Raw genomic sequence first — 229,430 nt, forward strand, 5'->3', positions numbered from 1 at the left:
CCGGATGTGAGAGCCGTCCACGCACGCCCTCGACCAGTCGAGCCGGCCGGACGCGTTCAGCTCGGCAAGCAGGATCCGGTGCAGCTGGTCGAAGACTCCGGCCTGCTGCCACCTCTCCAGGCGCCGCCAGCAGGTCTGGCCCGAGCCGAACCCCAGCTCAGGCGGCAGGAGTTGCCAGGCGATGTCATTGCAGAGGACGTACAGGATGCCCTGCAGACACAATCGGTCGGCTACCGGCCGCGGCCCTGGCGACCTCGTCGGCCAAGGCGGCAGCAGCGGCTCGATCAGTGCCCACAAGTCGTCGTCCACGATCCACGGCCGAGTACTCACACCACCACGAACGGCCGAATCGTCACACCGGTCACGGCTGACCAGAACATCTCATCAAGATCGTGTTACGAGCTCTTGGTAGGCAGGCCGGTGGTGCACGGGAACCCTGATTGGGCCGCAGGTTCTCGCAGAAGGCGTGGCATTGACGGGACAGGTGCCTTCCGAGGTGGAGTGCTGGATTATTGATAGAGCGAAGACTCGGTTCCCGGAAGATGAGGACGAGTTCGGCTACTTGGGGATTGGCGTTCCGAGCCCGTGGAGTCTCGGTCTTGTCGCGAACGTTCAACGCTTCGGCGATCACCTGGTAACCCGTCCTGTGCTCTTCGCGGAGCATGTACTGGATGACCCGCAGCGCATTCTCCCCCAGCAAGCATGGACGGTCCGCTGAATCGCGCTGCGTAGCACCGCAGCCCCCACGCATGTGTCGTGGGGGCTGCGGTTTACCTATTTACGGGTGCATCTGATCATGTTAGACGGGATCCGCTAAAGAATCTCGCCATTGATTTCACCCTTAACCCATGAAATGCAGCGGGGTCGATCTCCGGTTCCCGTGCGGCAGAATTCCTCCACTGCCGCCCGGATCTGCGCCAACGGTAGGGTGCTTTCTGGCGCATGGCACAGGGGGCTCCCTGGATCAGACAGGACCATGGGGTCAAAACCCGGCGGCGATGGGTTGCTGGAAACCCAAATGTGCTCGTCTACTTCATCGTGGCTTTGGTCGGCCCGGTCGGGACTGACGTACCAGACGAGTCCACCGTATCCCGTTTCCAGGTTTACGGAAACGTGCAGGCTGTTGTCCGGCCACCAGTCGGTGGCATCAATCGTGTGCGGCCTCTCAGAGAACGAGAAAAGATCATTGTCGCCAGCACCAATACCTGGAATAGAGACGCGCTGCTCACTCACGACCGAATCGATCAGGCGCAGCATTTCCGGCAGAGTCTTGGCGTGACGGTAGGTATTTCCGGACTGAACGTTGAGAATCAAGCTGTACCTCTTCGAATGATCGGACTTTCTCGCCCGGCGACCCAAACTCGCATCACCGAACCCCGAGGGAGAATGGCTGGTACCCCGGTGAAGCAATTCAGCGAATCATCGCACATCTTTGTGTGGTTAATCACAACATCCGCGCTCGTGATTCCGTTGTCGCGCATGTAGGTGGCGTACTGAGATTCTACGTGAGTGTCCTGAGGGTAGCGGAACTTCGGGTGAATCGGTTTGACTCCTCGCCTCTCCCTTGCCGCCTGGTGCAAGTATGCGGTGGTTTGCTTGGAAAGCTTCGACGTGCCGCTGGTTATTTCGTGCACACCGTCAGCCCCACCTAGAGCGTTTCCGGAGGAATCGAATATGCGGCCGGTGGTGGGGCGTTTGTCGGCGAGCTCACTGTGTGCCTTTTCGACAAATTCGGGCTTCCCGCTTCCACTGCCAGTAGCACCCGCACCATCCCCGCTACCTCCGCTACCTCCGGAGTCGGACTTTCCGGACGCTGGGGCTTCTACCTCGTCTGCTTTTCTGGCTGCCGCTGCGTCTGCGTCTGCGCGGCGTTGCCACGAGGAGAGGTCGTCGTTGTATTTGGCGAGTGCTTTGGCTTCGTCGTCTGCGCGTGTGAGGGTTCGGGTGGCCCAGCCGATGTCGTCGGCCCACTTGCTGAACATTTTGACGGCGCGGGCCATGGCTTTGGCGAAGCGCTTGGCCTTGCCGAAGATGCCGAAGGCTTGCTCGAGGGCGAGCATGCCGCAGGTGCCCAGGTCGCCGCCGATGCAGGCGACGATGTCGTCGTAGCCTGTGACGCCCTTGAATACTTCCTTGGCGATGGATAGGGCGATGTCGGCCTTGCTTTGCGCCTTGAGTTGCTTGGCGCGTTCTACGTCTGCCGTCGAGACAGTCGATACGGGTTTGGCCGGGGCTGGCGCGCTGCCGCCGCGAAGCTGGTTCTTGTACTTGTGATAGCTCGAAAGGGCGAGGTCCACTGCACTCAGGACCGTGCCGAGCACACCACCCAGCACTGCACCGATGTTGCCGAGCCAGGAGCGTCCGGTGGGGTCGCTGAAGGTGATCGGGCTGTTGTTGGCGTACCCATATGGGTTCATGGCCTGTGACTCGGCCATGTTCATCTCGGGGTCGACTGAGATGAACCGGCCGATGGCCGGGTCGTACTCTCGGGCCCCGAGATGTGTCAGTCCGGTTGATTCGTCAAGGGTGCCGCCAACGAATCCCTTCTCGCCTGGCCATGAGGAGGGGCTTGCTCCGCGCGCCTCGCCGAACGGGGTGAATTTGCGTCGGGTGACGGTCTGGGTTGCTGCGTCGACCGCGGTGGTGGCGGTGCCGTTGTGGTCACCGAGTAGGTAGGAGTTGGTTGTCTTGCCGGCTTCGACGGTGCGGACCATGGCCGCGCCGTTGGGGCCGGAGTAATAGCGGGTGGCCTTGACTGCTTCTGTGGCCTTGGTGATCTGAAGTTCGGTGCCGGGCAGGTAGAGGGTGGTGCTGGTGGGGTCGCGGCGGATGAGCCGGTTGCCTTGAGCGTCGTAGAGGTACTCGGTGTCCTTCGCCGAGGTTCCCTCACCCGCGGTCACCTTCTTGAGGCGGCCTTCGAGATCCCAGTCAAGCTGTTGTGCGCCGTGGGAGAGGTCGCGGCGGGTGGTGTTGCCTGCGGCGTCGTAGGCGTAGCTCTCGGTTCGGGTGCCCTCGGGTCCCTTTGTGTCGACCTTGAGCAGCTGGTTCTTCGTTCCGGCTGCGGTCGAGTAGGTGTGGGAGCGGGTGACGTCCTTGGACGTGTTGCCGCTCGGGTCGTGTTTGGTCTCCGACGTGCGGTTGCCGACGGCGTCGAAGGTGTAGGAGTGCCAATAGGCTTCCGGGCCTCCGACCTTGGGAGCGGATCCCGGACCGTTGCTGCCCGGCTGGCTGGTGCAGTCGTCCGTTGCGGTCCATGCGCCGGTCATCCGGCGCAAATGGTCGTAGGCGAAACACTGTGTGTCAGCTGCTGCCGGCGTTCCGTCCTGCTTGTCGGTGATCTTCAGGACATTGCCGGTGTCGTCGTACTTCGTCGTGACGTCACTGATCTGGCGATATCCAGTCGTTCCCGACTGCTGAGTGATGTAGGAGCGGGTCGGCCGCCGCGTCTGCTCGTCGAACTCGAAGGTCGAGACGATCTGCTTGTTCGCCTCACCCACATGCGTGCGGGTGAGATCGCCCAGCGGGCTGAACTCGGAGCTGGTGAGGAAGGCGCGCCCGTTGATGGCGGCCATGTAGGCCTGGTCAAGCCCGTTGTACGTGATGCTGACCCGGTCGGCAGGCAGCCCGCTCGTGGCGGGGTGCAGCACCGAGGAGGGCATGCCGAGGGTCTTGGTGTAGGTGTTGCTGTAGTTGTATGTGCCGGCGAGTTTGCCTTCGTTGGCAGGGATGACGACCTTGCTGCCGAGAGGACGGTAGCCGGTGTCGTAGCCGGTGACGGCCTGGACGTAGGCGTTGCCCTGTTCGTCGTAGCGTGCCGATGAGACGGGGAGGCCCAAAGCGCCAGGCAGTGTGTCGTAAGTCTGCTCGGTGAGCTTGCGTCCCTGGAGGGATCCCTCATGCGTGGCGATGCCACGGCCGAGCGCATCGTAGGCGAAGGCGACGGTCTTGCCGCGGGCGTCGGTGACGGTCTGAGGCCGGTCGCCGATGTCGTACGTGGTGGTGGTGACTCCCTTGTCGGGGTCACTGACCTCGTACGGTCGGCCGCGCAGGTCGTACTTGTAGGACCAGACGTTGCCGGCCTGGTCGGTTACCTTGTCCAGCTGCCCCTTGGAGGTGTAGGCGTACTTGATGGCGTTGGCGACTGTGCCGGTGGGGCCGTCGCCGGCGTACTGGTGGAGTTCGGTCTTGCGGCCCTGGGCGTCCAGGAATGCCTTGGTGGGGGTGTCGCCCTTCGGCGGGTCGACGGCGACCCAGTCACCACCGTAGGTGGTGGTGGTGCGCCAGGTTTCCTGTCCGTTCTTGCGGGCGATGGTCGCCACGGGGCGGCCCATGCCGTCGTACGTGGTGGCGGTGGATGAAGGGATTTTGCTTTCGACCGGTAGCCAGATCTGGTTCGAGGGGTCCTGGTCGTTGTAGTAGCCGCCGTTCTGCATGCGGACCTGGCCGCGGCTGTCGTAGAACGTGTCGGTGATGACACGTCCCTTGTCCAGCGCGCGCTGCTGGGTCTGGCGCAGTCGCAGGGAGCCGTCGTAGAGGTCGTACCGGGTGCGGTAGGTACCGCTCTCCATCAGGTACTTGTTGGTGATGACGACGGGGGCGTCGGCTGATCCGGGGCGGATGTCGTAGGAGAATTCCGCGTTCGGGATCTGGGTGGCCGGGTTGCGCTCGGCGGACCAGGCCTTCACCAGTCGGCCGAGAGCGTCGTACTGAAAGGTGCTGCGCTTCTTGTTGGCGTCCTCCTTGGCCAGGGGTAGTCCGCGGCCGGGGTCGAGTTCGTTGGTGGAGGTGTGGTTGAGCGAGTTGGTCGTGACGACCTGGGTGACGATGCCACCGGAGGCGGGGGTGAATTCGGTCCGGGTGGTCTTGCCGTAGACGTCCGTGGTGGAGGTCTGGCGGCCGTAGGCATCGTGGGTGCTGGTGCCGGTGAGCGTGTACTTGGGCGTGGCCCCGTCGTAGGAGGCGAGGGACTCGCCCTTGACGACGTTGCCGATGCTGTCGTACTCGACGCGCGTGTCGGATATGACGTCTGCGGGCCTGGTTATGCCGGTTGCGTCACAGGCCTTGCTGAGTGTTTCGACCCGGCTCTGGAAGTCGAACATCCACTTGGTGGCGTCGTCTTTGTATTCGTAGAGCGTGCAGGTGTCGTCCGTGGTCTTGGACAGGTCGCCGCGGTCGGTCGTCTTGGTGATGCGGCCGCGGTCGTCGTAGGCGTGCTCCACGGCGGTCCGGCGCTGTCCGCGGTTGTCGGACAGGACCGAGCGTGAGGAGACCCTATCGGTCCCGATGATCCACGATTCCAGTGGTGCCGCGCCGTCGGCGCGCTTTCGTGTTGCTGTGGGGCCGCGGGCCACGGGGGTGTTGACGGAGGCAGACTCGAGAGCGCCGTCCACGCCGTGGTAGTAGAGCGTCTCCCGTGTCTGGCCGGCGAAGAGCTTGTTGTCGGCGATCTCGCCGCCCTCGGAGTCCTTGACCTTGACGGAACGCTTGCCGCCAGGCTGGGAAGGGGCCTTGTCGCCGTCCAAGCCACGGAAGAAGACTGCTTCGACCTGGGAGCGCTGATCGGGGGCTGAGCCTACAACGGTGCGGACGCGTTCGTAACCGCGCCACTGCGACCAGGTACGGGACTTCTCCGGCAACTGCTCACTGTCATCGTCGTACGCCCAGGCAGGGGCGCCGATGTACTCGTAGTTGGTTTCCTTGGTCGGCGAGATCGCGTTGGGCTGTTCCTCGCGGACTTGGTCGATGCGGTGCTTGTGGAACCAGTCGGTGACGTAGAGCTTCTTCTCGCCCTTGGGATCTGCCGGGTCGGGGATCTCCTTGATCACTGGGTAGCAGCGCAGCCCGTTGTTCTCGTGGGATGAGGGGAGCTTCTTCGGCTCCTTGGCGCTGCATTCGGTCGGCGCGTACTTGGCCGCGATGACCGCGCCGGTCTCGGTGCGGATCTTCTCGACGCGCCAGCGCAGGAACGGAGGGCTGCCGTCGTCGTTGTTGTCGACCCGGTTCTCCAGCTGGATGCCTTCGAAGACGACAGGGGGCATGGGTACGTCGTCGCTGTCGCCGTTCTTGCCGATGTGCTGGATCTGCGCCAGCCACATCGGGTACTCGAGCGCGACCCCGCCGTCGCCGGTGGGGCGGAAGTCCTGGGTGAGGGCCCAGGTGTCCACCGGGTCGTGCTTGCCGTTCTTCAGAACGCTGGTGGTGACGTCCTTGAGGAGCTTGCGGGTGAAGAAGGTGGGGGTGTAGCGGTCCTTGCAGACCTTGCCGCTGTCGCAGATCTGGTCGGCGGGAACGTCGGGCCAGTTCTTGGCGACGTCCCACGGGGCACCGTCGACGAGCTTGCCCGGGGCGCAGTCGAAGGTCTTGGTGGCAATACAGCGTTCGTCGACGGCGAAGTCGATGCGCGCCGGGGCGGGCGTGAACAGGTTGTCGGACCGCAGACCGTAGTCGATGTGCTTGAGCCAGCCGCCACGGTCGTATCCGCGAGCGGTGGACTTGCCGTCGTCCTGGACGTTGGAGCCATAGTGGTTGCGCTCCTTGCCATACCAGTACGTCATCGCGTTCCCGCGCGGGTCCACGACGTAGTCGAGGTTCCAGCGCCAGGCCTGGTCACAGACCGAGTCGCTGTAGGAGGCCTTGTAGCACTCCTCGCCGGGGTGGTTGCCGTAGGCGGGCACGGTGAAGGCGGAGTTGGTCTCCTCCTTGCCCGAGGTCCAGCCCGGTACCCGGTTGAGGCCGAAGTAGTACTGGATGCCCTGGACCGTGGTGACGCGCCAGTGCTGACCACCGGTGTCACCGTTGACAGCGCCGTCCAGCAGCTCTACGCGGGAGCCGTCGTCCTGGGCGGGCCGCCACGTCTTCCTGCTGGCGTCCGCGTCCGCAAGGACCAGCTGGGTCGAGGCCCCGTTGAGGGACATTGTCATGGTCGGAGGACCGTGACACAGGTCTCCGGTCGCCTGCTTGGGGTTGTTGAACCCGGAGCCGGCCTTCTTGTCGTTGATGCAGGGCACGAAGGTGCGCTCGATGAAGTTCGAGCCCCCGGCAATGTCCCAGCCGTCACCGGCCCAAGAGGACTGCCCCGATGAGGCGGAGGTGCGGCCGTCGACTGCGTCCGATGAGTAGCCGAGGCCAAGGGTGGGCGCCGGACCGCCGAGTGATGAAGGGATCTCCATCGGGTACGACCACGAGAAGCTACCGGAGTTGCCTCCCGCCTCCCAGGAGCCAGTCGGGCTCAGCGAGGTCGCGGTGAAGCTGCCGTTGCTGCCGCTCGCGCTGGACGTCGTTGCGAGTACCGTCGGTGCAGAGGCGGCCGAGCGAGACCGCATGCCTGAGGCTGAGGTCAGCGTGGCCGTGACCGTACCGCTGACCGAGTTGTTCGTCGATGCAATCGGGGTGCGCTTCTGGCACTCCGGCTTCTTCGGGGAGGTCAGGGCACATGCGGGGAGCTCGACCAACTGGAGACGCGAACCCCAGTCGCCGCCGCGAGCGTTGCGGAACTTTCGGTAGTCCAGCTCGACGGCAAGGGGAACGGAGGCGGAAGCCTCGTCAGCGGGCTTGACGGCCATGACGACGCCGTCGATGCCGAGGGACTTGGCCGTAGCTTCGTTCTTGACCTCGACCTTGGCCGAGACGGTGGCCGGCGCGGGGTCGGTCGCCTTCGGTACGGCCTGTACCTTGACCGGCAGCTTTCCGGCGGAAACCTGCGGCGCAGGCGGCGCAAGGAACGGCGAGACCTTGAATCCGGGTGACGCGGGCGGAGTGTTCCCGCCCTTGACGGGCAGGGAGACTTCCACCTCCCCCGGTTTGGGCAGTTCTACAAGCGGAGCGCCCTTCCACGTCCGTTTGGCTGCACCGGTCTTCTCCGAGGCATTGGAAGTGGTTGAGCCTGAGAGCTTCTTGCCGGGAACGTTGGTCAGCTTCTGCGTGCCAGGGAGTGATGCTGCCGAGGCATTTGACGTTATGGCCGGAAGGCCTGTCACAAGTAGTGCGGTGATGACGGCGGACGCGGTCCAGCCCGGCCGGATTGGCGAGATTGCTCCCGCCCAGCTTCTGTGCCGTTTCCCCTTACGGGAAAGCGGACGACGGCGTATCAAGCGTACCTCCTTGACAGGAACGAATGTGACATCGTGTATTACTACCAGAGAGTAACTTGACTTGATCGCCGCGGGTTTCGACCACGCCATGGCGGGCGAAGTGAACCTAAAGTCATAAACGTATCGATTCGGACATTGGGTGACCCCGGGGTGTAGGCGAGCCACTACAGGAGCCACTGGCGTCTGCTCAGGGACGGCGCTGGTGCGAGTGAAGGATGAGAGTGAAGCAGGTAGAAAAGCCGCGTCGCAGACGCGGCCAAGGTCGACTGAGAGCAATCTCAGTTGTGATATCCACCGCCCTGGCCGGCGGATCGCTGGCAGCGGCCCCCATAGCAATGGCCGCACCACCAGTACCTTCTGGCCCTAAATCAGATAGCCGGCCCACTAGCGTGCGGCAGGCGGAGGAGCTCGAGTCGGCGAAGAGGTCGGCGAAGAAGTCGGGGAAGCGCGTCGAAGTCGTCAGTGGGCGCACCGAGACCGATGAGCTCTATGCCAATCCCGACGGCACCATGACACTGGACCGGGCGTTGTTCCCGGTCCGGGTGCGGCAGGGAGCTGCCCTCGTCGCCGTCGATGCCACCCTCCAGGTGAAGGCGCAGGGCCGCATCGCCCCCAAGGCGGCCCGTACGGATGTGACCTTCTCCGGCGGCGGCTCCGGTCCGCTCGCCGTCATGCGCGAGAACGGCCGTGAGATCCAGTTGAGTTGGCCGGCCAAGCTGCCCGCGCCAAAGCTCTCCGGGGACACCGCCGTGTACCCGGAAGTACTGCCGGGCGTCGACCTCGCGGTCAAGGCCACTGCGGACTCTTTCAGTCACTCGCTGGTCGTCAAGTCTGCCGAGGCGGCTAAGAACCCCGCTCTCGCGAAGATCGACTTCGGCTTCAAGGGTATGGGCTTGACGGTCAAAGCCGAGCCTGACGGCCGGCTGCGCGCCCTCGACCCGACGGGTCGGTCCGTCTTTTCGACGCCCGAGCCCGCCATGTGGGACTCCTCCGCCACACAACCTGTCGGGGCCTCGGGACCCGGCCAGAAACCCCCCGAGGCGAAGGTGCCGGCTGAGGGCAAGACCGCCGGTATCAAGAACGGCGTCCCCGCTGCCCGGAGCCTTGCCTCATCGGCATCCGACGCGACGGCGCCGCCGGCCGCCCCCACCCCGCGCCCTCTGGACGACGTACTGTCCGGCACGACCGAGGGGTCCAAGCAGGCCGACCTCGGTGTCGAACTACACGGTGAGACACTCTCTCTGAAGACGGACGCCGCCCTACTGAAGGCACCGGACACCGTGTTCCCGGTAGTCATCGACCCCAAGTGGGCCCCTGACGCAGCACGGAACGCCTGGTCCCTCGCCTACAAGAACACCGGCATCAGCGGTAGCGCCGACATGGTGTTCTGGAACGGCGGGTCGACGATGAAGGAATTCGCCCGCGTAGGCGTCGCCAAGGACAACAAAGGCAACACCGCATCGAGCAACTCATACTTCCGGGTCGGCACCAGCAACCTCCAGGGCAAGCAGATCCTGGAATCCGTCATGCGGATCAAGCAGCAGTACGCCGGTTCCTGGTCCTGCAACTCCGGCGATGTCGAGCTGTTCGACATCGGCCCTGACCTGCCGAACAACATCACCTGGAACCGTCAGCCCGCCAACAGGGGCACCGTGGACCGCTCCGGCCAATCCTTCGGCGGACGCAACTGCCCCAACGCCAACGACGGCCTGATCGAGTTCGACGTTCTGCCCGCAGTCAGCAAGGCAGCAGCCAACAACTGGGGCACTTGGTCCTTCGGCCTGCGCTCGGTCTCGAACGCTGTCGATACCTCCTGGCGCAAGTTCGACCCGAACTCAGCGCGCGTCTCCACCCGCTACAACACCGCACCGGCAAAGCCTTCGGACCTCGCCACCAACCCCTCCGTGGCCTGCACCGGCGGCGTCTTCGGTCTGACCAGCGAAGTCGAGCTCCGCGCCCGCGTGCACGACGACGAGGACAACAACCTTCGCGCATACTTCGAATGGGGCAAGGCCGGCGCCGCAGCTTCCGGGTCGCAGCACGTGGACGTCAGCAGCGACGGAACCGCCGTCGTCCGGATCAACGCTTCGACACTGGACGGCTCGTACTGGTGGAAAGTTGCCACAACGGACTGGACAGCCAATAGTCCGACGTCAGACCAGTGTGCGTTCACCATCGATCGCTCCAGGCCCTCCGAACTGCCCTCCGTCAGCTCAGTAGAATTCCCGCCAACCGGCAGCGACAAGCCCAGCAAACCAGCCCGCACCAACGGCACCTTCATCTTCGACACGAACGGCGTTGACGACGTAACCGGCTACGTGTGGTGGTCCGACCAGGACAGCACTTTCCGCCAGGTCAAGGCCACCAGGAAGGGCGGCCCGTCCGAGCCTGTGACCTTCAAGCCCTACAGCGCCGGTCCCCAGTACCTCTACGTTCGCAGCGTCGACGCGGCCGGCAACCAGTCGGACCAGTACGCCTACCACTTCCAGCCCGAACGCACCCCCGGCCCGGACAAGCCCGGCGACCTCAACGGTGACGCCACCGTCGACCTGTGGGCCGTGGACCCGAGCACCGGAACCCTTCGCACCTACCCGTGGCAGCGGGACGGTGCGACCGGCGGCACCCTCGGCGCGGGCGTCCCTGCCGCACAGAGCAGCTTTGCCAGCTCCGTCATCACCCACCGCGGCAGTTGGAACACCGAAGACGGCTACGAGGACCTCATCGCACTGCGCCCCAGCGCGCAGAACCCGCAGGAGAAGGAACTCTGGCTTTACAAGAACGACGGATCCGGCCGCTTGCGCGGTGACTCAAGTTCCTTCCAGTTCAGCGTCTACGACGAGACCAACCGCCTGTGGACCAATGCCGACCAGGTACTGGCAATCGCCAGCACCAACGACGACAACAACGATCTGGTCATCAACGAGGCCGACGACCCTGACCTCCTCATTCGCAAGGACGGTCAGCTGTATCTCTTCTTCGGCTCCCGGGCGGACAGCCACCTGGACGGCATCACCCCCGTCCCCCTGGGTAACGCCGACTGGCAGAACATGACCCTGTCAGTTCCCGGCGACCTCAACGGTGACGGTCTCTCCGAAATCTGGGCCCGAGACAAGATCACGGGCAAGGTGCATCAGTACACCAGCCGCAAGAGCACCGACGAGTTCGGCGGCGTCAGCGCCGATCTCACTGTCTACGCCGATGCAGCAGTACGCACGAGTTCCCTCGGAACCGTCCCCGCCGGCACCTACCCGATGCCGCTCAGCAACGGTGACTTCGAAAGTGACGGCTTCGCAGATCTCTACGCGCTGAGCACCGACGGCCTGCTGTACGAGTTCCCGGGCCGGGCGATGCAGAACGGCTCTGCCTTCGGCGAGCCGCGCCTCCTGGCCAAGATTGGCACCCCCTGGAACGAGTGCGAGGCCATCGAGGGCACGCACACCGGGGGCAAGCGCAGCCTGTGCGGTCCCGTCCTGGCCAAGTTCAAGGCACTTGGCGGGCTCACCTTCGGGCACCCGACCTCCGACGTCGTCGTCACACCGGACGGCAAGGGTCGCTACATCCACCTGAAGAACTCCGGTGGCACAGAGGACCGCTCCATCTACTGGAGCCCGGAAACCGGGGCCTGGTCTATCCAGGGCGGTATTCGCAACAAGTGGTCCGAGATGCTCCGCGAGTCCGGCACCCTGGGATACCCCACCTCCGACGAGATGGTGACCCCCGGCGGAACCGGGTGGGTCAACACCTTCAGCAAGAACGGCGCCAAGAGCGCCCTCTACTGCTCCACGGCAACCGGCAGTCAGCCGGTCAGGGGTGCAATCTACGAGTCATTCCTCAGGCTCGGCGGAGTAAGCGTGTTCGGGTTCCCCATGGACGCGGAGGCCCCGACCAGCCCCAAGGCCGGCGCACACCAGCACTTCAAAGCAGTCGGTGCCTCGGCGGTCACGACGACCTTCTTCTGGAGCAGCTCCACGGGCGCCTGGCCCGTCAGCAACGCGAACCGCACCAAGTACTCCGCGGAGAACTCGGAGAACGGCTGGCTCGGCTTTCCAACCTCAGCCGAGTACGGAACGAACAACGCATCGATCCGGTCGGACTTCGAGGGCGGTTACATCAAGTGGAACCGTCGCAGCTACACCACTACGGCCCACAAGCCGAACGATCGCACGGCACACCTGCGCACCGACCTCGGCGGTGACGTCAACGGCGACAAGCGCAGCGATCTCGTTACGGTCTACGACTACGGCAACGAGACCACTGGCCTTTACGTCCTGGACGCCAAGCAGGACGGTGGGCTCGCCGAACCCCGAGAGCTCTGGACCAGCGGTGCCGGGAATTTCAACGCCGGCAATGCGAAGTGGGCCACCGGCGATTTCAACGGTGACAAGCGCACCGACGTCGCGGCTCTCTACGCCTACGGCGACGGACGCAACGCCCTCTTCACCTGGTTCAGCACGCCCGACGGCGGTCTGACCACACCCGGTACGCCCCTGCAGATCCCGTCTGGCAAGTGGGACTGGAACAAGGTGGCCGTGCTCGCGGGCGACTTCGACGGCGACAAGCGCGCCGACGTGGCCGTCGTCCATGACCACGGCGGTGGATCCACCGGCACGACCACCTTCACGAGCAAGCCGGACGGTACCTTCAACGCCGGGCTCGACAGCTGGCGCTCGGCCAGCGGCTGGCACAACGCCGCCGCGCAGTACCAAGTGGTCGATTCCAACGGCGACGGTCGTTCCGACATCGCCGCCGTGTACTTCAACGGCACGGTCGAGACGGCGATGTGGACCTTCAAGGCGAAGGCGGACGGCGGCTTCGAAGCGCCGTTCAAGTCCTGGTCCGCGACAGGCCAGGCATTCCAGTCCGCCCGCATCGAGTCCACCGGAGGGGACTACAACGGCGACGGCCGCGGTGACCTGGCCATCGTCTATGACTACAGCGGCGCCACCGGCACCCACACCTTCACCGCCAAGCCCGACGGAGGCTTCAACGTCCCCCTCGCGAGCTGGAAGTCCGGTGACGGTAACTGGTGGGCCATCAGCAGCGGCGCCCCGATCTCCGGGGACACCGACGGTGACGGCCGGGCGGACATCGTCATGATGTATAATTACGCGGCCGGCGACACCAGGGCCTTCACCCTGACCAGCCGACCCGACGGCGGCTTCGACGGCGTCCGCGCATCCTGGTACGCCGCACCTGGCATGTGGTAGCCGAAGGAAGTTGACCCATAAGGCCCCACCTCTCTCCATGTATGAGAGGTGGGGCTTTGCCGTCCGTTGCCCCGGGGCAACGGCCCTGTGAGGTTGTTCCGGTTTGGCGGACATCTGGTGACCTGGGTGTGTGCCCGGGAGGGATGTCCGTGATGGAGAGCATGGCGAACAGGAAGCCGCGGAGGCCGCGGCGGCAGTTCACGCCGGAGTTCAAGGCGGAGATCGTGGAGTTGCGCCGGAGTGGTGACAGGTCGGTGCCCGAGGTCGTCAAGGACTTCGATCTCACCGAGACAGCCATGCGGTTGTGGGTGGCTCAGGCGCAGGGACAGGAGAGCGAGCCCAGGGCCCAGGAGAGCGATCTGGAGCTGAATGAGCGCGCCGAGCTGGCCGCTCTTCAGTGGGAGAACCGCCGTCTACGAGATGACGTCGAGATCCCCAAGCGGGCCACGGCCTTCTTCGCGAGGGAGGCCCGGTGACGGTCCACCTGTTCATCGAGGCGGAGAAGCGTGCAGGTTACAACGTCAAACGCGTGTGTGAGCTGATGAAGGTCTCCCGGTCCGCCTTCTATGCGCCTGAACAGCGCGCCAGGGCCTCGGGCTGTCCGCGATCGGGAACTGACCGAGCAGATCACCCAGGTGCACGCCCGCTCACGCGGCACATATGGCGCCCCACGCGTCCACGCCGTTCTCAAAGGCCAGGGCCAGGCCTGCGGCCGGCGCAGGGTTGCACGCCTGATGAGGGCAGTCGGGCTTTAGGGCCTTCACCGCAGGCGGCACCGCTCGACCACCGTCCCCGATCCGCGGGCGGCTGACCGTCCTGACCTGCTGCAACGCGACTTCGCTCCGGGCCGGGAGACTGCCACGGCCCGCTGGTGCGGAGACATCACCTACATCCCCACCGGCCAGGGCTGGCTCTACCTCGCCACCGTCATCGACATCTCCACCCGCAAGGTCATCGGTTGGGCCACCGCCGACCACCTGGGCACCTCCCTGGCCGCCGACGCCCTCAAAGCCGCTTGCCGCCAACGGCGACCCCAAGACCCGGTGATCTTCCATTCCGACCGCGGAATGCATTAGAAGCAATTCCCAAACCGAGGGATACGGCGGCTGCTCGAACTTCCGCTCGCATCAGCCTCGCTCGGGTGATCGCTCCGCAGCCGGCGCATAGGAGAAGGGCCTCCCGCACAGTTCGGTGATGTCGAGTCAACGAACCATCAGGAGGCCCTGGTGTCCCACTCTGGCGTGCCTGCTCCGTCCGCGTCCAGCTCCGGCATGTCGTGCGATTGCCTCGCACACCGGCTCGGGAACGCCGCCGACCAGCCGGACCGGACCCGCCGCTACGGCTCCGACCTCACCGACGCGGAGTGGGCGATCGTGCGGCCGCTGCTGCCGGTCCCGGCCTGGCTGAACGGACAAGGGGGCCGCCCCGAGGGCTACTGCCACCGCCAACTGCTCGATGCGGTGCGCTACCTGGTCGCCGAGGGCGTGCGCTGGGCCAGTCTGCCGATCGACTTCCCCAAATGGCGGGCCGTCTACCGGTTCTTCCGCCGCTGGCGCGACAACGACTACATCAAGGAACTCTACGGCCGGCTGCGCAAGATGCTGCGCGAGCTGGCCGGGAAGAAGGAAGAGCCGACCGCCGCGATCATCGACTCCCAGTCTGTCAAGGCCGACGCGACCGTCGGCGCGGCCACCCGCGGCTACGACGCCGGGAAGAAGATCAACGGAAGGAAGCGGCACATCGCGGTGGACGCTCTGGGTCTGCTGCTGGTCGTGCTGGTCACCGCCGCCTCGGTCAAGGACAACGACGTCGGCCGAGACCTCCTCGAACGCCTGCGCGCCGACCACCACCGCATCACCCTGGTCTGGGCCGACGGCGGCTACACCGGCTGGCTGGTCGCCTTCGCCCACACCGTCCTGGCCCTCGCGCTGACCGTCGTCAAGCGCAGTGACGACGCCGCCGGGTTCGTGGTGCTGCCGCGCCGCTGGGTCGTGGAGCGCAGTTTCTCCCACCTGATCCGGGCCCGGCGCCTCGCCCGGGACTACGAGACCCGCATCGACAGCGCCGAGGCGATGGCCTGGTGGGCCGCGAGCATCCCGGCCACCCGCCGCCTGGCCCGCTCCGGCCGGCCGGCGCCCCGCCGCGTCAAGCGGTCCGCGGCCTGAACAGCCCCGGCCGCCCCTCGGTCAGCCAGCCCCGCTCGACCAACCGCTTCGCCCGAAACCGCGCGGCCTGCTCCTTCGCGTCACTCGCCGGCCAGCCCAGATGCTCGCGCATTGCCCGGGCCCGCACCCCCTGCCCGCCGCCGGCGGCGTCCTCCTCGACCAGGGCCACGATCCGCGCGCAGTCATGCGGAAGCACTTCGATCTCCAACCCCTCGCTCCACAGAGGGACCTCCACCCGCGACCCGGCGACCCCCATGGCCGGCACATCCACCGCCGCACCAGACGCGCCGGCTTCCTCGGCCGCCTCGGCCAGGGCCGCGACGATCTCCTCGCGAGCGATGACCGCGCGCCGTGCGGCCTCATCCGCCTCGACCACGGCAGCCTGAACCCGCTCCAGCTCGGCCCGCAACTCCTCCGCTTGGGCCAGCGCCACTCGCTCGCGCCTCTCCAACACCCCCAGCACCGACGGTATCCGCCACCTCCAGGCACACCCCGCACCGACACGACGGCACGAGCATGCCTACCGGGCGACGGACACACCACCTCACCTGGGAAAACGTGACGCTACCTTCGGTTTGGGAATCGCTTCTAAGAACATCGACCCGGTGGTCGTCGTCGCTCAGCTCGAAGCGATCCTCACGGACTGCGGCTATGAGGAAGCCAGCCAACGCCCCCGGTCAGGGCAGCTGCTGTCTTCTCCGGAGGACGACGTCTCGCTGGTGTTCAGCCTGTCGGACTCCCTGGGCGGGGCTCTCGCTGCGGCAGCGCCCGCCGACTTGGCGCGCGCTGCCGAGTCGTGGTCCATGACGGCCGAACTGCAGCAGTGCCAGGTTGACGCTCAGACGGCACTTGGCGTCCTGGAGGCCTTGGCGGGCCTGGCCCGGCGCGCTGGGGCTGCAGGCCTTCGCCTGTATTGCCAGTGGTCCCTGTGACCAGCGGTGTGCAGCGGTGTGGACTGGATCAGCCGCGGCGGGCACGCGGTTCTCCTTGGCGAGGAGTTCACGTCACTGGCGGGTGCGGTAGGAGCAGCTGGTGAGGGTCAGGACCTCGGCGTGGTGGACGAGCCGGTCGATCATCGCGGTGGGCACGATGTCGTTGGAGAAGGTATCTCCCCGTGATCAGCGATGCGATTCGGAGCTCGTGGTGGCTGGCCGCACGGGGACACCTGGGTAGGAGGAGATCCTCGGCGAGTGGCTACGGGGCACTGTCGTACCCGGCGCCTTGGATCCGGGCGTGGCAGACGAACAAGTAGACGAACCGACGGCCCGGCAGAGACTCGTCGAGCTCAAGCTGGCCAGCGAGGCAGCGCGCATCGAGGCGCTGCAGGAGCCGTACTCGGCGGAGCAGTGGCGCCACTGGCTGGAGGCGGCGGTCGTCTTCGGTGACGCGGTGACGGAGCACGTCAAGCAGTACGGACTGAATGAGTCCGGCAGTCCGGGCCGTTCAGCGGCTGGCCTCGATGCCTTCCAGCCGTGCCCGAGCCCGCAGCGGCGGAGCAGCGGGCGCCGGGCGGGTGTTCAGCGCTTCGGTCACCTGCTGGGCCGTTGTCGGGGTGAGGCCGGCGATGACGTGCCCGGACGCGAGGATCCGGGCGTGCGGGGCGTACATTGGCGGTTCCAGCTCGGCTGTTGCCCTCGCCTCGTGACCGCGGTTCCGCCGCGGATGGTCTCCAGGCCGGTCACGGTGGGTCAGGCGGCCGTTGTGCCAGGTATGGGACGGTAAGGCTCAGCTGGGATCCAGCTGCGTGGGGAGGTTTGAGTGGCCGTCGTGCAGATACACGGGACGCCCGGCCTTGCGGGCCTGGACGGCGGCGGCGAGCCGGTTCCGCATCCGGTTGCGAAGAAGTACGAGGGCTTTATCGATGGGGAGGAAAGCGGCTTCGGAGAGCTCGTCGTCTTGCGGGCGGACTCGGGCGGCTTCGTCGTCATCCAGGGTTCCGGCGTCGAAAACGAAGGAGAGCTGGTCGTCCCACGGGCCGTGGGGTGGCACCCAGTCGACGACGAGGAGTCCGCGGAGAGCTGCGTCCAGGCCGAGTTCCTCGCGCAGTTCGCGTGCGAGAGCGGCTTCGGGCGCCTCGTTGGCCTCGGCCATTCCGCCGGGCAGGTCCCAGCCAGGCTTGTAGGTGGGCTTGACCAGGAGCACGTGGCCAGCCCGATTGCGGATCAGTGCGTCGGCCGCGACGCGTTTGCGGGCCTGGGTGCGGTTGCCCTCGGCGAGGTAGGCGTACCAGGCATCGGGGTCATCGGGCGTGGGCCTCATGGGCGGCGTTTCTCCTGGGCGCGGTGATGATGTCGGCCATCAGGAGCTTCTGGCCCGGCGCGCGTCGTCGAATCGCACCAGGTACTGGCCGACCGGCCCGTACGCCGTGTGGGGTTCGAGGCGGCGGCGCAGGTCGTCGAGCTGTTGGATGACGCGTACGGAGCTGAGAGTGGGGCTGGTGGCGAGGAGGTCGTGGCCGACCTTCACAGCGGCGGTGAGGTCGCCGCGGCGGATATGGATGTCGGCCAGGGTGATCCGGGTCAGGGCCAGGGAGCGGGCACGGCCTGCCTCGCGCAGGGCGAGGGCATACTCGGCCTGGCCGAGAGCCTGATCGTAGCGGCCGAGGTCTTTGAGGATCAGCGCGGATTCGCTGGCCAGCGCGGCGGTGTCGAACGGGCTGAGCCAGGGGTGTACAGCGTCCGCAGGTTCCGCGATGGCCGCTTCGGCCTGGTCGAGGGCTTGCCGGGCGGGGGAGTGCTGGGCTGCTGCGGCCAGGGCGCGGGCGGTCATGGTGTGCAGGCGCGCGGTGAGGGCGGGGATGCGGGGACCCTGGGCGGCAAGGTGTAAACCGGTCCTGGCCCAGCGGGCTGCTCCCGGTCGGTCGTTGGTGTGCAGGGTGAGGTGGCTGGTGCTCGCGGCGATGTTGGCGGCGAGCGGTGCGTCGCCGGAGACCCTGGCGAGCGGGAGCGCGCGGGTGAGGTGTTTGACGGCGAGGTCGTCGTGGGCGGAGTCGTGGGCCATCCAGCCGGCCATCTCGGTGATGGCCGCGGCCGCCGCGAAGACGCCGGGACCGCTGGCGGTGTCGACGAGGCGGGGTGCGATCTGGTCTGTCAGGTGCCGGGTCACGGCCGCGTAGAGAAGGCCGCCGCCGCTTCGGCGGTCCGCGTCGCGGAACGCGTCGATCGCCTCAAGATCACTGGTGTCCGCGGGCAGATCGCTGATGGCCGGCGCTGAGGGCTCGGGCGCGGGTTCCCAGGGCCTGCGGGCAAGGCCGAGGAGGTGGCCGGGGATGCGGAGTCCGTCGGCGATTTGCTCGAATACCGAGAGCTTCTCCACGCGGCAGTTGCCGTTCATGTAGTCGTAGAGGCGGCCCTGGCTGATGTCCGCGGCGGCGGCGAGCTTGCGTGTGCTCACGCCGCGGGTGTTGAGGAGCGTGAACAGGGTGCCCATGTCCCGCTCGGCCAGGGCCTTGAGCATGCGCTCGTCGTCGAGTAGGCCGGCGGCGACAGTCGGCGGATCCAGTCCCTGACTGCCCATCATGGGCCCCTTTCACGCGGCTGGTTCGATGCTAGGGCCCGGCGCCGACAGCCGACTCCGGGTTGGAGTCACCTGCTGGAGTCTCCTGCACGGTGTGCGGAGGCGTTCACTGGCTGTCGGCCGCCGGATCCGGATGGCCTCCCCCTGATGCAGTCGGCCGCTGGACCCAAGGCGCCGAGGTCCGCTGCACCCCCTTTTCGTCCGCGGAGGGACACCCATGCCCGGACCGCCCTTTCCCTCTCCGTTAGGTCCCAGCCCGGAGTTGCTCGCCCGCGCCGAGGCCGGATGGGCTCGCTTCCTCACGCTCGACGACCCTGACCCGCTGACTGCGGACGAGGAGGCAGTGGGACAAGGCGACGGACCCGGGGCCACGTGCGGCGCTTCGAGGACGCGTCCCACTCCCGGCGCGCCTGTCGACGGCTAAGAAGGATCGTCCCGCACCGGTAAGGAGCGGCCCGCCGCACGACCCCTGTGGGGGACACGCTCACGGAACGTCCCGGGCCAGTACTGGTCGGTGTCCCCGGCGCTGGCCGTCCTTCAGGAGTTCTCCTTCGGCCGCGCGGTCGGGCGCGACCACCCCTTGTCACTGCACACCTGCTTCAGCCTGCCCGCTGCAAACGGGCGGGCCTTGGAGGCTTCCGTGAATCAGGACGTCCACAGCACCGCCGGCTACACGAACGCCGGCGGCATCTTCGCCTCGTGCGGTGCGCCGTACGTCACCTACCGTCGCCCCCACCCCCCAGCCGTCGTCGACTACATCGCGAGCCAGTTCGGCAGCGCGACGGTGCCCCGCATCCTTGATCTTGGATGCGGTCCGGGCACTCTGGCCCTCGACCTGGCCGAACGCGGCGCCTCCGTCACCGCAGTCGACGTGTCGGAGGAAATGCTGGCCGCCGGCCGCGACTGGGCGGACGTACGCGGCGTCCGGTCGGTCACCTGGTGTCAGGCCGATGCCACCGAAGCGGCGGACCTGGCGACGGACACGGGGCTGTTCGATGGGGCCACCGTCGCGGACGCGTTCCACTGGATGGACCGGCCGCGCGTCTTGGCGGCCCTCGACCGCGCCGTCCGGCCGGGCGGGTTCGTCGCCGTCGTGGGGTACCGGGCTCCCGGTACGCAGCGCGAGTGGTGGCATCCGCTGCTTGAGCAGCTGCGCCTGCGCTGGCTGGGATCGGTGAACCTCGCGGGCCCGGCCACCGCGTACGTGGAGCCGGCCGGTGGCCACGAGGAGGTCATCCGCCGGTCCGTCTTCCGTCAGCTGTCCGTCCTGCGCGCGGACTACCGGCGGACCTACACCCTCGATGAGTTGGTCGGCCTGCAGAGCACGTACGCCTACTCGTCGGCGGCGACGCTCGGTGACCGGCAGGGCGCGTTCGAGGAGGACATGCGCCGGACGCTGATGGCCGCGCGCCCCGACGGCGTCTTCGAAGCCGACCTCCAGGCCGCCGTGATCGTCGGCCGCCGCCCAGCCGCGGGCTGAGACCGCGCCCGCGTATGGCGGCCGCCCGGCGATGCCGGATCCGGTATCGCCGCAACCACAACCCCGCGCACGGCGCGGGATCACGGGAGGAACAGGATGAAGGTCATCGTCATCGGTATGGGCCGTCTGGGTGTGCCCTATCTGGCCGCCCTGGCCGAGCTGGGGCACGACGTTCTCGGCGTCGACATCAATCCCGAGACGCTGGAGGAGCTGCGGGCTGGACGCTGCCCGTTCGACGAGCCGGGCGTCACGGATTACATCGCCAAGCACACCGCGGCGGGCCGGCTGCGCTTCACTGACTCCTACGACGAGGCCGCGGCCCATGGCGAGGCCTTCTTCCTCGCGGTGTCGACGCCGCAGCGCGAGGGGGCCATGAGCATGGACCTCAGCGCGGTCGAGGACGCCATCATCTCCATCGCCCGCCGCCTGAGTCGGGACGCGGTGTTGATCGGGAAGTCGACGGTGCCGGTCGGGGCCGGTGCACGGTTGGCGGCCCTCGCGGCCGCCGAGGCCCCGGAGGGCGTACGGCTGAGGGTGGGGTGGAGCCCGGATTTCCTGCGCGAGGCGCTGTCCATGGAGACCACGCTGCACCCGGCAAGGCTCGTGCTGGGATCGTCGGACGCCGACCGGGCCGTGGTGGAGGGCGTCGTCCGACGGGTGTGGGGCGGCTGGCTGGAGGCGGGAGTGGAGCTCCTGAGCACTGACTTTGTGACCGCCGACCTTACCAAGGCGGCCTCCAACGCCTTCTTGTCCACGAAGATGTCGTTCGCCAACCTGGTGGACGACGTCTGCCAGGCGGCGGGCGCGGACTTCGGGATCGTCTCCAGAGCGATGGCGCTGGATCCGAGGATCGGGTCGTTTGGCTTGACGGCAGGCCTCGGCTGGGGCGGTTCGTGCCTGGGCAAGGACATCCGTGCCTTCGCTGAGCGCGCCGCGGATCTGGGCGAGAGTTCGGCTGCCGAGTTCCTGTCCACCGTGGACGCCACCAACACCAGGCGCCGAATGCTCGCTGTCGAGCACGCCGCCGTCGTACTGCCTGGTGGTCTGGACGGGGCGGTCGTGGCGGTCTGGGGGGCCTCGTTCAAACCGTTCGTCGGGGACATCAGCGACTCGCCTGCGCTCGACGTCGCCCTGCGGATGCGCCGTGCGGGAGCGGACGTCCGTGTTCACGACCCAAGCGTCAATGACCTGGTGCGGCGTCGTCACCCCGACCTCACGGTGGTCGACGCTCCTGCGGAGGCTCTCCTTGGCGCGGGTGTGTTGGTGGTGGCCACTGACTGGCCGCGCTACACCGCGCTGGACCCTACCTCCCTCGTCGACAGCACCACCCGGACTGTCATTGACGCCCGCCGCTGCCTGGACCCCAACCGCTGGCGGGCCGCCGGGTGGGACCACCAAAGGCTCGGGGCGTTCCGCCACCACACCGCCCCGGAGGCCTGATGTGACGCGACTGTTCGAGAATGCGGAGTCCCACCGCGGCGTCCCCGGGACTCGGGGATGGGTCGTCGCGCCCCTGGGGCGCCTGGGTGACCCGGCGCCGCAAGGGCGGTACATCCTGGTCGCCCAGGACCTGACCCCGACGGACACCGCCGCCCTCGACCTCGCCCTCGTGGCCGGGTTCTGCACCGCCGAGGGGGGACCCACTTCCCACACGGTGCAGGTGGCGCACGGCCTGGGCATCCCGGCCGTCGTCGCGGCGGGCTCCGGGATTCTGACCCTGCGGCCGGGAACCCTGTGCGCGCTCGACGGCGACGGAGGCCTCCTGCACGCCGGACTGGACGGCCCGGACCTCCAGGCGGCGACGGCCCGCGAACGCGAGCGGGGCGAGCGGGACCGGCTGCGACGCGAAGCCGCCCTGGCCGCAGGACCCGCCCCGGGCGGGGTCACCCTCTCCACCACGTTCGTGAAGCCATCCCAGGCCGAACAACTCGCGCGCAGTGCCGCCAGCGGGATCGGGCTGCTGGCCACCGAACTCCTCTTCCTGGGACGCGAGGCCGACATCACCGACGAGGCCGCCCACCACTGTGCCTACCGCGACCTGGCCCGGACGGTGGGGGACGCGGAGATCACCGTCCGGACCCTCGACATCGGCGGCGACAAACCGGTCCCCGCCCTGAACCTGCCCAAGGAGGACAACTCCTTCCTCGGAGTCCGCGGTATCCGCCTGGCCCTGCGCCGCCCGGACGACCTCCTGATCCCCCAACTGCGGGCCCTCTACCGCGTGGCCGCAGCCGGGGGACGGTTGCGGATCATGTTCCCGATGGTCACCACCGCCGAGGAGTTCACCCGGGCCGCGGAGATCGCCGAGGACGTCCGGGCCCGGATCCGGGCGCCGAGGGTGCCGCTCGGGGTGATGGTGGAGGTGCCGGCCTGCGCGCTGGCCGTCGACCGCTTCGTCGAGCACGTCGATTTCCTCAGCATCGGCACCAACGACCTGACCCAGTACCTCCTGGCGGCCTCACGCACCAACCCTGCCCTCGCCCGCGACATCGACCCCCTGCACGTCGCGGTGAGCCGCACCGTCGGCCACGTCACCGACACCGCCCACGCGGCCGGTGTGCCGGTCACCGCCTGCGGCGGCCTCGCGGCCAGCCCCGTGGGCGCCGCAGTACTGGCCTCACTCGGCATCAGCGGCCTGACCGTCACGCTCCCCGCACTCCCCGCCGTCCACGAGGCCCTCACCCGCCTCGACCACGACGCGCGCCAGGCGATCCGCCACGAGGCCCTCACCACCGGCGGCACCTCCCGCCTCACGGAGCACGTCACCGCCCTCCTGGGCCTCTGACCGACCAGGCCCGCACACCCGGGCCCGCGGCACGGCGCGTGCCCCGGGCCTGATCCCGACACCTTGACCGGAAGGGTCGACTTCGTCATGCCCTCGACCACGCCCCGCCCGATCAACGTCCTGCTGATCGGCGGCTGCGGCCACTGGGCCGCCACCGAGAACCACATCCCAGCCATCCTCACCCTGCAACGCCAGGGATTTCCCGCCCGGGTCGGCGCCATCTGCGACCTGCGCGACCCCTACGACGAGAACCTGCTGCGCCACATGCCCGACCTGCTGGACCTCCTCCGCTGGGACCGGCCCCAGTGGATCCAGCCCCGCCCCGGCGAGCCGGCCGAGGACCTGGAGCGCCGCCTGGACGCCGCGCACGCCCGTCGGCCCTTCGACGTGGCGATCGTGGCCTGCGACCCCGTCGCCCACCACCCCTACCTGCACTGGGCGACCAGCCGCGGCATCCACGTCCTGTGCGACAAGCCGATCATCGCCGTCGCGGACGCCGCCTGGGACGTACACGCCGCCGCCACCATCGACACCCAGTTCGACACCCTGCTCAAGGCCCACCTCGACAGCCCCGGCCACCTGTTCGCCCTGCCCATGCGACGCAGAGCCAACGACGCCTTCGTCGACTCCTCCCAGCTCATCGCCGAGGTCTACGAGAACCACGAGCAGCCCCTGACCATGGGCAACTTCACCGTGACCGGCGGCCACTTCCGCCTACCCGAGGAATACGCCCTCGGCAACGCCCACGGCTACACCAACGGCGTCGGAGCGCTCGCCTTCTCCAGCTACCACTACATCGACCTCATGGCCTGGTACCTGCGCCTGGCCCAAGGCCCCGTCACCGCCCTGCGCATCACCAACCACTACGTGCGGCGCGTGGGCGACTACCTCGGCACCGGCCAGAACCGGGCCCTCGAAGCCCTCCTGCGCCCCCGATCCGAGGCGCCGGCCCTGCCTGCCGACCTCGACCGGCGCACCGCACTCGCCGAGATGGACTTCGCCTTCACCCTCGAACTCCTCGACGACGCCCGGCGAGTCCACGGATACCTCACCTACACCTTCACCTCGAACAGCTACTCCCACCGCCAGATCGGCCTCCTCGACGCCGACCGCGCCGGACACCTGCCCTTCCGGGAGAAGGGCCGCATGTCCCAGTTCGTCATCGACATCCACCAAGGCCCGCTCCAGCACGTGCGCGTCAGCAAGAACGACGTCGTCGGCGACCGCTACCGCATCCGCCTCGAACACCGCCGCAACCCCCTGATCGACCCCTCCGGCGGACGCCACGCGGACACGCTGTACGAGAACGCGCACAGCGCCAGCAAGGTCACCCCCCAGGCAATGACCGCCGAGTTCCTGCGCGCCGCGGCTGGATGCACCCCGGACCAGTCCGTCGCCCGCCGCATGACCCACCTCGCAGGCCAGACCCTCACCCAGCGCATCTACGCGGCGATGTACCGGCTGATCGCAGCCCGCCACGAAGCCGACACCGCCGCCCACAGGACCGCGACGCCGCCAGTCCTCGTCGACATCCCCCGCTGACCCCACACGCCCACCACCCGAAGGACACCGGCATGAACGCCCTCCCGGCCGTGGACCACGGCATCCTCTTCTTCCCCCGCGGCGGCTCCTCCCTCGTCGTCAAGAACCTCACCGAGCAGACGATCGCCGCCGGCCGCCCCGCCCGCATCTTCTGCGGGTCCCTGGGGGAGCCGGGCACCACCTCCCACGCCGCCACGTTCTACGGCGACCTGCCCCTGGTCGTCTCCGACTACAGCCCGGCAGCCACCGCCCACGCGGCCGGGGCAGACGCCCTCGCCCAGACCGTGCCCCTCCACCCCAGCTACGAGGACCGCACCGCCGCCCCCGACCGGGTCTTCGCCGCCGTCGACCCGGCCACGGCCGACGCCATCGAGGCCTACTGGCGGCAACACCTCACCACCCACCACGCCGGCGAAGCCGGCCTGCTCCACCTGCACCACCTCACCCCCCTGCACGGCATCGCCCAGGGCCGGGACCGGCCGGTGGTCACCACCCTGCACGGCACCGAACTGAAATTCCTCGACAACGCCCTGCGCCGCCTCCACCTCGCCGAGCGCCTGGACCTGTCCATCGCCGACCTCGGCCGGCACTACCGCGACGCCCCCCAGGCCACCCTGCGGCGCATCACCCGGACCGCAGGCACCCCCGACCTCGACGAGGCCCAGGCCCTGCTCACCGACCACTGGCACATGTGGACCCATGCCCGCCACTGGGTCGACCGCATGCGCGCATACGCCCGCACCAGCAACCGGATCGTGGTCATCTCCGAACAGGATCGCGCCCTGGCCCAGTCACTGGTGGAGATCCCCGACAGCCGGATCGACCTCGTGCCCAACGGAGTCGACACCGACCGGTTCACCCCGCCCTCGGCCTTCGACGACACCGACCGCTACAAGATCCTTCACCGGTGGCTCGTCGACGACCCCCAGGGATGGCTCCCCGGCCAGGGCCCCGGCACCATCCGATACACCACCGCCGACGTCCGCCGCATCCTCCACGACGACCAAGGCCGCCGCCGCCCGCTCCTGCTGTGGATGGGACGCTTCCTCGCCTTCAAACACCTCAACCTCCTCCTGCAGGCCGTCGCCGTCCTGCGCGACCGCACCGCCGTACGCCCCGCGCTGCTCATCCTGGGAGGCCACCCCGGCGAATGGGAGGGAGACCACCCCCACACCCTCGCCTCCCAACTCGGCATTACCGACGACGTCCACTTCGCCGGATGGCGCCCCCACCACGACCTCATCGACGGCCTCCACTGCGCCGACCTCCTCACCGCCCCGTCCGTCGACGAGCCCTTCGGCCTGATCTACCTCGAAGCGATGGCCTCCGGCACCCCCGTGATCGCCTCCGCCAGCGGCGGCCCCCTCAGCTACGTCACCACCACCGGCCCCCACGCCACCGGCTGGCTCCCCGCCCCCGGCGACCTCGCCGCCACCATCGAGCAGGCACTCACCGACCCCGCCGAGCTGACCCGCCGCGGCCAGGCCGCCCGCCGCTTCGCCCACGACCACTACTCCTGGCGCTCCCTCACCCCCCGCTACCACGACATCTACGACCGCGTCCTCGCCGACCGGCCCTGAACCACCCAGCAGCCCGCGCCACGCCCTGACGTCCCACCCCCTGCGACGCGATTCCGGCAGTCCGAGCACAGCCGAGTAGGGTGTCGCCCGTGATCAGGGCGGCATCCGGGCAGACCAGAACAACCCGCCTGAACCGGCACGAAGAGAATGGACAGACCATGGCAGAGCGACGCATCGCGGTGTTCGGCGCCGGATACATCGGCCTGGTGACCGGCGCGTGCCTCGCCGAGCTCGGCCACCACGTCACGGTCCGGGACATCAACCCCGAACGCGTCCGCATCCTCCGCGCCGGCGACGTCCCCATCCACGAACCCGGACTCGGCGACATGATCGCCCGGAACAAGGAACGCCTCACCTTCACCGAGGACCTCGACCAGGCCCTCACCGGCGCCGAGATCGCCTACGTGTGCGTCGACACCCCGCCCTCCGCCTCCGGCGACGCCGACCTCACCCGCGTATGGGCCGTCGTCCGCTCCCTGACCGCAGCCCACGACCTGCGCGCCGTCGTCATGAAGTCCACCGTCCCCGTCGGCACCGGCGCCCGCGCCCGCCTCCTGCTGGACGAGATCGGACTGGCCCACGTCGGCTACGTCTCCAACCCCGAGTTCACCGCCGAAGGCCGGGCCATCACCGACTTCATGGCCCCCGACCGCATCGTCATCGGCCAGGACAACGACACCGCCGGCGCCCTCGTCGCCGCCCTGCACACCGGCATCAACGCCCCCGTGGCCACGATGGACGTCAAGTCGGCCGAGATGGTCAAACTCGCCTCCAACGCACTCCTCGCCACGAAGATCAGCTTCGCCAACGAGATCGCCACCCTCTGCGAGAACACCGGCGCCGACGTCACCGAAGTCCTCGGAGCCGTCGGCATGGACCACCGCCTCGGCGCCCACTTCCTGCGCCCGGGCATCGGCTGGGGCGGCTCCTGCTTCCCCAAGGACAGCGAAGCCCTGCGCCAGATGGCCTCCAACACCGGCTTCCACCCCCAGCTCCTCACCGCGGTCATCAACGTCAACAACATCCAGAAGCGCCGCGCGATCCAACACCTCAAGGACGAACTGGGCGACCTCGCCGGCAAGCACATCGCCCTCCTGGGCATGGCCTTCAAGCCCGGCACCGACGACATGCGCGAGGCACCCTCGACCGTGCTCGCCGGCCGCCTGCTCGCCGAAGGCGCACACGTACGCTCCTGGGACCCCCTTGCCCGCCCGGCCGCCGGGGAGCCGTGGGACTCCGTGACACGCGCTTCGACCCCGCAGCAGGCACTGGCCGGAGCGGACGCGGTGGTGATCGTGACCGAGTGGCCCGAACTCGCCGAAGTCAACTGGGCCGAGGCCCACAGCGCCATGCGCACCCCGGTCATGTTCGACGGCCGCAACCTCCTCGACCCCGCCCATATGCGCGAGATCGGGTTCCGGTACACCTCCGTCGGCCGTCCCTGACTGCCCCAGATCACGACCCCAGCCCCATCCCGGCCGGCGATCCGATGGTCGAGTCACAGGGCGCCGCGCTCCAGGTACGCCGATACGCGTTCCGCCGCGTAGGTGCCGTCCGGTAGCACCGCGTCGGTCAACTCGAACTGCTCCCGCTTGCCTGTGGGGTCATTCCAGGTGACCCGGGTGCCGGCGAGCCGGCTGCTGGGCAAGTGGACGGGTTGGCCGTCGGCGGCACGGGCTCCGAGCAGGGTGTAGGTGCGGACCGGCCGCACGGCCTCGCTGGCCGCGATGGCCGGGGTCGCGCCGGGGCTGGCCTGGTTCCGGCGCCGGCGGAGCCAGCCCCAGGCTGTGGCCCCCGCCAGCAGCGTGAGGCCGCCCAGGGTCTCCGTGGTCCAGCCGGTGAGCACGTCGGTGAGCATGGTGGTGTCCTTGTCTCTGTGTGATGACGGGGCGGAGCATGAAGCGCCGCGCATTGACGTCGCGTCCTGGGCGGGACAGTGCTGGTGCGGGGGGTTAGCCACGCAACCCCCTTCAGGTCTACGCCATTTGAGCGGACGATCTCCGCGGTGACCGGGCGGAGGTAGGGGGGCTCTAAAAGGACGCCACCGTTACGTCATGGGGTAGCCCTTTGGCTTCAATTCCGCGGGGAGTCACCGGATGAGGTGAAAGCTCGGTCATGGCCCTGAAGGGCGTCGGTACCTTCCCTGGCATGTCCACTGACACCCCGAGCGCGGCCGATCAGCTGCTGCTCGACCACGCGCACCGCCACGGCTTCACCGTGACCGCGAAGATGCTGGAGGTCTGGAGGAGCCGCCGCCTGCTGCCCGGCAATGTCCCCGGCGGAGGCCTGGGCCGCGGCAGGGGCAGCACCTCCACTCCGGCGCCCGAGAGCTTCGACCTCGTCCTCGGCCTCGCCCGTCACGCCGGCCGCGGCAAGCGCCCGAACGACGTGGCACTGCTCCTGTTCGACGAAGAGCTCCCCGTACCCGAGCAGACGGTACGGGCCGCCTTCACCGCCGCGGTGGACACCCTCACCGTCCCCGGCGACGACGACCCGGACACCGACCCGGAACAACGGCTCGACGACCTCGCCGACCACATCGCCGACGCCGGCCTGACCGTGACCCTGGTCCCCGCCCGGGCCCGGCGGATCGACGAAGGCATCGCCCGCCTTGCCCGAGCCGGCGGACACACCTGGCCCCCGGCTGAGCTCACTGCCTTCGACGAGAACCCCGGCACGCCGACCGGCACACCCAAGGACGCCGCGCTGGCCGCGGCCGCCGCGGCCATCAACGGGACGATGTCCCTGGAGGACATCAGCGACCTGCTGCGCGCGATGAACCCCACCGCGACGGCCAACCCGATCGCGTCCCTCGTCGAGACCACCCGCAAAGACGTCCCCGAGTTCGCCGACGCGGTCCTCACCGACGACCACCAGTTGGCCCTTGGCCCCGTGCGCGATGCCCGCGACCATCTGCGCGACCTGGCCGCCACCGCTCCGCTTCAGGACCTGGCGCGGACTTGGAAGACCGCCGCCGGCGTACGGCAGTGGGCCCTGGACCTGTGCGACCGGGTCGATGGGGAACTCGCCACCGGGCAGCTGGGCGAGGCGGCCCTGGAGTGGATGAACGGCCGCTACGCGATGGCCGGCCTGGCCGTGCTCAGCACCCTGAAGGAGCGCGACCGGCCCCCCGTCCAGCACGCCCTCGACGCCCTGGTGCTGCTCTACCAGCTCGGGGAGTTCCACCGACTCGACCGGCTCATTCCCGGCTGCCAGTGGCACCTCCTCGCCACCGAGGGGCTGCTGCCGCCACCCGTCCGCGAGCAGCTCCAAGAGCTCATCGGCCGGGACGCGCCCTCTGCCGGGTAGGGGGCGATGTCAGACCGGCCTCGTAGCGTCGAAGACGAGGCCCCGGACCGGACGGGGCCCCGGAGGACCGAAGGAGCGGGCCATGGGCGAGATCAGCATCGAGCGACAGCACCTTGACCACCTGCTGGCCGACAGCGCGAGCACGTACGGAGCCCCCTACCAGCGGGCCTTCGCCCAGCTCGCCGCAGCGCACCGAGGCCAGCCCGTCGCCGAGATCCTCCCGCTGCTGCGCCGGGCCGCGGACGAGGCGCTGCTCGGCTTCACGGAGGCGGACCTCCGGGAACAGGCGCAGGCGATGAGTACGGGCGAGCCGTACGTCCTGCGCGTCACGGTGGCCTGACCACGGCTGTGCCCGTCAGACCTCCCACCACGCGGAGGTCAGGCCTTGCGCCGGTCGCGGCCGGTGTGGGCGAGGGCGTCGGCGAGCTGGTCGTGATTCATGGACGAGCGGCCCGGGGTGCCGGCCGCGGCCGCCTTCTCGTACAGCTCGGCCTTCGTCAGCGCCGCCAGCTCCCCGCCCTTGGCCGCCGGCCCGGAGCGCGCCCGCTTCTTCGCGGCCGGCGCCTTCCTGCCGCCGGCCGCCCGGGCGCCGGGGGAGGCGGCCTTCTCGCCGGTGTCCTTAGGACTGCGGGCCCGCTCGACACTGGCGCGCAGGGCTTCCATGAGGTCGACGGCGCCAGTCGGCTCCGTCGCCGGTTCGGCCTTCTCGACCGTCTCCCCGGCCGCCTTCGCCTTCACCAGGGCCTCGACCTTCTCGCAGAAGGAGTCGTGGAAGGCCTCCGGCTCCCACTCCATGGCCAGGGCGTCGATCAGCTGCATGGCCATCTTCACCTCCGCCGCCGTCGCCTCGACCGTCCCCGGCAGGTCGGGCACCTCGGCGTGCGGATCGCGCAGCTCATCGGCCCAGTGCAGTGTGTGGAGCGTGAGCAGGCCCTCCGTCTCCTCCGCCTTCAAGGCGACCAGGTACTCCCGCCCGCGCATCACGAACGTGGCGATGCCGGCCTTGTTCGACTCGGCCAGGGCGCGCTCCAGGAGAGCGTAGGGCTTCCCGTACTGGGCTCCCCGGGGCCCGAGGAAGTACGTCTTGTCGAAGAAGACCGGGTCGACGGTGTCCAGGTCGACGAAACCGGCTACGTCGATCGAATGGGATCGGCCGGGAGCGATCTCGTCGAGCTCCTGCGGCTCGACGATCACGTACTCGGACCCGGTGTCGCAGCCCTTCACGATGTCCGCGAGGTCCACCTCGTCGCCGGTGCGCTCGTTCACGCGCCGGTTGCGGATCCGGTCCGCAGTGCCGCGCTGGAGCTGGTGGAAGCGGATCGTGTGGCTGTCCGTGGCCGTGTAGAGGCCCACGGGAAGGCTCACGAGCCCGAACCCCAAGACCCCCGTCCACACCGGTCTGGCCATCGCCCGCACCACCCTTCGACCTGGGCGTCTTCCCACCCTGCGCCCCATCACCCCCACCGGCAACGGCAGCCAGACCGCAGTGCCGCCGGCCGCCTTCCGATGGGGCAGGGAAGCCCTCGCCGGGGCGCTGTCAGGGCCCTTCCACCTCGCCGCCCTCCCGCGTCCAGGACCGCACGGTGTGCTCTCCCTGGGGCCCGTCCTCGACCAGCTCGATTCGAACTTCCGCCTGACTGCCATAGCGGCCGATGAGTCCCCTGAACTTCCGCTCGGCGGTCTCGGAGTTGTCCCAGGTGTCGGTGACGGCGGGGGAGGGATGGGGGCCGAGCGAAGTCTGACGTGGAACGGCACATGCGGATCATGAGCGGTCGGAACCTCTACTGCAAGCCGCGGGCCAGGGGCGGCCGCCACCCCTGATCCTCCTCACCACCCGCTGTGAGGTCACCACACCCTGTTGTCGAAATGATGTTCCGCGCCAGGTGGGATGCGGGTTACTGTCCCTATTCTCGGCAAGGTGGTCGCCGTCCCGGGCGCGCTGGCCCAAAGCACCTCGCGCCGCTGGCGAGCCTTCCGCGACACGGGGCACGCACCCAGCTCCTTCACGAGCCAGCAGGAAGCCCAGCCACAACCAGCGCGATGACAGGACCCGACTTGACCCTGATGCCAGGAGCACGCGTGCCGGGACGGACCTGGACGGTCCGCATCACTGGCCACCCCGATCACACCGTGTCCGTCACCTGCAGCACCGCCGCGTGCCGGATGCCGCCCCGCTCGAAGGACGCCGCGAGCATGCGCCGCTTCGCCGCCGAGCACATCAAAGCCCACGGACGCCTCGCCGGCGCCCGCCCCAACGCCGCCTGCAGCTGTGGCAACGCGCAGTGCGCCCTCCACGAAACCCCCGTCCACTGTGCCGGCACCAGCCTGTTGGTGCTTGTCCACAACCCGGCCGTCGGCCAGGTCTGGACCCTGGCAGACGTCTGCCAGGCCTGCGCCCGCCACATCCCGCACATCACCATCCTGGCCACGGGCAAGCCAGCTCGCCCCACCCCCGCGGCCCCTTCCGTGGAGCAGCCGGCGCAGCGCGTCGCGGTGCCGGGTGGATTCTCCTCACCTGAGGCTGCACCTGATCCCGTACCGGGACAGCGTCGCCCGCACCGACCCAACCGTCCTCGGCGGTCTCGGGGCTGAGTCAGGCGAGACGGCCCCTGCTCTCCCCGGCCGGCGGTCAGCCATTTCGCGGCCTCTCGCCCGGCTGGTCACTCCTCGGTGAATGCTCTGAGCCGGCCCCGCTGGGTTTCTCCTCCGCGATCCGGGTGTCGAGCACGACCTGATCGGCGTAGGGCGCGACAGCGGCGAGGACCCGGCGGTGGAGTTCGGCGCTGTGGACCGTCACCGATATTCCCCTCCGGGCGACAACCGCCCCACCGCCGCTGAAACCCCACTCCCGGTACCGCCGTGCGGCAGACGGTGGCGCGGTGGCCCACACCGTGGACAGGGGCCGTACCAGCAGGCCGCCGCCTGCCTGGTGGTCGAAGCAGCGGGCGGGACGACGCGGCACGCACTGGCCACGGTCGTCCGTGTCCACTGAACCGACGCACTGGCGGCGTTGTCAGTGCGGGGCGCGATGATGACCTTCATGACCGAAAATAGTGCCCTGCTCTCTCCTGCCGCCTACACGGAGGCCGTGAACGCTGCCGTGGCGGCGTCGGCCGCGTACTACGGCGACGGGACCACCCCGCTCGGTGACGACGAGTACGACGGGCTGCTGCGCGCCATCGCGGCCTACGAGGCGACCCACCCGGACGAGGTGCTCGCCGACTCGCCGACCGGGAAGGTGGCGGGCGGGGCGGTGCAGGGCGACGTGCCGCACTCGGTGCCGATGCTCTCCCTCGACAACGTCTTCGACGCCGACGAGCTCGCCGAGTGGGCCGCGGGGCTGGAACGGCGTCTCGGGCACCCCGTGGCCGGGTGGTGTGTGGAGCCGAAGCTCGACGGCCTCGCGGTGGTCGCCCGCTACCGGGGTGGCCGGCTCGTTCAGGTCCTCACCCGCGGCGACGGCCTGGCCGGCGAGGACATCACCCACGCCGCCGACGCCGTCCTCGGCCTGCCACCAGTCCTCACCGAGCCGATCGACGTCGAACTGCGCGGCGAGGTACTGCTGACAACTGCGCAGTTCGAGGAAGCCAACCGAATCCGGCTCGCCCACGAGGCCACGCCCTTCGCGCACCCGCGCAGCGGCGCGGCCGGCACCCTGCGGGCCAAGGACCGCCCCTACCGCATCGAGTTGACCTTCTTCGCCTACAGCGCGATCGGCCTGAACGACCTCGGCCACGCCGCTCTGCTGGAGAACCTGGCCGCACTCGGCGCGAACACGGCGGCCAGCACGGCCGCCGCCCCGATGCGATGCGAGACCGTGGAGCAGGTGCAGGAACGTATCGACGTGATCGCCGGCCTGCGCGCAGACCTGCCGTTCGGGATCGACGGTGTCGTCGTCAAGGCCGACACGGCCGAGGACCAGCGCCAGGCCGGCAACGGCTCGCGCGCCCCGAGGTGGGCCGTGGCCCGGAAACTCGCGGCCGAACACAAGGTGACACGCCTGCTGGCGGTGGAGTGGAACGTCGGCCGGACCGGAATCATCGCCCCGCGCGCCGTCCTGGAGCCCGTGATCATCGACGGGGTGACAGTCACCTACGCCACCCTCCACAACCCGTCCGACATCACCCGCCGCGGGCTCATGATCGGCGACCAGGTGTTCGTGTACCGGGCCGGCGACGTGATCCCCCGCGTCGAGGCACCCCTGGTCGACCAGCGCACCGGCGCCGAGACCCCGATCGTCTTCCCCGAGGTATGCCCCCGCTGCGGCGACGCGATCGACACCTCCGAGCAGCGGTGGCGTTGCGTACGCGGCCGGAGCTGCCAGGCCGTGGCCTCGGTCATCTACGCCGCCGGCCGGGACCAGCTCGACATCGAAGGTCTCGGCGGCACGCGCGCGATCCAGCTGGTGGAGGCCGGTCTCGTCAGGGACATCGCCGACCTGTTCACACTGACCCGAGAGCAGCTCCTCGGCCTGGAGCGGATGGGTCAGACCAGCGCCGCCAACCTCCTGGCCGCGATCGAGACCGCCCGCGGAGCCGCTTTGAGCCGCGTGTTCTGCGCCCTCGGGGTCCGCGGCACCGGGCGCACGATGTCCCGCCGGATCGCCGCGCACTTCGGCTCGATGGCCGCGATCCGGGCCGCCGACGCCGACACGCTGGCCGGGGTCGACGGCATCGGCACCGAGAAGGCCCGCGTCATCGCGGCCGAACTCGTCGAACTCGCCCCGCTCCTCGACAAGCTCCAGGCCCAGCAGGTCGGCATCCAGGTCGCCGAGCCGCAGAAGCCCGCAACCGACGCGAACGACGACGGCGCGGACCAGGCGGGCGGCCCGCTGGCCGGACAGGCCGTCGTGGTCACCGGCTCCATGACCGGCCCCCTCGCGGTGCTGTCCCGGAACGAGATGAACGAACTGATCGAGCGGGCCGGCGGAAAGGCGTCATCGTCGGTGTCCAAGCGCACCACCCTCGTGGTGGCGGGCGAGAAGGCCGGCTCCAAGCGCACCAAGGCCGAAGAACTGGGCATCCGCATCCTCGACCCCGAGGAGTTCGCCGTCCTCGTCGCCGACCTCCTCCCCACCACCTAGTGTTCTGCGCCAGAAATCTCAGGGTTAAGTCTGTAGCCTGTTGTCATGTCGCCGGGTCCTAGTGCCGTTGAAGTCCGCCTGTCCGATGAGGAACGCGCTGAGTTGTCCCGCTGGGTGAGTGGGGTGGTGGCGCCGCGGTTCGCGGAGCGGGCGCGCATCGTGCTGGCGTGTGCAGGCGGGGCGCCGAACGCGCAGGTGGCGGTCGAGGTCGGGGTGACCGTAGCGACGGTGAGGAAGTGGCGCGGGAAGTTCGCCGCCGATGGGTTGGCCGGACTTGAGGATGCCGCCCGAATCGGTCGGCCGAAGGCCGATCTGGTTCTGAGTGCGGACGAACGGGGCCAGTTGGTCCGATGGGCCCGGCGCGCGAAGACCGCCCAGTTTCTGGCTCTGCGGGCGAGGATCGTGCTGCGTTGCGCGGAGGGCGGGACGAACAGGCAGGCCGCGGTCGAGCTCGGTGTGGATGCCTCGACCGTCGACCGCTGGTGCAGTCGTTTCATCGCCCATCGTCTTGAAGGCCTGGTCGATGAGCCCCGTCCGGGCCGGCCGCCGTCGATTCTCCTTGACCAGGTCGAAGACGTGATCGTGGCGACGCTGGAGTCCACGCCGGGGAAGGATACTCACTGGTCGCGGGCCTCGATGGCAGCTCGGACGGGGCTATCGAAGTCGACCGTCGGCCGAATCTGGAAACGGTTCGAACTCAAGCCGCATCTGCAGGATTCCTTCAAGCTGTCCACCGACCCGCAGTTCGTGGCGAAGGTCGTCGACGTCGTCGGCTTGTATCACAACCCGCCTGAGCGGGCGGTGGTGTTATGCGTGGATGAGAAGAGCCAGATCCAGGCGCTGGACCGTTCACAGCCGGTGCTGCCGATGATGCCGGGCATGCCCGAGCGACGCACCCACGACTACCTGCGGCACGGCATCACGAGCCTCTTCGCCGCGTTCAACGTCGCCGACGGAACCGTCATCAGCGAACTCCACCGCCGCCATCGCGCGATCGAGTTCAAGAAGTTCCTGGTCACCATAGACAAAGCCGTGCCCCGCGAGCTCGACGTGCACCTGGTCTGCGACAACTACGCCACTCACAACACTTCTGAGATCAAGACGTGGCTGGCCAGACACCCCCGCTTCCACGTCCACTTCACCCCCACAGGCTCCTCCTGGATCAACCAGGTCGAGCGGTGGTTCGGTCTGCTGACCGACAAGCTCATCCGCCGCGGAGTCCACACCTCGGTGAAAGCACTGGAAGACGACATCCGGGCCTGGATCGAGAATTGGAACGAGAACCCGAAACCCTTTGCCTGGACGAAGACCGCCGACGAGATTCTCAAGTCCGTTGCCGACTACCTCACCAAGATCACCCCATCCAACCCGGGCAACCAGGCGCAGACTTAACCCTGAGATTTCTGGCGCAGAACACTAGGCGTCGCCGCCCCCAGCCCTCGGCCCGCCCTGTCGGGGCCCTTGGCCGCCCTCATCCCCGCGGCCCCGGCCGTGGAGCAGCCGGCGCAGCGCGCCGCGGTGCCCGGCGGGTTCTCCTCACCGGAGGCCGCTCCTGATCCCTCACCGGGGCACCGCCGCCCCTCCGCGCCCACCGTCAGCGTCGCTCGCGGGGCTGAGAACAAGGGGCCCATCCGGCGAGTCTTCGCAGGGCAGACGGACGCTCTGGCACGTGACTCATGAGGGCACGGGTATCAGGTTCGGGTGACGCCGTATCCCGTGTCGTTGAGGGCGGCCGTCCAGACGTCCCGGTTGAACCACTTGTTGATGTCCCGCCAGGCCGCGCGTGCCCGTGTCGGCCGAGCGTCGCATCATCACACTTCATCGAGGCGGCTGAATTCATGGGTTGCCAGGGGGAACAGTGACGAGAGAATGTTCGACTGCAGCTCTCCGGTGAGGGCGGACGCGAGGAATTGCGTGCACGATACGGGGTAATGTTCCCATCGGTCGCTCACCTCGTTCACCATGACGGTCCATTCGTTCGGCGCAAGGCCCGGAAGAACGAGCCAGTACAGGCATTCCCCGTTGTCCGTGGTCGCCCACGGGATGAGCACGGATTCCTCGGTCTCCAGTTCCGCCGGCTTCTTCTCGACCGTCCACAGGTCTTGCAGGTCTTCGAACTGGTATTTGGCCCACTTGAGGAGGTCGTAGTGCTTGTTGGGGCAGTCGGGCTCCAGGACGTAAAGGTAGTTGTCCCAGTAGCTTCCCCCGTAAACGCCGATGAGCTCCTTGTAGTCGTCGGGGAGCTCGACTGCGAGGGCGCGTTCGACCTCGCCCCAATCCTTGTCGCGGGGCTGGCTCGGCGCCGGGGCGATTTCGAGAAGACGTGCAAGGGCGTTGTTCACGGCGGGGGTCCTGTTTCTAAAGGTTGGCGAGTCCGGACGGACGGGATGATAGTAGGCGGGCAGGTGGCGGCGAGTCGCACCTACTCGACTACTCTCGTCATTCCTTCGGCTGATTGGGAATGAATGCGGTGTTGCCTGATTCAGTTATTCCGGTGCTCCAGTGCTGGGTGAACGTGAGCCGTTCGATCCATAAGCCTCGATGTATACCCCGGTGGGGATTTTATCGGTCCCGTTGTATCGGGGGGTGACGCTGTACTGGATTGTCTCCCCGGCTTCCACTGCGGCCCTTACTTGGTTCTCGATTTTCCGCATGACGGGGGAATTTGCGTAGGCGTGCATGGTGACGAAATTCGCCGGATCCCAGTTGGATCCGCCGAGCTGCGCGGCAAGGAGGTGGGCTCGGTTGTACCCCTGCTTCTCCGCCCCCGAGCGTCGACGTTCGGCCAGGTCAGCAGGCCGCTGCGCATCGGCCTACACCTCGTCCGCCAGCGCTCTCTCGCACCGGACGTCACCGCCAACCCGGCTCCCCGCCGTACCACCGCCGTGATCAGCCTGGCCAGCAGCCGTTGCAAAGGTGCACGCCAGCGCATGCCGGGGCTTGCGGTGGGGCCACCGTCGCCCTTGCCGTTCACACCTCCTTCCGGGTCCTGCTACCCCCAGTACGTCAGCAGCAGGTACCGGGCGATCTCCCGCAGCACGCCCCAGGACTCCACGGGGGCAAGATTTGCTGTGCCATCGCGCCATCCTGCCCCGCACGCCCGTTCGAGGCCCCTGGGGCTGCCAGGACTGTCAGCCGTTGACGGGCCGTGGCCGGACAACTGGAAGGTGACGGTACGGACGTGCGCGGCCCGGTCCGGGGGCACTGTGTACGCGTACGCCGAAGTGCGCTGGGACGGGGCGAGTTTCTACCCCGTGGACGACCCGACGATCTTCGACGGGGCCAAGCTACGGGTGCAGATCAAGCAATCCCGCGAAGGCACCGACCCCGTGGTGGACGAGCGCGACTTCCCTGGCCTTGAGGCGCGGCTGGAGGACAGCACGTCCAGCGGTGCGCGGTCCGGTATCTACCGGACGCCGACCATCAGCCACCGGGCTGGCGCGGCCGCGCTCGGCGATTCGGCGCTGTTCCTGGACTGGCATGGCGACGGACGCGGTTACCAACGCCACGACTACACCGCATCCCGACCGTTTGACCCGTGATCAGTCGCCGGGGGCGGGCGCGTCGTTCTGGCCATGCGCGAGGATCGGCAGCAGCGCCTCGGCCGCGTCGCACACGGTGCACGCCGTCGTGCCGGGCCGCGCGAGTGCGTCGAGTGCCTGCATGGTGCCCAGCGGGTGCGCGCGGTCGGTGGCGCCGGAGCAGCCTTCGGCGTGGACGGTGGCGGGCCGGCCGTGGGCGCGGCCGTCGAGCAGCCACGCCCACCGGGCCGGCGCGGTACGGGTACGCGGGTGAGCCGGGATGCCGTCCAGGTCGACCCCAGGGAGCGGGCGCAGCTGCTCGGAGGTGACCCAGGTGCCGTACTCGGCCGGCTCCACGCCGCCCCCGGAGGTCGTCTGCCACAGGGGAACACCGATGCGGTACATCCATAGGCCGGAGTCGAGTTGCTGGCGTTCGTAGAGCCGTACCCGCTCGATGGCCTGCCCGTCGGGAAGGACCAGCGTGATCGCGGCCGAAGGGGAGGGTTCGGTCACGGTCAGGGGCGGGTGAACTGCTCCTGCCGGGCCTCTCGACAAGCCGTACAAAGGGGGTTCTCTGGGGCTACGACTGTGGCACGAGGCAGCGGACGGAGCGTTTGTGCAGCTCGACGCGCGGATTGCTCACCGTAGTTGGTGCAACAGGTGTGGTGCTATCGCCGGTTCGGGTGAGTCGCTCCTTTGTCTGGTTGAGGTGTGCGACATCCCGTGGGTTGCTCTGAGCCGCGCTGAGTCCTCGACCTCGTGGCCAGGGGATTCGTCTTCTCTCCGGCAGCGGTTCGCGGGCTGACGTAACTTCGGGATTCCTGAAGCGTTCTCACCATGCCTGATCGGTTCACGATCGGGGTGAAGGTGAGGGGGCTCGGGTTGGCGCTGGCTGTCGTACGGGACCTGCGCGATGTCCGGCCGCTGGCCACGGCGGAGGAGCTGGAGCAGTTCGAGACCGACGTGCTGGCGGGGTTCGTGCTGGCGCGGGCCTCGGCCGGGCTGGCGGACGGCACGATCCGCGGGGACGTCGGGCACCTGGAGCAGATGCGGTCCTGGTTCGGCCGACCGCTGTGGGAGATGGAGCCGCCCGACGCCGACGCGTACTTCGGGAAGGTACTGCGGGCATCGCCGAGCGGCACCCGGCTGGGGCGCTCTCAGGCGCTGACCACGTACTTCCTGTTCCTGGAGCTGCGGCACAAGGTCGAGATCCACCGGATGACCGGTCGGGTGATCGAGTGCCCGATCGACGAGATGAACCGGCCGCGCGGGTCGAAGGACGCGGCACTGCGGATTCCGCCGTCCGGGCCGGAGGTCAGGACGCTGTTCACCGCGTGGGGCGGCGAGCTGGCGACCTGCCGGAAGTTCGCCCCGACCGCCCGGAACTACACCGCCTCCAAACTGATGTCCCAGGTCGGGCTGCGGGTCAGCGAGGCGTGCAAGCTCGATTTGGCGGACATCAAGTGGGACCTGGGCCGCTTCGGCAAGCTCCACGTCCGCCACGGCAAGGGCGCCCGGGGCTCGGGCCCGCGCGAGCGGATGGTCCCCCTGATCAACGGCGCTGACCGCACGCTCCGCTGGTTCATCGAGGACGTCTGGGGCCAGTTCGACGACGACCACACCCGCCCCGGCGCCCCGCTGTTCCCCTCCGAACGCAGATGCGCTGACGGCTCCTCGGGCCGGGTCGGCGACGATGCTCTGCGCGGTGGGCTCAAGGCCGCGGCCACGGCGCACCTGCCGGGCTGGGGCGACAAGCTCACCCCGCACGTCCTGCGGCACTTCTGCGCGTCCGAGCTCTACCTGGGTGGACTCGACCTCATCGCGATCCAGGAAGTCCTCGGACATTCCTGGATCGCCACGACCATGCGATACGTCCACGTCCAGCAGACCCGGGTCGAGGACGCCTGGGTGGCCGGGCAGCAGCGGGCCGCGAAGCGTCTGGAAGGACTTCTGCAATGAAGTGGAATCTGCGGCTGACCGCCGCGAACCAGGGGATCTGGAAAGCTTCCGAGCTCCAGCGGAGCCTCGCCGAGCACGGCCTGGTGATCTCGGCCGGGAAGATGTCCGGGCTGTGGTCTGGCCAGCCGGTCTCCCTGAAGCTGGAGGACCTGGACGTCATCTGCGTCGTCCTCGGCTGCGAGATCGGCGACCTCCTGATCCCCGAGCCGGAGAAGGTGCACCGCCCCGGTCAGGAGGAGACGGTCCGGGCGGCTGTCGGCTCGGGGACCGCCGCGCCGAAGGTGATCCCCAAGCGCCGGGACGGCCGGTCGCTGCCCCCGGAGTGATCCGGTGACACGCTTCCCGAAGGGTTACGTCAAGCCCACCAGTTCCTGCCCTGGCTGCCTGGCCTGGGGCGACTTCCGCGGACGGCTCTGCCACACCTGCTACATGTTCGGCCGCGGACACGACGCGGCGGAATGCACCGGCTGCCGTCGCGTCCAGCCGCTGAAGTGGGACTACTGCCGCTTGTGCTGGTGCCAGGCCCGCCTCAGCGCGAAGGCCGTCATCGGCCATCCCACCGACGAGACGGACGTGCGGGACCGGCTCGCCGTCGTCCGACATCACCAGCTGTTCTTCGTCGGCATGCACTACCGCAGGAGACCGACGCCCCCGGCCCGGCGGAAGGGAGGACGGCGTGGAGCCCCGCGCAAACCACCTCCCGCGCCGGCCTGGCGCCCGGATGCCGGCTGGCGGCAGCCGCCGCTGTTCGAGCAGATCCCTCGGGACTTCGGCCGACTCGATCCGGCAGACGCCGACCTGGCTAGCCCGTGGCTGGCCTGGGCGAAGTACCTCGCCCACCGATTCGCCGAGGCCCGCGGCTGGGGACGCAACATCCGCTTCGCCGTCAACCGGGGCCTGGCCGTCGTCCTCACCGGCCACGTCGAAGGCGACGTGATCCGGCATACGGAGATCTTCGCCCCGCTACGGGCCTTGGACCTGCCCGTCGGCCACGTCGTCACGGTCCTGGAGGAGATGGGGATCTTTGAGGACGACAGCGAACCGTCCTTCGAACGCTGGCTCGTCGGGCGCCTGGAAGGACTCGCACCCGGCATCCGCTCGGAAGCCGAGCGCTGGACCCGCGTCCTGCGCGACGGCGGCCCCCGCAGTCTCCCACGACGCGAAGGAACGGTCTGGCTCTCCCTCAACCAGGTCCGCCCTGCCCTGCTGGAGTGGTCGAACCGCTATCACCACCTGCGGGAAGTAACCCGCGACGACGTCCTCACCTACGTCAAGACACTGCACGGTCACCAGCGGCGTGACCAACACGTCGCCCTGCGCTCGCTGTTCACCTGGGCCAAACGGCACGGGCTGGTCTTCCGCGACCCCACCAGCCGCATCAAGGTCGGGCAGAACGAGTACAGCGTGCTCCAACCGCTCCTTCCGGAGCAGGTCGAGAGCTCTGTCGCGGCGGCCACCACCCCGGCGGCACGGCTCGTCCTCGCCCTCGCGGCGGTCCACGCCGCCCGGGTCGCCCAGATCGCCACCCTCACGCTCGACGACGTCGACCTCGGCAACCGCCGGCTGACCATCGCCGGACGCGTCCGGCCTCTTGACGACCTCACCCTGAAGCTCCTGACGGACTGGCTGGGCCACCGGCGCTGCCGGTGGCCCAGCACCGCGAACCTCCACCTGCTGATCAACAACCAGACCGCCAACACGACCAGCCGGGCCAGCAACCACTGGATCAGCGCGCCGATGCGCGGACACAGGACGCCACCCTGGAGCGGCTCCGCGTCGACCGACAGCTTGAAGAGGCCATGGTTCACGGCCCTGACCCACTCCACCTTGCCGAGGTCTTCGGCCTCGACGAGAAGACCGCGATGCGTTACGCCGACTCGGCCCGTCAGCTGCTTCTGGTCTCACCCGGCGAGACCCTCGGCGGAACTGTCAGAGGAGCCGAATAGGGTCCAGTGACGTCCGTATCCAGTAGGAGAGACCGTGGCTCTCGACACCGTTGAGGCGATCCGCCAGCTTCAAGACCGCAGTTCCGCCAAGCGCCGCTCAGCCGCGAAGCGACTTCGGAAACTGGGCGACTCATATGCAGGCCCTGCCCTGCTAGAAGCCCTGAAGAACGAGGTGAGGGATTCACGGACCTGGGAAACCCAGTACCAGATGACGATGGCGCTCGGTACATGCGGCTCCCCCTCCGACCTTCCCTACCTGCGAGATCTCGTCCTTCAGCGCGAAACTCTCCATGCGGTTCACACTGCCGGGGGCGACGCCATCGTCCGGCTGAGCTACATGGAGCACTCCCACACTGAGACGATTCGCTGGTGCCTGAATACCGGTAACGAGACTCTTGTGGGCGGAGCGTTGCAGGCCGTGGCCATGCTCCGGCTTGGCCTCAACCAGGAAACCGTGACCGACATCATCGACTTCATCGAAGCTAGGTCCCCACAGGATGGGATCTACTTCTGGCCCACTGTTGCCGCGGCCGGCTGGACGGGGCAGCGAGTCCACCACTTCCTCACCTCATGCGTCTCCAGCCCTCGATCCGATGTCGCCGAAGCCGCCACGAACTCCCTTGCCGGGAACTACGGCGCCTACCGACCCCTGTAGGCGGACCCGCACCCAGGTTCGTCGTGAACCCAGGCCTTCTCGCGCAGAATCAGCTGCCGGACCCCTGGGTTCCTACCGAGAACCCTTCAGGGGTCTGTACGGTCAACGGTGGATCTTCGAACAGGAAGTGACACCTGATGACAGACGTGACCGTGTCGGCGGAGGCCGTGGCGGAGGTGCAGCCGTCCGGGTTGGCACCGGATGTTCTGGACGACCAGCTGATCAGTCAGCTGGTGGACCGGGCCAAGGCTGACGGGATCAAGCTGACGGGCCAGGGTGGTCTGCTGCAGCAGTTGACGAAGCGGATCCTCGAGTCGGCCCTGGAAGGCGAGATCACCGACCACCTCGGGCACGAGAAGCATGAGAAGGCTGGCTCGGGCAACACCCGGAACGGGACCCGGTCCAAGACCGTGGTGACCGAGGTCGGCCCGGTCGTTCTCGAAGTCCCGAGGGACCGGGAGGGCTCGTTCGAGCCGCAGATCGTCAAGAAGCGACAGCGCCGGCTGACCGGCGTCGACGAGATGGTGCTCTCGCTGTCGGCCCGCGGCCTGACCCACGGGGAGATCTCCGCTCACCTAGACGAGTAAGTCCGAAGTCTTCGGGCGCATGAAGCGAGGGTCTCGTTGGTTCGTTTGTGACGACAAACCTGGAGACCCTCGCGACTGCACTGTACGTGAGGATCGATGACTCTCTGGCAGGAACGCGGCGGACAGGCCGTCCGCCGAGGCTGACGGACGCCGAACTGTTGACACTCGCGGTCATGCAGGCCCTGCTCGGCTTCGTCTCTGAGGCACGCTGGCTGCGGTTCGCCCGCACCCATCTAGCCGCCGAATTCCCCTACCTGCCCGAACAGTCCGGCTACAACAAGCGTTTACGGGCCGCAAACACCCTGCTCAGCCGCTTCATCCGCACCCTCGCCCGCGACACCGACCTGTGGCACGACGACGTATGGGTCGTGGACTCCACACCCGTCGAATGTGCACGCTCCCGGCCCACCGTCAAACGATCCGACCTCGCCGGCTTGGCCGCCTACTCCTACTGCCCCTCGCACTCACGGTTCTTCTGGGGCCTGCGCCTGCACCTGCTCTGCACACCCGGCGGCCTGCCAATCGCCTGGGCCCTGGCCAACCCTAAAACCGACGAACGCGAGGTCCTGGCCGACATGCTCACAGGCGACCAGGACCTGCTGGCCACCCATCCCGGGCAGACGATCGTCGGCGACAAGGGCTACGTCTCCAAGCACCTGGACGCCTTCATGGCCGACCACGGCCTGACCCTGCTGCGGCCCAGCTACCGCAACAAGAAGCCCCGGCCGGGTGAGCACCTCCTCAAGCCGATCCGGCAGCTCATCGAGTCGGTCAACGACACCCTCAAAGGCCAGCTCGACCTCGAACGACACGGGGCCAGAACCCCAGCTGGAGTCCTGGCCCGCGTCGGACAACGCATCCTCGCCCTCACCGCAGCCATCTGGCACAACCGATCCAACGAAACACCGGTCGCACGATCACTGATCGCCTACGACCACTGACCAGCACTTCGGACTTACTCGTCTAGCGGAGGTCTACGGCGCCGAGGTCTCCAAGACGACCATCTCCACGATCACGGACAAGGTGATCGACGGCATGAACGAGTGGCAGAACCGGCCGCTCGACTCGGTCTATCCGGTTTTGTTCATTGACTGTGTCCACGTGAAGCTGCGGGACGGGAAGGTCGCGAACAGGCCGGTCTACGTGGTCCTGGCGGTCACCGTCGAGGGCACTCGCGAGATCTTGGGCTTGTGGGCCGGCGACGGGGGCGAGGGTGCCAAGTACTGGCTCCAGGTCCTCACGGAGATCAAGAACCGCGGCACGGAAGACGTCTGCATGGTCGTCTGTGACGGGTTGAAGGGGCTGCCTGAAGCGATCGGGGCCGTCTGGCCGCAGGCGATCACGCAGACGTGTGTCGTTCACCTGCTGCGGGCTTCGTTCCGTTACGCGGCCCGGCAGGACTGGGACAAGATCTCGAAGGCGCTCAAGCCCGTCTACACGGCGCCGACCGAGGACGCCGCCATGGAACGGTTCCTGGAGTTTCAGGAGGAATGGGGCCAGAAGTATCCCGCGATCGTCCGGTTGTGGGAGAACGCATGGGCCGAGTTCGTGCCGTTTCTGCAGTTCGACACCGAGATACGGCGGATCGTCTGCACGACGAACGCCATCGAGTCCGTGAACGCACGGATCCGCAAGGCCGTCCGGGCCCGTGGGCACTTCCCGAACGAGCAGGCCGCCATCAAGTGCGTCTACATGGCCATCATGAGCCTCGACCCCACCGGCCAGGGAGGCAAACGCTGGACCCAGCGCTGGAAGGCCGCTCTGAACGCCTTCGACATCACCTTCGACGGCCGGCTCTCAGCCGCCCGCCGCTGAAACCCCAACAACTCCAAAACCACCGTTAACTTTACGGACCCACACCCAGGGCGTGCCCCGAGCGCGGTGGCAGCAGCCGCGGCCGAGAGGACGGCGAGCAGGGTGAACAGGGCGGGGTAGCCGCCGAGGGGTCTGGCCAGGACTGCGCCGGCGAAGGGGGCGAGGGCGGCTGCGGCGTGTGCGGGTGCTCCGAGGAGTCCGGAGAGTCGGCCGTAGTGGGTGGTGCCCCAGCGGTCGGTGACGGCGGTGGCCTGGAGGAGGGTGAGGTTGCCGCGGATCACTCCGGCGAGGACGGATACGGCGACGAGCAGGGTGTAGGGGCCGGCCACGGTGGCGAGGGCTGCGGTGGTGAGGGCGCCGAGAGCGATCAGGGTGACGGTGCGGGCGGTGACGCCGAGATGGCGGGCGAGGGCGGCGTACAGGGTGCGGCCGAGGGTCTGGCCGGCGCCGCCGAGGCCGAGGGCCCAGGCGGCTTGGGTGATGGTGTAGCCGCGTTCGAGGAGGAGGGGGACGAGGCCGATGACGACGGCGTACATCGCGAACGCGGACAGGGTGAACGTGACGGCCAGCATCCAGAACGCCCGGCTGCGCACGACCTGCTCGTGGCCGCCGGTGACGTGCGGCGGGCTCGGCGGGGCCTGCGGCCACGGGGCCTTCAGCGCGATCGCGTGGGCCGGGACGGTCAGGGCCGCGAGGATGCCGGTGAGTACGACGTAGGTGGCGCGCCAGGACATGTGGTCGGCGAGGATCGCGGTCAGGGGTGCGAAGACGGTGGAGGCGAGCCCGCCGGCGAGGGTGACGATCGTGAGCGCGCGGATGTGGTCGGGGCCCCACCAGCGGGTGAGGGCTGCGAAGGCGGGCTGGTAGAGGATCGCGGCCATCGCCGCTCCGGCGAGCAGCCATCCGGCGAAGAAGACGGCCAGGTTGGGGGCCGCGGCGATCACCAGCAGGCTCAGCGAACCCAGGACGGAGCCAGCCGTCATGACGGTGCGGGGGCCGCGGTGGTCCAGGACGCGGCCGACGTAGATCCCCGCTATGGCGGAGACGACGAGGGCGGCGGAGAACGCCGCGGTGGTCGCGCCCGCGCTCCAGCCGGTGTCGGCGGTGATGGCCGGGTTGAGGACGATGAAGGCGTAGTAGACGATGCCCCAGCTGGTGATCTGGGTGAGGCACAGGGCGGGCAGGACGGCGCGTGGCCGCGACCGGACCCCCGTCCCGGCCGCGGCCAGGCCGCTTTGAAGGTCGCTCACCTCAGCAGCCGCCCGAGGAAGCGGGAGCGGGAGCGGCGCCGATGGTGAGGGTGGCCGGAGCTGCGCAGCAGCCACCACCGTCGTTCTGCTCGGAGGCTTCCGGCTCGTCGAAGAGGCCCGCGCCGCCGCACACGCCGGTTTCGGGGAGGGTGAGTTCGACGCGCTCGGCGGCTTCCTGGTCGCCAGCGAGGTGGGCGGCGATGGAGCGGACCTGCTCGTAGCCGGTCATCGCGAGGAAGGTGGGGGCGCGGCCGTAGGACTTCATGCCGACGAGGTAGACGTCCTTCTCGGGGTGGGAGAGCTCGTTCACGCCGTGGGGGTAGACGGTGCCGCAGGAGTGCTGGTTGGGGTCGATCAGCGGGGCGAGCGCGGTCGGGGCCTGGAGGCGCTCGTCGAGGCCGAGGCGCAGCTCGTCCAGGAAGGACAGGTCAGGGCGGAAGCCGGTCAGGACGATGACCTCGTCCACCGGGTCGAGACGGCGGCCGTCCTCGCCGATGAGGATCACGAGGCCCTCCCCGTCACGCTCGAAGGCGTCCGTGCGGAAACCGGTGATCGCGTCGGCGTAGCCGTTGTCGACGGCCGCCTTGGCCGCCAGGCCGAGGGCGCCGCGGGCGGGGAGTTGGTCGGCCTCGCCGCCGCCGAAGGTCGAGCCGGAGATCCCTCGGCGGAGGATCCACGTGGCGTGAGTCCCCTGGCCGTGCTCGGACGTGGCGAGATCGGCGAGGTAGGCGAGGGCGGTGAAGGCGGAGGCGCCGGAGCCGATGACCGCGGTGCGCTTGCCCGCGTAGCGGGCGCGGATGGCGGGGTCCTTCAGGTCCGGGACGCGGTAGGTGATGCGGGTGGCGGCGGCCTTCTCGCCGAGGGCGGCGAGTCCGCTGCCGCTGGCGGGGCTGGGGGTGGACCAGGTGCCGGAGGCGTCGATGACGGCGCGGGCGAAGAGGCGGTGCTCGTGGCCGTCGGCGTTCTCGTAGTGGACGACGAAGGGCTGGGTGTCGCGGTCGGCGTCGACGATGCGGTCGCGGCCGGTGCGGGAGACGCCGGTGACGCGTGCTCCGTAGCGGATCTGTTCGCCGAGTACGTCGGCGAGCGGCTGGAGGTAGCGCTCTGCCCAGTCACCCCCGGAGGGGTAGGTGTCCTCGGCGGGCTTGGTCCATCCGGTCGGGGCCAGGAGCTTCTCGGCGGCCGGGTCGACGAGTTCGCCCCAGCGGGAGAACAGCCGTACGTGAGCCCACTCGCGCACGGCGGCCCCGGCGAGCGGGCCGGCTTCCAGGACGAGGGGCGCGATGTCGCGGTCGAGGAGGTGGGCGGCGGCCGCGAGTCCGGCGGGGCCGGCCCCGATGACGACGACGGGCAGCTCGGTGGTGGTCTCGCTCATGGCATGTCTCCGGGTCTTCGTGCAGGCGGGCGGGTGGGGACTTCGGATGGTCAGCAGCAGCCGGCGCCGGTGGCGACGGCCTCGCGCTTGGCCTGCGGGTCGCAGCAGGCTCCGGCCGCCTCCGCGCCCTCGCTGGTGCCGCAGCAGGGTGAGGACTGGGCGGGCGCCACTTCGGCGGCGGGTACGGGGGCGGTGCCGCAACAGGAGCCCGTCGTCGCGGCGCGGTTCGGGCTGGTGGGGCTGATCGGCTCGTTCATGACGACTCCCTTGTGTTTCGAAGTTTGTCTATGGCTTGCGTGATCAGCATGGCATCTGTATCGATGGACGTCAACATAGACGTTCATCTAATTCTTAGGGGTTGCCGTGGAGCAGGTGGAAGCCGTCGTCATCGGGGGGCGGGCAGTCGGGGTTGGCCACTGCGCATGCGCTGGTCAGGGCGGGACTGAAGCCGGTGGTGCTGGAGGCGTCGGGGCGGGCAGCCGGCTCATGGCCGCACTACTACGACAGCCTGACCCTGTTCTCGCCGGCCCGGTTCAGCGCTCTGCCCGGCCTGCTGTTCGGCGGGGATCCGGACCGCTACCCGCACCGGGACGAGGTCGTCGCCTACTTGACCGTCTACGCCGCCCGCCTACAGGCCGACATCCGCACCGGCCGGCGCGTGACCGCGATCCGGGCCGACGGTGCCGGGTTCAAAGTCGAGCTGGAGGGCGGCGGGCAGCTGTGGGCGCGGGCGGTGGTCGCCGCCTCGGGCAGCTTCGGCCGCCCGCACCGCCCTGACCTGCCGGGCCTGGAGACCTTCGCCGGCCAGGTCCTGCACGCGGCCGACTACCGCAGCCCGGCCCAGTTTGCCGGGCAGCGTGTGGTGGTGATCGGGGCGGGGAACTCCGCGGTGCAGATCGCCGCCGAGCTCGCCCTCGAAAGCCGCACGAGCCTGGCCATGCGGGCGCCGGTGAGGTTCACCCGACAGCACCTGCTGGGCAAGGACCTGCACTTCTGGCTCACCCGCACCGGCCTGGACACCGCCCCGCTCGGATGGCTGCTGAAGACTCCGCCCGCCCCGCCGGTCCTGGACGACGGCCGCTACCGCGCCGCTCTCACCGCCGGCGCCCCCGACCGCCGCCCGATGTTCACCCGCCTCGCCGACGACCGGGTCACGTGGGCCGACGGCATCACGGAGCGGCTGGACGCGCTGATCCTCGCCACCGGCTACCGCCCCCACCTGCCCTACCTCGCCGGACTCGAAGGCGCCCTCGACCCGGCCGGACACCCCCACCACCGCGGCGGCGCCTCCCCTGCCTATTCGAGCCTGGCGTTCGTCGGGCTGGAGTGGCAGCGCAGCCTGTCCTCGAACACGCTGCGCGGCGTCGGCCGTGATGCCGCCCGGGCGGCCCGCCGACTGGCCGCCCACCTGGCCCGCGCCTGACCCACTCCCCTCTTAGTTCGATGTGTGTCAACATAGACGTATGTCGAATGTGAAGGTTCTGCCGTTGCTGGAGCCCGACGTCGTCGCGGCCTGCTGCCCGCCGCTGAACGAGCGCCCGATGTCGGCCGAGGAGGCCGAGGTCGCGGCGAAGATGTTCAAGGCCCTCGGTGACCCCGTGCGCCTGCGCCTGTTCTCCGCTGTCGCCTCCCACGAGGGCGGGGAGGCATGTGTGTGCGACATCTCCGACGTCGGGGTCTCCCAGCCCACCGTCTCCCACCATTTGAAGAAGCTGAAGGAGGCGGGTCTGCTGTCCTCCGAGCGCCGGGGGACGTGGGTCTATTACCGGGTCGAGCCGTCCGTGCTCGCTGCCATGGGCGCGCTGCTGGCCGGCGCCGCGAAGACGGCGTGACCGTGGTGCGGATCGAGGCGCTGCTTGCCGCGCACGCCGAGCAGGTGCTGGGTATCTGCCAGGCGGGGATCGACGAGGGCAAAGCGACCTTCGAGACGCAGGCCCCCGTGTGGGCCGTGTTCGACAAGGCCAAGCTGCCTGGCCACCGTTTCGTCGCCCTCGACGACGGCGGCAGGGTGTTGGGCTGGGTCGCGGCGAGTGCCGTCTCGGACCGGTGCGCGTACGCGGGCGTGGTCGAGCACTCCGTCTACGTCCACCCCGATGGCCGTGGCCGCGGCGTCGCCCGCGCCCTGCTGGACGCTCTGATCGCCTCGACGGAGGCGGACGGCATTTGGACCATCCAGTCCGGGATCTTCCCCGAGAACACCGCCAGCCTGGCCCTCCACGCACGAGCCGGGTTCCGTGTCATCGGCACGCGTGAGCGCATCGGCCGGCACCACGGGGCGTGGCGGGACGTGGTGTTGCTGGAGCGCCGCAGTCCACAGATTGTCTGACACTGCCGGTCTGGCCGCGGGCGTCAGTCAGCGTCGTGCAGGGTGAGTTGGCGGCGGTGGAAGTCGAAGTGCTGGGTGGGGTAGCGGTAGATGTCCGCGAGGGTCATGAAGTCCTTGAAGAACGGATCCCAGCGGACGGGGTAGTGCATGCCCCGGGCGAGCCGGGCATCCGGCTCCGAGATCAGGTGGCGGTGCAGGGAGTCGATGATGCGATCGAATGCGGCACCCATCCGCTGCGGCCCGTAGAACTTCACCGCCCCGCGTGGGCCGACGTAGTTGACCCAGTCGAACGGCACGGTCGCCGCGTCCAGCACTCGGGCGAAAGCCCTGCTCGCGCGCCGTGGCAGCCGGCCGAAGACGCGGACCAGGAGCAGCAGACGCAAGATGAGCATGTAGCCGAACAGCATGTGCCACAGCAGCTGCTCGTTGGTCCACCTGGTGTCGTGGGTGGCACTGGAGAGTTCCTCCTCGGAGGCACTGTCGAGCAGGCGGTGGAAGGTCTGGCGGGCACGCTCATAGTCCTCGTGCACGGCCTGCCGGTCCATCGCGATCGCGTTCATCATGGCCTGCCATTTTGGGCCGCACTCGACGAGTCGGCCGGGGTGGCAATGATGCCCACTGCAGGCCGGGGCGTAACGGAGGCGGATGCGGCCGAATGGTCAGCCGTCCTGGAGGAGCGGGCCGAAGGTCTGCTGCCCGATCTGGGTGGCGCGGGACTGGCCGACGATCTCACCGCGCACCTCGGGGTGCGCCAGCTGCCATTGCTCGGCCGAGGACTGGCCGGTGAAGAAGTTGAGGGCGTCGCAGCACACCGTGGCGGCCGGGCCTGCACCTTTGCGACGCCCGACGAATACGACCGCCGCGGCAGGCTCCCAGATTGGCGCGCCGTTGCTGAAGGTGACTGTCACTGGGCGGCCGTCGACGGGATCGGTGGAGGAGACGGTCACGTCCTGGCCGAGCATCGCGGAAATACCGAGGGCGTCGATGTCCGCGACGCCCAGGGCGCGGGCCTGACGCTCGCCGAGATCCGGTCGGTCCTGGAGATCAGAGACAGCGGGCAGGCCCCGTGCGGGCAGGTCACACGCCTCATCGGTCAGCGGCTGGGGGATATCGAGCAGCGGATGGCCGAGCTCCGCCAGACCCGCACCGCGCTGCGCGAGCTCGCCCGGCGGGCCGCCGTCACCGACCCCGACACCTGCTCCGAAGGCGAGATCTGCACCATCCTCACGCGACCGTGACCGGCTCCGGAACGTCGATGCTGATACCCAGCAGGTCGGCGGGCCGTTTGACCGGGGAGCCCGTCTTCATGGTCGAAGGAGCTCGGCGATCTCGCGGGCGGCGTCGCGGGCGGGGCGGCCGACGCCGATGAGGGTGGCGGAGGCCGGGCCGGTCCAGTCGCCGTAGCCGAGCAGGTGCAGGCGCGGCTCGTCCGCGGCGCGGGTGCCGACGGTCGCGATGCGGCCGCGTGTGCCGCGCAGGCGCAGGGAGGCGAAAGGCGCGAGCGCGGGACGGAAGCCGGTGCACCAGATGACCGCGTCCGCCTCGGCCCGGGTGCCGTCTGCCCACTCGACCCCGGTCGCCGTGAGATGGGCGAACATGGGCCGGGCGCTGAGGAGTCCGGTGTCGCGGGCGGCGCGTACGGGCGGGACGGCGACGATGTCGCCGAGGGAGGCGACGCCGCCGGTGTCGGTGCGGCCTTCGTCGAGGGCGCGTCGGCGGGCGGTCGCCGCGTCGAAGAGTGCTCGGCCGTCGATGTCGTCGGCGAGGTAGCGGGGCGGGCGCTGGGTGACCCAGGTCAGGTCGATGCCGGCGTGGGTGAGGTCGGCGGCGATCTGGGCTCCGGAGTTGCCGCCCCCGACCACGATCACGCGCTGCCCGGCGAACTCGGACGGGCTGCGGTATTGGACGGTGTGCAGCTGGCGGCCCTGGTAGTCGCGCCGGCCGGGAACTGCCGGGAGGAAGGGGCGGGTCCAGGTGCCGGTGGCGCTGATGACGGCCCGCGCGGTCCAGGATCCGGAGTCCGTCTCGACCCGCAGGCGGGGCCCGTCGCGGTGCACGCTCTCGGCCCAGGTGCCTCGCTGGACGGGGAGTTCGTAGCGCTTCTCGTAGTCGGTGAGGTAGTCGACGACGTGGGCGGCGTCCGGGTAGAGCTCGCCCTCCTGGACGGGCATGAGCCGGCCGGGCAGGGAGGAGTACTGGGCGGGGGAGAAGAGGCGCAGGGAGTGCCAGGTGTGCTGCCAGGCTCCGCCGGGCGCCGCCTGGGCGTCGAGGATGACGTGCTCGATGCCCAGGCGGCGCAGGTGGTATCCGGCGGCGAGCCCTGCTTGGCCGCCGCCGATCACCACCACGTCCGTGCGCTGCGTCATGCCGCAGGCGTCCCGCTGTCCGTCTTGCCGCGCATGAAGATGACCGCCACCAGGGCCAGGCCCACCACGGCGCCGACGAGCTGCATGCCGATGAAGCCGGGCACGGAGGCCGGGGCGATGCCGGCGAAGGTGTCGGTGAAGGCGCGGCCGATGGTGACGGCCGGGTTGGCGAAGGAGGTGGAGGAGGTGAACCAGTAGGCGGCGCCGATGTACGAGGCGACGGCGACGGGCGCGAAGCGGAGCCTGTCGGTGCGGGCCAGGCCGAAGATCAGCAGGATCAGGCCGGCGGTCGCGACGACCTCGCCCAGCAGCAGGTTGCCGGCGGAGCGGTCGTGGGTGGACCACTTGACCAGGGGCTCGCCGAACATCGCGTCCGCCAGGATGGCGCCCGCGATAGCGCCGGCGATCTGCGAGGGCACGTAGACGGCGAGCTCGCGGGCGGTGACTCCGGCGCCGCCGCGGCGGGCGGTCCACCATTCGGCCAGGGTGACGGCCGGGTTGAAGTGGGCGCCGGAGACCGGGCCGAGGAGCGCGATGAGGACGCCGAGCCCGAAGACGGTGGCGGTGGAGTTGGCCAGGAGCTGGAGGGCCACGTCCTGGGTGAGTTTCGTGGCCTGGATGCCCGAGCCGACGACGACCGCGACGAGCGTTGCGGTGCCGACGAGCTCGGCGGCGGCGCGGGCGATCAGCGGGGTGCGGGGCGGGGTGGCGCCTGGGGCGGGCTGGGGCGCGTCGGCGGCTATGTCGCTCTCCGCTGCGGGGGCGGCGACGGGCTCGGTGGCGGTCAAGGCGGGTTCTCCTCGGGCAGGTGAGCAAAGCGCGGAAGGCTATGGGCAGGACCGCTTGAGGTTCGCTTCGGCGGTGGCTCGCGCGGTCTGGGCGAGGTCGGCGAACTGACCGGCGAGGGCTTGGATGACTTCCGGGCGCAGGCGGTAGTAGATGTACCTCCCGCACGGCTCGGTATCCACGACTCCCGCCTCCCGCAGCACCTTCATGTGGTTGGAGAGGTTCGTCTGCTTGGCGCCCGTTTCCTCCACGAGGTGGGTGGTGCAGAGGGTCTCGCGGGCGAGCAGGGTCACGATCTGGAGCCTGAGCGGGTCGGCTAGAACCCGGATCAGATCAGTGTCGACTGACGTCATCATGGACTGATACTGTCACATCAGTTGGGGCTGACACCAGCCCGAGCTGATCCTATTGGCTCCTTTGGACGGGATCGCCATGCCCTCGCCTTCCTCGCCCCTCCTGCCGGACGAACGCTTGGCCGCCGGGGCCGCCCGTCTCGCCACCCGATACGCCGGCCACTTCGCGCCGGAAACCGTGCTGGGCCTGCTCGCCGACTCCTACACGCGTCTCGCCGAGCACGCCCGGGTCCACACGCACCTGGTCGTGCTCGCGGAACGGCTCACCGCCGAACGCCTCGGCGCCCTCGCCCACACCCAGGGACTGGTGAGCGGGCCGATGCGGGTGCTGTTCGTGTGCAGCCAGAACGCCGGCCGCTCCCAGATGGCCGCCGCTCTCCTCGCCCACCGCGCGGGCGAGCGGGTCACCGTCTCCTCCGCGGGCACCCACCCCGCAGGCGAGGTGGCGCCGCACATCGCGCAGGCTCTCACCGAGGCAGGCGTGGACCTGGCCGACGCCTACCCCAAGCCGCTGACCGAAGAGGTCGTCCAGGCCGCCGACATCGTGATCACGATGGGCTGCGGCGACGCCTGCCCCGTGGTGCCGGGCCGCCGCTACCTCGACTGGCCCGTGGCCGACCCCGACGGGGCGCCGATCGCCGTCGTCCGCAACATCCGCGACGACATCGACGCCCGCATCACCGAGCTGCTCACCCAGCTCGCCCCCTGAAGCCCCACAGATCCCCAGCGCAGTCGCCTCACCCCAAGGAAGAACAGATGTCCTCCGCTCCTGCCGCCTCCGTCCTGTTCGTCTGCATCCACAACGCGGGCCGCTCCCAGATGGCGGCCGGGTTCCTCCGCCACCTCGCCGGCGACCGCGTCGAGGTCCGCTCCGCCGGCTCCGTGCCCGGTGAGCAGATCAACCCCTCCGCCGTGGCCGCCATGGCCGAGCTGGGCATCGACATCTCCGACCAGAAGCCGAAGGTCCTCACCCCCGAGGCCGCCCAGGCATCGGACTACATCATCACCATGGGCTGCGGCGACGCCTGCCCGTACTTCCCCGGCAAGACCTACCTGGACTGGCAGCTGGAGGACCCGGCCGGCCAGGGCGTCGAGGCCGTCCGCCCCATCCGCGACGAGATCAAGTCCCTCATTGAGGGCCTGATCGCCGAGATCGACGCCAAGTCGAAGGCTTGAGGCACCTGACGTGACCGAGACGATTCCGACCGACGACGTCCGCGACGTCATCGTCATAGGCTCCGGCCCCGCCGGATACACCGCCGCCCTCTACACCGCCCGCGCCCAGCTCAAGCCGCTGTTGTTCGGCAGCTCCATCTTCGTTGGCGGCTCCCTCACCACGACCACCGAGGTGGAGAACTTCCCCGGCTTCCCCGACGGGATCGACGGCCCGGACCTCATGGCCGACATGCGGGCCCAGGCCGAGAAGTTCGGCGCCGAGATGATCGACGACGACATCGTCTCCGTGAACCTCACCGGCGACATCAAGGAACTCACCGACTCCGAGGGCACCGTCCACCGCGCGAAGACGGTGATCATCGCGACCGGCTCCGGCTACCGCAAGCTCGGTCTGCCCAAGGAGGACGAGCTCTCCGGCCGCGGGGTCTCCTGGTGCGCCACCTGCGACGGGTTCTTCTTCCGCGACCGCGACATCGTCGTGGTCGGCGGCGGCGACACCGCCATGGAAGAAGCCACCTTCCTCACCCGCTTCGCCCGCTCCGTCACCGTCGTCCACCGACGCTCCACCCTGCGCGCCTCCAAGGTCATGCAGAACCGGGCGTTCACCGACGACAAGATCTCCTTCGCCTTCGACAGCGAAATCGCCGAGATCAAGGACACGAACGACATGCTCTCCGGTGTCGTCCTGCGCGACACCTTCACCGGCAAACTCCGCGACCTCGACGTCACCGGCCTGTTCATCGCGATCGGACATGACCCGCGCACCGAGCTGTTCACCGGACAGGTCGACCTCGACGACGAGGGCTACATCAAGGTCGCCTCGCCCTCGACCCGCACCAACATCCCCGGCGTCTTCGCCGCCGGTGACGTCGTCGACCACACCTACCGCCAGGCCATCACCGCAGCCGGCTCCGGCTGCGCCGCAGCCCTCGACTCCGAGCGCTACCTCGCCGCCCTCAGCGACCAGGTGCAGAACGCGGCCGAAGCCCTGGCCTGAACCGCCAGACCAGCCACGGAACCCGGGCACGGATCGCCGGCCGACAGGATGCGGCGGACCGTGCCCGGGTTCACCCGTGTCGGGATATCCGCGCTGGTTCAGGGCGCGGGTCAGATCCCGATTCGCGGCTCGCGCGGCGGTGGCCGCGCTGGCGGTGGCGGCGGTGGCGGCGCCTGCCGCCCCCACTGCCACGGCCGCCACGCCTACAAGTGCGCGTCCAGCACGAAGGACATCGACGACACCAGCTATGACGGGCCGTGGCCGGACAACTGGAAGGTGACGGTGAAGACGTGCGCGGCCCGGGCCGGGGGCACCGTGTACGCGTACGCCGAAGTGCGCTGGGACGGGGCGAGCTTCTACCCCGTGGACGATCCGACGATTTTCGACGGTGCGAAGGTCCGGGTGCAGATCAAACAGTCCCGCGAGGGCGCCGACCCCGTGGTGGTCGAGCGTGACTTCCCTGGCCTTGAGGCGCGGCTGGAGGACGGCACGGCCGGCGGGGCGCGCTCCGGCATCTACCGGACCGCGACCATCAGCCACCGGGCCGGTCCGTCCGCCCTCGGTGACTCGGTGCTGTTCCTGGACTGGCACGGCGATGGACGCGGCTACCAACGCCACGACTACACCGCATCACCGACCGTCTGACCTGATCAGTCGCCGGGGGCGGGCCCGTCGTTCTGGCCGTGGGTGAGGATCGGCAGCAGCGCCTCGGCGGCGTCGCACACGGCGCAGGCGATGGTGCCGGGCCGTGCGAGCACGTCGAGTGCCTGCGTGGTGCCCAGCGGGTGTGCGCGGTCGGTGGCGCTGGGGCAGCCTTCGGCGTGGACGGTGGCGGGCCGTCCGTGGGTGCGGCCGTTGAGCAGCCACGCCCACCGGGTCGGCGTCGAGGTGTGGGTACGGGGGTGGGCCGGGATACGGCCGAGGTCGACCCCGGGCAGCGGCCGCAGCTGCTCTGAGGTGACCCACGTGCTGTACTCGGCCGGCTCGACCCCGCCCCCGGTGGCTGTCTGCCAGAGGGGGACGCCGATGCGGTACATCCACAGTCCGGAGTCGAGCTGCTGTCGCTCGTAGAGCAGTACGTGCCCGATTTCCTGTCCGTCGGGCAGGAGCAGCGTGATCGGTGCAGGTGGTGGCGGGGGTTCGGTCACGGTCAGGGGCGGGCGAACAGCTCCTGCCGAGCCTGCCGGCACGACGTGCAGAGAGGGGACGCGCCGACCCCGTATCGACACGTGGGGGTGTGGCTTCTCTGCACTTTCAGGCTGTCTCAAATCGCGCGACCTGTATCAGTTAGGTCAAATGACCATATGGCTACTACGGGGGCCACCCGGGCCGGAGCACGCAGCAAGCAGCTACATCGGATCGCGGACCGGAAAGGGCGGCGATCGCCTCCCCGCGCCCGTGCTCCGTTGGGGTCAAGGCAACGCGGACAGCGCCGAGGGGCAGCCGAACGGGCGCCTGCCGTCTCCGGCAGGCCGACCATAAGCGCCGCGCCCCGCGAGCGTACGACCTGGTTGACGCGGTTGGAGCGGTCCGCCACCCTTCTGGCGGCCTTGAGTGCAATTGCCGTTGTCGGCTTCACTTGGAAATCGATCACACAGGTCAACAACGAGCAGGCCCTTACCCGCGAAGGTCAGATCACCGATCGGTACACCGATGCCGTCGAGGACCTCGGCAACAAGGGATCCGAAGATATGCGTCTCGGTGGTGTCTACGCTCTCCAACGCCTCATGCAGGACTCCCCGCGTGACCAGGCCACCGTGATCGACGTCCTCTCATCCTTCATCCGTGCCCACAGCAAGAAGCCGAAGTCAGGAGATCGTGAGACGAGCCTGAAGACGATCCTGACCAGCGACGTCACCGCGGCAGCTGCTGTCCTCGCATCCAGAGACAGCCGCAATGACGGCACCACGCGCGTCAACCTATTTGAAGCCGACCTGCATAGGGTCAACCTGACTGGTGGTGATCTGAGCAACGCCAACTTGAACCTGACGGACCTGCGCAAAGCCAATCTGCGTGAAGCGATCCTGTACGACGCGACACTGGGCGACGCGAACCTGTCCGGCGCGAGTTTGAGCCGAGCGGACCTGCGTGGCGTGATCCTGGCGAGAGCGGACCTGCGCCAGGCGACACTCGGCGGTGCGGACCTGCGTGACGCGTACCTCGGCTACGCGGACCTGCGAGACGCGGACCTGTACGACGCGGACCTGCGAGATGCAAACCTGTACGGCGCGAACCTAAACGGCGCGAACCTAGATGGCGCGAACCTGGACTGCGCGAGCTTCTCTGAGACAGACCTCAAAGGTGCGCTGAACATTCCAGAAAAGACAGCACCCGAGGAGTGTGACACCGAGAGGTGGCTCCACCCAGACACCCGCCCCAAGCACCACCGGCGTTGACGATCAAGTGTCAGAGATCGTCCGGAGGCCCATTGGTCAGCTGACGGCTCTGACGCGCCCAAAGGTGCAGTTAACGTGACACCGGGCGCAGGGGCCGGTCTGACTGCCCAGGTGGCGACCTGCGGGCGGGGCGTGGTGGTCTGCTCGTTCATGCTGCTGCCTCCCCTTCCGCTGGTGCGGAGGTGTGGGTGCGGGCGGCGCGCCGCAGCTCGACGCCGCCGGCCCGCCAGGCGGCGGGGGCCGCCCAGTGGGGATGGGTGCACAGGGTCCCGGAGAGGGTGATCAGCCGGCGCCGCAGCGCGGTCGTACCGGCCCCGGCGGGTGCCTGCGCGAGTTCGGCGTAGGTCTGCTGCCACGCCCGTTGGAGCGTGATCAGGTCCTCGGGGAAGCGGAACGGTGGTCTCACACCTCAAGTGAAACACGTGTTCGATTTTCTCGGCGAGTGCCCACGCCTGTCATCGGCCCTGTTCCGGCGAACTTGATCACGCGCGGGTAGTCGCCTCCGGCTGGTCTGGCGGACCCTGGAAGGGGGACGCGCACGTTGTGAGGGAGGCCCTCGTGATGCTCAGGCCGCCGGTGGAGCCGATGCTGGCGCAGGCTGCGGAAGGCGTGCCCGGCCCGGCCGCTGTGCGGGCGGGGGTGGCGTACGAGCAGAAGTTGGACGGTCACCGGGCGCTGCTGTTCACTGCGGCTGGGCCGGGTGGCACGGTGGTGGTGCAGACCCGGCGCGGGGCGCTGGTGCAGGACCGGTGGCCGGACCTGGTGGCGGCCGCCGAGGCGCAGTTGCCGTATGGCTTGGTCCTCGATGGCGAACTGGTCGTCTGGGACACCGAAGCGGAGCGCTTGTCGTTCGAGGCGTTGCAGCGCCGGGCCGCCACCCGCGCGCGCGGCGCCTTGTCCTGGCCGCCCGGTGGCCGGCCTACTTCGTCGCCTTCGACCTCTTGCAGCACGACGGCCAGGAGCTCCTCGCGGGCCCGTACGCCGAGCGGCGCACCCTCCTGGAGAACCTATTCTCCGAACATGCCCTGACCGCCCCCTGGACGCTCTGCCCGCAGACGACGGACCTGGCCAAGGCGCGCGAGTGGCTGGAGACCTGGACGGACGTGTCCGGGGTGGAGGGGATCCTGGTCAAGCCCCTGAACGGCCGCTACCTGCCCGGGTACCGGGGGTGGACCAAGATCAGAAGACGCGATACCACCGAAGCCGTCGTCGGCGCGATCACCGGCACCCTGACCCGCCCGCAACTCCTTGTCCTCGGCCGCCGCGACCATGATGGCCGGCTCCGCGCGGTCGGCCGGACCGTACCGCTGCGCGCGGACGCTGCCCGGCTGGTCGCCGAACATCTCACTGCGGCCGCGCCCGGACACCCGTGGACGGGCGTGAAGTTCGGCGCTTCACGGGCGGATAAGCGGCGCAGGCGTCGGCTGCCTCGACATTCGTACCGGTGACGGTCAGCTGGCGCCGAGGCGGCGCCACGGCCTGACGTACCAGCGGCGCGACCATGCCAGGTGCCTCTCCGCGACGGCCAGATTGTTGCGACTTCGTGCGGTGTCGGGGTGGTCCGGGCCCAGTGCACGGGTGCGGTCGTCGAGGACCTGCCGGAACTGCTCGACTGCTTCCGTGTGCCTGCCGAGGTGGTTCAGTGCCATGGCGAAATTGGTGCGGCTGGTCAGACTGAGGGGGTGGTCCGCGCCCAGAGCGCGTGTGTGGTCGGTGAGGTTCTGCTGGTGCAGATCAGCTGCTTCCGCGTGCCGTCCCAGTTCGTTGAGGGCGTTGGCGAGGTTGTTGCGGCTGCTCAGGGTGTCGGGGTGGTTCGGTCCCAGCACCCGTGTGCAGTCGGTGAGACTTCGACGGTGCCAGTCGATTGCTTCCGCATGCCGGCCCTGGAGGCCTAGTACGAGAGCGAGCTTGCTCTGGCTAAGCAGGGTGTCTGGATGGTCCGGTCCCAGCACCTGCATACGGTGGAGCGAAATCCGCACGTACAGATTCGCCGCTTCCTCGAGTCGACCGAGACTGACCAGCGCGGCTGCGAGGTTGTCGAGGCTCTCCAGGGTGTCGGGGTGATTCGGACCCAGCACCCGGGTCCGGTCGTTGAGGTTCACCTCAAACAGTTCGAACGCCTCGGTGTACTGGCCGAGGCAGCCCAGCTCACGCCCCAGACCGCTGCGAGTCTCCAGGGAGTCGGGATGATCCGGCCCGAGAACGCGTGCTCGGTCAGTGAGGTTCTGCCGATGCAGATCGATTGCTTCGGCATGACGGTTGATACCGCCCAGCGCGTTCGCGAGATTGTGGCGGCTGCGGAGGGTGTTCGGGTCGTCCGGTCCGAGAACGCGTGCGCGATCGATGGCGTTCTGCTCGAGCAGCTCGACGGCGTCTGCGTGCTGTCTCACACTTTGCAGTGTGACGGCGAGGCCGTCGATGCTGCTCAGCGTGTCGGGGTGGTCCGGTCCCAGGAGCCGGGTGCGTGTGGCTACTGCCTGACGATCCAGACGCAGGGCTTCGGTCGCCTCGCCGGCATCGTCCAGAAGACGTGCCAACGAGTACAGTGCGCCGGCGAGTTCGAGGTCGTCACGGCATCCCTCGAGCTCGGCGAGGGCCAGTGCGTGGGGTGCCAGAAGCCTGCCGATGGGCCATCCCGTACGTCCCATGTCGTTCAGGCCTCGCACTGTGGTCACCATGTGATCGGCGAGAGCCCGGTACCAGCGGCTCGGGTCAGGGGACTCGCTGGTCAGGGCAAGGGCGGAGATCTCACGGATCAGGGGATGAAGTGACACCTGGGCGATGTCCGAGCTGGCCGGACCGGTTGCGGGAGTGTCCACAAGACCGTAGGTGTGCAGGCCGTTGATCGCCGCCTCGACGTCGGTCGCGGTCGTCGCCTGGCCGGTGGCCGCCGTAACCAGGCTCGGCGTGATGAGCGACAACGGAATGGGCTCAGTGCCGAACAGCGAGAGCAGGCGCAAGATGTGGCGTGCCCGGGTGGTGCCCCTGGCGGTGAGCTGGTCCAGGGAGAGGTCCCAGGTATGGCGGACGAGGCTGCGGGCGACGTCGGGGTCGGCGGCGTCGGGGTGTTCGGCACCGAGTAGGGTAGACAGTTCGTGGTCCAGGGCTTGCCTGTAGGCGGTGAACGTACGGTGTCGGCTGGCGACGGCGGCCAGGTAGCGACCGGCGGTGTGGAGCGCGAGGGGGAGACCGCCGAGCCGGTCGGCCAAGAGCCGTGCGTCTTCCAGGGTGCCCGCCTCGGGTGCGCCGTCGAGCAGAGCGCGGGCGCCGGCATCCGGGTCGAGCGGGGCCAGGCGGTGCAGTACGGCGCGGCCGCCCCAGGTGTCAGGGTCGGTGTCGCGGCTGGTGATCAGCAGGAGGCCGCTGCCGCCGGGGCGGATCCACCCCCGGTAGGAGGCAACGAGCTCCCTGTCGGGACCCACGGCAGCGGGCTGATCGACGTTGTCCACGACCAGCAGCCATGAACGCTCCAGGGCGAGCTGCTGCCACACCACGTCCGGCAGGCTTGCCCGGCCCGACCGGACCGATTCCAGCTGTTCTTCCGAAAGCCCGCAGGCGAGTGCAACCCGGGTCATCTGCTCGGCAAGGTCCCGTTCGTCGCGCCAGGGTACCCAGAACACCGGCGTCCCCTCGGCAATGGCCTGGTCAGCCAGCAGGGCGGCCAAGGTGGTTTTGCCCATTCCCCCCGTGCCGCACAGCACCGCGAACCGGCCGTCGGGACGACGCAACATCGTTCTCAGCGTGGCGAGGTCGGCGTCCCGGCCGCGCACCGGCCCCCCGGTGTGCGCGGGTGCGAGAGACCCGTGCCTGTTGGGCAGTACCCGTTCCAGAGGAAGCTGCCGCGGATTCGCGCGTCCCGCGCTGGCGTCCAGGCTCTTGGCCCAGAACTGAAGTACGACCGCCGCAACGATCAGAACACCGAATGCGGGCCACACGAGCCGGGGATCTTGGGCCCATGTGGGAACCACTGCCGTCACGTAGTTCGTGATCACGCCCATCCCAGCCGCGACTAACGCCGCGCCCACCGCGACCGCCGACCCGGCCCGCGCACTCGTTCCCCGCAAAACATCGTTCCCTTCGCGCTGTCCCAACGACCAGCATGACGCCTGCAGGCTGGCTCGTAGGGCACGACGCCGAAAATCCTGCGGAGGCTGCGATCAGGTGCTGGGGCGTGCTGGTGCTGAAGTACGCCTGCCAGGCCGGCGCGGTGAGGGAATAGCTACCCCCGCCCGCCCCTCAGATCGAGGCTGAGCCCGTGACGGTACGGCGCAGCCTCGGGGTCGGCCCCCGCACCTGACGTCAGAGACCTGTGGTTGGTCCGGACTCCGGGTTCTGCAACGCCCGACCGTACCGGTCAGTGCCCGTGATCTGTCACCCGGCCGGAGTAGAGTTCGGAACGCTTACCAGAGCGACGTACAGCTGCTGGGAGGCCGGGGGGTGACGGACCGTCGACCCGGCCTTTCAACTACTGGATGACGGTCCGGTGGGAGGTGCCAATTCCGCGCGGGTCTCGGCAGTCGTCATGCTGCCCAGCCTAGGACTTGTTCTAGACCTCGCTCTAGAACCTAGCGTCGTCGGCATGACCACCACTGCTCAGCAACCGCTCGGCTCGCCCTTCTCCGCCACCAGCACCACCGAGGAGGTCTTGGCCGGCCTCGACCTCTCCGGCGCGACCGCCGTCGTGACCGGGGGCTACTCCGGACTCGGCCTGGAGACCACCCGGGGCCTGGCAGCCGCCGGGGCCCGGGTCGTCGTTCCGGCACGGCGACCCGGGGTAGCCCGCGCCGCTCTCGCGGACGTGAACGGCTGCGAAGTCGTCCCCATGGACCTGACGGACCTCGACAGCGTGCGTGCCGCCGCCGCGCACATCGGCGACTCCATCGACAGGCTCGACCTCCTCATGGCCGTCGCCGGAGTCATGGCCACCCCTGAGCGACGCGTCGGACCTGGCTGGGAAGGCCAGCTCGCCGGCAACCACTTCGGACACTTCACACTCGCCTGCGAGCTTTACCCGCTCCTGGCCGCCGCCGACGGTGCGCGCGTCGTCGTCAACAGCTCCGCAGGGCACGCACTGACCGGCATCCGCCGGTACGACCCGCACTTCCGCACGGGCTACGACAAGTGGCTGGCCTACGGCCAGTCCAAGACGGCCAACGCCCTGTTCGCCGTGCAGCTCGACGTCCTCGGACGCAACGACGGCGTCCGGGCGTTCGCCCTCCACCCGGGGAAGATCATCGCCGGTCTCCAGCGAGAGATGACCCTCCGGGAGCAGATCGAACGCGGCTGGGTGGACGAGCACGGCAACGTGATCGGCGCCGGCTTCAAGACACCCTCCCAAGGTGCCGCCACCGGGCTCTGGGCAGCCACGTCCCCCCTCCTCGACGGCCATGGCGGGCTCTACCTGGAGGACTGCGACGTCGCCCGCGTCTGCGCCCCCGACGAGCCCATGGACGCCGGCGGCGTCCGTGCGTACGCCATCGACCCGGACGCGGCAGCACGGCTCTGGGAAGTGTCCGCCGCGGCGACCGGCGCCACCCCGATCACTGGGTGCGATCTCTCGGTTTCGTGTCAGTGAGTTGAGTGTCAGCGGCGGGTGTGTCCGGTAGGGGCCTGCGGCGTTGGTCAGGGCCAGGTGCTGGCTGCCGCTTTGACTGTCACGAAGTGAGGGATCCGGGATCGGTCCACTGTCATCGGGTGAGAGACGTGCAGGTCACGTACTGACATGGAAGCGAGAGATCGCAAGGGGCTGAAGCCTCGTATCGCGGTGGGGGAAACTGACGGGGAAGCTGGGGGGGAAACTCGGGGGGAACCTGAGGGGGAGGTTGAGGGGGAAGGTCAGCCGCCGGCGGCTGACCGTTCTTGCAGGTCACCACCCGCCCGGCGGGTGGTGACTGCGCTGACTTACCCCTGTGCGTGGGAGAGGAAGAGAGATGGGGGCGAGTTCGGGGTGTGTTCACTGCCGTGGGTCGCTCTGGGTGCTCCGCAGGCGCTGGCTGTTGCTGGCCAGGCGCCGAGGGCTCGTGTCGTGGACTGAGGCAGGCTTCCATCGAACGGTGTCGGCGTACACATGAACGGACTCTGTCGCTGATCTTGTGATCGGCTGGTGGTCAGGTTCTGAGGAGGATCCGGGTTCGCAGGAGGTCGAGTTTGGCTCGGCCGTATCCGGCTCGCTTGATCAACTTGACGCGTGTGACCTGGCCTTCGACTTGTCCTGAGCTCCAGGTTGAGGAGAGGCCGGCGACGACGGCGTCCTGGTCATGGAGGAGGCCGCGGGCGAACTGCTGTAGCGATGCAAGGCCGCTGTTGTGGACCTGTTCGATCCAGTCGAAGAGGTCCTGGCCGCGTCGTTCCTGTATGAGGGCGGCGAAGTCTCGAACGTGCTCGACGGCCGTGTCGAGCTCAGGGCAGGCGGCCCGGACCAACTTGAGGCCGAGGACTTCATGTGGCCGAAGCCGGTCGGGGTGCGTCATCACCCAACGCAGTGCCCGCCGCGGTTTGGGTAGGGCGGGTGCTGGAGGGGCGGTCTCGATGCCCTGCTTCAGCTGACGGATGTATCGGTTGACCCCCGTGCGTTCGCCGCGAAATCCCTGGTCACGGACTTCGCGGAAGAGCTGGCTGGCGTTGCGGCAGCCCTGGGTGAAGCGTTCGTAGAGGTAGGGCTTGTAGTCGTCGAGCAGGGTGCGGCGCTGGGTGACCTTGACCAGCAGTTGGTCGACGTCCGGTGTTTGGGCGTATCGGCGGACGGCGTAGTAGTCCAGGTCGAGGTCCCGGCTGATGCCACGGAGGGATCGGCCTTGGGCGAGAAGTTCATGGACGCGGCGGTGTCGTTCGCGGATCCGTCCGACGATCCGGCGTGGGCGCCCGTTGACGTCGAGCGTTCCGTCCGGTGGTGCCACGGGAGCGTCCTCGTCAGGTTGCCTGGCGGCCTCGTGGCCGGCGCGGATGCAGGCGTAATGGCTGGTGAGGGTCCTCTCGACGGCTTTGGCGAGGTTGTTCCAGAGGTGCCACACGTCTGCGATCTGGACCGCTTGAGGCGCGGCTGCCCTGGCTGCCTCGGCGTAGGCGGAGGCCCTGTCGCGGCAGATGATCTCGATCTCCGGATGGCTTTCGAGCCACCGAGCGACCGTCCCGGCCTCCCGGCCAGGCAGGACGTCGATGGGCCGGCGGGCTTCGAGGTCGACCAGCAGCGTCGCGTAGTTGTGCCCCTTGAGCAGGGCAAACTCGTCCACCCCCAGGACCCGCACCGCGCCGGGTTCCTCGAGGTCAGAGGCTCGAAGAAGCCGTAGCAGGGTGTCCTTCGCCACCGGCATCCCCATCCGTCGGGCCAGGCGGGCTCCGGCCCGGCCGGCCAGAGCCTCTGCGACCCGCGCCAGCAGCTTGCGGAGGACCGGGGTATGTCGGGCGTGAGGGCTGGTCAGTCCCGGTATCTGTTCGGCGAAGGTCACCGTCGGGCAGCCGGAGCTGAGGCACTTGAACCTGCGGACCACCAACCGGATCACCACCGGTGTGGTCCCCACGGCGGCGTCCGCCAGACGCCGTTCGTATCGGCCGTGCACCCGCCACGACAGCGACTTGCACCTCGGGCATCTCACCGCGTCGGCCCGGGCCCGCGTACGAAACGTGACCACACCCGCGTCCCGTGAGATCGACTCCACCACCACACCCGACAGATGCGGAAACAACCGCACCAAACCCCCAGAACCGCACACCGGGAGGCTGCCCAGTTCAGCCGCACAGCATCACAAGATCAGCGACAGAGCCAATGAACGTGCCCAGTTCTTGACGTGGTGAGGGTTGCTGCTGGCCTGTTCGGGGTGGCGGAGGGCGGCTCACTGTGGTCATGGACATCCTGCCGGAGCGGGAAGCGGGCCTCCTGGTCAGCTCACGTCAGTGGCCGCTGCTGGCCGCCTGCATGCAGAAGATCGGCGAGAGCGAGGGCACACACGTTGTGGCCCGGCACCTGAACCGCTTGACGGCCGACACCTCCTGGAAGCAGGCCACGGGCACGGCTCTGGTGGGACGCGTCGTGGACGCGGCCCACCACTCTCTGACCACGCCGCCGTCCGCGTCGCCCGCGTCCGTTTCCCGGCTGTGGGTCTCCCCGATGGCGGCCCGCTCCCGCTCCACCACCCCCGCGGTCGCGGCCGGCCGGCTCCGGCCGAAGCCGCCGTCCCCGCCCACCGACAGCAGGCCGCGCCCACCAAGGGAGCGGGGCGCGGGCGCTGACAGGTCGTCCGGCCCGGGACGAGAGCGGCTGTTCCAGACTTCTGGAACAGCCGCCCGCTGGGGCTGGACGACCGGCGCGCGGTGGCTGCGATCCGTCTGTCCGGGTGCCCCGCATGATCTACAGTGACTTTCTGTCACGGCCTGTAACTATCGGTTGTGCGCGTTGCTCCGTGGTTGATGGCCTCAGGGATAGATTCGATCTAGGAGAAGGGGACGCTGTGAGCGCAACCCGGTTGTCTGCTCCGTCCGACCTTCGCGCGGACATCAGGTACCGCGATGACGGCAAGTACACGATGTACGGGATCAGTCTGCGATGGAAGATCGGGGAGAACGCCCCCGATCAGGGGGCCTGGCCCCCTCCGGCGGACTGGGAAGAGGGCAACGCGCCCTACCCGCACCAGTACGAGGTGTGGCTCAACAACGAGCTACGGCAGACGGTCTTCCTCCACTGGTCCGCATGGAACTGGATCCAGTCCAACTCCCACTGGGTGGACCTGGGCGACGAGGAGCCGGAAGGGCAGTTCCAGGTGAAGATCCGCGCCAAGGTGGGCGATCAGTTCACCCCGTTCACCAACCTGGTCACCATCGGCTCGGATCAGGTCTACTCCCGTAAGTGGGCGGCGCGCCAGCCTCGCCGGCGGGCCCCCAGGGCCGCCGCCATGGCGGACCCGCGGCACGGCACGGCCAACGACCCGCGCAGCAGGGCCGGCGCCGCAATCCGAGACGAGGACCCCTCACGGATCTGTGTCGAGGCGCGCCGCGTCAACACCAGTACCGACTGGCACGAAGTGGTGCCGGGGGCTGCCCGGATGCTCGCCGACTATCCGTGGAACGACGCCCAGAAGTACCTCGAGTACCGCAAGTTCTTCGGAGAGGGCACCCTTGCGTCCGCGGGGAACCCGGCGTTCCGCGGTCTGGATCTGGCACCGGACGACACGCTCGGGGACTGGCCCCTGACGGAGCTGGACACCTCAGCCCCCACCCAGACCTTCACCTATGACTACATGGCGTACCACCAGGGCGAGAGCTGGTCCCACCGGTGGTTCATCACCCGTGCCGACTGGGTGCCTTCCGAGCACTTGAGCTGGCACGACCTGGAGCCCATTCCGTTCCTGGTCGAGGTGCACGGCGCGCCCCGTGAAGACGAATCCACCAGCTGGGAGTTCGCGTCACTCCCGCGCCGAACCGGGCGCGCGGCGATCGTGAGTATCTGGGGCGGCCACGGAGGACCGGACACCCCGAACGGCGAGAACGGCGGCAAGACGGGCGAATTCTTCCTGTCCACCTGCGACGTGATCCTGCGATAGCCGAGCCCTACGTGCCGCCTGACCGGCCGCCTCCACCAGGGGGCCGTTCAGGCGGCCGGAGCACCGGATCAGTACCGGATTCACGCAACAGCGCCACCTCGCCGGGCCCAGTGGATGCCGAGTTCGGCGAGGGCGGCGAGCCGCGCTGGGTCGAGCTTGTCGGGCCTGCTCTTGGTGTTGCTCAGCCAGACTCCGAGCCTCACGGCGTGCTCCTGGCCGCCGACGTCCATGGTCTCGACGTGGCCCCTGGGGACCGCCACGGACCCCGTACGCGCCACGTACTGCTGGAGGGCCTGAAGGCCCTTCTGAAAGGCTTCCCCGCCCGCGCGCGGCCGGGACGCCGTCGTCGTCTTCGCCGCCGCTTTGCGGGCCTGTGAGGCCTTCTGGGGCTTCACGCCGAGCGTGGCGAGCCGGCTCCGCTGCTCCTCGCCCAGCCGGTCCCAGCCCCGCGCCGACACCGCCCCGGTCGGCAGCATCCAGCCCATCCACCCATCCGCCCACCCGGACTCCGGCCTCTGCTCGCGCCCCGTACGTGCTCGGAGGATCGGTAGAACATCGCGTCACGCGAGCCGCTCGTTGGCGAGTATTTCTCGAACTGGGCCCGGTCGAGCGGGGATAGCCTTGCTGCATGGTTGGAGGTGACGGGGGAGAGACCGAGACGGACTGCCAGGTTGTCTGGTCGGTCGAGTCTGGTTTAGACGGGCAGTGGCGTTCGGTTTCAGGGGCCTGTGATGAGCGGGACGAGGCTTTGGAACGACTTGAGTGGTGCCGGGTGCACGCCCCGCCCGCGGTGTCCTATCGCCTCGTTCGTAGAACCACCCGAGTGACGACCGCGGTCGAGGACGTCTGAACCGTTGTGTACTCGATCTGGAAGGGCCGTGATCGCGAGGGCTCCACAGTCGCCAGTTGCCCCGCCCCACGGGCGAGGTCGACGCCGCCCGGACGGCCGCCGGCTGACCTCCGCGGATCGTGGTCGCGGTTGGTGAACGGGCTGACGTGGCGGGGGCCGGAGGCGGCCGCGTCTCCCGGCACCGCACGATGAGCCGGTATCTGGTCTGGGCGTGGGGAAGGGCGCCTGTCGGTCGAAGTAGCCACATTGCAGGACGGGTTGACGGCCCGCGGCCTACGATCGCAGCATGACGAGCACCCGTGAGGCCCCTACCAGGCTGCGGTTTCTGTCGCTGGAGATCACCGGTCGCTGCCAGCTCTCCTGCCCGTCGCTGTGCTACGCCGGCTCGGGGCCGACGCGCAGCCACGCCAGCATGAGCGACGGCGACTGGTTCCGGACCATCGACCAGGCCGTCGCTCTTGGCGTCGAGGAGGTCCAGATGATCGGCGGCGAGCCGACGCTCCACCCCGGCTTCGCCTCGATCGCCCGGCACGCGGTCGATTCCGGCCTGCGGGTCCGGGTCTACAGCAACCTCTTCCGTATCCGCGACGAGCACTGGCGGCTGCTGGAGCACCCCAGGGTCCGGCTGGCGACGACGTACCACAGCAGCGTCGCGGCCGAGCACGACGAGGTCACCGGCCGCCCAGGCTCGCACCAGGCGACGCGCGCCAACATCGTCGAGGCGGTCAAGCGCGGCATCGCGTTGAAGGTCGCTGTCCTTCACGCCGGCGACCAGGAGCGGGCCGAGCGGGCCCGCGCGGAGCTGGAGGCCTTCGGCGTCCGCGACGTGCACGTCGGAACGGTGCGGGCCGTCGGCAACGCGGCGGGTACCGCGCTGCCGTCCACCGCCGAGCTGTGCGGGCGGTGCGGGGACCAACGGGCCACGGTCCTGCCGGGCGGGGATGTGGCGGTCTGCGAGATCGGGCGCTTCCTGACCGCGGGCAACGTCCTGAACGCCGGCCTGGATTCGGTTCTGTCCAGCCCGCGGTGGGCCGAGGCGAGCGCGAGCATCCCGCGGCGGACGGACCCGACGGCCTGCCACCCGGACTGCCAGCCCTCCAACTCCGATTCCTGCGACCCCGGCAAGAACGACCCCTGCGACCCGATGGGCTACGCACCCGCGACGCTCGGCGCGCCCGCGGCCGCCGTGCCCACGCTCCTCTGAAAGGGGCCCTGCTGATGGAGAGGACACCGGCGGGCTGGGACACCCATGCCGCACGGATGGCCAACGCGACCGTACGACCCGAGTCCCGCTGGCACGGGCCCCTGGCCACCGTGCCCCGGCACCTGTTCGTGCCCCGCTGGTGGACGCCGGCCGAGCAGGACGGCACATGGGTCTACAAGCTCCACGACGGGGCCGACGACCCCGCCGTGTGGATGAGCAGCGCCTACGACAAGAGCCTCAGCGTGATTACCCGCGTCGGCCCCCACCACGCCGACCACGCTGACCACGCAGCCGTGGTCCCGGAGGCGTGGCCGACCTCGTCGGCCACGCTGCCCGCGCTGGTCGTGAAGATGTACCAGCACGCCTTCCTCACCGACACCTCCCGCCTCATGGTGACCTGCGGCAGCGGCTACTCGACCGCGCTGGCGTGCCGACGCCTCGGCGAGGCGCGGGTCACGAGCGTGGACGTCGACCCGTACCTGATCCAGGCGGCGCGGGACCGCCTGACCACGGCCGGGCACCGGCCGCAGCTAGAGGTCTGCGACGTAACCGGCGAGCTGCCCGGCGTCTACGACCGCATCGTCTCCACCGTCTCGGTCCCGGCCGTCCCCGCCTCCTGGCTCACCGCGCTCGCCCCCAGCGGCCGCATGGTGACCGCCCTGTCCGGCACCGGACTGCTCATCGTCGCGGACAAGACCACCGACGGCGGCGCCACCGGCAAGGTCGCCCCCGAGCCCGCCGCCTTCATGAGCACCCGCCACGGCGACGACTACCCCCCCACGCCCGACAACGCCGACCTGTGGGCCACCGCACGGAAGGCCGACGGCGAGTCCGTCACCACCGGCCGCTACCCCGTGATCCGGGTCAGCCGCACCTGGGACGTGCGCTCCACCCTCGAACTCACGGTCCCCGGCATCGAGCACCGCATGGAGACGGCCGCGGACGGCACCCGTACCGCCTACATGCTGCACCCGGACGGCTCCTGGGCCCGCGCCACGGCCCCCGGGGCCCGCAAGGTCCCCACCGTTCACCAGGGCGGCCCGCGCCGGCTCTGGGACGAACTGGACCGCATCCGCACCTGGCTCGTCATCGACGGCGACCTGCCCGTAGCGGGCGCGGCGGTGCGCATCGACCCGGACGGCACCTGCCATCTCAGCCGCAGCGGCTGGTCGGCAACCATCAGCGCCCGGTAGATGCTCTGGCAGGGCACCGACCCCGTGGTGGTCGAGCGGGATCTCCCGGGCCTGGAGGCGCGGCTGGAGGACAGCACGTCTGGCGGGTCGCGGTCCGATACCTACCGGCCCGAGACTGTCAGCGGCCGGGCCGGCGCGGCGTCGGTGACTCGGTTCTGTTCCTGGACTGGCACGGCGACGGACGCGGCTACCAACGCCACGACTACACCGCTTCCCCGACCGTCTGACTTGATCAGTCTCCGGAGGCCGGTCCCTCGTTCTGGCCGTGGGTGAGGATCGGCAGCAGCGCCTCGGCGGCGTCGCACACGGTGCAGGCGATGGTGCCGGGCCGCGCGAGCGCGTCGAGTGCCTGCATGGTGCCCAGCGGGTGCGCGGTCGGTGGCGCCGGAGCAGCCTTCGGCGTGGACGGTGGAGGGCCGGCCGTGGGTGCGGCCGTCGAGCAGCCACGCCCATCGGGTCGGCGTCGAGGTGTGGGTGCGGGGGTGGGCGGGGATACGGCCGAGGTCGGTTCCGGGGAGCAGGCGCAGCTGTGCGGCGGTGACCCACGTGCTGTACTCGGCCGGCTCGACCCCGCCGCCGGCGGCCGTCTACCACAGGGGAACGCCTATGCGGTACATCCACAGTCCGGTGTCGAGCTGCTGGCGTTCGTAGAGCGGTACCCGCTCGATGGCTTGCCCGTCGGGGAGGACCAGAGTGATCGGGGCCGACGGAGAGGCATCGGACACGGTCAGGGGCGGGCCAGCAGCTCTTGCCGGGCCTGCCTACAGGGAACGCAGAGCGGTGACGCCGGAGCGCCGTACCGTGCGCAGGGAGATCCACTTCTCTGCACCAAGCCGTCAAGGTCCGCGAGGCGCCTGCAGCTGTGCTCGTCACCTGAACCCTCATGGCGGTCGCTGCCGGTGCTGGCGGTGCTTTGCGACGTCTTTGGGTGCGCCCAGCCGAGTGCACCTCGGCTGGGCGGTGAGGAACAGGATTGTCGCCGAAGTGAGCTGAGGGTGCCCGGTGGCGGTGTCCGATAGTCCGGAGCCGGTCGCGCCGGGGCGGTCGAGACAAGCGGTGCGCGAGCCGAAGAGGCAGGTCCTTCCGAGGCGGCGATGCGGTGGCGGTTCAGATGTAGGGGCTTGCCGATCTGTACGAGGTGTACAGGGTCTCCGGGCTGTCGGGGATGAAGCTGTACTGCATGGAGTCGTGCCGACGGTGGCGGCCGGGCTGGCTCACGTCGTACGCCGGGGCCTTCGGCTGGAGTCGTCCTTCGGTGGCAAGCATCTGTGCCCGCAGGAGCAGGTCCTTGGGGTTCAGGCCGAGTTCTTCCGCCACGGTCTGAAGATCAAGGCCGGACTGCCAGCTCCACTGCAATACGGAGTCCATCCCGGTCGTCCAGGTCACCCCGGCAGCAGGAGTACCGCTCTCCATCACAGGCCTATGGGCCGGCGCCACCGCTTCCGGGCGCGGTTGGGGCATATGCGCGCGCACTGCTTCCGTGTACGGCGCCCATCCGGAATCCGGGACGGGTGGGGGAGGCTGGGGAGACGTTTCAGCGGGAGGGCTGACGGGTGGGGGCGGCTGGGGAGACGTTTCAGCTGGGGACGGCTGGGGAGACGTTTCAGCCGGAGGGCTGACCGGCGAAGCAGGAGGGTTGAGCAGCTGGTCGGCGACGGTACGGGCGTCGTCCTTGCCAACCGTGCGGCGTGCGACTCGTACCTCGCGTTCGTTCAACCCCATCAGGTCGGCCACGGCGGCGTCGCTGCCGACCGTCACGGCCAACGCGGCCAGTGCCCTGGTCCGGCTCGCCAGCGCCTCGTCCATCACTGCCTGCGCCTCACGCACCCGATCGTCCCTGCTGCAGAACGCCTCGGCCAGCAGCGCGTTGCGTTCCCATTGTTCACGTGGCTCCACGCAGGCATCAACGTTTCTGCACCGTCCGCGACACACCCATCACAACCGCATCACCCGAAGGGCGTATCAACAGCCCTGCTGACCCGTGCCCTTGGTGATCACCCACAGGCGCCCGGCCGACCAGTCCACGTCCTCCAGGCGCACCCCGAGCAGTTCGCTGGCGCGGGCGCCGGAGCCGACGTAGCAGGCCGGCAGGGCACGGTCCCGATCGCATCTTATCTGCGCGAACAGCTCGTCCCACAGCCGATCCGGAATCGCCCGGGGCTGGCGCTCGCGCACCTTCGGCCGCAGCCGGGCCCGACGGTCCCGGCTTCTGGGCACCGGGTTGACCGCCGGCCCCCGGCCGTAGTGCTGGTGGAAGGCGTAGAAGCCGTGCACCACGGTAAACGCGTGCGCGATCGTCCTCGGCGCGTACCCATCCAGCAGCGTGGACTTGCCCGACTTTGGATGGCCACACCCGCGGGCATCGAGTCCGGCCGCGAGCGGCGCCGCTGCGGATTCGGCGCCGTACGCAGCCAGCCGGCTATAGCGGTCGTCTCCGCCTCGGTCGCCTGTTCCCAGCCGACATCCACCGCCCACAGCACCCTTCTCTGCACCACGGCACCAGGAAGTGCGGCTCGTCTCATGAGCTGGGTGTAGCAGCAGGGTGCTGAGCCTTGACAATGAATGCCGTGCCACACACGGCTTGGTCCTCGTGCATGGTGATCACCTGCCCGCGTTGTAGATGCCGCCCCTGGAGGACATCGAGGGGGTGAGTCGCAGAGTGGCTCGTCCACCGGGCTCCGGGGCCGGCGCAGATTCCACCCCTCGGAGCCAGCGCCTCCCCAGCGTGCCAGCCGGCACGAACGCGAGCCCCGTGGTGGGTGTCTTGTCCCGAACCGCAGGTCCCCCGGACTCCCCCATGCGAGAGTGTCCGGGCAGGGTCCACGCGGTAGCGCCCCTGCACGTAGGTGGGGAGATCAGCGCGGGCGTGTCAGCGACGGATGGGTCTTCATGGGGGCAGGATGAGCGTGCGCAGACTGCTGTCGTTCTCGGACGCATTGGTGCTGCTCGGCGGCGATCCGCCCGCCGTCGCCGCACTGGACCGGGCTTTGGGCGGAGCGCTGAACGCCGCGACGGGCGGTATCGGGGACGGGGTGCTACGAATCGCCGACGCCCGGGGCCGCATCGTCGGCCTGGGCCGCGACGCAGTACGGAATCTGGGGCGGCGCCTGGGCCGGTCAGAAGGGCGCTCCGAGCGCACGGAACTGTTGCAGGCCGCCCATACCGTGATCGTCGTCGTTGCATGGTTCCAAGCGCTTGGTGAGTCGGACCTGCCGTTCGGCGTCGATGACCTGGAACTGACCCGCAGCGAACAGCTCGCCCTCGCGGGCGCCCCGGATCCGCCGGGCGGTGCGGCGTTCGCGCAGTCGCTCGCTGCGGTCGACGCGCCCCACCCCGCACCCCACCGCCCGTTCGAGGACGTGACGGCGGAGATGCGGCTCTGGTACGGAGGGCTGTCGGAGAGGTTCCTCGGCTTCGTCGAAGGGCTGCGGGTCTGGGGCGACCTGACGGATTTCGACCGGACCTCGGCACGGCGGGTGCTGGCCACCGAGCTACCCCGCAGGGCGGTCCAGCAATATGAGGGCCTCTACGCGCAGCTGGCCCAGCAGGCACCCGAGTTCGGATTCTGGGTGGCACAGGTTGAGCACCAGGCCACCCGAGACCGGGTACGGCTCGCGCTGGTCGGCGTGGAGGAGCTGCTGTCCGAAGTAGCCCGGGCGATGCGCCCTCCGACAGACGTCGCGGCCGCCCTCGCCCTCGCCCATGAGGCCGCGCTCACCCGGCCCGTGCTGGACGCCTCGACCGCGCCCGACGGCATCAGTGTGCCCGCCCTCCAGGACATGTACCTGGATCCGGACTTCCGAGTGCGTGCAGTGGCCGGCACCGACGCCCCGTCGAGCGAGGCTTGGTGGGAGGAGATGCCCGTACGCCGCGACCTGACGGGCTACCTTGCAGGTGCCCTCACCTCCCCCGCCGGAGTCGGCTCCCCGCTGCTCGTGCTGGGCCAGCCCGGCGCCGGCAAGTCCGTCCTGACCCGGGTCCTCGCTGCCCGGCTGCCGTCTGCCGGATTCCTTCCCGTTCGGGTGCCGCTGCGCGACGTACGCGCCGAGGACGACCTGCAGGAGCAACTCGAGCAGGCGGTACGGGCGGCCACAGGGGAGCGGGTGTCCTGGCCGGAGCTGGTCCGCTCGGCCGGCGGTGTGGTCCCGGTGCTGCTCCTGGACGGTTTCGACGAGCTGCTGCAGACCACCGGCGTCCACCACAGCGACTTCCTCGTACGCGTCGCCCGTTTCCAGCAGCGCGAAGCGGAGCAGGGCCGCCCGGTGCGAGCGCTGGTCACCAGCCGTACGGCCGTCGCCGATCGCACCCGGTACCCGGAGGGAGTCGTCGCCCTCCGCCTGGAACCGTTCCGTCCCGCCCAGATCCGCCGTTGGCTGGAGCTGTGGAACGAGGCCAACGCGAGCAGCCTCGCGGCCCGGGGGCTGCAACCGCTGCCCTGGGATGCCATCGCCCGGCACGAGTCGCTGGCCGCGCAGCCGCTATTGCTGCTGATGATGGCGCTGTACGACGCCACGGACAACGGCCTACGACGCGACAGGCGCGAGGGACGCGATGGCCACGAAGGGGACGCCCCGCTCGACGAGGCCGAGCTGTACGAGGCACTGCTCACCTCGTTCGCCCGCCGGGAGGTGGACAAGACCGGTTTCGGGGCCACGCCGGAGGACGGACTGGCGGAGCGCGTCGAGCAGGAGCTCCAGCGCCTTTCCCTGATCGCGTTCGCCCAGCTCAACCGGCGTCGGCAGTGGGTGTCGGCGGCGGAGCTCGACGAGGACCTCACGGCGCTCCTAGGCCGCCGTTCTACCGGCACCTTCGGATTCCGTGCCCCCCTGGGTGCGGCCGAGGTGGCGCTGGGTCGGTTCTTCTTCGTCCAGCGCGCCCAGTCCGTCCGTGACGGCCGCGTACTGTCCACGTACGAATTCCTGCACGCCACGTTCGGCGAGTACCTGGTCGTACGGCTGGCGCTGCACGTCCTGACCGGCCTGCTCACGGACCGGCCGGCCCTGTCGCTCGGCACGAGCCGCGTCAACGACGACCTGGCCTACGCGCTGCTGTCGTACGCCCCGCTCTCCTCACGGCAGATCTTGCGGTTCGGGGAATCGATGGTGCGTCGGTTGCCGGACGGCGAACGCGAGCGGCTGGGTCAGCTGCTCGTACGTGTCTTCCAGCAGCACGCAACACGGACGGACCACCCCCACCCTGCGTACCGGCCCGCAGAGAGCCGCACGTCGGCACGACACGGCGTCTACGGTGCCAACCTCGTCCTGGTCGTGTTACTGCTGCTGTCGGAGGGCATCACCGCGGACAGGCTATTCCCGGACTCATCGGATCCGGGCGATGCCTGGCACCGGCATGCCCTGCTCTGGCGGTCGTCGTTCGACGAGCAGCAGTGGGCGGACTTCGCACTGTCGGTCTCGGTTCACCGTAGCCGTGCGGAGGGCGGCCGACGACTGGAGATCCGTCTGCGCACGGGGGAGCTGTCCCCGCCGCCCCCGTTAGACATGTACTGGCTGTACCGCCTCCCCCGGCGCGACATCGTGCAGTGGTCCCGGCCCTACTGGGAGGCGGTGTGGCACAAGATGGATGTGTCCGGAGGCACGAACGACTTGGTGGTACGGCATGCGATGGATCCGGTCATGGAGTGGCTGGGGCCGGCCGTGACCGTCTTCACCTCCCTCGGTGAGGGACAGCAGGCAACCTCACTAGCCCACGATGTGCTGCGGCTGCTGATCGGCGGCAGCGCCGGACTTGCGGGCGATGAGCTGGCAGCGCTGTACCTCAGGGTGGATCACGCCGTGGCGCTCCTGCCCGACGACTCACCCGCCCGGGAACCGGTGACCCGGCTGCTCGCCGACATGCTCGGCAGAGACGGCTCAGCCCTCCCGAGCGACACGGTCCTCGCCCTCGCCCGCGGCGTACTGGCCCATCCCCACCTCCGCGAGCGGCTCCGGCGGGCCGTCGAGGCCCATCATCCGGATCTGGGTCTCAGGCCAGACCTCTGATGGCACTGCTCTCTTACTGATCGTTCCAGAGGGTTACGACTGGACGACCTGTGGTTCTATAGCACGGTCGAAGGTGCCGGACCCTGACCCGATGACCGAGTTGGTGCAGTCAACCGACCACCGGGCGCAGGGGCCGGTCTTGCCGGCTGCCCAGGTGGCGACCTGCGGGCGGGGCTTGGTGGTGGTCTGCTCGGGAGTCATCGGGGTTTGCCGGCTGGCTGGCCACCGGCCGGCGGAACACGGATTCGGACTCGGGGTACTGGGTGTTCTGGACCGGTCTGGTGCGCCGTACCACGGCGCGGGGGGTGTCCGTGCGCCGGGTCCGGATCGTGTTGGAGTGCTCCTGCTACAGCCACGCCGGGGCGGTGGTGAACATCGCGGCCGGGGAGGAGACACCTGGTCGAGCGGACCCGCGCCTTCCGCGTGTACTGCTCCCACGTCGTTCCCGGCCTGCTCCACCCCCCCCGGATACGCGGCCGCCGTCATCGACAAGTACGGCACCTTCCACCGGGCGGCCGAGGACGTCGAGGTCGCCGCGGCGGCCCGGGCGACCCGGCGCTCGGTTGAGCTCTGGTGTGGGGCGGGCGGTCTTGTTCACGATCGCGGCTCGTGAACAAGACCGATCAGGCGTTCTGGGCCGGTCGATTGGGTCGATCACGGTGTGTCGTCCGCTTGGGCGGTGTGTGTGAGGATCGCGTCGGCCAGTCGGGGCAGTACGGCCAGGGGGAGGGCGTGGCCCATCGCCGGGACTTCGACGATCCGCGAGTTGCCGATCACTTGGCTCATGTGGCGGGCATGGGCCGGAGGGAACACCGGTTCGGCGCCGGCGGAGATGACGAGAGTGGGCACCTGGTTGCGGCCCAGCTCGGCGGTGCGGTCCATGCCCGAGTGGTCGGCACGGCCGTGGGTCATGGGGGAGTCGTACCGACCGGCGTGATCAATGATGCGGCGTTCCAGTGCCCGGAACTCCTCGGCGTCAAAGGTGGATTGGTTGCCGTTGAGCAGCCGCCAGTGCTCGACCCTGCGATCGAGTTCCGCTTCCAGCCCGTGATCCTCCACGGGGCGTGCCCAGAGATCGAGGACCTTTGGGTCGATGCCGGGAAGCTGATCAGCGGGGGTGCTGCTGCCGTCCGGGTTGGTCAGCGGGCGGCCGCTGAGGGCACAGGTTCCGATCAGGGTCGCGCTGATCACTCGCTCGGGGTGATTGGCCATCAGCAGCTGGGTCAGCATGCCGCCCATGGACATGCCCACCACGTGGGCGCGCTGGATCTCGTAGGCGTCGAGGACGGCGACCACGTCCGCGGCGAGATCGAGCACGCTGTAGGGGTGGTCGTCGAAGGAATAGGTTGAGCGTCCGGTGTCGCGGTGGTCGTAGCGGACGACGCGGTATTCCTTGGTGAGGGCCGCGACCAGTTCGTCGGGCCATCCAAGGCCGGAGGCCCCGGCACCCATGACCAGCAGCAGTGCGGGGTTGCGCGGATCGCCGAGCTCCTGCGCCCATAGCTGCACTTCGTCGTCGATACGGATGATCCGTTGTTGCACCGCGCCGCTCCTTCGACTTGTGGCGAGACGAACCGTCTCGCTATTGCTGCATCAGCATGGCCCGAGAGTCGGGGAATGTCAATACGAGACGACTCGTCTCGCGTTGGCGGGTCTTGGTGATGCCCCAAGGGGTCCGACTCGGGGCGCTCGATCACCTCGATCGCCATGCTGCTGGGCGTCTCCCCGCGCACCCCTCTACGACCTCCAGGAACTTCGGGTGGGGTGCCATGCCCCGCCAGCTCGAAGCCGACACCCGGAAGACGCCTGGCTAGAGGCGCCCGTCTCGGGGTGCTCGAACCCGAACCCTGCGTGGCAGACGAGTGTGTGGTGGTACGTCGCAGGCCTGTTCCGTGAAGTCGCCTGCCTCGCGCCTCCGCTGGAGCTTGTGGCGCACCGTTCGAGGCTGTCGATCGAGTACGGCTGGGAAGAGCTCTCCGAGGTCGACGTGGCGATGGTCCAGATCAGAGGCATCCACTTGCTCTCTACCGGCTGAACACCAGCCTCGGGCCGCTGGGAGCCGCAATCCAGGCCAGCATGTTCATCACCCTGGCGACCCATCCCGGCCTACGGGCCGAGGCAGACGGCCTTGACGCGGTCGACGCCGCCCTCGACGACACCGTCGATGCCCACGACCCGCAGGTCGAGGAACTCGCCGCGCAACACTGCGCCCACCACAAGGCCCTGCTCCAGGCCATTGAAGCGACCGGACTGGACGTGGCCGAGGAGAAGCTCTTCGAGATCTACGACTCCGAGGCGAACGGCGAGGACGACGCCCAGATGAGTGCCTTCGAAGCGGTAACCAAGATGCCCTACGGATTCTCTCCGGCCCGGACGCGGTGCATGGAACTCACGGCACGGCTCCTTGACGGGGACCTCTCCGCAGGCAGCTGATCGCCGGCGTGGCCGCCTGAGGATCCCGGATCCCTCTACCAGCACTGGGGCTGGCACGTCGGCGCGCCCGCCGCGGGCCTGGGCGTCCAGATCGGCGACGATCCCGTCCTGATCAACGAGAAGCCCGAGCGTACGGCCTGGCCGCCACTGGTGCCCGAGGTCCGCCCGTCCCTCACGGTGGTCCCCGGCGTCCTGGTGGTCACCGGCATCTTCGACTGACCGCACCGGCACCCGTACCCGCAGTCCGCCGCACCAGGCGGCCCCGCCTGCGCTCCGGCGGAGCCGACACCCACGAGGGGCCCCTGCGCAGGCATGTTCGGGTGGCCGGTGGCGGTGCTGAAACGATCGTCCTCGGCGGGGGCTGTCCTACCGTTGATGGGATGCGCAACTTCTTGCTCGGCCCGGCGGTTTGCGCCGCGGTGCTGCTTCTCGCGCCGGCCCCGGCGCATGCTGCGGTGGCGGCGCCGTGCATCGCGAGGTCGGGGAGTGACGCCACCGAGACGCGTGAGGACAGCTCGGTCGATGACGGTGAGATCCGGTGGACCGCGAGCACGAAGTACAAGGCCGAGTACTCCCACGCCAACAGGGCGTGGTCGTATCCGGGGGCGAGGATCAGGATTGCGCCGGATGCGGCGACGACCGTCAACGACCTGGACTACGAGGACTTCTCCGACCCGCGGAGCTCTGCGGCCGGGGTGTGGTCGCGACGTCCCGGGCTGGCGGCGACGGATCTGATCCGCTTCAACAAGGCGCGCATGGACACCTATGACCCGGCCACGCGCCGGATGGTCGCGGCGCACGAGCTCGGGCACGCGCTCGGGCTGTGCCACAAGTCGGGCAGCGGGAAGAGCGCGGTCTCCTCGGTGATGTGGCCGGACGTCGCCCAGTACCCCGATGCCCCGACGGACGTCGACAAGGCCAGCCTGAAGAAGCTGTGGGGATGATCATGAGCGTGAAGGTGTGGGTCGGCGGCTGCCTCGTCGCGGCCGTCGCCGCGGCGGGCGCCGCCTGGTTCACCATCGCCCCGGACGCCGGGAGCACCACGCACGAGGTGTGCGGCCCGGACCTGGGCCGTGACGACGTCGTCGCGGCCCGGTCCCAGGCCGTGGCCGTGGTGGAGGCGGTCGAGAACACCCGCTACCGGGAGGACGGTGGCAGCGCCTACCTTACGACCCGGGTGAAGACCCTGCAGGCTCTCAAGGGCGAGTTCGGCGACGTCCTGGACGTGACGCAGGGGGTGAAGAACGGCGGGAGCCCGGGCCGGTACGCCACCGAGGACCCGGACCGCTACGCGGTGCTGGAGCCCGGCCGCCGGTACGTGATCGCGGTCCAGTCCGGATCGACGGCCGGTGCCGCGGGCACCGAGGCGTGGGCCTGGTACGCCGAACCGGCCGCGCGGGGCCTGGCGGGGGAGCGGCAGCACTGGCAGGAGGCGATCGCCACTGCGCCCGAGACGGCCGCCAACAGTGCGTGTGAGGACGTCGATGCGCCGACGGGCTGACCGGCGCCCGCCGTGCCCCAGGGCCGTCAGCCGGCGGATGCGTGGCCGGCCGGGCCGGGGTGAGGGCGGACGCCCTGCGGGCGGGGAACACGGACGGGTGCGGAGGCATCGAACATCTGCGGAGCGTCGCCCCGACCGGCCGAGGAAGCACTCTGTCCGGGTGGGGCTCATCCGTCGCCCCGCGCGGCAACGCCCGGTCCCACGCGGACACAGGATGCAATGGCGACTGCTGTGGAGCCGCCCTCGGACGGGCTGCTCCCGGCCCCCGTGACGCTGTCGACCGCGGGCAGGCCCGGCTGCCGTCACACGGCGCCGGCAACGCCCCGGTCGGCAGCGTCCAGCGCCGCGCTCCGGTCCTGCGGGTCAGGTCAGGCGCAGGTCGATCCAGGGCACGGTGTTGTCTTCGCGCAGCAGGTAGCGTTCGACTTCGGTGAAGCCGTGCTGCTTGGCGAAGCGCAGTCCGTCCGGGTTGGAAGCCAGGACCACGGTCTCGATGACCTGGGCGTCCAGCGCGCGGGCCTGGCCCAGGGCACGCTGGTAGAGGCGGGTGCCGAGGCCGCGGCGGCGGTACTCAGGCAGGACGCGGGCGATGACTGTGGCGGTCGCGCCGTTGTCGCCGGTGGGCGGGCGCACGGTGCTGCAGCGGACCAGGGCGTCGCCGAGGTAGGCGACTTGGGGTGGTGGTCTGGGTTGTAGCTGCCGGTGGGTTTGCCGTTGCTGTAGGGCTGGGGGCGCGGTGGGTGCCTGGTTCCGGCCGGTGTGGGGGAGTGTCAGTCAGTCGATGCCGCGCCAGATGTGTGGCTCGGGCTCCGTGTCTTCCTCGTCTTCGCCGGGGATGAGGGGCGGGTGTCCGTATGGTTCCGGGCCGTTGACCCGCTCGTTTTTCGAGGTGCATGTCTCGTGCATGTGGGCTCCTCCCTCTAACGACGTGCGGATGATCGTCTATCTGTCTCCGAACGTTGGTTGGCGCGGTGTGTGATGACACGGTCGGTAGCTGGCGGAGGAGTTGGGGATGGATGCTTTCGGTTGGTGTGGTCGAGTGTTTCGGGGTTGCTGGTATGTGGTGTTGCGCTGTCTGGTGGCTGGCTGCGTAGGTCTCAAGCGAGAGCAGTTGTCAGTGGGTTCCAGCATCACTCGGCGTCCCGAGAGTGCATGAATGTCGGTGAGAAGTAAGAGCACCGGAAGTGGTGCAGGCTCTCGATGATCACGTGCGGAGGTAGCCCAGCCCGTGGCAGGATGACGGCATGTTGATCCGAAAGGCCGATGCCGCGTAGGCGTCCGAAGGCTGTCCGCGCTGAGCGATGGCGGCCACGTAGATATGTTCCGGTGCCACGGATCTCTGGTGTCTCCGCCCTTACTCGTGCTGCCGTTCGGCGCCTGGAAGACGAGCGGATGGAGCGGGATGCCGTCGCCGAGGCACTGTCCCGGTTTGAGTGGGCGTTCAAGCAGCCTGGTCGCTACTTGAACGCTTCTCAGGTGTGGGAGCCCGGCCTGGAGGTCGAAGATGCGCGTGACACCTTGGAAGAAGCGATGCGTCGCCTGCCTCGCGGGGCCCGGCATGACCTGGGCCGACTGGTGCAGCGAATAGATGCCGAGTTCGAGCGCCGCACCCTGCCGAACCCTGGCCGGATGAGCGAGTGGACGGCGGGTCGTTGGTGGTGGTGGCGAATCCGAGAGCGCTGACCGATAGAGACCCCCGACTTGGCATGCTCTCGGAAACTGCGATCACACAGCTGCGGCTTGTTGTTCGGCGCGGGCGCGGGTGGTGGCGAGGCGGTAGGAGTCAGTGCCGGTCTCGATGATGTTGCCGCCGAAGGTGAGGCGGTCGACGATGGCCGCGCAGAGCCGAGGGTCCGTGAAGGTCTTGGTCCAGCCAGAGAACGACTCGTTCGAGGCGATCGCCACGCTGTTCTTTTCCTCCCGTTCGGTCAGAACCTGGAAGAGGAGTTCGGCGCCGCGGCGGTCGAGTTCCATGTAGCCGAGCTCGTCGATGCACAAAAGATCGACGCGGCCGTAGCGGGCGATTGTCTTGGTCAGCTGCTTCTCGTCGGCAGCCTCGACGAGCTCGTTGACCAGCTTCGTCGCCAGCACGTACTTAACTCGGAAGCCGGCCATTGCGGCTTCGGTGCCGAGGGCGATCAGCAGGTGGGACTTGCCGGTTCCGGAGTCGCCGATCAGGCAGAGCGGCAGGCTCTTCTTGATCCATTCGCACTTGGCGAGGGTGTGGATCATGGCTGCGTCGATGTTGGGGTTGGCATCGAAGTCGAACTTTCGGAGGGACTTGTCGCGGGGGAAACCGGCGGCCTTGATGCGGCGTTCGGAGCGTCGACGGGCCCGGTCGTCGCACTCGGCGAGGAGGAGTTCGGCGAGGAAGCCGAGGTAGGACATCTGCTCGCGTTCGGCTGTCGCGGCGAGCTCGGGGAACTGGGACCGGATGGTGGGCAACCGGAGCATCCTGCATGCCTGGTCGACCGCGGAAGTGGCCGCTTGCTCGGTGAGTCCTCGCTGGCGGGGGAAGGTCAAGGTGTTGCGGAGCATGCCGTGTGGGCCGTCCGGCGGGCATCCGGAGTGGTTGTGCCCTGATGTGCCGTTCAGTGCGGTGGAGCGTGAACTGGCCCGCGCACTGCTCTTTTCGCGTCCGGAGTAGCGCCTAGTGAACGGGTCGGTACCTGTTCGGCTGTACTGCGTAGTGGTGTTTGCGTCGGGTCCGGGCCGCCCCGACGGCGGCTGGGGCCTGGTGGTGTGTCGTCCAGGTGTTGTTACTGGGGTGTTTGTTGGCCGGGCTCAAATAGTTCGTGGCGGATGCGGATTGTTTGGTTGCCGAAGGCGAGTTGGTTTAGCACGGTGTGGTAGAGGCGTGTGTGGGAGACCAGCTTGGCCATTCGGGGGCGGATCATCGAGGAGATCGTGCCGGTGGACAGCATCGTCTTGCCCTGCATTGCCTGGATTTTCATCATGCGGTGTATGTCGTGTCGGCGGGGGGTGGCGAACCGGTTCAGGAAGTCGGTGCTGGCGTTGCCGGCCCGTAGTGAGGCCAGTAGTACGGGGTGGGCGGCGACGGCGTCCTGAATGGCTACGTTGATGCCTTGGGCGCCGATCGGCCCGTGTGTGTGTGCGCTGTCCCCGATCAGTAGTAGACCGGGCTTGGCCCATTCGCGGGCCGTGCCGGAGAACACGTCGAGCAGTGAGAGGTCTTTGAAACTGGTGATCTCGGCCTGGATGCGGTCCGCTTGTTCGGGTAGGGCATTGCACAGTTGGGCCTTGATGTGGTCGAGTCCTAGAGCTGCTTGTTGTTGGTAGCTCTTGTGGGGGAGTGTCCAGCCGATTTGGATGTTCCCGGGGTAGGAGGCGTAGGCCAGGGCGGGGTTGCCGCCCGCCCGGAAGATGCGTACGTCGTGGGGCAGGTTGCTGTCGGTGGGGAGCTTGAACCAGAGCACGTCTTGGTCGAAGGCTTCCATCCGGTCGTATTCCACGCCAGCCAGCCGTCGCACCTTGGAGTAGCGGCCGTCCGCCCCGATGACGCAGTGTGCGTGCACCACCTGGTCTCCGGCGGGGCCGCGGCCTATCGCACCGCGTACCTGCCCTGCGCTGTCCGTGATCAGGGTGGAGCATTTGGTTGCTTCGAGGTACTTGAACTTCGTGTGGGTGCGGCACTGTTCGAGTAGTTCCTGGAGGATGTGCTGCTGGGGGATGCTGAGGAGGCAGTTGAAGGGGCCGGGTAGTTTGCGGTAGTCGCCGTTGATCAGGATCCGGTCGTTTTCCTCCAGTAGGAACCGGTCGTGCTCGTAGCAGCCCCGGGCCCGGGCGCCGTCTAGGACTCCTAGGTCGTGTAGGAGTGACTGGCCGCCGGGCTGGAGGATTTCGCCGCGGTACTCGCGTTCCAGGGATCGGGAGCGTTCCAGGACGGTGACCCGGGCTCCGGAGCGGAGGAGGAGCAGGGCGAGCGTCAGGCCGGCGGGGCCGGCGCCGACGATGCAGAAGTCGGTGGGTATTTCGCTCATTGCCGCACCTCACACATCGAGGCTGACGTCGTACTCGGTCAGCCAGGCGTTGAGCCACAGGGCCATCTCCAGGCCGCCCCGGTCGTAGGGCTGGCTGACGTCGCCCAGCGGACGGTCCACGATCTTGCGTACCTGGGCCCGGTCGAGCAGTGGCAGGACGGGGGAGTTGGCGTCGGCGGCGATGTCGGCGAGCTCTGCGCGCAGTGCCTGCTCGTAGAGGGGGTCCTGGGTTGCGGGGTAGGGGCTTTTGATCCGCTCGGTGACGGAGGCGGGCAGCAGGTCGGACGCGGCGGCCCGTAGCAGGCTTTTCTCGCGGCCGTCGAACGACTTCATGGCCCAGGGGGTGTTGAAGACGTACTCGACCAGGCGGTGGTCGCAGAACGGCACTCGAACCTCGAGGCCGACGGCCATGCTCATCCGGTCCTTGCGGTCCAGCAGCGTCTGGACGAACCGGGTCAGGTTGAGATAGCTGACCTTGCGCATCACACGCTCGTCGGCGCTTTCGCCGGGTAGTACCGGCACCTCGGCGAGGGCCTCGTGGTAGCGGTCTTGGCGGTAGCCGGGAAGGTCGAGCTTGTCGAGGAATCCCTTGTCCAGAAGGCCGAGTCCGCCGAAGTAGCGGGTCGAGCCCGAGGTCAGCCAGGGGAAGGTGTCGGCGCGTACCGCGTGGGGGTTGCGGAACCAGCGGTAGCCGCCGAAGAGTTCGTCGGCGGCCTCCCCGGAGAGCGCGACGGTGGAGTGCTCTTTGACGGCCCGGAACAGGAGATAGAGGGAGGGCCACATGTCGCCCCAGAACGCCGGGGGAGCATCGACGGCGCGCAGCACGGCGCCGCGCAGCACGGGATCAGTGAGGTCGCCGCTGTTGAGGACCACTTCGGTGTGGTTTGAGCCGACGTGGCGTACCACGTCCTGGACGAACGGTGCGTCGCGCATGCCGCGTACGGCGTCCGGCAGGAAACGGTCGGCGGCCTGCGCGAAGTCGACGGAGAACGAGCGCACGGTATCGAGGCCCTGCGCCGCCGAGAAGCGGGCGGCGAGCGCGGTGACCGTCGAGGAGTCGAGGCCGCCGGAGAGCAGCAGGCACAGCGGGACGTCGGAGACCATCTGCCGGGCGACGATGTCCTCGAGCAGGCCGCGGACCGTGCCGATCGTGGTGTCCAGGTCGTCGGTGTGCTCCTGGGCTTCCAACTTCCAGTAGGCGCGGGTGGCAAGCCCCTGCCGGTTGATGCGGACCAGGTGCCCCGGGCGGACCTCGTGCATCGCGCTGAACACGCCGACGCCGGGGGTCTTGACCATGTCGAGGAGCTCGCACAGGCCCTCGGCGCCGACGCGGCGCGGCGCGAGCGGATGAGCCAGGATGGCCTTGGGTTCCGAGCCGAAGAGCACACCGTGTTCAGTGGGCAGGTAGAAGAGCGGTTTGACGCCCATGCGGTCGCGCAGCAGCAGCAGTTCCTCGGTGCGGGGGTCCCAGACGGCGAGGGCGAACATGCCGTTGAGGTGTACGGCGAGGTCCGCGCCCCATTGGAGGTAGCCGCGCAGCACCACTTCGGTGTCGCTGGAAGTGCGGAAGGTATGCCCCAGGGCCGTCAACTCAGCGCGCAGTTCACGGTAGTTGTAGATTTCACCGCAGAAGGTGAGCGATGCGAGTGTGTGGTTGTCGCCGTCCTCGGCAGTCATGGGCTGTACGCCGCCTTCGAGGTCGATCACGGCCAGCCGGCGGTGGCCCAGCGCCACGTGCTCTCGGATCCACAGCCCTTCCGCGTCCGGGCCCCGGCACGACATGGTCCGTGTCATCGCCGTCGCGGTGGCCTCTTCCCGGGAGAGGTCCCGCTCGAAGTCGACCCATCCTGCAATGCCACACATCGCGATATCTCTCCTTCGGGTGAAGTGCCGGCCGCAGGCACCGGCGCCTGCTCGGTGCTGGTGCTGGTGCTGGTGCTGGTGCCGGTGCTGGTGCCGGTGCCTGCGACAGCGATTCGACTGAGGTGGACGCCTACACCCGCTGGGCGAGTTGGGCGTTGATCAGACCGAGGAGCTCGCCCGGCGTCCTGGCCTCTGTGACGACCTCGTCGGGCAGCTCGACGCAGTGGTCCCGCTCGATCCGGCTCACCGTGTTGAAGAGCGCGAGCGAGTCGTAGCCGAGGTCCTCGAAGGTGGTGTCGAGGATGTCGCCCTCCAGATCGACGGACTCCTCCTCACCGGCGCACTCCCTCAGCAACCGCACCAGTTCCTGGATTTCGAACGCGGCCATGTCAATCAGTTCCTTTCAAGGGGGGTAGGAAAGCGGCTCTTGTCAGGGAGCCCGTGGCAGGTGGCCCTCGAGTAGTCCCGAGGCCAGGCGGAGCCGGTCTCAGGTGGCCCGGCGTACGACCAGGGCGGAGTTGAAACCGCCCAGGCCGCGGGCGACAACCAGCGCGTTGGAGAGCTTTCCCTCGCGCGGGACGTCACGGACCAGGTCGAGCAGCTCCCCATGAGCGGGGGCATCGACGTGGACGGTGGGGGGGATGACCTTGTCGCGGATGGCGAGCAGGGCAGTGGCGACGTCGAGGGACCCACCGCCCGCAAGCAGCCGGCCCGTCATGGTCTTGGGAGCGGTAACCGCCACCCCGCGCGGGCCGAAGACCGCGGCCAGGGCCTCGGCCTCGATCCGGTCGAGCTCGGGGACGCCGCACGCGTCGGCGAACACCACGTCGATGTCGTCGGGCGCCATCGACGCATCCGACAGGGCCAGTTCGATCGCCCGACGCAGACCCGGTTCACGGCCGGACCCGGGGCGCGGGTCGAAGGTCGAGGCGTAGCCCGCCACCTCGCCGTAGCGGTGCGCCGCGCCGCGCTCCCTTGCCTGTGCGGCGTCCTCCAGGATCAGCAGGGCACCGCCCTCGCCGACGACCGAACCCTGCGCCCGCCGGTCGAAGGGGACGTAGGCGCTGCGCGGGTCGCGGGAGAGGCTCAGGCGCCCGGAGCGGATGATGCACAGCCAACTCCAGGGCGACAGCGAGCCGTCGACCCCGCCGGTGACCATGAGCGGGGTGCCGGAGCGGACATGGCGCCGGGCCTTGGCGATGGCGTCAAGACCGCCGGCCTGCTCGGACACGATGGCGCTGCCGGGGCCGCGCAGCCCGTGCCGGATGGAGATCTGGCCGCTGTTGACCGGGTAGAACCAGGCGAACGACTGATAGGCGCTCACGTACTTGCCGCCCTTGCCCCACAGCGCCTGGAGTTCCGTCTGCCCGAACTCGAAGCCCCCCGCCGAGGCCGCGGTGACCACCCCGCACGCGAAGGGGGGCATGTCCCTGGGCGCTGCGTCCGCATCCGTGAGGGCTTCCTCCGCCGCGATGAGCGCGAGTCGCGTCATCCGGTCGGTCTGCGGCAGCAGCCGACTGGGCAGGTGCGCGGAGGGCTCGTACTGCGGTATCTCACCGGCGAGTTCAGCTGAGTAGCCGGACGGGTCGAAGCGGGTGATCCGGCGGATGCCGCTCTCACCGCGCAGCACGGCCGACCAGTAGTCGCAGGTGTTGAGCCCCGTAGGGGCGACGACGCCGATCCCGGTGATCACGGACCGTACCGTCGTGCCGGTGGCGCTGCTCACGCCATCCTCCGCTCCGGCTTGTTCAACACCAGCGCGCTCTGGAAGCCGCCGAAGCCGCTGGCCACGCTGAGCACCGTGTCGACTGTGCGCTCACGGGCCACCAGCGGCACGTAGTCGAGGTCGCATTCCGGGTCCGGCTCGTGCAGGTTGGCCGTCGGCGGGATCACCGAGTGCTCGACGGCCAGCGCACAGGCCGCCGTCTCCAGGGCGCCGATCGCGCCCAGGGAGTGCCCGATCATCGACTTGATGGAGCTGACCGGCGTGCGGTAGGCGTGATGTCCCAGACTGCGCTTGAGCGCGCTGGTCTCGTGCCGGTCGTTCTGCTTGGTGGACGACCCGTGGGCGTTCACGTAGTCGATGTCGCCGGGGTTGAAGCGGGACATGTCCATGGCGGCGGTGATGGCGTCCGACATCTCCAGACCCTCGTCGCTCAGCCCGGTCATGGAGTACGCGTTGCACCGGGAGGCATGGCCGGAGAGCTCGGCGTACACATGGGCGTCACGTCGCCGCGCGTGCTCCAGCTCCTCCAGGACGAACACCGCGCAGCCCTCACCGAGCACGAAGCCGTTACGCGTGCGGTCGAACGGCCGGGAAGCGGTCTCCGGGCTGTCGTTGCGCGCGGAGGTCGCCTTGATGGCGTCGAAACAGGCCACGGTGATGGGCGAGATCGCCGCATCGGACGCGCCCGCAGTGATCACGTCGGCGTGGCCTTCGCGGATCAGGTCCGCCGCGTGCCCCAGAACGTCGATGCCGGAGGTGCAACCGGTGGACACCACGCCCACCGGGCCCTGCGCATCAGTGATCCAGGCGAGCTCCGCGGCCATGGAGGACGGCACGAAGTAGTCGTACAGATAGGGCGAGCCGTGGAACTCGTCCACCAGCCACGACTTGCCCTCATCGCTGACGAGGGCGTACTCGCTGTCGAGGCTCATGGTGCTGCCACAAGCCGTCCCCATCATCACGCCGGTCCGGTGCGGATTTGACTGGCCCAGGATTCCGCTGTCCTCCAACGCCTCTTTGCCGGCCACGACCGCGAATTGCGTGGTGCGGTCCCACTGTCGGATCTGCCGACGGCTGAGGCCTGCACTGAGCGGGTCGAAATCACACTCTGCCGCCACCCGGGAACGGAAGGGCGACGCGTCAAACAACGAGATGGTGCGGGTCGCCGTACGTCCTGACGTGAGCAGTTCCCAGTACTGCTTCCTGCCGATTCCACCAGGGGCCACCACGCCGATTCCCGTGATGACGACGCGGCGCCCCTCGGGTATTCCAGTCACCATAACTCCCTCCGCTGACTATTCCCAGGCCACGCCTTCCAGCGGTCAAATTGACGGGCTGGATCAGAGAATGCGATGGCGGGATCGAGGCTGACTCGAAGACCGATCCACACGCTCATCTCGGGGGTCGCATGCTGCAGCCGCCTTCCCCTCGCGGCGTTGCGCTGCTTCCTGCTGCCCGCCGGTTCTCCCTCGCTCAGAGGGCGGGTACGGACGCTCGATGCGCCGGGCTGCGCCGGGGCGCTGAGGGGACCAGACCGTGCGAAGAGGGGACCGGACCGTGCGCAGGGTGGGACCGTGAGCTTGCTGCGAGGATCTCCTGGTGAAGCCGCCACAGCTCGAGCGAAGGCTCCAGCCCGAGTTCGCGACGCAACAGGTCCCGCACCGTCTGATAGGCGTGCAGGGCCTCGCTGCGCCGTCCCGACTTGTTCAGCGCGATGATCAGCTGGGCGTGCAACCACTCGTTGAGCGGGTGGACGGTCACCAGGGAGCGGAGATCGGCGATCATCTCGCGGTAGTTGCCGAGCTCCATCTCGGCCCGTACCCGGAGTTCCAGCGCGGCGATGTGCCGCTCCTCAAGGTTGACCGTGTAGCCGCGCAGTATGTTTCCGCAATCCACTCCGGCGAGGGGGGCCCCGCGCCACAGGGCGAGTGCCTGGCTGGCGTATTGGGAAGCGCGTCCGAACTCTCCGACCGCCATGGACGACTGAGCACGAGCGATGAAGGAATCGAATCTTTTGATGTCGAGATTCTCCTCTTCCGCCCGCAGGATATAGCCGGGTGCGGCAGTCCGGATTTTCTCCTCCGTCTGATTCTTGTCGTTCGCACGGATCAGGGCCTTGCGCAGATGGTAGATGTAGGTTTGGGTGGTGGTGACAGCGGTCTGGGGAGACTTTTCTCCCCAGAGTTCCTCGATGAACGAATCCAGACTCACCACCTGGTTCGCCCGTAACAGCAGAAGAGCGAGGACCTGCTTGACCTTGGGGGCGCGTGGCGTGCATAGATGCCCGTTGTGCGAGACCTCGAGAGGGCCAAGAATTTTGAATTCCATTCCGGGTGTCCTTCTGCTGGGGGGTGTGCCCGGAACGCTAACCTTCTTCAAGGATCACCAGCAATGGGAGGTCCTGAAGGTTGTGCGGTGGGCGATCGCACGGTGTACCCCCCTGTGTACCTTTCGATGTAACGGGGCCCTGTGGAATAAGGCCGATTGACCGTTATGGTCCGCTTTCGGCCAAGCATTTGGAATGATCCGCTCCGCGGTGGACGCGCATTCCGGCCCCGCATCGCGGTCGGCTCGCACAGAAGACGCCCCCGGCCGTCTTCTGTGCTCTTCTGCTCTCCGTGCCTACGGGCGGTAGGCGCGGATGATGAGATCCGTCGTGTCCCGGGCGATGTCACGGAGCTCGGAATCGGTCAGCTGGTGCAGGCCGCGCAGTGAGCGCACCTGCCCTTCCGCGCTGAGCAAGATCGTGAACTGGCGTGCCGCGCGGGCCGGGTCGGGCATGCTGAGCTCCCCCCGTGCCGCGCAGGCAGTCAGGTACGCGGCGACCACCGCGATCGCCTGGGTGGCCCCGTCGTCCCGCCAGGACCGTTGCAGCTCGGGGTGGAGCGGGGCCTCCGCAATCGTCAGGCGGTGCAGGGCGGCCTGCTCGGGCGAGGTGATGGCCCGCAGTAGGCGTTCACCCGCGGCCTCCAGGTCCGTGCGCGCGTCACCGGTGTCCGCGATGAGCGTGGCCAGGCGTTCCGGACCGATACCGCCGGAGTTGCGGGCCTGTTCGACCACGGCGAGGAAGAGCTGTTCCTTGTTGCCGAAGTGGCCGTAGACCGTCTGCTTGGCCACCCCGGCCGCAGCGGCGATCGAATCCACGCTCGCACCCTTGTAGCCCTCGCGCACGAACACTTTGCTCGCCGCTTGGAGGATTGCTCGGCGCTTGGCCGGCGAGCGGCCCGTGTCGGTGGTGGCGCTCGTCTCTGACATGGCCTGATCGTACCACTTGCCTAGACCAGACGGTCCAGTCTACTTTGTGAGAAGACTAGACGGTCTAGTTGAAAACCTGGAGACGCAATGAACCGTGCCGGACTCCTCCCTCGCAGGAAAACCGCTGGCCGACAGCCCGACCAGGACCCCCTGGACCCGGCCCTGGTCCGCCTCGCGCTGGTCCTGATGCTGGGCAGCTTCGCCGCTGGCCTGGACACCACGATCGTGAACGTCGCGATCGACTCACTGCGCTCCGACTTCCACGCCGCAGTCGGCACCATTCAGTGGGTCAGTACGGCGTACCTCCTGGCACTGACCATGATCGTGCCGCTCACCGCCTGGGCGGTGGACCGTTTCGGTGCCCGCAGGATGTGGCTGACCTCGCTGACGGTCTTCCTTGCTGGCTCGATGCTGTGCGGGATGGCCTGGTCGACCGGCAGCCTGATCGGTTTCCGGGTCCTGCAGGGCTTGGGCGGTGGCATGCTCCTGCCGCTGGTCCGCACGATCCTCGCCCGCGCCGCCGGCAAGGAACGCATGGGCCGGGCGATGGTCTTCGTAGCGGTCCCCGGCAGCCTCACCCCCGTTCTGGGTCCCGTGCTCGGCGGCCTGGTCATCAACTCGCTCGACTGGCGCTGGGCCTTCTACATCAACGCCCCCCTGTGCCTCCTCGCGCTGGCCCTGTCCTGGCGCATGCTGCCCCGGGACCACGAGCACACCGCCACCGTCCGTCTGGACGGGCTGGGTCTGATCCTGCTGCCGCTCGGGCTGGGCAGCCTGGTGTTCGGCATCTCCGAGATCGGCAACAACGGCGGTGATCTCTCGGGAACCGCGCTGATCGGCCTGGCCGCCGCCGCGGTCCTGCTGGTCTGCTACACCTTCCACGCCCTCCAGACGAAGATCACCCCGATCCTCGACCTGAGGCTGTTCAAGGTACGTTCCTTCACCGCTTCCTCGATGATGTTGTTCCTCTTCGGCGGATCGTTCTACGGCGCACTGTTCCTGCTCCCGCTCTACTACCAGCAGGCCCGAGGCGCCTCCGTCCTGCACGCGGGCCTGCTGCTGGCGCCGCTCGGATGTGGCATGGCCTTGGCCATGTCAAAGGTGGGCAAGCTCATCGACAGGACCGGAGCCGAACGCACCATCACCCTCACCGGCATGGTGCTGGCTGCCGGCGGGATTGTGCCCTTCGCTCTGGTGGGACCGCACACCAGCGCCCTTCTGCTCGGCGCGGCGACGTTCGTCACCGGCCTGGGGCTCGGCACGGTCACCCTGTCCGCCTTCACCAGCACCTACCGCGGACTCTCCCCGGCGCAGATCGCCCCCGCCACCAGCGCCAGCCGGATCCTCCAGCAAGTCGGCGGCACTCTCGGAACCGTCTTCCTCGCCGTTCTCCTCCAGCAGGCCGTCGGCACGGCTGCGACCCCCGACTCCGCCTTCGCTCACACCTTCACGTGGGCCCTGGCACTGACCTCGCTCGCTGTCGTCCCGGCTCTCCTGCTGCCGAAAGGCAAGCCCCAGCCTGCTACCTGATGGCCGGTCGCAACGATCGCATCGCGTGAATCCAGGGCGGGCCGCAGCATCGCGAAGCACACCGTTGTCAGCGGGTCGCATCGCAGGCCTACGAGGTCCCCGGTGCCGCACACGGCGTGCATGGAAAGGAACCGCTATGTCTGATGCAACCCGGCAGGACATTGCCATCAGTGTCGAAGGACTGACCAAGCGCTTCGGTAGAACGCAGGCGCTGCGAGGCGTGAGCTTCACAGCGGATACCGGCAGCGTGGTGGGGGTACTCGGCCCCGGTGGAGCTGGAAAGACGACCACGCTGCGAGTTCTGGCCACCCTCCTGAAGCCGGACAGCGGCCGGGTCGCCGTCGGCGGCTACGACGTGTGCCGTGCTGCACCGGCGGTGCGCAGGGCCATCGGGTTCGCCGGGCAGCGGGAGGCCCTGGATGAGTTTCTGGGCGGCCGGGAGAACCTGACCATGATCGGCAGGCTTTCCGGGATGGGGCGTACGGCGGCGAGGAACCGGGCCGATGAGCTCCTCGGGGAATTCGGCCTGACGGCCGAGGCCGAACGGCCGGTGAAGTCGTACTCGAGTGCTGCACGGCGTCGGCTGGACCTGGCCGCCTGCCTGGTCGCCCGCCCCCGGATCCTGCTTCTCGACGAGCCGACCGCTGGTTTCGACCCCCGCAGCCAGCACGCCATGTGGGACGCAGTGAAGGAACTGGTGGCCGAGGGCACGACCCTCGTTCTGGCTACGCAACACCTGGAAGAGGCCGACCGACTCGCCGACCGCCTTGTGATCCTCGACCGGGGCCGCGTCGTCGCTGACGGCACTCCGGCCCGCCTGAAGGCCGCGGCCGGCCCCGGCCGACTGGAGGTGTGCGTCTCGTCGGGTGGCGACCTGCCCACCGCGGCGTTCGTGCTCGGTGACTTCACCACCGGGCCGGCCACCATCGACTCGGTGACCCGCCGCATTCTCGTCCACGTGGACGAACGGCCCCAACTGGCCACGGACGTCGTGCTGTCGATGCAGGCAGCCGGTATCAGCCTGGACGACTGTGCGCTACGCCGACCCTCCCTCGACGAGGCCTTCCTCGCCCTCACCGCTGAGCACAGGAATCCGACGGCGCGCGACGGTGCCGCGGCTGTCATCCACTGACCTCGTCACGCCAAGGGAGTTGCCGCACAGATGTCTGCTCTCGCCCCATCCGGCACCGGACTTGACCCGGACCCCCGCCCTCCGGCGGGCCAGGTACGTCAAATGATCAGCAACGCTCTCGTCCTCGCGCGCCGGTTCCTGGCCCGTACGCTCAGTCGGCCGCAGACGCTCATCGGCATCGCCCTCACCCCGGTCGCCCTCACCCTGCTGTTCGCGGCTGTCCTGGGCGACACGGTCAGCCTGCCAGGGGGCATCGACTATCACGACTACCTGGTGCCCGGCATGTTCGCCATGACCGTGGCCTCGGCGGCCACGGGCACAGCGGTTGCCGTCAACAGCGACATGACCAACGGCATCATCGACCGCTTCCGGTCACTACCCATGTCGGGGGCCGGTGTGCTTGTCGGGCAGAGCCTGGCCGCCCTGCTCACCACAGCGGTCGCCGCCGCTCTGCTGGCAGTCACCGGAACGGCCATCGGATGGCGCGTCCACGCCGGTGCCCCTCACGTCGCGGCCGCATTCGGCCTGATCCTACTGTTCGCGTACGCGCTCAACTGGGGGATGTCCTGTCTCGGCATGCTGTTCCGCAGCGCCGAGGGGCTGCAGCAGTTCGGACTCCTCCTGACGTTCGGATCGACCCTCCTGTCCAGCGCGTTCGTCCCCACTGCCAACATGCCGTCCGCATTGAAGACGGTGGCGCACTGGAATCCCCTCAACGTACTGACCGTGGCGGTCCGCAATCAGCTCGGCGCCCCTCACCCGGCCGACGCGGCCCCGGCATGGCCCATGCAACACCCCGAGGCCGCAACCATGATCTGTTCGCTGGCGATGCTCGCCGTCTTCGCTCCGCTCGCCGTACGCCTCTACCGCACCCGCAGGCATTAAACCGGAGACGATGAATTGACGACCACTCATTTGAGCCATTCACATGTCATCCGAGAGCGCGACCGCGCACCGGCTGCCCGCACACGTATATTCAGGTAGCCCAGCTCTCGAAGTCCAACAGCACTATCTCGATATTTAGAGAGAGTGCGCTGCGTGGTGTCCAACCATCTTTCTGTGCACCTACCGTTAGGTGGATGAGGTATTTTGCGAAAGGTTTACAAACCCATTGTCTTGGACTTGCTTGATCTGAACCCTGCCTGCTTAGGATGGGCGCGATCCGTCTGATTGACTGATGCACGTACTTCATATGCCAACGGGGGGCGTAGGGATGACCGCGCGGGACATCAAAGTCTTACTCGTCGATCATCAAGCATTGTTTCGCGAGTCACTCGGCGTGACGTTGAACGGTGAATTTGATATGCAGGTCGTCGGCTGCGTCGGTTTCGGTGCCGAGGCCGTGAGCATCGCGGAGAGCGTGGAGCCACACGTAATAATCCTGGACGCGGACCGTCCAGAAGAAGTGATGGAAGCATTTGCGCTACTCCGGGACGCCTCCAGCGATTCTCGCTTCCTGGTGCTCAGCTCGCAGGACCACCCGGCGCTTCTCCAAGAATTACTACAGTGCGGCATAAGCGGCTTTCTAGCAAAGGCGGTTACCGTTCTTGAGCTTGTCTCTGCTATTCGAGCCGTCATTGCGCGTGATGGCTGCGTGGTTCTTTCCGTAGCCCGTTCCAGCATTACCCGACTCGGTCGGACCGAAGGTGGCGGCGAGCTTTCTGAACGCGAGGAGGATGTCATCAAGCGCATCTCGGACGGTCTCACCAACAGTCAGATAGCCAGTCGTCTATCCATTTCTGAAGGGACCGTGAAACGGCACGTACACAGCATTTTCGGCAAGCTGGGTGCGGTCTCCCGGATCGACGCAGTCAATAAGTACAGCCGGTTGCACTTGTCGGCGACCAGATCCTGACGGGGCCGAACCCCTGGTCAGGCGCCCAGACGGGACACTGCGGCGCCGAAGAACTCCAGCTCTGCGCCGGCACGGGGCGGCAGCAGGGGAACGACGTCACTGCGTCGCGCCCGCACCTGCGGATGCCGACGTGCCAGCATCGACAGCCCCTGGCTAGGCCCAGTCTCCACGAGCGTGAAGTCCCCGTGCCGCAGAAGGTGGTCCAGCGCAGGCCAGAACAGCACCGGCGCGGCCAGCTGCTGCGCCCAGAAAGCGGGATCGGTAGCCTCGGGGCCCCGCACCGGCAGGCCCGTCCTCGTCGACCACAGCCGGATCGAGGGGCGCTGCAGCGGCGTCTCGCGCAGTGCCACCTCGAAGGCATCGGCGGCCCCCGCGACCGCCGGGCAATGGAAGGCTTGCAGGGCGGGCACTCTGCGCCACATGACCCCGGCTTCCCTCAACACCTGTTCGACTGCCGACAGATCGGCCTCCAGACCACTCAGCACGGTCTGTGCCGGTGCGTTGACCGCCCCGACGGCCACCGCACCCGGGCGCCCGTCCGGCCCGGCAGGCAGCAGAGGGGCCAGCTCCTCCGGCCCTGCCGCCACCGCCAGCATGCCGCCGGGCGCGGTGGTGGCCATCGCGGACGACCTCGCCGACATGATCCTCGCGGCGTCGGCGAGGCCGAACACACCGGCCAGCGCCGCCGCCGCGAGCTCTCCGACGCTGTGCCCGAGCACGGCGCAGGGCACGATGCCCCGGTCCAGCAGAGTGCGGCCCACGGCGTACCCGATGGCGAACACAAGCGGCTGGGCGCGCGAGGCGTCGTCCAACGCAACTCGCGGCTCCTCGCTCAGCCAGTCCTCGCGCAGCTCCTTGCCCTCATGCTCCATCAACATGAAGAACTCGTCCATGACGGCCGTGAACACCGGCTCGTGTCCGTACAACCCCCGCGCCATGCTGGGGTGCTGGGAGCCCTGGCCGGGCAGCAGCAGCGCGACGGGCCGAGGCGGGGCCACTGCTGCCGAGGGGGCGGTGGAACGCGCGGACGTACCGGCTGATGACACGAGATCCTCCTGGGGAGTTCCCGATGCCGGCACGGAACGTCGCACCGACATCGGGAACGGGGCTGGCGACTGCGGTGCTGCCGAGGCGGCTACGCGGCCGCGTCCGTCTTCCGCTCGGTGACGAGGGCGTACGGGCCCGGCTCGGCTTGCGCCAGCTTCTTGATCTCCGCAACCGGGCCGCGAAAGCCCTCTCCGCCGACCGCAGCCCTGTGCGCGGCGGCATCCGCCCACTCGGCGGTCTCCACATAGATGTTGGGGGCCCCGACAGACCGGTAGAGGCGGTACGAGCGGAACCCGGGCTGCTCGGCCATGTAGTCGGTGATTTTGTCGAGCAGACGCTCGAACTCCTCCGTGTCGCCGGTGACGGTGAAGCGGTTGACGAAGTGATGCATGGGGACCTGCTCCTTGGGTTGGGACGGTTCATGGGGGGCTGAGGCGCCCGCGAGTCGGGCGCGGAGTTCCTGGCGCAGCACCTTGCCGGTGGGCGAGCGGGGAATGCGGTCGACGAACTCGATGTGCTCGACGTGCTCGTAATAGGGGAGTTGGGCATTGACTTCGGCCGCCACGTCGGCCGCCACGTCGGCTGCCACGTCGGCCGCATCGACGAGAGCGGCGCCGAAATCCCGCACCACGAATCCGTACGCCACGGCGCCGCTGAACTCGTGGGGACGGTCGACAACGGCGCAGTCGGCGACCGCGGGGTGCCGCAACAGGACCCGCTCGATCTCCGTCGGTGACACCAGCCAGTTGTCGCGCTTGAAGACGTCCTTGATCCGGTCGACGACGTAGAGGTAACCGTCGTTGTCCATCAGCCCGATGTCGCCCGTGGAGAACCACCCCTCGGCATCGGTGTCCTCTGAAAGGCTCCGTCCCAGGTACCCCATCATCAACTGGGGTCCGCGGACCTGAATCTCACCCTTCTCGCCGACCGGGCACACGGTGCGAGAACCGACCTCCACGATCCGGCACTGGGTACCGGCCACCGGCTGGCCTGACGAACGGGGCCGCGGGGCGTCCAGGCTGTTGAAGTGAGTGGAGGGCGAGGTCTCTTGCAGCCCGTACCCCTGGACCACCGGGACGCCGAAGTGCGCGCTGAGCGCGGCGGCCGCTGCGGGCGGCAGCGTCGAGCCGCCGGAGAGCACGGCCCGCAGGGCGGACCCCTTCAGCTCCTTCAACCGGGGGTGCACGGCCAGCCGAGCCAGCCGCACCGGCAAGCTGTAAAAGTGCGTGGCCCGGTAGCGTTCAGCCACGTCCATTGCCTCAGCCGGGTCGGGCTCCTCGCACAGGACGAGGGTGCCCGCCACCACGACCGTAATGGTCAGGTGCATCAGGTGGAACGTCGGCAAATAGTCGAAGACCACCGACGACTCGCTCACCCTGTGCACCTGTGCGGACTGCGCGGCGTTGACCACGAGATTGCGATGGCTGAGCAGCACCGCTTTGGGCGCCCCCGTGGTTCCACTGGTGAACTGGATGCATGCCACCTCCTCGGGGCCCGTGCCCGGCTGCGAGGTCGCGTCCCATTCCGGGAGCCCGGGCCGTGTGCCCAGCCGCTCGGCCAGGTCGTCGAGGGTCGGCACGTCGGCGGGAGAGTCGGGGGCGCGGTGGGTCAGGACGATGTGCTCCAGCGCGGGCAGTTGGTCGCGAACAGCACTGAGCCGCTCGTACAGCGCGGGCGGAATCACCGCGCACTTCGCCCCGCTGATGCGAAGGACATGCGCCAGCCCATCCTGCTTGAGCAGCGGGTTGACCAGAGCGGGGGTGTTCCCGGACAGAGAGATGCCGAAGAAGACCGGCGGGAAGTGCCGGTCGAGCGCTGTGGTCAGCGCCACCACCGCCCCCGGGCCGTCCAGGAGCACGCGCAGGGCGGCGGCATAGCTGACGGCGAGACCTGCCAGCTCTGCGTAGCTGATGTCCCCTTCGGGGACGCGTACGGCGGTGCGGTCGGGGGCGGAGCGCGCGGCGCGCCGCAGCAGGTCACCGACCTGCACCGGGCCGAGTAGCTCCGCCAGGGTGTCCAGCGAAGCACCGGTCGCGATGCCGTCCGACACGGAATCCGACGGGGAGGGTGTCATGGCCTGGGGCCTTTCTCGAAGCCAGGTCCGCCTGTGAACCTCGGCGAAGGCTGTGCCGTCGCGGACGTGGAAGGCGCGGTCACGGTCGGGGAAGGTCGTCGCGATACACCTGGCGCCTACGCACCAGCAGCCGGTCACCTTCACGCACCAGCAGGTCTTCGCAGGAACAGCTGAGTTCCAGCGCGGTCCGGCCACCTTGCGCGGTGGCGAGCACCTGGGCGTAGGAGAGTGCCGTGACCGATCCGTCGACGTTCGGCGTCACCTGCAGCATGCCGAGCCAGTGCCGGCGCTGGACTCCCTGCTCCGCCAGCCGCTGGACGGCCTCCGCCGCCCCCTGCTCGATGGCCGCACGGCCCGTCTGCGGGAGCGGGTGGGCGTTGGCGGCGAACACGCCGTTCTCGGTGAAGGTTTCAGCCCACTCGGTGACCCTCCCCTCATCGAGGTGGCGCATCTGTCGGGCGTAGAAGTGCAGGACTTCCTGGTACAGCACACTCCCTTGAGCGCTGTCCACGAGCGGTTCCGACAACTGCATGACGGTTTCCCTCCGGTCACGGTGACGTGGTGTTCCGCAGAGGCTGACACCAGGGCTTCGAGAACCGTTGGAGACCTCTTCACTGACCCGTCCACACCGCCCAGAAGCCTCGAACCATCCTCGGCCCGATCTCGAACCCGCTCCAGGAAGCTCCAGCCATTCCACGGAGGAGGACGAGATGACAGGTGCAGGATTTTCCGACCCAGCGGAGCGGGCCCGGTCCACGAAGGTCGCCCTCGTGACCGGGGGGACCAGCGGAATCGGCCTCGCGGTGGTGACCAGCCTGGCCCGCAGCGGAGTCCGGGTGTTCCTGTGCGCACGCAGCGCCGAGAACGTCTCGGCCACCGTCAAGGAGCTCCGCGAACAGGGCCTGGAGGTCGACGGCCAGGCGGCGGACGTACGGTCCGCGGAGTCGGTCGAGTCCCTCGTGCGGGCTGCCGTCGAACGCTACGGGCCCATCACGGTGCTCGTGAACAACGCGGGCCGCAGCGGCGGTGGCCGCACCTCGCAGATCAGCGACGAACTCTGGTACGACGTGATCGACACCAACCTGAACAGCGTCTTCCTCGTCACCCGCGAGGTACTCGCCAACGGCGGCCTGGAGAACTGCGGCGACGGACGCATCATCAGCATCGCATCCACCGGCGGCAAGCAGGGAGTTCCCTTCGGAGCCCCCTACTCGGCGGCCAAGGGCGGAGTCATCAGCTTCACCAAGGCTCTCGCCAAAGAGCTGGCCGGCGTCGGCATCACCGTCAACGCGGTCTGCCCCGGGTACGTGGAGACACCGATGGCAGTCCGCGTCCGGGAGTCCTACGCGCGCACTCGCGACATCTCCACAGAAGAAGTCCTCACCGAATTCCACGCCAAGATTCCGCTGGGCCGCTACTCCACACCCGAAGAGGTGGCCGGCCTCGTGGACTACCTCGTCACGGACACCGCCGCCTCCATCACCGCGCAGGCACTCAACGTCTGCGGCGGACTCGGCATCTTCTGACCCCAGACCCCGGCCCAGGCCGGCGCGAGAAAGGCTGAGCAATGCTGCGTACCGGAACCCACCGCACCACCCACTCGATCGACATCGCCGCGCCCGCCGAGACCGTCTACGCAATCATCGCGGACGCCCCCGCTTGGCCGGTCCGCTTCGCCCCCACGCTCCACGTTGAACGCGTCGAAGGAGCGGGGGAGTCCCAGACAGGACAGACCGCTCACGAGGCACGGGAACGGCTGCGTATCTGGGCCACCGCCAACGGCGAGGTCAAGACGTGGACTTCGCAGAGGGAGCTCGACCCGCACAACGCCCGAATCCGTTTCCAACAGGAGGTCTCCTCGCCCCCGGTCTCTTCGATGGGCGGCGAGTGGATCGTGACGCCCGGGGACGTTGCGGGCACCGTACGGCTCACCCTGCGACATGAGTTCAGTGCCGTCGACGACGATCCGGCCGGAATCGAGTGGATCACCAAGGCCACCGACCGCAACAGTGGCACCGAACTTGCGAACATCAAGACGCTCGCTGAAGGGATCGGCGCCGCCGACGGACTCGTCTTCGACTTCGAAGACTCCACCCTGGTGGCGGACGCCGACCCGGAGACGGTCTACCGCTTCTTGCACGAGGCCGCAGCCTGGCCGGACCGGCTGCCGCACGTCTCCCGCATGCGGTTGACCGAGGACGTGGAGAACATCCAGTGGATGGTGATGGACACCGTCACCAAGGACGGCTCGGCCCACACCACAGAATCGGTCCGCATCTGCTTCCCCGATTCCCGACGCATCGTCTACAAGCAACTGGTCACGCCCCCGCTGATGACCACCCACATCGGTGAGTGGACGGTGGTGCCGACGGACAAGGGTGCGCGGGCGACCTCCTGGCACCGGGTCCAGCTGAACGAAGACGCCATCGTTGGCGTACTCGGGGCCGACGCCACCGTGCACGAAGCGAAGGAGTTCATCCGCAGGGCGGTCGGCGGGAACAGCGCGGCGACCCTCGCCCTCGCCAAGACCTTCGCGGAACAGCACCATGGCTGACGATTCGACCGACGCGCCGACGACGACGGGCACCGAGGTGCTCGTCGTGGGCGCCGGGCCGGTCGGCCTGACCACGGCCCACGAACTGGCCCGCCGCGGAGTAGCGGTCCGTGTGATCGACGGCGCCCCGGGCCCCGCCACCACCAGCCGCGCGCTCGCCGTGCACGCGCGCACGCTGGAGATCATCGACCAGATGAACGTACTGGACCTCTTGCTGCCGCAGGGCCGCAAGGTCGAGCACTTCACCCTGCACCTACGCGGGCGCACCCTCATCAGGTTCGACACCGACTACTCCGACATGCCCACCCGCTACCCCTTCAGCCTCATGGTCGACCAAGTAGTGACCGAAAAGGTGCTACGGGATCGGCTGGCCACCCTCGGCGTTACGGTGGAATGGGGCGTACGGCTCGACTCCTTCACCCCGCACGAGAACCAAGTGGACGTCCGCCTCGCCACCCCAGACGGCCCCGCTGCCCTCTCGGTCCCATGGTTGGTCGGCGCCGACGGCGCCCACAGCACGGTGCGCAAGAACCTCGGTCTGCACCTGACCGGGGACACGACCGAGACCTGGCTGAACGCCGACGTGGAACTGGACATCGACCTGCCGGGTGACAGCAACCACCTCCTCCATACCGGCAGCGGCACCCTCCTGCTCGTACCGTTTCCCGAGTCCGGCAAGTGGAGGGTGGTCGACACCCAGGACACAGGCGACGCAGACGACCCCGAAGCCGTCAGAGCCCGCCTGGAAGCCAAGGTCGCCAGAGCCCTCGGCCGCCCCGCCACAGTGTCCGCGCCCACCTGGATCTCGGTCTTCACCGTCCAACAGCGCATGATCGACAAGATGCGGGTAGGCCGCTGCTTTGTCGCCGGAGACGCTGCACACATACACAGTCCCGCCTCGGGACAGGGCATGAACACCGGCATCCAGGACGCGTACAACCTGGCCTGGAAACTCGCCGACGTGGTACGCGGCCACGCCACCGAAGCACTCCTGGACAGCTACAGCGCCGAGCGCGTGCCCGTCGGCGCGCGCCTGCTCCGCTCGACCAGAACAGCCACCGCACTCGTCGCGCTGCGCAACGCGGTGGGGCCCGTGCTCCTGCCGGTCGCCCTCCGGCTCGTCAACAGCATCGCACCGCTCAAGCACCGGATTGAACGGAAAATGATCCGCAGCTTCTGCGGCCTCACCGTGGAATACGCCAGCAGCCCCCTGAGCCTTCGAGCCGCAGCCCCCTCCGGCACGGAACCCGCACGGCGGGGACCGCAGCCGGGGCAGCGGGTGAGCGCCGCAGCACCCTCGAAGGACGCCAGCGAAGACGAGGGCCTGCGCGGGTTGCACGAGGAACTGCGCGATCCCCGCTGGACCCTCCTCGTCGCCGCAGACCCCTGCCCCGCGCAGACCACAGAACTCCTCGACCACGTCGACCGCCGATACGGCACCGCCGTCTCCGTCCGTACCGTCCGCGACCTCGTGGACGACCGCGGCGGCCCGAACCAACTGCCGGACCCGCACGGCACGCTACGTCGAGAACTGGGCATCGAGGCGGGCGGCTTCGCCCTGATCAGGCCCGACGGCCACCTCGCCGGCAAGGGGCCGCTGAGCGGACGGCACGGACTGCTCCACACCCTCGGCGGGCTCGGCATGGAGCCCACCGACGAAGCACCAGCCATGGTCCCGGACCAGGAACAGACCTCCGTCCCGCGCCAGTGACCGGACCTGCCACGGCAGACCACACCCACGGGTTCCTCGACATCTGACCCGGGACGCCCTCATGAGACGACTTGGACGAACGGATCAAGCGATGACCCATCCCGCACCCACCGTTACCAAGAACAGCCTGCTGGAGACACTCCAGGCATTCAAGCGGACGAGCCTGCTCAAGGCAGCCGTCGAACTGGGCCTCTTCGACGCCCTCGCCGACGGACCGAGGAACGCCCACCAAGTGGCCGAGGCCATCGACGGCGATGCCCGGGCGGTACGCATCCTGCTCGGTGCCATCACCGCCATCGGACTGCTTGATACCGACGGCGCCCGGTACTCCCTGCCACCAGGCGCCGCTGACCTGCTGGTGAGCAGCAGCCCCCAGTACGCCGGACACGCCGTCAAAGTGAACACCAGCGAGTGGGAGTGGGAAGCGATGCGCGATCTGGCCGGTGTGGTCCGCAAGGGCGGCACCGGACTCGTCCCCGACGCCACAGAAGAAGGTTTCTCCTACTGGACCGATTTCGCGGCAGAAGGCACCTTCGTGACCCGTGCGGCCACTGCGGCCCTGCTCGAAGACATCGACGAATGGGCCGGAGGACGCCCCGATCTGCGGGTGCTCGACATCGGCTGCGGACACGCCCTGTTCGGTCTCGAAGTCACCCGGCAGCACCCGCAGGCCGAGCTTCACGGCCTGGATCGAGCCGAGGTGCTCGTCCAAGCAAAGGCCCACGCGGAGCGCATGGGACTGACCGCACGTACCACCTTCCTCCCCGGCGACGCCTTCACCACCCCCCTGGACGGACCGTACGACCTGATCGTGGTCGCGAACGTCCTCCCCATGTTCTCCGAGGAGCAAGGCACACGCCTGCTGCGCCGGCTGGCAGGAGCCCTGAAGCCTGGGGGACGTCTGGTGACCGTCGGCTTCACCGTGGAAGACAAGCACCCGGTGGAGGAGCACGCGGCACATGTGCTGTCTCTGCTCATGCTGGTCGCCACACCCGCAGGACAGGCGCACTCCCGTGCCGCCTCACGTCGGATGCTCACCGCGAGCGGATACCGAGAGATCTCGATCCGCCGTGTCGACCCGCTGCCCGTGCACGTCGTCACCGCCGAGCTCGATCGGCGCTGACGCAAGTGACAACCCCCATGAACGAAACGAAAGGATCCTCGTGATGGAGTACTCGCGGGTCGGCGACAGTGGCCTCCTGGTGAGCCGGATCGTCTACGGAAACGCCGTTACCCACGGAGACCAGGTCGACGAGTCGGTCGCCCAGGAATGCATACGGGCCGCGCTGGACAGCGGCATCAACACCTTCGACACCGCCGATGCCTACGCCGGGGGCCGGGCGGAAGAGATCCTTGGCCGCACACTCGCGGGCGAGCGCCGCGACAGCCTCGTCATCTGCACCAAGGTGGGACGGTGGGCCAGGCCGGACGATCCGAACACCGGGCGTCTGTCCCGCAAGCACATCAGCGAGTCGATCGACGGTTCCCTGCGCCGCCTCGGTCTCGACCACGTAGACCTCTACCAGGCACACCGCCACGACGCGGAGACCCCGCTGGAGGAGACCTTGACGGCCTTCGCCGACGTCGTGCGCGCAGGCAAGGCGCTCTACATCGGTGTCTCCGAATGGCCCGCAGACAGGATCCGCGAGGCAGCCCGGCTCGCCCGCGAACTCGGTGTCCCACTGATCGCCAACCAGCCTCAGTACTCGATCCTGTGGCGCGTCATCGAGTCCGAGGTGCTGCCGGCCAGCCAGGAGTCCGGCGTCGGCCAGATCGTGTGGATGCCCCTGGCAGGTGGTGCGCTCACCGGCAAGTACCGGGCAGGCCAGGCACTTCCTACCGGCAGCAGGGCCGAGGCCACGGCAGGAGGCGCCAAGTCCATCGGCCGGTGGGACTACCTCAACGAGAAGGTACTTGCGGCAGTCGCCGACTTGGAGCCGGTCGCGGCCGACGCCGGGCTGACCCTGCCGCAACTGGCCATCGCCTGGGTGCTGGGCAGGCCGGGAGTGAACGCAACGGTCATGGGCGCCTCCCGTGCCGCGCAGCTCCTCGAAAACGTCAAGGCGGTCGAGGTGACTCTCGACGACGACCTCCTCCAGCGCATCGACGCCGCCGTCACCCCCGTCGTACGCAGCGATCCCTCGCTCACGCTTGACCCACTCGGCTCGGCCGCACGCCTGTGAAGGGGAGCACCGCGCGACATTCCCGCCAGACACAAGAGCCGTCCGAACGAGAGGAATGAGGAAACCCGATGACGGAACTGCTCCATGAGATCGTTGTGCCGGCCCCCGCCCGAAAGCTGTTCGACCTGATCGCCGACGTGGTCGAAGCCCCCCAGTACTTTCCCACCCACCTGTACGCAGAGATCGCCAGCATCGAAAGTGCGCACCGCGACCTGGTCGGCCGATGGGTGGTCGACAACGGCACGGTCCGGGGCTGGCGACTGTGGCGCACCCGCGACACCGAGGCGCTGGCCATCAGCTTCGAACACGAGGCCCCCAAGCCGCCGCTGACCCGCATGCGCGGCAACTGGACCTTCGAGGCACTCGCCGACGGCGGGACCCACGTCCGCGTCCGCCACACCTTCGAGCTCGCCACCACAACCCCGGCCGAAGCAGCCGAGCAGGTATGCGCGAAACTGGACGACAATGTGCCGGCGCAACTGGACAACCTTGCCGCACTGGCTTGCCACATCGACGTGCTGCGCGCGAACACCTTCACCAGCGAGCGGGCCGTACGCGTGGACGCGCCCGCCGCCTCCCTTGCCGAGAATGCGGCCAGCTCCCTCGGCGACCCTGCGCAATGGGCGCTGCTTGAACTCGCCGACGGGCTGCTGGTGTTCAAGCAGCACGCGGGACTGGAGCCACACCTCCACACCTCCACTGGTGAATACCGGCGCACAGAGGAGGCGGACGGCACCACCGTCAGGCTCCGAAGGACGGTGACGCTCTCCGGGAGGCCTTCGCCCCAGGAAGCAGCCCGGGCACGTGAGCAGCTCGAAGCCGACGTCCGCGACCAGATCGCCCGGTTTGCGCGGTCCGGCCCGTATGCGCCGGTCCGCTGAGGCAATCCGATGACAGCGCGGGCCGGACCCCCATCGGTGCGCGTCCACCAACGCTCGGCCCCGGAACCGTCCTGGTTCCGGGGCCGAGCCATGATGCTGCAGACGCCTCACACGCCCTTCGTGGCGACGAGCACGGTGTCGTTGCCGCTGCTGAGCCGGGTGGCGGACCGGAAGGTAAAACCGGCCTTCTCCACCCAGGAAAGCCCCTCGGCCACGGTGTACTCCGCACCGCCCGGGGTGATCAGCGCAACGTTCAGGCTGCCGATGAGACTGCGCAGGTCCGGCGCGTCCTCATCGAGCATCTGATCGTAGATCACCACGGCCCCGCCCGCCGGCAGCGCGGCGTACGCCCGGTCCAGGAGTTCCTGACGCTGCACGGCCGACCAGTCGTGCAGTACATGGCCGAAGACCAGGACATCGGTTTCCGGCATCGCGTCCGTGAAGAAGTCACCCGCGTGGAAGAGCACCTTCTCGACAAGGCCCAGTTCCTCCATGTACTCCTCGAAAAACGGTTGGACTGCCGGGAGCTCGAACACCCCACCGGTGAGGTGGGGATGGTGCTTGACCAGCTGCGAGGCGACATTGCCGCGCGCGCCGCCGATATCGACGAACGAGGAGTACTGCGACCAGTCGACGGCAGCCGCCAACTGGGGGCCCACCAGGGCGTTGTTGGCATCCATGTGGATCAGGAAGTTACGGGTGGCCTCCGGGTTGCGGTACAGCGTGGCGAACGCGTCAGCCCCTACATCGGCTTTGGGCTCACCGTCGCGCAGCGCCTCGGTGAGCCGGCCCCAGGTCTGGTAGTGGCGCTGAGCCGCCGTCTTGATGCGAGCACCCAGGTAGACCGGACCGCCGGGCACCAGGAACTGTTCGGCCGCCACAGCGTTGCGAAAGACCGCACCGTCCCGCTCCAGCAGTCCGAGCGCGGTCACCGCGCTGAGGAAATCCCTGGCCAGGCGCGGGTGCAGGCCAAGACGCGCGCAGATCTCGTCCAGCCCCAACGGCCCTTGGCCGAGCAACTCGAAGAGGCCCACCTCGACCGCGCTGTGCAGGATACGGGCCTCGGCGTACGACGCGCTCAGCCGGGAAATCGCCAAGGCGTCGAGAGGACGGGCGGTGGTGTCACTGATGGTCATGGAGCTTCCTCACATCCCTTCGGGAATTCGGATGACAGCCCCGATGGTCGCGAAACCGGTTCAAGGGTTCGTCGAGATACCGGAGAGGGCACGGACGAAACCCGACGCCGGTACGAGCCGCCTTCTCACCACCCTGACTGCGTCACCCGTTGACGACCGCCGACCGCCGTACCCCATCGCCTGCTGTCCCACCAGGCAGTCCTCACCCCACGCTAGGAGGGACCATCATGCCCGGCCGTCTACTCACCTCGGAATCCGTGACCGAGAGCCACCCCGACAAAATCGCTGACCAGACCAGTGACACGATCCTCGATGCGCTGCTGCGCCTGGCTTCGACGGCGCCTCCTGCAGCGTATCGGTGTCCATCGGTGCGCAGCCGCGGCCGATCGAGCCGGCCCACCGTCTCTCGCACCGCCCAACCGAGGTACGCAAGGACGGAACGGTTCCCTACCTGCGACCCGCCGGCCAGACCCAGCTCACCGTCGAGTACCTGGGAAGTCCGCCCTGTCCGCCTCGACACCGTCGTGTTTTCCTCGCAGCACGCGGGCGACAACGACCTTGAGGGGCTGCTCGCCCCGGACATCCGCGAACACCTCGTCGAGCGTCTACTGGCACAGCTCGCCGACGACGGCATCACGCTGGAGACGGACGACCACCGCCTGCTGGTCAACCCGACCGGCCGCTTCGAGAGCGGCGGTCCCATGGGCGCCGCAAGCCTGACCGACCGCAAGAACATCATCGACACGTACGGCGGTACGGCCCGTCACGGCGATGACGCCTTCTCGGGCAAGGACCCGTCAAAGGTGGACCGTTCGGCCGCGTACGCGATGCGCGAGGTCGCCTAGAACGTGGTGGCCGCGGGTCTCGCCGCGCGCTGCGAGGTCCAGGTCGCGTACGCGATCAGCAAGGCCGAGCCAGTGGCTATCGAAGCCGTCACGATCGCCGACCCCTGGACCCGTCGACGGCGTACTCCGAGGAGTACGCCCACATCCTCACCCTCCTCAACCGCACCCTGGGCGAGAACCCCCAGAAGTGGCCCCAGCTTGCCTCGGAGAAAGGCTGCCGCCACTTCCTGATCGACGGCCAACCACCGCTCGCGCATCGCTGCCGACGACGAACCACCCGCCTCACGTCTACGCAAAGGCATTACCAACGTCGTGGCCGCCTGCAACAACATCCTCAGGTTTCGCCAGGCTTCCAGTCGGTTGTCCCCATCGGCATTCCGGGTGCGCAGGGGTGGGTCGGGTTGGAGTCGGCCCTGATCGCTTTCGGGGCAGCAGAGGGCCCATCAGCGCCCTTTGGGGGAATGAGAGCGCTGATGGGCCAGTTCATGGAGCGGGCAGGTCAGCCGAGCAGGGACAGCCCGCCGTCGACGGTGATGACCTGACCATGGATCCAGCCGGCGTCGGCGTGGCAGAGCAGGGACACGACGTTCGCGATGTCCTCGGGCGTGGTGAGCCGACCGGCAGGCGTACGGGCGGCCAGCGCCGCTGCCACCTCAGACGGGCCCGCGGTGGCGGCCCCCTTGTCGAGCTTCGAGCTGGACACGGCGTTCACGGTGATGCCGGAGCGGGCGAAATCGACGGCAAGGTAGCGGACCAGGCTCTCCAGGGCGGCCTTGGCCATTCCCTGGGTCGCGTAGCGGTTGACCACCTGCCGCGCACCGCTGCTGGAGACCGCGACGATCCTGCCCGCCCGGCCGGACATCAGCTCGACGAGGGCCGGTGCGGCGGCGAGCAGGGGTGCGAGGGCCACGGTGAGGCCGTCGCGTGCATCGCGCAGCGTGGCTTCCAGAGTCAGCGACGGCCGCCAGGCGGCGGCAGAGTGGACGAGGACGTCCAGCCCGCCCCATCGTTCCCGCGCCACGTCCAGTACCGAGCTGATGCTGCCCGGGACGGCCAGATCCGCCTTCACCGTGCATGCGGTGCCCGGCAGCCCGGACAGCAAGTCGACAGCGTGCTTGGCGGCCGTGTCGTCGTGGCCGTACACCAGCAGTACGTCGGCGCCGTTCGCACACAACTTGCGCGCAACGGCCAACCCGACCCCACGGGTTCCGCCCGTGATGACTGCGCTGCTGCTCATGGCGGGCCCTCCTTTCGTATGTGCGGCGACTGCGTTGGCGCGTACGCCGCTTGGGACGCGCACAACTCCTATGACACGCACGACGGATAGGCCTTGTACGACGTGCTCCAGGTGAGGCTCGCGCACCTTCGTCGACAAGAGAACGAGAAGTAATCGCGTGGCCGGCTCCACCACCTCCCGTCCCCGCTGGACGTATCGCAGCCCGGACTTCTAACCGCCTTCGACCCGGTTGTCGCAGGCTTAACGCGCATCGGGCCGCGAAGGTGTGGTCTGGGCAGCGGCGCTGGAGGGAGTGGGCATGCGAGGGGTGACGGGCGCGGACCTGCGAGGAGTGCGCGAGACCCGGCTGGAGGAGGTCGCCGACGGCGTGTACGCCTTCGTGCAGCCGGACGGCGGGTGGTGCCTGAGCAACGCGGGGGTGGTACCCGGCAGGCAGTTCACCCTCGTGGTGGACACCGCGGCAACCATCAAGCGGACGAACCTGCTGCGCAAGGAGGTCGACCGGCTCGGGAACAACTCCCGACAGGTCGTGGTGAACACACATCAGCACGGCGACCACACGTTCGGGAACTGTGTCTTCGCCCCGCAGGCCCTGTTCATCGCACACGAGACCGCACGCGGCGACATCGTGAAGTCCGGTCTGGGACTGCAGCAGCTGTGGCCCGACGTGCACTGGGGAGAGGTCCACCTCACGCCGCCGCAGATCACCTTCACCGACCGGATGACGCTGCATCTGGACCCGGGCACGGTCGAACTGCTCCACCCCGGCCCCGCGCACACCACCGGAGACACCGTCGTCTGGGTGCCGGAACAGAAGGTCCTGTTCACAGGCGACATCGTGATGAACGGCGTCACGCCCTTCTGCCTCATGGGTTCCGTCGAGGGAACACTGCGTGTCATCCAGCAGTTGCGGGCGCTGGATCCCGCGGTCGTCGTCCCCGGCCACGGCGCGGTCTGCGGCCCCGAAGTGTTCGACACCTGTACGCGCTATCTGCGCTGGGTCCAAAGGCTCGCCGAGGACGGCATCTCGGCCGAGCTGTCGCCCCTCGAGGTGGCGCGGGACACGGACCTGGGGGAGTGGTCAGAGCTGATCGACGCGGAGCGGCTGGTGCCCAACCTCGTACGGGCGTACGCAGAGAACCGGGGCGGTGTGCTGGGTGAACAGATCGACGAGATGGGCGCGTTCGGGCACATGCTGGAGTTCCACGGTGGTCTCCCCATCTGCCACGCCTGACCGGGGAGGATGCGGTGATCGAGGAGATCCTGCCGTCGACCGTGTCGGCCTTCGACTCGATCACCACACGGGAGGGGTCGCCGGACCGGGCAACTGTGACGCACGCGAACGGCCCGGGGGACGGCCAATGGCCCGGCTCCCGCGGCGGTCTCTTCCCGGAGGAGGAGGCAGCTCTGCGCCACGCATCAAAGAAGCGGCGCCAGCAGTTCACCCAAACTCGGCAGCAGGCGCGGGCGGCGCTCGCCGCGCTCGGCCTTCCCCCCGCTGCGATCCTGCCCGCACGTGACAGGGCGCCCACCTGGCCGCCGGGCACGGTAGGGAGCATCACGCACTGCACCGGCTACGCCGCGACGGCGCTCGCCCGCGCCGAGGACCTCATGGGCCTGGGCATCGACGCGGAGCCGCATCGGCCCTTGCCGCCCGCACTGTTGGAGCGCATCACCCGTCCCGAGGAGCATCCGGTGCTGGAACGGCTCCGCCGCACTGAACCCAAACTGCACGGCGGATGCCTGCTGTTCAGCGCCAAGGAGTCCGTGTACAAGGCGTGGTCGCCGCTGACCGGGCTGCCGCTCGGCTTTCAGGATGTGGTCGTGACCCTCACCCGGGCAACGGGAAAGCGGGCCGGGACGTTCACGGCGTGCCTGCCGCAAGGCGGCCCCGTCGGACGGTTCGCCGGCCGCTGGCTGATCCGCAACGGCCTGGTCGTGACCACCGTGACCGTCGGGACCTCAACGTCCTTCGAAGAGCTCTCGACGCACACGTCCCAAGCTGGCGACATCGGTTACGAGAAGAGGGAAGCATGACCATTCTGGAGGACAACCCGTTCCGGGCCGTCGACGGCCGGATCACCGAACTCGAGAACATCCGCGCGCACGTGCGGCGCGGCCCCAGCGAGCGGGCCACCGAGGCCCAGCACGCCAAAGGCAAACTCACCGCCCGCGAGCGCCTCTCCCTGCTCTTCGACGACGGCATGTTCACCGAGGTCGAGGGCCTTCGCCGACACCGGGCCACCGGCTTCGGACTGGAGGACAAACGCCCGTACACCGACGGCGTTGTCATCGGCTGGGGGCAGGTCTACGGACGCGTGGTCTTCGCCTACGCGCACGACTTCCGGATCTTCGGCGGCTCCCTGGGCGAAGCGCACGCCGAGAAGATCCACAAGATCATGGACATGGCGGCCGCGGCGGGTGCCCCGGTGGTGGGACTCTGCGACGGTGCCGGAGCCCGGATCCAGGAGGGCGTCACCGCGCTGGCCGGCTACGGCGGCATCTTCCAGCGCAACGTCCGCAATTCAGGAGTGATCCCACAGATCAGCGTGATCATGGGACCGTGCGCGGGCGGCGCCGCCTACTCGCCCGCCCTCACGGACTTCGTGTTCATGGTCCGCGGCATCTCGCAGATGTTCATCACGGGGCCGGACGTGGTGAAGGCGGTGACCGGAGAGCAGATCAGCCAGGAGGAACTGGGCGGAGCCGACACGCACACCACTGTGTCGGGAGTGGCGGGCTTCGCCTACGACGACGAGGCCGAATGCCTGGGCGACGTCCGCTACCTGCTGTCGCTTCTGCCGGCCAACAACCGCGAACTGCCCCCGGTGGAGCCCTCATCCGATCCGGCAGACCGCCGCACGCAGGCCCTCAGGGAACTCGTGCCGGCCGACCCTCACCGCCCGTACGACATGCGCCAGGTGATCGAGGAGTTCGTCGACGACGGGGACTTCTTCGAGGTGCACGCGGGTTGGGCGGGCAACATCGTGTGCGCCCTGGCGAGACTGGACGGCCATGTCGTGGGCATCGTCGGCAACCAGCCCTCCGCGCTGGCCGGGGTGCTCGACATCCACAGCAGCGAGAAGGCCGCACGCTTCGTGCAGACCTGCGACGCCTTCAACATCCCACTGGTGACGCTGGTGGACGTGCCGGGATTCCTCCCCGGCGTGGACCAGGAGCACGGTGGCATCATCCGGCACGGCGCCAAACTCCTCTACGCGTACTGCAATGCGACGGTCCCCCGCATCCAGCTGATCCTGCGCAAGGCCTACGGCGGTGCCTACATCGTCATGGACTCGCGGTCGATCGGGTCCGACGTGTCGCTGGCCTGGCCGGGCAACGAGATCGCCGTGATGGGCGCGGAAGGTGCGGCCAACGTCATCTTCCGACGTGAAATCGCCGCCGCCGGTGACCCGGAACTCGCCCGCAAGCAGTACATGGAGGAGTACCGCGAGAACCTGATGCACCCGTACTACGCAGCCGAACGCGGGCTCGTCGACGACGTGATCGACCCCGCCGAGACACGGGCACGCCTCATCGACGCCCTCGCCATGCTGCGCGCCAAGAACGCCCCCCTACCCACCCGCAAGCACGGCAACCAACCGCAATGAACGCCACCAGGCACGACGGGCCCACTCCCGAGCCGCTGATAGTGGTAAAGGCCGGCTCTCCGTCCCCCGAAGAACTCTCTGCCCTAGCCGTAGTGCTGCTCGCCGCGCTGCGAAGCCACCAGCTCACCGGCCCTGAGCAGGGCGTGCCCGCACCGCATGCCCCATGGTGGTACGCACAACTCATGGGGCACGGACCGACCATCTTCCAGAGGCCTCCAGCGCACCCCGCCTGGGGCCCACCCGACCGAACACAACGCAGCCGTGCCCGGCCTGGTCCGCACCGTCACCCCCTACCCGGCCACCACCGAGCGGGCCGCCCGGCTCCTACAGACCATCCCGGCCGGTGAACTGGAACCGGCCGCCCTCTTGGCCCTCCCGGCCGCCGACCCCGCCCTTCCACAGTCTGCTGGAGTACTGGAAGACCCATGCCCCGGCCGACCCGGCGGGCAGCCGGGAGCGGGGAGCGGGGACAGCGGCGCACGATGACGCACGGCCGGGCTGCCTTCACTGGTCTCGATGTCGTGGTGAGTGCAGGGAAGCCGAGGCCGGCGGAGCACCAGGTTCTTCCCGCAGCTCCAACGCACCCTGCAGCACCTGGCGCAGGCTCCTGATCGCGCGATCCAGACGGGCGGTCGTGGTCCCCACCCTCGTGCTCGATGCCTGTGCCTGGAGCTCTCTGGCCAGGTCGCGTGCCTGCGTCTCGACACCGGACAACAAGGTGGACAGCTGCGCCAGCAGATCGTTCGCGGCCCCGGTGCGCAACAGAACCGCCTGTTCGCGCAGTTGCACGTTCTTCTGGTACAGGTCGACGAAGACGGTCACCTTGGCGCGCAGCACCCAAGGATCGTACGGCCGCGACACGAAGTCCACGGCACCGGCCGCATACCCCCGGAAGATGGCGTGGGGACCCATCCCGTACGAGCTGACGAAGATGATCGGTGTGTCGCGGGTCCGCTCACGACGCTTGATGTGTGCGGCGGTCTCGTAGCCGTCCATTCCCGACATCTGGGTGGCGATTAGAACGAGGGCGAATTCGTGGACGTTCAGCGCCTTGAGCGCTTCCTCCCCCGACGAGGCAGCGACGAGCGTCTGGTCGAGCGTGGACAGGATGGCCTCCATGGCCAGCACGTTCTCCGGCTGGTCGTCGACCAGAAGGATCTTGGCCTTCCCGCCCGCCGCAAAGGACGGCGCGGGGGACCCGGCATCCGTCCGCTGAGCCACAGGTGGCTGTGACAGGGCCCGTTCCCGAGGTTCCGGGGCCGGGGGAGGCCAGTCGGCGGGTGGGGCGCCGATGTGCGTGGCGACGCCGAGGCGTTTCAGCAGCCGCTCCTCCAGCTGGGCGAAGGACCGTTCGGGTGCGCCGACGGCGGCGGCGCCTCCCGGATGCGCCACCCAGGCGGTGAAGCTCGGCGAGTGCCGGACACACGCTGCCAGGCGGTCGGCGATCAGTCGTGTGGTGCGCAGCAACTCGCGGGCGGGGAGCGTGCCGAGGAGGATACGCCGTGCGTCGTCGGAGAAGTCGAAGAACTCCGGCCGCGGCAACCGGCCGGTGGTGTCCACGGCGGCGTTGTGCATGAGGCCGCCGAGAAAGACCTCCACGAGGTGCCCGGTGTCCGTCGGAGGGCCCAGCGCCTCCTGCACCATGCGCATGACGGGCGGAGTGACGGGCGCCACGGCCGCGAGGTGGGCGGCGAGCCGATACGCCTCCGGGCTGGCCGCGCCGCGAAAGCGCAGAACGGCTTCGGCGTCCGGACCCTGCCGGCTCTCGGCGCGCCAGGGCTGGGTGACGGACCGCCCGATGTTCCACAGCGGCAGCACCGCGGTCGCGCTCGGTGAGGCGACCAACCGGGCCCAGTCGCCGACGGCGGCCAGTGTGGGTTCGAGCACCGGGACGGGGACGGAGTCGAAGCCGACGAGATCCGCCGGCAGTCTCGGGTCGGTGACGCGCCAGGCGGTGGTGGGACCGCCCCTGCGGACACTGGTGACGTGCCACGGCCCAGTCGTGATGCCCGAGTTCACCCACAGCCGGGCGGGCAGCGCCTGCAGGATCGCGGTGGGTTGCCGTCGGGCCCACATGGCCGCCGCTTCGCTCATCCGGCCGTCCCACCAGGCGTCGCCGACGCCGTCGCTGACCACGAGGACAAGGGTGCGGCCGGTGGGGTCGCAGAGCGCGGCCGGCGGAAGGTAGGGACCCTGCTGCCGGTAGGGACGGTTGCTCAGAAACGGGGCTCGGGGACCACGGGTGTTCAGTCCATACACGCGGATGTCGCGGAAGGACCCGGCCCGTTCCATCAGCGTGCGGATCTCCGAGGCCAGACGCTTCCACAGCAACATGGACACGCCGTCGTCGATCAGCAGAGCGAGGGAGAGCCAGCGGCTACCGGCGGGGCTCGTCACGGTCTCGGGCAGACCCGTTTCAGCCATGGCGTCCACCGTCCGTGCCACGTCCAGTTCCTGACGGCGCCGGTCGGGGAGCCGCTGCCGCAGCGGCCGTAACGCCTTGCCGAGCGTGAGATGACGGCTGGGCAGGACATGGGGGCCCGGGGTGCGTACGGCGTGCGCCCGGCGCGGGACCGGCTCCGGCCTGCTGTTCCCCCTCCCCTGCGGGGCCGCGTGCAGGGGGAACAGACGGTACGGGGCGAGGTCCGGCGGCGGGGGCGCGCCACATTGCGCGGGATCGTCGGCGCCGTCGGCCCGGGGCTCACCCTGCCCGGCGCTCTGCCGTAGGGCGGCCGGGGCCGGACGTCGCGCCAGCGGACGGACGTCGCTCGGCAGGTTCCTGGCCAGCCACAGGACGTCGAGGAGTTCCTCGTCGGCGAGGTCGACGCCGCTCCTGGCCAGGATCTCTCTCAGACGTCCGAACATGCACTCATACCGCCCCGCCGAGTTGGTGCAGGACGGCGTCGAGCAGTCGGCCAGCGTCCAGATCGATGCCGCCCGCGCGTAGGAAGACCGCATTGAGGAGCTGATCGGTCGCAAGTTCTCCGGGCGCGCGGCGGCCGAGGAACTCCTCCAGCAGGTCGTCGATGTCGTGGAGCGCCTCGTGGCCGAGGTGCGAGGCGACGATGTCCCGCAGCCGCTCCTCGTCGGGCTCGGGCAGGTCGAGACGGACGCACCGTCGGAGGAAAGCGGGCGGGAACTCGCGTTCACCGTTGCTGGTGATGACCACGACGGGGAACTCATGGCAGCGGACGCGGCCGCGGACCACCGGTGCCGGCGCGTCCGGGTCGTCAGTCCGCACGTGGACCGTGGAGTGCTCCTCGGGGAGGCGGCTGATCTCCGGAATCTCGAACTCGCCCTCCTCGAACACGGTGAGCAGGTCGTTGGGCAGATCGACGTCCCCCTTGTCCAACTCGTCGATGAGCAGGACCCTGGGCCGGTCCCGGGCAAGCAGCGCGTTGCCCAGGGGGCCGAGCCGGACGTACTGGCCGATGCCGGGTTCGGAGCCGACCGCGTCCCGGCGGAGGTTCGCTTCCCGCAACCGGCCGATCGCGTCGTAGTGGTAGAGGGCGTCCTGCAACGTCGAACGGCTATTGACCGGCCAGTACAGGACGCGGCCGAGGGCGAGCTCGTGGGCGATCGCGTGGGCCAGGGAGGACTTCCCGGTACCGGGGTGTCCCGTGACGAGCAGAGGCCGGCGCAGGTGGAGGGCGGCGCTGACGACGTCCGCGTCGTCGGGGCCGATCAGGTACGGGCGCGGGCGTGCGGTCCGCGAGCCGTCGGGCTCCTGCGGGTGGAGCCGTCGCCAGGGCGGGGCGGGCGGGAAGACGACAGAGCGGGGCACCCCATTGCCCCGGAAGAGCCGCCAGTCCCCGTCGCCGGACGGGGTGGGCTGGCCGGTGGCAGCGGATTCTGCGGCAGTCATGACGCGTGGGCTCCTTCTGGGGGGTCTTGCAGGGTCAGCGATCCGGGCCGCGGTCGCAGGCCGTGTTCCTCCCATACGAGCGCGGGGCGCGCGGGGAGCGTCTCCGGCTCGTCGAACGCCGTCCCGCGGAAGACGCGGACCCGCTCAGGCAGATCGGCGAGCGGCCCGGTGGGGTCCAGCTGTTGCAGACCGGCCGCGTTCGCGGGGGAGTCGGCCCGCCGGTCCCAGAGGACGACCGGGACACCGAGCGCCAGGCAGAGTTCGAGCAGTGCGTCCCGCTGATCCGGGGAACCGTGGAGCACGACCTGGGTAACGTCACGGTGAGTGCTCTGCAGCAGCCGCCTAAGCCGTGGCCGAGTGACACGTTCGTCGTCGACCACCAAGGGGGCCGCATGTCCGCTTTCCCAGCGCCGCCGGTGCTCACGTTCTCTGCCGCGCACCAGGTCGCTCATCTCCGGGCAGCTCAGGGTGATGCAGAACTCGGCGCCGATCGGCTGGTCGGGCACGAACTCGTTGGGTGCCCCGGGGTTCCATTCGTCGATGGGCAGATGGAGGCTGTCGCGGGCCACCAGAACCGTCGCGTGGGGCGCGGCTGTCGGGCCGAGCTCGTCCGCGACGACCTCGACGGCGTCGCGGACCCGCCGGGCCACTTCCTCGGGTGTCCTCGGCGAGCTCTCCGCCTCGTGGAGGGGGGTGTGCGTGCCGTCGGCGCGGGCGAGCAGGATGCGGCAGTAGTAACTCTCGCGTGCTTCGGTCCGCGCGCGGGAAACCTCGACGACGACACGGGAGAAGGGGGACGTCTGCCGGGCGGCCCAGCGGCCAGCGTCGGTGCGCCGTTCGGCGAGCGCCGCCGGGTGGATGCCGGTCCGGGCGGCCACCTGATCGGACCAGCTGCGCAGCTCCGCTCCCGCTTCGCTTCCCAGGGCGGCAGCCACGCATTCGACCAGGCGGAGCAGGGCCGGTACGGGCGGTGTGCAGTCCGGTACGCGCTCGCTGTCGGAGACGGACTCCAGGTGCTCGACGACGTGTTCGAGGTCGTCGGCGCAGAGATGCGTGCGGTTCAGCGGTTCGGGCAGCCAGGCGTAGCGCAGGGCCTCGCGGGCGGCGCGCGGTATGAGCGTGGGCTGCCCCTTGCAGATGCCGCGGAGCAGTTCCAGTAAGTGCTCGCATTCGTCCAAGGACAGGAGCAGGCACAGTCCGCCGGCACGGGCGCGGGTGAGGACGTCCGTCAGGCGTGTGCGCTCGTCATGGCCCGTGAGGGCCGGGGCCAGGGTGTTGCTCAGAGAAGGCAGGGCGCGGGGATGGGCCGCCACGAGTGCCGCGAGGTCGGGCATGGTCGGTTCATGGCTGTCGGGGACGGCGTATCCGAGCCGCCGTACGAGGGCGCGGGCATGTGCCGCGTAGGCCGTCCGGCCGCCGAGCAGCGACCACAGGAGCCGCTCGGTCTCCTGCTCGGCCGGGCTGCGTTCCGCCGCGGGCTGGGCCGTCGGGAGGGCGGCACCAATCTCGGTCAGGCGGGGCGGACCGTCGGCGTACTGCCGCAGGAGTGCCTCGAAGCCGCCGTCCTGGACGAAGCGATGCGCCGGGAGGGCCCGCAGGCGGCGGTTGCCGTAGGACCGGTCATCGCGAATCACCACGCCCACCAGGTGGTCCTCGCAGAACACTGCGGTTCCCGAGGCGCCTCCCCAGGCCTTGCGGCCGTCGTCGCGGAGGTCGGGCGCGGGCTCCTGGTCGAGCACGTAGAGGCCGCGGGCCCCGGAGGACAGCGGAGGCAGGACGCCGCGGAGGTGTTCGGCGTCACGACCACCTTCCGCGGATGCCAGCGGAAAGCCCAGTCCCTCGTAGCGCAGTGGGGCCGTGTCCACGGGGTGGCCCCATCGAACCGGCCCCGGTACGTCGATCTCGTCGTCCGTGAGCAGCAGGGCGACGTCCAGGTCCTGCGGATGGGTCCAGATCAGCTCCGCTTTGGTGCGGAGCGTCTGACCGCGGCCCGGGTGTCCCACTCTGACCTGGATCTCCTCCCCGTAGGCGCCGCTCTCGCCGTCCCGGAGGACGTGTCCGGCGGTGAGCACCAGGCGGGGTGCGACGAGATAACCAGAGCCGACGCGATGGCGCAGCCCCGTGGTACCGCTGCGGATCAGCACCAGTCTGTGCGGGTCCATCACTCCTCGTCCCAGGACCCGGTTTCGGTGTCGCTGATCTCGGGACTGGAGCCGCCGCGGGCTCGGTCCCGGACCGAAAGTTTCAGCGTCAGTCTGTGGGTGCGGATGGTGGAGTGCTCACCGCCCGCGCCGACGGTCGCCACACCGAAGCTGACCTTTCCGTCCCCCTTGCCGCTGTTGCGCAGTTCCAGCTGCAGCTCCAGTTCGGCCTCCTCGATGCCGAACGCGAATTGCTGCTCTGCCCCCTGATCCTGCGCCCGATAGAGCTCCTGCCGCAGTTCCTCGATCGCTGCGGCAAGACCGATCCCCGCCATCCGCACCCCCAATGCGCACTGTGCCTGCGGAATAGTCTGCCAAGGTTCGGGGCCGGTCGCCCGTGCTTCGGGGGAACGGGCGCGTCGGGGTGCGTGTCCGGCGGGTGGGCGGCGGGGCCGCGCTCGACGTCGCGTGACGTTCCCGTGCAACGACGCGAGCCCCAACGGGGGTCGGAGCCCTCGATCGCATCTGCTGGAACGGTGAGGGCTGCCGATTGGCGAGTGCCGCAGAGCACCCCTGGTAGGCGCTGGCGAGGAAGCGTGCAGCGGCGATCAGGAACACGCTGGCGTCGCACCCCGGTTCGAGGCCGATGTGCAATGGTCGTGCCCTGCCTGCGCTTGGTCGCTGCTCGACGAAGGCGGCACGGAAGGGGTGAGGGGCGCCGGACAAGGCCGTACTTGCAAGTGCCTGATGCCGGACGGTTCCGCTGCGCCCGGATGCGGCCCAGTAGGTTGCCGAGCACTTCACCGCGGCCGGTCCGGAGCATCTGTGGGCCGGGTGACGTTCTCCTCGGCGTGGGGGAGCCGTGAGGCCCTAGATGCGGTCCTTGTTCGGGCTGACGTCGTTGCGGAGCCCCCATTGCATTCCCCGAGCAGCACGGGGCCCCGGGACGCGCGCCCCGGGGTCTGGCTGTGTCACTTCGCTGACCGCCCGGTGCGGTTGATCGGCTCCTACGGCGCCGGTTCGTAGACGACGGTGGTGGTGGGGCAGTCCTCGGCGAGGCGGCGTGAGCGTGCGCGACGTCCAGGCAGAAGGGAACTGAGCCGCAACCCGCCGATCGCCTGCTTCCGGCGCATTCCGGCTGCCCTCCGAGTCGGGGCGAGCTGTTCGGGCTCCGAGACCATCCCGTGGCGGGTTTCTGATGGGATCGGGGTGTGGCTCTACAGCCACCCGCGCTTCGTCGCGTTTACACCGGCCTGGAACCTGCTGGCCGCGTCCAGTCGTTCCATCAGGCTCGACATCATCCGGCTGACCGTGCGCACCGAGATGCCGAGGTTGCGGGCCGCGGCCTCATCGGTGTCTCCGGCGGCGACCATGTCCAGCAGCGCGCGTTCCGTCGGGGTGCACCCGTTGTCGTTGGCGGGCGGCTGTTCGCCGAAGGACGTCCCCGCTGACCAGCACAGCTCGAACAGGGCACACAGGGCGGTGATGATGCCGGAGCCGTGTACCTCGATCGCGCCCTTGCGCGGGTCATCCGGGTCCAAGGGCAGGATCGCGGCCCGGCGGTCGACGATGATCATCTGGATGGGCACGGTGGGGACGGTACGCATCTGCCCGCCGTGCTCGATGAGCCAGCGGGCGTAGGCGAGGGTGTCGGGGTCGTTGCGGAAGCTGTCGCGGCAGACGGCCCGGATGGCCACGCCCCGCAGCAGAGCCTCCTCGTTGAGCGGGGTTGCGGCATTGCGGGCGTCGGGCCTGTGCGCGCCACCGGGGTTGAGGGATAGGCACTCGAACTCGGTCGTCCGCTGGAGTTCTTCCAGCCGGGTACGGACGGCGTCGAGACCTTCGAGTCGCGTGGCACTGTCCGACATGCGTGTGCCGAGGTGTTCGGCGGATATCGCCGCGATCTCGGCCCGGGTGGTCTCCACCTGGGCCAGGCGCGCCGCGAGGTCGGCTTCGGCAGAGGCCAGCAGCGTAGTGAGGCCGACTTCCGGACTGACGGGACGCAGTTTTCCCCCGCGCTGGTCGGACGGCTTGAGCAGGGCGAGCGCGGCCAGTTCGTCGAACGCGGCGCGGATCACCCTCTCCTGAAGTCCGGTGTCCGCCATCAGATCGGTGACCCCGTGGTCGGGGTGCAGCAGGGTCGCCCGGTAAACGGTCTCGGCATGGGGCGAGAGCCCGAGTAATTGCAGCATGTGGTCCCCCTTTGGTTAGGACTTGGTCAGGATCACCCATGAGCGCAACCTTCCGCATATGACAGGACGTGTTCAAGCCCGCAGGCGATCCGAGGTGGCGTCTAGTCGCCTGGCGTTTTGACGCCCGTCTGCGGCTAGTGACACCGCCACCGCCGTGGGACAGCCTTATGCCATCGAACGCAACACCCCGCAGAACGGGGTGGACGCGACAACGAAGACAAAGAAGCTGATTCTGAAGGGTGGAGTTTTCCATGTCCCGGATCGCCGCAGTCCTGCTCGCATCCGCCGCTCTCATCGTCGCCGTCGCAACCTCCGGAGCCGTCTCTCATGGAGCGCAGGACGCGGGACGTGCGTCCGCCGGCGACGGGTTCGGCTGGGGAACGGGGCAGGTAGTGGCCGATGACGGGTTCGGATGGGTGACGCACCAGATCAGGGCCGACGATGGGTTTGGCTGGGTGACACCCCAGGGCGGAACCGACACCGGTCAGGGAGCTGGCACAGGCCAGTTGATCTGACGCCGATCCCACCCGGAGTCCGACGGTGCCAGGTCACGCGAGAGCGCCATGTACATGATCACAATGCGGCTGGTCGGTTCCCACGGAACGCCTGCGGCGCCCGACGACCTCAGGGAACTCCTCACCGCCCACTTCGATCCCGTGGACCGGATCGAGCACCTCTGGACACGCGGCGACGGAGACCGGATCGACCTGGTCTTCTTCGTCCTGGCCGGATGCGAGGCCGAGGCCCTACTGACCGCTCGCGCGGCGTGTCTGCGGGCCATCGCCCACACACCACGGCTCGCGGCCTGGAGGCTGTCGGACACCGCCGACGCCGGTGACGGCCGCGAGTTCTGGTAACGGCGCAGGACACCCGCCTGCCTACCCGCCCCGCCCTTACGCATGCCTCCACCCTTCTCCACCCCCCAGGCCCGCGCGTCGGCCACCACCACGAAGGCAAGAGAGAGGAACCCACCATGCTCGAAACCGCTGACGCAGGGTCACGTACGGCGCTCGACCGCACCACCGAACGCCGCCACATCGGGACCTTCCAGGTTCCCGACGACGTCACCTCCATGGAGTTCTGCCTGCCAGGAGCGCGGCTGGAGACCACGAACGTGAGCGAGAGCGATGGCACGAACGGCGTCGTCCGGGTGACCCGCATCTCGAACGGGCCGGGCATCACCGACTACGTCACCCACGAGAAGGACTTCGCCTACTCCGCCTACGGCATCCACGTAGGCCAGGACGACCGACTCACCTTCTTCGGCGAGGGCCAGCGCATCACCGTGCACCTGATCGACTGCCGCGAAGACTCGCCCCAGCTCGGCGACGAGATCACCATCAAGATGGCCGTCTCGCCCTACCGGGTCCTGATCATCCCCAAGGGCATCGCCCACACCCTCGACGGCCTGGGCGGAGTCGTGACCCGCGACGAACCCGTCTGGTACGCCGACCAGAACCCCGACTGGGAACCGGACAACGATCTCGTGTCCTTCTTACGCTCCTCGCAGCAGGCTCCAGTGGTGCGCACCAACCGCCACGAGCTGCCGGTCGCCGCGCACCTGCTGCTCTCCCGGATGTCCCAGCAGACCAACGCGCAGGATCAGGGCGCCTACGCCGCCCGATACCGCGTTTCCATCGGCGGCAACACCACCTACGCGACGCTCAGGCCGTCGTGGCGGGCCGCCGAAACGGGGAGCGACATCCACCCGTGGGCCTCACGCAACAACTTCGTGTTGACGGGCCCCGAGTCCTTCACCGTCGTGCCCTCCACCGACAGCTGCACCTCCGACGTCCTCGAAGTGGACCTGGACGGCAGCCGGGCCCAGGACAGCCCCGACGCAGGCGAGGGCAGCGCCGGCGGCCGGTTCGTCCGCCACGAATACTCCCGCCGCCGCCTCACGTGGCTGGCGGGCAGCACGGACGCGCAGATCGAGGTGGTGACCGCGGACGGCGAACACTCCGTGATCCGCCTCGGGGACCCCACCATCGGGGTCCGCGTCCCCCCTAGTACCTGGTACCGGCTCACCGGAACCGGCCGTGTCTGGCTCCGCTCCGAGATGGAACTCCTGGACCTCGAACCCTGGGCCCTGGACCACCCTCTCGGCCGCGACGTCACCACCACCGATCCGTCCGATGCCGGCGCCAGCAGGCCCGAGCAGGACAGCGACCGCTACCTGCCCGGACCGGCTCTCCATGCGCTGGCGCGCATGGAAGCCAAAGCAATATCGCTCACCCGCTGAAACCCCACCGAAGAACCCACCGAAGGGAACACATCATGTCGATCACCAGTGTCCAGACCGCCGCCTGGAAGACCGAGCTCGCCGCCATGTCCGGTGACGTCACGGACCCCGCCGCCCGCGCTGCCCTGGAGAGCCTGAGCTCCGCGCTGGAGCCCTACTTCGAGACCCCGGAGTACTTCCGCAGCATCCTCGGCAAGATCGCCTCGGCAATGATCGACGCCGACACGGAGGAGCAGATCACCTCGCGCTCCTTCGGCGACCTGGCGGAGTTCAAGGCCGCCCTCCCGGAGGGTGTCGTCGTCACCACCGTCTGATCACCGCGGTAGTCGTTGGGGGCGGGTGCACCGGTCCGGTGTACCCGCCCCAGGCACGCGCGACCACTTCGGATCCCAGCACTGCAGAGAGGAACGTCCATGTCCGCCTTCCCCAAGCCGCACCTGATCATGACCAAGACTCGCACGATGGGTGCGGACTCCGGCCTCCCGGGAGCGCGGCACATCCGGTCCTCCCGCAACGACCGGCCGTACCACTACATGGTGCACAGCCCGCACTTTGCGTACGAGGAGTACGCGGTGCACCTCGGCCAGTACGACCGGCTCTCCTTCTACGGCCCGGCGGGCGCCGGACCCGTCACCGTCCACATGTACGACTGCCGGGCGGACTCACCGGAGTACGACCGGAAGCTGAAGATCGATGTCCCGGCCGACGGATCGTGCGTACTGGCCATCCCGCCGGGCTACGCGCACTGGTTCGAGCAGCTCGGCACCGTAACCACCCGCAACGACTACTCCCTCCACGCGCCACAGGACCCCGCCTCAAAGTGGTCCCCGCTCGACGACAACGCCACCTACTCCGTCGCCGACATGGACCGCGCGCGCCCCCGGACCGTCGCCAACACCGTCGAGCTGCCGACGGCGGCCCAGTTCCTGATCTCCAAAGTGGTGTCCCGCAGCTGGCTCGGCGGCGCGACCGAGCAGGGCGTCGTCGCCTCCGCCGAGATCGGCGGCGAGCTCCACCGCTACTTCATCGACCGGGACCTCACAGGGCAGCAACCCGTTCTGCCCGCGTCGGAACTCGCCACCGTCACCACCGGGATCGGCTCATACCAGTCGATCCGTGATGACTCGTACGGCATCGGCTCCAACGTCGAGAACGGGCTGGCCGACACCATGGTTTACGACATTCCGGCATCCTGGCCGCAGTATTTCAGCTCCCATCCCCATCTCACTCTGAAGCTATCCCCCTTGCTGTACGACAATCCCGAGATGGACCTCCAACTCGTCGACCGCCGCGCGGACTCTCCCACCTTCGGGGCCAGCCAGATCCTCCCCTTCCCGCAGGACTCGCGGGCCGTCCTGACCATCGAACCGGGTGTGCTCATGCGGGCCCGAGGCAGGGGGACGCTCCACTACCGGGTGGAGTACGAGGTCCACGACTCCCGCGGCGCGCGCCTGCCCGAGCTCTTCGTCCCGGTCCACGCCGACGGATTACTGCCGACCTTTGACGCGCCGGGTGCCGCTCTCGCGGGCAACGTCGTCCGAGAGCTGGCCTACCAGTGACGACGACCCAGCAAGAGCCGAAGACCGGCCGCGCCGTGCTCCCCACCGCGTCACGCTGGCTGACGCTGCTACTCGTGGTCTTCGCGGTGCTCGTCACCTCCCGTTCCATGAGCGAGGGCATCTACGACATCGCGTTCGCCAACCTGGCCCTGGACCTCTCCGGCCTGGTCAGCACGGTCGGCCTGGTGTACTGCGTGGGCTACGGCGTGGAGGTCATCGCCTCTATCGCGGCCGGCCCCCTGCTAGACCGAGGTAACCCGAAGACCGTCCTGGTCGTGGCCTACCTCGTCAAGATCGGCGTGTTCGTCCTCATCGGCATCGGCTCCACGTTCCTCTCCTCCCACCTGTGGGCGATCGTCGTCGCGGCGGCCACGGTGGACATGGTCCACCACATCGGGGAAATGGCCCTGTTCGTGCTCATGCCGCGGATCCTCGACGCCAATACCCTCGTCCGGGTGCAGGGCATCGGCGCAACCATCCGCTCGTCCGCCGAACTACTCTCCCCGGTCGTGGCGGGCCTGGTCATCGCCCTGCTCCCCGGGTCCCAGGCCCTCCTCGTCGCCGCTGGCCTCCAGGTCATCGCCCTAGCCGTCTTCGCTACCTTCATCACCGTCGTGGCCCGACAGCCAGGATCCGCGCACCCGAAGTCCGTCCACGCGCAGGGGTCTGACGCCGCGACCAGCGTGAAGACCGCCAGCGCTGCGCCCGAAGAGGAACCCGCCCCCGCCCCCCTCCCGTCCCGCCGCGCGGTGGCGCGAACCCTTGCCACCAGCCCGGCCTGGCGCCGCTTCCTCACCTTCCACGCCCTGACCGTGCTCGCCCTCTCGACGGTCATCCTTTCCCTGCTGTCCCTCATGAGGGAGACCTTCGACATGTCGCCGGCCCGCGCCGGCTCCTTCCTGGCGTTCTCCACCATCGGAGCCATCATCGGTGGCCTCGTCGTCGCGAAGGCCGGCCCGGAAGGCATCTACTCCAGCCTCCGCTGGGCTACCGCCCTCGCGGGCGCCGGCACCCTGACGGCGGCACTACTCGGCGGGACACAGTGGATCCTCGCGGGCGCCCTCGTCCTCTTCGGTCTCGGCTTCACCGTGTACCTCAGGTCGGCCGGACTCCTCGTTCAGCTTCGCGCCCCCGCCGCCTTGCTCGGCACCTGGCACGGGCTCCTCGACGCCGTCATCCGCGTCGTCAGTGCCGGGGCGATCCTCGCCACCGGCTTCCTCTTCGACCGCTTCGGAGGCAGGCCCGTCTACCTCGCCTTCGGCACGCTCCTCCTGCTCACCGCAGCCTTCTGGTCCACCTTCGGCACCCAGGACCAGCAGAACCTCGGCTCGACCCCCCTGCACCCCGCCCCCGCCCCGTAAAGGTCTACGCCGGTGAGCCGCTTCGTCGGCCACGGTTGAGCACCGCGCCGAGGTCGGCGACGGCGTCCCAGTCCTGGCATGCATGCCGGGCTGGGTGGCCCCCGGGCAACCACTATCCGGCCCAGTCGGGGGCGAGCCGCGGCGCCGGCCCGCCAGGTTGTGGATCGCGTCGGATGAGCTCCCCTGATCCAACGCGATAAACGACGCGAAACGGGCGGCCGCTGACCGGGGACGCGACGTCGCCGAGGACCCCGAAGACCGGGGACTCATCGTGGACGTGCGGGTCTCGAAGGCCCCCCGCGCATGGCCGAGGTCCCGTTCGGCTCCCGCGCGCACTTCTGCCCGGTCCGCGCGTGGCGCCGCTGGAAAGAGGACGCCCGGCTCGACGACGACCCGGACGGGTTCCCGTACCGGCGCCTGCACGACCGATGGGAAACCCTCCTGCAGGGCGGACTCGACGCCGAGACCGTCGGCGACATCCTCACCCGCATCGGCCCCCGCCGACCCCGACATCTGGCCCACCGGCCACCACCCCCGCCGCGGACCGGTCACCGATTCCGCCCGCGCAGGCAACCCCGACCCCGTCCGACCGCCCGGTTCACGACCATCAGGAACGGACCCCTGCGCCCCGTTCCCGCAGGTCAAGCGGTTCAGAAGAGGGGGGCGAACCTGTTCGCGAGCGCGGTCACGACGACCACGCCCACCAACCATGCCGGCAGCACTGAGCGCTGCACGCCAGACCAACGCCTTCACCCGCCGCCGGTACCGCTGGCCGGAGGTAGGGGACGCCGAGGTCTGCGGCGCGGCCGCAGTAGGATCGGACGTGTCGTTTCCTTCACGCGATGGAGACGATGACAGAGAGCCGCCACCCGTCAAGGGTTGACATTGCCCTTCTCTTCTAAGGTTGCGGGCGGCGGGTGGGTCTCGGATAGGCGGTGAGTCGCCGTCGACCCCTGTGAAGCTTGCCTAAGCCCATGTGGCGGACGTCATACCCCCTGTGAACTCCGTGTCCGCGGGTGAACGCGAGGAAGGGGCACCTGAGTTGACGGGGCGGCGATCGGAGTGCGGCCGCGATGCGGAACCAGAGGCCGAGACTGTGCCCACTCGTGACGCCCCGGCCGGCACCGCGTTGTGCCGGGCATGGACGAGATGCTGGACGTGCTCCTCGACGGAGTCACCGAGCCGCGCCTGAAGCTGATCAGCGGGGACGAGGCGAGGGCTTTGATGATTCTCCTCGGGATGCTCGACGACGACGCGCAGTCCGAGGAGGTCCGTCGTGCTGCGGGGGAGATGCGCTTGCGCCTCAGTTCCCGTCTGGGCTGAACCCGAGCTGCTGCGGCGCGGAACGTGGCCGGGCCCCGACCCGGGGTGAGGAGGTCGGGGCCCGCCGACGCGACGGCCGCATACCGTGTTCGGTCAATGGCGGAAGGCGTCCTTGAAGTCTTCCTCGGCCTGGCGGGCCCTGCCCTTGGCCGGGATCGCCACCTTCGTCATGCGCGGCCGCGAGTACCTCCTCGCCCTGAAGGTGGACAAAGAGCTCCTGGCGGTGCACACGCTGCACTGGTCGGACGAGATCCCCGACCCCCACCAGGAGATCCCCGACCTCCCCAAGGCCGGGAAGGTGAGCGCGGGGGAGATCCGGGCGGCGGCGTCGCACAACGAGGCATGACGGGAGGCGTGAGCCGCCCCGGCTGGGTCGCCATAGACACTGTCGAGGATCCGGCGTGAGACGCGAGCCAACCATTGAGGCTGGGCGCGTGGTGCATCAGTCCGGGCCAGTACCCCCATGCGGCCAGGACGAGCCGAGCGTCCGACGATTCCTCTGCGCTGATGCCTCGTGCCAGAGGCGGAGATCCTCTGAGCAGGTCCCGGAGGGCCTGACTCATCGTCATGGCCGGGCGACCGAGCGGCTCCGCTCGCTACTGGGTGCGATCGGGCCACCCTTGCCGGCCCACCGGGGCCCGGCTCGCACGGCAGACGAGGATCACGGCCCGCACGACACCACTACGCCGAGAAGAGAAACCAGCCCGACCCGCCGGCCGTCCAGCCGCGGGCGGTGGGCGTTGACGACTTCGCTCTGCGCAGGAGCCATGCCTACGGAACGGTGGTGATCGACGCCGAGACGCACTCCGTGCCGGACCTACTGCCCGGCAGGACACCGAAACGCCGACACCGTGGCTCGTCCGGCACCGGAACCCTGGACCAGTGGAAGAAGCAGCCCATCGGCCGCTACGTGTCCCCACCACGGAACTCGTGCCAGACCCGAAACAAGGTGTTAAGGCCAGGCTGGTGCCTGGCTCCATCTGCTCTTGAAGACTCCTTCACTTACAAGTGATCCTCATCGGGCAGGTTTGTTGATCACCTCTTTGGGGGCACGTTGCTTCACTTGCTGGGGCTGTCGAAAACGGCAGAGACCGTCTACCTGTCGATGCTCCGTCATCCGAAGCACAGAGTGGCTGGACTGGCGGCGGAAACGGGCCTGCGCGAGGCAGACCTTCGGGCAGCCTTGGACGAGTTGGGGCAACTGGCGTTGCTGCGCCCGTCGGATGATGTGGCGGGGGGCGTGCGCCCGGTGAGCCCGAGCGTCGGACTGGCTTCCCTCCTCGCTTCGATGGAAGCGGACGTGGCCATGCGGCAGGCACAGGTGGAGACGGCGCGTGCCGCCATAGCCGTCATTGCAGCGGATCACCAGATGGAGCAGAGCGGAGAGGGAGCCGTCGTCCTGCAGGGAATCGATGCCGTTCGAGCCCGTTTAGAGGAACTGCAGCGTTCAGCACAGTTCGAGTGCCTTTCGCTCAATCCGGGGGGCGCCCATCGACCGGACGCCAGGGCTGCAGCGACGCCTCTCAACGAGGAGGCATTGCGTCGAGGTGTTGCTATCAGAGCAATATGCCGGGATAGCTTCCGCAACGACAGCGGCACACTCGCCTATGTGCACTGGCTCACGCATCATGGTGGGCGGATGCGTACCGTACCGATCGTGCCGCTGCAGATGGTCGTGATCGATCGGAAAGCCGTGGTACTCCCTCTGAACCCGCAGCAGCCCCGAGACGGGGCCCTTGAAGTCCGCAGTCCCGGTGTGGTGGCACTTGCCCAGGCCCTCTTCGATCAGCTCTGGAACGTCGCTGCTCCGTTTGGCGAGTCGGCACAGGAGGACGACCACGGCCTCACCCCGATGGAACGTCAGCTGCTGGAGATCATCGCCGCTGGCGACACGGATGAGGTGGCGGCGCGCAGCCTGGCGGTGTCGCTGCGCACGATCCGGCGCATGATGGCCTCGTTGATGGAACGCCTTGAGGCCACGAGCCGGTTCCAGGCCGGGGCCCAGGCCACGAAACGAGGCTGGATCTGAGCCCCTGATCCGAACAGCTGCTGGGGGCCAGCGGCCGCGCATGGCGCGACGCCGGCTGGGTTGCGCCCCATGGCGCCGCGGCAGGCACCCACCCCTGAAGTCCCGTGTACCAGCGTGGGAGCGGGGGCCATCGGATCGTGCCTGAGGTGCGAGCTGTGGTGGCGGACGCCGGTGCGGATAGACCCCGTCAGCGGCCCGGCCGCACGGCTGCCCTACGTCCCGTCGGCGGCTCCCGACACCGCCTGCGCTCCGCCACACGCGGTGGTGCAGGCCCAGCAGCACGTGAAGCGTCACTGGGCGCAGCGGTAGCCAATCGTGACGGCGGAGGCGTATGAGGGGCGGACGACGTACGAGTGACCCCGCGCGTGAACGCTGCGGCACGGTGGCTGCTGAGGGCGCGTGCGTGGTGGTGCACCCTCGAACATCAGACCTTCTCCTCAACCGTTTGCTTGATGGGGAGGGCTGCTGCGATGCGATCGTTGCTGAGCCAGTGGAAAAGGACCGGCCCGAGAGCGACGACGACGGCGCCGGCGATGATGAAGGGCCAGGACAAGCCGAGTGCGCGGGCCAAGAGACCGCCCAGGACCGCTCCCAGGGCGGATGCGCCGGTCGACAGCGTACGGAAGACGGCAATGACTCGACCGAGCAAGTGGTCCGGAATGAGCCGGGCCCGCAGGCTCACGGCGATGACCGATTGGGTCACCACGACGAATCCGTCCAGCGCCATCAGGGCGCTGAGGACGACGACATGGTCGGCCAGCCCCAGGGCGACGGTCGCCACGCCGGACACGACGGTGGTCCAGAGCAGGGTCGTACCGGGGCGCGTGAGTTTGCCGATGCGGTCGCCGTACACGCCGCCGAGGAAGGCTCCGACCGCACCGCCGGCGAGGACGAAACCGAAGACGGAAGGGCTCGCGTCGAGACGTTCGACCACGGCCAGGGAGATGAGGCTGTAGGTGGCCGAGCTTGCCAGGTTCCCCACGCCGAACAGCACACACAGGGCAACGAGTAGGGGCGAGCCGGTGAAGCCACGCACTCCCGCTTTGAGGTCTTCCGCGAAGGTGGTCGTGGCCCTGCCGTGCGCCCGCTTGCTGCGCGTGAGGGGAAGCACGGTCAACAGCACTGCGGCCACGGCATACCCAGCCGCGCCCAGGGCGAAGGGAGCGGCGACTGCGAGCGCGAAGAGACTGCCGCCCAGCGGGGGACCGACGAAGTTGTTGGCGACAGTGTAGGTCGCCTGGAGCCTGCCGTTGGCCCGTTCGAGCTGATGGTCCTCGACGAGGGTGGGCACCAGCGCCGAGGAGGTGTTGTCATACAGGGTTTCGGCCAGGCCGAACAGGAACGACAAGGCGTACAGCAGGAGGATGTGCACGTGCCCGGTGGCCAGGGCCACGGCCAGGAAGCCGACGCCCAGGGCCCGGGCGGTGCTCGCCATGCGGAGCAGGAGCACGCGGTCAACACGGTCCGCCAGAGTTCCCAGCGGTACCGAGAGCAGCAGCCACGGCAGGTACTGCATGGCGGTGATCGTGGTGATGGCCAGGGGGTCGCGGGTGATGGTCAGGGCGACCAGTGGCGTGGCGGACAGCAGCATCCCGTCGGCGAGGTTCGACGTGGCCGTGGATGCCCATAATCGCCGGAACCCGCGCCAGGCTGCTTGATCGTGTGTCGAGTCTGACATCGTCGTTCTCCCATGACGAACTTGTACGGTCGTGCCGTGACGCTACACGCGGCTCTTCGGGACCACCGAAAGCGTCAGGTGCCTGCTGGCCTAAGGCTTTCGTTGCGGCACGACCGTTCCGGGAGGCGCAGGGACCCGGAACGGCTACTGCTGGTTGCGCAACGGCGGTGGCCACAGGTCCACGAAAGTGATCGCACAGCTGCGTCCCGGCGATGGGGTCGTGGCCGCAGGACGGGCGGGAAGGACCGGTCCGTAACTAGGCGGCCATGGTCTGCGCGAGGCGACGGACGAACTCCTCATCCAAGTCGAAGTCCGTGGACGGGGGAAGGTACAGCGAGGAACCGTACTGGAAGACCCGAGCATCAGCGGCCAGCCGGCCCAGCTCTCCCCGCGTGACCTCCGCGTGGCGCCCGGGGGCAGAGGCGGAGAGCACGGCGTAGTAGGGGTGCTGTGCGTCGAAGGCGTTCAGCAGGTAGTCCTGCAGCAGTACCAGGTTGTTCGAGCTCCACGGCGTCTCGTAGTCGACGCGGGCGTTGCCGACCGAGGCGGGGTGGTAGATCAGGACGCCCAAAGTCGGGTCGAGCTTGACCCGGTACATCAGAAGACGGTTGGAATCGATGACGGTCGTGCCGCGGGACAGGTAGTCGACATCGAGGTCCGTGGCGATGGTGTCGAAGCTGGAGACACCGGGGATCACCTCGACCTCCAAGCCGTCGGTGTCGCGCGCGATCTGCACGAGGGTGCTGGTGTTCGACACACCGAGGTGCGGGGTGCCCGGCACGAGGTAGGCAACGCTCCGGTGCTCACGAGCCAGGTCGAGCAGGGCGCGAAGGATGGCGTCGTAGTTGTCCATGTCGACTTCGTTGAGCTGGTAGAGGTGGGAGATGTCAATGATCTGTCGTCCGCCCACGTTCGACAGCCACTGCTTGATGCCCGGCCAGGTGGCCGAGTACACGACGGCATCGGCCGAACGAATAGCCTCCGCTCCTGCGGCGGTGAGGTCTCGGGGAGGCAGCATTCCGGTCCCCACCACGATGATCCGGCGGGTGCAGTCGGTCGGCCGCCCGGGCGCTGTTGAGGTCATGACGGTGACTCCTGTGAGATCAAGTGACGGATGAAGGCCGAGCTTTCGAGGTGGGTGGCATGAACGAGCGGCCCCACGGGCACCGGACGCAGTGCAAGGCGGCGCGCCAGATCCTCGACGGCCCGGGCGGCTGAGGCCTCGTCCGTGGCATAGGGAACGGTGCTGACCGTGTCGGACCGCAGGCTCGCGACGCTCACCGTGTTGAACGCCTTGACGACCCGGGCGTAGGGCAGGGCACGGGCTATGTCGAGGCAGCCGGCCCCCGCCGTGAAGGGGGCGCTTGGCGCCGGGCTCCAGGGGTTGGTCGCATCGACGATCGTCCGTCCTGCGGCGAAAGCGGGGAAGCGCCGGCTGAGACGCACTGCCACGGGGTGGGGAACTGCCAGTACCAGCAGATCGCTCGTCGCCAACAGCTCGGCCATGCTGGTGAGGAACGAGGAGCACCCGGCCAACTCGGGATGGACGTGGGCGCGTGCTGCCGCGCCTTCCAGGTCCCGAGTCGTTGCCCGCACCTTGATCCCGTGTCGTGCCGAGCGGGCCGCCAGGGCCAACCCGAAGGGGCCGGCTCCTATGATGCCGACATTCATGGCAGTGCCCCTGCTTCCTGCCGGCGCGTGACCGACATGGCGTACCGATGAGCGCGTTGGACGATGTGCCAGCAGACCTCCAGCTCGGCCGCATCCCGGGGCGCCCAGATCAGGAGCGACCGTTCGTGGACGACGTGCCGGGCGAGGAGATGGGGCAGAGCCCACCCCTTGGCGAGCAGTTCGGCATGGTCCTCGGGGCTGAAGACAGCATGGAGGGAGCCATCGTGGGGAGGGTGGAAGTGCAAGAACTCCGTCCCTGCCATGAGCCCGTGCTGCCCGGGATCGCCGGTCACATGGAAGGCGACGCTGCCGGGGATCGCCAGAAGTGTGCGCTGGACACGGACCCCCGGCAGCTGTTCCGTGCGCCGGATGAGTTCGTCGCGGGCCCGAGGATCCCCGTTCTGGGATATCTGCTGTTGCGGCACCTCGAGGGTCGTGCGCGGGACCGCGCCCAACCGAGGCGGTAGGGGATCGGTTATACCGCGACCTCCCCCGATCCGCTCCCGGAACACCACCGAGTCCGGCAACTCATGGAGGATGCCCATCAGTTCGGGCTCGGCCAGCGCGAGACGCAGCGCACCGAGATTGGCCCGGACATGCGCCACGTCGCCCGAACCGGGTAGGGGGACGACATGGGGCCCGAGCTGCAGAAGCAGCCTCAAAAGCAATTGTCCAGGGGCGCTACGCCCCAATCGGTGGGGTACGTGCCCCAAGACGTCCGACAAGAAGACACGCCCGTGGTCGAACGGCTGGTGCCCCAGGAAGACGACTCCGGCGGCAGCGGCCGTGTCCAGTACCGCAAGAGTGGACGAGTCCACCTGTTGCGGGGACAACCGGTTCTGCACCGACGCCACGGGCCCGGTGCCCAATGCATGCGTCAGCTGCCCGGCCGATACGTTGCAGACGCCGACCTCACCGATGGAGCCCTTGGCACGCAGGTCCCACAGAGCGCCGAGCGATTCGTCGAGCGGCACCCGGGGATCGACACCGTGGAGTTGCACAAGGTCGAGACGCTCCCGCTTCAGGCGGGCGAGCGACGCATGGACCTCCCCGACGAGTCTGGACGGCGTGGCGTCGAGAACCCAGCCGCGGTCGGCCCCGCGGTGCTTCCCCACCTTCGTCGCCACGAGCGGCGGGTCGGCCCAACCGTCCAATGCCCGGCCGATGATCTCCTCGGACCAACCGGGACCGTAGGAGCCCGCAGTGTCGATGAGCTCGATCCCGCTGTCGCAGGCCACACGCACCATGGCGACCGCGCCGTCGACATCACGCGGGGGACCCCAGACGTCGGGGCCACAGAGCTTGTTGCCGCCCAGCCCGACGCGATACACCGACCGCAAGTTGCCGATGGTGACGTGCGTAGCGACGTTCACGGCCCATCTCCTAACGATGCGTCGGTGTCCGGCGTCCTCAGCCGGACAGGGAGGGTGACGAGCGAGCGCCCCAGGGCCTGTTCGGTCCACGCAGGGGCGGATCCAGCGAGGTCCAGTCCGGCCAGAAACGGCATGAGGGCCCGGAGCATCTCCGCCATCTCGATGCGCGCCAACGTCGCCCCAAGGCAGTAGTGGCGGCCGTGGGAAAAGCTCAGGTGAGGATTCGGGGCTCTTTGCAGGTCCATCAGGTGAGGGTTGGGAAAGACACGACCGTCCGTGTTGCACAGCCGCAGGAACACAGCGATGCGCGCTCCCTCCGGCAGCACAGTGCCATTGACCTCGATGGGCTGGCGCGCCGTGCGTGCCACCACATGGGCGGGGGAGTACAGGCGCAGCAACTCCTCGACAGCCGTATGCAGGACCTCCGGCCCCGCTCTGACGAGCGTCCGCACGCGGCGCGGGTCCCACAGGAGCGCGAACACGATGTTCGCGAACAGGTTGGCGCTGGTCTCGAACCCTGCCAGAAGCAACAGAGAAACAGTCGCACGCACGAGCGCGCGATCGTTTCCGCACGCCTCCTCGATACGTGTCAACATCCGATGATTGATTCGGCCTGCCTCCACAAGGAGATCGGCCACCGATTCCAGCTCGGAAGCCACTCGATCGAGGAAGCCACCGTCCTGGTCTCCAGTCGAGCGAACACGGGCAGCCAGGTCCACCACACCCGGGACCGCCGCGTCCTCGACGCCAAGAACACGGCAGAGAATCTCCACCGTGCACGGCACGGCGAAATCCGTGATGGCGTCAGCCGTCCCCTGCCGGCCGAGCTGTGCCATGAACGCTGCGGCTCGAAACTCACTGATCGTCTGCAGCGGCGCCTTCTCGATCGCCCGACGCGTGAACTCCACATCGAACGCGGACCGCAGGCGCCGATGAGTAGGGCCGTCGAGGAAGACGAAGAACCGTTCTGCGAGCTGGTTCCACCGACTTCCGGTGGTCGGATAGTCGAACCGCGGCTCGGCGTGAGGGTCACGGAGAATCCGAACTGCCTCGGGATGCCCGGTCACCAAGAACTCTCCCCGCGAAGTACGCGCGATGGGCGGCGCGGACGCGAGAGCTTGATAGGCAGTTTCCGCGAACACATCACCAGGATCCTCGGTGAGGTCGAAAACCGGCAGACGGTCATGCCGCGTGACGAGTGTCGTTTGGTTCACTTGATTGCAAATCCGACGAGGCTGCAGCGAAAATTATCCCCGGCTGCGGGGAGAACCGGATTGACGCGGTGCTCCGCCTGACCGTTGATGATTACCAGACGGTTGGGGCGTGCGGCGTAGAAGCGGCCAGCACCTATTTGCATGCGACGCTCCTCGGCCGGATCGGTGCGAAAGTCCGGCCCGATCACGGCACCGACGGCCTCGTAGTCCGGCTGGCCGCCGTCGTCGACCGCGGCTTGGGTCTGGGCTGCGACGCCGAGCTGGGAGTCGCCATCCATGACCATGAGCTCGCCACCCCAGGACGAGTCCCAGCGCGGATGCAGGTAGTAGATGTACGCACCGCTCACCTGATCGGTGTCTGCATGCCAGAACAGGCCGGCACCAGCCCCCATGGCCACCACCTTCCCCGTCAGGATGCGGCTCCCCACCACGTCAGCGCCCGGCCCCTTACTCAGAGGCGCTTGCGCGCTGCGCAGGTTCTCGACGAACGAGCCAATGAGCCCCAGGCCCGCAGGCGTCGACTCCTTCTCGCCGCGCAGCACCCCCGCACTTTGAATAATCGGGAGTCCCGGCGGGCCATACGGCTTGTTCCATCCAGTGCCATGGATAGAGGAGTAATCAATGTACTGAACGCTCTTGCTCAAACGCCGAAAGGCGTCCTGATCAAGAAAGTCATCCACCACCAAACAGGTGTTGTCACTGTATGTGACGCGCATCAGGAAGAATCCTTCCGATTCAGGACGCCTTCAAGCGTCATATCATGAGGCTAGGAAATCCGAGAGAGGACGTCCGCCGGGATCGCCGACAGGCAGCGCGGCCAAAGCAGGGCCTCGATCTGCTCGTCGGAGATCTCGATGGTCCCCATCTCGTTCTCGACAATCACGTTCTCGTTCATCCGTGACACCTCTTCCCGTAGTTGTGGCAGTGCGCCGTTTTGGTGGCGCCCTCTCAGGAATAAGAATCTTCGATGGCGATGCCGATGTCACGGGGTATCGAAGGCGTCAACGTGCCAGGCAACTCACTGCCACAAAGCAACGGGTGACCAGGACGGCACTACCCATCGGACGTACACCCTGTCCCCAGCCACGCCGAGCCACAGCCAGCGTCGCCCCATGACCGTCGACCTCACCGCCGGAGTCTGGGGCCAGCTGCACGAAGAGATCATGTACCGGCTCGACGACGCCGGTCTGCTCGACCTGTCCCGAGCCGTCCTCGACTCCGCCCACGTACGGGCCAAAAAGGGGGCGAACTCACAGGCCCGAGTCCCGTGGACCGGGGCAAGCCGGGCTCCAAGATGCACGTCCTGTCGGACGCGGCCGGACTGCCCCTGGTCGTCGGCGTCTCGGCCGCCAACGCCCACGACAGCCAGGCGCTGAAGCCCATGGTGCTCGGTCACCAAACGAGACATGACCCCCACCGCGGCCGCCACTTCAAGCCCCAGCGCCTCCATGCCGACAAGGCATACGACATACCTGAACTGCGGAGATGGCTCCGCGGCAAACGGATCGGCGTCCGCATCGCCCGCAAGGGCATCGAGTCGAGCGAACGATTAGGGCGTCGGCGGTGGGTGATCGAGCGGACGATGTCCTGGCTGACCGGCTACCGCCGGCTCAACCACCGCTACGAACGCCATCCCCGCAACTACCTGGCCTTCCTCGGCCTGGCCGCAGCCATCTGCTGCTACAAACGCTTCCTCAACCTCACCATGTAGGACACGGTCTAAGCATCCGCGTCGATCCGCTCCCGACTCACCAGGGACGGGGGCGTACTGGTGGCGCCGGCGGGAGAACCTGATCCGCTCCGGATGGCTTGTCCGCCACCTTGACAACGACGGCCGGGGCAGCCGCATGGAGATCTACCCGGTCGACCAGAGTCATGTCGACGCCAAGTACAGCCGCCCCCTGAGCGACCGGTCCATCACCGTCCGGTAGATCTGGCCCAACCTCGTCCACGCCTGGGCCGCCCGGGAGGTGCTGCAGCGCACCGTCCGGACGGCGGCCGCCCTCGCGCAGAGCGACTCCGATTTCCTCGACCGGCTGCGCGACGCGGGCCTGCGTGTACGCGAGCGACACGGCGACGACGGCACCCTCGTCGGGTACTCGGTGGCCCTGCCCGGTGACCGGGCGGACCGCGGTTCCCGTCCGGTGTGGTTTGCCGGTTCGACCCTCGCCTACGACCTGTCCCTGCCCCGGGTCCGCGAGCGCTTCACCCCACACGTCGCCCCCCCGCGGACTGGGCGCGAGCGGAGCACCGGATCCGGGAGGCCTCCGCACTGCTGGGCCGCGCCGGACAAGCGGAGGGTGCCGGTGATGTCGCCGCACTCGGCGACCTCCTGGCCGTCGCAGCCGCACACTCCCGGCGCTTGTCCGAGACCGGGTCCGGGCGGCTGCCGATGCTTTCGAGCAGGCCGCCCGCGCCCCCGGCGCCCGGGCTCTGGAGGGCCGCGCCCCGGCTGGCGGGCCTCCACACGGGCGTTGGAGCACGCGCCGCGTGTGGCCCGGGGTGGCGGCGCCGCGGTGGTGCTGACGCTCCTGATCGCGCTCGTGGAGGCGGTGGAGGGCCGCTGCCTGGCATCGCGCGCAGGAGTTCCGGGCGCAGGCGAAAGCCGCCGCCGAGGCGGCCGTGCGGGTGCGCGAGGCCGCCGGCCTTGCGGGTACCCCGCCCCGGCCGCCGGGGACGAAGTCCCGTACCGGCCGGGTGACGCGCACCGCGGGCCGTGGCCTGCAGACGGCCGGACCCGATACCGGTGCACCGGCCCGCCCGCGTCCCGGTCAGAGTCCGCCGTACCGGCCGGGTCCCGCCCACACCCGCTGACCACCACCCCCAGGGAGTCCTTGCTGATGACGTCCGGATACCCGCCGCTGTCCGAGCCGGTTGCCAGTCAGTCGGTCTTGGCGGGGGCTGCGGTTCTTGCATATCGGCGGCCGGCGGCCCCCGGCGGCCGGCTGTGCCGGGTCCGGTGCGGTGTGGGCGCGGCGGGTGTGGTGCTGCCCGAGCTCGTAGTTGGCGGCTGTGGGGAGGTCCGGGGAGGGCCGGCCTTGAGGAGGGCGGCCTGGACGGGGTGGATCGCGGCAGCATGGTGGATGGCACCGTGTGCGGAGGAAGGTGCCACCATGCGGTCAATGTCAAGTGCGCTTGCGTTTGTGGGTGGGGTGAGGCAGGCTCGGTCCATGACGACTGCCCCCCGGCCGCCCCGCCTGGCGCTGGATCCGGATGAAACACGTGAGCTGGACCAGCTCACACAAAAAGTTGAAGAGGCTGCGGCCACGCTGGACCAGGCACGCGCTGCCCTGAGCGAGGCCGCTGGACGGATTGCTGCCGGCTACGAGCGGGGCGGACCTGCCGCGGTCGCCGCCCAGGTCGGGTGGTCCCGCCAGCACGTGTCCACACTCGCTGCAGCTCACCGCCGCCGAGACTGCGACGACCAGCAGGATGCCGCGTGAGTACCGCAGCCGAGCATCCGCACGGCTGGGCCCCGCAGCCGCCGACCACGGTCGAGGAACTGCGGGCCACACTGACCCGCATCGCACCGGACGCGGTGGCCACCTTCGACGCCGAACGAGCAGCCGCCGTCGCTCGCGCCCGCGAACAGGTCAGCTCCGCCCCCATGCACCGCTTCCTACGGCAGTGGGCCCTGCAGATTGCCATCGAGCGGCATCCGGAACTAGCCGCGCGGCTGCGCCACCTTGAAGCCCGCGCCGCGCACGTCACCGACCCAGAGGACGGGCGGATGATCGCGGCCGAAATCGGCCGGATCCTCGACAAAGCCGCGGCCGAGGCCGGCCTGCCACACGGCGGGGAGTCTTGAGCAGCTGGCGGTGGGAGTACGACCCGGATGCCGAACACGTCGTCAAAGGCCTGCCCCACCACGTCATCGCCGAGGTCGAGCGCCTGGCCCACGAACTCGTCGCACTCGCCGACGTCGGCGTGGACGTCACCGACATCGGTGACGGGGCTCGCAAAGGCGTCCCCGGAGGCCTGCGCCGCATCCCCCTCCTGACCGACGGATGGTTCTACGCCCTTCCCCTGCCCCGCCTCCACCTCATCGCCATTGTCCGCGTGATCCCCCCGTACACCGACATCTGAGGGTGCTCAGAGGCGGCCTGCGGCACCCACGCGTCTGACCCCGGCGCCTCCTACCCAAACGCCCTGTTTCTCAGCGGTTCTGAGGACATCGCGCCCTGCTGATCCCGGGATCAGTACAGGGGCGTGTCATTTCTGGTCAGCGTGCGGAAGCGAGCTCCGCTTCGGATGCTGGCCGTACGGCGGTGGCGGACGCCCCCGCTGGCGCCCACTGGCAACTGGGCGCTTCACCGCCTGAAGAGCGCGAGCAGGCTCGCCGCCACCCCCAGGGTCGTGGCGATGGCCACCCCCGCCCGGGAGACCGCAGCCGGCACCGTGGCCCCGTCCGACCGGGCGAGCACCCCAGCCGCGACGGCCGCGAGAAGGGCGAGCAGCAGTGCGACGAGGACGGCCATGCCGAAGAGCACGTCCCGGGCGCCGAAGGTCACCATCATCATGGAACTCTCCTTCTGTGGAGGGCGGTTCCGGCTTGTCCGGCACCGCCCGTGACCACCACCTTCCGCGTTCCGCTGTGCGCTGCTGTGCGGGCGGTCCAGAATGAACAGTCCTGAACACCCGGAGGTTCGAGGGCCGATGGACGAACAGAGCCCGCTGGCCAACCTGCGCGCGGTCCTGCAGAGCGCCAAGCTACGCAAGCGACAGACGGCCACCTCCGTGGCCGCCCTGTCCGGGCTGAGCCGGACCACCGTCAGCCAGGCCTTCAACTCCGAGTCGGTGCCCAGCAAGGAGACGCTCGCCGCCCTCGCCCCCGTGCTCGGCCTGAGCCTGGAGGCGCTGCTGACCATGCGGCAGGCATGCCTCACCGTCCCGCCGCCAGACCGGACCCGGCCCGCCCGGCGGGCCCCCGCCGGGGACGCCGACTTCGAGACCCGCTACCGCAACTACCTCAAGACCCGGCACGGCAGCCTCACCGTGGTCGGGCTGGACCTCCGCGGGCCCGCCGCGTCGAGCTGGCCGCTTGACGCCGCATACCTCTCCCTGGAACTGTCCGAGCCCGACGGCCGGGGCCAGCGGGTGGAGCGCGCCGAGCGGGCCCTGCGGCGCAGCGGCCCGACGCTCATCAAAGGGCTGGCCGGCAGCGGCAAGACCACCCTGCTCCAGTGGATCGCCTGCACTGCGGCGAACGGGAAGCTGACAGCCCCCGACGAGCCCCGGCGTTCCCTGATCGGGTGTGTCCTCTCAATGAGATTGAAGCAGCCTCCCGAGCTCTAATCCTTTGACCTGCGACACTTCATAAACTGAGAAGATGATCTTTGTTCGTAATTCTGGCGTTGCCAGGGTGATTTGCTGGGCTTGCCGCGTGCAATGTGCCCATGAACTGCACGACTTCAAAGGATGAGAGGCCTCGTCATCTCGGTTGAGATGACCTTATGTGTCGAAGAAGTTTGGGCAGGATGCTGGGAGTGTAGCCGTGGCGGTCCGTTGGCGGGGCGCTGACGGCGGGAGGGAGCGCAGGCTTGAAGTGCAGTTTCGTCCAAGAGACAGGTAAGCGCCCCTGACGTGCCTCGCTCTTTAGTTGAGCGTTGCCAAACACCGAGGCTTGAGGCGGGCGGGGCGTTACCTTGGCGCCTAGGGTCCCGGGCGGGTTCGGCGTCAGCGGACGATGCTGATTCAGGCGCTGTCAGTGTCGTGCCTGACACTGGGGAGCGGTGCTGTGACTGGTTCGATGTGGGGGTAGGGGTATGGCCGACGATGCCGTGCAGCTCGAGCGACGTATCCGGTTCGAACTGGACACCCTTGCTGAGACCAACAGCCACCACGAGTTCGAGTTGCTGTGCCTTGGCCTGGCGCGTCGGCGGATCACCAGCAACATGCATCCTGCGACGGGGCCTGTCAGCAGCGGGGGCGACCAGGGCCGGGACGCTGAGAGCCATTGGACGAACATTCCTCGCGAGCTGCCGGGAACCTCTGTCTTCGAAGCACTGGCTTCGATGGAGCGTGTCGTGATGGCTTGCACGATCCAGAAGGCTGAGGTGCCGTCGAAGATCCGCAACGACCTTGCGTCGATCTGCGGCCAGGGCACGGCTGTTCACCGTGTCATCTACTTCACGGTGGCTCCTATCCCTTCCGGGAAGAAACACAAACTGATCGAGGAGGCGGCGCGGGCACACCGGGTGGAGCTGGACATCTGGGATGCACCTGCGCTCGCTGCGCATCTTGCCGACCACGACCTCTTCTACCTCGCCGTGCAGTACTTGCATCTGTCGTCGGACCTTGCCCCTGCCCGACCGGAGAGCGCCGGGGCCCTTCCCGACTGGTACATCCAGGCCCGCGAGCGGTGGCACGAGCGCGAGGAGCCAGGTTCCACTCTGGGTGACCTGATCGACCTGAAGGTGCCACTGCGCCACGCCACGTTCCACGCCGAAGCCCGTGCTGATCTGCCGGACTGGCTCGGCCACGCCCGTGCTCTGCTTGATGCCACGTCCGGGGGACATACTGCGCTGCGCACCCGCTACGAGATCGTGGTCGCAACACTGCGCGGCCTTGAGACGATGCGGCCGGTGGATGATCTGGCCCGCGACTTTTTCACCGGGGTGATAACGGACGACTCGCTCGACGACCCCGGGCTGCTCGAGGATGCTGTCGTACTCCTCGGGTACACCTTCGGGGCTCTGAGACGCGCCCTGACCACTATCACCTCGGATGAACTGCGGGTTTTGCAAAGCAACTTGGAGGAGAAGACCGACCGCCTGCTGGAGGCTAGCCCCGCACCGAACGCCACAGCGCACCTTCTCGCGCTGCGGGCGCGGCTGGCCCTGCATCCGGAGGTGCCTGCTGAGCCGCGAGAGATCCCGCAGGATCTGCCTACCATTGCAGAGGTCACCGCTCGAGTTCGCGAGGCGATGGCGGGCAGGCAGTGTATGCCCGAGTTTGAGACCACTCGGCCGGCTTTCGCCGACATCGAAACCGGCATGCAGACGCTGGCACGGCTGGGACGGCACCTGGACGATGCCCCGCTGTTTCCCGTCGAGCATGTCGCGGACTTCTTTGACCTGCTTGCACCTCTGCTGGTGGACCATCCGCTGTACCGGGAGGTTCGCGACCTGCTCGATACAGCAACCGACCGGGTTGCCGGGCAGTCGGCGCGAGGTGAGCGGGCGCAGGCCCGCGGCCTGGCCTTGGCCAAGAGCGACCGCCTCCTCGACGCGCTGCGGGAGATCCACGATGCCAAGATCAACTGGTGGCACGGCGAAACCCTGGAGGGGGGACTGACGATGCTGCTGCTGTGCTCACGGATCTACAGTGAGCTCGGCTTGGCAGTGGCGGCCAAACAATGCGCACTGGCCGCCGCCGCTGCATCGGGGTCTGCACCAGACCAGGAACTGACGCGTTTCGTCCCGCAAGGCATCATCCTTGCTGCCCAATACGACCATCAGGCCGGGAACTCGCTGTCAGCGACCCATCTGTTCCGTATCGGTCTGATGGCACAAAACGCCTACCTTGACGAACCGTTCAACGTTGAGCGTTATCCGTACGTCTGGGACGTGATGGCCAACCAGGCCCTGACGATGAGCGCTGCGCTCGCCGTACGCCCACGTTTCGCTCCCTTCCTCCGCGAAGTCATGGCGTCAGTGGGTTTCGACGCCGCCATCGACGAGATCGTCGCCTCGATTCCCGGCAAGTCCGCTGAGGCCGAGAGCGTGTACATCGACGAAGCCGACACTCAAGGAGTGGGGAGGCCGTTCAGCGACGCCGGCCCGAGGCGTCGCTACGCCTGGAGCGCGCTCGGTGTCGATTGGGAGATCACGTGTGCCAATGATCGGCTGTCGGTCCTGGCTGCCGAGGGCTTCACCGCCGCGGTGCAGGTACTCGTTGCCGAGCTCGCTACCCGTGACCCCCTGCTTCTGCCGGGCCGTCTTACAGTCGACGTGCATGCTGATTCCGTCGCGACACGCGACCAGCATCCCGACTGTGAACAGGTCGCCGACCCAGATGCCAATCGGTGGATCGTGCGACTTGCCGCAGCCGGCAGCCAGGAACTGGAAACACTTACTAAGGAGTTGACCGCTGTAACCGTGAGTGTGCTTCTCTCCCAGTCGCTGCTCCCGGACGAGGCGTTCATGAAGCTCATTGAGGAGGGGTTTGCAGGCGGTCTGTGGCACAAGCTCGTCGCCGGCCGCCCTTATGGCGAACTGGCAGATTTCCTCAAGCCTGATGACTACGAAGCCATGTCGGCACTGCCTGATCTAGCCGTCGGCGCCGACGCACCTCTCAACAGTCGGCCCAAGTCTGCTGCCCTCGAAGCCAAGACCGGTCCGGGTCCTGGATACGACCACAGCGCCGCGATCGAGGATGTCCGCCACCGCTATGCGGCCCTGGTGCCCATCATCCGCTACACACTGCCGGGCCTGAGCGCTGACCCGGAATTCAACCGCACTGCGGCGCTACTACGCGAAGAGGGCTGGAAGGACTGGCACCTTCTGACTGCCATCGCCAATCTCGTCGGCAACCGTCGTCTTCAGCAGCAGGGCCTTCGGCCGGGCCTCAACGACTCCGCTGAATGCCGCACGCGGCTCAGGGCCGTCATGATGGCGGCCGAGCGTCCCGATGACGAGCCCGTGCCGGTCCACGCCTTCACGGTAAGCGCTCTAAGATCACATCTTCACGGTGCCGCCCTGGCTACGGCCAGCAACTTGGGTCTGGTTATCCGCCGACGCAGCCTTAAACCTGAAGTACTGCTCCGTGTGCTCGGTGACCGATACGGCTATTGGACGGACGACGCCGATCATGTAGATATGTTCGTCCTGCATCGGTCCCTCACCAGTGAAGACGGCTAGCTTTCACTTCATGACCCAGAATGTCGGCAGGCACCGGGGGTTGGCCTCTGGGCAGGCCAGCAGATCAGATTGTCTCCCACGGCCGGCAGTCGTATCGGGGCTGGAGTAGAGCGGACGCGATCGTCTTTCGTACCGCCGGTTTCCCCGCGGCACCCGGGCGGTCAGCGGCTGTCGCCGCGGCCAATGCGGATGTCGTCGAGGAGATGCTTGGTGATGGCTTCGGTTCCAGTCACGTGCGCGGTTTCGATGGCTTCCTGGGCGGCCTGGCAGATCAGGTCGTTGAGGGAGTCGATGTAGCCGCCGGTGCGCTTATGGAGGTAGCGGGAGAGGCTGACTAGGGTGCGAGGCTGGTGGTCGTGTAGGCGCAGGTCTTCTTCGAACCCCTTGACGCAGCTGTGCCAGTCCTCGCCGTAGGGGATGGCGCCAGCCCACAGCACAGGAAGGTCGCTGAAGGAGCTCCTGCCCTTGACGTCTGGCGGCAGGCTTTTGCGCCGCTTGCTGTTGCGCGCGTCGTGCACGATCTCTCGAGCCCCAGTGCCGCAGAAGATGAAGGTCGTACGGGTGCGGTCCTGGAGAGCCTCGAAGTAGTCGAAGGCGCCGACGATCTCGTGGTCCTGGATGCGGTCCACACCGTCGACGAGGATCAGCTGGGTTCGGGCGTGGGCCATGACGTGGGCGATGGGTTCGGTCATGTCGGCCGGTCGGCGGGTGCGGTCGCCTGGGTTGAGGGTGTGGCTCAGGCCGAGGAACTCGGCGAAGGGCAGAGACCAGTGCAGGTTGGTCTCCCGCTCGGGCGGGACGCTGATGTACATGACGGGGATGCGGTTGGAGTCGGGCCCGAGGTCAGCCTCGATAAGCCCCTGGAAGCCGCGGCCGATCTGGACGAGCAGGGTGGTCTTTCCAGTACCACGGTCCCCGTCGATGATTATGTTGGTACTGCGGCCGACACTGCTGAAGCGGTTCTTGCGCAGCTGACGCCGCGCGTCGAGCAGACCGCGGCGCAGCGCAGGGGTGATCACCGGCAGCATCTCGCCGTGGTACATCAGCCGCGGGTCGCGGGGCCCTACCCGGGTGCCTTTGGGAGCGCAGTCCGTGAGGTCGGGTGCTTTGAGCGTGCGTGAGGCAGCGGCGTCCCAGCCCTCCCGAGTGGTCAGCAGTGGTGCCTCGATAGGCCGGCTCACGGCATGAGCGACCTCCGGGCTGAAAGCCCGGATCAGTTCTTCTCGGCTCACAAGACCTCTCCGTCCTCGGCGTCATCGTCGGATGCGTTGCTGTGGGGTCTCGGGCTGTTGGTCATGGGCTGGGTTGCAGGTTGGCTGTAGCCAAAGGCGAAGATGTCGGCCGCACTGCCGCGCAGGCTGAGCGGGTCCGCACCGGACGGACGAGACCAGTCGGTTTGCTCGTCCTCGTGATTGTCGTTGTCGCTGCTGTCAGGGACGGCGAGTACAGCCGCCTGCGACTGTTCCAAAATAGCCGGGGCAGCCGGGGGAGTGGTGTCTCCCGCGGCCAGGACGTGTTTGGCGTCCATGGCCAGCGACGGTGCCCGTACGACCGTCGCCGGGTCCGGGTCCGGAATCCCTTCGTAGGGATCGGGGACGTCCACATTCAGGTCCAGGACGGGGCCGGTGAACAGGTGAGGCACCCGTTTCGCCCTCGGGTCGGGGCCGCGCCGGGCGCGTTCACGCAGCGCGGACACCTCACGCGAGATGCGTCGCTGGTCCTCCTTGCGGCCGCCGTCCTCCAGCACACGCAGTGTGGCCTGCTCCCAGGTCCACTGGGTCCAGGCATCACTGATCAGGCGCTGATGGATGAATTCGGCCTCCACCCAGTCGTCGATGGTGTGGTCGTAGAGCCACACGAACCGCGGGGCGTAAGGGCTGTAGCGGATCTGCCACTTCATGCCCTGTCCGGGGATCTGGCTGTGCCGGTTCCTGTACTCCTGCAGGGCTTCGCTGTTGTAGGTGCGGTTGTCGATGGTGATGCCCTTGTCGGTCACCTTCAGCCGCTTGAATGGCAGCAGCTTGCGGTTCTCGCGGGGTGTGAGCGGCAGCGGCACGTGGCCCTCGGCGGCTACCAGCGTCGCGTACATCCGGTTCGGGCTGATCGTGATCCCCGGCAGGAAGGGGCTGCGCAGTCCGTCGTGCGGATTCTGTTGCCAGTCCAGGGCGATCCACTCGTTGAGCAGGTCCTGTAGCTCGTTCAGGCTCCACAGCGGGCCCTCGGCGACGTGCTTGCCGCGCCGGGCGAGATCGGAACCGGTGTATCCGGCGACGTACTGCGAGAATCGCTTCTTGACCGCGCCGAAGGTGCTTTCGATGACGGCCTTGTCGGTGGCGGTGCGAGTTCGGGCCGGGCGCACGTTGATGCCGAGCATGCGGCACACATCGTCGAAGTGCTCGCTGTTGAAGATCTTGCCGTGGTCGACGACGATCATCCGGGGCCGGATCACCGGCCGGGCCGCGGCGCCGGCCATGCGCGGATCGCAGGCCACCAGGTCCGCATAAGGCATCTCAGATCTCTCTGCCATGGCCGATGTCGACCAGCCGGGCCGACCGGGCATCGGCGCGAGGGCCTGCGCCAGCATCAGCACCGCGTCGAAGGACCGGGTGCCGCGCCCGCCCAGCCGCCGGCCCCTGGGGCCGCGACCGGGAACCTTCGGCACGATCATCGCCCCGATGATGGACCGCGACGCCACGTCGATCGCCGCGGTCAGCTCGACCTGCACAGGCCGGCCGTCGTCACCGATCGCGATGATGTCCAGACCCGTGGAGTCGATCTGGACCTGTTCGCCCAGCCGGAGCGCCCACGTCGGCGTGTATGGGGCAGTAGCGCCGTTCGCCGTGTCCATCCGCCGCTGGGTCGGCCACCGCAGCGAGTCCACCGAGATACCCAGCCGCTCCAGCAGCCGGTAGAAGGTGGCACGGGAGATCATCAGCCGGTCGTACTCCTCGGGATGCTCCCGCTCCACGGCCGCCTGCACCCGCTCGTACAGGCGGGTGCCGTGTCCGTCGGACTCGTCCCGTCCCGCCTCTACCTCGGCCAGCAGGAGCCGCACCACTCGTTCGTCCGTACGCCCCCAGGGCGAGCCGGGGACGATGTCACGGACCAGGCCGAATACACCACGTGCCTGGTAGGCACGCCGACGACGCTCGATCGTGCTGACCGAGGAGCTCTTGAAACCCAGCGCTTTCAGCTCGGCGGCCTTGGCTGCGATGCGCTGGCGGACCGTGAAGCGTGCCGGATCGTAGCCGGGACGCGGCAGCGTGCCCTCTGCGGCATCCGGCGGTATCCCGTCGTCGATCTCCCGCAGGTGACGTTCCCAGTCTCGTACCGCCGCAAGCTCGGCCTTCGACAACAACGACAGTCCGCTGGTGTCCGCCACCTGCACGGCGTCCTGCACCTGCCCGCCCTCGTCCAGCAGGGCGTAGTCGTCAGCGCCGACCACAGTAGCCACCAGGGCACGGGCGTCGTGTCCCTGTCCGTCCAGACAACCCAGCTGCACTTCCGCGCCCTGCAGGACGAGGACCTGGTACGTACCGCCCTGCCACCGCACCCGGGCACCCAGCGGTAGCCGATTCTGCTGCGCCGCTGCGGTCTGCGGTCCAGCCGTGGTCATCCGTCGTCCTTTGAAGAGTCGTTTCCGATGCTGGCAGCCCATATACGCGAGGTGGGGAGCAGCGGCAGGGTCCGGTCGAAGTCCAGAGCTCCCGTCCACAGCAAGTGCCACACATGACCGGCAGCCTGGAGACCCAGGCCTGCGGCGGTCGCGCCCTCCAGCAGCGGGCGCGGCGCGGCGAAGACGTCCAGCAGCGTCCGGCGGGCTTGGACCCCAGGAGCGAACTCGGCACCGCGGAAGTGGGCAGCGCACCGAAGCGAGGACTGAAGCACTCCTTCGCGTACCTGAAGCGGACGGATCTGCCAGTTCGCCGCGGCAGCTGCCTGATGCAGTACCCGCTCCTCCAGACCGGCTTGCCTGGCCACGGAGCTATGAGGGATGACGAGCCGCCGGCCATCGCGTGTGCGAGCGAAGAACGCAGGCCGGACCGTTCCCTGTTGTCCCTCATGCCGCCAGTGCAGCTCGGCGACCCCGGACTGGAAGCAGACGATGTCCGCATCAAAGTCGAGGAGCATGGCCGCGTCCATCTGGACCGTACTCGAACACCACACAGTCAGTCCGCTCGTTGAGGAGAACCAGTCAGTCAGGATGGACCGCCGCCCCCGGTAAGCACGCGGCTCGGACAAGGGGGTGCCCTCCTCGAGCGGGACACCGCGCAAGACACTCGGGTCATTAACAACGGTGCGACCCGCCGCACTGCGGTAGCGCACCCGTACTTCCATGCTCACTGGCAGATCTCCCTGCTCGTCCGATGCGAGCGGACCGGGCTTCTCCAGTCCGCGGGCGCCGGGACTGCCCTGGTCAGCCATAAGGGCGCTCGCCAGCCGCGAGGACATCCCACGGCACACAGGTGAGTTCGTCGACGGACTGCATGCCGCCCACTCGCTCGTGTGGAGCAGCAAGAGGCAGGTACGTTCCGGGCTGTTCCTTGGGAACCGGCGTGTCGAGGAGGGGGTGCTTCGCAGCCCACACTCCGAGGACCCTGCCCACGAACAGACCGAACCGCGACGGGGCCTGCTCAACCCACTGCGCGTAGTCCTTGGGCGTGATGCGTCCCTCAAGGCGGCGGCGCTCGACCGATGCCATCGCAGCGGCCAGATTCACTGCAGCGGGCAGTAGGCGCAGGGGCGTGGTGCGGTCGGTTCCCAGGCGCGGCAGATGAGTCGCGCCGTGGGCGAGGACGCCGAAGGCATCGGCCATCAGGACCCGCCCCGCCGGCCCAAGCTGCCGGATGAGGTCCTGGCGTTGGCGTTCTGCCGCCACCACCTGCGGGCCGGGGGAAAGATCGATGAAGGGGATACTGTCATCGCGCGAATTGTCACTGAAGCGACCATGCCGTACACAGATATGCCACATGTCGGGGCGTATGAGCCACACAGGTGCGTCGGCCTCCCGCGAGGCGGCGCACAGCGCACACCCCCTCACCAGGAACCCGCCGTGTGGTGCCCACGGCCACCTCCACGCCGGGCCACCCCCCTCTCGCAGCAGGTGCTCGTCTCCAGTGCTGGGCAGTGCTCTGACCAGCTCCTTCACGGACCGTGCCACCAGCGCGGCAAGACGGTCCCGGGCGGCCCGGTTCACGTACAGCTCTGTATAGCGTGGATCCACCTCTGGTGAGGAACGGCCATTACCAAGGCTGTCCAGCAGCCGGCTTACCGTCAACCCATTGCGGGACGCGAGTCGTGTCAGATACGAACCCGTGGACTCTCCGACGATGAACCGGATCTGCAGTGGCAGTGGACGTATGTGCACCAAATGCATTCCTATTTCCGCTCGCAGACCATCTATGGTCCCGTGTCCTGTGAACTCCGCAATGGTGGGCTCAATATGGAACAGAGTACTTCGCTGAGACCAACCCGAACGTGGCACTCAGGGAAGTATCTTGTCCTCAAACCCCAGACGCCCGACTCTGCAGGAAACCGATCGAAGGCCGCACCTCATGAAGCGCGTTGGCATCCAAATGCGGGATCACCAGCGTGAGGCGTACACAGCCGTCGTGCGCGGACTGACTCACATGCCTCGCGTGACCATGTACTCCGCCACCGGAAGCGGTAAGACGCTCACTGCCATGCGGGTCGGCGAGTATTTTGCCGAGCTCGGCAACATCCTCGTCGTTGTACCGTCACTGAACCTGATCAGCCAGACGGCATCCCACTGGGCCAGGCATAGCGTCATCGAGAACATGCTCGGTGTCTGCTCCCTCCCTCCGAGCCAGGCACGCACCATCCGGCTCCCCCTGACCACCGACGCCCGCCGAATTGCCCACCACATAACGTCCAACACCGGATCCACGGTTGTCTTCGCTACCTACGACTCCCTGCCGGCACTCGCCCGCGCACACAAGCAGCACCGGGTGCCCCCCTGGTCGATCGTGATCATCGACGAAGCGCACCGCAGCAGCGGAAGCAGCAGCAAACAGTGGACAGCCATCCACGAAGACAGTGTCATACCCGCCCGGCGGCGCCTCTACATGACCGCCACCCCCCGCACCTGGACGCTCCCCGACCCCAAGAAGAAGCGTCGTCGACCGACCACCGGCCCGCAGACGACACCCGAGCCACTCGTCTCCATGGACGACCCCACCATCTACGGCCCCGTTGTCTACCGCCTAGGTCTGGCCGACGCCATCGACCGGGGCATTCTGGCCGACTACCGCATCGTCGTCCCGGTCATCAATGATGAAGAACTTCGCGAAGTGCTCCAACGCCGCGGCGCCACACAGCACATCGACGGACTGCGCCTGTCCGCTCTCCAGGTAAGCCTTCTACGTGCCATGGCCACCCACAAAGTGCGCCGCGTCATCAGCTTCCACAGCCGCATTGCCAACGCCCATCAGTTCAGCCGGACCCTGCCGACCACCGTTACCGCAGCCGCGCGCAGTACGGGTATTCGCAAGCTGTGGACCTACCCCCTCCACAGCCGCCAACCTCTGAGCGAGCGCACCAGCCGCCTTACCGAGTTTGAAAACGTTCCCCTTCTCGCCAACCACACGAGAATCCCCGGCGCCGTCGACGGCGCAGTGCTGTCCAACGTCCGAGTGCTAGGAGAAGGCGTCGACGTACCTGACGCCGACGCGGTCCTGTTCGCTGACCCCAAGAGCAGCCCCTCGGACATCATCCAGGCCCTCGGCCGTGCGCTCCGCCAGCCACTCGGATCCGGCAAGGTTGCCCTTCTGATCATCCCCATCTACGTCGGCCGCCGGCAAACCACAGAGAAGGCCCTCGAATCATCCGAGTTCAAGATCTTGTGGGAGGTACTCAACGGCTTGCGTGACCATGACACCAAAGTCTGGCGGCGCCTCGGCAGCACCTCAGAGCGTGTCAGATTCAAGGAGTCGCTTCCTCCGGCACCTGAGCGAGCCGCCGAGATCGCCCCACTCACCGGCCTGCGAGCCCACGAGGTCAACACCCACGTATGGGCAACCGGCTGGACCGCCGCCATCAGATACTACGAGCACCACCAGCACCTCAACGTTCCCAGCGAATACGAAGACTCCTCCGGCTACCCCCTCGGCCTCTGGATCGGTCAACAGCGCTCCCTCTACGCCGACGGTATCCTCGCTCCCGACCGTGCTCTGGCCCTGTCCAGCCTTCGCATCGCCTGGCCCCACCCGCCGGGAAGCTTCGAAGACCGCCTCGCGCAAGCTGCCGTTTTCGCCGACGCCCACGGCACTCTCGCCGTCGCCAAGGCGCCCAGCAGCAGCGACGGCTCTCTGATCCGCTGGCTCAACCGCCAAAGAGCCCTCCACGACAGCGGACGCATGCACACCGCTCGCCTGGACGCCCTGACCGCCGTCGACCCCTGGTGGAACCCACTCTGGGGTATCGACTGGCAGCACGACTACACCCATGTCTGCGTGCAGACCGCCCTACGTGGAAACGCCGGCCTCGCCCCCACACCCAGCTCCGGCGAAGACGCGCGAACGTGGCTCGACCGGCAGATCACCCAACAGCGCGAACTGCACCCACAACAGGTCGCCCTGCTCGTCCAGCTCGTCAACCAGCATCCCGACCCCCACCCCCACGCGCTGCTGCTCAGGCATGCCCCAAGCCCGCGCATGCGAGCCTTTCACCGTGGGCTGCGGGCGGCGCGTCAGTATCTGCAGCGGGAAGGCCACCTCCAGGTCCCGTCGACCCACCGCGAAGACCTTCACGGAGACCCTGTCCGTCTCGGGCGTTGGATCTCTCAATGCCGTGAACAGACCGCGCTGTTGACCGGAGCGCAGATCTCAGCCCTGGCCGCTCTGGGGATCGACACCGATCCCCTCTTCCGGGAACTGCCCCCCAGCTCCACTTCGAGCGACGCGAATGAACCATGGTGGACCAGTGCAGAGTCATGGGAGGAACCGATGGAGACCGGCTGACGTGCACACCGATCAGGCTGGGGTTCGCGCCAGATCAACGGTTACGCAGCCTCTTCCTCTTACGCTCGGATGTACGTGACATCGGGACTGGCCGCCACACGTGGCTGTGGGGCTCTTCCCAGGCTGCTAGCCAACTGCCCGCCCCTTCTCGCCAGCCGGCTCGGTCCCCTCGATACACCTTGCGCCGTCCGCCTGGTTACTGCTCGGTAGGCCCGGCCAGCACCACCCGCATATCGACCACCCCGATGGTCGGCCTGCGGAAGACGGCCAAGCCCTCACCTTCATCGCTCCGTTCGCGCTCACGCAGCCGCCGCTCCGATTCCCTGTCGTCGCTGTGCAGCAGGGCAAAGACAAGATTGGTTGCGATCTTGAGGTCGTGCTGTGACCGACACAATTCCAGCTGGGCCGCCTCTATCAGGTCTGGGTTCGTGCGCTTCCAACTGCTTAATCGTGCCAGCCGCTGCTCTGCATGGGTCACCCGCCGGCGCCCACCCCTCTCCATCCGCTCAGCCTCATATAGCGAGTGGGCCCTGGCGTTTCTTGCTGCGGTTCGCCGCTATCCCTCCAAGGGAGTTCCCAACCTTCCTTGTCCGCGTCTCAGCGTCCTGCCGGTGGCGGTATCGAGCTGCTCGCCACGGCCAGGGAGTTCTTTCCAGGTCAATGGCTGCAGTGCTCCAGGAAACGGTGCTCCCGGGAAGGCGCTGATGGAGGGCGTGGCGCTTACGAGCGGCGCCGGCGCCCACTGACCCGGACTCGTTCGGTAGGCATCAGGAGGCAGAGCAGAGCCTCCTGGCCCGCAAAGCGAGTTCAACTATGCGTCGCACGTCTGATCTAAATGTCGGGATTATGTTCCATTCAGATGGATTGTCAGACCTCTCGTCTACCGTCGTTGCAGTCGTCGCGTCCGGACTGCCGGACGGGGCTGTCTGCCCTGCCCGAAGGGGGTGCGAACAGCTGCGAACGGCACCCGTAGCAGGACGTGTTCAGGGAGAAGGGCAACTCAGGTGGCCGAAGACTGGTGGAGCGTTCTGGAGACCGGCCTTTTCGATGTCTTCACCGACGACAAACAGGCTGGGAAACAACGCCTGACCGGCGCTGTTCTAGCGGCTCTGCTGGTGGCGAGCAGCCGCGGCCCGATGTGGACGCTGTCCGACATCAGGAAGCTGCTGGCCGAGGTGGACTACGAGAACGCGGTCAGCAATGAAGACCTTGTCGAAGTACTTGAGGTCCTCAAGACCCATGGGTACGTCACGCCGAGCGTTGACCACAGCGCAGCCGTGGAATGCCTCAGCGACGGACGCCGGCGCCGTGAAGCGTGGGCGCTCACACGACAGGGCCGGGTAGTTGTGGCTGGCATCCGGGACATCGCCCGCCGGCTGAACCGATCCTTGCGGCTTCCACCACGTCTGCTCGACGCCGTCGAGCAGACCCTGCAGGCCCTGCTGCAGCAGTACCACGAGGACGCTGAAATGTTGGACCCGACCCTGGACCAGATCCGCGCACACCTGGAACAACTACAGGAAGCAGGCGGGGACTTCTACAGTGCAGTCGGTTCCCTCGCACAGGGAGACGTCACCGATGACACTGTGTTCATCACCAGCCGCCGGCATATTCTCCTGGCCCTGCAGCATTTCGCACGCCGCACCGAACAGTCCCTCACCCAGGTCCGGGCGGCCTTCGACGCACTGGACGAGGTCGGCACCAAGAACGTCGTCCATCGCGCGATTGCCGGCGCCGGCATCCTCGACCCGGCCGAGCGACAAGCATGGACGGCCGACCGAGAGCGGGACCTAGCCGACCTCGAGGCATGGTTCGTACCCCACGGCTCGGTCGAGCGCTTGGTCAACGCCGCAGCGGACGCCATCCACGCCCTGCTGGGAGCCATCGACCGACGCTTCTACGCGAGTGCTCGGGGCAGCGACGTTGGCGAGGACTTCCGCCAGATCGCCCGGATGCTCCACGCACAGCCAACCGAGGCCGGCACGCAGAAGGTCTTCGCCGCAGCCTTCGGGATTTGGCCCGCTCGCCATCCCGTGGAAACCGTCGAAGAGTCTCTCGCCCCACATCACACCGCCGACAGCGCAGGCAGGCACACCATCAAGCTGGTCCTGCGGCCCCATGACCGAGGTGCGCGCTCCACTGGCGCACCCCGCAAAGTCGCCGATCTCACCGAGCAGCGGCGCGCGGCAGAAGCCGCCAACGAAGCCGAAATCGCGCGCACGGAAACGATCGCCAGAGCACTGGCCACGCCCGGCGTGGTCCCGCTGACCCACTTCACCGGGCTGAGCAATGCGCACGCCGAAGTCCTCGTGGACCTGCTTGAGGAAGCTCTCAACAGCTTCGACGACACGGCAGGCAAGGGGACAGCTGCGACGGTGGGAGCAGAGCTCACGCTGTGGATCGGCTCACCAGGACACGCGGTGAGCGTCGTGCTGGAAGAAGGAGAGCTCATCGCCCCCGACTTCCGCATCCGCATCCGATGCACCCCGCCGCGAGACGCAGAGGAAGCGGCATGACCACCACACACACCGCCCTAACCGGCAACCAACCACCGCTCAGCCCCGAAGTAGAGCCGGTCGTGGCAGCACTGCTGAACCACCAGATCCTGGCAGAGGAGGCCGACCCTGAACAGTTCCGCCTGGTCTGCCACCACCGGCACGAGATCACCCGCTGGTTCAGCGAGTACCCCGGCTGGCGGTTCCACGTCGAACGCCAGGCAGGCATCGGCCGCCTCTACAAACGCGACTCCGACCCCCCGGCCGGCCGCGTCCCTCTCCTGCACCGCGGAAAGCCCTCCGCCCGCACACCCGTCTCACCTCTCGTTCAGGTCCTGACCGCTTTGATCTGCGAGCAGATGTGGCGTGTCGCCCAGACCACCTTCAACCACCTCCAGCGCGCCGTCATCCAGGCATGCGGCACCGAAGCCCCAACCGGCCGGCTACCCCGATTCCAGCCGGTCGCGACCACAGGACAGAAGCAAGCCACTGCCGCAGCACACCGCATGGCATTCATCGACGCGCTGCGCCTTCTGGAGTCCTGGCACTTCCTCACCTTCGACCAGCCCTTGAACGCCCTTGAACAGGACACCGACGCAGACCTCGCCATCACCGCACGTCGTGAACGTCTCGCCCTGCTGATCGCTTGCCCAGCACCTTCGCTCCTCCCGATCGACCTAGACGACCCCGACAGCCACGTCGCCACCCTGTGCCCAGACCAGGCACCCCCGCACCCAGACGCACTCCCCGTCGACACGGCACGCCACCACCGCCACACGGCACTGCGCGCCGTGCTGGACAATCCCGGCTTCGCGCCCGACCCTGCCACCGGGCCAGGCGCCTATCTCTCCTCCTGGAGCGGCCGCGAGCAGGCTCTGAATGTTGCCGCGGCCGCCGGTCTCGCCTGCACGGTCCGCCAGGACTGGTGGATCATCGCCGACCCGGCCGGCCGCACCACAGACCTGGCCTTCCCCCGTAGCCGCACCGTCGAGCAGCAAGCGGCTCTGCTCCTGCTCCAGGCCCTGACATGCCGGGACGACCCCATGGCTTGGTTCGGCCTCCACTGGGCCACTGACGTACTGGCCGAGCACCTCAGACAGCGGCCGTGGTGGGCCCGCAACTACCAAGGCACAGGCAAGACCAGAAACTTTGCCACCACCGCGGTACACCACCTGCTCTCCATCGGCGCCTGCACCGCCGACCCGCCGCCCGGCATCGGCTGGCAGCCCACACCCGCCATCCACCTCTGGCAACTCAGCATCACTGACGCTCCCCGCCCGAACCCGGCCACCGAAGCCCTTGAGGAACACAGCCGAGATGAGTGACACCCCCCGCCACCGCCACCTCGCCGACGCGGCGGGACCCTTCACCGACGTACCGACCCTCGACCCGCATCCCACCGCCCGCGGGCGGTGGCAGCCCACCCGGGCCGGAGCGGTCAATTCATGGCTCTGGACCAACGAGCAGTTCGCCTACGCCAACGGCAGCCTCGCCTTGGTCGGCATGAACGGCTCCGGGAAATCCCTAACCAGCGCCGTGCTGTTCCCGACCTTCATCGACGGCAACGTCACCGCCAAGAACCTCTCTGCGGCAGCAGAGGCCGCAGGAACACTGACCGCCATCCACACTCTCGGCAGGCCAGGACCACCCAAGAGCGGCACCTGGTGGCAGGAGTACGGACGAACCGACCCCGACGGCCAGCACACCGGCACACGATGGCTCACAGCCGGCCTGTGGCTGCACAGCGGGGGAGGCCAGCGCAACTCCCTGGACCGGGCCTGGTTCCTCGTCCCCGCCCGAGTCCACGCTCAGCTCATCCTCGAACGGGACGGCATGCCCGTCACCATCACCGACCTCGCCGCCCAGCTGGCGGCATTCGACGGCCTGCTGTTCACTTCATCGCCCCGCCTGGAACAACAATGCCGGGACCACCCCTCCGTGCTGCGCAAGGAAGAGGACTATCCGGAGACAGTTCGAGAGCTGATGTACCAGCCGCTGGACGGCACACAGACCGACGCCCTCGCCACAGTGCTGCGCGCCCTGCGCAGCGTTCAGGCGGGAGACAAGATCAGTCCTCGGATCATGGAGGAGACCCTCACCTCCGCGCTGCCCGCCCTCGAGACCCGCCGCGTCCAAAGCCTTGCCGAAGCTCTGAGTAAGGCCGAACAGCTGCAGGGCCATCTGAAAGCCGCACACACCGAGCGGGGCATCCTGTCCGACATCCGAGGGAGCTACCGCCGCTACCTCGCCGCTGCCGCCACCACGACGGCCACCGCATACGAGACCGTTCACACCTTGCACGCCGACACCGTCACCGCCCGCGCCCAGGCGCTGCGCGCAGAGACTGACGCGAAACAGCGGCAAGACGAGGCTACCGCAGCCCTTCAGGAGGACGAGGAGCGAGCAGAACTCCTACGTGACACGGTCCGCAGCCTTGAGAATCGAATCGCCGAGCATCCCGGAACGAACCTGGCAGACCTCAGCCACCAGGCCCAGGAGTGTGAAGACCGGGCTACCGACAGCCTGCAGTACGCCGAACAAGCAGGGGCCAACTGCCAAGAGCGCCTGGCACAAAGCGCGGCCGACCAGCAGACGGCCGACCGAGCCCTGGCGGCCTGGGCCAAGACGACACATGACCTAGGCGCACTCGCTCGGGACCTGGGTGCAGCAGCGTTTCACGAGCCGCTGGCCAGGGCCCTCGGCGGCACCCGGCAGCACCCGGATTCTGCCGACAACGGAACCGCCGTAGCCGCCCGCGAGCAAGCAGCCGCCTGGGGCCAGGCACAGTCCCAGGCAGCTGAACGTGTCCAGGCAGCGCTGGACCACTTCACGCATGAGCAGGACAAGCACAGCACCGCTCAAGAAACCTACGAGAACAAGCGGCAGCACGCCGAAGCAGCAGACGCACGCGCACAGGATGCGACCGACGCACTTGAACAAGCCGAAGAGGTCACCCGCGCCGCTCTATCGCACTACAGCACCCACCTCAAGCGACTTCCGGCGCTCCCAGACGACCTGTACAATGTGACCCCGCTCGACCCAGCCGCCATCTGTACCTGGGTCAGTGACCAGGCCGCCGACGCACTCACGAAGCTCGGCGTCAGGGCCTGCCAGGAACGAGCAGATGCCCGATCCCAGGCCGCAGATGAAGCATCCGAGCGTGCCGCGGCAGCAAGCGAGCTCGCCGCCAACGCAGCCCAGCAAGCCATGTCCATCGCAGACGGCCTGAGCGACAAAGCCGACGCGTTGACTGATACGCCCAGCTCCCTGCGCGACCTCGTACACGCCGCCCGCCAGGCTGCCCGCATCGCATCTCCCCGCCCCAACTCGACGACACATACGCAGCCCGGCGAGCAAGAGGAGCATCTCCTCGACACCCTTGTGGAGACTGCTCACAGCGACCTCAGTCGCCGTCGGCTTTTGATCCAGCAAGCCGCCCGCGACCTCACCGACGCCGCACGCGCCCAGGACCGGGCGTCCACCACACGCACCCAGGCCCAGCTGGCACAAGCCCTTGCAGACACTGCAGAAGCGACAGCCCACGACGCACGAAGCAGCGCGGACCAGGAAGCACACACCTGGGCACGCCATGTTCACGAATGGGCCCACAACCTGAAGGTTCTCGACCCAGCCAGCCTGCGCCTCCCGGACCTCGCGGGCGTTCCCCTTGACCTCAACGCGGCGCACCATCTCGCCCAGGACGCCGCGACAGCTCACCGCAGCGCCGTGGAGGTCCTCTCCGGCCGCCTCGCCGAAGCAGAACTGCGCCTCAACGCAGACCGCGCATCCCTGGAAAACCTTGACGAGAAGATCCGCCACGCCCAGCAGGGCAGCACACCTCCCACCCCACCGGACTGGAGGGACTCCCGACACGGCCGGGCCGGGACGCCCCTATGGGAGGCCGTCGAATTCGCCCAGCACCTCCAGCCCGACGAAGCCAGCCAACTCGAAGGAGCACTGCTCGCAGCCGGCCTCCTGGACGCCTGGATCTCGCCCACGGGCGAACTGGCAGCCGGTGACACCACGCTCGCCCTCACCCCCGAGCACCAAGGACCGTCCCTGGCCGACGTCCTCGTGCCCGACTCCCACACCCCGGTAGACCCGGCACTGGTCCGCCGGCTCCTGGCCGGGATCCGCCTCCTGCAGCCCGGCGAACGACCTCTACCCGGGCAGGCAGCTGTCTGTGTGGACGGCACCGCATACATCGGCCCCTTGACCGCCACGTCCCCCGCCACCTGGGACGCCTGTCACATCGGTGCCGCAGCCCGCGAACGCGCTCGTCAGCAACTCCTCACAGACCTGAACGAGAAGCGCCACCACGCGGCGACGGTACTCTCCGCTTCCCGCACGCTTGTTGACACCCTCAAGCACGACCTGATCAACGCCGACCGCGAACAGGCCAGCCCCGACCCGACACCATGGCGCAGCGCTGAAGAAGCCGCTTCCAACTCCGTCTTCGAAGCCAATGCCAAGAACTCCGCCGCCATCGACGCGGCACGAACCGCCGCCGCCGCGGAGGAGGACCGGCAATCCACGTCCCGCACCGCACAGCAGACTTGCGCCAAAGCAAGCCTCACCATGAGCCAGCAGGCCGCGGAAGCCGCCCTGACACTGTGCACCGAGCTGACCGGACAGATCACCACCACGACAGTCGCCACAAAGTCCGCGATCACAACCACCCGCACACTGCACGCAGCCAACGAGCACGCAGCCAAGGCCCAGGCCGAGGCCGTCCAAGCACACCACGCGCTCAACCAGGCACGTCAGGCCGCACACGAAACGGAAGAAGATCAGAGAAACCTCCCGAACGAACTCAACCTCGTACGCCCAGCCCAGGAAGCGGCTGATCGAGCGCACCGGCGTGCACAAGAGACAGCGAAGGAAGCCACCTCAGCCGAGGAAGCACTCGGCCGGCAGACACACCTGCTCAGTGGATCAGCATCCCGCCTGCACGCCCAGGCACACAACGCCTTCGCCCAGCTCCCGGTAGAACCAGAAGCCCTGGGGCGCTACCGCAGCCGCCTACAAACGCTCGTCGCTTCCCTCAGCGGTTGGGGCGATGCCGCCCTGCGCGCGCAGTTCACAGCCCAGACCGCCGCAGACAGCCTCCGCCACGCAGCCGCCGCCCAAGCGCAGGCGGACCGCCTTCGCCGGCGCGCCAACGACGATCAACGCGCCGCCGACCGCGCGCGCCACCGCCATGACGAGGAGGTACGCCAGCATCAGCGCCCATACCAGCAGCTCTCCGTCGAACTCGAACAACGCCTCAAAGAACAGAGCGACCTTCACACCCACCTTGCCGCGCGCCGCAATGCTGATCACCAGGCCCGCCTTGACCACTCGCGCAAGGGTGATGAGTCTCAGTCCTGCGCTACGCGTCTCGCGGCCGCGACACAGGACCGAGCAGCGGCCCTAACTCAACTGCAAGCCTTGTTTGACCACGGCCTGATCGCTGAACTCCCAGACAATGAAAGCCTCCACCGACCCGAACAACCCGGAGAGGCACTCGACATCGCCCGGGCCGTCCTAGAGCAACGAGGCCTTGGCAACGCGCCGACCCGCGCACAGGCAAGCACAGCCGAGAGCGAAGCCAGAACACAACTCGACCGCCGCATCCGCTACAACCTCAACCGACTCCTGGAAATCAACCGGCACGTCGTCTCCGAGGACATCCCCGGCACCACCTGGCGGCGCATCACCGTCACCCACCTCGGCCACGCAAGCGAAACCGGCACCGCTCAACCCCACATCCAGCCGCTCAGCGCCATTCTGGACAGCCTCACACACACCATCACCAAGCTGGAAAACGACTTCAGCGAACAAGTGCAGAACGAAGTCAAGGGCGTCGTCTTCTCCGAGCTCCGCAGAGACATCAACACCCGCATCCACACGGCCCAAGGCATCGTCGACGACATCACCAGAACCCTCGACGGCGTCCGGACAGGCGTAGCCAACGTCGGAATCCGTCTCCAGTGGCTGCCCAAGAAAGACCCTGTCGCTGCCAAAGCACTCCAACTCATCCAGGCAGCCGACCTCACCGGCAACTTCGATCGCATGTACGACTTCTTCATCGAGCAGCTGAAGAACGAAGAAGCAAACTACCCCACATGGGCCAAACGAGTAGAACATGTCTTCAACTACCGCAACTGGTTCACATGGGAGATCGCACTCACCCACAACGACTTCCGGGACGACCCCAGCAGCGACACGGAGGTCTTCCGCACGCTGACCACCCGCAACAACCCCCTCGCCAGCCTCTCCGGAGGGGAGAAGAGACTGGTCACCATGCTGCCGCTGCTCGCAGCGGCACACGCCTTCTACGCCACCGAGGATTACGAGGGACCTCACATGGTCTTCATCGACGAACTCGATGCCGCCCTCGACTCAAACAACCTCCGCAAGCTCCTCGAACTGCTGCGGACCTGGGACCTCGACGCCGTTGTCACCCTGCCTTCCATGCGCCCGCTCCTGGTCGCCGAGACCCAGTCCATCGGCATCCACCGCATCCACAAGACCCGCACCGCCCGCTACACCATCCCGAGCATCTGGACCGGCGCAGGCACGCCCCACACCACTCGCATCTGCGCAAGCGTTCCCACGCCGCGGACGCACGACCAGTCTGAGACCGAAGGGAGCGTCTGATGCCTTCAGATCTCCTCGACCCCGACATCCGCCCTTTGTGGCAGTCCCTGGCAAACCGCCTAGGCCAAGGAGACGCCCCCGAGACAATCAAGACTGTCACCGTCCCGCTCGCCCGACCAGCCCGCGCACGCGTTGCTGGCTGGCTCGCCCACACCACGAGCCGAGGACGCCTCCGGTCTCTTCGGACCGGTGCCAACGGCACGACGATTCCCGTACCCCAACTCCTGGCCGCCCTCGGATACACACACCACGACCTGCGCAACCTCGTTGAGGCTGCAGGGCTCCACATCCCAGACACTGCCGACACGCGAACAGCAGCCCGCCGCCTGCGAAGAGAAATCGACGCACACGCCGTACGCTCCCTGCCCGATACCCCGCTCCTCCAAGAACGCCTGCGCTGTTACGGCATCAGCGAAGACAGCATTGTGGAACGACGCTTCCTCATCGACGCCCTGGCGCGCGCTCGCGCACTCCTGCCCCTGCCCAGGCCGCTCTCGCTGGCCCGGCTCGCCTATCACTGCGCCCGCGACTCCCACTACTTCGACCTCAACGACAACGGCCGCGGCTCGCTACTCGTTCTCCTTGCCCGGGACCTCCTGAACGCAGGACACCCCGACACTCCAGCGGGTGAACGCGGACTCCTGGCCCGCCTCGGCATCTTCGCCGACCGCCTGTCCCAGACCGTTCTCCTGCTGAACATCCAGGCCATCGGCGACGGCCCCAGCGATCGAGCACTGAACCTTGCCTACGAGGACCGGCGCACTGTCCACCTCACACTGCACGACCTCACTGCACATCCTCCGACTCTTGAGTCCAGCCAGAGGCTGCTCGTGGTCGAGAACGTCTCTCTCATCGACGAAGCGCTGGAACGCGGCTTCACCAAACCGATTGCCTGCACGCGAGGAACCCTCAGCGCCGTCGACCACACCCTGCTCGCCCTCGCCCACGCCGGGGGCCTTTCCATCGACTACGCCGGGGACCACGACCCATGGGGGCACGCCATTGCCGCCACCGTCCACACTCGCTACCGCGCCACGCTTGTCGCCATGGACGATGCCGCACATCGCAGCGCTGTTGAGTCCGAGCCCGACTGGAGCCGACTCCCATGCGCCAGCAGCGAAAACAAAGACCACGAAACCCCTCACGGCCGTGGCGGCGGAGAGGGCAGAGTCTTCCAAGAGAACATCGCCATCATCGACATGCTGCTTGGCCCCAGCCGCACCGACCCCCTGCGATCAGGCAACGCAGCATCATTCGCGCAGAGCCCCACCACACCAGCGTGACTGCGGCCGACGTCCCGAGCCAACGAACGAAGCCGACGCTTCGCCAATGACGCCGTGCCGCTTATCCGCAGAGGCGGCGGCAGCGCGTCGACCCTGGCACACCCAATCAGACGGACGAGTGCGGCCGCAGGATGTGGCCTCCAGCACGCGGACCGCATTGGTGCAGCCGAGTTGAGGCCCGTGGGGCTGTAGGAGCATCTCCACGGGCCACGTGCGCTGCATCGCCAGGTAGGCCGGCCAATGTCTCATCGGCCGGCCTACCTCTGCGACCGGCAGGTTTCGTCCTCAGCGACATCGGGTGTGCTTTCAAGGCTCTCCAGACGCACTCGTCAGCGAACTACCGTTGTGCATAGGTGAGTTAAGAAGTCGGATAGGTGGGGCGGCTACCCGTCGTGATCTGCGATGCCATGACTGATCAGTCATGTGCATCTACCGGTCCGGGCGGTTGCGGTGGCCGAGTAGCCGACAAGCAGACATCCGAAGTCGTCGGGTGCGGCACGCAGTGCCTCTTCATCCCTTTAATGTGCAGGTGGGGGAACGTGGTGCTGTGCGATGCGAGGCACTCAGTGCCGGATGAGATCTTCGTCACTTCGAATTCCAACACGCCGTCATGCGCGTGCAATTGCATGAGTTGCTGAATTCATCGGAGAGTGTTTAGCGCTCATGCAATGTTGATCGATTTTGTTCGCTTTCGAAGCCTTCCGGGATCGCTACCGCAGGGACTCCCGCTAATTTGTCTGCCCCGGCGGCCAGATCTCTGCGGATTCCGTGGATCAATGGCAAGGCGAGGGCTTCGGGGGAGTAGCGTTTCGTGATGCGAGTGGGGCCCCGGACGGGCTAGGAACCAACACAGGGCCCCCTCGTACTACTTGACCAAGCCGATCGACACCTCACGAAGGAAGTGCCAGACATGTGGCTCGACCGTATTCCCGCCGCAATCCGTCTCCAGGCCGCGGCAGGTCCCGACGCTAACATTCCTCACCTTGCAGTGGGTGAAACCCGAACCTTCCGTGCCTGGGATGTCACCATCCAGGTCGGCGCCTTCATCGCCATCGTCATCGTTCCGCTGATCATGATCACCGGAGCCTGGCAGGCCCCGGCCGCGGTCGGACTCTGCGGCATGGTCTTCATGGCCGTACGCCGCTCCCACTTCCGCTACCAGCGGATTCGCCTCAGCTGACCATGCCCTGGTCCGGTTCCCGCTCCCACACGGGCCGGAACCGGACCAGCGTCCGGCCAGTCCGCTCATCACGTTTCGAAAGGCCCGATTCCTCCCTGTCGAGGGGTGGTCAGGTCGGCGGCAGCGGAGAGAAAACGAATCGATCAGGCATAGCGGGAGAGCAAGTGGCAAGCAAAGAAGCCCCCCACGAGGCTCTGTGCAGGCAGTGCGGCGTGGAACTTGAACAGAAGAGCGGCCGAGGCCGCAGGAAGACGTACTGCGGACGGCTCTGCCGCAGCAGGGCACAGCGCCACCGCACCGGACGAGCCCCCCAGCAGGCGGACACGACACCCCGCGGGTCACGACCCATCGCCCGCTCCGTTGCCGAGGAGCTCGTGAACATGGCGCTAGACCTGCTGGACGCGGAGTACGAAGGAATCCCCCTGCAGGAACTGATGACCAAGGCATCGGCGATCGCCAGAGAGACCGAGCACTACACGAGCGCGGCCGTCCACGACGCTCGCCTGGCCGGCGCCAGCTGGCAGGAGGTCGCACGCGCCGCCGTCGTCGGGGAGACCACCGCACGCTCCCGCTGGAACGAAGCTCAAGTCATGCGGCGCATGGCAGCCCGTTCCCGAGAACGCAACACCATGCGACGGCAGGCGCAGCCGGTGCTGACCCCATCCAGGGGCACGGAAGGAGAGCCCCTGGCCGTCAGCCGCGCCTCCCGCCAGCTAGCCGGCGCGCTGTCCTACCTCTACAAGGAGAGCGGACTCAGCATCCGTGAGGTCGCCGACAACATCGAACGATCTCCCTCCTATGTCTCCAGGATCCTGTCGGTGGCGCGGACCCCGTCCTGGCAGGTCGTCTGCAAGCTGGCCGAACTGTTCGGCGGTGACCCGGAGGCTCTGCGGGTGTTGTGGGAGAACACCCAGGGCCTCGCTGCTCAGCCGCAGGACCTGGTGGAGACGACCGTCCGCCTCAACGGCGCGCTGCGCGGCCTGCACCTGTCGGCAGGCTGTCCCCCCGTAAAGGACATCTGCGATGAAACCCGTGGAGACCTCGACGCCGAGGACATCGCCGACATCCTCAATGGAGGACAGATCCCGACATGGGAGAAGACCGGCATCTTCATCTCCGCCGTCGGCGGCTGCCCCGCAGACTTCAGACCTCTGTGGGAGGCGGTATACAACGCCTTCCTCACCGCCTGCGACCCCGAACCGCCCTCCCAACATCACGGCCTCATCGACCCTGAAGAGGAAACGCGATGACCAGCTCACACCACAGCGCACCGCCCGCCCCCATCGCGGTCCCCGCGGCGGGGGTCCCCATCCGCGACACCCCGCTCACCGTCACCCTCCCCGCCGACTACACCGCCTTCTGCGTACGCAACCAGCAGGCATACATCACCTACGCCCGAGCCCGTTCGCAGGATGCACAGCTGGCCCGCCGCATCGTGGAGTCGGTGCTCAGCGCGCTGGTCGTCATCTGGCCCACCGTGATCGCCAGCGACCGACCGGCCTCAGTGGCATGGCGAATGCTCAGCACCCAGGTCGCCGCCGCCACCCGCCAGGCACGACGCCAGCGCAAAGACCGGGTCCGCGACACCATGCACTCGACGCTTCCCGCCGAACAGGCCGACGTCCTGCTGCTGCGCTACCGGCTCAACCTGAGCTGGGCACAGACCGCCGAACTGATGGGCCTGGAGGAATCAGAGGTGGCATTCCAACTCGCCAGGGGCATCAGCCGGCTCACCGACGCCGACACTGAGAGCGGCAGCACCTCCGTGTTCACGTAAGCCCCGGCGCACTGCCGGCGCACGCCATATGCCAAAGACACATGGATATCGTCAATCCGCCCCCATCGGAGACGGATTGATCCGCTTACCTGCTGCGCACCGTGTACCGGACATGGGATGCTTTCCCATCACGGGTCGGCGAACGGGATACGCGGGTGAAGCACTTAATGGGCCTGGGGCAGAGACCGTTGTCGAAGACCGTCGAAATGCCTCCGGCCCGCACATCTCGCGGGACAGACGCCTTCGTGGCCAGCACGGCACGCATGTACGACTTCTTCCTGGACGGGAAGGATCACTACCCGGCCGACCAGAGAGCCTGCCACCGGCTCATGGACATCGCGCCCCAGATTCAGACACTGGCCCGCGCACAGCGACGGTTCCAGCTGAGGGCCGTACGGGAAATGGCCCGAAACCACCAGGTGACACAGTTCATCGACTTCGGATGCGGCATGCCCACCTGGGAGAACACCCACGAAGTCGCACGGCGCTCCCATGCTGCGAGCACCGTCCTCTACGTGGACCACGACCCGACGGTCGTAGCGCACGGGCAGGCACTGCTGGAAGAAGAGGGAACGAGCGCGGTCGTCCACGGCGACCTACGCGAGTCCCGAGACGTCCTGACCCACCCAGACACCACCGACCTCATCGACTTCACGAAGCCCGTGGCCCTCCTGCTCGTCTCCGTGCTGCACTGCCTGCCCGATAGGGACGAACCCCACTTCCTGGTCAACGACCTGATGAGGCAGCTACCAGCCGGTAGCTACCTCATCGCCAGTCATCTCGTCAGCGAAGACGCCCTGCTGCGCGAAAGCGTTACCCGTCTCATGCGCGACTCCACCGGAGGCCACTGGGGCCGGGTCCGCACTTCAGGAGAAGCCGCAGCCTTTTTCGAAGACATGGACATCATCGGCCCGCCACCGGGCCCCGTCACCGCCTGGCAGTCCGAGTCCGAACTCGACCGGGTCGTCCCCGGCCCACTCCTCGAGTTCGGGGCTGTAGCCCGCAAACGCAGCTAGACCCGCCCAGGCGACCTGGCCGGGGGACGCGGGCTGCGGCACCTTGCGGCGCGGTCGGGTCACCCCACCGCGACCAAGAACGAGGGTGATCCTGGAACAGGGCCCACGGAATCGGGCTCTCAACCAGTGCCCGGCCAGGTCCTACTCGAGCTCCCGCGCGATCCGCCGCAGCTCCTTGCGCGTCTGCGCCGGGCTGAGCGCCATCACCGCCAGGTCGTCGAGCATGAGCCGATACCGGCCCGTCTCCTCCGGCTTGTCGAGGTAGTTGGCTCCCGTGGGATGCTCCAAATAGACGACATCGGGAAGGCCGTACTCCTCGAACCGCAGCAGCGTCACAGGGGAGCCGATCGCCACACAGCCCGGCGGCAGGACCTGAATCTTGATGTTCGGCCGGCGCGACATCGTGATCAGGTGCTGGATCTGGCCCCGCATCACTTCCCGGCCGCCCACGGGGCGCTGCAGCACGGGCCAGTCGAGCACCGCCCACAGGTGAGGGGCATCGGGCCGCTCCAGGAGGTCCTGCCGGCGCAACCGCAGCTCCACCTTCGCCCGGATTTCCTCAGCCGTGGCCGGGAAACCACCCTGAGCTACGGCGTACGCATACTCCGCGGTCTGCAGAAGCCCGGGAACCAGCTGCACCTCGAAGGTGCGGATGACCTTCGAACCCTCCTGGAGCCCGACGAACTTGTCGAACCACTTCGGGATGATCGCCGAGCCGTACCGCTCCCACCAGCCCGCCTCCTTCGACCGCCGGGCCAGCTCGCAGACCGTCTCCAGCTCATGCTGCGCGCCGTACATCCGCAGCATGACCTCGATGTCGCCCTCGCGGAGTGGGGACTCGCCCCGCTCAAGACGGCTGATCTTCGCTTCGGAGCAGTCGAGGACCTCGCTCGCGTCCTTGGCTGAAATCTCTGCCGCTTCACGAAGCGCCCTCAGCCGATAGCCGAGGATCATCGTCAATACGGTCGGGGTGAAGCCGGGAAGCGTGAGGTAGCGCTCAAGCGGCGGATGGCCAAGAGGATCTGGAACGGCGGACACTGGGTCTCCTGCGCGGTGACGAGTGCAAGAATTATCCCACGCAGGAGCCAGCGCAACATCCGAACGCCCCTATTTTCCCAGGGCTGTTATGCAATCAGGGAGTCGAACTCCCCTTCCCGTGCTCCATCGAGGAAGGCAACGATCTCCGCGCGCGTGTAGACCAGGGCCGGCCCCTGAGGGAAGCGCGAGTTGCGCATCGCGATCCCACCGTTCCCAAGCGCCGCCAACTCTACGCAGTTACCCGTCGGTCCACTGTGCCGACTCTTCACCCACGTCACACCTTCGAGTGAATCGGCCGGAATTCCATTGCTGTAGCTCGCCATGACGCTATGCCCCTTCGGTGTTGGTGCGGTCCCACTGCAATGCCTGGCGGTCATCACGGTGGGCGGCAGATCTGACATCCCTCTTTCGTGCATGCAATTACCGATGCAATTGCACGGGCGGTGGAGTGGGCTGGATACTAGCCGCACCAGGCAGCCGCCGACTCTGAACAAACGTGCACCGACTGGGGAGATGGGCAGTGCGTACACCAGCCGCGATTACGCAGTGCGACGGGAGCGATGGCCGAATGGCGCGGGACCTGGCCGGAATGATCCCACTCGAAATTGGTAATCTGGCCGTGTCGGGCGCCCCGGACTGGGGACTTGCGCTGGGGCTCAGCACCGCGGGCTTCGCTGCCCGTAGCTTCACCGACTCCGATCGGACCTGCTGTCGCATCCGAGGCTTCATCGAGGCCGTACTGGGTGAATGGGGCATTGGACCCGGCCCTAGCCGTGACGCCACGCTGACCGTTGCGTGGGAGCTCGTGGGCAACGCGATCCGGCACGCACTTCGTGAAGGCCACCAGGGCAGCGGAGCCTGGCTCGGCCTGGTCCGCAAGGACAGCGCCATTCTGGTCGCCATCTCGGACCCGAACCCCCAGCCTCCCCGTCCGGTCCGCCCCGACATCATGGACGAGAGCGGACGAGGACTCGTGCTCGTTTCCGTGCTGAGCACGGCTTGGGGGTGGACCTTCTCCCCAACGGGAGGCAAGACAGTATGGGCCCGGGTCCCGACCTTGCAGAAGACCATCTGACGTCATTGCAGGCCCAGTTGATGGTCCGCGGGAAGAACGCGGCAGATGCGGATCGGGACCCGGTCGCATCCCTGCGCCGGAAGCCTCCCGGCCGAGCGCGCACGTGACCGATCTCAGCCCATCGCGCCGTGGACCCGATGGGTCGACGGGCTGACCGGGTTTGGGTGGGCTCCACCGCCACTTCGAAGGCATCCGTGCCGGCCGTCCCGCCACTGCAGCTCTCCAGAAGCCGAGTCAAACGACCAGGCAGCCAACGCACCGATGGCGACCAGACTCTCCACTTCCGCCCTGAAGCGCGCTTCGGAAAGGGCGCAGATGCGGGCCAGGTCGGCAAGATCGGCAGTGCCGCAGGCACTTCCGGGGGAGCGGTGAGCAGCCAACGTGACAGCAATCAGTCGCACCGTGGCTGGCTGCGCGCGCATGGCAGGGCAGTGTGCCCAACACAGGGCCAGGCCGGCTGCCCGCGAACGGAGGGCACGCCCCGGGGCCTGGGTGAGGACCGTCGCATCCAGCAGTTGCGCCTGGCGGTCGCCCGAAGGCTCCTGCGTGTGATGTAGCCAGTAGGCCTGCTCTAGTTGCTGCCACGCTCCGGTCTCCCGGCCGGCCAGGAGCATGCCGCGCAGGAGACCGTTGGGCATACGCAAGCGTCCGTGCCGGTCCGCGCGCAGTGCGCACTGCAGGGCGAGCAGGCGGGCCTGAGGGTCGGTGGACGGGGGGAGGGCGGCCGCGAGGTACGAGAGCATGTCGCGGATTCGCTCATGAGGGCTGAGGCCCGGAGGCGCGGGGGAGCGGCGCCGCCCGCTCCGTGGAGGCGGGGTGCCAGCCGGTGTCTCGGGGACAACGGCGGCATCGTGAGTAACGGCGGCGCAGCTGGTGCAGACGTCAGCCAGCCGCCATAGGCGGCCGCCGCGTTCGCGGGCCAAGGCCAGCACCACCGGGCCACCGCAGCCGCGATGGCGGGGGTGCCAGCGGCAGCCCCGTTCGTGGCACTGGCAGGTCCGCAGATGTCGCGGTAGAGCCTCGAGTCTGGCGTGCCCGGCCAGGTGAGCGAGTGCTGCCGAGCGGGCTGTCGCACTACGCACACGCGCGGCAGCGGGACCGCACTGGGGGCAGGCGAGTTGAGGGCCGTGGGGCTGCGGTCGCAGTTCCACGGTCCACGTGCGCCGCACTGCCAGGTGGGGCGTCCAGAGCCTCATCGGCCGGCCTTCCTTATCGACCGCCAGGCCTGAGCCGTAGACGGGACACCACCGGGGACTCGAGGTGACGGCCGCACCGTAGTGCAGACATCTGCCCTGCGCGAGGTCGGTGTCACCTGCGGAAATAGGGCAGAGGTCTGCACTGACAGGGCAGGGGTCTGCACCGTCCGATGGTGTGGTGACGATCTTGCCGCCCGAACCGAACCTCGAAGCGCTGCGCCAGGAACTCGCGCGCCTGAGGGGTGAGCGCGGCTGGAGCTATGACGAACTGGCCAGCCGGACTGGCTTGTCCAGGCGCACCCTCATCGAAATTGAGCAAGGTCGCACCACTGGCTCCCTGCCCACCTGGCATGCCCTCGGCCATGCCTTCGATGTCCCGCTCGGCGGCCTCTTCGTAGCACTCTGCGACGGCCACGAACCGCCCGGCGGCAAGAGCCCCTAGGCGCCGACTGCTCCTGCCCGCAGACCACCCGAACCGGTGACGCAGCGGGAACGAACAAGCGATGCTCGGATGTATGCCCACCACGGTTGGGCCGGTCGGGCGACAGCAGCGGTGCGGCCCCACAATCGCAGCGTGTCGGCTGGAATCTTCGCGGCCATGCGCTCCACAAACACCCACTTGGGCCACCTCCGGGACGGTAGCTCACCCCGGCACCGCCACCGCGCTCTGCGAATCGCCACGGACAGTCCCAGCTGCCTGCTCCGAACGGCTGAGGGCGGCCTGTGCCCCGACTGTGGCAACCAGGTCCACTGGTACCGAGGCATCGAACACCAGCCCGTCCGCCTCCACCCACACGAACTGCCCACCGCAGCCGTCCCCGAAGTCCACCGCTGGCACATCGGCGCCGGCGTCGCCTATCCGGCGGGCGACGGAAGCCCCTGGTGCCGCATCGCCCACCGCACCCTCTGCCCAGCACACGACACCCCCGAACACCTGACGCAGCCCCTCGTCAGGCTGCGCCAGCGCCTTGCCCTGCAGACCCGGCGCCTTCTCGACGACGGCGCCTTCACACCACCCGGCCAACACGCCCCTGCAGGGTCCCGGCCCATGCCGCCGTGTCGGCCCGCCAGGCCCGTCGTGGACGTCCTCGGTAGCCGCTACCTCGCTAAACAGCCCATCCAGGAGATCCGATGCGTGGCCCGGACCCACAGAGGCACCCGCTGCCTGAACCGTGTCCTCGCATCGCGGAAACCGCACGGCACCTGGAGGCTCACCACCCTCCTACCAGGCCGCCCACCGGTACTGCCCGCAGTCGAGATCGCCGTCTACGACCTCGGGCACCTGGCCCACGCCGAGCAGCAGCGCTGGCGCGCCCAGCGCTGCCCCACCCACGCCCTGATTCCCAAAGCCGCAGACATGGCCCGGGATGACTGGGAGATCTTCGATCCCCTGCTCCACCGTCAGCACGTCGCCACCCGGCTGCCAGTCGGCGCTCAGGGCCGGCCTCGAGGACGAGCGTGAAGGCCACACCGAGGCCGTGCACCACAGCCAACGGGGAAGACCCTGACCTGCGGTGAGAATCCGCACCACCCCCACCCAACCGCCCCTGCCCACGCGATGGAGCGACCACGTGCTCAACCCCACGGACGAACAGGCCCACGCCGCCGACCGCTTCCGCGCCGGCGACCACATCGCTCTCCAAGCAGGGGCGGGCACCGGCAAGACCACCACCCTGGCCCTGCTCGCCACAGGAACCAGACGCTGCGGCCGCTACCTCGCCTTCAACAGAGCCATCGCCCTGGACGCCGCCAGCCGCTTCCCCGCCCACGTCACGTGCAAGACCGCACACTCCCTCGCCTACGCCGCGGTCGGCCACCGCTACCGGTCCCGTCTGGGCAGCGCACGCTGGCCCAGCTGGAAGACCGGACAAGCCCTCGGCATCACCAAACCTGTCCGTGTCGGAGACAACGACCTCTCGGTCAAAGTCCTCTCCCACACCGTTCTGAAGACCCTCACCCGTTTCTGCTACTCAGCAGACCCCGCCATCACCAGCCGGCATATCCCGCACTTGCGCGGCTTGGACAACGCCGACCACCACAAACAACTCGCCGCCGCCGTCCTCCCGTTCGCGTGTAAAGCCTGGAAGGACCTGCAGCGCCCCGAACAGGGCGTCGTCCGCTTCGAACACGATCACTACCTGAAGATGTGGGCCCTGTCCGAGCCGAAGATCGACGCCGACTTTCTCCTCCTGGACGAGGCGCAGGACACCAACCCCGTCCTCGAGCAGGTCTTCACCGCCCAGCGCGGACACGCCCAGCTCGTCATGGTGGGAGACTCCGCCCAGGCCATCTACGGCTGGCGCGGCGCCACCGATGTCATGACCCGCTTCGACGGCACCCCCCTGGCCCTGACGCAGTCCTTCCGCTTCGGCCCCCACCTCGCCCGCGAAGCCAACCGATGGCTCGCCCTCGCCGGCGCACCCATCCGCCTCCAAGGCACAGACACTATCCCCACCCGGCTCGACACCGTCGAGACCCCCGACGCCGTCCTGTGCCGTACCAACATCGGCGCCATGACCCAGGTTCTCACCCACCTCCAGGCCGGCCGGCAGGTCGCCCTCACCGGCGGAGGCGAAGGCCTGCGCAGCCTCGCGCTCGCCGCCCGCGACCTCAAGAACGGCCGTCCCACCAGCCACCCAGAACTCCTCCTGTTCTCCTCCTGGGGCGAACTTCAGGACTACGCCGCCTACGACCCGGCCGGCGCCGACCTCCAGCCCTTCGTCGACCTGATCGACACCCACACCCCCGACGCACTCCTCGCCGCAGTCAGCCAACTCGTCGACGAACAACACGCGCAGGTCACTGTGTCCACGGCCCACAAGGCCAAGGGCCGTGAATGGCCAACGGTCCAGATTGGCAACGACTTCAGGCCACCTAAAGACGCCGAGGAACCCGATGCCCAAGGCCGCCCCGTACCCGGCCCCATCGACGATGCAGAAGCACGCCTGGCCTACGTCGCTGTGACCCGGGCCAGGGGCTGCCTCGACCTCGGCGGCCTGGCGTGGATCCACGACCACCCCGCCGGCAACCCTATGTGACACGCCCTCGGCACTCGTGGATCCAAGACCACGTGCAGCCGCCCTTCACCACCCGAACAGGACGGCCGAGCAGAGATCGAACGAAGTACTGCTGCGCACTTAAAGAGTGTGTCCGGCCGGGTGAGCGGCAGTCCTGGGACTGCGACGCCTCCACCATTCACTCCATGGCATTCGATCCCGGACAGCATCATCGCCAGTCCCCGCGCCGTGCGGGTGACGCGCGGCTCGGTCCCGCGTTGTTCCCGGCATGGACGAGATGCTGGACGTGCTCCTCGACGGGCTTACCGAGCCGCGCCTGAAGCTGATCAGTGAGGATGAGGCCAGGGCCTTGATGGTTCTCCTCGGGCTGCTGGACGATGCCGCACATCCCGAGAAGGTTCGACACGCTGCCGGGGAGATGCGCTTCCGAATCGGGTCCCGGCTGGCCCTGCCCATGTGAGAGCAAACGCGTCTACTTCGTGTCGACCGGGACGGTCTCGTAGGTGACGGTGGCGCCGGGGCAGTCCTCCGCCAGCCCGAGGAGCGCCTCGCGCTCCCGCTCGTCAGAGGCCAGGCCCCAGCGGAGCTTGGTCTCGACCCAGCCCGTCACGTACGTGCAGTGGTAGGTGGCCGTCGGGGGCAGCCACTCCGCCGGGTCCTTGTCGGCCTTGGCCCGGTTGGACTTGGCCGTGACCTGCTGGTGGACACCGTTGACTTCGGCGCGGTCCAAGCCGGGGCGCCGGTGGTGACGGCGCTCAAGCAGCTGCCGCACCTGGTCGGCCGCCGGAAGGTCGCCGCCTCCGAGGTGGACCAGCAGCTGGTGACCGGCTCGTGGCGGCGCCTGGTGTTCGCCAACCCAGACGTCGAACCGGGCTGCGTGGAGAAGGCGGCGTACTCGTTCTGCGTGCTGGAGCACCTGCACCGCGCTCTTCGGCTCCGCGACGTGTTCGCCAGGGACGGGGACCGGTGGGGCGACCCGCGGACCAAGCTGCTGACGGGCGACCGCTGGGAGACGGCCGAGCCGACCGCACTCGGGCTGGAGACGGAGCTGGCCGCGCATCTGGCCGAACTCGCCTCGGCCCTGCACGGCGCCTACCACCAGGTCGTCGCCGTGCTGCCGACCAACAGTGCGGTGATCGTGAAGGACGGCAGGCTGTTGCTGGACCGCCTCGGCCCCGCCCCCGAGCCGCACCTGATGCAGGCCTTCCGCCAGCTGGTCAACGGCATGCTGCCGAAGGCCGACTTCCCCGAGCTGCTGCTGCTGGAGGTCGCCGAGCTGACCGGCATGACGACCGCGTTCACCCACATGTCCGGCGCCGATCCGCACATGGACGACTTCGAGGTCAGCGTCTGCGCGCTGCTGCTCGCGGAGGCCTGCAACGTCGGCCTGACCCCGGTGGCCAAGCCGAACGTATCGGCGCTCACCCGCGCCCGCCTGATCCAGGTTGACCAGGGATGCCTGCGGGCCGAGACCATCAGCGCCGCCAACGGCATGCTCATCGCAGCGCAGGCCAAGGTCGACATCGCCCGGGCCTGGGGAGGCGGGCTGGTCGCCTCCGCGGACGGGGTCCGCTTCACCGTGCCGGTGCAGACGCTGCACGCCGGCTACAGCCCGCTGCACTTCGGGCTGCGCAAGAAGGGCGCCACCTGGTTGAACGTGGTCAACGACCAGGTCATGGGCCTGGGCGGGGTGGTGGTGCCCGGCATGTTACGTGACTCGCTGTTCATCCTGGACGCGCTGCTGGGCCGTGACGGCGGGCCGAAGCCGGAGACCGTGGTCACCGACACCGCGAGCTACAGCGACATCGTGTTCGGCCTGTTCGTAATCTGCGGCTACCAGTTCTCCCCGCGGATCGCTGACATCTCCGACGCCCGCCTGTGGCGCACCCACGCGAGCGCCGACTACGGGCCGCTGCAGGACATCTCCCGGCACACGGTCCGCCTGGACCGGATCCGCGCGCACTGGGGCGATATGCTGCGCGTGGCCGGCTCCCTGACCCTGGGCGAGGTCCGAGGCCACGACCTGATCCGCATGCTGTCACGGGACGGGCGCCCGACCGGCCTGGGCGCGTTCGCGAACTACGGACGGATCTTCAAGACCCTGCACCTGCTGCAGTTCATCTCCGACGACGGCTACCGCCGGATGATCGGCAAGCAGCTGAACATCACCGAGGCCCCCCACCGCCTCGCCCGGAAGATCTTCTTCGGACAGCGTGGCGAACTGCGCCAGGTCCTCGTACGTGCGGATCGCGTCGAGCTCGAGCTGGAGTAGGTCGTGAGGGAAAGGAGCGCAACATACCCAGATTAGGCCATTTGTTCGATTTTCGATGCAAGCGAAACCGGAACGGCGTGTTCACGCGGAGGTGTCCTGTGCCATCGAACCTTGACTTCGTGCCACCGATGACGGCCGCGAGTCTGTGCCCCTGAATCTTGATCCTGGTGCCTGGTCACCCATCAGGGAGTGCTCTCGATCGACGGCCCCACAGACTTCGTCGCCTGCTGTAGGTCTTCAGGTCGGTGCGGATCTGCTTTCGCAGGGCGTCGCTGGCGGCAGCTCTCTGCTCCAACAGCGGCGCAATCTCCGTTCTCTCCTCTGGGGTCGGGGAGCGCGGGTCGCCCATCCCCTCGGTGACGAATGTGCTCACGACGTGGACGCGAAACACTGCGTCGCGCCACAGCCTGGCCACTGGCTCAGTGGCAAACGCATCGGCACGCGCGGATAGCGACTCGAGAAGCTCCCGCTCCTCACACGTCTGCGGGCCGAAGTAGGAACGTATGGCTGGATCCATGTCCGACTCAGCAAGGTAGGGATGCTGGTTGGCAAGCAAGTCAACGTACAACTGGGTACGTCGCTCCCAGAGCCTCGCCTGCTCGCTTGAACGCCGCTGGTGCCAGAGCGTGGCGATCGACATCACCGTTGTTGCGAGAATGGCGAGCGCCGGGATCAAAGTCTTTTCCACATCCATGCCTGTCGCGTCCCCCTATTGCGGAGCAGACTACGGCCACTCTGCCGTGCCGGGCACTCAAAGTTCGGTGGCACGAAGTCAAGGTTCGATGGCACAGGACACGGAGCGGGGCGACCGCTCCTTCTCCGGCCGGGTGTCCGTTCTCATTGAAACCAGGCGTGTCTCCTCCAATCCAGTCGTTGGCTTGGGTGCCCAGGCAGTATGGGGCTTGGAAGGGGAGCGAGGAGGGAGCCGTGGGGTCTCGTCAACACTGGTTTCGAGCTGGTGCTGCTGTCTTGCTGATTGCCGCAGTTGCTGTGGCTGTCGCGGTGCCGGGAGTCGGCAAGTGGATCGTGGCAGCAGTCCTCACGGGCCTCGCCTCAGCTCTCGGCGGGCTCGTGGCCCGCAGCGCCGATAAGGCCATCAAGCGGGGCCGTGACGCTGTGCTGGACCCCGCATCGCCGGCCCCCATCATCGTGAAGGCTCACCAGTCCGGCGGTTTGAGGGGAGACCTCAGACTTCGGTCTGAGATGAGCGTGCGGGACTGGGTGGAATTCGGCTCCCCGGAGGTCTGCCTGGAGTCAACGACTGTGGATCTTGTTGTCGAGGCCACGGTTGATCGTGCCGTGATCATCAGCAAGCTGGAAGTACGCGTGGAATCACGGGGCACCCCGCCCCGCATCTTCGTCGAACCCCCCAGCCCTGGTGGTGCTGGCGCCTTTGATGGGTGGCCCTTCCTTGTCGATCTTGCCGATCTGCCGCCTGTTGTGAGGCCGCACGGTCCGTCGGACTTCCCGTTCACGGTCTCTCACCTTGACCCTGATCCAGGCACGATCGCGCAGGGCGGCTACCTTACTGCGCCCGGCCCATCCCAGTCAGTTCCCTCTGCTGCTCGGCGAGCTCGCGCTCGGTGATTTGGTCCCAGCAGTGACGCAGGAGGAGCTCGGTTGTCTTGGTGTCGCCGGTTCGCCGCAGCAGGTGCCGAGAGTCCGTGCGACGACCATCTGGGTCGCGAACTTTTTCATAGATCAGATACTAATGAGGGGAATATCTCGATTGTGGCCAGGAGGTCCTATGAGCTCGTAACACGATCTTGATGAGATGTCCTGGTCAGCCGTGACCGGTGTGACGATTCAGCCGTTCGTGGTGGTGTGAGTACTCGGCCGTGGATCGTGGACGACGACTTGTGGGCACTGATCGAGCCGCTGCTGCCGCCCTGGCCGACGAGGTCACCAGGGCCGCGGCCGGTAGCTGACCGGTTGTGTCTGCAAGGCATCCTGTACGTGCTCTGCAACGACATCGCCTGGCAACTCCTACCACCTGAGCTGGGATTCGGGTCCGGGCAGACCTGCTGGCGGCGCCTGGAGCGGTGGCAGCAGGCCGGGGTCTTCGACCAGCTGCATCGGATCCTGCTCGCCGAGTTGAATGCGGCCGGCCGGCTCGACTGGTCCAGGGCCTGCGTGGACGGCTCCCACATCCGTGCGAAAAAGGGGGAGCCGACACCGGTCCGTCGCCGGTCGACCGGCGGAAGACAGGCAGCAAACACCACCTGATCTGCGACGGACGCGGCACTCCGCTCAAAGTCATCACGACTGCGGCGAACGTCAATGACGTCACCCAGACTCTCGCCCTGGTCGACGGCATCCCACCGGTGGCGGGCCGCCCCGGCCGGCCCCGCCGACGTCCCGATGCTCTGCTCGGGGACAAGGGCTACGACTCCAACGCCAACCGTGATGAGCTGCGTAAACGCCGGATCCTGCCCGTCATCTCCCGCAAGGGATCCCCGAACATCAAGGGCATGGGCAAGCTCCGCTACGTCGTGGAACAGACCTTCGCCCTGCTCCATCAGTTCAAACGACTCGCCGTCCGGTGGGAACGGCGCACCGAGCTCCACGACGCGTTTGTCTCCCTCGCTTGCAGCCTCATCTGTTGGCGACGCCTCAACAAGCCCACCTCATGATCGTGTTACGAGCTCTATGGACTGGTGGGCAGGCATGCTCTACGGAGCCGCCGGAGGGGCCATCGTCGAACTTCTTCGTCTGGGCAGCCAGGCCTTTGCTTGGCAGAAGGCTCGCCAGAAGGCAGCGACAAAGCTTGATCGCCCGCCTCTGATGGACTACTACGACCCGCCAAGCGACGCCCTATGTATGTTCTGGCGGGCGCTGCTCGGGTGCATCGCTGGATGGGCGTTCCACACGCAGGTGACCGGATTTGCCGCCATGATCGCGGCGGGCGCTGCTGCACCAGCCACGCTGCGCAAACTCGGTGAGGCCAAGACACAGTCCGAGCAGAGCCCGAGTGGCATGCTGAACACAGACGGCGTGGAAACCGGAACGTCGGGAGAGGAGGGAGCCTCGTGAACGGCTCCCTGCTGCGGCGGTCCTGGGATGCCTTGCTCGGGCCAGCCCCGGAGTCGGCTAAGCGGCATGTAGAGGGCTACTCGCTCTGGCGTCGAGTGGTAGCTGGACTGTTTGACTACCCGCTGCCCCCGCATGCCGAGACCGATCAGCCGGCCGCCTTCCCGGCCTCATTGATCAAGGCAGCGGAGCCACCAAAGCCACGGAATCAGGTTGCCCGCTTGGCCACGTCGACCGCAGAAGGGCACCTGCCCGTGGCCGGAAGCGATCCGTCCTTCCCGAACAGCGTCCCGCAAGAGGGCGATCTCGTCGCCGGTGTAGTGGAGAGCAAGGACCCGAATGGCGTCCTCGTGGACATCGGGACGCTGGTGGCCATCTTGTCCACACAAGAACAAGCCGACGAAAAGTACACGCCTGGCATGCATCTGCAGTCGTACGTCGTACGAGTGGCGAAGGGCACGAAGGGGCCAGCCGTCTGGCTCTCCCGCTCTCACCCAAATCTCGTGAAAAAGCTGTTCGCGCTGGAGGTTCCTGAAATCGCAGATGGCTCGGTGGAGGTCGCCTCCATCGCCCGCGAAGCTGGTCACCGCACGAAAATCGCCGTGCGGTCGATGCGGTCGGGCGTAGACGCAAGAGGCGCCTGCATCGGGCCGATGGGCAGCCGCGTGCGCAAAGTGCTCGTTGAGTTGCACGGCGAGAAGATTGACGTCGTGGACTGGTCGGACGACCCGGCCCAGATGGTGGCCAACGCGCTTTCCCCCGCTCACGTCAGCAAGGTGGAGATCATCGATGTGGCGGCCCGCTCCGCTCTGGCCATCGTGCCTGCTGACCACCTGCAACGGGCAATCGGCAAAGAGGGGGTGAACTACCGCCTAGCCTCCCGCCTCACCGGTGGGTGGCGTATCGAGCTCCGGCCCGACACAGGAGAGTTCAGGGGTCGATGAGGGCCGGTTCGGCACCCACCGGATCATCCGCATCTGCGAGCGCCAGGGCGTTCCAATCGTGGCCGATCTCGCCTACCAGGGCGGCGGTCCCTGGCTGACCACAGGCATCAAACGCAGGCCCCTGCAGGAACTCACTCCCACCGACAAGACCCGCAACCGTGCCTTGGCCGTGACACGGGCACCCGTCGAACGCAGCGTCGCCCGCCTGAAGTCCTGGCGGATCTTCCGCAGGTCCCGATGCAGCCCCAACCGCATGACGTCAATCGCCAAGGCCCATCCTCGCGCTGGAGCGGCAACCCTGAAGAAGCTCAGTGTTGTAGGTGATCGGACTCCGCGATCTCACACCACGGATCGTCGCAATAGACAGCAGTGATTTCCGACCTAAGGGAATCATGGCGCTTACCGCTCAGGTCGCCAGGAGTCCAGTCAATGCGTGAAGGGCGCTTTCCATTTCCAGCCCGACAGAAATCCTCCACGGCGTCACGGATTGTAGAAATTGGCAGTGTGCTCAGTCGGTCATGATAGCGGCCTAGGTCTGGATCTGAAATTACGTACGGATCGTCGCCGGGTGGTGTCGGATTGTTGGAGATCCAAACATATTCTGCGATGTTGGTATCGACCGAAACCGCGGAATCTGGAGACAGCATCCACTTTAGAGCCCCATATCCTGTCTGATTATTGACTGCGACGTGAAGGTAGCTGTCAAATCTCTGCGCTGCCTCGATTCCATTTTCCCGGTTCCTGGACAGAGTGAACCCGGCGGTCAGGCGCAGACTTGCCGGGATGGCGTCGTATTCTTGCACTTCTTGGAAACTTCCGAAAAGCTCATCAAGGACTTTTCGAATAGTTGACCATTCCGCCGCATAGTAGGCCTGGCCGTTTGTGAATATATTTAGAATCAAATCGAACTCCTCGAAACCTAGTTCCATGCGAGACGCGACTTGGGGGTCATCGAAGCTCGCGTGCTGCATGTTTCAACAGTATCCCACTATACATCTGCAAGTTGCGTTCATTTCTATCATTTCGAAGTGAGTAACTTCCGGCCGGACGTGTCGGGCCCCTTTCTGAAAACGGGGCCCGACACGTTCACGGCATTGATTGCCGCAGGGAATACATCGCTAGCGAATCTATCGAGGGTCGGACATTGGGGTCTGCTCTGGTGGGTGGGGAAAATTTCGTGTACGAGTTACATCGCCACTTAATTTTTACCTAGGATGGTAACTCCTTCGATTTCTCCCGAGGTCCCTCGCCACCACACTGTCAGACTCGATCCCACCGGTAGGATCTCGGGCACGGCGGCGGAGCAGGTTCCTGGGCCGACAGAGCAAACTCCATCGTCTTTGTTGATGACAACGCTTGCCCGTTGGATGCGTCTATTGCGCATGGCCCAGGCGATTTTTGGCTCAACATGAGATGCGGCCGGGAAAGCTTGTCCATTGGGCGGATGCGGCAAACCGGTCGATCTGAGGAACGATGCGATATTCGACCAGGATCCCTTTTCCCCGCTCTCTACCGTCGGCCCCACCTTCGCGCCTGCCTCATCGATCACCTGTCCGGTAGTGATCTTCTTGCCAGCGAGATCATCCGCGACGGACTCAATAGCCTGAATTGGCACCGGGTTAGTGCCGCAGTTATGCACGAGAACCGGAGTGGCTCCCGCGAGCACATAGTACGTGTGGAGGTCGGCGACAGAGAGGTTGTGGACGGTCGTGCGCTGGCTTGTCCACCGCTTGATAGCTGCGACCTGAACGTGCGTTCCAGCACTGGTGCGCAGCCACTCGCCGGGCTGGAGGTCAGTAGCGTTCTTCCACTTGGTGTCATCGACGACCCAGAACGGGTGTTTATCCGTCGCGGTGATTTTTTCAGCGGGCGTGTCTGCGTTCCCGTCGGAGTCAACGGTTAGTTCAACAAGGTTCTTGGCCCCCTCGCCGAAGATGGTAGCCGTGGCTTCCTTGGCTGCGGTCTCACCTGTGTCGGGGTCGGTGGCCAGTACCTTGTCCCCCGGCTGTACGTCTTCGATGGCTTTGGTCGTGCCGTCCGCCATCAGTACGAGGGTGCCGGTGGTGAAGCTGTTGACGAGGCACTTGATCTTGGAAGCGATTGCCCTTGCAGTGGGTGCTGCCGCCGCGCCTGCTGCTCCGGCTGCGGCGCCCCAAATGGCGCCTTCGGCCATGTCCGAGAGCACGCCCAGCGTGCTGTGGTCGGCGTCGTCGTCCATCCAGTTTGCTGCTGATGCGCCTGCGGCTCCTGCGAGGGCCCCGCAGCCGGCTGCCAGGGCGAATCCGGCTCCGCCTGTTCCGACACCTGCTGCGGTTGCTGTGGCCACGCATGCGGTTCCGACGACGATTTCAGTGGTGACCGAGACGATCATCACCTTGTTCTCGTTCCAGAATTCCTGGACGCCCTTGACAGCCTTATTTATGTTGCACTTCGAGAAGAAGCCGCAGTCTTTGCCCTTGCCAGTCTTGCCTGGTCCAGTTGATGCGACTGGTCCAGTTGATTTGACTGGTCCAGTTGATTTGACTGGTCCGTCTTGTCTTCCGTCGCTGTAGTGGCCGTATCGGGTGGCGGCTTGGACGACGTTCTGCGGGGCGGACTGGAATCCGCCGTCGCTCATACCTTCGAAGTATTTGAGGCCGCTTGGGTCGGAGTTGGAGATCGGGTTGCCGTTGGAGTAGGTGTACCCGTTCATTTGGAGCGGGTCGGTGATGTCGATGACGGGGTCGATGGAGATGAAGCGGCCCGTGGTGGGCTCGTACTCGCGGGCACCGATGTGTGTGAGGCCCGTGGTGTTGTCGTCGTTGCCGGTGCCGAGGAAGGTACGGCTGCCGGGCCAGTCGGCGGGCTGGGCACCTCGGGGGTTGCCGTAGGGGTCGGACTTGCGGCGGGTGGCTGTCTGACCAGCCGCCTGATCGACGCTGGTGGTGGCGGTCTTGTGGTGGTCGGTGAGCTGGACGGACAGGCTGTGGCCCGTGGTCTTGCCGTTGGTACGGCGGACGGTGGTGGGGGCGCCGGGGCTGCTGTAGTAGCGGACGGCATCCATGGCCTGGCCGGCCTTGTTGACGGTGATCTCGGCTTCGCCGAGGTGCAAGGTGCGGGAGCTGCCGGTTTCCTCGATGAGGCGGTTGCCGGAAGCGTCGTAGAGGTACTGGGTGGTGTTGCTGAAGGTCCACTGCTGGGCTGCGGAACCCGCGGCGCAGGTATAGATGTCGAGGTCGTTGCCCTCGGCGGGGTTGTCGTTGGGGACGGTGACGCAGGCCTTGGCCTGGTCGCTGTAGAGGGTCTTGTCGGCCCGGTAGGTGAACTTCTGGGCCTCGTTGTTGCTGTTGCAGGGCTTCAGGAGTGCTTTGTCGCCTTCGGCGGTGAGGCACTTTCCGAGAGCCTGGACGGTGCCGCCGGTGAGGCGCCACTGCTGAGTCTTGGACTCGTTGCAGGTCAGCAGTTGGACGGGGAGACCGCCTCCGGCGTCAGGGGCGGCGCCGCTGTCAACGTCGAGACACTTGCCTGCGAGGCCGGTGACGGCCACAGCGCCGATGCCCGGACTGGTGGCTGAGGTGAGTTTGTTGCGGGCATCCCAGTTCAGGGTCTGGGTGTCGCCGTCGATGCGGCGGGTCGTGGTGTTCCCGGCCGTGTCGTACGCGTAGGTGGCAAGCGAGTTGACCGTCAGGCCTGGCTTGGTCGTGGTCTTCTCGGCCTGGGCGAGGGCATGGGGCTGCTTCTTGGCGCCGGCTCCGAGGCTTATGCCGTAGGTGTAGGTCGTCTTCTCACGGGTGGACCCGTTGGAGGGGTCCCTGTCGAGGAGCTGGGTTCGATTTCCGATCGCGTCGAACTGGTATTCCTGCCAGTAGCCGTCGCCGTCCGGGCCTGCGGTTGCGTGCGTGGGATCCAGATCCGTGGGTTCCGTGCAGGATTCCGTCTTGCCGGTCCAGGCCTTGACCAGCTGACCCATGGCGTCGTAGGTGAAGCACTGGCGATCGGTGACCGGTGGCGACTGCGCCGTCGAGCCGGACCGCGTGTCGGGCCGGGCCTCGGTGATGGAGGTGGGATTGCCGACGGTGTCGTAGGTGTAGGCGGTGCTGGACAGGAGGTTCGGCGCGGTCTCGCGGTGGCTCTGGGTACCGCTGAGCCGACCGGTGTTCGGGTTGAACGTGTTGGTCGTCCACACCCGGTTCGGGGCGCTACCCGACGCAGTGCGCAGAATCTCGCCGTAGGGGCTGTAGATGGTTTCGGCGGTGTACCAGGCCAGGCCTGACATGGTCTGGGGCATGCCGTCGGTGTTGTACCGGGTGATCAGCTTTTCGGCGGCGAGCCCGCCGGGTGTGGCCGGAAGGGTGGTCGACTGGACCTTGCCCGTGGGCGTGTAGGTGGTGCTGTAGGTGTAGGTGCCGGCGAGCCCCTTGGTGCTGGGGAACTCCGGGGTGCCCGTGGTGTCCGGGATCGTGATCTTCGAACCGGTGGGCCGGTACTCGCTGTCGTAGTTGGTGACTTCGCTGGTGAACGCGTTGGTGCCTGCCCAGCGGATGGAGGCGACCGGCTGGCCCTTGGCGCCGGGCAGGGTGTCGTAGGTCCACGTGGCGACCTTGGGGCCCGTGGCGGAGGTGTCCCGCAGCTCGGTCTTGCGGCCGAGTACGTCGTAGGTCGTGAACTGGGCCTGGCCGGCCTGGTTCTTTACCGAGACCTGCAAGTCGAGGTTGTTGTAGGTGAAGCTGGTCGTTCCCGTGTCGGGGTCGTCGGACGAGGTCATCCGGCCGCGAGCGTCGTAGGTGTAGGACCAGGTGTTGTTGGCTGTGTCGGTGACCTTGGTCAGCTTGTTGCGCAGGTCGTAGGTGTAGCTGGTCTTGGTCGAAGCGGGTGTGGGTACGTCGAGCTTGGTGGTGGTGTAGTGCTCGACCTGTGAGGTACGGCCGAGGGCGTCGGTGGTCGTCTTGACCGCGCGGCTGCCCTTGAGGGGGGTCTTGCCGTCGGCCGACATGCCGGTTCGGGATCTCGTCCAGTCACCGCCGTACTCGACGGTGCTGGAGTCCTTCGCGGTCGCTCCGTGGAAGGTGGTGCTACGTACCGCCCGGCCGAGACCGTCGTATGCCACTTGAGTGGAGCTGGCCACGGCGGTCTGTGACTCAGGGACGAAGATCTTCTTCTCGGGCTGGCCATCGGCGAGATAGGCGCTATTGGCCTGGCGGACGGCGCCGTTGGCGTTATAGAAGGTGTCGCTGATCAGACGCCCGCCGCCCAGGGCTTCGGTCTGTCCCTGGCGGAGGCGCAGCAGACCGTCATAGATCGCGATCGACTGCTTGTACGTGCCGTCGTCCTCCAGCGTGGAGCTGATGACGGTCGGCGGTACATGTTCCTTGATCTCGTAGGCGAAAGTGCGGGCTGCCTTGTCGCTCCCCGGCTTCTGCGAGGGCGTCCAGACGGCCGTGGTCCGACCGAGACTGTCGTAGGCGATGGTGACCTTCCGCCCGTTGGCGTCGGCCTGCTCCACCGGCACTCCGCGTCCGGGGTCGTTCTTGGTGGTGGCCGTGTGCCCCAGAGCATTGGTGCTGCTCACGGTGAACGCAGGACCGGCGGCGGGGCTGTACGTCGTCGTGACGGGATTACCTGCCGCATCGAGGGCCTTGGTGGGGCGGCCGAGCGCGTCGTACTCGGTGCGCGCAGTGGTGATCCAGCCGGTCCCGGCCCCGTCGTTGGTGTCGACCTGGTGGACGAGCCCCTTGCTGGGGGCTGATCCGAACGCGTTGAGTGCGTCGTAGGAGGTACGGGTCTCCGAGAGCAGCGCCCCGGTGGCCTTCTGGGAGCAGTCACCCGCAGTCGTGCGGACGCCGGCGACCAGGCCGATCAGGTGCGCGCCGGTGTTGTGGACGTAGGTGGTGCTGGCGCAGCTCTGGTCGCTACTCTTCTCGCCGCCCGTGCCATTGGGCGTCACCACCTCGGACTGGACGGCCTGGATGAGCCCGTAGGACGTATCGAAGCCAGGGTCGTAGGTCTTGTCGAAGGTGTTGCGCTTACGGACCGTACGGGTGGAGCCGTCGCTGATCCATGTGATCTCGTCCGTACGTGAGGTACCGGAGCGGTAGGCGTAGAGCGGGGTGTTCTCGGGCCTGGACCGTTCACCGCTCTTCTGGTGCCACGGCCAGGTCAGGATGCGCGAGGCGGGGCTGCCGCCCGCTTTCGTGTACGTCGTGGTCTCGGCCGGGATCCCCTGGTACTGGGGAAGGTCCTCGGCGATTGCGGCACCCGAGGAGTCCGTGACCGTGATCTTGGCGCGGCCGGCATCGCCGGACATGCCGCGGAAGTACCGAGTCCGGGTCTCGGCCTGCTCGGTCGCGTCGTACTTGCCCGTCGTGGTGACACCTCGCGTAGTGACGACGGAGGCAAAACCACGCCACTGGCTGTAGGTGCGCATCTTGGGGATGGAGAACTCATCGGAGTCCTTGGCCCAGGCCGCGTCACCTTCGTAGCGGTACTTGGTGGTGACGTCGGGCTGGAGGGCAACGCGGTCCTTCTCGGTGACCTCGGTAACGACGTACTTGTTGAACCAGGCCAGAGGCGGGTTCTCCAGGCCAGCGTCTGGCGACCAGTGAACGGGGTAGCAGAGACTGGTATTGGCAGCGGGCTGCGGGCGTGGCGCGCTGACCGAACAGGGCGCGGAGTAGGTGACGTGGATGTCCCCGCCGGTCTCCGTCGCGATGGTCTCGATCCGCAGACGGTCGAAGTCGGGCCTGCGGTCGTCCTCCCCGTCCCTGACACGGTTCGGCATGTCCTTCCCGTTGGGGCGGAAGGAGACCAGAGGCAGCGACGCGCTCAGCTGCTTGTTCTGGCTATCGCGCTCGGTGCTGTAGCCCGTACGCAAGATGGAGTCCAGCCACAGTGGCGGGGAGGTGTCCGTTCGCTGCTCGGGGAACGAGTGAGCCAGGGTCCACCTGTCGACGAACGACAGGGCTGTGGAGCCCTCAGTGCGCTGCGCGGAGGTCGTGACGGCGGTCAGCCGCTTGCGGGTCCAGAACGTCGGCGAGCCGACAAAGCAGTCGGAGCCAGCCTTGCAGTGCAGCGTGGAGGGGGTGTCCCACCAGTACTGCTTGTCCCCGTAGTTCTTCGACTCGAACTTTGCCGCATTGCACTTGCCCTCCTCGAGGCAGCGCTCATCGACGCTGAACTCGATCTTCGCGGAGGGTGCACCGGACAGGTTGCTGCTGCGGAGTCCGTAGGTGATCTGCGTGGGGTAGCCCGCACGGTGGTAGGTGACCGGTGCCTTGAACTTCTCGTTCTTGGCGTAGCGGCCGTCTTCCCTGGCCCAGTCGATGATCATGGCGTTGCCGTGGACGTCCTCGACGTAGTCGAGGTTCCACCGCCAGGCGGTCTGCTTGTTGCAGGCGGAATCGGCGAACGTCGGCGTGTAGCAGGGCTCGCCGGGGTGGTTACCGAAGACGGGGACGGTCAGGACCGAGTTGGTGACGGGGCGGCTGCCACCCGGGCCGTCGACGTCGTGGCGTCCGAAGAAGTAGCGGGTGCCCTCGCGCGTGGTGACGACCCAATGCTCGCCGCCCCGGGCTCCGTTGGTTTCGGCGGGATCGGTCTTGAGCTCGACCCGGGAGCCGTCGTCGTTGGCCGGGATCCACTTGCCGGTCGCGACGTCGTGGACCAGCTCGGTGGTGGAGCCGCCGAGCGACATCACCACGTTGTCACCGGCCCAGCACAGGTCGCCCTTCTTCTTGTCAGCGGCGTTGGTGTTGTTCGCCCCAGCGGGGTTGGCTTCGGCGTCGTCGGAGCAGGAACGGTAGCGGCGCTCGACGAACCCCGGTTCGTAGTCCCAGCCGTCACCGATCCAGGAGGCCTGACTGTTGGCAACGGACGTCTTGCCGTCGACTGCCTGGGAGGAATACGAGAAGGCGATCTTGGGCGCGGGACCGGCCGGCGGAGCCGGCACGCTCAGCGGATACGTCCAGGAGAAGCCACCGCCGCTGGTTCCCGCGGTCCAGGAACCGGAAGGCGAGAGCGAAGTCGCCTTGTAGCTGCCGGCCATACCGGAACCACTGTCGGAGGCCGCCAGTACCACGGGGCCGCCACCACCACTGACAGCCATGGTGCGCAGGCCCTGGCCCGGAGACGTCGCCGGATCCACAGTCGCACTGACAGTGCCCGAGGACCGGTCATTGCGGCTCGGAACCGTCTTGGAGTTGGCAGCCGAGCACTCGTCACGGACAGGCTTCTCTAGGAAGCATGAAGGGAGCTGCCGGAACTTCAGGCGCGAGGCCCACTCGGTGCCGTAGATGTCCTTGAACTTGGTGTAGTCCAGCTGGACATCGACCGGTGTGGCGCTGCCGGCCGGCGGGGTGAGCACGATGAGGGCGCCGTCGATGTCCGCGGCCTCACTGGCGGTACGCGCATCGAGCGCCACGGTCCAGGTTCCAGACGGATCCGTCGTCGCCCCCGTGGCCTTGCCGATTTTCACCGGAAGGCTGGGTACCTGGACGAGCTCACTGCCGCTGAGCGGCACCGGGACGGAGGCGGGACCGGGTGGTGCCACCGCATTGGGCTCGTACTCCGGGGGAGGATCAATGGGCGGCGCCCAGTCGTCCATCCGAGCCGCTGCGATCTGGTCGAGCTTGACCTTGAGGTCCTTCTGGAGACCAGGCAGGGTGATCCCGCCGCGGTCGTCTGGCGGCGCCGCCCAGGCTTGTGATGGCAAAAGAGTCGCCACCAGCACCACGGAGAGTGTGATGCCGGCGCGCCCGGCCAGGCGCGCGCGTGCTGCGCGCGCCTTTCTGTTTCCGGGCAGGCGGAAGTTGTTCGCCGAAAACGGCGACATGTAGACCCCCCCAAGATCTGCCGCCGCGGCAACGGCACGCGGACGACAGGAAACTGACAAATAGCCAGCTGATTCTGCGGCCACCGGACCAGAAATACCACGGTTCTGATATCGGGTGTGCAATTAATCACTTTGCTACCCGCATACCTTAGGGCAATCGATACAAATCGCACTCTGGCGGCAGGTGAGGCAGCCGGCGGAGTGGTGAGGATGCCGGACGGATAGTCCATGCTCGGGGCACGAGTCATCTGAGGGACCGGCAGATGGGGAGGGCAACCTCCCATTCACGCTGTCAGGCCAGTGACCGAGACCACGTGTGAGTGCCGAGGGCCGCAGAAGCCTGCCCGAGGGGGGAGAAGTACAGCTGTGTCAGCCAGTGAATCCATGGACGAAAGACCGCCAACAGCTGCTAGGACGCCAGATGTTGCGATGCTGGCCCGTCCGTGGTTCAGACGTCGCCGAGCCCTGGGCGGCCTCGCCGCTCTGCTGGCCGCAGCAGTCGCGATACCCGTCGGCGTCCACGTCACCGGGAGCGCGAAACCGCAGGTCCAGCCAGACAGAGACGTACCCGTCGCCGCTAACGAAGCGAGGCGTGCAGCAGAGAAGACCGGCAAGGAGGTGGAAGCCACCGCAGAGCGCAGCGCGAACACCACCACCTACGCCCTGCCTGACGGCACCTTCCGAAAGCAAATCTTCAGCTCAGCCTTTCGAGCCAAGGTGGACGGTCGGTGGAAGCCTATTGACACCACCCTGGAACGCGTCAAAGACGGCTATGCGGCCAAAGCGGTCAACGGTCGCGTGGTGTTCAGCGCAGGTTCGCAACGTGCAGGCAGCCAGGAACGCGTTACACGTGGCGTAAATAGGGTGTCACTGAGGCAGGACGCCCCCACGGAAGAATGGACTGAACTGGTCCGACTGAACACCGACGGTCACGACCTGGTCGTCAGCTGGCCCGGCACCCTGCCACCGCCCGTCGTCGACGGCCCGCGCGCCCTCTACGAGAACGTCCGCCCCGGCATCGACCTGCTGATGACCGCACAGGACGGCGGTTACTCACACCTGCTAGTCGTCAAGGACAAGCAGGTGGCAGCCGATCCGCTCCTCGAACAGCTGAAGTACCGCCTCGCCTCACCCGACCTCACCTTCCAACTGGACACCAAGTCCAGTGCGGTCAGCGCCCGCGACGGCGAGAACGAGGAAGTCGCCGGTTCGCCCACCCCGATGATGTGGGACTCCAGCGGCAAGGTCGCCACCACCGACAACGAGCCGGCCTGGAAACCGACCGATACCGCGAAGCAGCACCCGACACTGGCACTGCCCGGCCTCGCCGGCGCGGAAGGCGCACGCCTGAAACCCGCCACAGCGGCCCTCACCGACAACACCCTCTCCATCACCCCCGACGTGTCCTTGCTGAACGCTGCGGAGACGGTGTACCCGGTGTTCATCGACCCCTCGTTCAAGGGGCGCAAGCACGCCTGGACCCTGCTCTACAAGACAGAGGGCAACTCAAGCTTCTACAACGGGCAGAACTACAACGCGAGCGGCACGAACGAAGCCCGCGTCGGCTACGAGTCCACGACCGGAGGCACCTCCCGCTCCATCTTCAACTTCGACTTCGGCAGCCAACTGCATGGAGTCGGGATCGACTCGGCCGTCGTCCGGGCCCTGCAGACGTATTCGTGGTCGTGCGACCGCAAACAGATGCTGATCTTCTCGACCCCGTACATCACGTCGTCGAGCACCTGGAACAGCACCAACGACGCGGCCCACTGGGGCAGAGTGGTCGCGTCGGAGTACGCGGGATACGGCTACAACAGCTCGTGCCCCGACAACTGGATCGCACCCGACATCAAGGGCCTCGTCACCGACGCCGCCAACAGCGGCTGGGGAGCACTGTCCCTCGGCTTCGCCGCCCCCAACGAGTCGGATCCGTACTACTGGAAGAAGTTCATCGCCAACGGCGAGACCGCCCCCTACATCGAGGTCGTCTACCACACCCCACCGGACACCCCGATCGCGGCGAACATGCAGACCTTCCCCGGTGGCCCGTGCCTGACCAGCGGCTCAGGCACCAGCATCGGCAAGACGAACGTGACCTTCCAGGTCAAGGGCACCGACCGCGACGATCTCCCCGGCCAACAGAACCTCGACCAGCTCCAGATCGAGGTATGGAATGCGGCCGGCGGACCGCCGGTCTACGACCAGTGGTTCCCGGTCAACAGCGAAGGCGTCGTCACCGCAGAAGTACCAATGGACACCTTCACCGACGGGCAGACGTACTACTGGCTCGCCCGTGCCAGAGACAAGGACGGCTGGGGGGCGCCCGGCAGCGGGCCACGTGACTCCGGAGGCGGCGGCTGGTGCACCTTCACCGTCAGCCACACTGTCCCGCAGAACCCAGCAGTCAGCTCCACCGCCTTTCCCCCACACGGCGACGACTACACCGAGTGGAGCGTGCAGCCGGCCAGTACGCCGGGGCAGACGATCACGTTCAAGGGCAACGGCGCCAAGCCTGAGGACATCCGCGAGTACCAGTGGAGCCTGAACCGGCCGGTCTTCGACCAGAAAGTCGTCCCGGACGCGACCGGCGAGGCCCAGCCATCCATCCAGGTGGACACGGCCGGACCGAACATCATCTACGCCCGCACTGTCAGCAAGTTCGGCAACATCTCCAATCCGACCCTCTACAAGTTCCTCGTCAAGCCACGACCGGGCCAGGACAAGCCAGGCGACGTCACCGGTGACGGATACCCCGACATCCTGGCCATCAACGCAGATGGAAACCTCCTCACCTACGGCGGCGACCAGGTCGGCGACACCGACCACTACATCCTCGGCGCCGTCCACAACGGCGTGCCCATCAACGGCTACTGGAAGTCCGAGAACGGCAAGCCGCCCGCACTCATCGGCCACTCCACCGACTGGTTCCCCGGCGACGGACTGACCGACCTCATCGCACGCATGCCCGACGGCAAGCTGTACGCCTACCCAGGCCTCGGCACAGGCCAGTTCGACGTCGACCGCCGCATGGAGATCCTGCTGCCGACAGGCGCACCCAACCCAGCCACATTCCGGCAGATCGTCGTCAGCGAAGACACCGACGGTGACGGGTTCGCCGACATGTTCGCCCTCGACACCGACGGCGGCTTCTGGATCCTCTCCGGCTACACCGGAGCCAGCTTCACCTCCTACAAGAAGCTGGCCAGTGTGGTCTGGACGCCGCGTGACCTCATCGGAGTCCGAGACGTCACCGGCGACAAGGTCCCCGACCTCCTCTTCCGCGACAACGCCAACGCCAGCCGCGGCCTCCTCCTCCGCAAGGGCAAGCCTGGCGCCAACGGCGGAGTGGACCTCAAGTCCATTGCCTCCTCTGCCGACTCTGAAGGAGGCCAGGACTACACCTACGGCACCACCGGCTGGGGCAGAGCCGCCTACCCCAAGATCCTCGGCACTCCCGACGCCAACGGTGACGGCGTCCCCGACATCTGGGCCGTTGGAGACAACGGAAACCAATGGCTTTTCCAGGGCGGAACCAACACCATCGGGAACCCCACCGGTCGTGACGAGGACGGCTGGAACGCCTTCCTGACCATCGGATAGCCGGGACGAACAGCGGTGACCGCGAGCGCCTTGCCAGGAGATCAATCCTGGCAAGGCGCAGCCGACTTCGGCGTCCTCGACAGCATCACATCGCATCGACCTCCGCGCCCGGGCTGATCAGCCCCGTCCGCGGCGCGACACGATATCCGGACGGCCAATGGTCAGTACCATCCGCCACCACCCACACCACCCGGGCAGACGCAGGCCCCCTAACAGAGGGCGCAGTCGGCCCCGCAGTCATTGTTGAGGCCGTCAAGGCAATCGGGAATTATCTCCGGGTCCAGTAGAACGGGCGGAGGGCCGGATAGGGGCGGCTCTGCCCGCCCCGGCCACCTTGCTGAGGGAGAGGAGGTGACAGCGTGCGCCGAGTGGGGCGAGGGGCACCGCACGTGCTGGCGTGCCATGGTGGTTCGGCCGGGTGTGGCTGGCGGGCGGTACGACTGACGGGGCTCGTGCCGAGCCGCGGTCGTGCCGGCAATCCGGGAGCCTGGACCCGTCAGAGGGACTCGAGCAGGCCGCCCAGGGTGAAGACGATCCCGCACAGAGCGATCAAGGTGCCCACGAGCCGGTAGGACCCGGCGGACGCCACCCGCCTGGGCGGACCCAGATCCCCCCGGGCATGCATCGCGAGTTCGGCGTTGGCCGCCGCCCGGCGTTCCAGCGAGGCGGCGGCACCGCGGATGTTCAGCGCAACCCAGCTGCCCGCGGCGAAGAGCGTTAGTCCGACGATCAGCAGGACGAGAGCTGTGCTCAAGGTGCTTCCGAGTGGTGTGATGATCGCCCGGAGGTTAGCAGCCTTCCTTGTGTCGGGCAGGTCTGGGGGAGGGCGTCGCCCGCCAGCACGGTCGCGGCGCCCACCGGGGTGCTCCAGCGCAGTGGTCGCCGAGGACCAGCATGCCCGCACTGGGTGGCGACGACAGGGCGATGAGAATTCGTCAAAATTGCTTAGGGCGGCTCGCGTTCCCCACCTGGTTGCGCGGTGAGCCGGGGGCCTGAGTCCGTCCGACAGCTGAGGGTGTGGTTCGGATGGCTCCTGCCCGCCAAGGGTGCCTGCGATGTCACGCGTCGGCTCAGCCCCGGCGGCACGGAGCTGCACGGCCGCTCTACCGCTCGGTGGTGCTGTCATCGCGCACTGCCCGGTTTACCGACGCGCGGCCTATCAGCACGGGTGAGCTGTACGTCCTTCGGTTCGGGGCCACCTGACCCGACCGTAGGGCGCACGGTGGCCTGGGCTGCGGGGCGGCGCTCTGGCCGGTCGGTCCTCACAGGGTGCGGCGGGGCGCGGGCTACGCCGGGTACGGCGGCGTGGACTGCTGACTGATATTCAGCCTGCTGTCGGGAACATGGCAGAGATCCCCCTGAAGGCGGAGCAAACACCCAAGTTAGGGTTTCTTGTAGGGCGCTGAGCAGCACTTGGGGGATGAGGATCATGGAATTGACTGGGGAGATAGCAGCCGTTCGGGATGGCAAGGGTGATCCGGCGCGGTTGATGGGTGAGTTCCGGCGGGCTGTGTTGCTCGTGCCTCTCGTTGCTCCTGCGGAAGGTTCCGCTGCCTCTGCCGGTTCCCATGGTGGCCTGATGTCCGCTGTCCGGGGCGGTATTCGCTGGCTGTACGCGTTCACGGACGAGGAGGCGTTGGCCCGGTTTGCCGAGGCGCGTGGCGACGCCGACCGGGAGTGGACATACCTCTCCATCCTGGGCGCGCGACTCGTTGATGCCGTGGTCCCGATGGTTGACGGCCCTGCGGGCATAGCCGTCGACGTCGCCGACGAGGCCGGTTCGATGTTTTTCCCGCCGGTTGTGGGGATCGTCCCCGATGCGTGCGCTGTTGACGCAGTGGTGGTGGCCTGATGGCGGGCGACGGGGACCTTGAGGTCTCGCCGGCAGCGGTCAAGAGCATCCAGGACGGTTTGCGTGCGGCGATCTCGGAGCTGCGTGAGTCGTCGGACGCGGCGGGCGCTGCGCAGGGCGCGGGTTTCAGCGACCTGTCGATGACGGGGATGGAAGCCGGGCACGCGGGGCTGGCCACCGACTTCGAGGACTTCTGCGAGCGCTGGGAGTGGGGTGTGCGCAGCCTCGTACAGGATGCGAGCACTCTCGCCCAGTCCCTCGGGATCGCCGCGGGCACGGTCTGGGAGGAGGACCAGTACACGCAGGGTGCCTTCAAGGTGGTCGTGAACTCCGCGTACGGCAATCCCTATGCCAGTGAGGACGAGATCGAGAAGAAGGCCTGGGGTGACCTCTTCCGGTGGGACGTCTACAAGCCGGACTACAGCGCCGAGTCCTTCGAGAAGGGCGATCAGGACATGAGGAAGACCTGGTCGGAAACCAAGGACACGGTGACCTCCACCGGCAGGGTGCGTTCCTTGAGGGATCTGTTGGACCAGGTGGACGGTAACGGGGGCGGTAACTGATGGGCTGGCGCGATTACATACCCGACTCGGCCGAGGATTTGGCCGAGGATTTCGTCGAGGCGACCGGCGACGCCATCGAGTGGGGCGGCAACAAGACGGCCGGCGTGGCGGAGAAAGTAGGCCTCGACGATGCCGGCGACTGGATCCGGGACAAGAGCCGCTCCGCCGCCAACCGGCTCGGCGCGGACGTGGGGGAACTCGAGCTCGGCCAGACCGAGGATCCGAAGAAGCTGGTCTACGGCAGTGTGGCCAAGATACGCGCCCAGGTCTCACATTTGAACGACTTCAAGGCTTCCTTCGAGCAGGTCGGCAACGGTCTGAAGGGCATCGGGGAGCCCGACGGCCTCAAGGGCAAGTCGGCGGAAGCCTTCCGGACGGCGGTGGCCAAGGAGCCGCCGCGCTGGTTCGAGGCCGCGGAGGCCTTCGGCAAGGCCGCCGACGCGATGGGCCGTTTCGCCGAGACGGTGGAGTGGGCGCAGGGGCAGGCGAAGGAGGCCCTAGAGGACTACACCCACGCGCAGAAGGTTTCGACCGACGCTCGCGACGCCTACAGCAAGCAGGCCGATGCCTACCGCGATGCGGTGAAGGCGAAGAAGGACCATCTGCCGCCGAGGCCGGTCGACCCGGAGGACTTCGTCGACCCCGGCAAGCCTCTGATCGCCGCGGCCAGGGATAAACTCGCCAGCGCCCGCAAGCAGCGCGACGAGGTCGCCGAGACGACCCGTACAGCCGTCTGTGCGGCCCGCGACAAAGCCCCGAAGAAGCCCTCGTACGCGGAGCAGCTCAGCGACGGCCTGGACTACTTCGACCTCGCAAAGACACACCTCGTGGGCGGTGTCCTCAAGGGCACGGCAGGCACACTCAACTTCGCCCGCGGGATCAACCCGCTTGACCTCTACAACATCACGCATCCCGCCGAGTACCGGACAAACCTGAACTCGACGGCCATGGGCCTGATCACCATGGCCAACGACCCATGGGGCGCGGGCATGCAGATGCTCGACGAGTTCATGAAGGACTCGAACGAGGGCGTCGGCAGGATGATCCCGGACTTCCTCGGCGGCAAGGGCATGGGCGCCGGGAAACGGTTCGGCTCAGAGGCGAAGCACCTGGACGACACGAAGCCGGGCGGCAGCCGCGGGGATCACGAGAAGGATCCGAACCACAACAGCAACAAGTGTCGCGACAACGTCTGCCACGGCGACCCGGTGGACATGGCGACCGGCCGTATGCTGCTGCCGCAGACGGACATCACACTTCCCGGATCACTTCCCCTCGTGTTCCAGCGTACTTTCGACTCCTCGCACCGTTCGGGCCGCTGGTTCGGTCCGGCCTGGTCGAGCACGGTGGACCAGCGGCTGGAGATCGACACCGAAGGCGTGGTTTTCAGCTGCGACGAGGGCAGTCTGTTGGCGTACCCTCACCCGGCCCCCGGCGTCCCGGTCATGCCCACACACGGCCGACGGTGGCCGCTGGACCGGGTCCAAGACGGCTACACCCTCACCGATCCAGACACCGGTAGGGTCTGGCGCTTCGTCGATCACAGCGACGAGCTCGCGCTCCTGGCCCAGATCGAGGACCGCAACGGCCGCTCGATCAGCTTCGAACACGACGAAGCGGGCGCGCCGACCGCGATCGTCCACCATGGTGGCTACCACCTGAAGCTCACCACGAGTGACGGCCGAGTGACGGCCCTCCACCTCGCGGGAGCGGCTGCGGACGGTTCCGACCAGGAGATCCTCCGCTACGGCTACACCGACGGCCACCTGACCGAGGTCACCAACTCCTCCGGCCGCCCGCTGCGTTTCGACTGCGATGAACACGGCCGCATCACCGCGTGGACCGACACCAACGGTAGCCGCTACGACTACGTCTACGACGACCAGGACCGCTGCACCTACCAGACCGGCACCAACGGCCACGTCGAATCCCGATTCACCTGGGACGAGACGGACCCTGCGACCGGCCTGCGTATGACTTCCACCACCGATGGCCTCGGCCACACGAAGCGCTTCATGGTCAACGAGCGTTCCCAGATCGTCGCCGAACTCGACCCCCTAGGAGCGGTCACCCAGTTCGAGTACGACCGCCACAACCGACTGCTGTCGCGAACGGATCCGCTGGGCCACATCAGCCGCTTCACCCATGACGAGCGCGGCCGTATGACAGTGCTGGAACGCCCGGACGGACGGCAGGCACGCGCCGAATACGACGACAACGGAATGCCGATACGCATCGTCGGGACCGATGGAAACGTCACGCGCCAGACCTTCGACGAGCGCGGAAACCGCACCTCGGTGACCGACCCCTCGGGGGCGACGACGCAGTTCGCCTACAACGCGGCCGGCCGGCTCACCGCGGTGACCGATCCTCTCGGGTCCATCACCCGACTGGTCCTGGACCCCCGGGGTCTGCCCGTCGAGGTCACCGATCCGTCGGGTGCCACGACCCGATACGAACACGACGGCTTCGGCCGTAGGGTCCAGGTCGTCGACGCCCTCGGCGCGCAGACACACACGGAGTGGACGGTAGAGGGCTGGCCGTCGCGGCGCACCGCACCCGACGGCACGGTGGAGTCCTGGACGTACGACGGCGAGGGCAATTGCCTCAGCCACACCGACTCGACGGGTGGCACGACCCGCTTCGCGTACACGGACTTCGACCTGCTGACGGCCCGCACGGCCCCAGACGGTATCCGCCACGAGTTCTCCTACGACACCAACCTGCGGCTCACGCGCGTGACCAACCCCCAGGGCCTGACCTGGGAATACACCTACGACGCGGCAGGCCGGCTGGTCACGGAGACGGACTTCGACGGCCGGGCGCTGAGCTACGACTACGACCCTTCGGGCCGTCTTGTCTCCCGGGCGAACGGCCTGGGCCAGCGCATCGACTTCACGCACAACGCGCTCGGCCAGGTGATCCGCAAAGAGGTCGAAGGCACCGGGGCCACGACCTTCGAATACGACATCTTCGACGAACTCGCGGTGGCCACCAGCCCGGACGCCGAACTGGAACGCCTGCGAGACCGCTACGGCCACCTGCAGTCCGAGACGGTCAACGGCCGGACGCTGACATACAAATATGACGAACTGGGCCGCAGGGTGGGAAGGACGACGCCCGGCGGTGCGGTCAGCGAATGGTCGTACGACGCCGCGGGCCGCAGGACGAAGCTCACCACGTCCGGGCGCGACATCTCCTTCTCCTTCGACGCCCTGGGCCGTGAGGTGGGGCGCACCGTATCCGACTTCGTGGCGCTGACGTCGTCTTTCGACGAGATGAACCGGCTGAAGGCCCAGACCATCACATCCGGGGGCAGCCGCCTCCAGCACCGTGCCTACGCCTACGGCGCGGGTGGCGGTCTCGTCGGCGTCAGCGACGCACTGTCCGGTGCCCGCGGTTTCGACGTGGACTCGGCCGGTCGCGTTACGGCCGTCCACGCGCACGGATGGACCGAGCGGTACGCGTACGACGACGCCGGAAACCAGACGGAAGCCTCGTGGCCGGCGACCCACCCGTCGCACTCCGCGACGGGTGCCCGCACCTACGAGGGCACTCGGATCGCCAGCGCGGGTGCAGTCCGCTACGAACACGACGGCCAGGGCCGGGTCGTGCTGCGCCAGAGGACCCGGCTGTCCCGGAAGCCCGACACCTGGCGCTACGAGTGGGACGCGGAGGACCGTCTCACCGCGGTGACGACACCGGACGGCACGCTCTGGCAGTACGCGTACGACCCCCTGGGTCGACGAATATCCAAGCAGTGCCCCTCCGAGACCGTCCACTTCACCTGGGACGGCACGACCCTCTGCGAGCAGACGACCGCGAACGTCGTCCTGACCTGGGACCACGCGGGCCAGCGGCCCCTGTCCCAGACGGAACGCCGCACGGACACGGACGACGAACGCTTCTTCGCCATCATCACCGACCTGATCGGCACCCCGACGGAACTCGTCGACGAGTCTGGTGAGCTGGCTTGGCGAACCCGCACCACCCTCTGGGGCACGACGACGTGGAACCGCGACGCCACGACATACACCCCCATCCGCTTCCCAGGCCAGCACTTCGACCCCGAATCGGGCCTCCACTACAACTACTTCCGCTACTACGACCCCGAATCAGCCCGCTACCTCAGCCAGGACCCCCTCGGCCTCGGCCCCGCCGACAACCCGGTCACGTACGTCCACAACCCACACACGTGGAGCGACCCGCTCGGGCTCAGTCCCTGTCCGCCCCGGATCCCGGGTGGAGGCTGGGACCTCCGTGGGGGTGCAGACCCGCTGAGCATCCTTCCGAAGGACGCTGTGCAGGAAGCGTGGAGGCCGATCCCCGGTGGTGTCGAGCACGGCATCAAGTGGAGCTGGAAGGACCCTGTCACAGGGCTGACGGCGCGTTTGCGCGTCCACGAGGCCGACCTCGGCCCACACGCTGGCCCCAACGCCAGCAGTGGACCTATCTACCGCATCCAGATCGGGAATCAATACCAGGACGAGGCGGGCCAGCTCTACCACAGGAAAATCGGAAACCCGAACAGTGATTTCTTTGATGAGGCGGCGGTCAATGATACTCACATTCCGTGGCCCAGCCACCTTCCGCTACCATATCCGCACTGATCCGGAAAGTAGGAAATGTGGAAAATAGGGATTACGTCGACTTCCTCCGGGACCTTCTGAGCCTCGACGAAACGGTGCGCACGCAAGCGAGTAATTGCGTTCAGGACTTCGTGAACTTGCTCTCCGTCACCCAAGCCAGAGTAGTAGGGGACCTGATCGCCATGCTGGCCCCGCGCGAAGAGTCACGAGTGGCCCTAGAGGCCCTACTGCACGCGCTGAGCGATCTCGACGGATGCGGGAAGCTCGAAGGTGTCGACCTGTCACCACTGGGAGAAATCCCAGAATCCATGATCCACGTGGAACACCGCGTGTACATGGATGCATTCGCCGAGGACATCGCGAGGGCCGAGTAACAGTCGCGTGCACACGTGCTCGCCTGAAGGTCGTAGTCGCCCCCCGGGGAAGGTCGTCCATTGCGGACGCGCGGTACCGGGTGGGAGATTTGCCCCTTCTTACTCCCCACACCGAGCTGGGGCAACTCACGCGTGCAGGGCCCGCAGGCCGTCGGCTGGTGATGTCCTCGCCCGATGCCAACACCAGCCACGCACCCCATGACGGATCTATCGAAGGGCGGGTGGCGGGTGCAGTGGCGTTTCGCCGGTGAATCGAGCGCCTCAGACGAGTGAACGTCCCCTCGCGGCCTGGCTGTGCCGTGGTTGAGGCCGGTAGAACCGCCGAGTGATGATCATGATCGTGCGGGCCGCCACCGCGGCCGCAGCAGCCCTTGCCCTGTCCCTTCCCGCTGCTCCCGCTCACGCCGCCCCCGAGAGTCTGGTGCCGCAGGTGCTGCCGATCGGGGTCGCGGTGTCCGCGCTCCCCCTTGCGGTCGAGGACCGCACCGGCTACCAGCGGACCTCCTTCCGCCACTGGAACGCCGGCGACATCCCCGCCGACGGATGCAACACCCGCCAGGAGGTCCTCCTGGCCGAGGCTGTCGTGTATCCGGAGATCGGGCCGGGCTGCACCCTGACCGGCGGGGTGTGGTGGAGCTACTACGACGAGCGGGAGGTGACGCCGGCCGGTGCGCTGGACATCGACCACATGGTGCCGCTTGCCGAGGCCTGGGATTCGAAGTGGGCGGTGTTGGGGTGCACGCCATTATTTCGCTCGGCCTCCTGACCGTTCCTGACCTGGTCAGTGACGTTCCGCCGTCGGTTGCTCCGGTGACGACAACGTCTCTCGCCTGGGGTGGTGGTACCTGAAGCCACGATGTTGCATCGACTGCAACCATGGAGCGGGCGTGGAATCTGCTGGTATTCCAGGCACGATGAGGCACTCGTGTCCGGAAGTGTCCGGTTCTGGACTTAACGTGACGTTCAAGGTGATGCGGACAAGCTGCCCCAGCGACAGCCGAGCCGTCGCCTCGGGGTGAGAACGGTCTGGCGCCGCGACTCACCATCCGACTGGACCGCCAGACTCTATTACTGACTTCAGCTCGTCGGGGTGAATCTGTGTGAAGTCGCTGACGGGTGTGGGCGGGTGGCTGTATCCGTGGGTGTGTGAGATATGCGGATGGGGGCGGGCTGACTTCGACGGGGCGCCGGCGTCGGGAGTCAGTACGGATGCAGGCGGCGGAACTGTTTGAACAGCAGATCAAGCCGTCGGAGGTTGCGGGGCGGCTGCGGGTGAGTGTGAAGTCGGCCTACCAGTGGCACCAGCTGTGGCGGGATGGTGGTGTCCAGGCCCTGGCCTCTCGTGGTCCGAGCGGGTCGCGTTGCCGTCTGTCTCCGCGGTCTCTGGAGAAGCTGGCCGCGTATCTGGAGGAAGGGCCGGCCGCGCACGGTTGGGTGGAGGACCAGGTGTGGACTGCCTCGAGGGTGGCCACGCTGATCGGCCGGAAGTTCCACATCACCTACAGCGTCTCGGGGGCCACGCGCTTGATGCACCGGCTGGGCTTCAGTCCGCAGGTCCCCGCCCGGCGGGTTGCCGAACGCGACGAGCAGGCCGTCGCCGTGTGGAAGGAGGCGACCTGGGCGGAGGTAAAAGGGCGAGGGCGGCCTGCGGGGGCTATGTCTGCTTCGAGGACGAGGCCGGCTTCACCCGCAGGCCGCCCCGGGGACGGACCTGGGGCCGGCGAGGGATCACCCCGGTCGTGACGGTCAGCGGACGACGCTCGGGCCGGCTCTCGGTGGCCGGCCTGATCGCGATGCGACCAGGCTCGAGGACCCGGCTGTGTCACCGCTTGCGGACCCACCCGGCAGCCAAGGGTGCACGTCGCAGCATGGGCGAGCAGGACTTCATCGCACTCCTCGACGGAGTCCACCAGCTGGTCAAGGCCCCGATCGTGCTGGTCTGGGACCGCCTCAACACCCACGTTTCCCGCAGGATGCAGGGCTTCGTCGCCGAGCGGGAGTGGCTGACCGTGTTCCTGCTGCCCGCCTACTCACCCGATCTCAACCCGGTCGAGTGGGTATGGGCACACGTCAAACGAAGCCTCGCCAACCTCGCCGTCATGGCCCTCGACCGCCTCGAAGCCCTTGTCCGCAACCGCCTCAAACGCCTTCAATACCGGCCCCACACCCTCGACGGCTTCATAGCCGGCACCGGCCTCACCCTCGACAACCCGGCCTCACCCTGATGAGCCGAGGTCAGTAATAGGAGGCAGCGCGCTGTAGCTGTCCGGTGCCGATCGACCCATCCCCTGATCGTTTCTGCGGTGAAACCCGACCCTCGGCCGGGCAAGTTGTGGCCTCCGGGCCTGTCCCTGGCCGCAGGGGTACCGCTATAACCCACTGCGTGATCAAGAACGTGCTACAGCGTGGCGATCCGGGCGGACTACTGGGCCGCGCGGGTGGTCATGTCCATTGCAGGAACGATCAAGCTCCGGGCGGCCCCTGCTCACGCTCGACGGGTGTGGAACGTTGTCAGCGCAAGCCCGAAACGCGACCGCGACACTCAGGAGGTGTTCGGCAAATGGTCACCGCACCAGTGCTCTGGAACAAAGATAAGGCGTACCTGTTCGACGGCGGAAACTACTACCGCTACGACGTCACCAAGGACAAGGTAGACCCCGGCTACCCGAAGCCGATCGCCGGCAACTGGCCAGGGCTGTTCACATCCCGCGTCGACGCAGGCGTGGTGTGGAACAACGGCAAGGCGTACTTCTTCCGCGGCTCCGAGTACGTCCGCTACGACATCGCGGCCGACAAGGTCGACGAGGGCTACCCGAAGCCGATCACCGGCAACTGGAAGGGACTGTTCCCGGACCACATCGACGCCTCCGTGGTGTGGAACAACGGCAAGGCGTACTTCTTCCGCGGCTCCGAGTACGTCCGCTACGACATCGCGGCCGACAAGGTCGACGAGGGCTACCCGAAGCCGATCACCGGCAACTGGCCCGGCCTGTGGGCGTCGGACCTCGACGGCGGCGTGGTGTGGAACAACGGCAAGGCGTTCTTCTTCCGCGGCTCCGAGTACATGCGGTATGACATCGCGGCCGACAAGGTCGACGAGGGCTACCCGAAGCCGATCGCTGGCAACTGGCCCGGCCTCCCCTAAGCGCGGTTCCCGACTACCCGCGTATGAGGGGAGCCTCCACCAGGGCTCCCCTCCCTCGACGACGACGACGACGACGACCTACCGACCGTCGCCGCCAGCCGGGCCGTGGCGGTTTCCTCGGCTCGATAGATTTCCTGAACCCCCGACACCGGTCATGCGCCTTTGCCAGCAAGAGGACGGAGTTGCCCTCGACGGCTCAAAGAGCCACCACGGGGAAGATGGCGACCATCCGGCATGCATACCGCACACCTCGAATGACGCTCCCCGCCAGCTGGCGGCTACGCCTGGGACGCAGCCCGGCGTGAGGCGTACGCGAACGACCAGGCGTCTCCGCTGACGTTGATCGCGGTCACCGCGAAGTCGAACCGGTCCAAGGCCGACAAGGACCCCGCGCAGTGGCTTCCCCCGGCCGGCGGCTATCACTGCGAGTACGTCGCCCAGTGGACCGCGACGAAGCTGCGCTGGAACCTCGCCGCCGACGACGCCGAACGCCAGGCCCTGCTCGGCGTCGCGGAGGACTGCCCGAACACCACCGTCGTCTACGAGAGCGCACCCTGACGCTCCCGGCGTGCTGGGAGAACTCAGTCGCAGGAGTGCGGGCGGGTCTCGGGCTTGCGCACCGTGAACTCGCCGTCGCGGTACTCCACGACGAGCTCGGGTTCCCCGCCGGGCGCGGCGACGGCCTGGTGGTGCAGGTCGGAGCGCGCCCGGCCGGTCAGGGGCTCGCATCGCCAGTGGGGGTGGGAGCCGATGAGGCAGAAGAGCCTGGTCAGCTCGCTCCGGAGCTCGGCCGTTCCCGTCGCCGGCTGCAGGGCCAGGCGGTTGAAGGTGCGGATCTGCTGCTGCTTGAGCTTGATCAAATCCTCCGGGAAACGGTTTTGCGCCATGGCTTGATTACATCATTTGTTCGATTTTCGGTCCGGGTGTGGCGTGTGGCCGCGTCAATTCGAACAGACGTACGATGTCGTCATGTCCTTCGACTTCCCTCCCCGTCTGCGGGCCCTGCAGGCACAGCTCCACCGCGTCCGCGCCGAGCACACCGCCCTGTGCTCCACCCTGCCCTGGTCGGCGGAACCCCTCCCCGGCTGGACGGTCCAGGAGGGCCGCTACTCCCCGCGCGGCGACGTACCGCCGAGCCCCGGCTACACCCCGGAGCAGCAGGCGGCGCTGGGGCAACTGGAGGGACGACTGCGGCGGCTGACCGGCGTCGTGATGACGGACGCGTTCTGGCAGAGCGTCGAACGCGAGAAGGTCGTGGCCGCGCGGATGGCGCTCAAGCGGGCTCACGAGCCGGCTGCGGGGTAGCTGCCGTGGCCGGGCGTGATCCGCGCGCGCTCTTCCCACCGGATCTGGCCCGGCTCGAGGTGGTGGAGCGGCAGCTCCAGGCGCTGCTCGTCGAAGTCCGCACGCTGATCGCCGAGGCCCGCCGCGATCAGCGCCTGGCCGAGACCGAGCACCGTCCCGTGCCCGAGGTCGAGTGGCGGATCCAGTACGGCATCGGCGCGGTACGCCGGCCCGTGATGGTGCACACCGGGGACTGCTCCATGGACATGGCGCGCTCCCGCCCCGCCTCCCGCGAGCAGGCCGTCCAGGCCCTCGCCCAAGGGGTGGAGGCGTGTGCGATCTGCCGGGCCGACTCCGGGCTGGGGATGCTGGAAACCTGAGCCGACCGAGTGCCCGCGGCCCGGCTACCCGACCACAAGTGGGACAGAGGCGGGCGGGTAGGTTCCCTGGTGCGGGGTGCGGCCTGGCCATCCAGGCCGCGACGGGGCCGCACCCCGCGCACCCCCATCCGCTTCCGCACTCACCTGGGCGTACGCGCCCCGCAGCCGTCTTCCGCTGGTGCGACCCTGGGTTCAGGGGCCCAGGCGGAAGGTTCCGACGTGCGACCCATCTGGAGCGGCGCCATCTCGTTTGGCCTGGTCACTTCTCTGAACTACCAGTGCTCCCCGGTCGTCGATCAGAGCAGCCGATGATGATGGCGGGGCTCGTAGTCCGTGGTGAGGCGAACGATGCAGCTGAGAAGCCGTATCTCAACCGATCATGGAACGTGCAGGTCGAACAGTGTTCCTGGTCGGGTGATCTTCCGGCTGTACGCGCATGAAGGCAGGGCCTCTCGGTAGCTCGGGGATGCGAATCTGACCGAGCGATGCCGGGAGGCCCTGTTGTCGTTGTTGTACTCGCCCGCGCCTACCGAGTTCAACTCGTCCGCCGTGTCGTGCGATTGCCTCGCGCACGTGTACGGCAATGCGGCTGATCATCCGGACCGGGAACGCTGGTATCCGTCGGACATGACGGACGCGGAGTGGGCGGCCATCCGCCCGCTGCTACCGGTGCCAGCGTGGCTTCAGGGCCGAGGCGGGCAGCCCGAGGGCTACTGCCACCGCCAGATGTTGGACGCGATCCGCTACCTGGTCGCGGGAGGGATCTCCTGGCGGGCGATGCCCGCGGACTTCCCCGCCTGGGGCCGGGTCTATGCCTTCTTCCGCCGGTGGCGCGAGCACGGACTGATCACCGAGTTCCACGACCGGCTCCGCGGCCGGGTGAGGGAGCGCGAGGGCCGCCAGGCGGAGCCTTCGGCAGGCATCATCGACGCGCAGTCGGTGCGGGCTGCAGCCTCGGTGCCGTCCGGGTCACGCGGCTATGAGCTCGCAACACGATCATGAGTCGGGCTTGTTGAGGCGTCTCCAGCAGATGAGGCTGCAGGCAAAGGAGACGAACGCGTCGTGGAGTTCGGTGCGGCGTTCCCATCGGACGGCGAGTCGTTTGAACTGGTGGAGCAGGGCGAAGGTCTGTTCAACGACGTAGCGGAGCTTGCCCATGCCCTTGATGTTCGGGGAGCCCTTGCGGGAGATTACGGGCAGGATCCGGCGTTTGCGCAGCTCATCGCGGTTGGGGTTGGAGTCGTAGCCCTTGTCTCCGAGCAGGGCCTCGGGACGCCTGCGGGGCCGGCCTGGCCGACCCGCCACCGGCGGGATGCCGTCGACCAGGGCGAGGGTCTGGGTGACGTCGTTGACGTTCGCCGCGGTGGTGATGACTTTGAGCGGGGTGCCGCGTCCGTCGCAGATCAGGTGGTGTTTGCTGCCCGTCTTCCGCCGGTCGACCGGTGACGGACCGGTGTCAGCGCCCCCTTTTTCGCCCGGATGTGGGAGCCGTCCACGCAGGCCCTGGACCAGTCGAGCCGGCCTGCCGCGTTCAGCTCGGCAAGGAGAATCCGGTGCAGCTGGTCGAAGACCCCTGCCTGCTGCCAACGCTCCAGTCTTCGCCAGCGGGTCTGTCCGGACCCGAATCCCAGCTCAGGCGGCAGGAGTTGCCAGGCGATGTCGTTGCAGAGCACGTACAGGATGCCCTGCAGACACAGCCGGTCAGCTACCGGTCGAGGCCCTGGTGACCTCGTCGGCCAGGGCGGCAGCAGCGGCTCAATCAGTGCCCACAAGTCGTCGTCCACGATCCACGGCCGAGTACTCACACCCTCCCAAACGGCCGAATCATCACACCGGTCACGCCCAACCAGGACATCTCACCAAGATCGTGTTACGAGCTCTGATGAGGTGACCCCCGGAGTGCGGACACAAGGGTTCATGCTGCGAGTGAGAGTTTAGCTGTCTTGTAGTGCTGCTGTTCGAACTCGATCGGGGAGAGGTAGCCCAGCGCGCTGTGGCGTCGGCGGGCGTTGTAGTAGACGAGCCACTCGAAGATCTCCAGCCTCGCCTGACGGAACGTCGAGAACAGCTTCCCGTGCATCGTTTCTCGCTTCAGGCCCTGCCAGAAACTCTCGGCCAGAGCGTTGTCATAGCTCGAGCCGACCCTGCCCATGCTCCTGCGAACGCTGTACCGGTCGCAGACCTGCGCGAACGCGGCCGACGTATATTGCGATCCGCGGTCCGCGTGGAAGATCACTCCCGCGACGTCACCTCCGCGGGCCGCGACCGCAGACTGGAGCGCCTCGATGACGAGCCCGGCGCGCATGTGCGGGGCCATCGAGTAGCCGAGCACCCGGCGCGAGCGGATGTCGATCACGCAGGCGAGGTAAAGCCAGGCCACTCCGACCTGCACGTATGTGATGTCACCGCACCACTTCTCGTCCAGAGCGCCGGCGGTGAAGTCCCGCTGGACCAGATCCGCCACCGGTGGCGCGAGCCGGTCCGAAACCGTAGTGCGCTTCTTCCTGCGCAGGTGACGGCCGACGATGCCGTGCTTGCGCATCAGCCTGGCTACCCGCTTGCGGTTGACCGTGTGGCCGAAGCCTCGCAGTTCGGCATGGACGCGAAGCGCGCCGTAGTTCCCGCGGTGTTCGGCATGGATTTCACGGATCTCCTCGACCAGGGCATCCTCGGCAGCCTGCCGTTCCGCCCTCGCCTGGGCGCCGGCAATCCACCGGTAGTAGCCCGAGCGGGAGACTCCCAGCACCCGGCATATCCGCTTGATGCCGAACGTGTCGGCGTGGGCGGAGACAAAGTCCCAAGCGGCGGTCTTCACTTCATCTCCCGGGCGAAATACGCCGCTGCCCGGCGCAGGATCTCCCGCTCGAGCTGCCATTCCTTCTCCGCCTTGGTCAGCCGGGCGTTCTCCGCACGCAGTCGGGTCAGCTCGACCTCGGTGTCCTGTGACGTTCCGGCGCCGGCCGGCGATGCGTCGGCATCACGCACCCAGGTCCGCAAAGTCTCGGGGTTGACATTGAGATCGGCCGCGACGTCCCGATACGTCCGCCTGCCCGCCGAGGCCCGCCACAACGCGATCGCGTCGGACCGGAACTCCGCACCGTACTTCGAGGGCCTTGCCACGTGGATCTACACCTTCCAGGATCAACAAGATCCATTGTCAGGCGTGTCCACACCACAGGGATCACCTCACCCACTCCCCACCCCTCCGGCGGGCTCGGCAGCTCCAGCCAGTCGAACTGGATCTCCTCGCCGGGCGGATGCGCGATCACCGCGACGTTCCTGCCGGTGGAGGCGTGACAGGGCTCGCAATGCGGCCGGACCTGATACCGGCGCAGGGCCCGAGTGAAGGTCGAGTACGCGCCTTCATAACCCAGTTCGGACACCTCGTCGAACAACGTCGAGGCCCACAAATGCGGATCGTCGGCGAGGCGCTGGCGGCAATAGGGCAGGAACGGCACGAACGCGTCCGGGCCCTCGCGTCGCTCGCCGGGGGTTCGCTCGCCGTTCAGATAGGCACGGATCGTCTTGCGATCACGGCCCAGATGCCGAGCGATCGCCGAGATCGTCCATCCCTGACGACGCAGAGCATGAGCGTCCAGGTCTTCCTCCCGAGTGAGCATTCAGGCCCCCGAACAGGCCGAACTCGTAGCTCACGCAGGCTCTCCACGACACGCCGACACCAGCTCGACACGCCGGGAGGATCACACAATGGATGGGGAGATCAAGAGAGCAGGTTTGCCCCACCCCAGAGCGACAAGTGGGGAAATCCAAATATCCCCATCAGTTACGCCGCCGTAGGAGCCTCGACCAGCAGGGAGCCACCGTCCGCCAAGGCAATCCGAGCCAAGTAAGTCAAGGCTCCTCCTTCGCCCGCGGCCACCCATCAATGTGATCGTCATCGAGAACGGCAGCTGCTGCATCCAGGGTGGGCCGGACGCATGATGCTCTGGCTGCCCATTTCGTGCTGTGACGAGGTGCGCCAAGGTCAGCGCGGCGGAGCACCGTCCGTACGCACACCCGCCGGGTCCTCGTGCCGCCCGGGAGCCTGGGCGGGTACGGGTAATCGGTTTAAGGTCCGTAAGGCGCCTTACGGAGCGACTGGGCGGCTCAGGGAGTCGGGAATGGCGACAGGTTCGGCCCGGCGGGTACGGGTCGGCCCTGTCGTGTGCGGCACTCGCGCGGCAACGCAGTGCTGCTGTGTCCCATCACTCCTAGCAGGGCGCAGCCGACTTCGGCGTCCTCGACAGCATCGCACCGCATCGACCACCGAGCCCGGGCCAATCACGCCCCGTCCGTCATTACCACCGCCACCACCCACACGCCCCGGGCAGACGCAGGCCGCTCAGGTGAGGACGATCCCGCACAGAGCGATCAAGGCGCCCATGAACCGGTAGAACCCGGCTGACGCCACTCGCCTGGGCGAACCCAGTTCCCCTCGTGCGGGCATCGCGAGCTCGGCGTGGGCCGCCGCCTGGCGTTCCAACGAGGCGGCGGCGCCGCGGATGTTCAGTGCGACCCAGCTGCCCACAAACCGGGAAGCCAGTGGATCCCGGATGAGCGCCGCTTCTACGAGGATCTAGATCACTGGAATCGGTCGAGGGGCTCAGAACGTGTAGGTATGAACGTACGCGCGAGCGCCGTCGGCAGCCGTGCCCGCGCTTGGTCAGCTTCTGCCGAGGATCTATTTCCGAGGGCTGAGTGACGGTTGTGGTGTCCGCAGGAATGCCTGGATCTCGTCGGTTCCGGGCGCGTAGCCCTCCGATGTGTCCACGACGAGGGTCGGGACGTCGAGGCTGATGGCCTTGAACTGCTCGGGGTCGTAGGCGCCGGCTGCCATGTCGGCGAGGAGGGCCTGATCACCGTGGGCCGCCCGGTGGCTGTCGGTGCGGGCGCGTTCGGTGATGCGTTCGGTGATCGTCGAGGTGGGCGTGGTGCATCGGATGATGCGGAGGTCGGCGAGGTCCAGGAGGGGCTCCAGGCCTGGTCGCCAGAGCCGGTCCTGGAAGGCCGCCTCCGCGACGAGGGTGACCCCTGCCTGAAGGAGGACGGTGATGGTCTTGAAGAAGAGGTCCAGCGTAGGGATGTTGAGGGGGTCGTCGCCGGCGGTCTGGTGATGTGGGGTGCTCATGACCATGCCCTGTTTGATCTCGTCGCGGATGATCGCCGGGCAGCCCAGCTGCTGGGCGAGGGTGCGGGCGAGCGTGGTCTTCCCTGTGGCGGGAGGGCCGCTGACTACGACGAGGGTCGGACGGTTTTGCATGGGCGGCACTCCGATGCAGGCAATCACGGCTGGGCGGGACGGAGATCGGGGGCGCCTGGCGGCTTGTGGAGCTGGAAGGCGATGAACCCGGGCTGGTGGGCCAGTTTCTCGTACTCGGTCGGGTGGTGGCGGGTCATCGAGTGGGCGGGGCGGTGTTCGACGAGGCGGTCGACGGCGAGGCCCGCGGCGGTGAACTCGTCGAACCATGTCTGGAGGGGCTGACGCCAGTAGCGGTGGGTCATGCCGTCGGACCAGGATTCCTCCACGTGGCGGGCGTCGAAGTAGCTGCCGCCGTCTGCGAGCCAGTCCGCAGTGGGGTGGCTGGTGGAGATGATGATCCTCCCGCCGGGCCGTAGGACGCGTGCGATCTCTGTCAGGGCGCGGACACGGTCGTGGGCATAGTGGAGGACCAGGGCGAGCAGGACGATGTCGAAGCTGGCGTCGGCGGCCCAGGTGAGAGGCTCGTCGAGGTCATGCTGGCGGATGCGGGCGAGCGAACCGAGGCGCTCGCGGGCGAGGCGGACCATGTCCGCGCTCTGGTCGATGCCGACGGTGTCGGCTCCGCGCGCGGCGAGCTCGGAGAGGTACAGGCCGGGGCCGCAGCCGCCGTCCAGGATGCGCAGGCCGTTCACGTCGCCGAGGAGTTCGAGGACGGTGGGGCGGTCGTAGTGCGCGTTGTAAGGGCTGATGGCGGCCTCGCGGGCGAAGGTGTCGGCGAAGCCGTCGTACGGTGCGTCAGCGGGCTGCATGAACGGCTCCCTTCAGCGGGATATCGGCCTCGGGAATCTGCCCGGTCCGGGAGGCGAGGTCGTTGGGGAGTAGACGGTCGAGGAGGGCATGGTCGGGCGGGCGGTGTGCGGTGAAGGTGGCGTGCAGGCCGCGGACGGCTTGTTCGTAGACGTGGGCCGGCGCGGGCAGGCCGAGGGCGATGCGGCCGTCGAGTCGCTGGTCGAAGTGGCGGAACCACTGCCGGTACTCCTCCGCGAGGTCTCCGACGGCTGGCCAGCGCCGGTAGAGGGTGTCCCGGGCGAGGGTGAAGGGGGTGGGGCTGGTCCGGTAGGCGGAGGTGACCGCGCCGGGGCGGGGGACCTGGTGGTAGACGCTGGTGATGCTGTCGAGGCGGGCGAAGCGATGGCCGGCGGTGTGGTGGAGGGCGAGGAGGAAGTCCCAGTCCTCGCAGTGCTGCAGCGTCTCGTCGAAGCGAACCGGGGAGGCCGCAGGGTTGCGGGCGACTATCGAGCCGGTGTGAATGGTGTTCGCGATCCCGAGGAACGTTGCGTCGAAGGGGTAGTCCTTGCGTGGCAGGCTGTGGGTGCCGCGTGGCAGGTCCTCGATCCAGGTGGGGCTGACGAGGGCCTGGCCGTAGACGGTGTCGGCCCGGCCGGTGCGCAGGGCGTCGTCGGCGACCTGAAGGTGGTGGGGCAGGAACACGTCGTCGTCGTCCAGGAGTGCGACGTTCTCGCCCTGGGCCACGGCCAGAGCGCGGTTGCGGGCATGGGAGACCCCGTACGGGGTGTCGCCGTCGAGGAGAGTAATGGGCATCTCGCGCTGCCAGCGGGCGATGACCTGCCCGACGGGCATGCCGCCGTCGCGGGCGACGATCACCTCGAAGCGGCGGTAGGTCTGGCGGGCGAGGCTGCGCAGGGCGCGGTGCAGCGGCCCGGGGCGGTCCCGCGTCGGGACGATCACGCTGATCACAGGGCACCCCGGACGCTCTGGCCGACGTGGCAGCTGACCTGGGACTCGGCCAGGGTACGGGCCGGCCGGTCACCTGCACCCAGGAACCGGGCGGCGGGGCGGGGTATGGCGGACAGGCGGTAGAACTCCGCGCGGGAACGCCCGGCGGACCTGGCGCGGGTAGAGACATGAACGGTCCACCGCTCGCGGCCGTCGCGGTCGACGATCAGGGCGCGACCGGCCTGAGCGTCGCTGATGAGGACCGCGCCGTCGTCCAGGCGCTCGCAGCCGCCAGCCATCTCGCAGAACAGGCCCGGCTCGTACCGCCAGGTGACGCACTGGGTCAGCGGCTCGATCTCCAGGACCCGGGAACGGCTGAGGGCCCGGCCGTTGTCGAAGACCAGGATCGTGCCGTCAGGCTGCACGGAGGGCTGGTGCTGGCCGGACAGTTCGCCGGGCCCCCACCACCAGCGCACCGCACGGGCGCCGAGGTCCAAAACGGCGATCAGGTTCAGGTTGCGCAGCGAGACCAGGACGTTCCCAGCCGCCCACAGCCCGGCGGGATGGGCGGTGGTGAGGATCTCGACGGTGTTGGCGTGGAGGATGTCGCTGGGCGATCCGGGCCGGGCCCGCAGCAGGCGGGAGACGTCGCGGCCGCGCCTCCAACCGTTCGCTCCTTCCAGCCGCAGGGCGAGGACGGCAGGATCAGCGGTCCGTCCGGCCACGCGATGCTCGTCGATCACGCCGGTGATCAGAGCCTCCAGCCGGGGGTCGGTGGTCAGGATTTCGTACAGGGAATACGCGGCCCGCAGTAGCCCGTCCGGGCCGAGGACGGTGACGGAGTTGTCCAGCAGGACGTGGGAGCCGCCGGTGCAGGGCACGGGGCGGGGTTCCTCGGTCAGGACGTAGATCTCACCGGCGGGGCTGAGGGCGAGGTCGTGGTGGGCAGGGAGGTCGGCCCGCCAGGTGAGGGTGGAGTCCGGGGCGAGCTTGAGCAGCGCGTGCAGCGGCACCATCGCGTACAGGCTGCCGTCGGGCCCGACCTCGACGTGGTTCCAGCCCCGCAGGTAGGAGGGCGGGCTGGTCTCGATGTCGGGCTGGCCGATGGGGCTGGACCAAGCGTGGACGAGCCGCGCCCGGTTGTCGATGACGCACGCGAACGGGCGGGGGTAGGAAGCCGACGGTGAGAACACGTACAGCTGGTCGACGGAAGACGGCATCGAAGTGGCTCTCCTTCTGCGAGACGTCCCCGGGCGGGCCCGGGCGCTGTCCGGGGTCATGACGGAAGGGGTGCGGCGAACTCGCGGCGCACGGCGTCGGCGAGCCGCCGGGCGACTTGGTCGGCCACCCGCTCACCGACCCCGGCGCCCGCCCCAGCCGCGGTGTAGACGATGCCGCTGCTGGTCGCGGTGTCGGCCGGCTGCGGGTACAGGTGGTAGCTGATCCGGCGGGGCTGCTCCACGCCGCCGTCGGCGGTTAGCCGGTCGGTGCGGACGGCGTGCGGGCTGATGTGCATGACGAGGCTGGACTCGACCATCCCGGCATGGTGGTCATCCTGGCGGGCAGTGCCGCTCTCGCGGGCGAGGGCGTTACGGAAGTCCTCGCCGACGACGTCCCACCAGTTCACGATCATCACCCGCACGCCGGGGCTCCGTTCGGTCAGGTCGCGGGCGGCCTCGCACAGGAAGCTGATGTTGTCGATGGCCGAGTTGACCAGGAGCAGACGGCGGTAGCCGTGACGCACCAGAGAGGCGAGGACCTCGGTGACCACGGCCGTGAAGGTGTCGCCGCTGATGCTGATGACGCCGGGGAAGGTGCCGCCGAGCCGCTGGGAGGGAGTGGCCACGCCATAGCCGAGGGTGGGTGCGACGCGGCCCCCGATGTCGTGAGCGAGCCGGCGGGCGAAGTGGTCGCTGATCATGGTGTCGGAGCCGAGTGGCAGGTGCGGGCCGTGCGGTTCAAGGGCGCCGACGGGGAGGATGACGTGGTCTTCCGGGCCGGGTTGCAGGTCGGGCCAGGCCAGGTCGCTGATGAGCACGAGAGCGGATTCCCTTCCAGAGCGGGTCGGTAGATCAGGCGTCGGTCCAGCCGAGGCTGGGGACCGTCTCAGGACGTAGAGGGGCGGCGATCTGGAGGTTGAGGAAGTCCTCCTTATTGCCGCAGCCGCCAGCGGCCGCGCACGGAGCCCAGCGGTCGGGACGCAGCGGCAGCTCGAAGCCGTCGGTCAGGACGCTGCCCAGAGCCGGGCGCTCCTGGGCTGAATAGTTGGAGCAGCGGTAGGCCTGGCCATGGATGTCGATGAACACAGCGTCGTAGCCGGCCCGGCAGGACATCCCCTGGCAGGACGTCAGTGCGATCAGGGCCGTCTCGGCGAGCGCCCGGTTTCCGCCGAGGCCGGCCAGCGTCTCCAGGGCACTACCGGCCTTGAGCGCGGGCACCGCGTTGGACGGATCCTGCGGGTCGGTGGCAGTGGTCGGGTCGTAGCCGAGGTCGACGTTGAACCGCAACCCAGCTGCGCGGGCGGCCTCCCCGGCGCGGGCCACAGCGTCCGCGTTGTCTTCGAACAGCAGGGCGTTGACGACGACGAAGCAGCCGAAGGTCTCCTGTGCGAAGGAGGCTGCGGCGATGAATCGGCCAAGGTCGGCCTGGCCATCGTGCCAGGTCAGCCACAGGGAGAGCTTGCCTAAGTTGGCCGCTGCCTCCAGCCTGGGTAGCCGACGGGGCATCAGGATCGCGTTGGAGACCAGCTCGACATGCTCGACGCCGTTCTGCCGGGTCAGCCAGGCAGCCCTCTCCAGGAAGAAGGGGCTCGCGAACGGCTCGCCGAGGGTGCCGAGTCGGACCTTCACCGGGTAGGGGCGCGTCCCGATCCAGGTCACCACCCTCTCGTAGACCTTGCGGTCCTCAGGGTTCTTCCAGTCGTGGCGACGGCTCTTGGCCCAGTCGCCGATGGACACGCAGTAGTCGCAGGCCAGATTGCACAGCCGCTGGCCGGCCACGTACCAGATCCGCACCGGATCACGCATGGGAGCCCTCCCTCTATCCGAAGGTCGCGATCGGCCTGAAGTCCCTGGCGGGGAAGTCGGGCAGCTGGTTGTGGCAGCGTCGACACAGGAAGTCCTCCGGGGCCTCGTCGACGCCGAACACCTTGCGGCGCAGCGCGACCGCCGGCTCGCCGGACAGCAGCTCGTCGATCGAACCGTCCCCGACGTGCCCGAACACCTCGCGCTGGTAGTAGTCGTTGCAGCACAGGAACAGGGCCCCGGTCACGGAGATGTTCACGTGCTGCACCGGCCAGCCGCAGCCGGTCAGCCGCCCTTCCACCCGGACGCCCTGGGCGTACTCGCCGCCCAGCTCACCGGCCCGGTCACACGTCAGGCTCGGGTACACCTGCGCGCCAAGCGGAACGAAGTGCCGCTCGACCTCTTCGAGGTTGCGCTCCCGACGCGCGCCGACCCCGTTGACGACGACGTGCACCGGCAGCCCGGCGCGCAGGGCAGCCTCGGTGTTGCCCATCGTGTGGTGGTAGCTCCGTGACCCGGTGAGCTTGGCGAACTCGGCCTCGTCGACCGCGGGGATGTTCACGATCAGGTCCTTCAGCACCCCGGTGCGCTTCAGATCCTCGATCTTCGCCGTGGTCAGCGCGGAAGCATTCGTGTACAGAGCAAGTGGCATCCCGTGATGGGCCAGGACCTCCAGCCTTTGTGAGAGGTACCGGTCCAGGGTCGGCTCGTTGAAGAACTGGAACGTCACGTACGAGGCGCCGGCCGCGGTGAGCTTGCCGACGATCTCCTCGAACAGGCTCATCGGCATGGTCCGACGCGGCTTGGGGTCGGTCGCCACCGGGCAGGAGACGCAGCCCCAGTTGCAGTGGGCCGTCACCTCGATCTCCCCGGATTCGATCCGGTACGACCGGCACAGCTCTACAGGATCCTGTAGCCACTCTCGTGCCACCGCCGCCGCCACCCGGCTGGCCCCGAACCGGGCCGAGAGCTCAGTGCTGTCGTGAGGGCGTTCGGAGGCGTACCGCAGGAGCTGGAGTACCTCAGCGTCGTCCTGCCACACGATCACCCGGTCCAGACCCACGACCCCGAACACAGTGCTCTCCAGAGGCGGAGAGCCCGTGGGGGCCTCAGGCCCGGCGGTGTCCGACAGATACACCAGGTCGGAGCGGGTGCTCGGACGAACGCTGGAAAGGTACGGGGAGGTCTGCAGCATTGAGGCTGCCGCAGTCCCGTCCGGACAACCGTCGTGCACGAGTGACAAGGCGCCCGAGCGGGCACCAGCGCGAAACGGCATGAGAGGTCCCTTCATCTGCGAGGGGTCGGGGGACAGGTGCCAAGGCCAGGCACCAGGCCGAGCAGATCGTTCGGCCGATCAGAGGATCGAGTTTCGGGCACCAGCACGTCCGATGCGATGGCCAGACGGGGGTCCCGCGGGGGTCCCGCCCGCCGGAACGGCCCCTGGGAAACCACAGGGAGTGCTTGACTGATTACGTGACCGAGCATTCGCATCCGCTGGCTTACCGGCGCGCGCTCAAAGGCCTGACCCGGGTCGACTTGGCGAACCTCATCGCCGCGGCGGCGCAGCGCCGGGGACTGCGCTCGGGCACCGACAAGCACCGGGTCCGCAAGTGGGAAGTTCTAGGGGTCACCCCGGAACCCGAAACGCAGATCTACATCGCTGAAGCGCTGGGGCTACCCGTCGAGCTGGTCGACCCCGGCAACTGGCCGAACTGGCTGCCCGGCAGCGACGGAGGCGTCGTTCCCCTCGGCCCGTCCAGCACCGTCACCGCCCTGCGAGAGGCCCTCAACACCGCCATGGAACGCCGCACCTTCCTCACCATCTCCGGCACCGCCCTCACAACACTGGCCGCCGCCTGGGCCACCAGCGGAGGGATCGCGCTCGCCGCACAGTCGGAGGGCAGCAAACTCGTCGGCGAGGACACGGTCAGCCTGCTGGAGGACACCAGCCGACAGCTCAACAGCCTGGTCACCGAGCAACGCCAGCACGTATCAGCCCTGCTGGACGCCCACCTCACGACCGTCACAGAACTCATCGCCCACAGCCGCTACGACCGCATCACCGGCCTACGCCTCCACACCCTGGCCACAACCCTCGCCCAGACCGTCGCCTGGCACCGCTTCGACCACGGCCACCACACCGCCGCCAGCAAACTCTGGATCGCCGGCCTCCACAGCGCCCACGCCACCGACGACCCCGACCTCGGCGCTGCCATGCTCGGCGACCTCGCCTATCAAGCCGCCTGGCGCAAGGACCACACCACAGCCGCCGGAATCCTCCAGCACGCCCTCAAACGCACCCAGCACCCCGCCGCGCGCTCCCTCCTCCACCTCCGCCTCGCCCGCACCCTCGCCGCGCAGGGAGAGAAGCAGCCCGCCCTGCATGCCCTTGCCGCAGCTGAGCACCACCTCGGCGCATCGTCCGGCCTGCCTCTGCCCGCATGGTGCGCGTGGATGTCCGAAGCCGACCTCGCCGTCGACTCCGGCCAAGCCCTCCTCGACCTCGGGGACGCCGCCCGCGCCCACCAGCTCATCGGCGAGGGCCAAGCCCTTCTGCCTGCCACCCGTGACAAGACCCGAGGAGTCTTCCTCGCCTATCAGGCAGCCAGCCACCTGAAGCTCAAGCAACCCGAACTGGCAGCCCACACCGCCGGAGAAGCCATCCGACTCTCCCGCCGAATCGGTGCCCCGCGCTGCGAACGACTCGTCCAGGAGCTCGTGCCCGAATTCCAGCCCTACCGCACCGCAGCCGGAGTCCCAGAACTCCTGGCCCTCGCCGCAGCCTGACAGCGGTGCCAGGCAACGAACGCAGGCCATCAGCCGGAAGCCTGCTGCCGGCACTGGGGGTGTCGAGGGCTGCACAGATGCCCAACGAGAGCTGTCACCAGGCGTGACGCGGTCTCGCGACGAGGCCACAACAGGCCCGCCATGTCCTCCTCCGGTACGGCCGGGACCGGCCGCAGCAGCCCCGGGGGTCATCTGGCGGTCGGTGGTGACATGGAGTTCAGGGGTTCAGCCGGAATCTCGTAGTCAGCTGGGCTTGTGTGGGGCGGTCTGCAGTTTGCGGCGGCGCCGGTGTTCGCGTTGTGCTTGGGCGCGGGCGCATTCGCGGGTGCAGTACTTGATGCCGGTGGTGCGGTTCTGTCCATATTCGGCGCGTCCGCGTTGGCGGACGAAGGCCCGCCGGCAGTTCTCGTTGGCGCATTCGCGGATGGTGGCGTTCTCGGCGAGGTGGTTGTAGAGCTGGAGGAACGTCACGGCCAGGAGTGTGGGGTAGCGGTCCTCGAGGCCGCCGATGCCGATACTGAAAGGCTCCAGGGCCGCGTTGAGGGTGCTGGCCAGGTCGCTGACCTTCAGCGCCAGCAGCTCCTCACGCATGTGGTCCAGGTCGCGCGGCCACGTCTCCGCCTTGTCGCTGTTGGCGGCCTGCCACTGGGCGAGCTCTTCTTCGGTGGCCTCGGCTTCGACGAGTGCGTCCAGTCCGCCCTCGTGACGCAGAGCCAGCCAGGTGGCGATGGCGTCCTGGGCCTCGGAGACGAACAGCGTCGCCAGCTCGCCGTAGAGGGCGAACGGCCCGCGCTCGGGGTGCAGGCTGTCCGCCAGCGCGGTGAAGTGCTCGTGTTCCTCGACGTCCAGGCTCAACGCCCCCACGCGGCCTCCCAGATGCCCGTAGGCGCGCATCATGGCGGCGACCGCCTCCAGGTCGGCAGGGGCGAGCTCCATGAATTCGCGCAGGTAGAAGTCCTCGGGCAGTGACACGGTGCCATCGCCGGGGGAGCGGAGCTGGGGGCTCCAGACGATCCACTCGCCATCCACCCGCGCGTCGGTGAGGGGGCTCAACTGCGGTGCGGGAACGGGTGTTCCGGGCCATAGCGTGGGACGAAAGCGTGGGTCAACGTATGCCGCCATGTGCGGCATCATAGCCAGAGATGAGGGAATACGAAAAGACAGCTGTTCGTATCACGCATGCGGAACTCGTCGGAGGGGAAACCACCGTGACGCAGTGGCAGCACCGCAAGGCTGTCGGGGACCTGCACGAACAGCGAGTCGCCGCCGCCTTGCACGCCAGAGGCTGGACCGTCCATCCCTGCGGACAGGGCACCTATCCCCATGCAGTCCGCGAAGCCTTGCGCCGGACCCGCTCCGCCCTGCGGCAGTTCCCCGACCTGATCGCCGCCCGCGGCAGCGAACTCATCACCATCGACGCCAAAGACCGCATGCCCAGTACCCACTCCGACCGCTACGCGATCAGCACCGCCACCCTCAACGCCGGTCTCCTCCTAACCGCCGCCCACGCACCAACCCCGCTCTACTACGTCTTCGGCGACCTCAAAGTCCTCACCCCCGCCGAAGTCCTCCACTACACCGACCACGCCCTGCGCCACTCAAGCGGCGCCTACCACCTGGTCAGCACCCACCGCGCCCACTCCTTCGACAACGTCTTCGGCCCGGCCGTCGCCCGAGCAGCCTGACCAGGCAGGGCCCTGGCCGAGGGGGCAGCCGGACGACGGTGGCGGGGCCCCGCATCACCGCAGCACCCCTCGGCCCCCTGGGAGCCCCGCTGGTCCGACACACCTCCAGACGCTGCAGCCCCTCGAACAATGCTCTTGGTGTTGCCCGTTGCGCCGTCAACCGCCCCGTCCGCGATGACAGCGGGAGTGGAATCGTCGGCGTCGCGTCAGGCGGCCCTGGCGGGGCGACCCGTGCGCGCCCGCGCGGTCGAGCCGGCCTGCCCCACCCCCTGGAACATGATCGTTTGCCCGGACGTGACCGTTGTCGACGTCGCCGAGCACCCCGCAGCACCCGCCCCCGTGACAGGACGCCCCGCACGGATCAGTCGCTTGACGGGCTGCCCCCGAACCGCGAGGACCGGCAGTTCGTGGTGCCGGGGGCGGATCGGGGCAGGAGGCCTCGCGCCGGTCCGGATGCTTCAGGGCCTTGGCTCGCGTCGGGTCCGCTCTCGCCCTGTCAGGCGCGGCAGGCCACCGTAGGGGCGTGGATCAGAGCCGGAGGTAGCTGTTGAGGTAGGTACGGGCCGCGGCTTCGCTGGGGCCGAACCCGGTTGCGATCTGCTCGATCGGTACCTGCTGGGCGGCGAGTTCGCCTGCCGCGTCCTGGCCGACCTGGGCGATGACGTACCGCAGGTCCGCCAGCGCCTTCAACGCCACCAGCGGCTGCTCGGCGGCCAGGCCGTCGAGCCGGCGGAGGAGTACGGTCAGGAGCCCGGTGAGCTCCGTGGGGAGTGGGACGGCGGCGTCGCGGATCACCGACAGGTGCGCGCCGTAGTCCGATATTGGCCCGGACAGGTCGACGTCCGCCTCGTACAGCGGCTCGTCCGCGGTCAGGACGGTCCAGTCGAGCGGGTACTCGGCCATTCCCCGCCAGCCGCAGGAGCAGCTGCCCCGCAGGACCGCGGCCCGCGGTCGGCCGAACCGGCCGTCGTAGGCGTGCCACTCGGTCGACGACGGCACATGCGGGCCGCTGCCCACGTCGAAGTAGACCGGTCCGGGCTCGCTGCCGTCGGCCAGCAGCACCCCCACCGACCCCTCGTGCGCGGCTCCCAACGCCTAGAGCACCCTGTCCACCACGATCACCTCGCTCCCAGCTGTGCGACCGGCCGCTCATCAGCCGACCCGCGACATCCAGGCTGCCCCGAGAGGTCCGGCCGCGTACCAGGATCCACCGAAGGGGGTACGGACATGTTGGTCCCGGCCCCATCTCCGGATTCGGGGCCGCCCGTTCCCTGCAGGCGGCCTTCTGAGGGACCGTCACAAGAGGTTGAGCTTCTCCTCGATGTGCTTCACCGTGCTGGTGACGTCGAGAAAGGTGACGCCGGCCGAGCCGATCGCTACGAGCGCGGTCGCTCCGAGGTGACGGGTGAGGACGAAGGCGAGGAGTGCGCCGAGAGCTCCGCAGAGGACGGCGATGAGGATCGCCATGACCTTGACGGTCCTCGTGGGGGTGTTCGTGGCGGGGGCGGTCTCCTGCGGGGCGGCAGGGGTGGCGGGCGTCTGGATGGTGGTGGGGTCGGTGGTGATGCGGGGCACGCTGAACCTCACTGGGGCGTTCGAGGGTGGTGGTCTTGGAGTGGAGTGGTTGGAGTTCCCCGAGGTGCCGGGCGTCGTGGGGCAGCACGCTGCGGGGTCGGTGGGCGCGGGCGCGGAGGCGTACCGAAGGTGAGCCCGAGCGGGCCGGCGACCGGGGGTCCCCGTAGCCGGCAGCGGCCGGGCGTACGCCGGTCTGGGCTGCGGCTGCCGGTACGCGATGTTCTCGAAGCCGTGGTGCAGAGCTACGGGCTTCGGCGCGTGGCGTCGGCCGGCTCCCGGTGGGCCTTGTCCTCGTGCGGCCGGTGTCCTCGGTGAGGCGGCCAGGGCGCGGTGCCGCGCCTCCTGAAGAGGCTTTGCCCCGGGGTGGGTCCGGTCCGGGCGAGCACCGAAGGGTGCCCGCCCGGACCGGATGCTGCCGTCAGCGGTGGGCGGGGATGCGGGTGTGCAGACCGGCGGCTCCTTCCCCGGCCGCTTCGCCCGGCACGGTCAGGGACGGGTGTGAGCTGCTCTGTTCGGCGAGGAGCAGGGTCAGCAGGAGACCTGCGGAGTGGTTCCGCAGCTCGCCGAACAGCAGGCACTGGGCATGCAGCCAGGCGGCCAGCCGGTCATCGGCGCCGGGAAAGCCGCCTGCGGCATCGAGGACTCTGTGCTCGGCGAGACGGTGGGCCTGCTGGTAGGAAGGCGTCGACCTTGAACGCCTGCGCAAGATGTACGCCAGCCTCCTACGCACTGCCACCGAACACGTCGACCGCCTGCAGGTTTATCGTCACCGACAACGACTCCCCTCCGATCGAGGGCATTCACCGGCCGCTGGAGCTGTCCGACACAGACCGACTCGTCCCCATGCCCACTGCCGAACTTGGTGACGCGCAGCCTGCAGACGCGCCGCCAGATGAGTGAGCGGGCGCCTGACGACCGCAGTGGGGCCGGACAGGAACACCCTGCCCGGCCCCGCTGGCCGTCGTATATGCCGACCTCATCCCGACCTTGGACAGCTGCGCCACCTGCTCCGGCGGTCAGCGACGCGGGCTGGCGGCGCTGATTGTCGACCCACGTCCAGAGTTCCAGCGATATGTCCTGCTGCGCCTGGTCCGCGCTGCAGTCCCCGCCCGGTGATCGTCAGCCTGCTGGCGGGGGTGGTGGTGCGGCCCGTGCGTGAACGTTCCGCAGTCCGCTTCATCCCGCTTCGGACGCCGTGCAGTGGCGGGAGTGCTCGACGCGCCAGAAGGCGGTGGCGGAGCTGCCGGGCCGGGAGTGCCCGCCTTGCCGGTCACAGCTACCGCCCTGGTAGCCCTCGTCGACTGAGCAACGGGCCTGCCGTGCGAGCACAGGTTTGGGCGTCGTTGTGGTCTGGGGCCGGTCACTGGTCGATGTCGTCGAAGAGGCTGCGTTGTTCCCCGGCACGCTGACGGAGCTGTGACATGCGTTCGCGAAGGCTCTGGGTATTGCTGGGCGTCCAGTCGCTGGCTTCTTCTGGCGGCTGGCGCATCTGCTGGTAACTGTCGATCGCCCAGTCAATTTTTGAGGCCGTGTCGGTGTCGTGCCTTTCCTTGAACACCTCTTCATACAACCGCAGGGCATCTTCAACTGGATCGTTGTCTTCGTCACCGGCGAACTCCTCAGCCCAGTCATCCACCATGACATTCAGGTGCGGGACAAGCTCTTGGCGCACATGCTCCAACATGGCCTCGCGATCCCCGTCGGTAAGGAGGACGTCCCATGGTCCTACGCCGCCTCCGGTATCGGCCCAATCGGCGTCAGGCGCCGCGACAGCCAACTCCGTCATTCGAGCAATGGTCTGCTGCCGGATGTCTTCGGGCAGTAGGCCCGCTTCGTGGAGGCGGGCCAGCACAGGCGGGCCAGGATCGTACGCGGTCGGGGCATCGAAGTTCACGAGCGTCGCGCAAATGTCAGGATCAGCTGTCAGGTATACACGCAAGAATCCCGAACCGGTGTTTTGCCGTAGGTAGGCGAAAACCGCTCGTTCGCGGTCGTGGTACTGCTGCCAGTTTTCTTCGCGTCCCCGGGGTTGCTGGCGGAGGGCGGCCACGCGGCGGGCTACATCCGCGTACAGCGCGGGCGGGATACGCAGCAGGGTGCCTCGATGCTGTTCGCTGTCGGGCGTGAGGCAGTCGGTGCGTGACAGAAGAGCCTGATCGGTCATGCCGATGAGGACCATGGGCATGAGGTGGGGCTGGGTGGCCAGCCAGGCGGCGAAGCCCTCCCGGAGAGTGGGGTGATGGAACGTCCAGTACTCCTGTCCGTCGGAAGACGTGTTGAGACGGAGGAAAGAGCCCGTGAGCGCGGTTAAGGCTCGACTGACGCCAGCCGGCGTGGATCCAGCCCGTTCGACGATGTCACTGTTGCCGGCATCGAAGACGATCGGGTTCGGAAGGCCAGTTAGCGCCTTGTCTCGGGCCGTGGCGTAGGTGAGCGCGAGCGCTGCGTGGGCGTGGGTGTCCAGCTGGTCGTATACATCGCGTAGCAATTGCTGAGAGTGGACCATGAACGTTGTGATGCCCTGCTGAGTCAGAGACAGACCGGAAGTGAACACCTGCAGCCCCAGGCGACGCGCGGCCTCAGGGCGAAAGGGTGCGGCGTCAGCAGCTGCTTCCAGGTGGGGCTTCATCCGAGCGCGCACGTCTGCGGGCTGGTCGCCAGCGGCGAGGTGGTTATACAGGATCTGCTGCCGTTCAGTGGGCGTGAGGTCGGCGACGTCCACGGTGACGAGCTGCTCGTCTAGCCGGGGATATGCGTACGGCTTCAACAGCGGCCGGGCTTCGTTGTAGATGTAGCTGCGGGAGGTCAGCACCACGCGGGCGCCGTTCTTGACCGCGCTCATTACATGCGGCAAATCACGTGCCCAAGCATGGGTGAGGTGTTCCTCGTGGCGGACAGCGCCGAAGGCATCGTCGAGCCAGAAAAACTGCCCCTTCTCATGCGGATTCCAGCGCTGCACAAGTTCTTCGGAAGTCCGGGCCTTGATGGCCGCGCAGCCCCAGTTGTCAGCCGCGCTGATGGCCAGCATCAACGCGATGACGGACTTGCCGACCGCCGGGTCGCCCAACAGCAGCACAAAGCCGTGGTCACGCAGCGCACGAGCAGCCTTGCGGTAAGCACCAGTGACGACGAACGTGGTCACCTGCTCGGGCGCGGACGCCATGAGCACCGAAGCCTGGGCGTATGCACGCTCGTCAAGGATCTGCGACAGGTCGCCGAGCCCGTAGACGCGGGGAACGAACATCCGTAGCCCGCGGTGCATGGCGATCATGTCGCTCAGCCACTGGCCGTCCAGAACCAGCGGATGCGCGACCCCACACGCGAGCAGCCGACGGCGGATCTCCTCCTCAGAGGTGCCGGTGACCCTCGCGTTGGTCAGGAGCACGTACGTTCCGCACACGCCGCGCTTCACCAGGGCGCTGACCTTATCGAACTCGTCTTCAAGCTCGGACGGGGCGAGCGTGGCGTCGGCCTTCTTGGTGTGCTTGCACTGCAGCACGAACGGCCCGGGTGGAATGTCTCGCACACCATTAGGGGCGGTAGGCGGCTGCCAGGTGCCATAGAACGCGCCATCCCGGCCCCCGTCGTTGGAGTCGGCGAACGCCTGCACCGACTGCCCCCATACCTCCCGCAGGACAGCCGCGCACAAGTCCTGGAAGGCCCGCCAGCCCAAAGTGTGCAGGGTAAACCGGGGCGAGCCGACAGCCACGACCTCGCCTGCGCTGCTCACGAGTCGTCCCTGCGGCCGGCCTCATAGTTGGCCAAAGCGGCCATGCCTTCCCACATGGCCTCATCGTTGCAGTCCGACACGGGGGCCTTCTCACGATGACGAATATTGGGGTTGAGGAAATGGAGCAGTGTCACACCGCTGCCCACTCAAAACCAAGGCGGGCCAGCGCTGCGAGCTGCTCGGGGGTGAGCTTGGCGCGCCTGGTCTATGTGTTGGTGAGCCATACTCCGAGCTTCACGGCATACTCCTGGCCGTCGACGGCGACGGCTTCTGTGTGCCCTGGGGACGGTCAGGGAGCCCGTGCGGGCCTTGCACTGCGCGAAGGCTGCAACGCCGCGCTCGAAGGCCCCGGGACCGCCCTTGCGGGCTTTTGCGGGTGTCTCCTGTTCCGGTGGTAGGGGCTGGATGCCGAGTTGTTCCAGGCGTTCGCGTTGCCCGTCCATGAGCCGTGCCCAGACCGTGTGCTGGCACTGCTTGGCGAGCCATCGTCCGATGCCCATGCCGTGGTGATGGTCTGCGGGGGAGTGTCAGTGGAGATTCGTCGGCTGGTTGTCAGCGGTGTAGCCCCAGCGATCTGGTAGTTCACACTGACGGGCCATGACGCATTGGTGCTGACACGAGTGACGAATGGCCACGTCGTTCTCATGCCGACCATCACGATGAACGACCAGCCGGCCTCGCCGACACGACCCGGCAGCAACCGGCACCCGCGGCCGCCGACGCGGTCAGACCGTCCCAGTTCCGTCGTTGCGTGATGTCAGTTCTCATTCATGTTGTGGTGGAGCCGTCGCTCTGACTCGCGGTGCCGCAAGCGGATGAGACACCGCGTGGTCGCTTCAGTGGGTGGCCAGCGGGCCTGACCTGTGCTGCCGCAGGTTAGAGGGGAGTCCCGCAGACGTATGGGGAGTTCCGGATGGCGTTTGCCGGATCTGGCCGTGTGCAGGGTGGGGTGTGCGTGATGATGGGCTGGTGAGTACCACCGCCGTCGTCAAGTCGTCCGTGTCCCACGAGCCCGGTCGCGCACTGTTCCCGGATCAGGTCCGGGGGCTGGAGTCGGTGGTCAGGCACCTGCAGCGCCCCGGTACCCGTGGCCTGTATGTGGCGGCGACGGGTACGGGCAAGACGGTCGTCGGGATCCGGGCCGCGCTCGCGCTGTCTGCTCGCCTGGTCCTGGTGGTGGTGCCCACGCTGGACCTGGCGGCGCAGACGGCGTTGGCGTGGCGGGCGGATGGCTACACGCGCCACTTGATCATCGTGTCCTCCATGGACACCGCCGGCCACACGAAGCTGGCGGCCGCACAGGTCGGCTCGACCGGCAGCCCGACCGCGCTCGCGGCGCTGCTGTCGGTGGTCGGCCCGGGCCCGGACCGGATCCCGTTTCTCACCGTGGTGTGCACCTACGACTCCCTGGACAAGATCCGCGACGCCCAGCACACCGGCCGCCCGGTGCCGCCGTTCGACCTGGCGATCATGGACGAGGCACACCGGATCGCGGGCCGCGCGGACAAGAAGTGGACGGTCATCAACGACGCCTCGGCCATCCACACGGACCGCCGCCTCTACATGACCGCGACCCCGCGCAGCTTTGCTGCCCCAGAGGTGGCGGAGTCCGCCAGCCTGATCCGCCCGCGCCGCCACCGTCCCGCCGCCGAGCCGGCCGACGCGTCCGCCAACTCGATGAACAACGAGGCCGTCTACGGCCGGAAGATCTTCGAATATCCCCTGGCGACCGCCATCGCGGACGGCCGAGCCGCGGACTACCAAATCGTGGTCCCCACCATCACCGACACCGACCTCCGCGCCGCCCTCAACCCTCCCACGCCCGGCAACACCGATGCCGCGGCCAGGGACACCGGCACCGCCCATGGAGAATCCGGGGACGGTGCAGCACGGACCACCGCGCTGCACCTGGCCGTCCTGAAGGCCATGACCCAGCACAGCCTGCGCAGAGTGCTGGTGTACTTCCACCTCGTCGAGGACGCCACACGCTTCACCCGCGAGCTCGGCCACACCCTGCGCCTACTCAAACGCAACGCCCCAGACCTGTGCCCGGACCTCGACCCGGCCCTGTTCTTCGTCCACGGAGACCACACCCCCGACGAACGGGCCGCCACCTTCGCAGCCTTCGCCGCCGCCGACCACGCCATCCTGACAAACGCGAAGCTCATCTCGGAAGGCGTCGACATCCCCAGCGTCGACGCCATCGTCTTCGCCGATCCCACCCGCAGCGTCATCCGCTGTGTCCAGGCCCTCGGCCGCGCCCTGCGCCTGGACGTCTCCGGGAAGACCGCCTCCCTGATCGTCCCCGTCTACCTCCCACCAGGCGCCGACCCCGAAGACATCCTCGGCACCGCCTACGAGCCGGTGTGGGCGATCACCACAGCCCTGGCGAGCCACGACCACCGCATCGTCGAACGCCTCCCGGACAAAGCGAACCGGCTCCCCAAAGAGACGAGCACGCTGGTCGCCAAGCGCTGGCACTTCGACTTCACCCTCCACCCCGAACGCATCGCCCGCGCCATGGACCTGATCGCGTTCAACCCCCACGGCCCGCTGACCCGCTCACGCCGCGCCGGCCTCGCCGCCGCACAGGCCTTCCACGACGACTACGGCCACCTCGACGTCCCCGCCGACCACACCGACCCGACCGGCTTCGAACTGGGCCGCTTCATCAACACGATGCGCGAAGCCGCGACAGCCGGCCGCCTCGACCCGGAGTGGATCGCCGAACTCGACGCGCTCGGCATGATCTGGGACAAACACCAGGCCGCCTGGCGCGCCCGCCTCACCGCCGCAGCCGACTACCACCACACCCACGGCCACCTCGCCGCCCCCGCCACCACCCCCATCGGCGCCTGGCTCGCCGAGCAGCGCTCCCACGCCGCCAAGGACCAGCTCGCCCCCCAGCGGGCCGCCGACCTGACCGCACTCGACCCCCACTGGCAACTCCCGCACGGCCCCGACTGGCACCGCAAATACCACCAACTGCGCCACCACCTCGAAACCGGCCGCCCCCTCACCCCCGACACCACCACCGGCAGCATCAACCTCGGCGGCTGGGCCATCCGCCAGCTCACCCACTGGACCACCCTGGCCACCGGCCAGCGCCAGCTCCTCGAAGCCCTCGGCATCACCCCGACCACCACCAGCCTGGCCCCCCGCCCGACAGCCCGCCGCACCTTCCCCCAGACCGTCCAGCTCCTCGAACTCTTCCTCCACCGAGAACACCGCGCCCCCACGGCCCGCGAAACCATCACCGTCGACGGCGACACCGTCAACATCGGCCCCTGGTTCGCCAAGACCCGCACCAAGATGCGCGCCGGCCAACTCGACCCCGAACACGCCCAACTCGTCGCAGCACTCTTCGACGGCGAATGGACCGACGAAGACCCTGCCCCGGCCTTCGCCTGACCCCGCCGACAGCAATGTCCGGACTGCGCGGCCCCACGATGAACAGGCCCCCCTCCCACAGAGGCACGGCCTCCGCATCCAGATTCCCGGAAAGTTTTGAGGGAAGGAAGCAGCAGGAGGACGGTAGGCCGATCGACGCTCCCGACACCTGTACGCTCACGCCTGCCATGATCCCGTCATGGCTGTCACCCTTGAGTTCTTCGTGGCACCGGACGATGTGTCAGCGACGGTCAGTGGGTGCCCTCGTTGCCGTCGTAGGTGGGGCCGGGGGTGCTGCCCCATGTGCCGTCTTGGGGTCCGCCGCTTGCTCCGATGACCCAGAAGCCGGTCAGTGAGATGACTGCGGGTGCCACGGCCAGGGCTTTGATCCATTTCCCCAGGGCGTCTTGGATGCCTTGGGCGGCAGAGCTGAGCATGATGACGGCGACGGCAGCCCATATCACCACGCATAGTGTCGCGCTGATGATCGTCCATCGCTTGATCCGGCTCATGGCGCCCCCACTTGTTCTTCATCTCATCTGCCGGTCCATCATGCAGCGCCTGCAGCCGACAGTCGGCCCCGCCCCCTCCACTACTCCTGGCTGGCGCGCTGCCGCGGGTCCAGGCCTGGGGGTGCGCTCTGGAGGCTTCGGGTGGAGGTGGTGACGTCGGGCGGGGAGCGTGACATGGTCATCTAGCTTGTTTTGAAGGTGACTTGGGGAGGGTCAATGGGCAGTCTGCCCGTGGTGCTGGGTTTCGCGGTGGTGTGGTTATTGATCGCGTTGGTACCGATGCGGAGTCCTTCCGCCCGTAGGGCGTGGGGGAGGGGTGTCCTGGGTGTCTCTGTTCTGATCGTGCTGGCCGCGGCTCTTTTCGGTGCCTCGGCGGATGTGGGTATCGGCTATGAGGGGCCGTCACCTGTATTGCTGGCGACGCTCGGGGCAGCGATCGTTGTGGCGCCTGGTGCTATCGCCGCGCTGGTGCGCAGTGGCAGAAGCAGTTAAGACTCCCTGCCCTGGCGGGGAGCGGATGTAGCCCTGGGGCGGTCTGTCGGGTGCATGGCCGCCATCAGGGCATGCACCCGACAGACCGCCCCGGAGACCCAAGCCTGGAGAGGGCAGGCGTAGCCGCCTGCTGCTTTCTGGGCTGGGTTGGGACGGGGTCGGTGCTGGCAGGCGTTTGCACGGCCCTTTTTCCCCGGCCGCCGGTTGGGCCGTGACCACCCCAGCGCAGACCGGGAGGTTTATGCCGTTGGGTTTCCCGTGCTGGAGGCTTCGCCACCGACCCCGTCGAAGTGGACCTTAGCCGGGGCCACTGACACCGCCGCCGGCACCCGACAGACCACCCAGGCCCTTCACCGCCGCTAGCTGACCCGCGGGAGCGGGCCTGGTCCTGGAGGCGGAGCCGGAAGGACCTGAAGGGGTGGGAGCGTCAGCGGACATCCCTTCATTGTCCGCGCTTGCGCGGACAACTGGTGGCGCGTCAGCGCCACCAGGCCGGCGCTTGCGCCGGCCCTTTCCTTTGACGGCCGCTTGCGGCCGTCGATTCCCGTGCTTGCGCGGGAATCTGGCGAAGCGTCAGCGAAGCCTGCCCGGAGCGCAGCGGAGGGCGTCGCTCTTCGGCGGCTTGCCGCCGAAG

Annotated in this window: 189 protein-coding genes and 9 pseudogenes (1 of these 198 only partly in view); 108 read left to right on the plus strand and 90 right to left on the minus strand. The window is 68.0% G+C overall.

Annotation, left to right across the window (positions count from 1 at the left end; all coding sequences use genetic code 11):
• The 3 genes from OG386_RS45755 to OG386_RS45765 form a co-directional block, all read right to left on the minus strand.
• A protein-coding gene (locus OG386_RS45755) for an IS5 family transposase (protein WP_328786291.1) occupies positions 1-330 on the minus strand; the annotation gives its coding sequence in 2 pieces (ribosomal slippage) (positions 1-10 and positions 13-330; 807 coding nt in all) (it extends 479 nt beyond the left edge of the window).
• A 483-nt stretch (positions 331-813) separates the two neighbouring features.
• Complete coding sequence (locus OG386_RS45760; protein ID WP_328786290.1) at positions 814-1,314, minus strand: Imm1 family immunity protein; 501 nt, start codon at positions 1,312-1,314, stop codon at positions 814-816.
• Complete coding sequence (locus OG386_RS45765; RefSeq protein ID WP_328786289.1) at positions 1,311-7,790, minus strand: DddA-like double-stranded DNA deaminase toxin; 6,480 nt, start codon at positions 7,788-7,790, stop codon at positions 1,311-1,313. The genes OG386_RS45760 and OG386_RS45765 overlap by 4 nt, the downstream gene beginning before the upstream one ends.
• A 584-nt stretch (positions 7,791-8,374) precedes the next feature.
• Here OG386_RS45765 and OG386_RS45770 point away from each other — a divergent pair.
• The 5 genes from OG386_RS45770 (at position 8,375) to OG386_RS45780 (ending at position 15,462) form a co-directional block, all read left to right on the plus strand.
• On the plus strand, positions 8,375-13,297 hold the full coding sequence (locus tag OG386_RS45770; RefSeq protein WP_328786288.1) for an FG-GAP-like repeat-containing protein: 4,923 nt from the start codon (positions 8,375-8,377) through the stop codon (positions 13,295-13,297).
• 161 nt (positions 13,298-13,458) lie between these two features.
• A complete protein-coding gene (locus tag OG386_RS45775) occupies positions 13,459-13,773 on the plus strand; it encodes a transposase (RefSeq protein WP_328786287.1) in 315 nt (104 codons plus the stop codon).
• A gap of 90 nt (positions 13,774-13,863) precedes the next feature.
• A complete protein-coding gene (locus tag OG386_RS47165) occupies positions 13,864-14,052 on the plus strand; it encodes an IS3 family transposase (RefSeq protein WP_443053050.1) in 189 nt (62 codons plus the stop codon).
• 69 nt (positions 14,053-14,121) lie between these two features.
• Positions 14,122-14,373 (plus strand): DDE-type integrase/transposase/recombinase, encoded by a 252-nt coding sequence (locus OG386_RS47170; RefSeq protein ID WP_443053335.1) that lies wholly within the window; start codon positions 14,122-14,124, stop codon positions 14,371-14,373.
• A 150-nt stretch (positions 14,374-14,523) separates the two neighbouring features.
• On the plus strand, positions 14,524-15,462 hold the full coding sequence (locus tag OG386_RS45780; RefSeq protein WP_328786286.1) for an IS5 family transposase: 939 nt from the start codon (positions 14,524-14,526) through the stop codon (positions 15,460-15,462).
• Here the strand turns inward: OG386_RS45780 and OG386_RS45785 are convergent.
• Positions 15,443-15,895: a hypothetical protein gene (locus OG386_RS45785; protein WP_328786285.1), complete on the minus strand. Its 453-nt coding sequence runs from the start codon at positions 15,893-15,895 to the stop codon at positions 15,443-15,445. The genes OG386_RS45780 and OG386_RS45785 overlap by 20 nt on opposite strands.
• A 172-nt stretch (positions 15,896-16,067) precedes the next feature.
• Between OG386_RS45785 and OG386_RS45790 the strand changes: the two genes are divergently transcribed.
• Positions 16,068-16,394: a hypothetical protein gene (locus OG386_RS45790; RefSeq protein WP_328786284.1), complete on the plus strand. Its 327-nt coding sequence runs from the start codon at positions 16,068-16,070 to the stop codon at positions 16,392-16,394.
• Positions 16,395-16,466: 72 nt separating this feature from the next.
• Here the strand turns inward: OG386_RS45790 and OG386_RS45795 are convergent.
• The 4 genes and pseudogenes from OG386_RS45795 to OG386_RS45810 form a co-directional block, all read right to left on the minus strand.
• Positions 16,467-16,559 (minus strand): annotated as a pseudogene (locus tag OG386_RS45795) (ATP-binding protein); the annotation flags it as partial.
• A gap of 346 nt (positions 16,560-16,905) precedes the next feature.
• Positions 16,906-17,070: a hypothetical protein gene (locus OG386_RS45800; protein ID WP_328786283.1), complete on the minus strand. Its 165-nt coding sequence runs from the start codon at positions 17,068-17,070 to the stop codon at positions 16,906-16,908.
• A 117-nt stretch (positions 17,071-17,187) separates the two neighbouring features.
• Positions 17,188-17,721 carry an NUDIX hydrolase gene (locus tag OG386_RS45805; RefSeq protein WP_328786282.1) on the minus strand — a complete coding sequence of 178 codons (534 nt, stop codon included), beginning with the start codon at positions 17,719-17,721 and terminating at the stop codon, positions 17,188-17,190.
• A gap of 39 nt (positions 17,722-17,760) precedes the next feature.
• On the minus strand, positions 17,761-18,981 hold the full coding sequence (locus OG386_RS45810; RefSeq protein WP_328786281.1) for an XRE family transcriptional regulator: 1,221 nt from the start codon (positions 18,979-18,981) through the stop codon (positions 17,761-17,763).
• Positions 18,982-19,618: 637 nt separating this feature from the next.
• On the opposite strand from OG386_RS45810, the gene OG386_RS45815 reads away from it, so the two are divergent.
• The 6 genes from OG386_RS45815 to OG386_RS45840 all read left to right on the plus strand — a co-directional run bounded on the left by OG386_RS45815 (position 19,619) and on the right by OG386_RS45840 (position 27,810).
• Positions 19,619-20,458 (plus strand): class I SAM-dependent methyltransferase, encoded by an 840-nt coding sequence (locus tag OG386_RS45815; protein ID WP_328786280.1) that lies wholly within the window; start codon positions 19,619-19,621, stop codon positions 20,456-20,458.
• 96 nt (positions 20,459-20,554) lie between these two features.
• Positions 20,555-21,898 (plus strand): UDP-glucose dehydrogenase family protein, encoded by a 1,344-nt coding sequence (locus OG386_RS45820; protein WP_328786279.1) that lies wholly within the window; start codon positions 20,555-20,557, stop codon positions 21,896-21,898.
• Position 21,899: 1 nt separating this feature from the next.
• Entirely contained in the window at positions 21,900-23,243 is a 1,344-nt protein-coding gene (locus OG386_RS45825) for a putative PEP-binding protein (protein ID WP_328786278.1), read from the plus strand.
• A gap of 87 nt (positions 23,244-23,330) precedes the next feature.
• The gene (locus OG386_RS45830) at positions 23,331-24,785 is read left to right on the plus strand and encodes a Gfo/Idh/MocA family oxidoreductase (protein WP_328786277.1); all 1,455 of its coding nucleotides are present in this window, start codon (positions 23,331-23,333) and stop codon (positions 24,783-24,785) included.
• Between the two features lie 32 nt (positions 24,786-24,817).
• Positions 24,818-26,365 (plus strand): glycosyltransferase family 4 protein, encoded by a 1,548-nt coding sequence (locus OG386_RS45835; protein WP_328786276.1) that lies wholly within the window; start codon positions 24,818-24,820, stop codon positions 26,363-26,365.
• Between the two features lie 158 nt (positions 26,366-26,523).
• Positions 26,524-27,810 (plus strand): UDP-glucose dehydrogenase family protein, encoded by a 1,287-nt coding sequence (locus OG386_RS45840; protein ID WP_328786275.1) that lies wholly within the window; start codon positions 26,524-26,526, stop codon positions 27,808-27,810.
• A gap of 53 nt (positions 27,811-27,863) precedes the next feature.
• Here OG386_RS45840 and OG386_RS45845 read toward each other — a convergent pair whose 3' ends face one another.
• Positions 27,864-28,223 carry a hypothetical protein gene (locus OG386_RS45845; RefSeq protein WP_328786274.1) on the minus strand — a complete coding sequence of 120 codons (360 nt, stop codon included), beginning with the start codon at positions 28,221-28,223 and terminating at the stop codon, positions 27,864-27,866.
• A gap of 290 nt (positions 28,224-28,513) precedes the next feature.
• On the opposite strand from OG386_RS45845, the gene OG386_RS45850 reads away from it, so the two are divergent.
• On the plus strand, positions 28,514-29,674 hold the full coding sequence (locus tag OG386_RS45850; protein ID WP_328786273.1) for a hypothetical protein: 1,161 nt from the start codon (positions 28,514-28,516) through the stop codon (positions 29,672-29,674).
• A gap of 82 nt (positions 29,675-29,756) precedes the next feature.
• Complete coding sequence (locus OG386_RS45855; protein WP_328786272.1) at positions 29,757-30,014, plus strand: hypothetical protein; 258 nt, start codon at positions 29,757-29,759, stop codon at positions 30,012-30,014.
• A 38-nt stretch (positions 30,015-30,052) separates the two neighbouring features.
• On the opposite strand, the gene ku is transcribed toward OG386_RS45855, so the two are convergent.
• On the minus strand, positions 30,053-31,129 hold the full coding sequence (gene ku / locus OG386_RS45860) for a non-homologous end joining protein Ku (protein ID WP_328793108.1): 1,077 nt from the start codon (positions 31,127-31,129) through the stop codon (positions 30,053-30,055).
• Between the two features lie 624 nt (positions 31,130-31,753).
• On the opposite strand from ku, the gene OG386_RS45865 reads away from it, so the two are divergent.
• The 3 genes from OG386_RS45865 (at position 31,754) to OG386_RS45875 (ending at position 36,149) form a co-directional block, all read left to right on the plus strand.
• Positions 31,754-32,266, plus strand: a complete 513-nt coding sequence (locus OG386_RS45865) for a hypothetical protein (protein WP_328786270.1) — start codon at positions 31,754-31,756, stop codon at positions 32,264-32,266.
• A 439-nt stretch (positions 32,267-32,705) separates the two neighbouring features.
• Positions 32,706-34,757 carry an NAD-dependent DNA ligase LigA gene (gene ligA / locus OG386_RS45870; protein WP_328793121.1) on the plus strand — a complete coding sequence of 684 codons (2,052 nt, stop codon included), beginning with the start codon at positions 32,706-32,708 and terminating at the stop codon, positions 34,755-34,757.
• A 45-nt stretch (positions 34,758-34,802) separates the two neighbouring features.
• Complete coding sequence (locus OG386_RS45875; protein WP_328786269.1) at positions 34,803-36,149, plus strand: IS630 family transposase; 1,347 nt, start codon at positions 34,803-34,805, stop codon at positions 36,147-36,149.
• A 419-nt stretch (positions 36,150-36,568) separates the two neighbouring features.
• On the opposite strand, the gene OG386_RS45880 is transcribed toward OG386_RS45875, so the two are convergent.
• The gene (locus OG386_RS45880; RefSeq protein WP_328786268.1) at positions 36,569-37,099 is read right to left on the minus strand and encodes an SMI1/KNR4 family protein; all 531 of its coding nucleotides are present in this window, start codon (positions 37,097-37,099) and stop codon (positions 36,569-36,571) included.
• Between the two features lie 144 nt (positions 37,100-37,243).
• On the minus strand, positions 37,244-37,546 hold the full coding sequence (locus tag OG386_RS45885) for a DNA/RNA non-specific endonuclease (protein WP_328793120.1): 303 nt from the start codon (positions 37,544-37,546) through the stop codon (positions 37,244-37,246).
• Positions 37,547-38,011: 465 nt separating this feature from the next.
• Here OG386_RS45885 and OG386_RS45890 point away from each other — a divergent pair, with 465 nt between their 5' ends.
• Positions 38,012-38,299: a hypothetical protein gene (locus OG386_RS45890; RefSeq protein WP_328786267.1), complete on the plus strand. Its 288-nt coding sequence runs from the start codon at positions 38,012-38,014 to the stop codon at positions 38,297-38,299.
• On the opposite strand, the gene OG386_RS45895 is transcribed toward OG386_RS45890, so the two are convergent.
• Entirely contained in the window at positions 38,300-38,791 is a 492-nt protein-coding gene (locus OG386_RS45895) for a DUF6233 domain-containing protein (RefSeq protein WP_328786266.1), read from the minus strand.
• Positions 38,792-39,115: 324 nt separating this feature from the next.
• On the opposite strand from OG386_RS45895, the gene OG386_RS45900 reads away from it, so the two are divergent.
• The 7 genes and pseudogenes from OG386_RS45900 to OG386_RS45930 form a co-directional block, all read left to right on the plus strand.
• Positions 39,116-40,237, plus strand: a complete 1,122-nt coding sequence (locus tag OG386_RS45900) for a tyrosine-type recombinase/integrase (protein ID WP_328786265.1) — start codon at positions 39,116-39,118, stop codon at positions 40,235-40,237.
• On the plus strand, positions 40,234-40,563 hold the full coding sequence (locus OG386_RS45905) for a helix-turn-helix domain-containing protein (RefSeq protein WP_328786264.1): 330 nt from the start codon (positions 40,234-40,236) through the stop codon (positions 40,561-40,563). Before OG386_RS45900 ends, OG386_RS45905 begins: the two co-directional genes overlap by 4 nt.
• 4 nt (positions 40,564-40,567) lie before the next feature.
• Positions 40,568-42,193 (plus strand): hypothetical protein, encoded by a 1,626-nt coding sequence (locus OG386_RS45910; RefSeq protein ID WP_328786263.1) that lies wholly within the window; start codon positions 40,568-40,570, stop codon positions 42,191-42,193.
• 24 nt (positions 42,194-42,217) lie between these two features.
• A complete protein-coding gene (locus tag OG386_RS45915; protein WP_328786262.1) occupies positions 42,218-42,838 on the plus strand; it encodes a HEAT repeat domain-containing protein in 621 nt (206 codons plus the stop codon).
• A gap of 137 nt (positions 42,839-42,975) precedes the next feature.
• Positions 42,976-43,422: pseudogene (locus OG386_RS45920) on the plus strand (transposase); the annotation flags it as partial.
• A 50-nt stretch (positions 43,423-43,472) separates the two neighbouring features.
• A complete protein-coding gene (locus OG386_RS45925; protein WP_328786261.1) occupies positions 43,473-44,366 on the plus strand; it encodes an IS982 family transposase in 894 nt (297 codons plus the stop codon).
• Positions 44,367-44,391: 25 nt separating this feature from the next.
• Positions 44,392-45,231 (plus strand): annotated as a pseudogene (locus tag OG386_RS45930) (IS256 family transposase); the annotation flags it as partial.
• On the opposite strand, the gene OG386_RS45935 reads toward OG386_RS45930, so the two are convergent.
• The 3 genes from OG386_RS45935 to OG386_RS45945 are packed head-to-tail and all read right to left on the minus strand — an operon-like array spanning position 45,114 to position 48,122.
• Positions 45,114-46,490: an MFS transporter gene (locus OG386_RS45935; protein WP_328786260.1), complete on the minus strand. Its 1,377-nt coding sequence runs from the start codon at positions 46,488-46,490 to the stop codon at positions 45,114-45,116. The pseudogene OG386_RS45930 and the gene OG386_RS45935 overlap by 118 nt on opposite strands.
• Before the next feature lies 1 nt (position 46,491).
• On the minus strand, positions 46,492-47,865 hold the full coding sequence (locus OG386_RS45940) for an NAD(P)-binding domain-containing protein (protein WP_328786259.1): 1,374 nt from the start codon (positions 47,863-47,865) through the stop codon (positions 46,492-46,494).
• A 50-nt stretch (positions 47,866-47,915) separates the two neighbouring features.
• The gene (locus OG386_RS45945) at positions 47,916-48,122 is read right to left on the minus strand and encodes a hypothetical protein (RefSeq protein ID WP_328786258.1); all 207 of its coding nucleotides are present in this window, start codon (positions 48,120-48,122) and stop codon (positions 47,916-47,918) included.
• A gap of 152 nt (positions 48,123-48,274) precedes the next feature.
• On the opposite strand from OG386_RS45945, the gene OG386_RS45950 reads away from it, so the two are divergent.
• From OG386_RS45950 to OG386_RS45960, 3 genes are read left to right on the plus strand one after another with little or no spacing between them, the layout of a single operon-like run.
• Positions 48,275-49,288, plus strand: coding sequence for a flavin-containing monooxygenase (locus OG386_RS45950; protein WP_328786257.1), 1,014 nt, complete (start codon positions 48,275-48,277; stop codon positions 49,286-49,288).
• 40 nt (positions 49,289-49,328) lie between these two features.
• Positions 49,329-49,697 (plus strand): ArsR/SmtB family transcription factor, encoded by a 369-nt coding sequence (locus OG386_RS45955; RefSeq protein ID WP_030724816.1) that lies wholly within the window; start codon positions 49,329-49,331, stop codon positions 49,695-49,697.
• A complete protein-coding gene (locus OG386_RS45960; RefSeq protein WP_328786256.1) occupies positions 49,694-50,191 on the plus strand; it encodes a GNAT family N-acetyltransferase in 498 nt (165 codons plus the stop codon). Before OG386_RS45955 ends, OG386_RS45960 begins: the two co-directional genes overlap by 4 nt.
• A gap of 23 nt (positions 50,192-50,214) precedes the next feature.
• On the opposite strand, the gene OG386_RS45965 is transcribed toward OG386_RS45960, so the two are convergent.
• Together OG386_RS45965 and merB are read right to left on the minus strand one after the other, a co-directional pair.
• Positions 50,215-50,754, minus strand: a complete 540-nt coding sequence (locus OG386_RS45965; protein WP_328786255.1) for a DinB family protein — start codon at positions 50,752-50,754, stop codon at positions 50,215-50,217.
• A gap of 96 nt (positions 50,755-50,850) precedes the next feature.
• Complete coding sequence (merB, locus tag OG386_RS45970; protein WP_328793119.1) at positions 50,851-51,153, minus strand: organomercurial lyase; 303 nt, start codon at positions 51,151-51,153, stop codon at positions 50,851-50,853.
• 81 nt (positions 51,154-51,234) lie between these two features.
• Here merB and OG386_RS45975 point away from each other — a divergent pair, with 81 nt between their 5' ends.
• Positions 51,235-51,429 carry a MerR family DNA-binding protein gene (locus OG386_RS45975; protein WP_443053336.1) on the plus strand — a complete coding sequence of 65 codons (195 nt, stop codon included), beginning with the start codon at positions 51,235-51,237 and terminating at the stop codon, positions 51,427-51,429.
• 66 nt (positions 51,430-51,495) lie between these two features.
• On the opposite strand, the gene OG386_RS45980 is transcribed toward OG386_RS45975, so the two are convergent.
• Genes OG386_RS45980 through OG386_RS45990 form a run of 3 tightly spaced genes read right to left on the minus strand, consistent with a single transcriptional unit; the run spans position 51,496 to position 53,699 of the window.
• Positions 51,496-52,557, minus strand: coding sequence for an ArsO family NAD(P)H-dependent flavin-containing monooxygenase (locus tag OG386_RS45980; RefSeq protein WP_328786254.1), 1,062 nt, complete (start codon positions 52,555-52,557; stop codon positions 51,496-51,498).
• Positions 52,554-53,345 carry an aquaporin gene (locus tag OG386_RS45985; protein ID WP_328786253.1) on the minus strand — a complete coding sequence of 264 codons (792 nt, stop codon included), beginning with the start codon at positions 53,343-53,345 and terminating at the stop codon, positions 52,554-52,556. The genes OG386_RS45980 and OG386_RS45985 overlap by 4 nt, the downstream gene beginning before the upstream one ends.
• Positions 53,346-53,384: 39 nt before the next feature.
• The gene (locus tag OG386_RS45990; RefSeq protein ID WP_328786252.1) at positions 53,385-53,699 is read right to left on the minus strand and encodes an ArsR/SmtB family transcription factor; all 315 of its coding nucleotides are present in this window, start codon (positions 53,697-53,699) and stop codon (positions 53,385-53,387) included.
• A gap of 76 nt (positions 53,700-53,775) precedes the next feature.
• Here OG386_RS45990 and OG386_RS45995 point away from each other — a divergent pair, with 76 nt between their 5' ends.
• Genes OG386_RS45995 through OG386_RS46010 form a run of 4 tightly spaced genes read left to right on the plus strand, consistent with a single transcriptional unit; the run spans position 53,776 to position 56,514 of the window.
• Complete coding sequence (locus OG386_RS45995; RefSeq protein ID WP_328786251.1) at positions 53,776-54,405, plus strand: arsenate-mycothiol transferase ArsC; 630 nt, start codon at positions 53,776-53,778, stop codon at positions 54,403-54,405.
• A 47-nt stretch (positions 54,406-54,452) separates the two neighbouring features.
• Positions 54,453-54,872, plus strand: a complete 420-nt coding sequence (locus OG386_RS46000; RefSeq protein WP_328786250.1) for an arsenate reductase ArsC — start codon at positions 54,453-54,455, stop codon at positions 54,870-54,872.
• A gap of 10 nt (positions 54,873-54,882) precedes the next feature.
• Entirely contained in the window at positions 54,883-55,869 is a 987-nt protein-coding gene (gene trxB, locus OG386_RS46005; RefSeq protein ID WP_443053043.1) for a thioredoxin-disulfide reductase, read from the plus strand.
• Positions 55,870-55,929: 60 nt separating this feature from the next.
• The gene (locus OG386_RS46010; protein WP_328786249.1) at positions 55,930-56,514 is read left to right on the plus strand and encodes a hypothetical protein; all 585 of its coding nucleotides are present in this window, start codon (positions 55,930-55,932) and stop codon (positions 56,512-56,514) included.
• A gap of 5 nt (positions 56,515-56,519) precedes the next feature.
• On the opposite strand, the gene OG386_RS46015 is transcribed toward OG386_RS46010, so the two are convergent.
• On the minus strand, positions 56,520-57,017 hold the full coding sequence (locus OG386_RS46015) for a DUF6233 domain-containing protein (protein ID WP_328786248.1): 498 nt from the start codon (positions 57,015-57,017) through the stop codon (positions 56,520-56,522).
• 402 nt (positions 57,018-57,419) lie between these two features.
• On the opposite strand from OG386_RS46015, the gene OG386_RS46020 reads away from it, so the two are divergent.
• Entirely contained in the window at positions 57,420-58,265 is an 846-nt protein-coding gene (locus tag OG386_RS46020; protein WP_328786247.1) for a pentapeptide repeat-containing protein, read from the plus strand.
• A 148-nt stretch (positions 58,266-58,413) separates the two neighbouring features.
• Here OG386_RS46020 and OG386_RS46025 read toward each other — a convergent pair whose 3' ends face one another.
• Positions 58,414-58,671, minus strand: coding sequence for a hypothetical protein (locus OG386_RS46025; RefSeq protein ID WP_328786246.1), 258 nt, complete (start codon positions 58,669-58,671; stop codon positions 58,414-58,416).
• Positions 58,672-58,826: 155 nt separating this feature from the next.
• Here OG386_RS46025 and OG386_RS46030 point away from each other — a divergent pair, with 155 nt between their 5' ends.
• Both OG386_RS46030 and OG386_RS46035 read left to right on the plus strand, forming a co-directional pair.
• Positions 58,827-59,294: an ATP-dependent DNA ligase gene (locus OG386_RS46030; RefSeq protein ID WP_328793116.1), complete on the plus strand. Its 468-nt coding sequence runs from the start codon at positions 58,827-58,829 to the stop codon at positions 59,292-59,294.
• A complete protein-coding gene (locus OG386_RS46035; protein WP_328786245.1) occupies positions 59,207-59,713 on the plus strand; it encodes an ATP-dependent DNA ligase in 507 nt (168 codons plus the stop codon). Before OG386_RS46030 ends, OG386_RS46035 begins: the two co-directional genes overlap by 88 nt.
• A 3-nt stretch (positions 59,714-59,716) precedes the next feature.
• Here OG386_RS46035 and OG386_RS46040 read toward each other — a convergent pair whose 3' ends face one another.
• Positions 59,717-62,257 carry a tetratricopeptide repeat protein gene (locus OG386_RS46040; protein ID WP_328786244.1) on the minus strand — a complete coding sequence of 847 codons (2,541 nt, stop codon included), beginning with the start codon at positions 62,255-62,257 and terminating at the stop codon, positions 59,717-59,719.
• Between the two features lie 587 nt (positions 62,258-62,844).
• On the opposite strand from OG386_RS46040, the gene OG386_RS46045 reads away from it, so the two are divergent.
• The gene (locus tag OG386_RS46045; protein WP_328786243.1) at positions 62,845-63,840 is read left to right on the plus strand and encodes an SDR family NAD(P)-dependent oxidoreductase; all 996 of its coding nucleotides are present in this window, start codon (positions 62,845-62,847) and stop codon (positions 63,838-63,840) included.
• A 532-nt stretch (positions 63,841-64,372) separates the two neighbouring features.
• Here OG386_RS46045 and OG386_RS46050 read toward each other — a convergent pair.
• Positions 64,373-65,974: an ISL3 family transposase gene (locus OG386_RS46050; protein ID WP_328793109.1), complete on the minus strand. Its 1,602-nt coding sequence runs from the start codon at positions 65,972-65,974 to the stop codon at positions 64,373-64,375.
• Between the two features lie 131 nt (positions 65,975-66,105).
• Between OG386_RS46050 and OG386_RS46055 the strand changes: the two genes are divergently transcribed.
• Both OG386_RS46055 and OG386_RS46060 read left to right on the plus strand, forming a co-directional pair.
• A complete protein-coding gene (locus tag OG386_RS46055; protein WP_328786241.1) occupies positions 66,106-66,618 on the plus strand; it encodes a hypothetical protein in 513 nt (170 codons plus the stop codon).
• Between the two features lie 91 nt (positions 66,619-66,709).
• Positions 66,710-67,798, plus strand: coding sequence for a lytic polysaccharide monooxygenase auxiliary activity family 9 protein (locus OG386_RS46060; RefSeq protein ID WP_328786240.1), 1,089 nt, complete (start codon positions 66,710-66,712; stop codon positions 67,796-67,798).
• Between the two features lie 80 nt (positions 67,799-67,878).
• Here OG386_RS46060 and OG386_RS46065 read toward each other — a convergent pair whose 3' ends face one another.
• Positions 67,879-68,283 carry a helicase associated domain-containing protein gene (locus tag OG386_RS46065; RefSeq protein ID WP_328786239.1) on the minus strand — a complete coding sequence of 135 codons (405 nt, stop codon included), beginning with the start codon at positions 68,281-68,283 and terminating at the stop codon, positions 67,879-67,881.
• A gap of 651 nt (positions 68,284-68,934) precedes the next feature.
• Between OG386_RS46065 and OG386_RS46070 the strand changes: the two genes are divergently transcribed.
• Positions 68,935-69,852 carry a radical SAM protein gene (locus tag OG386_RS46070; RefSeq protein ID WP_328786238.1) on the plus strand — a complete coding sequence of 306 codons (918 nt, stop codon included), beginning with the start codon at positions 68,935-68,937 and terminating at the stop codon, positions 69,850-69,852.
• Between the two features lie 14 nt (positions 69,853-69,866).
• The gene (locus OG386_RS46075; protein WP_328786237.1) at positions 69,867-71,045 is read left to right on the plus strand and encodes a methyltransferase domain-containing protein; all 1,179 of its coding nucleotides are present in this window, start codon (positions 69,867-69,869) and stop codon (positions 71,043-71,045) included.
• A 232-nt stretch (positions 71,046-71,277) separates the two neighbouring features.
• On the opposite strand, the gene OG386_RS46080 is transcribed toward OG386_RS46075, so the two are convergent.
• From OG386_RS46080 to OG386_RS46095, 4 genes are all read right to left on the minus strand, one after another.
• Positions 71,278-71,400 (minus strand): hypothetical protein, encoded by a 123-nt coding sequence (locus tag OG386_RS46080; protein WP_328786236.1) that lies wholly within the window; start codon positions 71,398-71,400, stop codon positions 71,278-71,280.
• 232 nt (positions 71,401-71,632) lie between these two features.
• Complete coding sequence (locus OG386_RS46085) at positions 71,633-71,770, minus strand: hypothetical protein (protein WP_328786235.1); 138 nt, start codon at positions 71,768-71,770, stop codon at positions 71,633-71,635.
• Positions 71,771-72,152: 382 nt separating this feature from the next.
• Positions 72,153-72,413, minus strand: a complete 261-nt coding sequence (locus OG386_RS46090; protein WP_328786234.1) for a hypothetical protein — start codon at positions 72,411-72,413, stop codon at positions 72,153-72,155.
• Between the two features lie 594 nt (positions 72,414-73,007).
• Complete coding sequence (locus OG386_RS46095; RefSeq protein WP_328786233.1) at positions 73,008-73,322, minus strand: hypothetical protein; 315 nt, start codon at positions 73,320-73,322, stop codon at positions 73,008-73,010.
• A 623-nt stretch (positions 73,323-73,945) separates the two neighbouring features.
• On the opposite strand from OG386_RS46095, the gene OG386_RS46100 reads away from it, so the two are divergent.
• Together OG386_RS46100 and OG386_RS46105 are read left to right on the plus strand one after the other, a co-directional pair.
• Entirely contained in the window at positions 73,946-77,044 is a 3,099-nt protein-coding gene (locus OG386_RS46100; protein ID WP_328786232.1) for an NACHT N-terminal helical domain 7-containing protein, read from the plus strand.
• Between the two features lie 146 nt (positions 77,045-77,190).
• Complete coding sequence (locus tag OG386_RS46105; RefSeq protein ID WP_328793115.1) at positions 77,191-77,733, plus strand: DUF6879 family protein; 543 nt, start codon at positions 77,191-77,193, stop codon at positions 77,731-77,733.
• Here the strand turns inward: OG386_RS46105 and OG386_RS46110 are convergent.
• Positions 77,699-78,586 carry an alpha/beta fold hydrolase gene (locus OG386_RS46110; RefSeq protein ID WP_328786231.1) on the minus strand — a complete coding sequence of 296 codons (888 nt, stop codon included), beginning with the start codon at positions 78,584-78,586 and terminating at the stop codon, positions 77,699-77,701. The two genes, OG386_RS46105 and OG386_RS46110, sit on opposite strands and share 35 nt — an antisense overlap.
• A 534-nt stretch (positions 78,587-79,120) precedes the next feature.
• Here OG386_RS46110 and OG386_RS46115 point away from each other — a divergent pair.
• The 3 genes from OG386_RS46115 (at position 79,121) to OG386_RS46125 (ending at position 80,978) form a co-directional block, all read left to right on the plus strand.
• Positions 79,121-79,477 carry a hypothetical protein gene (locus tag OG386_RS46115; RefSeq protein ID WP_328786230.1) on the plus strand — a complete coding sequence of 119 codons (357 nt, stop codon included), beginning with the start codon at positions 79,121-79,123 and terminating at the stop codon, positions 79,475-79,477.
• Between the two features lie 380 nt (positions 79,478-79,857).
• Entirely contained in the window at positions 79,858-80,421 is a 564-nt protein-coding gene (locus tag OG386_RS46120; RefSeq protein WP_328786229.1) for a matrixin family metalloprotease, read from the plus strand.
• Complete coding sequence (locus tag OG386_RS46125) at positions 80,418-80,978, plus strand: hypothetical protein (RefSeq protein ID WP_328786228.1); 561 nt, start codon at positions 80,418-80,420, stop codon at positions 80,976-80,978. The genes OG386_RS46120 and OG386_RS46125 overlap by 4 nt, the downstream gene beginning before the upstream one ends.
• Before the next feature lie 363 nt (positions 80,979-81,341).
• On the opposite strand, the gene OG386_RS46130 is transcribed toward OG386_RS46125, so the two are convergent.
• From OG386_RS46130 to istB, 3 genes are all read right to left on the minus strand, one after another.
• Positions 81,342-81,752 (minus strand): GNAT family N-acetyltransferase, encoded by a 411-nt coding sequence (locus OG386_RS46130; protein ID WP_328793114.1) that lies wholly within the window; start codon positions 81,750-81,752, stop codon positions 81,342-81,344.
• The gene (locus OG386_RS46135; RefSeq protein WP_328786227.1) at positions 81,753-81,884 is read right to left on the minus strand and encodes a hypothetical protein; all 132 of its coding nucleotides are present in this window, start codon (positions 81,882-81,884) and stop codon (positions 81,753-81,755) included. It lies immediately after the preceding gene.
• An 819-nt stretch (positions 81,885-82,703) separates the two neighbouring features.
• A complete protein-coding gene (gene istB / locus OG386_RS46140; RefSeq protein WP_328786226.1) occupies positions 82,704-83,501 on the minus strand; it encodes an IS21-like element helper ATPase IstB in 798 nt (265 codons plus the stop codon).
• 13 nt (positions 83,502-83,514) lie between these two features.
• Here istB and OG386_RS47175 point away from each other — a divergent pair, with 13 nt between their 5' ends.
• Positions 83,515-83,625, plus strand: a complete 111-nt coding sequence (locus tag OG386_RS47175; RefSeq protein ID WP_443053292.1) for a DUF6059 family protein — start codon at positions 83,515-83,517, stop codon at positions 83,623-83,625.
• A gap of 112 nt (positions 83,626-83,737) precedes the next feature.
• On the opposite strand, the gene OG386_RS46145 is transcribed toward OG386_RS47175, so the two are convergent.
• From OG386_RS46145 to OG386_RS46175, 7 genes are all read right to left on the minus strand, one after another.
• Positions 83,738-84,979 carry an FAD-dependent monooxygenase gene (locus tag OG386_RS46145; RefSeq protein WP_328786225.1) on the minus strand — a complete coding sequence of 414 codons (1,242 nt, stop codon included), beginning with the start codon at positions 84,977-84,979 and terminating at the stop codon, positions 83,738-83,740.
• Positions 84,980-84,988: 9 nt separating this feature from the next.
• Positions 84,989-86,842 carry an asparagine synthase (glutamine-hydrolyzing) gene (gene asnB / locus OG386_RS46150; RefSeq protein ID WP_328786224.1) on the minus strand — a complete coding sequence of 618 codons (1,854 nt, stop codon included), beginning with the start codon at positions 86,840-86,842 and terminating at the stop codon, positions 84,989-84,991.
• Between the two features lie 130 nt (positions 86,843-86,972).
• Positions 86,973-87,230, minus strand: coding sequence for an acyl carrier protein (locus tag OG386_RS46155; RefSeq protein ID WP_328786223.1), 258 nt, complete (start codon positions 87,228-87,230; stop codon positions 86,973-86,975).
• A gap of 99 nt (positions 87,231-87,329) precedes the next feature.
• Entirely contained in the window at positions 87,330-88,568 is a 1,239-nt protein-coding gene (locus tag OG386_RS46160; RefSeq protein WP_328786222.1) for a ketosynthase chain-length factor, read from the minus strand.
• Complete coding sequence (locus OG386_RS46165) at positions 88,565-89,848, minus strand: beta-ketoacyl-[acyl-carrier-protein] synthase family protein (RefSeq protein WP_328786221.1); 1,284 nt, start codon at positions 89,846-89,848, stop codon at positions 88,565-88,567. Before OG386_RS46165 ends, OG386_RS46160 begins: the two co-directional genes overlap by 4 nt.
• 193 nt (positions 89,849-90,041) lie before the next feature.
• On the minus strand, positions 90,042-90,896 hold the full coding sequence (locus OG386_RS46170) for an AfsR/SARP family transcriptional regulator (protein WP_328786220.1): 855 nt from the start codon (positions 90,894-90,896) through the stop codon (positions 90,042-90,044).
• Positions 90,897-91,190: 294 nt separating this feature from the next.
• Positions 91,191-91,823 carry a TetR/AcrR family transcriptional regulator gene (locus tag OG386_RS46175; RefSeq protein ID WP_328786219.1) on the minus strand — a complete coding sequence of 211 codons (633 nt, stop codon included), beginning with the start codon at positions 91,821-91,823 and terminating at the stop codon, positions 91,191-91,193.
• A gap of 87 nt (positions 91,824-91,910) precedes the next feature.
• Here OG386_RS46175 and OG386_RS46180 point away from each other — a divergent pair, with 87 nt between their 5' ends.
• The 4 genes from OG386_RS46180 to OG386_RS46195 all read left to right on the plus strand — a co-directional run bounded on the left by OG386_RS46180 (position 91,911) and on the right by OG386_RS46195 (position 96,340).
• Positions 91,911-93,353 (plus strand): DHA2 family efflux MFS transporter permease subunit, encoded by a 1,443-nt coding sequence (locus OG386_RS46180; RefSeq protein ID WP_328786218.1) that lies wholly within the window; start codon positions 91,911-91,913, stop codon positions 93,351-93,353.
• A 136-nt stretch (positions 93,354-93,489) separates the two neighbouring features.
• Complete coding sequence (locus tag OG386_RS46185; RefSeq protein WP_328786217.1) at positions 93,490-94,485, plus strand: ATP-binding cassette domain-containing protein; 996 nt, start codon at positions 93,490-93,492, stop codon at positions 94,483-94,485.
• Between the two features lie 102 nt (positions 94,486-94,587).
• Complete coding sequence (locus tag OG386_RS46190; protein ID WP_328786216.1) at positions 94,588-95,370, plus strand: ABC transporter permease; 783 nt, start codon at positions 94,588-94,590, stop codon at positions 95,368-95,370.
• A 328-nt stretch (positions 95,371-95,698) separates the two neighbouring features.
• Positions 95,699-96,340: a response regulator transcription factor gene (locus tag OG386_RS46195; RefSeq protein WP_328786215.1), complete on the plus strand. Its 642-nt coding sequence runs from the start codon at positions 95,699-95,701 to the stop codon at positions 96,338-96,340.
• Between the two features lie 17 nt (positions 96,341-96,357).
• On the opposite strand, the gene OG386_RS46200 is transcribed toward OG386_RS46195, so the two are convergent.
• The 3 genes from OG386_RS46200 to OG386_RS46210 form a co-directional block, all read right to left on the minus strand.
• Positions 96,358-97,386 carry an acyltransferase domain-containing protein gene (locus OG386_RS46200; protein WP_328786214.1) on the minus strand — a complete coding sequence of 343 codons (1,029 nt, stop codon included), beginning with the start codon at positions 97,384-97,386 and terminating at the stop codon, positions 96,358-96,360.
• 89 nt (positions 97,387-97,475) lie between these two features.
• Positions 97,476-99,461, minus strand: coding sequence for an AMP-binding protein (locus OG386_RS46205; protein WP_328786213.1), 1,986 nt, complete (start codon positions 99,459-99,461; stop codon positions 97,476-97,478).
• A 79-nt stretch (positions 99,462-99,540) separates the two neighbouring features.
• Complete coding sequence (locus tag OG386_RS46210; protein WP_328786212.1) at positions 99,541-99,993, minus strand: nuclear transport factor 2 family protein; 453 nt, start codon at positions 99,991-99,993, stop codon at positions 99,541-99,543.
• Positions 99,994-100,171: 178 nt separating this feature from the next.
• On the opposite strand from OG386_RS46210, the gene OG386_RS46215 reads away from it, so the two are divergent.
• The 6 genes from OG386_RS46215 (at position 100,172) to OG386_RS46240 (ending at position 106,790) form a co-directional block, all read left to right on the plus strand.
• Positions 100,172-100,987 (plus strand): SDR family NAD(P)-dependent oxidoreductase, encoded by an 816-nt coding sequence (locus tag OG386_RS46215; protein WP_328786211.1) that lies wholly within the window; start codon positions 100,172-100,174, stop codon positions 100,985-100,987.
• 41 nt (positions 100,988-101,028) lie between these two features.
• Entirely contained in the window at positions 101,029-102,015 is a 987-nt protein-coding gene (locus OG386_RS46220) for an aromatase/cyclase (RefSeq protein WP_328786210.1), read from the plus strand.
• Positions 102,008-103,726 carry an FAD-dependent oxidoreductase gene (locus OG386_RS46225; RefSeq protein ID WP_328786209.1) on the plus strand — a complete coding sequence of 573 codons (1,719 nt, stop codon included), beginning with the start codon at positions 102,008-102,010 and terminating at the stop codon, positions 103,724-103,726. The genes OG386_RS46220 and OG386_RS46225 overlap by 8 nt, the downstream gene beginning before the upstream one ends.
• Before the next feature lie 91 nt (positions 103,727-103,817).
• Positions 103,818-104,849 (plus strand): class I SAM-dependent methyltransferase, encoded by a 1,032-nt coding sequence (locus OG386_RS46230; protein ID WP_328786208.1) that lies wholly within the window; start codon positions 103,818-103,820, stop codon positions 104,847-104,849.
• A 43-nt stretch (positions 104,850-104,892) separates the two neighbouring features.
• Positions 104,893-105,909 carry an aldo/keto reductase family protein gene (locus tag OG386_RS46235; protein WP_328786207.1) on the plus strand — a complete coding sequence of 339 codons (1,017 nt, stop codon included), beginning with the start codon at positions 104,893-104,895 and terminating at the stop codon, positions 105,907-105,909.
• Between the two features lie 68 nt (positions 105,910-105,977).
• Complete coding sequence (locus OG386_RS46240) at positions 105,978-106,790, plus strand: SRPBCC family protein (RefSeq protein ID WP_328786206.1); 813 nt, start codon at positions 105,978-105,980, stop codon at positions 106,788-106,790.
• Positions 106,791-106,897: 107 nt separating this feature from the next.
• Here the strand turns inward: OG386_RS46240 and OG386_RS46245 are convergent, their stop codons facing one another.
• A complete protein-coding gene (locus OG386_RS46245) occupies positions 106,898-107,926 on the minus strand; it encodes a methyltransferase (protein ID WP_328786205.1) in 1,029 nt (342 codons plus the stop codon).
• Between the two features lie 227 nt (positions 107,927-108,153).
• Here OG386_RS46245 and OG386_RS46250 point away from each other — a divergent pair.
• Positions 108,154-108,864, plus strand: a pseudogene (locus tag OG386_RS46250) (methionine adenosyltransferase domain-containing protein); the annotation flags it as partial.
• 406 nt (positions 108,865-109,270) lie between these two features.
• On the opposite strand, the gene OG386_RS46255 reads toward OG386_RS46250, so the two are convergent.
• Positions 109,271-110,008: an SDR family oxidoreductase gene (locus OG386_RS46255; RefSeq protein ID WP_328786204.1), complete on the minus strand. Its 738-nt coding sequence runs from the start codon at positions 110,006-110,008 to the stop codon at positions 109,271-109,273.
• Positions 110,009-110,306: 298 nt separating this feature from the next.
• On the opposite strand from OG386_RS46255, the gene OG386_RS46260 reads away from it, so the two are divergent.
• From OG386_RS46260 to OG386_RS46270, 3 genes are read left to right on the plus strand one after another with little or no spacing between them, the layout of a single operon-like run.
• On the plus strand, positions 110,307-111,242 hold the full coding sequence (locus tag OG386_RS46260) for an MBL fold metallo-hydrolase (protein ID WP_328786203.1): 936 nt from the start codon (positions 110,307-110,309) through the stop codon (positions 111,240-111,242).
• A 14-nt stretch (positions 111,243-111,256) separates the two neighbouring features.
• Positions 111,257-112,045 (plus strand): 4'-phosphopantetheinyl transferase family protein, encoded by a 789-nt coding sequence (locus OG386_RS46265; protein ID WP_328786202.1) that lies wholly within the window; start codon positions 111,257-111,259, stop codon positions 112,043-112,045.
• Positions 112,042-113,619: an acyl-CoA carboxylase subunit beta gene (locus OG386_RS46270; RefSeq protein ID WP_328786201.1), complete on the plus strand. Its 1,578-nt coding sequence runs from the start codon at positions 112,042-112,044 to the stop codon at positions 113,617-113,619. The genes OG386_RS46265 and OG386_RS46270 overlap by 4 nt, the downstream gene beginning before the upstream one ends.
• A gap of 504 nt (positions 113,620-114,123) precedes the next feature.
• On the opposite strand, the gene OG386_RS46275 is transcribed toward OG386_RS46270, so the two are convergent.
• The 6 genes and pseudogenes from OG386_RS46275 to OG386_RS46300 all read right to left on the minus strand — a co-directional run bounded on the left by OG386_RS46275 (position 114,124) and on the right by OG386_RS46300 (position 121,817).
• Complete coding sequence (locus tag OG386_RS46275; RefSeq protein WP_328793113.1) at positions 114,124-114,840, minus strand: response regulator; 717 nt, start codon at positions 114,838-114,840, stop codon at positions 114,124-114,126.
• A 216-nt stretch (positions 114,841-115,056) separates the two neighbouring features.
• Positions 115,057-116,577: pseudogene (locus tag OG386_RS46280) on the minus strand (SAV_2336 N-terminal domain-related protein); the annotation flags it as partial.
• Positions 116,489-117,484 carry an AAA family ATPase gene (locus OG386_RS46285; protein WP_328786200.1) on the minus strand — a complete coding sequence of 332 codons (996 nt, stop codon included), beginning with the start codon at positions 117,482-117,484 and terminating at the stop codon, positions 116,489-116,491. The pseudogene OG386_RS46280 and the gene OG386_RS46285, both read right to left, overlap by 89 nt.
• A complete protein-coding gene (locus OG386_RS46290) occupies positions 117,481-119,646 on the minus strand; it encodes a VMAP-C domain-containing protein (RefSeq protein ID WP_328786199.1) in 2,166 nt (721 codons plus the stop codon). The genes OG386_RS46285 and OG386_RS46290 overlap by 4 nt, the downstream gene beginning before the upstream one ends.
• Entirely contained in the window at positions 119,646-119,960 is a 315-nt protein-coding gene (locus tag OG386_RS46295) for a trypco2 family protein (RefSeq protein ID WP_328786198.1), read from the minus strand. The genes OG386_RS46290 and OG386_RS46295 overlap by 1 nt, the downstream gene beginning before the upstream one ends.
• Positions 119,961-120,842: 882 nt before the next feature.
• A complete protein-coding gene (locus tag OG386_RS46300) occupies positions 120,843-121,817 on the minus strand; it encodes a helix-turn-helix transcriptional regulator (RefSeq protein ID WP_328786197.1) in 975 nt (324 codons plus the stop codon).
• 563 nt (positions 121,818-122,380) lie between these two features.
• Between OG386_RS46300 and OG386_RS46305 the strand changes: the two genes are divergently transcribed.
• The 8 genes from OG386_RS46305 (at position 122,381) to OG386_RS46340 (ending at position 130,331) form a co-directional block, all read left to right on the plus strand.
• Positions 122,381-122,674 (plus strand): hypothetical protein, encoded by a 294-nt coding sequence (locus OG386_RS46305; RefSeq protein WP_328786196.1) that lies wholly within the window; start codon positions 122,381-122,383, stop codon positions 122,672-122,674.
• A 116-nt stretch (positions 122,675-122,790) separates the two neighbouring features.
• Positions 122,791-124,059: a hypothetical protein gene (locus tag OG386_RS46310; RefSeq protein ID WP_328786195.1), complete on the plus strand. Its 1,269-nt coding sequence runs from the start codon at positions 122,791-122,793 to the stop codon at positions 124,057-124,059.
• 35 nt (positions 124,060-124,094) lie between these two features.
• Entirely contained in the window at positions 124,095-124,373 is a 279-nt protein-coding gene (locus tag OG386_RS46315) for a hypothetical protein (RefSeq protein WP_328786194.1), read from the plus strand.
• 99 nt (positions 124,374-124,472) lie between these two features.
• The gene (locus tag OG386_RS46320) at positions 124,473-125,618 is read left to right on the plus strand and encodes a hypothetical protein (protein WP_328786193.1); all 1,146 of its coding nucleotides are present in this window, start codon (positions 124,473-124,475) and stop codon (positions 125,616-125,618) included.
• A complete protein-coding gene (locus OG386_RS46325) occupies positions 125,615-126,979 on the plus strand; it encodes an MFS transporter (protein WP_328786192.1) in 1,365 nt (454 codons plus the stop codon). Before OG386_RS46320 ends, OG386_RS46325 begins: the two co-directional genes overlap by 4 nt.
• A 1,140-nt stretch (positions 126,980-128,119) precedes the next feature.
• On the plus strand, positions 128,120-128,302 hold the full coding sequence (locus OG386_RS46330; protein WP_328786191.1) for a hypothetical protein: 183 nt from the start codon (positions 128,120-128,122) through the stop codon (positions 128,300-128,302).
• A 112-nt stretch (positions 128,303-128,414) separates the two neighbouring features.
• Entirely contained in the window at positions 128,415-128,648 is a 234-nt protein-coding gene (locus OG386_RS46335) for a hypothetical protein (RefSeq protein ID WP_328786190.1), read from the plus strand.
• A 717-nt stretch (positions 128,649-129,365) separates the two neighbouring features.
• Complete coding sequence (locus tag OG386_RS46340) at positions 129,366-130,331, plus strand: LuxR C-terminal-related transcriptional regulator (RefSeq protein ID WP_328786189.1); 966 nt, start codon at positions 129,366-129,368, stop codon at positions 130,329-130,331.
• 424 nt (positions 130,332-130,755) lie between these two features.
• Here OG386_RS46340 and OG386_RS46345 read toward each other — a convergent pair whose 3' ends face one another.
• The 7 genes from OG386_RS46345 to OG386_RS46375 form a co-directional block, all read right to left on the minus strand.
• Positions 130,756-132,009, minus strand: coding sequence for an MFS transporter (locus OG386_RS46345; RefSeq protein ID WP_328786188.1), 1,254 nt, complete (start codon positions 132,007-132,009; stop codon positions 130,756-130,758).
• 256 nt (positions 132,010-132,265) lie between these two features.
• On the minus strand, positions 132,266-133,093 hold the full coding sequence (locus tag OG386_RS46350) for an SAM-dependent methyltransferase (RefSeq protein ID WP_328786187.1): 828 nt from the start codon (positions 133,091-133,093) through the stop codon (positions 132,266-132,268).
• Positions 133,090-133,680: an NADPH-dependent F420 reductase gene (locus tag OG386_RS46355; RefSeq protein WP_328786186.1), complete on the minus strand. Its 591-nt coding sequence runs from the start codon at positions 133,678-133,680 to the stop codon at positions 133,090-133,092. The genes OG386_RS46350 and OG386_RS46355 overlap by 4 nt, the downstream gene beginning before the upstream one ends.
• Positions 133,677-135,053, minus strand: coding sequence for an aldo/keto reductase (locus OG386_RS46360; RefSeq protein WP_328786185.1), 1,377 nt, complete (start codon positions 135,051-135,053; stop codon positions 133,677-133,679). Before OG386_RS46360 ends, OG386_RS46355 begins: the two co-directional genes overlap by 4 nt.
• Positions 135,050-136,267 carry a cytochrome P450 gene (locus OG386_RS46365; RefSeq protein WP_328786184.1) on the minus strand — a complete coding sequence of 406 codons (1,218 nt, stop codon included), beginning with the start codon at positions 136,265-136,267 and terminating at the stop codon, positions 135,050-135,052. Before OG386_RS46365 ends, OG386_RS46360 begins: the two co-directional genes overlap by 4 nt.
• Positions 136,264-136,983, minus strand: coding sequence for a 2OG-Fe(II) oxygenase (locus tag OG386_RS46370; protein WP_328786183.1), 720 nt, complete (start codon positions 136,981-136,983; stop codon positions 136,264-136,266). Before OG386_RS46370 ends, OG386_RS46365 begins: the two co-directional genes overlap by 4 nt.
• Before the next feature lie 50 nt (positions 136,984-137,033).
• Positions 137,034-137,162, minus strand: coding sequence for a hypothetical protein (locus OG386_RS46375; RefSeq protein ID WP_328786182.1), 129 nt, complete (start codon positions 137,160-137,162; stop codon positions 137,034-137,036).
• 235 nt (positions 137,163-137,397) lie between these two features.
• On the opposite strand from OG386_RS46375, the pseudogene OG386_RS46380 reads away from it, so the two are divergent.
• The 3 genes and pseudogenes from OG386_RS46380 to OG386_RS46390 all read left to right on the plus strand — a co-directional run.
• Positions 137,398-137,978: pseudogene (locus tag OG386_RS46380) on the plus strand (IS5 family transposase); the annotation flags it as partial.
• 1,728 nt (positions 137,979-139,706) lie between these two features.
• A complete protein-coding gene (locus OG386_RS46385; protein WP_328786181.1) occupies positions 139,707-140,075 on the plus strand; it encodes a DUF6247 family protein in 369 nt (122 codons plus the stop codon).
• On the plus strand, positions 140,072-140,353 hold the full coding sequence (locus tag OG386_RS46390; RefSeq protein ID WP_328786180.1) for a hypothetical protein: 282 nt from the start codon (positions 140,072-140,074) through the stop codon (positions 140,351-140,353). Before OG386_RS46385 ends, OG386_RS46390 begins: the two co-directional genes overlap by 4 nt.
• A 224-nt stretch (positions 140,354-140,577) precedes the next feature.
• Here the strand turns inward: OG386_RS46390 and OG386_RS46395 are convergent, their stop codons facing one another.
• A complete protein-coding gene (locus OG386_RS46395; protein WP_328786179.1) occupies positions 140,578-140,787 on the minus strand; it encodes a hypothetical protein in 210 nt (69 codons plus the stop codon).
• Between the two features lie 136 nt (positions 140,788-140,923).
• Between OG386_RS46395 and OG386_RS46400 the strand changes: the two genes are divergently transcribed.
• Positions 140,924-141,562 (plus strand): helix-turn-helix domain-containing protein, encoded by a 639-nt coding sequence (locus OG386_RS46400; RefSeq protein ID WP_328786178.1) that lies wholly within the window; start codon positions 140,924-140,926, stop codon positions 141,560-141,562.
• Positions 141,563-142,032: 470 nt separating this feature from the next.
• A complete protein-coding gene (locus tag OG386_RS46405; protein ID WP_328786177.1) occupies positions 142,033-145,128 on the plus strand; it encodes a hypothetical protein in 3,096 nt (1,031 codons plus the stop codon).
• Between the two features lie 161 nt (positions 145,129-145,289).
• On the opposite strand, the gene OG386_RS46410 is transcribed toward OG386_RS46405, so the two are convergent.
• The 4 genes from OG386_RS46410 to OG386_RS46425 all read right to left on the minus strand — a co-directional run bounded on the left by OG386_RS46410 (position 145,290) and on the right by OG386_RS46425 (position 150,505).
• A complete protein-coding gene (locus tag OG386_RS46410) occupies positions 145,290-146,156 on the minus strand; it encodes an AAA family ATPase (RefSeq protein ID WP_328786176.1) in 867 nt (288 codons plus the stop codon).
• A 200-nt stretch (positions 146,157-146,356) separates the two neighbouring features.
• The gene (locus OG386_RS46415) at positions 146,357-148,744 is read right to left on the minus strand and encodes a Mu transposase C-terminal domain-containing protein (protein WP_328786175.1); all 2,388 of its coding nucleotides are present in this window, start codon (positions 148,742-148,744) and stop codon (positions 146,357-146,359) included.
• On the minus strand, positions 148,741-149,271 hold the full coding sequence (locus tag OG386_RS46420; protein ID WP_328786174.1) for a hypothetical protein: 531 nt from the start codon (positions 149,269-149,271) through the stop codon (positions 148,741-148,743). The genes OG386_RS46415 and OG386_RS46420 overlap by 4 nt, the downstream gene beginning before the upstream one ends.
• Before the next feature lie 274 nt (positions 149,272-149,545).
• Positions 149,546-150,505: a TniQ family protein gene (locus OG386_RS46425; RefSeq protein WP_328786173.1), complete on the minus strand. Its 960-nt coding sequence runs from the start codon at positions 150,503-150,505 to the stop codon at positions 149,546-149,548.
• A gap of 199 nt (positions 150,506-150,704) precedes the next feature.
• Here OG386_RS46425 and OG386_RS46430 point away from each other — a divergent pair, with 199 nt between their 5' ends.
• Positions 150,705-153,107 (plus strand): DEAD/DEAH box helicase, encoded by a 2,403-nt coding sequence (locus OG386_RS46430; RefSeq protein WP_328793572.1) that lies wholly within the window; start codon positions 150,705-150,707, stop codon positions 153,105-153,107.
• A 196-nt stretch (positions 153,108-153,303) separates the two neighbouring features.
• Here the strand turns inward: OG386_RS46430 and OG386_RS46435 are convergent, their stop codons facing one another.
• Positions 153,304-153,585, minus strand: a complete 282-nt coding sequence (locus tag OG386_RS46435; RefSeq protein WP_328786171.1) for a hypothetical protein — start codon at positions 153,583-153,585, stop codon at positions 153,304-153,306.
• Positions 153,586-154,111: 526 nt separating this feature from the next.
• On the opposite strand from OG386_RS46435, the gene OG386_RS46440 reads away from it, so the two are divergent.
• The 8 genes from OG386_RS46440 (at position 154,112) to OG386_RS46475 (ending at position 167,500) form a co-directional block, all read left to right on the plus strand.
• Positions 154,112-155,623: a DUF2397 family protein gene (locus tag OG386_RS46440; protein WP_328786170.1), complete on the plus strand. Its 1,512-nt coding sequence runs from the start codon at positions 154,112-154,114 to the stop codon at positions 155,621-155,623.
• The gene (locus OG386_RS46445) at positions 155,620-156,927 is read left to right on the plus strand and encodes a DUF2398 family protein (protein WP_328786169.1); all 1,308 of its coding nucleotides are present in this window, start codon (positions 155,620-155,622) and stop codon (positions 156,925-156,927) included. The genes OG386_RS46440 and OG386_RS46445 overlap by 4 nt, the downstream gene beginning before the upstream one ends.
• Positions 156,920-162,244 (plus strand): SbcC/MukB-like Walker B domain-containing protein, encoded by a 5,325-nt coding sequence (locus OG386_RS46450; RefSeq protein WP_328786168.1) that lies wholly within the window; start codon positions 156,920-156,922, stop codon positions 162,242-162,244. Before OG386_RS46445 ends, OG386_RS46450 begins: the two co-directional genes overlap by 8 nt.
• Positions 162,244-163,527 (plus strand): DUF2399 domain-containing protein, encoded by a 1,284-nt coding sequence (locus OG386_RS46455; protein ID WP_328786167.1) that lies wholly within the window; start codon positions 162,244-162,246, stop codon positions 163,525-163,527. Before OG386_RS46450 ends, OG386_RS46455 begins: the two co-directional genes overlap by 1 nt.
• 988 nt (positions 163,528-164,515) lie before the next feature.
• Positions 164,516-164,707: a hypothetical protein gene (locus OG386_RS46460; RefSeq protein ID WP_328786166.1), complete on the plus strand. Its 192-nt coding sequence runs from the start codon at positions 164,516-164,518 to the stop codon at positions 164,705-164,707.
• A 380-nt stretch (positions 164,708-165,087) separates the two neighbouring features.
• Entirely contained in the window at positions 165,088-165,957 is an 870-nt protein-coding gene (locus OG386_RS46465; protein WP_328786165.1) for a helix-turn-helix domain-containing protein, read from the plus strand.
• Positions 165,954-166,484 carry a sigma factor-like helix-turn-helix DNA-binding protein gene (locus tag OG386_RS46470; RefSeq protein WP_328786164.1) on the plus strand — a complete coding sequence of 177 codons (531 nt, stop codon included), beginning with the start codon at positions 165,954-165,956 and terminating at the stop codon, positions 166,482-166,484. The genes OG386_RS46465 and OG386_RS46470 overlap by 4 nt, the downstream gene beginning before the upstream one ends.
• Positions 166,485-166,690: 206 nt before the next feature.
• Positions 166,691-167,500, plus strand: a complete 810-nt coding sequence (locus OG386_RS46475) for an SAM-dependent methyltransferase (protein ID WP_328793573.1) — start codon at positions 166,691-166,693, stop codon at positions 167,498-167,500.
• A gap of 141 nt (positions 167,501-167,641) precedes the next feature.
• On the opposite strand, the gene OG386_RS46480 is transcribed toward OG386_RS46475, so the two are convergent.
• Complete coding sequence (locus OG386_RS46480; protein WP_328786163.1) at positions 167,642-168,538, minus strand: helix-turn-helix domain-containing protein; 897 nt, start codon at positions 168,536-168,538, stop codon at positions 167,642-167,644.
• Between the two features lie 86 nt (positions 168,539-168,624).
• Positions 168,625-168,861, minus strand: coding sequence for a DUF397 domain-containing protein (locus OG386_RS46485; protein ID WP_328786162.1), 237 nt, complete (start codon positions 168,859-168,861; stop codon positions 168,625-168,627).
• Positions 168,862-169,106: 245 nt separating this feature from the next.
• On the opposite strand from OG386_RS46485, the gene OG386_RS46490 reads away from it, so the two are divergent.
• The 5 genes from OG386_RS46490 (at position 169,107) to OG386_RS46510 (ending at position 174,286) form a co-directional block, all read left to right on the plus strand.
• Positions 169,107-169,613, plus strand: a complete 507-nt coding sequence (locus OG386_RS46490) for an ATP-binding protein (RefSeq protein WP_328786161.1) — start codon at positions 169,107-169,109, stop codon at positions 169,611-169,613.
• 1,374 nt (positions 169,614-170,987) lie between these two features.
• Positions 170,988-171,251, plus strand: coding sequence for a helix-turn-helix transcriptional regulator (locus tag OG386_RS46495; RefSeq protein ID WP_328786160.1), 264 nt, complete (start codon positions 170,988-170,990; stop codon positions 171,249-171,251).
• Between the two features lie 132 nt (positions 171,252-171,383).
• Positions 171,384-172,271: a DUF6083 domain-containing protein gene (locus tag OG386_RS46500; protein WP_328786159.1), complete on the plus strand. Its 888-nt coding sequence runs from the start codon at positions 171,384-171,386 to the stop codon at positions 172,269-172,271.
• 109 nt (positions 172,272-172,380) lie between these two features.
• Positions 172,381-173,847 (plus strand): UvrD-helicase domain-containing protein, encoded by a 1,467-nt coding sequence (locus OG386_RS46505; RefSeq protein WP_328786158.1) that lies wholly within the window; start codon positions 172,381-172,383, stop codon positions 173,845-173,847.
• Positions 173,848-174,094: 247 nt separating this feature from the next.
• Positions 174,095-174,286 (plus strand): hypothetical protein, encoded by a 192-nt coding sequence (locus tag OG386_RS46510; protein WP_328786157.1) that lies wholly within the window; start codon positions 174,095-174,097, stop codon positions 174,284-174,286.
• Positions 174,287-174,298: 12 nt separating this feature from the next.
• On the opposite strand, the gene OG386_RS46515 is transcribed toward OG386_RS46510, so the two are convergent.
• Entirely contained in the window at positions 174,299-174,556 is a 258-nt protein-coding gene (locus tag OG386_RS46515) for a hypothetical protein (protein ID WP_328786156.1), read from the minus strand.
• Between OG386_RS46515 and OG386_RS46520 the strand changes: the two genes are divergently transcribed.
• A complete protein-coding gene (locus OG386_RS46520; RefSeq protein ID WP_328786155.1) occupies positions 174,527-176,098 on the plus strand; it encodes a Tn3 family transposase in 1,572 nt (523 codons plus the stop codon). The genes OG386_RS46515 and OG386_RS46520 overlap by 30 nt on opposite strands.
• 175 nt (positions 176,099-176,273) lie before the next feature.
• On the opposite strand, the gene OG386_RS46525 is transcribed toward OG386_RS46520, so the two are convergent.
• Positions 176,274-176,792 (minus strand): hypothetical protein, encoded by a 519-nt coding sequence (locus OG386_RS46525; protein ID WP_328786154.1) that lies wholly within the window; start codon positions 176,790-176,792, stop codon positions 176,274-176,276.
• 1,130 nt (positions 176,793-177,922) lie between these two features.
• Here OG386_RS46525 and OG386_RS46530 point away from each other — a divergent pair.
• The 4 genes and pseudogenes from OG386_RS46530 to OG386_RS46545 all read left to right on the plus strand — a co-directional run.
• Positions 177,923-178,731 (plus strand): IS5 family transposase gene (locus tag OG386_RS46530; protein WP_266607329.1). Its coding sequence is split into 2 segments (ribosomal slippage): positions 177,923-178,240 and positions 178,243-178,731, totalling 807 coding nucleotides; the frame shifts between segments, so codons are not numbered across the junction.
• Positions 178,732-178,765: 34 nt separating this feature from the next.
• Positions 178,766-179,131 (plus strand): hypothetical protein, encoded by a 366-nt coding sequence (locus OG386_RS46535; RefSeq protein WP_328786153.1) that lies wholly within the window; start codon positions 178,766-178,768, stop codon positions 179,129-179,131.
• A complete protein-coding gene (gene nusA / locus OG386_RS46540; RefSeq protein ID WP_328786152.1) occupies positions 179,128-180,072 on the plus strand; it encodes a transcription termination/antitermination protein NusA in 945 nt (314 codons plus the stop codon). Before OG386_RS46535 ends, nusA begins: the two co-directional genes overlap by 4 nt.
• A 13-nt stretch (positions 180,073-180,085) precedes the next feature.
• A pseudogene (locus tag OG386_RS46545) lies at positions 180,086-180,374 on the plus strand (transposase family protein); the annotation flags it as partial.
• A 6-nt stretch (positions 180,375-180,380) separates the two neighbouring features.
• Here the strand turns inward: OG386_RS46545 and OG386_RS46550 are convergent.
• Together OG386_RS46550 and OG386_RS46555 are read right to left on the minus strand one after the other, a co-directional pair.
• Entirely contained in the window at positions 180,381-181,043 is a 663-nt protein-coding gene (locus tag OG386_RS46550; protein WP_328786151.1) for an Imm1 family immunity protein, read from the minus strand.
• Between the two features lie 227 nt (positions 181,044-181,270).
• Positions 181,271-188,878: a polymorphic toxin-type HINT domain-containing protein gene (locus tag OG386_RS46555; RefSeq protein ID WP_328786150.1), complete on the minus strand. Its 7,608-nt coding sequence runs from the start codon at positions 188,876-188,878 to the stop codon at positions 181,271-181,273.
• Positions 188,879-189,742: 864 nt separating this feature from the next.
• On the opposite strand from OG386_RS46555, the gene OG386_RS46560 reads away from it, so the two are divergent.
• Positions 189,743-192,478 (plus strand): DNRLRE domain-containing protein, encoded by a 2,736-nt coding sequence (locus OG386_RS46560; protein ID WP_328786149.1) that lies wholly within the window; start codon positions 189,743-189,745, stop codon positions 192,476-192,478.
• Positions 192,479-192,974: 496 nt separating this feature from the next.
• Here OG386_RS46560 and OG386_RS46565 read toward each other — a convergent pair whose 3' ends face one another.
• Complete coding sequence (locus OG386_RS46565) at positions 192,975-193,232, minus strand: hypothetical protein (protein ID WP_328786148.1); 258 nt, start codon at positions 193,230-193,232, stop codon at positions 192,975-192,977.
• Between the two features lie 675 nt (positions 193,233-193,907).
• Between OG386_RS46565 and OG386_RS46570 the strand changes: the two genes are divergently transcribed.
• The 8 genes and pseudogenes from OG386_RS46570 to OG386_RS46610 all read left to right on the plus strand — a co-directional run.
• Positions 193,908-194,330 (plus strand): SseB family protein, encoded by a 423-nt coding sequence (locus OG386_RS46570; RefSeq protein WP_328793111.1) that lies wholly within the window; start codon positions 193,908-193,910, stop codon positions 194,328-194,330.
• Positions 194,330-194,893, plus strand: coding sequence for a hypothetical protein (locus OG386_RS46575; RefSeq protein WP_328786147.1), 564 nt, complete (start codon positions 194,330-194,332; stop codon positions 194,891-194,893). The genes OG386_RS46570 and OG386_RS46575 overlap by 1 nt, the downstream gene beginning before the upstream one ends.
• Positions 194,893-199,503: a putative T7SS-secreted protein gene (locus OG386_RS46580; RefSeq protein ID WP_328786146.1), complete on the plus strand. Its 4,611-nt coding sequence runs from the start codon at positions 194,893-194,895 to the stop codon at positions 199,501-199,503. Before OG386_RS46575 ends, OG386_RS46580 begins: the two co-directional genes overlap by 1 nt.
• Before the next feature lie 17 nt (positions 199,504-199,520).
• Positions 199,521-199,856: a hypothetical protein gene (locus tag OG386_RS46585; protein WP_328786145.1), complete on the plus strand. Its 336-nt coding sequence runs from the start codon at positions 199,521-199,523 to the stop codon at positions 199,854-199,856.
• A 325-nt stretch (positions 199,857-200,181) separates the two neighbouring features.
• Positions 200,182-200,622 carry a hypothetical protein gene (locus tag OG386_RS46590; RefSeq protein WP_328786144.1) on the plus strand — a complete coding sequence of 147 codons (441 nt, stop codon included), beginning with the start codon at positions 200,182-200,184 and terminating at the stop codon, positions 200,620-200,622.
• Between the two features lie 380 nt (positions 200,623-201,002).
• Positions 201,003-202,081, plus strand: a protein-coding gene (locus OG386_RS47180; RefSeq protein ID WP_443053035.1) for an IS630 family transposase whose coding sequence is annotated in 2 segments (ribosomal slippage) — positions 201,003-201,504 and positions 201,504-202,081 — 1,080 coding nt in all. Because the reading frame shifts where the segments join, the coding sequence is not laid out codon by codon here.
• A 335-nt stretch (positions 202,082-202,416) separates the two neighbouring features.
• Positions 202,417-203,001 (plus strand): hemopexin repeat-containing protein, encoded by a 585-nt coding sequence (locus OG386_RS46605; protein WP_328786143.1) that lies wholly within the window; start codon positions 202,417-202,419, stop codon positions 202,999-203,001.
• 270 nt (positions 203,002-203,271) lie between these two features.
• Positions 203,272-203,559: pseudogene (locus OG386_RS46610) on the plus strand (GmrSD restriction endonuclease domain-containing protein); the annotation flags it as partial.
• A gap of 23 nt (positions 203,560-203,582) precedes the next feature.
• Here the strand turns inward: OG386_RS46610 and OG386_RS46615 are convergent.
• Positions 203,583-203,888 (minus strand): hypothetical protein, encoded by a 306-nt coding sequence (locus tag OG386_RS46615; protein ID WP_328786142.1) that lies wholly within the window; start codon positions 203,886-203,888, stop codon positions 203,583-203,585.
• A gap of 82 nt (positions 203,889-203,970) precedes the next feature.
• Here OG386_RS46615 and OG386_RS46620 point away from each other — a divergent pair, with 82 nt between their 5' ends.
• The 3 genes from OG386_RS46620 to OG386_RS46630 all read left to right on the plus strand — a co-directional run bounded on the left by OG386_RS46620 (position 203,971) and on the right by OG386_RS46630 (position 205,667).
• On the plus strand, positions 203,971-204,306 hold the full coding sequence (locus OG386_RS46620) for a hypothetical protein (protein WP_328786141.1): 336 nt from the start codon (positions 203,971-203,973) through the stop codon (positions 204,304-204,306).
• Positions 204,307-204,311: 5 nt separating this feature from the next.
• Entirely contained in the window at positions 204,312-204,665 is a 354-nt protein-coding gene (locus OG386_RS46625; protein WP_328786140.1) for a DUF6233 domain-containing protein, read from the plus strand.
• 627 nt (positions 204,666-205,292) lie between these two features.
• A complete protein-coding gene (locus OG386_RS46630; protein WP_328786139.1) occupies positions 205,293-205,667 on the plus strand; it encodes a transposase in 375 nt (124 codons plus the stop codon).
• Here OG386_RS46630 and OG386_RS46635 read toward each other — a convergent pair.
• From OG386_RS46635 to OG386_RS46680, 11 genes and pseudogenes are all read right to left on the minus strand, one after another.
• Positions 205,662-206,470, minus strand: a protein-coding gene (locus tag OG386_RS46635; protein WP_328786138.1) for an IS5 family transposase whose coding sequence is annotated in 2 segments (ribosomal slippage) — positions 205,662-206,150 and positions 206,153-206,470 — 807 coding nt in all. Because the reading frame shifts where the segments join, the coding sequence is not laid out codon by codon here. The two genes, OG386_RS46630 and OG386_RS46635, sit on opposite strands and share 6 nt — an antisense overlap.
• 110 nt (positions 206,471-206,580) lie before the next feature.
• Positions 206,581-207,785, minus strand: a protein-coding gene (locus OG386_RS46640; protein WP_328786137.1) for an IS3 family transposase whose coding sequence is annotated in 2 segments (ribosomal slippage) — positions 206,581-207,545 and positions 207,545-207,785 — 1,206 coding nt in all. Because the reading frame shifts where the segments join, the coding sequence is not laid out codon by codon here.
• A 389-nt stretch (positions 207,786-208,174) separates the two neighbouring features.
• Positions 208,175-208,285 (minus strand): annotated as a pseudogene (locus tag OG386_RS47185) (helix-turn-helix domain-containing protein); the annotation flags it as partial.
• A gap of 722 nt (positions 208,286-209,007) precedes the next feature.
• Entirely contained in the window at positions 209,008-209,193 is a 186-nt protein-coding gene (locus OG386_RS46645) for a hypothetical protein (RefSeq protein WP_328786136.1), read from the minus strand.
• A gap of 153 nt (positions 209,194-209,346) precedes the next feature.
• Entirely contained in the window at positions 209,347-209,925 is a 579-nt protein-coding gene (locus OG386_RS46650) for an AAA family ATPase (RefSeq protein ID WP_328786135.1), read from the minus strand.
• Positions 209,926-209,948: 23 nt separating this feature from the next.
• Positions 209,949-210,674 carry a class I SAM-dependent methyltransferase gene (locus OG386_RS46655; RefSeq protein ID WP_328786134.1) on the minus strand — a complete coding sequence of 242 codons (726 nt, stop codon included), beginning with the start codon at positions 210,672-210,674 and terminating at the stop codon, positions 209,949-209,951.
• Positions 210,661-211,623: a glycosyltransferase family 2 protein gene (locus OG386_RS46660; protein ID WP_328786133.1), complete on the minus strand. Its 963-nt coding sequence runs from the start codon at positions 211,621-211,623 to the stop codon at positions 210,661-210,663. Before OG386_RS46660 ends, OG386_RS46655 begins: the two co-directional genes overlap by 14 nt.
• Positions 211,620-212,822: an arylsulfotransferase family protein gene (locus OG386_RS46665; RefSeq protein ID WP_328786132.1), complete on the minus strand. Its 1,203-nt coding sequence runs from the start codon at positions 212,820-212,822 to the stop codon at positions 211,620-211,622. The genes OG386_RS46660 and OG386_RS46665 overlap by 4 nt, the downstream gene beginning before the upstream one ends.
• A gap of 56 nt (positions 212,823-212,878) precedes the next feature.
• Entirely contained in the window at positions 212,879-213,640 is a 762-nt protein-coding gene (locus tag OG386_RS46670) for a creatininase family protein (protein WP_328786131.1), read from the minus strand.
• Positions 213,641-213,674: 34 nt separating this feature from the next.
• Positions 213,675-214,628 (minus strand): radical SAM protein, encoded by a 954-nt coding sequence (locus tag OG386_RS46675; protein ID WP_328786130.1) that lies wholly within the window; start codon positions 214,626-214,628, stop codon positions 213,675-213,677.
• A 13-nt stretch (positions 214,629-214,641) separates the two neighbouring features.
• Positions 214,642-215,700: a radical SAM/SPASM domain-containing protein gene (locus OG386_RS46680; protein ID WP_328786129.1), complete on the minus strand. Its 1,059-nt coding sequence runs from the start codon at positions 215,698-215,700 to the stop codon at positions 214,642-214,644.
• A gap of 398 nt (positions 215,701-216,098) precedes the next feature.
• Between OG386_RS46680 and OG386_RS46685 the strand changes: the two genes are divergently transcribed.
• The gene (locus tag OG386_RS46685; protein WP_328786128.1) at positions 216,099-217,412 is read left to right on the plus strand and encodes an XRE family transcriptional regulator; all 1,314 of its coding nucleotides are present in this window, start codon (positions 216,099-216,101) and stop codon (positions 217,410-217,412) included.
• A 243-nt stretch (positions 217,413-217,655) separates the two neighbouring features.
• Here OG386_RS46685 and OG386_RS46690 read toward each other — a convergent pair whose 3' ends face one another.
• The gene (locus tag OG386_RS46690; protein ID WP_328786127.1) at positions 217,656-218,465 is read right to left on the minus strand and encodes a CGNR zinc finger domain-containing protein; all 810 of its coding nucleotides are present in this window, start codon (positions 218,463-218,465) and stop codon (positions 217,656-217,658) included.
• Between the two features lie 155 nt (positions 218,466-218,620).
• Between OG386_RS46690 and OG386_RS46695 the strand changes: the two genes are divergently transcribed.
• The gene (locus OG386_RS46695; RefSeq protein ID WP_328786126.1) at positions 218,621-219,097 is read left to right on the plus strand and encodes a hypothetical protein; all 477 of its coding nucleotides are present in this window, start codon (positions 218,621-218,623) and stop codon (positions 219,095-219,097) included.
• Between the two features lie 528 nt (positions 219,098-219,625).
• Here the strand turns inward: OG386_RS46695 and OG386_RS46700 are convergent.
• The 4 genes from OG386_RS46700 to OG386_RS46715 all read right to left on the minus strand — a co-directional run bounded on the left by OG386_RS46700 (position 219,626) and on the right by OG386_RS46715 (position 224,402).
• Positions 219,626-220,189 carry a hypothetical protein gene (locus tag OG386_RS46700; protein WP_328786125.1) on the minus strand — a complete coding sequence of 188 codons (564 nt, stop codon included), beginning with the start codon at positions 220,187-220,189 and terminating at the stop codon, positions 219,626-219,628.
• A 204-nt stretch (positions 220,190-220,393) separates the two neighbouring features.
• The gene (locus OG386_RS46705) at positions 220,394-220,672 is read right to left on the minus strand and encodes a hypothetical protein (RefSeq protein ID WP_328786124.1); all 279 of its coding nucleotides are present in this window, start codon (positions 220,670-220,672) and stop codon (positions 220,394-220,396) included.
• 418 nt (positions 220,673-221,090) lie between these two features.
• Positions 221,091-221,378, minus strand: coding sequence for a hypothetical protein (locus tag OG386_RS46710; protein ID WP_328786123.1), 288 nt, complete (start codon positions 221,376-221,378; stop codon positions 221,091-221,093).
• Positions 221,379-222,032: 654 nt separating this feature from the next.
• Positions 222,033-224,402 carry a hypothetical protein gene (locus tag OG386_RS46715; protein ID WP_328786122.1) on the minus strand — a complete coding sequence of 790 codons (2,370 nt, stop codon included), beginning with the start codon at positions 224,400-224,402 and terminating at the stop codon, positions 222,033-222,035.
• Positions 224,403-225,371: 969 nt separating this feature from the next.
• Between OG386_RS46715 and OG386_RS46720 the strand changes: the two genes are divergently transcribed.
• Positions 225,372-227,813 carry a DEAD/DEAH box helicase gene (locus OG386_RS46720; protein WP_328786121.1) on the plus strand — a complete coding sequence of 814 codons (2,442 nt, stop codon included), beginning with the start codon at positions 225,372-225,374 and terminating at the stop codon, positions 227,811-227,813.
• A 230-nt stretch (positions 227,814-228,043) separates the two neighbouring features.
• Here OG386_RS46720 and OG386_RS46725 read toward each other — a convergent pair whose 3' ends face one another.
• Complete coding sequence (locus OG386_RS46725) at positions 228,044-228,256, minus strand: hypothetical protein (protein ID WP_328786120.1); 213 nt, start codon at positions 228,254-228,256, stop codon at positions 228,044-228,046.
• Between the last annotated feature and the right edge of the window lie 1,174 nt (positions 228,257-229,430).

The sequence above is a fragment of the Streptomyces sp. NBC_00273 genome, assembly GCF_036178145.1.
Classification (GTDB): domain Bacteria; phylum Actinomycetota; class Actinomycetes; order Streptomycetales; family Streptomycetaceae; genus Streptomyces.

Excerpts from the sequence above, each read along its gene's own strand:
- OG386_RS46190 (WP_328786216.1), top strand. The coding sequence starts at position 94,588 with ATGATCAGCAACGCTCTCGTCCTCGCGCGCCGGTTCCTGGCCCGTACG.
- OG386_RS46400 (WP_328786178.1), top strand. The coding sequence starts at position 140,924 with ATGGACGAACAGAGCCCGCTGGCCAACCTGCGCGCGGTCCTGCAGAGC.
- OG386_RS46290 (WP_328786199.1), bottom strand. The coding sequence starts at position 119,646 with ATGGACCCGCACAGACTGGTGCTGATCCGCAGCGGTACCACGGGGCTG.
- OG386_RS45845 (WP_328786274.1), bottom strand. The coding sequence starts at position 28,223 with ATGCTCACCGACGTGCTCACCGGCTGGACCACGGAGACCCTGGGCGGC.
- OG386_RS46080 (WP_328786236.1), bottom strand. The coding sequence starts at position 71,400 with ATGCAGGCACTCGACGCGCTCGCGCGGCCCGGCACCATCGCCTGCACC.
- OG386_RS45805 (WP_328786282.1), bottom strand. The coding sequence starts at position 17,721 with ATGAGGCCCACGCCCGATGACCCCGATGCCTGGTACGCCTACCTCGCC.
- OG386_RS46065 (WP_328786239.1), bottom strand. The coding sequence starts at position 68,283 with ATGGGCTGGATGCTGCCGACCGGGGCGGTGTCGGCGCGGGGCTGGGAC.
- OG386_RS46045 (WP_328786243.1), top strand. The coding sequence starts at position 62,845 with ATGACCACCACTGCTCAGCAACCGCTCGGCTCGCCCTTCTCCGCCACC.
- OG386_RS45810 (WP_328786281.1), bottom strand. The coding sequence starts at position 18,981 with ATGATGGGCAGTCAGGGACTGGATCCGCCGACTGTCGCCGCCGGCCTA.
- OG386_RS45945 (WP_328786258.1), bottom strand. The coding sequence starts at position 48,122 with ATGAACGAGCCGATCAGCCCCACCAGCCCGAACCGCGCCGCGACGACG.
- OG386_RS46315 (WP_328786194.1), top strand. The coding sequence starts at position 124,095 with ATGTCGATCACCAGTGTCCAGACCGCCGCCTGGAAGACCGAGCTCGCC.
- OG386_RS46170 (WP_328786220.1), bottom strand. The coding sequence starts at position 90,896 with ATGGAATTCAAAATTCTTGGCCCTCTCGAGGTCTCGCACAACGGGCAT.
- OG386_RS46580 (WP_328786146.1), top strand. The coding sequence starts at position 194,893 with ATGGGCTGGCGCGATTACATACCCGACTCGGCCGAGGATTTGGCCGAG.
- OG386_RS45775 (WP_328786287.1), top strand. The coding sequence starts at position 13,459 with ATGGCGAACAGGAAGCCGCGGAGGCCGCGGCGGCAGTTCACGCCGGAG.
- OG386_RS45965 (WP_328786255.1), bottom strand. The coding sequence starts at position 50,754 with ATGATGAACGCGATCGCGATGGACCGGCAGGCCGTGCACGAGGACTAT.
- OG386_RS46000 (WP_328786250.1), top strand. The coding sequence starts at position 54,453 with ATGTCCTCCGCTCCTGCCGCCTCCGTCCTGTTCGTCTGCATCCACAAC.
- OG386_RS46125 (WP_328786228.1), top strand. The coding sequence starts at position 80,418 with ATGATCATGAGCGTGAAGGTGTGGGTCGGCGGCTGCCTCGTCGCGGCC.
- OG386_RS46355 (WP_328786186.1), bottom strand. The coding sequence starts at position 133,680 with ATGAATGTCGGCATCATAGGAGCCGGCCCCTTCGGGTTGGCCCTGGCG.
- OG386_RS46490 (WP_328786161.1), top strand. The coding sequence starts at position 169,107 with ATGGCGCGGGACCTGGCCGGAATGATCCCACTCGAAATTGGTAATCTG.
- OG386_RS46115 (WP_328786230.1), top strand. The coding sequence starts at position 79,121 with ATGTTCATCACCCTGGCGACCCATCCCGGCCTACGGGCCGAGGCAGAC.
- OG386_RS46155 (WP_328786223.1), bottom strand. The coding sequence starts at position 87,230 with ATGGCCGCGTTCGAAATCCAGGAACTGGTGCGGTTGCTGAGGGAGTGC.
- OG386_RS46510 (WP_328786157.1), top strand. The coding sequence starts at position 174,095 with ATGGACGAGATGCTGGACGTGCTCCTCGACGGGCTTACCGAGCCGCGC.
- OG386_RS45830 (WP_328786277.1), top strand. The coding sequence starts at position 23,331 with ATGCCCTCGACCACGCCCCGCCCGATCAACGTCCTGCTGATCGGCGGC.
- asnB (WP_328786224.1), bottom strand. The coding sequence starts at position 86,842 with ATGTGTGGCATTGCAGGATGGGTCGACTTCGAGCGGGACCTCTCCCGG.
- OG386_RS45840 (WP_328786275.1), top strand. The coding sequence starts at position 26,524 with ATGGCAGAGCGACGCATCGCGGTGTTCGGCGCCGGATACATCGGCCTG.
- OG386_RS46485 (WP_328786162.1), bottom strand. The coding sequence starts at position 168,861 with ATGGCGAGCTACAGCAATGGAATTCCGGCCGATTCACTCGAAGGTGTG.
- OG386_RS45850 (WP_328786273.1), top strand. The coding sequence starts at position 28,514 with ATGTCCACTGACACCCCGAGCGCGGCCGATCAGCTGCTGCTCGACCAC.
- OG386_RS46405 (WP_328786177.1), top strand. The coding sequence starts at position 142,033 with ATGGCCGACGATGCCGTGCAGCTCGAGCGACGTATCCGGTTCGAACTG.
- OG386_RS45820 (WP_328786279.1), top strand. The coding sequence starts at position 20,555 with ATGAAGGTCATCGTCATCGGTATGGGCCGTCTGGGTGTGCCCTATCTG.
- OG386_RS46470 (WP_328786164.1), top strand. The coding sequence starts at position 165,954 with ATGACCAGCTCACACCACAGCGCACCGCCCGCCCCCATCGCGGTCCCC.
- OG386_RS46455 (WP_328786167.1), top strand. The coding sequence starts at position 162,244 with ATGCCTTCAGATCTCCTCGACCCCGACATCCGCCCTTTGTGGCAGTCC.
- OG386_RS46255 (WP_328786204.1), bottom strand. The coding sequence starts at position 110,008 with ATGAGCAGCAGCGCAGTCATCACGGGCGGAACCCGTGGGGTCGGGTTG.
- OG386_RS46195 (WP_328786215.1), top strand. The coding sequence starts at position 95,699 with ATGACCGCGCGGGACATCAAAGTCTTACTCGTCGATCATCAAGCATTG.
- OG386_RS46620 (WP_328786141.1), top strand. The coding sequence starts at position 203,971 with ATGTCCTTCGACTTCCCTCCCCGTCTGCGGGCCCTGCAGGCACAGCTC.
- OG386_RS46285 (WP_328786200.1), bottom strand. The coding sequence starts at position 117,484 with ATGACTGCCGCAGAATCCGCTGCCACCGGCCAGCCCACCCCGTCCGGC.
- OG386_RS46165 (WP_328786221.1), bottom strand. The coding sequence starts at position 89,848 with ATGGTGACTGGAATACCCGAGGGGCGCCGCGTCGTCATCACGGGAATC.
- OG386_RS46270 (WP_328786201.1), top strand. The coding sequence starts at position 112,042 with ATGACCATTCTGGAGGACAACCCGTTCCGGGCCGTCGACGGCCGGATC.
- OG386_RS46185 (WP_328786217.1), top strand. The coding sequence starts at position 93,490 with ATGTCTGATGCAACCCGGCAGGACATTGCCATCAGTGTCGAAGGACTG.
- OG386_RS46175 (WP_328786219.1), bottom strand. The coding sequence starts at position 91,823 with ATGTCAGAGACGAGCGCCACCACCGACACGGGCCGCTCGCCGGCCAAG.
- OG386_RS46445 (WP_328786169.1), top strand. The coding sequence starts at position 155,620 with ATGACCACCACACACACCGCCCTAACCGGCAACCAACCACCGCTCAGC.
- OG386_RS46145 (WP_328786225.1), bottom strand. The coding sequence starts at position 84,979 with ATGAGCGAAATACCCACCGACTTCTGCATCGTCGGCGCCGGCCCCGCC.
- ku (WP_328793108.1), bottom strand. The coding sequence starts at position 31,129 with ATGGGGCGCAGGGTGGGAAGACGCCCAGGTCGAAGGGTGGTGCGGGCG.
- OG386_RS46575 (WP_328786147.1), top strand. The coding sequence starts at position 194,330 with ATGGCGGGCGACGGGGACCTTGAGGTCTCGCCGGCAGCGGTCAAGAGC.
- OG386_RS45980 (WP_328786254.1), bottom strand. The coding sequence starts at position 52,557 with ATGACGCAGCGCACGGACGTGGTGGTGATCGGCGGCGGCCAAGCAGGG.
- OG386_RS45995 (WP_328786251.1), top strand. The coding sequence starts at position 53,776 with ATGCCCTCGCCTTCCTCGCCCCTCCTGCCGGACGAACGCTTGGCCGCC.
- OG386_RS46525 (WP_328786154.1), bottom strand. The coding sequence starts at position 176,792 with ATGGATGTGGAAAAGACTTTGATCCCGGCGCTCGCCATTCTCGCAACA.
- OG386_RS46230 (WP_328786208.1), top strand. The coding sequence starts at position 103,818 with ATGACCCATCCCGCACCCACCGTTACCAAGAACAGCCTGCTGGAGACA.
- OG386_RS46240 (WP_328786206.1), top strand. The coding sequence starts at position 105,978 with ATGACGGAACTGCTCCATGAGATCGTTGTGCCGGCCCCCGCCCGAAAG.
- OG386_RS45900 (WP_328786265.1), top strand. The coding sequence starts at position 39,116 with ATGCCTGATCGGTTCACGATCGGGGTGAAGGTGAGGGGGCTCGGGTTG.
- OG386_RS46305 (WP_328786196.1), top strand. The coding sequence starts at position 122,381 with ATGTACATGATCACAATGCGGCTGGTCGGTTCCCACGGAACGCCTGCG.
- OG386_RS46555 (WP_328786150.1), bottom strand. The coding sequence starts at position 188,878 with ATGTCGCCGTTTTCGGCGAACAACTTCCGCCTGCCCGGAAACAGAAAG.
- OG386_RS46535 (WP_328786153.1), top strand. The coding sequence starts at position 178,766 with ATGCTCTACGGAGCCGCCGGAGGGGCCATCGTCGAACTTCTTCGTCTG.
- OG386_RS46570 (WP_328793111.1), top strand. The coding sequence starts at position 193,908 with ATGGAATTGACTGGGGAGATAGCAGCCGTTCGGGATGGCAAGGGTGAT.
- OG386_RS46120 (WP_328786229.1), top strand. The coding sequence starts at position 79,858 with ATGCGCAACTTCTTGCTCGGCCCGGCGGTTTGCGCCGCGGTGCTGCTT.
- OG386_RS46135 (WP_328786227.1), bottom strand. The coding sequence starts at position 81,884 with ATGCACGAGACATGCACCTCGAAAAACGAGCGGGTCAACGGCCCGGAA.
- OG386_RS46210 (WP_328786212.1), bottom strand. The coding sequence starts at position 99,993 with ATGCAGTTGTCGGAACCGCTCGTGGACAGCGCTCAAGGGAGTGTGCTG.
- OG386_RS46375 (WP_328786182.1), bottom strand. The coding sequence starts at position 137,162 with ATGAACGAGAACGTGATTGTCGAGAACGAGATGGGGACCATCGAGATC.
- OG386_RS46465 (WP_328786165.1), top strand. The coding sequence starts at position 165,088 with ATGGCGCTAGACCTGCTGGACGCGGAGTACGAAGGAATCCCCCTGCAG.
- OG386_RS45835 (WP_328786276.1), top strand. The coding sequence starts at position 24,818 with ATGAACGCCCTCCCGGCCGTGGACCACGGCATCCTCTTCTTCCCCCGC.
- ligA (WP_328793121.1), top strand. The coding sequence starts at position 32,706 with ATGACCTTCATGACCGAAAATAGTGCCCTGCTCTCTCCTGCCGCCTAC.
- OG386_RS46450 (WP_328786168.1), top strand. The coding sequence starts at position 156,920 with ATGAGTGACACCCCCCGCCACCGCCACCTCGCCGACGCGGCGGGACCC.
- OG386_RS46675 (WP_328786130.1), bottom strand. The coding sequence starts at position 214,628 with ATGCGTGATCCGGTGCGGATCTGGTACGTGGCCGGCCAGCGGCTGTGC.
- OG386_RS45855 (WP_328786272.1), top strand. The coding sequence starts at position 29,757 with ATGGGCGAGATCAGCATCGAGCGACAGCACCTTGACCACCTGCTGGCC.
- OG386_RS46425 (WP_328786173.1), bottom strand. The coding sequence starts at position 150,505 with ATGCATTTGGTGCACATACGTCCACTGCCACTGCAGATCCGGTTCATC.
- OG386_RS46550 (WP_328786151.1), bottom strand. The coding sequence starts at position 181,043 with ATGCAGCACGCGAGCTTCGATGACCCCCAAGTCGCGTCTCGCATGGAA.
- OG386_RS46100 (WP_328786232.1), top strand. The coding sequence starts at position 73,946 with ATGAGCGTGCGCAGACTGCTGTCGTTCTCGGACGCATTGGTGCTGCTC.
- OG386_RS46295 (WP_328786198.1), bottom strand. The coding sequence starts at position 119,960 with ATGGCGGGGATCGGTCTTGCCGCAGCGATCGAGGAACTGCGGCAGGAG.
- OG386_RS46090 (WP_328786234.1), bottom strand. The coding sequence starts at position 72,413 with ATGGACTCCGTATTGCAGTGGAGCTGGCAGTCCGGCCTTGATCTTCAG.
- OG386_RS45990 (WP_328786252.1), bottom strand. The coding sequence starts at position 53,699 with ATGATGACGTCAGTCGACACTGATCTGATCCGGGTTCTAGCCGACCCG.
- OG386_RS46420 (WP_328786174.1), bottom strand. The coding sequence starts at position 149,271 with ATGGACGCGGCCATGCTCCTCGACTTTGATGCGGACATCGTCTGCTTC.
- OG386_RS46320 (WP_328786193.1), top strand. The coding sequence starts at position 124,473 with ATGTCCGCCTTCCCCAAGCCGCACCTGATCATGACCAAGACTCGCACG.
- OG386_RS46345 (WP_328786188.1), bottom strand. The coding sequence starts at position 132,009 with ATGTCAGACTCGACACACGATCAAGCAGCCTGGCGCGGGTTCCGGCGA.
- OG386_RS46235 (WP_328786207.1), top strand. The coding sequence starts at position 104,893 with ATGGAGTACTCGCGGGTCGGCGACAGTGGCCTCCTGGTGAGCCGGATC.
- OG386_RS46055 (WP_328786241.1), top strand. The coding sequence starts at position 66,106 with ATGGACATCCTGCCGGAGCGGGAAGCGGGCCTCCTGGTCAGCTCACGT.
- OG386_RS46410 (WP_328786176.1), bottom strand. The coding sequence starts at position 146,156 with ATGCTGCCGGTGATCACCCCTGCGCTGCGCCGCGGTCTGCTCGACGCG.
- OG386_RS46300 (WP_328786197.1), bottom strand. The coding sequence starts at position 121,817 with ATGCTGCAATTACTCGGGCTCTCGCCCCATGCCGAGACCGTTTACCGG.
- OG386_RS46615 (WP_328786142.1), bottom strand. The coding sequence starts at position 203,888 with ATGGCGCAAAACCGTTTCCCGGAGGATTTGATCAAGCTCAAGCAGCAG.
- OG386_RS46415 (WP_328786175.1), bottom strand. The coding sequence starts at position 148,744 with ATGACCACGGCTGGACCGCAGACCGCAGCGGCGCAGCAGAATCGGCTA.
- OG386_RS46330 (WP_328786191.1), top strand. The coding sequence starts at position 128,120 with ATGGACGAGATGCTGGACGTGCTCCTCGACGGAGTCACCGAGCCGCGC.
- OG386_RS46030 (WP_328793116.1), top strand. The coding sequence starts at position 58,827 with ATGCTCAGGCCGCCGGTGGAGCCGATGCTGGCGCAGGCTGCGGAAGGC.
- merB (WP_328793119.1), bottom strand. The coding sequence starts at position 51,153 with ATGCTCGGCCAGGACGTGACCGTCTCCTCCACCGATCCCGTCGACGGC.
- OG386_RS46220 (WP_328786210.1), top strand. The coding sequence starts at position 101,029 with ATGCTGCGTACCGGAACCCACCGCACCACCCACTCGATCGACATCGCC.
- OG386_RS46665 (WP_328786132.1), bottom strand. The coding sequence starts at position 212,822 with ATGCCGTCTTCCGTCGACCAGCTGTACGTGTTCTCACCGTCGGCTTCC.
- OG386_RS46205 (WP_328786213.1), bottom strand. The coding sequence starts at position 99,461 with ATGACACCCTCCCCGTCGGATTCCGTGTCGGACGGCATCGCGACCGGT.
- OG386_RS46310 (WP_328786195.1), top strand. The coding sequence starts at position 122,791 with ATGCTCGAAACCGCTGACGCAGGGTCACGTACGGCGCTCGACCGCACC.
- OG386_RS47175 (WP_443053292.1), top strand. The coding sequence starts at position 83,515 with ATGCCGTGTGGGCCGTCCGGCGGGCATCCGGAGTGGTTGTGCCCTGAT.
- OG386_RS45940 (WP_328786259.1), bottom strand. The coding sequence starts at position 47,865 with ATGAGCGAGACCACCACCGAGCTGCCCGTCGTCGTCATCGGGGCCGGC.
- OG386_RS45905 (WP_328786264.1), top strand. The coding sequence starts at position 40,234 with ATGAAGTGGAATCTGCGGCTGACCGCCGCGAACCAGGGGATCTGGAAA.
- OG386_RS46430 (WP_328793572.1), top strand. The coding sequence starts at position 150,705 with ATGCGGGATCACCAGCGTGAGGCGTACACAGCCGTCGTGCGCGGACTG.
- OG386_RS46475 (WP_328793573.1), top strand. The coding sequence starts at position 166,691 with ATGCCTCCGGCCCGCACATCTCGCGGGACAGACGCCTTCGTGGCCAGC.
- OG386_RS46350 (WP_328786187.1), bottom strand. The coding sequence starts at position 133,093 with ATGACCTCAACAGCGCCCGGGCGGCCGACCGACTGCACCCGCCGGATC.
- OG386_RS46605 (WP_328786143.1), top strand. The coding sequence starts at position 202,417 with ATGGTCACCGCACCAGTGCTCTGGAACAAAGATAAGGCGTACCTGTTC.
- OG386_RS46650 (WP_328786135.1), bottom strand. The coding sequence starts at position 209,925 with ATGCAAAACCGTCCGACCCTCGTCGTAGTCAGCGGCCCTCCCGCCACA.
- OG386_RS46395 (WP_328786179.1), bottom strand. The coding sequence starts at position 140,787 with ATGATGATGGTGACCTTCGGCGCCCGGGACGTGCTCTTCGGCATGGCC.
- OG386_RS46245 (WP_328786205.1), bottom strand. The coding sequence starts at position 107,926 with ATGACCATCAGTGACACCACCGCCCGTCCTCTCGACGCCTTGGCGATT.
- OG386_RS46655 (WP_328786134.1), bottom strand. The coding sequence starts at position 210,674 with ATGCAGCCCGCTGACGCACCGTACGACGGCTTCGCCGACACCTTCGCC.
- OG386_RS46180 (WP_328786218.1), top strand. The coding sequence starts at position 91,911 with ATGAACCGTGCCGGACTCCTCCCTCGCAGGAAAACCGCTGGCCGACAG.
- OG386_RS46075 (WP_328786237.1), top strand. The coding sequence starts at position 69,867 with ATGGAGAGGACACCGGCGGGCTGGGACACCCATGCCGCACGGATGGCC.
- OG386_RS45875 (WP_328786269.1), top strand. The coding sequence starts at position 34,803 with ATGTCGCCGGGTCCTAGTGCCGTTGAAGTCCGCCTGTCCGATGAGGAA.
- OG386_RS46630 (WP_328786139.1), top strand. The coding sequence starts at position 205,293 with ATGACGGACGCGGAGTGGGCGGCCATCCGCCCGCTGCTACCGGTGCCA.
- OG386_RS45955 (WP_030724816.1), top strand. The coding sequence starts at position 49,329 with ATGTCGAATGTGAAGGTTCTGCCGTTGCTGGAGCCCGACGTCGTCGCG.
- OG386_RS46070 (WP_328786238.1), top strand. The coding sequence starts at position 68,935 with ATGACGAGCACCCGTGAGGCCCCTACCAGGCTGCGGTTTCTGTCGCTG.
- OG386_RS46260 (WP_328786203.1), top strand. The coding sequence starts at position 110,307 with ATGCGAGGGGTGACGGGCGCGGACCTGCGAGGAGTGCGCGAGACCCGG.
- OG386_RS45800 (WP_328786283.1), bottom strand. The coding sequence starts at position 17,070 with ATGTACGCCCCGCACGCCCGGATCCTCGCGTCCGGGCACGTCATCGCC.
- OG386_RS46215 (WP_328786211.1), top strand. The coding sequence starts at position 100,172 with ATGACAGGTGCAGGATTTTCCGACCCAGCGGAGCGGGCCCGGTCCACG.
- OG386_RS46225 (WP_328786209.1), top strand. The coding sequence starts at position 102,008 with ATGGCTGACGATTCGACCGACGCGCCGACGACGACGGGCACCGAGGTG.
- OG386_RS47165 (WP_443053050.1), top strand. The coding sequence starts at position 13,864 with ATGCGCCTGAACAGCGCGCCAGGGCCTCGGGCTGTCCGCGATCGGGAA.
- OG386_RS46370 (WP_328786183.1), bottom strand. The coding sequence starts at position 136,983 with ATGCGCGTCACATACAGTGACAACACCTGTTTGGTGGTGGATGACTTT.